This is a genomic window from Paenirhodobacter populi (genome assembly GCF_004022215.1).
GTDB classification, from domain to species: domain Bacteria; phylum Pseudomonadota; class Alphaproteobacteria; order Rhodobacterales; family Rhodobacteraceae; genus Rhodobacter; species Rhodobacter populi.
Window position 1 is genome coordinate 112,069 of the sequence record NZ_SAUZ01000003.1, and the last position, 209,948, is coordinate 322,016.

At 67.0% G+C, this 209,948-nt stretch carries 197 protein-coding genes, 1 pseudogene and 1 riboswitch (1 of these 199 running past the window's edge); of the genes and pseudogenes, 84 read left to right on the forward strand and 114 right to left on the reverse strand.

Annotated features, from left to right (window positions below; genetic code table 11):
* From D2T30_RS03665 to D2T30_RS03700, 8 genes are all read left to right on the forward strand, one after another.
* Positions 1–225, forward strand: the 3' end of a protein-coding gene (locus D2T30_RS03665; protein WP_164884192.1) for a PHA/PHB synthase family protein. It extends 1,587 nt beyond the left edge of the window; 225 of the gene's 1,812 nt are visible here — the last part of the coding sequence; its start codon lies off the left edge, out of view; it ends in the stop codon at positions 223–225.
* Positions 226–237: 12 nt separating this feature from the next.
* On the forward strand, positions 238–1,638 hold the full coding sequence (locus tag D2T30_RS03670; protein WP_128207687.1) for a bifunctional enoyl-CoA hydratase/phosphate acetyltransferase: 1,401 nt from the start codon (positions 238–240) through the stop codon (positions 1,636–1,638).
* Positions 1,635–2,801 (forward strand): acetate/propionate family kinase, encoded by a 1,167-nt coding sequence (locus D2T30_RS03675; protein ID WP_241651191.1) that lies wholly within the window; start codon positions 1,635–1,637, stop codon positions 2,799–2,801. The genes D2T30_RS03670 and D2T30_RS03675 overlap by 4 nt, the downstream gene beginning before the upstream one ends.
* A 378-nt stretch (positions 2,802–3,179) precedes the next feature.
* Positions 3,180–4,334, forward strand: coding sequence for a phosphoserine transaminase (locus D2T30_RS03680; RefSeq protein ID WP_164884193.1), 1,155 nt, complete (start codon positions 3,180–3,182; stop codon positions 4,332–4,334).
* Positions 4,335–4,408: 74 nt separating this feature from the next.
* The gene (gene serA / locus D2T30_RS03685) at positions 4,409–6,007 is read left to right on the forward strand and encodes a phosphoglycerate dehydrogenase (RefSeq protein WP_128207688.1); all 1,599 of its coding nucleotides are present in this window, start codon (positions 4,409–4,411) and stop codon (positions 6,005–6,007) included.
* Between the two features lie 66 nt (positions 6,008–6,073).
* Positions 6,074–6,805 carry a metallophosphoesterase gene (locus D2T30_RS03690; RefSeq protein WP_128207689.1) on the forward strand — a complete coding sequence of 244 codons (732 nt, stop codon included), beginning with the start codon at positions 6,074–6,076 and terminating at the stop codon, positions 6,803–6,805.
* 84 nt (positions 6,806–6,889) lie between these two features.
* The gene (gene bktB / locus D2T30_RS03695) at positions 6,890–8,065 is read left to right on the forward strand and encodes a beta-ketothiolase BktB (RefSeq protein ID WP_128207690.1); all 1,176 of its coding nucleotides are present in this window, start codon (positions 6,890–6,892) and stop codon (positions 8,063–8,065) included.
* Between the two features lie 104 nt (positions 8,066–8,169).
* The gene (locus tag D2T30_RS03700; RefSeq protein WP_128207691.1) at positions 8,170–9,165 is read left to right on the forward strand and encodes a bile acid:sodium symporter family protein; all 996 of its coding nucleotides are present in this window, start codon (positions 8,170–8,172) and stop codon (positions 9,163–9,165) included.
* Here D2T30_RS03700 and D2T30_RS03705 read toward each other — a convergent pair.
* The 3 genes from D2T30_RS03705 to D2T30_RS03715 form a co-directional block, all read right to left on the reverse strand.
* Entirely contained in the window at positions 9,162–10,325 is a 1,164-nt protein-coding gene (locus D2T30_RS03705; protein ID WP_128207692.1) for a PQQ-dependent sugar dehydrogenase, read from the reverse strand. The genes D2T30_RS03700 and D2T30_RS03705 overlap by 4 nt on opposite strands.
* An 88-nt stretch (positions 10,326–10,413) precedes the next feature.
* Positions 10,414–11,490: a phosphotransferase gene (locus D2T30_RS03710; protein WP_164884194.1), complete on the reverse strand. Its 1,077-nt coding sequence runs from the start codon at positions 11,488–11,490 to the stop codon at positions 10,414–10,416.
* Between the two features lie 72 nt (positions 11,491–11,562).
* Positions 11,563–12,039: a MarR family winged helix-turn-helix transcriptional regulator gene (locus D2T30_RS03715; RefSeq protein WP_164884195.1), complete on the reverse strand. Its 477-nt coding sequence runs from the start codon at positions 12,037–12,039 to the stop codon at positions 11,563–11,565.
* A gap of 101 nt (positions 12,040–12,140) precedes the next feature.
* On the opposite strand from D2T30_RS03715, the gene D2T30_RS03720 reads away from it, so the two are divergent.
* On the forward strand, positions 12,141–13,700 hold the full coding sequence (locus D2T30_RS03720; RefSeq protein ID WP_241651192.1) for an MDR family MFS transporter: 1,560 nt from the start codon (positions 12,141–12,143) through the stop codon (positions 13,698–13,700).
* Between the two features lie 147 nt (positions 13,701–13,847).
* On the opposite strand, the gene efeO (D2T30_RS03725) is transcribed toward D2T30_RS03720, so the two are convergent.
* The 11 genes from efeO (D2T30_RS03725) to D2T30_RS03775 all read right to left on the reverse strand — a co-directional run bounded on the left by efeO (D2T30_RS03725) (position 13,848) and on the right by D2T30_RS03775 (position 24,465).
* Positions 13,848–14,705 (reverse strand): iron uptake system protein EfeO, encoded by an 858-nt coding sequence (efeO, locus tag D2T30_RS03725; protein WP_338325430.1) that lies wholly within the window; start codon positions 14,703–14,705, stop codon positions 13,848–13,850.
* Positions 14,706–14,715: 10 nt separating this feature from the next.
* The gene (gene efeB / locus D2T30_RS03730; RefSeq protein ID WP_128207695.1) at positions 14,716–15,999 is read right to left on the reverse strand and encodes an iron uptake transporter deferrochelatase/peroxidase subunit; all 1,284 of its coding nucleotides are present in this window, start codon (positions 15,997–15,999) and stop codon (positions 14,716–14,718) included.
* Position 16,000: 1 nt separating this feature from the next.
* Positions 16,001–17,173, reverse strand: a complete 1,173-nt coding sequence (gene efeO / locus D2T30_RS03735; protein WP_128207696.1) for an iron uptake system protein EfeO — start codon at positions 17,171–17,173, stop codon at positions 16,001–16,003.
* The gene (gene efeU, locus D2T30_RS03740) at positions 17,166–17,999 is read right to left on the reverse strand and encodes an iron uptake transporter permease EfeU (RefSeq protein ID WP_128207697.1); all 834 of its coding nucleotides are present in this window, start codon (positions 17,997–17,999) and stop codon (positions 17,166–17,168) included. The genes efeO (D2T30_RS03735) and efeU overlap by 8 nt, the downstream gene beginning before the upstream one ends.
* Before the next feature lie 396 nt (positions 18,000–18,395).
* Complete coding sequence (locus D2T30_RS03745) at positions 18,396–19,316, reverse strand: energy transducer TonB family protein (protein WP_128207698.1); 921 nt, start codon at positions 19,314–19,316, stop codon at positions 18,396–18,398.
* On the reverse strand, positions 19,313–19,795 hold the full coding sequence (exbD, locus tag D2T30_RS03750; protein ID WP_128207699.1) for a TonB system transport protein ExbD: 483 nt from the start codon (positions 19,793–19,795) through the stop codon (positions 19,313–19,315). The genes D2T30_RS03745 and exbD overlap by 4 nt, the downstream gene beginning before the upstream one ends.
* 6 nt (positions 19,796–19,801) lie before the next feature.
* A complete protein-coding gene (gene exbB / locus D2T30_RS03755; protein ID WP_241651193.1) occupies positions 19,802–21,067 on the reverse strand; it encodes a tonB-system energizer ExbB in 1,266 nt (421 codons plus the stop codon).
* 291 nt (positions 21,068–21,358) lie between these two features.
* Positions 21,359–22,543 carry an AI-2E family transporter gene (locus D2T30_RS03760; RefSeq protein WP_128182646.1) on the reverse strand — a complete coding sequence of 395 codons (1,185 nt, stop codon included), beginning with the start codon at positions 22,541–22,543 and terminating at the stop codon, positions 21,359–21,361.
* A 135-nt stretch (positions 22,544–22,678) separates the two neighbouring features.
* Positions 22,679–22,924, reverse strand: a complete 246-nt coding sequence (locus D2T30_RS03765) for a twin-arginine translocase TatA/TatE family subunit (RefSeq protein ID WP_128207700.1) — start codon at positions 22,922–22,924, stop codon at positions 22,679–22,681.
* 47 nt (positions 22,925–22,971) lie between these two features.
* Complete coding sequence (locus tag D2T30_RS03770) at positions 22,972–23,301, reverse strand: hypothetical protein (protein WP_128207701.1); 330 nt, start codon at positions 23,299–23,301, stop codon at positions 22,972–22,974.
* 108 nt (positions 23,302–23,409) lie between these two features.
* The gene (locus tag D2T30_RS03775; protein ID WP_128207702.1) at positions 23,410–24,465 is read right to left on the reverse strand and encodes a 2,3-butanediol dehydrogenase; all 1,056 of its coding nucleotides are present in this window, start codon (positions 24,463–24,465) and stop codon (positions 23,410–23,412) included.
* Positions 24,466–24,766: 301 nt separating this feature from the next.
* Here D2T30_RS03775 and D2T30_RS03780 point away from each other — a divergent pair, with 301 nt between their 5' ends.
* Positions 24,767–26,005, forward strand: a complete 1,239-nt coding sequence (locus D2T30_RS03780; RefSeq protein WP_128207703.1) for a DUF2793 domain-containing protein — start codon at positions 24,767–24,769, stop codon at positions 26,003–26,005.
* Here the strand turns inward: D2T30_RS03780 and D2T30_RS03785 are convergent, their stop codons facing one another.
* From D2T30_RS03785 to D2T30_RS03800, 4 genes are all read right to left on the reverse strand, one after another.
* Positions 26,006–26,776, reverse strand: coding sequence for an iron ABC transporter ATP-binding protein (locus tag D2T30_RS03785; protein ID WP_128207704.1), 771 nt, complete (start codon positions 26,774–26,776; stop codon positions 26,006–26,008).
* The gene (locus D2T30_RS03790) at positions 26,773–27,669 is read right to left on the reverse strand and encodes an iron chelate uptake ABC transporter family permease subunit (protein WP_128207899.1); all 897 of its coding nucleotides are present in this window, start codon (positions 27,667–27,669) and stop codon (positions 26,773–26,775) included. The genes D2T30_RS03785 and D2T30_RS03790 overlap by 4 nt, the downstream gene beginning before the upstream one ends.
* Positions 27,670–27,730: 61 nt before the next feature.
* Positions 27,731–28,699, reverse strand: coding sequence for an ABC transporter permease (locus D2T30_RS03795; protein WP_128207705.1), 969 nt, complete (start codon positions 28,697–28,699; stop codon positions 27,731–27,733).
* A gap of 3 nt (positions 28,700–28,702) precedes the next feature.
* The gene (locus tag D2T30_RS03800) at positions 28,703–29,602 is read right to left on the reverse strand and encodes a siderophore ABC transporter substrate-binding protein (protein ID WP_128207706.1); all 900 of its coding nucleotides are present in this window, start codon (positions 29,600–29,602) and stop codon (positions 28,703–28,705) included.
* Positions 29,603–30,046: 444 nt separating this feature from the next.
* On the opposite strand from D2T30_RS03800, the gene D2T30_RS03805 reads away from it, so the two are divergent.
* The gene (locus D2T30_RS03805) at positions 30,047–30,703 is read left to right on the forward strand and encodes an HAD family hydrolase (protein WP_128207707.1); all 657 of its coding nucleotides are present in this window, start codon (positions 30,047–30,049) and stop codon (positions 30,701–30,703) included.
* On the opposite strand, the gene pbpC is transcribed toward D2T30_RS03805, so the two are convergent.
* Together pbpC and D2T30_RS03815 are read right to left on the reverse strand one after the other, a co-directional pair.
* Positions 30,704–32,737 carry a penicillin-binding protein 1C gene (gene pbpC / locus D2T30_RS03810; RefSeq protein WP_241651194.1) on the reverse strand — a complete coding sequence of 678 codons (2,034 nt, stop codon included), beginning with the start codon at positions 32,735–32,737 and terminating at the stop codon, positions 30,704–30,706.
* Complete coding sequence (locus D2T30_RS03815; RefSeq protein WP_128207708.1) at positions 32,734–38,184, reverse strand: alpha-2-macroglobulin family protein; 5,451 nt, start codon at positions 38,182–38,184, stop codon at positions 32,734–32,736. The genes pbpC and D2T30_RS03815 overlap by 4 nt, the downstream gene beginning before the upstream one ends.
* A gap of 163 nt (positions 38,185–38,347) precedes the next feature.
* Between D2T30_RS03815 and D2T30_RS03820 the strand changes: the two genes are divergently transcribed.
* Entirely contained in the window at positions 38,348–40,540 is a 2,193-nt protein-coding gene (locus D2T30_RS03820) for a response regulator (protein WP_128207709.1), read from the forward strand.
* Positions 40,541–40,733: 193 nt separating this feature from the next.
* On the opposite strand, the gene recQ is transcribed toward D2T30_RS03820, so the two are convergent.
* Together recQ and D2T30_RS03830 are read right to left on the reverse strand one after the other, a co-directional pair.
* A complete protein-coding gene (gene recQ, locus D2T30_RS03825) occupies positions 40,734–42,803 on the reverse strand; it encodes a DNA helicase RecQ (protein WP_128207710.1) in 2,070 nt (689 codons plus the stop codon).
* 11 nt (positions 42,804–42,814) lie between these two features.
* Entirely contained in the window at positions 42,815–43,108 is a 294-nt protein-coding gene (locus D2T30_RS03830) for a YggT family protein (RefSeq protein WP_128183984.1), read from the reverse strand.
* Positions 43,109–43,245: 137 nt separating this feature from the next.
* Here D2T30_RS03830 and D2T30_RS03835 point away from each other — a divergent pair, with 137 nt between their 5' ends.
* The 8 genes from D2T30_RS03835 (at position 43,246) to D2T30_RS03870 (ending at position 51,362) form a co-directional block, all read left to right on the forward strand.
* Positions 43,246–44,628, forward strand: coding sequence for an MFS transporter (locus D2T30_RS03835; protein ID WP_128207711.1), 1,383 nt, complete (start codon positions 43,246–43,248; stop codon positions 44,626–44,628).
* On the forward strand, positions 44,625–45,521 hold the full coding sequence (gene mepA / locus D2T30_RS03840; RefSeq protein ID WP_128183980.1) for a penicillin-insensitive murein endopeptidase: 897 nt from the start codon (positions 44,625–44,627) through the stop codon (positions 45,519–45,521). The genes D2T30_RS03835 and mepA overlap by 4 nt, the downstream gene beginning before the upstream one ends.
* Entirely contained in the window at positions 45,494–46,429 is a 936-nt protein-coding gene (locus D2T30_RS03845; RefSeq protein WP_128207712.1) for an esterase-like activity of phytase family protein, read from the forward strand. Before mepA ends, D2T30_RS03845 begins: the two co-directional genes overlap by 28 nt.
* A 217-nt stretch (positions 46,430–46,646) precedes the next feature.
* Complete coding sequence (locus tag D2T30_RS03850; RefSeq protein ID WP_128207713.1) at positions 46,647–47,267, forward strand: queuosine precursor transporter; 621 nt, start codon at positions 46,647–46,649, stop codon at positions 47,265–47,267.
* Between the two features lie 350 nt (positions 47,268–47,617).
* Entirely contained in the window at positions 47,618–47,866 is a 249-nt protein-coding gene (locus D2T30_RS03855) for an exodeoxyribonuclease VII small subunit (RefSeq protein ID WP_128183974.1), read from the forward strand.
* Positions 47,866–48,726, forward strand: coding sequence for a polyprenyl synthetase family protein (locus tag D2T30_RS03860; RefSeq protein WP_128207714.1), 861 nt, complete (start codon positions 47,866–47,868; stop codon positions 48,724–48,726). Before D2T30_RS03855 ends, D2T30_RS03860 begins: the two co-directional genes overlap by 1 nt.
* Positions 48,727–48,740: 14 nt before the next feature.
* Positions 48,741–50,663, forward strand: a complete 1,923-nt coding sequence (gene dxs / locus D2T30_RS03865) for a 1-deoxy-D-xylulose-5-phosphate synthase (protein WP_128207715.1) — start codon at positions 48,741–48,743, stop codon at positions 50,661–50,663.
* A 147-nt stretch (positions 50,664–50,810) separates the two neighbouring features.
* Entirely contained in the window at positions 50,811–51,362 is a 552-nt protein-coding gene (locus D2T30_RS03870; protein WP_128207716.1) for a YagU family protein, read from the forward strand.
* Positions 51,363–51,367: 5 nt separating this feature from the next.
* Here the strand turns inward: D2T30_RS03870 and D2T30_RS03875 are convergent, their stop codons facing one another.
* Genes D2T30_RS03875 through D2T30_RS03910 form a run of 8 tightly spaced genes read right to left on the reverse strand, consistent with a single transcriptional unit; the run spans position 51,368 to position 58,122 of the window.
* A complete protein-coding gene (locus D2T30_RS03875; protein WP_128207717.1) occupies positions 51,368–52,000 on the reverse strand; it encodes an HAD family hydrolase in 633 nt (210 codons plus the stop codon).
* Complete coding sequence (locus tag D2T30_RS03880) at positions 51,993–52,448, reverse strand: YaiI/YqxD family protein (RefSeq protein ID WP_128207718.1); 456 nt, start codon at positions 52,446–52,448, stop codon at positions 51,993–51,995. The genes D2T30_RS03875 and D2T30_RS03880 overlap by 8 nt, the downstream gene beginning before the upstream one ends.
* Complete coding sequence (gene fghA / locus D2T30_RS03885) at positions 52,445–53,275, reverse strand: S-formylglutathione hydrolase (protein ID WP_128207719.1); 831 nt, start codon at positions 53,273–53,275, stop codon at positions 52,445–52,447. The genes D2T30_RS03880 and fghA overlap by 4 nt, the downstream gene beginning before the upstream one ends.
* Positions 53,276–53,284: 9 nt before the next feature.
* Positions 53,285–54,202, reverse strand: coding sequence for an AEC family transporter (locus tag D2T30_RS03890; RefSeq protein WP_128207720.1), 918 nt, complete (start codon positions 54,200–54,202; stop codon positions 53,285–53,287).
* 55 nt (positions 54,203–54,257) lie between these two features.
* A complete protein-coding gene (locus D2T30_RS03895; protein ID WP_128183958.1) occupies positions 54,258–54,818 on the reverse strand; it encodes a PqiC family protein in 561 nt (186 codons plus the stop codon).
* Between the two features lie 12 nt (positions 54,819–54,830).
* Positions 54,831–56,852, reverse strand: a complete 2,022-nt coding sequence (locus D2T30_RS03900) for a PqiB family protein (protein ID WP_128207721.1) — start codon at positions 56,850–56,852, stop codon at positions 54,831–54,833.
* Positions 56,849–57,502 (reverse strand): paraquat-inducible protein A, encoded by a 654-nt coding sequence (locus D2T30_RS03905; RefSeq protein ID WP_128207722.1) that lies wholly within the window; start codon positions 57,500–57,502, stop codon positions 56,849–56,851. Before D2T30_RS03905 ends, D2T30_RS03900 begins: the two co-directional genes overlap by 4 nt.
* A complete protein-coding gene (locus D2T30_RS03910; RefSeq protein WP_128183954.1) occupies positions 57,499–58,122 on the reverse strand; it encodes a paraquat-inducible protein A in 624 nt (207 codons plus the stop codon). The genes D2T30_RS03905 and D2T30_RS03910 overlap by 4 nt, the downstream gene beginning before the upstream one ends.
* Positions 58,123–58,239: 117 nt before the next feature.
* Here D2T30_RS03910 and D2T30_RS03915 point away from each other — a divergent pair, with 117 nt between their 5' ends.
* From D2T30_RS03915 to D2T30_RS03935, 5 genes are all read left to right on the forward strand, one after another.
* Positions 58,240–59,085 carry a flagellar motor protein MotB gene (locus tag D2T30_RS03915; RefSeq protein WP_128207723.1) on the forward strand — a complete coding sequence of 282 codons (846 nt, stop codon included), beginning with the start codon at positions 58,240–58,242 and terminating at the stop codon, positions 59,083–59,085.
* A 100-nt stretch (positions 59,086–59,185) separates the two neighbouring features.
* The gene (locus tag D2T30_RS03920) at positions 59,186–60,517 is read left to right on the forward strand and encodes a flagellar hook protein FlgE (RefSeq protein WP_128207724.1); all 1,332 of its coding nucleotides are present in this window, start codon (positions 59,186–59,188) and stop codon (positions 60,515–60,517) included.
* Positions 60,518–60,551: 34 nt separating this feature from the next.
* Positions 60,552–61,985 (forward strand): flagellar hook-associated protein FlgK, encoded by a 1,434-nt coding sequence (gene flgK / locus D2T30_RS03925; RefSeq protein WP_128207725.1) that lies wholly within the window; start codon positions 60,552–60,554, stop codon positions 61,983–61,985.
* A 1-nt stretch (position 61,986) separates the two neighbouring features.
* Entirely contained in the window at positions 61,987–63,009 is a 1,023-nt protein-coding gene (locus tag D2T30_RS03930) for a flagellin (protein WP_128207726.1), read from the forward strand.
* Positions 63,009–64,106 carry a flagellar basal body P-ring protein FlgI gene (locus D2T30_RS03935; RefSeq protein ID WP_206612851.1) on the forward strand — a complete coding sequence of 366 codons (1,098 nt, stop codon included), beginning with the start codon at positions 63,009–63,011 and terminating at the stop codon, positions 64,104–64,106. The genes D2T30_RS03930 and D2T30_RS03935 overlap by 1 nt, the downstream gene beginning before the upstream one ends.
* Before the next feature lie 372 nt (positions 64,107–64,478).
* Here D2T30_RS03935 and D2T30_RS03940 read toward each other — a convergent pair whose 3' ends face one another.
* Positions 64,479–65,093, reverse strand: coding sequence for a 50S ribosomal protein L25/general stress protein Ctc (locus D2T30_RS03940; protein WP_128207727.1), 615 nt, complete (start codon positions 65,091–65,093; stop codon positions 64,479–64,481).
* A gap of 182 nt (positions 65,094–65,275) precedes the next feature.
* On the opposite strand from D2T30_RS03940, the gene ade reads away from it, so the two are divergent.
* Positions 65,276–66,970: an adenine deaminase gene (gene ade / locus D2T30_RS03945; RefSeq protein WP_128207728.1), complete on the forward strand. Its 1,695-nt coding sequence runs from the start codon at positions 65,276–65,278 to the stop codon at positions 66,968–66,970.
* Here the strand turns inward: ade and D2T30_RS03950 are convergent.
* The 3 genes from D2T30_RS03950 to D2T30_RS03960 form a co-directional block, all read right to left on the reverse strand.
* Positions 66,960–67,238 (reverse strand): DUF6455 family protein, encoded by a 279-nt coding sequence (locus tag D2T30_RS03950; RefSeq protein WP_128183940.1) that lies wholly within the window; start codon positions 67,236–67,238, stop codon positions 66,960–66,962. The genes ade and D2T30_RS03950 overlap by 11 nt on opposite strands.
* Positions 67,229–67,525, reverse strand: a complete 297-nt coding sequence (locus tag D2T30_RS03955; protein ID WP_128207729.1) for a DUF6455 family protein — start codon at positions 67,523–67,525, stop codon at positions 67,229–67,231. Before D2T30_RS03955 ends, D2T30_RS03950 begins: the two co-directional genes overlap by 10 nt.
* Positions 67,526–67,609: 84 nt before the next feature.
* Positions 67,610–68,368 carry a M48 family metallopeptidase gene (locus D2T30_RS03960; RefSeq protein ID WP_128183936.1) on the reverse strand — a complete coding sequence of 253 codons (759 nt, stop codon included), beginning with the start codon at positions 68,366–68,368 and terminating at the stop codon, positions 67,610–67,612.
* Positions 68,369–68,552: 184 nt separating this feature from the next.
* On the opposite strand from D2T30_RS03960, the gene D2T30_RS03965 reads away from it, so the two are divergent.
* A complete protein-coding gene (locus tag D2T30_RS03965; RefSeq protein WP_128207730.1) occupies positions 68,553–68,801 on the forward strand; it encodes a hypothetical protein in 249 nt (82 codons plus the stop codon).
* Here the strand turns inward: D2T30_RS03965 and D2T30_RS03970 are convergent.
* A complete protein-coding gene (locus D2T30_RS03970) occupies positions 68,798–69,046 on the reverse strand; it encodes a DUF167 domain-containing protein (protein WP_128183932.1) in 249 nt (82 codons plus the stop codon). The genes D2T30_RS03965 and D2T30_RS03970 overlap by 4 nt on opposite strands.
* 111 nt (positions 69,047–69,157) lie before the next feature.
* Between D2T30_RS03970 and D2T30_RS03975 the strand changes: the two genes are divergently transcribed.
* Both D2T30_RS03975 and D2T30_RS03980 read left to right on the forward strand, forming a co-directional pair.
* The gene (locus tag D2T30_RS03975) at positions 69,158–69,763 is read left to right on the forward strand and encodes a nitroreductase family protein (RefSeq protein WP_128207731.1); all 606 of its coding nucleotides are present in this window, start codon (positions 69,158–69,160) and stop codon (positions 69,761–69,763) included.
* Positions 69,763–70,461, forward strand: coding sequence for an EI24 domain-containing protein (locus D2T30_RS03980; protein ID WP_164884196.1), 699 nt, complete (start codon positions 69,763–69,765; stop codon positions 70,459–70,461). Before D2T30_RS03975 ends, D2T30_RS03980 begins: the two co-directional genes overlap by 1 nt.
* Here the strand turns inward: D2T30_RS03980 and trxC are convergent, their stop codons facing one another.
* From trxC to gltX, 5 genes are all read right to left on the reverse strand, one after another.
* Positions 70,462–70,905 carry a thioredoxin TrxC gene (gene trxC / locus D2T30_RS03985; protein WP_128207733.1) on the reverse strand — a complete coding sequence of 148 codons (444 nt, stop codon included), beginning with the start codon at positions 70,903–70,905 and terminating at the stop codon, positions 70,462–70,464.
* Positions 70,906–71,116: 211 nt separating this feature from the next.
* The gene (gcvP, locus tag D2T30_RS03990; RefSeq protein ID WP_128207734.1) at positions 71,117–73,945 is read right to left on the reverse strand and encodes an aminomethyl-transferring glycine dehydrogenase; all 2,829 of its coding nucleotides are present in this window, start codon (positions 73,943–73,945) and stop codon (positions 71,117–71,119) included.
* Positions 73,946–74,005: 60 nt separating this feature from the next.
* Positions 74,006–74,368, reverse strand: a complete 363-nt coding sequence (gene gcvH / locus D2T30_RS03995; protein ID WP_128183922.1) for a glycine cleavage system protein GcvH — start codon at positions 74,366–74,368, stop codon at positions 74,006–74,008.
* A gap of 11 nt (positions 74,369–74,379) precedes the next feature.
* Entirely contained in the window at positions 74,380–75,474 is a 1,095-nt protein-coding gene (gene gcvT, locus D2T30_RS04000) for a glycine cleavage system aminomethyltransferase GcvT (protein WP_128207735.1), read from the reverse strand.
* Positions 75,475–75,610: 136 nt separating this feature from the next.
* Positions 75,611–75,700: riboswitch (glycine riboswitch) on the reverse strand.
* 170 nt (positions 75,701–75,870) lie between these two features.
* Positions 75,871–77,199: a glutamate--tRNA ligase gene (gene gltX, locus D2T30_RS04005; RefSeq protein ID WP_128207736.1), complete on the reverse strand. Its 1,329-nt coding sequence runs from the start codon at positions 77,197–77,199 to the stop codon at positions 75,871–75,873.
* 129 nt (positions 77,200–77,328) lie between these two features.
* Here gltX and D2T30_RS04010 point away from each other — a divergent pair, with 129 nt between their 5' ends.
* Positions 77,329–77,691 carry a metallopeptidase family protein gene (locus D2T30_RS04010; protein WP_380728746.1) on the forward strand — a complete coding sequence of 121 codons (363 nt, stop codon included), beginning with the start codon at positions 77,329–77,331 and terminating at the stop codon, positions 77,689–77,691.
* Between the two features lie 74 nt (positions 77,692–77,765).
* Complete coding sequence (locus D2T30_RS04015; RefSeq protein WP_128207738.1) at positions 77,766–78,689, forward strand: MBL fold metallo-hydrolase; 924 nt, start codon at positions 77,766–77,768, stop codon at positions 78,687–78,689.
* A 382-nt stretch (positions 78,690–79,071) separates the two neighbouring features.
* On the opposite strand, the gene proB is transcribed toward D2T30_RS04015, so the two are convergent.
* The 6 genes from proB to parC form a co-directional block, all read right to left on the reverse strand.
* A complete protein-coding gene (proB, locus tag D2T30_RS04020) occupies positions 79,072–80,202 on the reverse strand; it encodes a glutamate 5-kinase (RefSeq protein ID WP_128207739.1) in 1,131 nt (376 codons plus the stop codon).
* Complete coding sequence (gene obgE, locus D2T30_RS04025; RefSeq protein ID WP_128183910.1) at positions 80,190–81,215, reverse strand: GTPase ObgE; 1,026 nt, start codon at positions 81,213–81,215, stop codon at positions 80,190–80,192. The genes proB and obgE overlap by 13 nt, the downstream gene beginning before the upstream one ends.
* A 168-nt stretch (positions 81,216–81,383) precedes the next feature.
* Complete coding sequence (locus tag D2T30_RS04030; protein ID WP_128183908.1) at positions 81,384–81,938, reverse strand: GNAT family N-acetyltransferase; 555 nt, start codon at positions 81,936–81,938, stop codon at positions 81,384–81,386.
* Between the two features lie 187 nt (positions 81,939–82,125).
* Positions 82,126–82,395: a 50S ribosomal protein L27 gene (rpmA, locus tag D2T30_RS04035; RefSeq protein ID WP_128207740.1), complete on the reverse strand. Its 270-nt coding sequence runs from the start codon at positions 82,393–82,395 to the stop codon at positions 82,126–82,128.
* 15 nt (positions 82,396–82,410) lie between these two features.
* Positions 82,411–82,797 (reverse strand): 50S ribosomal protein L21, encoded by a 387-nt coding sequence (gene rplU, locus D2T30_RS04040; protein ID WP_128183904.1) that lies wholly within the window; start codon positions 82,795–82,797, stop codon positions 82,411–82,413.
* Between the two features lie 605 nt (positions 82,798–83,402).
* Complete coding sequence (gene parC / locus D2T30_RS04045) at positions 83,403–85,658, reverse strand: DNA topoisomerase IV subunit A (protein ID WP_128207741.1); 2,256 nt, start codon at positions 85,656–85,658, stop codon at positions 83,403–83,405.
* 186 nt (positions 85,659–85,844) lie between these two features.
* Here parC and D2T30_RS04050 point away from each other — a divergent pair, with 186 nt between their 5' ends.
* The 4 genes from D2T30_RS04050 to D2T30_RS04065 all read left to right on the forward strand — a co-directional run bounded on the left by D2T30_RS04050 (position 85,845) and on the right by D2T30_RS04065 (position 90,145).
* Entirely contained in the window at positions 85,845–87,245 is a 1,401-nt protein-coding gene (locus D2T30_RS04050; RefSeq protein WP_128207742.1) for a YncE family protein, read from the forward strand.
* A gap of 132 nt (positions 87,246–87,377) precedes the next feature.
* On the forward strand, positions 87,378–87,917 hold the full coding sequence (locus D2T30_RS04055; protein WP_164884197.1) for a TRAP transporter small permease: 540 nt from the start codon (positions 87,378–87,380) through the stop codon (positions 87,915–87,917).
* Positions 87,914–89,161: a TRAP transporter large permease gene (locus D2T30_RS04060; protein ID WP_128207744.1), complete on the forward strand. Its 1,248-nt coding sequence runs from the start codon at positions 87,914–87,916 to the stop codon at positions 89,159–89,161. Before D2T30_RS04055 ends, D2T30_RS04060 begins: the two co-directional genes overlap by 4 nt.
* A gap of 9 nt (positions 89,162–89,170) precedes the next feature.
* Positions 89,171–90,145, forward strand: a complete 975-nt coding sequence (locus tag D2T30_RS04065) for a TRAP transporter substrate-binding protein (RefSeq protein WP_128183895.1) — start codon at positions 89,171–89,173, stop codon at positions 90,143–90,145.
* A gap of 155 nt (positions 90,146–90,300) precedes the next feature.
* Here D2T30_RS04065 and D2T30_RS04070 read toward each other — a convergent pair whose 3' ends face one another.
* Positions 90,301–90,849, reverse strand: a complete 549-nt coding sequence (locus D2T30_RS04070; protein ID WP_128207745.1) for a cytochrome b — start codon at positions 90,847–90,849, stop codon at positions 90,301–90,303.
* Between the two features lie 102 nt (positions 90,850–90,951).
* Between D2T30_RS04070 and D2T30_RS04075 the strand changes: the two genes are divergently transcribed.
* A complete protein-coding gene (locus D2T30_RS04075) occupies positions 90,952–91,824 on the forward strand; it encodes an alpha/beta hydrolase (RefSeq protein WP_164884198.1) in 873 nt (290 codons plus the stop codon).
* Here the strand turns inward: D2T30_RS04075 and D2T30_RS04080 are convergent, their stop codons facing one another.
* The 8 genes from D2T30_RS04080 to D2T30_RS04115 all read right to left on the reverse strand — a co-directional run bounded on the left by D2T30_RS04080 (position 91,825) and on the right by D2T30_RS04115 (position 103,054).
* Positions 91,825–95,670: a non-ribosomal peptide synthetase gene (locus D2T30_RS04080; protein WP_128207747.1), complete on the reverse strand. Its 3,846-nt coding sequence runs from the start codon at positions 95,668–95,670 to the stop codon at positions 91,825–91,827.
* A 13-nt stretch (positions 95,671–95,683) separates the two neighbouring features.
* Positions 95,684–95,920, reverse strand: coding sequence for a phosphopantetheine-binding protein (locus tag D2T30_RS04085; RefSeq protein WP_128183887.1), 237 nt, complete (start codon positions 95,918–95,920; stop codon positions 95,684–95,686).
* Positions 95,917–97,542 (reverse strand): (2,3-dihydroxybenzoyl)adenylate synthase, encoded by a 1,626-nt coding sequence (locus D2T30_RS04090; protein WP_128207748.1) that lies wholly within the window; start codon positions 97,540–97,542, stop codon positions 95,917–95,919. Before D2T30_RS04090 ends, D2T30_RS04085 begins: the two co-directional genes overlap by 4 nt.
* 187 nt (positions 97,543–97,729) lie before the next feature.
* The gene (cysW, locus tag D2T30_RS04095; protein WP_128207749.1) at positions 97,730–98,563 is read right to left on the reverse strand and encodes a sulfate ABC transporter permease subunit CysW; all 834 of its coding nucleotides are present in this window, start codon (positions 98,561–98,563) and stop codon (positions 97,730–97,732) included.
* Entirely contained in the window at positions 98,560–99,414 is an 855-nt protein-coding gene (cysT, locus tag D2T30_RS04100) for a sulfate ABC transporter permease subunit CysT (protein WP_128207750.1), read from the reverse strand. Before cysT ends, cysW begins: the two co-directional genes overlap by 4 nt.
* Entirely contained in the window at positions 99,411–100,403 is a 993-nt protein-coding gene (locus D2T30_RS04105; RefSeq protein WP_128207751.1) for a sulfate ABC transporter substrate-binding protein, read from the reverse strand. The genes cysT and D2T30_RS04105 overlap by 4 nt, the downstream gene beginning before the upstream one ends.
* The gene (locus tag D2T30_RS04110) at positions 100,400–101,500 is read right to left on the reverse strand and encodes a sulfate/molybdate ABC transporter ATP-binding protein (RefSeq protein WP_128207752.1); all 1,101 of its coding nucleotides are present in this window, start codon (positions 101,498–101,500) and stop codon (positions 100,400–100,402) included. The genes D2T30_RS04105 and D2T30_RS04110 overlap by 4 nt, the downstream gene beginning before the upstream one ends.
* A gap of 129 nt (positions 101,501–101,629) precedes the next feature.
* Entirely contained in the window at positions 101,630–103,054 is a 1,425-nt protein-coding gene (locus D2T30_RS04115) for an FAD/NAD(P)-binding protein (RefSeq protein WP_128207753.1), read from the reverse strand.
* Positions 103,055–103,328: 274 nt separating this feature from the next.
* On the opposite strand from D2T30_RS04115, the gene ahpC reads away from it, so the two are divergent.
* From ahpC to D2T30_RS04130, 3 genes are all read left to right on the forward strand, one after another.
* Positions 103,329–103,892, forward strand: coding sequence for an alkyl hydroperoxide reductase subunit C (ahpC, locus tag D2T30_RS04120; RefSeq protein WP_128207754.1), 564 nt, complete (start codon positions 103,329–103,331; stop codon positions 103,890–103,892).
* Positions 103,893–103,975: 83 nt separating this feature from the next.
* Positions 103,976–105,547: an alkyl hydroperoxide reductase subunit F gene (gene ahpF / locus D2T30_RS04125; protein ID WP_128207755.1), complete on the forward strand. Its 1,572-nt coding sequence runs from the start codon at positions 103,976–103,978 to the stop codon at positions 105,545–105,547.
* 68 nt (positions 105,548–105,615) lie between these two features.
* On the forward strand, positions 105,616–106,521 hold the full coding sequence (locus D2T30_RS04130; RefSeq protein ID WP_128207756.1) for a LysR substrate-binding domain-containing protein: 906 nt from the start codon (positions 105,616–105,618) through the stop codon (positions 106,519–106,521).
* A 45-nt stretch (positions 106,522–106,566) separates the two neighbouring features.
* Here the strand turns inward: D2T30_RS04130 and D2T30_RS04135 are convergent, their stop codons facing one another.
* On the reverse strand, positions 106,567–107,289 hold the full coding sequence (locus tag D2T30_RS04135; protein ID WP_241651195.1) for an outer membrane protein: 723 nt from the start codon (positions 107,287–107,289) through the stop codon (positions 106,567–106,569).
* Positions 107,290–107,664: 375 nt separating this feature from the next.
* Between D2T30_RS04135 and D2T30_RS04140 the strand changes: the two genes are divergently transcribed.
* On the forward strand, positions 107,665–111,450 hold the full coding sequence (locus D2T30_RS04140; RefSeq protein ID WP_164884199.1) for a response regulator: 3,786 nt from the start codon (positions 107,665–107,667) through the stop codon (positions 111,448–111,450).
* Positions 111,451–111,459: 9 nt separating this feature from the next.
* Here the strand turns inward: D2T30_RS04140 and D2T30_RS04145 are convergent, their stop codons facing one another.
* The 19 genes from D2T30_RS04145 to ileS all read right to left on the reverse strand — a co-directional run bounded on the left by D2T30_RS04145 (position 111,460) and on the right by ileS (position 131,898).
* Entirely contained in the window at positions 111,460–111,840 is a 381-nt protein-coding gene (locus tag D2T30_RS04145) for a YbaN family protein (RefSeq protein ID WP_128183865.1), read from the reverse strand.
* Complete coding sequence (locus D2T30_RS04150; protein WP_128207758.1) at positions 111,837–113,036, reverse strand: FAD-dependent oxidoreductase; 1,200 nt, start codon at positions 113,034–113,036, stop codon at positions 111,837–111,839. The genes D2T30_RS04145 and D2T30_RS04150 overlap by 4 nt, the downstream gene beginning before the upstream one ends.
* A 62-nt stretch (positions 113,037–113,098) precedes the next feature.
* Positions 113,099–114,073 (reverse strand): class 1b ribonucleoside-diphosphate reductase subunit beta, encoded by a 975-nt coding sequence (gene nrdF, locus D2T30_RS04155; protein ID WP_128207759.1) that lies wholly within the window; start codon positions 114,071–114,073, stop codon positions 113,099–113,101.
* Positions 114,074–114,299: 226 nt separating this feature from the next.
* Positions 114,300–116,426: a class 1b ribonucleoside-diphosphate reductase subunit alpha gene (gene nrdE / locus D2T30_RS04160; RefSeq protein WP_128207760.1), complete on the reverse strand. Its 2,127-nt coding sequence runs from the start codon at positions 116,424–116,426 to the stop codon at positions 114,300–114,302.
* Positions 116,408–116,824, reverse strand: a complete 417-nt coding sequence (gene nrdI, locus D2T30_RS04165; protein ID WP_128207762.1) for a class Ib ribonucleoside-diphosphate reductase assembly flavoprotein NrdI — start codon at positions 116,822–116,824, stop codon at positions 116,408–116,410. Before nrdI ends, nrdE begins: the two co-directional genes overlap by 19 nt.
* Positions 116,825–116,838: 14 nt before the next feature.
* Positions 116,839–117,063, reverse strand: coding sequence for a glutaredoxin-like protein NrdH (nrdH, locus tag D2T30_RS04170; protein ID WP_128207764.1), 225 nt, complete (start codon positions 117,061–117,063; stop codon positions 116,839–116,841).
* Between the two features lie 397 nt (positions 117,064–117,460).
* Positions 117,461–118,054: an MOSC domain-containing protein gene (locus tag D2T30_RS04175; RefSeq protein WP_128207766.1), complete on the reverse strand. Its 594-nt coding sequence runs from the start codon at positions 118,052–118,054 to the stop codon at positions 117,461–117,463.
* Positions 118,055–118,849 (reverse strand): methyltransferase domain-containing protein, encoded by a 795-nt coding sequence (locus D2T30_RS04180; RefSeq protein WP_128207768.1) that lies wholly within the window; start codon positions 118,847–118,849, stop codon positions 118,055–118,057.
* Between the two features lie 9 nt (positions 118,850–118,858).
* Positions 118,859–120,763 (reverse strand): ATP-dependent zinc metalloprotease FtsH, encoded by a 1,905-nt coding sequence (gene ftsH / locus D2T30_RS04185; RefSeq protein WP_128183849.1) that lies wholly within the window; start codon positions 120,761–120,763, stop codon positions 118,859–118,861.
* A 78-nt stretch (positions 120,764–120,841) separates the two neighbouring features.
* The gene (gene tilS, locus D2T30_RS04190; protein ID WP_241651196.1) at positions 120,842–122,068 is read right to left on the reverse strand and encodes a tRNA lysidine(34) synthetase TilS; all 1,227 of its coding nucleotides are present in this window, start codon (positions 122,066–122,068) and stop codon (positions 120,842–120,844) included.
* Positions 122,065–122,901 carry a tol-pal system protein YbgF gene (gene ybgF / locus D2T30_RS04195; RefSeq protein WP_380728522.1) on the reverse strand — a complete coding sequence of 279 codons (837 nt, stop codon included), beginning with the start codon at positions 122,899–122,901 and terminating at the stop codon, positions 122,065–122,067. Before ybgF ends, tilS begins: the two co-directional genes overlap by 4 nt.
* Positions 122,901–123,437, reverse strand: coding sequence for a peptidoglycan-associated lipoprotein Pal (gene pal / locus D2T30_RS04200; RefSeq protein WP_128207770.1), 537 nt, complete (start codon positions 123,435–123,437; stop codon positions 122,901–122,903). The genes ybgF and pal overlap by 1 nt, the downstream gene beginning before the upstream one ends.
* 68 nt (positions 123,438–123,505) lie before the next feature.
* Positions 123,506–124,822, reverse strand: a complete 1,317-nt coding sequence (gene tolB / locus D2T30_RS04205; RefSeq protein WP_128183845.1) for a Tol-Pal system beta propeller repeat protein TolB — start codon at positions 124,820–124,822, stop codon at positions 123,506–123,508.
* Positions 124,823–124,927: 105 nt separating this feature from the next.
* Positions 124,928–126,460 carry a cell envelope integrity protein TolA gene (gene tolA / locus D2T30_RS04210; RefSeq protein WP_164884200.1) on the reverse strand — a complete coding sequence of 511 codons (1,533 nt, stop codon included), beginning with the start codon at positions 126,458–126,460 and terminating at the stop codon, positions 124,928–124,930.
* Between the two features lie 6 nt (positions 126,461–126,466).
* Positions 126,467–126,949 (reverse strand): ExbD/TolR family protein, encoded by a 483-nt coding sequence (locus tag D2T30_RS04220; RefSeq protein ID WP_128183841.1) that lies wholly within the window; start codon positions 126,947–126,949, stop codon positions 126,467–126,469.
* A gap of 3 nt (positions 126,950–126,952) precedes the next feature.
* Positions 126,953–127,648, reverse strand: a complete 696-nt coding sequence (tolQ, locus tag D2T30_RS04225) for a protein TolQ (RefSeq protein WP_128183839.1) — start codon at positions 127,646–127,648, stop codon at positions 126,953–126,955.
* A gap of 122 nt (positions 127,649–127,770) precedes the next feature.
* Positions 127,771–128,172, reverse strand: a complete 402-nt coding sequence (gene ybgC, locus D2T30_RS04230) for a tol-pal system-associated acyl-CoA thioesterase (protein WP_128183837.1) — start codon at positions 128,170–128,172, stop codon at positions 127,771–127,773.
* Positions 128,169–128,825 (reverse strand): hypothetical protein, encoded by a 657-nt coding sequence (locus tag D2T30_RS04235; RefSeq protein ID WP_128207774.1) that lies wholly within the window; start codon positions 128,823–128,825, stop codon positions 128,169–128,171. The genes ybgC and D2T30_RS04235 overlap by 4 nt, the downstream gene beginning before the upstream one ends.
* A gap of 85 nt (positions 128,826–128,910) precedes the next feature.
* Positions 128,911–131,898 carry an isoleucine--tRNA ligase gene (gene ileS, locus D2T30_RS04240; RefSeq protein WP_128207776.1) on the reverse strand — a complete coding sequence of 996 codons (2,988 nt, stop codon included), beginning with the start codon at positions 131,896–131,898 and terminating at the stop codon, positions 128,911–128,913.
* A gap of 225 nt (positions 131,899–132,123) precedes the next feature.
* Between ileS and D2T30_RS04245 the strand changes: the two genes are divergently transcribed.
* Positions 132,124–132,963 carry a DMT family transporter gene (locus D2T30_RS04245; protein ID WP_128183831.1) on the forward strand — a complete coding sequence of 280 codons (840 nt, stop codon included), beginning with the start codon at positions 132,124–132,126 and terminating at the stop codon, positions 132,961–132,963.
* Here the strand turns inward: D2T30_RS04245 and D2T30_RS04250 are convergent.
* The 4 genes from D2T30_RS04250 to fsa all read right to left on the reverse strand — a co-directional run bounded on the left by D2T30_RS04250 (position 132,960) and on the right by fsa (position 136,155).
* Positions 132,960–133,652: a CDP-alcohol phosphatidyltransferase family protein gene (locus D2T30_RS04250; RefSeq protein WP_206612673.1), complete on the reverse strand. Its 693-nt coding sequence runs from the start codon at positions 133,650–133,652 to the stop codon at positions 132,960–132,962. The two genes, D2T30_RS04245 and D2T30_RS04250, sit on opposite strands and share 4 nt — an antisense overlap.
* Positions 133,653–133,711: 59 nt before the next feature.
* Positions 133,712–134,653 carry a tyrosine recombinase XerC gene (locus tag D2T30_RS04255; protein ID WP_128207780.1) on the reverse strand — a complete coding sequence of 314 codons (942 nt, stop codon included), beginning with the start codon at positions 134,651–134,653 and terminating at the stop codon, positions 133,712–133,714.
* Positions 134,654–134,655: 2 nt separating this feature from the next.
* Positions 134,656–135,363, reverse strand: coding sequence for a DUF484 family protein (locus tag D2T30_RS04260; protein ID WP_128207782.1), 708 nt, complete (start codon positions 135,361–135,363; stop codon positions 134,656–134,658).
* Between the two features lie 138 nt (positions 135,364–135,501).
* Positions 135,502–136,155 carry a fructose-6-phosphate aldolase gene (gene fsa, locus D2T30_RS04265; protein WP_128183823.1) on the reverse strand — a complete coding sequence of 218 codons (654 nt, stop codon included), beginning with the start codon at positions 136,153–136,155 and terminating at the stop codon, positions 135,502–135,504.
* Positions 136,156–136,367: 212 nt separating this feature from the next.
* On the opposite strand from fsa, the gene D2T30_RS04270 reads away from it, so the two are divergent.
* The 4 genes from D2T30_RS04270 (at position 136,368) to ettA (ending at position 142,569) form a co-directional block, all read left to right on the forward strand.
* Positions 136,368–138,557: a primosomal protein N' gene (locus tag D2T30_RS04270; RefSeq protein ID WP_128207784.1), complete on the forward strand. Its 2,190-nt coding sequence runs from the start codon at positions 136,368–136,370 to the stop codon at positions 138,555–138,557.
* Between the two features lie 156 nt (positions 138,558–138,713).
* Entirely contained in the window at positions 138,714–139,331 is a 618-nt protein-coding gene (locus tag D2T30_RS04275) for a GcrA family cell cycle regulator (protein ID WP_128207786.1), read from the forward strand.
* A gap of 114 nt (positions 139,332–139,445) precedes the next feature.
* The gene (gene rimO, locus D2T30_RS04280) at positions 139,446–140,840 is read left to right on the forward strand and encodes a 30S ribosomal protein S12 methylthiotransferase RimO (protein WP_128207788.1); all 1,395 of its coding nucleotides are present in this window, start codon (positions 139,446–139,448) and stop codon (positions 140,838–140,840) included.
* A gap of 73 nt (positions 140,841–140,913) precedes the next feature.
* On the forward strand, positions 140,914–142,569 hold the full coding sequence (ettA, locus tag D2T30_RS04285; protein ID WP_128207790.1) for an energy-dependent translational throttle protein EttA: 1,656 nt from the start codon (positions 140,914–140,916) through the stop codon (positions 142,567–142,569).
* A gap of 271 nt (positions 142,570–142,840) precedes the next feature.
* Here the strand turns inward: ettA and D2T30_RS04290 are convergent, their stop codons facing one another.
* The 5 genes from D2T30_RS04290 to D2T30_RS04310 form a co-directional block, all read right to left on the reverse strand.
* Positions 142,841–143,395 carry a F0F1 ATP synthase subunit B gene (locus tag D2T30_RS04290; RefSeq protein WP_128183813.1) on the reverse strand — a complete coding sequence of 185 codons (555 nt, stop codon included), beginning with the start codon at positions 143,393–143,395 and terminating at the stop codon, positions 142,841–142,843.
* Between the two features lie 4 nt (positions 143,396–143,399).
* Complete coding sequence (locus D2T30_RS04295) at positions 143,400–143,936, reverse strand: F0F1 ATP synthase subunit B' (RefSeq protein ID WP_128207792.1); 537 nt, start codon at positions 143,934–143,936, stop codon at positions 143,400–143,402.
* Between the two features lie 76 nt (positions 143,937–144,012).
* Positions 144,013–144,252 carry a F0F1 ATP synthase subunit C gene (locus tag D2T30_RS04300; protein ID WP_128183809.1) on the reverse strand — a complete coding sequence of 80 codons (240 nt, stop codon included), beginning with the start codon at positions 144,250–144,252 and terminating at the stop codon, positions 144,013–144,015.
* A gap of 57 nt (positions 144,253–144,309) precedes the next feature.
* Entirely contained in the window at positions 144,310–145,086 is a 777-nt protein-coding gene (locus D2T30_RS04305; protein ID WP_277749138.1) for a F0F1 ATP synthase subunit A, read from the reverse strand.
* Between the two features lie 2 nt (positions 145,087–145,088).
* The gene (locus tag D2T30_RS04310) at positions 145,089–145,430 is read right to left on the reverse strand and encodes an AtpZ/AtpI family protein (protein ID WP_128183807.1); all 342 of its coding nucleotides are present in this window, start codon (positions 145,428–145,430) and stop codon (positions 145,089–145,091) included.
* Positions 145,431–145,642: 212 nt separating this feature from the next.
* On the opposite strand from D2T30_RS04310, the gene D2T30_RS04315 reads away from it, so the two are divergent.
* Positions 145,643–146,035, forward strand: a complete 393-nt coding sequence (locus D2T30_RS04315; protein WP_128207794.1) for an ArsR/SmtB family transcription factor — start codon at positions 145,643–145,645, stop codon at positions 146,033–146,035.
* Here D2T30_RS04315 and D2T30_RS04320 read toward each other — a convergent pair.
* The 12 genes from D2T30_RS04320 to D2T30_RS04375 all read right to left on the reverse strand — a co-directional run bounded on the left by D2T30_RS04320 (position 146,007) and on the right by D2T30_RS04375 (position 155,084).
* Complete coding sequence (locus D2T30_RS04320) at positions 146,007–147,542, reverse strand: OpgD/OpgG family glucan biosynthesis protein (protein WP_206612852.1); 1,536 nt, start codon at positions 147,540–147,542, stop codon at positions 146,007–146,009. The genes D2T30_RS04315 and D2T30_RS04320 overlap by 29 nt on opposite strands.
* A gap of 182 nt (positions 147,543–147,724) precedes the next feature.
* Positions 147,725–148,588, reverse strand: a complete 864-nt coding sequence (locus D2T30_RS04325; RefSeq protein WP_128207798.1) for an urea carboxylase-associated family protein — start codon at positions 148,586–148,588, stop codon at positions 147,725–147,727.
* 114 nt (positions 148,589–148,702) lie between these two features.
* A complete protein-coding gene (locus D2T30_RS04330; RefSeq protein WP_128183799.1) occupies positions 148,703–148,882 on the reverse strand; it encodes a hypothetical protein in 180 nt (59 codons plus the stop codon).
* 180 nt (positions 148,883–149,062) lie between these two features.
* Positions 149,063–149,842, reverse strand: coding sequence for a succinate dehydrogenase iron-sulfur subunit (locus tag D2T30_RS04335; protein WP_128183797.1), 780 nt, complete (start codon positions 149,840–149,842; stop codon positions 149,063–149,065).
* A gap of 5 nt (positions 149,843–149,847) precedes the next feature.
* Positions 149,848–150,171 (reverse strand): hypothetical protein, encoded by a 324-nt coding sequence (locus D2T30_RS04340; protein ID WP_128207800.1) that lies wholly within the window; start codon positions 150,169–150,171, stop codon positions 149,848–149,850.
* 8 nt (positions 150,172–150,179) lie between these two features.
* Entirely contained in the window at positions 150,180–150,500 is a 321-nt protein-coding gene (locus D2T30_RS04345; protein ID WP_128207802.1) for a succinate dehydrogenase, read from the reverse strand.
* Positions 150,500–152,308 (reverse strand): succinate dehydrogenase flavoprotein subunit, encoded by a 1,809-nt coding sequence (gene sdhA, locus D2T30_RS04350; RefSeq protein ID WP_128207804.1) that lies wholly within the window; start codon positions 152,306–152,308, stop codon positions 150,500–150,502. Before sdhA ends, D2T30_RS04345 begins: the two co-directional genes overlap by 1 nt.
* 15 nt (positions 152,309–152,323) lie before the next feature.
* Positions 152,324–152,722, reverse strand: a complete 399-nt coding sequence (gene sdhD, locus D2T30_RS04355) for a succinate dehydrogenase, hydrophobic membrane anchor protein (RefSeq protein ID WP_128183789.1) — start codon at positions 152,720–152,722, stop codon at positions 152,324–152,326.
* Between the two features lie 12 nt (positions 152,723–152,734).
* A complete protein-coding gene (sdhC, locus tag D2T30_RS04360) occupies positions 152,735–153,133 on the reverse strand; it encodes a succinate dehydrogenase, cytochrome b556 subunit (RefSeq protein ID WP_128183787.1) in 399 nt (132 codons plus the stop codon).
* Between the two features lie 290 nt (positions 153,134–153,423).
* Positions 153,424–153,630, reverse strand: coding sequence for a DUF1737 domain-containing protein (locus D2T30_RS04365; protein WP_128183785.1), 207 nt, complete (start codon positions 153,628–153,630; stop codon positions 153,424–153,426).
* A 4-nt stretch (positions 153,631–153,634) separates the two neighbouring features.
* Positions 153,635–154,186, reverse strand: a complete 552-nt coding sequence (locus D2T30_RS04370) for an NnrU family protein (protein WP_128207806.1) — start codon at positions 154,184–154,186, stop codon at positions 153,635–153,637.
* 28 nt (positions 154,187–154,214) lie between these two features.
* On the reverse strand, positions 154,215–155,084 hold the full coding sequence (locus D2T30_RS04375; protein ID WP_128207808.1) for an HpcH/HpaI aldolase/citrate lyase family protein: 870 nt from the start codon (positions 155,082–155,084) through the stop codon (positions 154,215–154,217).
* 216 nt (positions 155,085–155,300) lie between these two features.
* Between D2T30_RS04375 and mdh the strand changes: the two genes are divergently transcribed.
* The 8 genes from mdh to lpdA all read left to right on the forward strand — a co-directional run bounded on the left by mdh (position 155,301) and on the right by lpdA (position 165,491).
* Positions 155,301–156,263, forward strand: a complete 963-nt coding sequence (mdh, locus tag D2T30_RS04380) for a malate dehydrogenase (RefSeq protein WP_128207809.1) — start codon at positions 155,301–155,303, stop codon at positions 156,261–156,263.
* A 266-nt stretch (positions 156,264–156,529) separates the two neighbouring features.
* On the forward strand, positions 156,530–157,723 hold the full coding sequence (gene sucC / locus D2T30_RS04385) for an ADP-forming succinate--CoA ligase subunit beta (RefSeq protein WP_128183777.1): 1,194 nt from the start codon (positions 156,530–156,532) through the stop codon (positions 157,721–157,723).
* Between the two features lie 4 nt (positions 157,724–157,727).
* Positions 157,728–158,615, forward strand: coding sequence for a succinate--CoA ligase subunit alpha (sucD, locus tag D2T30_RS04390; RefSeq protein WP_128207811.1), 888 nt, complete (start codon positions 157,728–157,730; stop codon positions 158,613–158,615).
* A 112-nt stretch (positions 158,616–158,727) separates the two neighbouring features.
* On the forward strand, positions 158,728–159,099 hold the full coding sequence (locus tag D2T30_RS04395) for a hypothetical protein (RefSeq protein ID WP_128183773.1): 372 nt from the start codon (positions 158,728–158,730) through the stop codon (positions 159,097–159,099).
* A 39-nt stretch (positions 159,100–159,138) separates the two neighbouring features.
* Positions 159,139–162,096: a 2-oxoglutarate dehydrogenase E1 component gene (locus D2T30_RS04400; RefSeq protein WP_128183771.1), complete on the forward strand. Its 2,958-nt coding sequence runs from the start codon at positions 159,139–159,141 to the stop codon at positions 162,094–162,096.
* 1 nt (position 162,097) lies between these two features.
* On the forward strand, positions 162,098–163,636 hold the full coding sequence (gene odhB / locus D2T30_RS04405; protein ID WP_128207813.1) for a 2-oxoglutarate dehydrogenase complex dihydrolipoyllysine-residue succinyltransferase: 1,539 nt from the start codon (positions 162,098–162,100) through the stop codon (positions 163,634–163,636).
* Between the two features lie 46 nt (positions 163,637–163,682).
* Positions 163,683–164,090: an MAPEG family protein gene (locus tag D2T30_RS04410; protein ID WP_128207815.1), complete on the forward strand. Its 408-nt coding sequence runs from the start codon at positions 163,683–163,685 to the stop codon at positions 164,088–164,090.
* A 12-nt stretch (positions 164,091–164,102) separates the two neighbouring features.
* On the forward strand, positions 164,103–165,491 hold the full coding sequence (lpdA, locus tag D2T30_RS04415; protein WP_128207817.1) for a dihydrolipoyl dehydrogenase: 1,389 nt from the start codon (positions 164,103–164,105) through the stop codon (positions 165,489–165,491).
* A gap of 154 nt (positions 165,492–165,645) precedes the next feature.
* Here lpdA and D2T30_RS04420 read toward each other — a convergent pair whose 3' ends face one another.
* The 3 genes from D2T30_RS04420 to D2T30_RS04430 form a co-directional block, all read right to left on the reverse strand.
* The gene (locus D2T30_RS04420) at positions 165,646–166,146 is read right to left on the reverse strand and encodes an acyl-CoA thioesterase (protein ID WP_128207819.1); all 501 of its coding nucleotides are present in this window, start codon (positions 166,144–166,146) and stop codon (positions 165,646–165,648) included.
* Between the two features lie 72 nt (positions 166,147–166,218).
* The gene (locus tag D2T30_RS04425) at positions 166,219–166,866 is read right to left on the reverse strand and encodes a GntR family transcriptional regulator (RefSeq protein WP_128183761.1); all 648 of its coding nucleotides are present in this window, start codon (positions 166,864–166,866) and stop codon (positions 166,219–166,221) included.
* Positions 166,867–166,896: 30 nt separating this feature from the next.
* Positions 166,897–167,595, reverse strand: a complete 699-nt coding sequence (locus D2T30_RS04430; RefSeq protein ID WP_128207821.1) for a M48 family metallopeptidase — start codon at positions 167,593–167,595, stop codon at positions 166,897–166,899.
* 129 nt (positions 167,596–167,724) lie between these two features.
* Here D2T30_RS04430 and D2T30_RS04435 point away from each other — a divergent pair, with 129 nt between their 5' ends.
* The 3 genes from D2T30_RS04435 (at position 167,725) to D2T30_RS04445 (ending at position 170,655) form a co-directional block, all read left to right on the forward strand.
* Complete coding sequence (locus tag D2T30_RS04435; protein WP_128183757.1) at positions 167,725–168,054, forward strand: TIGR02300 family protein; 330 nt, start codon at positions 167,725–167,727, stop codon at positions 168,052–168,054.
* 145 nt (positions 168,055–168,199) lie between these two features.
* The gene (locus tag D2T30_RS04440) at positions 168,200–170,158 is read left to right on the forward strand and encodes a heme lyase CcmF/NrfE family subunit (protein WP_128207823.1); all 1,959 of its coding nucleotides are present in this window, start codon (positions 168,200–168,202) and stop codon (positions 170,156–170,158) included.
* Between the two features lie 2 nt (positions 170,159–170,160).
* Entirely contained in the window at positions 170,161–170,655 is a 495-nt protein-coding gene (locus D2T30_RS04445; RefSeq protein ID WP_128207825.1) for a cytochrome c-type biogenesis protein, read from the forward strand.
* On the opposite strand, the gene D2T30_RS04450 is transcribed toward D2T30_RS04445, so the two are convergent.
* The 6 genes from D2T30_RS04450 to D2T30_RS04475 form a co-directional block, all read right to left on the reverse strand.
* Positions 170,621–171,553, reverse strand: a complete 933-nt coding sequence (locus D2T30_RS04450; RefSeq protein ID WP_164884201.1) for a DMT family transporter — start codon at positions 171,551–171,553, stop codon at positions 170,621–170,623. The genes D2T30_RS04445 and D2T30_RS04450 overlap by 35 nt on opposite strands.
* A gap of 237 nt (positions 171,554–171,790) precedes the next feature.
* Positions 171,791–172,441 (reverse strand): aspartate/glutamate racemase family protein, encoded by a 651-nt coding sequence (locus tag D2T30_RS04455; protein ID WP_128207829.1) that lies wholly within the window; start codon positions 172,439–172,441, stop codon positions 171,791–171,793.
* Positions 172,438–173,265 carry an ABC transporter permease gene (locus D2T30_RS04460; RefSeq protein ID WP_128183747.1) on the reverse strand — a complete coding sequence of 276 codons (828 nt, stop codon included), beginning with the start codon at positions 173,263–173,265 and terminating at the stop codon, positions 172,438–172,440. The genes D2T30_RS04455 and D2T30_RS04460 overlap by 4 nt, the downstream gene beginning before the upstream one ends.
* Before the next feature lie 12 nt (positions 173,266–173,277).
* Complete coding sequence (locus D2T30_RS04465; protein WP_128207831.1) at positions 173,278–174,132, reverse strand: ABC transporter permease; 855 nt, start codon at positions 174,130–174,132, stop codon at positions 173,278–173,280.
* A 185-nt stretch (positions 174,133–174,317) separates the two neighbouring features.
* Positions 174,318–175,583 carry an ABC transporter substrate-binding protein gene (locus D2T30_RS04470; RefSeq protein WP_128207833.1) on the reverse strand — a complete coding sequence of 422 codons (1,266 nt, stop codon included), beginning with the start codon at positions 175,581–175,583 and terminating at the stop codon, positions 174,318–174,320.
* A 26-nt stretch (positions 175,584–175,609) separates the two neighbouring features.
* Positions 175,610–176,590 carry an ABC transporter ATP-binding protein gene (locus D2T30_RS04475; RefSeq protein WP_128183741.1) on the reverse strand — a complete coding sequence of 327 codons (981 nt, stop codon included), beginning with the start codon at positions 176,588–176,590 and terminating at the stop codon, positions 175,610–175,612.
* Between the two features lie 241 nt (positions 176,591–176,831).
* Here D2T30_RS04475 and D2T30_RS04480 point away from each other — a divergent pair, with 241 nt between their 5' ends.
* The gene (locus D2T30_RS04480) at positions 176,832–177,515 is read left to right on the forward strand and encodes a GntR family transcriptional regulator (RefSeq protein WP_128183739.1); all 684 of its coding nucleotides are present in this window, start codon (positions 176,832–176,834) and stop codon (positions 177,513–177,515) included.
* A 36-nt stretch (positions 177,516–177,551) separates the two neighbouring features.
* Here D2T30_RS04480 and D2T30_RS04485 read toward each other — a convergent pair whose 3' ends face one another.
* Positions 177,552–177,866 carry an H-NS histone family protein gene (locus D2T30_RS04485; protein WP_128183737.1) on the reverse strand — a complete coding sequence of 105 codons (315 nt, stop codon included), beginning with the start codon at positions 177,864–177,866 and terminating at the stop codon, positions 177,552–177,554.
* 645 nt (positions 177,867–178,511) lie between these two features.
* Complete coding sequence (locus D2T30_RS04490; RefSeq protein WP_128207835.1) at positions 178,512–179,420, reverse strand: LysR family transcriptional regulator; 909 nt, start codon at positions 179,418–179,420, stop codon at positions 178,512–178,514.
* Between the two features lie 137 nt (positions 179,421–179,557).
* On the opposite strand from D2T30_RS04490, the gene D2T30_RS04495 reads away from it, so the two are divergent.
* From D2T30_RS04495 to yghX, 3 genes are all read left to right on the forward strand, one after another.
* Positions 179,558–180,382, forward strand: a complete 825-nt coding sequence (locus tag D2T30_RS04495; RefSeq protein ID WP_128207837.1) for an aldo/keto reductase — start codon at positions 179,558–179,560, stop codon at positions 180,380–180,382.
* Between the two features lie 10 nt (positions 180,383–180,392).
* Positions 180,393–181,571: an MFS transporter gene (locus D2T30_RS04500; RefSeq protein WP_128207839.1), complete on the forward strand. Its 1,179-nt coding sequence runs from the start codon at positions 180,393–180,395 to the stop codon at positions 181,569–181,571.
* A 116-nt stretch (positions 181,572–181,687) separates the two neighbouring features.
* Positions 181,688–182,575: a YghX family hydrolase gene (gene yghX / locus D2T30_RS04505; RefSeq protein WP_128207841.1), complete on the forward strand. Its 888-nt coding sequence runs from the start codon at positions 181,688–181,690 to the stop codon at positions 182,573–182,575.
* A gap of 296 nt (positions 182,576–182,871) precedes the next feature.
* Here yghX and D2T30_RS04510 read toward each other — a convergent pair whose 3' ends face one another.
* Together D2T30_RS04510 and D2T30_RS04515 are read right to left on the reverse strand one after the other, a co-directional pair.
* The gene (locus tag D2T30_RS04510; RefSeq protein WP_128207843.1) at positions 182,872–183,309 is read right to left on the reverse strand and encodes a hypothetical protein; all 438 of its coding nucleotides are present in this window, start codon (positions 183,307–183,309) and stop codon (positions 182,872–182,874) included.
* Positions 183,310–183,362: 53 nt separating this feature from the next.
* Positions 183,363–184,028 carry an O-methyltransferase gene (locus tag D2T30_RS04515; RefSeq protein ID WP_128207845.1) on the reverse strand — a complete coding sequence of 222 codons (666 nt, stop codon included), beginning with the start codon at positions 184,026–184,028 and terminating at the stop codon, positions 183,363–183,365.
* 141 nt (positions 184,029–184,169) lie between these two features.
* On the opposite strand from D2T30_RS04515, the gene D2T30_RS23000 reads away from it, so the two are divergent.
* From D2T30_RS23000 to D2T30_RS04540, 5 genes are all read left to right on the forward strand, one after another.
* Positions 184,170–184,853 (forward strand): hypothetical protein, encoded by a 684-nt coding sequence (locus D2T30_RS23000; RefSeq protein WP_164884202.1) that lies wholly within the window; start codon positions 184,170–184,172, stop codon positions 184,851–184,853.
* A 115-nt stretch (positions 184,854–184,968) separates the two neighbouring features.
* Entirely contained in the window at positions 184,969–186,240 is a 1,272-nt protein-coding gene (locus tag D2T30_RS04525) for a DUF3500 domain-containing protein (RefSeq protein WP_206612853.1), read from the forward strand.
* Positions 186,241–186,251: 11 nt separating this feature from the next.
* Positions 186,252–186,794, forward strand: a complete 543-nt coding sequence (locus D2T30_RS04530; protein ID WP_128207847.1) for a hypothetical protein — start codon at positions 186,252–186,254, stop codon at positions 186,792–186,794.
* 53 nt (positions 186,795–186,847) lie between these two features.
* On the forward strand, positions 186,848–188,221 hold the full coding sequence (locus tag D2T30_RS04535) for a peptidase (RefSeq protein WP_128207849.1): 1,374 nt from the start codon (positions 186,848–186,850) through the stop codon (positions 188,219–188,221).
* Between the two features lie 110 nt (positions 188,222–188,331).
* Complete coding sequence (locus D2T30_RS04540) at positions 188,332–189,291, forward strand: arsenic resistance protein (protein ID WP_128207851.1); 960 nt, start codon at positions 188,332–188,334, stop codon at positions 189,289–189,291.
* Here D2T30_RS04540 and D2T30_RS04545 read toward each other — a convergent pair.
* A complete protein-coding gene (locus D2T30_RS04545) occupies positions 189,277–189,813 on the reverse strand; it encodes a GNAT family N-acetyltransferase (RefSeq protein ID WP_128207853.1) in 537 nt (178 codons plus the stop codon). The genes D2T30_RS04540 and D2T30_RS04545 overlap by 15 nt on opposite strands.
* Positions 189,814–190,151: 338 nt before the next feature.
* Between D2T30_RS04545 and D2T30_RS04550 the strand changes: the two genes are divergently transcribed.
* The 8 genes from D2T30_RS04550 (at position 190,152) to D2T30_RS04585 (ending at position 197,874) form a co-directional block, all read left to right on the forward strand.
* A complete protein-coding gene (locus D2T30_RS04550) occupies positions 190,152–190,961 on the forward strand; it encodes a transglutaminase-like domain-containing protein (protein WP_128207855.1) in 810 nt (269 codons plus the stop codon).
* Positions 190,962–191,134: 173 nt separating this feature from the next.
* Complete coding sequence (gene ssuD, locus D2T30_RS04555) at positions 191,135–192,280, forward strand: FMNH2-dependent alkanesulfonate monooxygenase (RefSeq protein ID WP_206612854.1); 1,146 nt, start codon at positions 191,135–191,137, stop codon at positions 192,278–192,280.
* 31 nt (positions 192,281–192,311) lie between these two features.
* The gene (locus D2T30_RS04560; protein ID WP_128207857.1) at positions 192,312–192,872 is read left to right on the forward strand and encodes an NAD(P)H-dependent oxidoreductase; all 561 of its coding nucleotides are present in this window, start codon (positions 192,312–192,314) and stop codon (positions 192,870–192,872) included.
* Complete coding sequence (locus tag D2T30_RS04565) at positions 192,869–194,308, forward strand: FAD/NAD(P)-binding protein (RefSeq protein ID WP_128207859.1); 1,440 nt, start codon at positions 192,869–192,871, stop codon at positions 194,306–194,308. Before D2T30_RS04560 ends, D2T30_RS04565 begins: the two co-directional genes overlap by 4 nt.
* Before the next feature lie 225 nt (positions 194,309–194,533).
* On the forward strand, positions 194,534–195,331 hold the full coding sequence (locus D2T30_RS04570) for a MetQ/NlpA family ABC transporter substrate-binding protein (protein ID WP_128207861.1): 798 nt from the start codon (positions 194,534–194,536) through the stop codon (positions 195,329–195,331).
* An 11-nt stretch (positions 195,332–195,342) separates the two neighbouring features.
* On the forward strand, positions 195,343–196,146 hold the full coding sequence (locus D2T30_RS04575) for a MetQ/NlpA family ABC transporter substrate-binding protein (protein WP_128207863.1): 804 nt from the start codon (positions 195,343–195,345) through the stop codon (positions 196,144–196,146).
* Positions 196,143–197,240: a methionine ABC transporter ATP-binding protein gene (locus D2T30_RS04580; RefSeq protein WP_128207865.1), complete on the forward strand. Its 1,098-nt coding sequence runs from the start codon at positions 196,143–196,145 to the stop codon at positions 197,238–197,240. The genes D2T30_RS04575 and D2T30_RS04580 overlap by 4 nt, the downstream gene beginning before the upstream one ends.
* Entirely contained in the window at positions 197,221–197,874 is a 654-nt protein-coding gene (locus D2T30_RS04585) for a methionine ABC transporter permease (RefSeq protein ID WP_128183996.1), read from the forward strand. The genes D2T30_RS04580 and D2T30_RS04585 overlap by 20 nt, the downstream gene beginning before the upstream one ends.
* Before the next feature lie 137 nt (positions 197,875–198,011).
* On the opposite strand, the gene D2T30_RS04590 is transcribed toward D2T30_RS04585, so the two are convergent.
* From D2T30_RS04590 to D2T30_RS04600, 3 genes are read right to left on the reverse strand one after another with little or no spacing between them, the layout of a single operon-like run.
* Positions 198,012–199,388, reverse strand: coding sequence for an LLM class flavin-dependent oxidoreductase (locus D2T30_RS04590; protein WP_128207867.1), 1,377 nt, complete (start codon positions 199,386–199,388; stop codon positions 198,012–198,014).
* Positions 199,388–200,587 carry an SfnB family sulfur acquisition oxidoreductase gene (locus D2T30_RS04595; RefSeq protein ID WP_206612855.1) on the reverse strand — a complete coding sequence of 400 codons (1,200 nt, stop codon included), beginning with the start codon at positions 200,585–200,587 and terminating at the stop codon, positions 199,388–199,390. Before D2T30_RS04595 ends, D2T30_RS04590 begins: the two co-directional genes overlap by 1 nt.
* Before the next feature lie 4 nt (positions 200,588–200,591).
* A complete protein-coding gene (locus D2T30_RS04600) occupies positions 200,592–201,827 on the reverse strand; it encodes an SfnB family sulfur acquisition oxidoreductase (RefSeq protein ID WP_128207871.1) in 1,236 nt (411 codons plus the stop codon).
* A gap of 377 nt (positions 201,828–202,204) precedes the next feature.
* On the opposite strand from D2T30_RS04600, the gene D2T30_RS04605 reads away from it, so the two are divergent.
* The 4 genes from D2T30_RS04605 (at position 202,205) to D2T30_RS23005 (ending at position 203,232) form a co-directional block, all read left to right on the forward strand.
* Positions 202,205–202,411 (forward strand): cold-shock protein, encoded by a 207-nt coding sequence (locus D2T30_RS04605; protein WP_128183695.1) that lies wholly within the window; start codon positions 202,205–202,207, stop codon positions 202,409–202,411.
* A 55-nt stretch (positions 202,412–202,466) separates the two neighbouring features.
* Complete coding sequence (locus D2T30_RS04610; protein WP_128183693.1) at positions 202,467–202,682, forward strand: hypothetical protein; 216 nt, start codon at positions 202,467–202,469, stop codon at positions 202,680–202,682.
* Between the two features lie 46 nt (positions 202,683–202,728).
* Positions 202,729–202,935 (forward strand): hypothetical protein, encoded by a 207-nt coding sequence (locus D2T30_RS04615; protein ID WP_128207873.1) that lies wholly within the window; start codon positions 202,729–202,731, stop codon positions 202,933–202,935.
* A gap of 123 nt (positions 202,936–203,058) precedes the next feature.
* A complete protein-coding gene (locus D2T30_RS23005; protein WP_164881876.1) occupies positions 203,059–203,232 on the forward strand; it encodes a hypothetical protein in 174 nt (57 codons plus the stop codon).
* A 110-nt stretch (positions 203,233–203,342) separates the two neighbouring features.
* Here D2T30_RS23005 and D2T30_RS04620 read toward each other — a convergent pair whose 3' ends face one another.
* Positions 203,343–204,350: a LacI family DNA-binding transcriptional regulator gene (locus D2T30_RS04620; RefSeq protein WP_128207875.1), complete on the reverse strand. Its 1,008-nt coding sequence runs from the start codon at positions 204,348–204,350 to the stop codon at positions 203,343–203,345.
* Positions 204,351–204,562: 212 nt separating this feature from the next.
* On the opposite strand from D2T30_RS04620, the gene D2T30_RS04625 reads away from it, so the two are divergent.
* From D2T30_RS04625 to gloA2, 6 genes and pseudogenes are all read left to right on the forward strand, one after another.
* Positions 204,563–205,810, forward strand: coding sequence for an ABC transporter substrate-binding protein (locus D2T30_RS04625; RefSeq protein ID WP_128207877.1), 1,248 nt, complete (start codon positions 204,563–204,565; stop codon positions 205,808–205,810).
* Positions 205,811–205,899: 89 nt separating this feature from the next.
* Positions 205,900–206,799, forward strand: a complete 900-nt coding sequence (locus D2T30_RS04630; protein WP_128183685.1) for a carbohydrate ABC transporter permease — start codon at positions 205,900–205,902, stop codon at positions 206,797–206,799.
* On the forward strand, positions 206,796–207,683 hold the full coding sequence (locus D2T30_RS04635; RefSeq protein ID WP_128183683.1) for a carbohydrate ABC transporter permease: 888 nt from the start codon (positions 206,796–206,798) through the stop codon (positions 207,681–207,683). The genes D2T30_RS04630 and D2T30_RS04635 overlap by 4 nt, the downstream gene beginning before the upstream one ends.
* 94 nt (positions 207,684–207,777) lie before the next feature.
* A pseudogene (locus tag D2T30_RS24300) lies at positions 207,778–208,116 on the forward strand (ABC transporter ATP-binding protein); the annotation flags it as partial.
* 291 nt (positions 208,117–208,407) lie between these two features.
* Positions 208,408–208,797 (forward strand): P-loop NTPase family protein, encoded by a 390-nt coding sequence (locus D2T30_RS24305; RefSeq protein WP_455627421.1) that lies wholly within the window; start codon positions 208,408–208,410, stop codon positions 208,795–208,797.
* Positions 208,798–208,914: 117 nt separating this feature from the next.
* Positions 208,915–209,316, forward strand: coding sequence for an SMU1112c/YaeR family gloxylase I-like metalloprotein (gloA2, locus tag D2T30_RS04645; RefSeq protein ID WP_128207881.1), 402 nt, complete (start codon positions 208,915–208,917; stop codon positions 209,314–209,316).
* Positions 209,317–209,948: the final 632 nt, after the last annotated feature.

Below are 209,948 nucleotides of genomic sequence, written 5' to 3' on the forward strand. Positions count from 1 at the left end.
GGCCGCCGCTACCGGATCGGCAGCTACACGCATGGCGATCCGCTGCTGCCCGCCGCCGAATGGATGGCCGCGCATGAACCGCTGCCGGGATCGTGGTGGACGGCATGGGGCGAATGGCTGGCCGCGCGCTCCGGCCCGCCCGGTCCCCCGCCGCCGATGGGTGCGCCCGCGGCCGGCTATCCGCCGCTGTGCGATGCGCCGGGCAGCTATGTCTTTCAGAAATAGAAGGGGGATCCCATGCCCGCCGACATCCTGACCAACCACACGTTCGACGAACTCGCCGTCGGGGATCAGGCCTCTCTGGCCCGCACCGTCAGTCAGGATGACGTCGCGCTCTTCGCGGCGGTGTCGGGCGATGTGAACCCCGCGCATCTGGACGCGGGCTTCGCCGCCACCGGCCCCTTCGGGCATATCGTGGTGCATGGGATGTGGACGGCGGCGCTGGTCTCGGCGGTGCTGGGCACGCGGCTGCCCGGGCCGGGGACGATCTACCTCGGGCAGGAGGTGCGCTTCCTGCGGCCCGTTTCGCCGGGCGACACGATCACCGCCAGCGTCCGGGTGACGGAAAAGGCCGCGGCGCATCAGATCGTCCGGCTGGAAACCATCTGCACCAACCAGAAGGGCGAAAAGGTGCTGGAAGGTGTCGCCACGGTCAAGGCTCCGACGGCGAAGGTCCTCTGGCCGACCGGCCGCCTGCCCGAGGCCGTGGTCCGCCACCAAAGCCGCTACGACCGCTTCATCGCCGAGGCGCGCAGCCTGCCGCCCGTCCCCGCCGCGATCGTGCATCCCTGCTCGAAGGCCGCGATCCTCGGCGCGGCCGAGGTGCGCGACGAAGGGCTGCTCGCCCCCCTGCTGGTCGGCCCCGAGGCAAAGATCCGCGCCGCCGCCGAAGAGGCGGGCGTGTCCCTTGACGGGATGGAGATCGAGGATACCCCCCACAGCCACGCCGCCGCCGCCCGCGCGGTGGAGCTGGCCGTGGCGGGGCGGGTGTCGCTGCTGGTCAAGGGCAGCCTGCATACGGATGAGCTGCTGGGGGCGGTGATCTCGAAAACCGCCGGGCTGCGGACGGAACGCCGCATCAGCCATATCTATGCGATGGACGTGCCCGCCTATGGCAAGCCCGTGATCGTCACCGATGCGGCGATCAACATCCTGCCCACGCTGGAACACAAGCGCGACATCTGCCAGAACGCCGTCGATCTGTTGCGCCTTCTGGGGATGGAACAGCCGAAGGTCGCCATTCTGGCGGCGGTCGAGACGGTGAACCCCGCGATGCCCGCCACGCTCGATGCCGCCGCGCTGACGGTGATGGCAGCGCGTGGGCAGATCACCGGGGCGCTGGTCGATGGGCCTCTGGCTTTCGACAACGCCATCAGCCCCGAGGCGGCGCTGACCAAGGGTATCACCTCCCCCGTCGCCGGGCAGGCCGACATCCTGCTGGTGCCCGATCTCGAGGCCGGGAACATGCTGGCCAAGCAGCTGATCTATTTCGCCGGGGCGACGGCGGCGGGTCTTGTGCTGGGCGCGCGGGTGCCGATCGTGCTGACCAGCCGGTCGGATCCGCTGTCGGCGCGGATCGCCTCGGCCGCGCTGGCGAAACTTGCGGTCGTGCGCCGCGCCGCGAAGGGGCCGGTATGATGGAACGCGACCTGATCCTGACCTTCAACGCCGGCTCCTCGACCATCAAGATCGGCCTTTACGAGATCGCCTGCGATACGACGCATCCGATCGCACGCGGGGTGATCGACTTTCGCGACGCCCCGTTCGAGATACGTCTGACGAAGGATGATCGGCAGCTGTCCTGGCCGCTGGCCGAGGCCGATGACCTGACCGCCCTGCTGCATCAGGCGTTCAACTGGCTCGCCGGTCAGATCGATCTGGATCGTCTTGCGGTGGTGGGCCATCGGGTCGTGCATGGCGGCGCCGAGTTCACCGGCCCCGTCGTCGTGACCGACGAAACGCTGGCCCGGATCGAGGCGCTGGCGGTGCTGGCCCCGCTGCACCAGCCACACAGCATCCGGCTGATCCGGGCGATGCGCGCACTCTATCCCGATGTGCGGCAGACCGCCTCGTTCGACACCGCCTTTCACGCCACCAACGCGCCGGTCGTGCGCCGCTTCGCCATCCCCCGCGCGCTGCACGATCAGGGGATCCGGCGCTACGGCTTTCACGGACTGTCCTATCGCTTCATCGCCGGGGCGCTGCGCGATACCGGCCTGCCGCCGGGGGCAAGGATCGTGGCCGCGCATCTGGGCAGCGGCGCCAGCCTGTGCGGCATGCAAGACGGCATCAGCCGCGACAGCTCGATGGGCTTTTCCACCATCGAGGGCATTCCGATGGCCACCCGCTCGGGCGCGCTGGATCCCGGCGTGATCCTGCATCTGATGGGGCCGATGGGCTGGGATCTCGCCCGGGTCGAAACCATGCTTTACCGCGAAAGCGGGCTGCTGGGCGTTTCGGGGTTCGAGGCGGACACGCGCGAGCTGCTGGAAAGCGACCGCCCCGAGGCCGCCGAGGCGATCGAGCTGTTCTGTCACCGCATCGCCGGAGAGGTGGCGCGGCTCGCCGCGACTCTGGGCGGATTCGACGGGCTGGTCTTCACCGCCGGCATCGGCGAGCATCAGCCCCGCATCCGCGCCATGGTGGCCGAACGGCTGGGCTGGCTGGGACTGACGCTCGATCCCGCGGCCAACGAGGCGGGCGCCCTGCGCATCAGCCGGCAGGACAGCCGGGTGAAGGCTTTCGTCATTCCCACCGATGAGGAAAGCATCATCGCCGCCGAGGCCTTGAGCCTGATCTGACGGCCCGCGCCGTGTGTTTCACGCCGTGTGTGTCATGTTGAAGGCGCGCGGGCGGAGAGGGAGGCAGGGGGCCAGCCCCCTCTTTGCCTGACGGCAAATTCACCCCCGGGATATTTATGGAAACACGAAAGGCCACCGTTCCGCAAGGAAGCGCCCTGAATGCAGGACCGGGGCGATTCGCCGGGCGATGTCTCCGCGCCTTCTGAGCCATGCGTTTCCGGCCGGTGTGAGGCGCGCCTGACGGCGGGCTGCCGGGGCGCCTTCGCGTAATCCGGGCCGCAGGCATCTTTTTTCTTGATTGTCTTTCAGGAGAGGGGTATCCGCAGCGGCGGGACACCTCTTCCCAACGAGAGGCGTTTATCTGAAAGGATACCAGACATGGCGACCCCCGCTCCGGCCACGCGGCCGGCTAATCCGCGTTTTTCTTCGGGCCCCTGCGCGAAGATCCCCGGTTTCTCCCTCGAGCTGCTTGCCGACGCGCCCCTGGGCCGTTCGCACCGTGCCACCATCGGCAAGGCCAAGCTGAAAGAGGCGATCGACCTTACCCGTGACATTCTGGGCGTGCCCGCGGATTACCGCATCGGCATCGTTCCCGCCTCGGACACCGGCGCCGTCGAAATGGCGCTCTGGTCGCTTCTGGGCGCCCGCAAGACCACCATGCTCGCCTGGGAATCCTTTGGCGCCGGCTGGGTCACCGATGTGGTGAAGCAGCTCAAGCTGGATGCCGAGGTCAAGACCGCCGATTACGGCGACATCGTCGACTTCAAGACCGTCGATTTCGACACCGACGTCGTCTTCACCTGGAACGGCACCACCTCGGGCGTGCGCGTGGCGAATGGCGACGACATCCCGGCCGAGCGCGAAGGCCTGACCATCTGCGACGCCACCTCGGCGGCCTATGCGATGGACCTGCCGTGGGACAAGCTCGACGTCGTGACCTTCTCCTGGCAGAAGGTTCTGGGCGGCGAAGGCGGCCACGGCGTGCTGATCCTGTCGCCCCGCGCGGTCGAACGGCTGGAAAGCTACAAGCCCGCATGGCCGCTGCCGAAGATCTTCCGCATGACCAAGAACGGCAAGCTGAACGAAGGCATCTTCGTCGGCGAGACGATCAACACGCCGTCCATGCTCTGTGTCGAGGATTACCTCGTCGCGCTGAAATGGGCGCAGAAGATCGGCGGGCTGAAGGCGCTGATCGCGCGGGCCGAGGGCAATGCCAAGGTCGTCGCGGATTTCGTCGCGACGAAGCCGTGGATCGCCAATCTGGCGAACAATGCGGCCAATGCCTCGGTCACCTCGGTCTGCCTGAAGTTCACCGATGCGCGGATCAAGGATGGCGCCGCCTTCGCCAAGGCCGTTGCGAAACGGCTTGAGAAGGAAGGCGTGGCGCTGGATGCCGGTGCCTATCGCGACGCCCCTCCGGGCCTGCGGATCTGGTGCGGCTCGACCGTCGAAAAGGCGGACGTCGAGGCGCTGATGCCCTGGATCGAATATGCCTTCGAGGCCGAGATCGCGGCGCAGGCCGAACTCGCCTGATCCACCCCTATTCATGAAAGCGTGGTGGGCCACCTCCGGCCCGCCCTTTCATCCCCCTATTCAGGAGCCCCGTCATGGCCGCCCCCAAGGTTCTCATTTCCGACAAACTCTCCGACGCCGCCGTGCAGATCTTCAAGGATCGCGGCATCGAGGTCGATTTCCGCCCCGATCTGGGCAAGGACAAGGAAGCCCTCGCCGCCGTCATCGGCGACTACGACGGCCTTGCCATCCGCTCGGCCACCAAGGTCACCGAAAAGCTGCTCGAGAACGCCAAGAAGCTGAAGGTCATCGGCCGCGCCGGGATCGGCGTCGACAACGTCGACCGCGAAGCGGCGTCGAAACGCGGCGTGATCGTGATGAACACGCCCTTCGGCAACATGATCACCACCGCCGAACATGCGATCGCGATGATGTTCGCGGTCGCGCGGCAACTGCCCGAGGCTTCGGCCTCCACCCATGCCGGCAAATGGGAAAAGTCGAAATTCATGGGGGTCGAGCTGACCGGCAAGACCCTTGGCGTGATCGGCGCGGGCAACATCGGCGGCATCGTGTGCAACCGCGCGCTCGGACTCAAGATGAAGGTCATCGCCTATGACCCCTTCATGTCGCAGGAAAAGGCCGACAAGATGGGCGTCGAGAAGGTCGAACTCGACGACCTGCTGAAGCGCGCCGATTTCATCACGCTGCATGTGCCGCTGACCGAGCAGACCCGCAACATCCTGTCGCGCGAGGCGCTGGAAAAGACCAAGAAGGGCGTGCGGATCATCAACTGCGCCCGCGGCGGTCTGGTCGATGAACAGGCTTTGGCCGATCTGCTGAAATCGGGCCATGTGGCGGGTGCCGCGCTCGACGTCTTCGCGGTGGAACCGGCAACGGAAAACGTGCTCTTCGGCCTGCCGAACGTGGTCTGCACGCCGCACCTTGGCGCGTCGACGACCGAGGCGCAGGAAAACGTGGCGCTTCAGGTGGCCGAGCAGATGTCGAACTACCTGCTCGACGGCGCGGTGGAAAACGCGCTGAACCTGCCCTCGATGACCGCCGAGGAAGCCAAGGTCATGGGGCCGTGGGTGAAGCTCGCGGAATACCTCGGCTCCTTCGTCGGGCAGATGACGGACGAGCCGATCAAGGCGATCAACGTCACCTATGACGGCACCGTGTCGAAGATGAACCTCAAGGCGCTCGACTGCGCCGTGATCGCGGGCATCATGAAGCGCGCCAACCCGGACGTGAACATGGTTTCGGCCCCGGTCATCGCCAAGGAACGCGGGATCCAGATCTCGACCACCACGCAGGACAAGTCGGGCGTGTTCGACGGCTACATCAAGGTCACCGTCGTCACCGACATCCGCGAACGTGCCGTCGCGGGGACCTGCTTCTCGGATGGCAAGCCGCGCTTCATCCAGATCAAGGGGATCAACGTCGACGCCGAGGTGGGCCAGCACATGCTGTATACCACCAACAAGGACGTCCCCGGCATCATCGGCAAGCTGGGCACGCTGCTTGGCGACAACAAGGTCAACGTGGCGAACTTCACCCTTGGCCGCTCGGCCGAAGGCGGCGAGGCGATCGCCATCGCCTATCTCGATGCGCCGGCCGCGCCGGAAGTCGTGAAGGAACTTGAAGGCACGGGCCTGTTCCAGCAGGTGAAACCGCTGGAATTCAACGTCGCCTGAGGTACATAAACGGATGTTATCCGGGCCCTCCGCCACGGCGGGGGGCCTTTTGCTTTCGGAGTTCCCATGCGCGCCTATGCTATCGGCGACATTCACGGTCATCTCGACCTGCTGAAGGTCGCGCAGGATCTGGTCCGGCAGGACCGCGAACGAACGGGCGACACCGCCGCGCCGCTTGTCCATCTGGGCGATCTGGTCGACCGCGGGCGCGAGACGCGCGGCGTGATCGAACACCTCATGCAGGGTCAGGCGCGGGGCGAGCCCTGGGTCGTGCTGCGCGGCAATCACGACCGGCTGTTCACCGGCTGGCTGACCGATCCCCATGCCCATGACCCGAACCTTTCGCACGAGGTCGAATGGCTGCATCCCCGCGTCGGCGGGGCGGCGACGCTGACCTCCTACGGGATCGTCAACCCGGCGGAGCGCAATCTGAATCAGGTCCATGCCGAGGCGCTGCTGAAGGTTCCCCCCACCCATCGCCAGTGGCTGTCCCGCCTGCCGGTGCGGTTCCTGCACGATCAGGCGCTGTTCGTCCATGCCGGGATCCGGCCGGGCGTCGATCTGCGCAGCCAGACGGAGGATGACCTGCTCTGGATCCGGGCCGAGTTCCTGAACGACACGCGCGACCACGGCGTGCTGGTCGTCCACGGCCATACCGCGATCGAAAGCGCCACCCATTACGGCAACCGGCTGAACATGGATTCGAGCGCGGCCTACGGCGGCCCGGTTTCCGCCGCGGTGATCGAGGGGACGCATGCCTGGCTGCTGACCCCCGAAGGGCGCGTGCCGCTTGGCTGAGTGACGTTTCGTCACTTGCGCCCCGCCCCCTCGCCCCCGGGCGGGGGCGGGACTAATCTCCCCCCGAAACGAATGGGGGGAACCATGACCGGCATTGTCATCCTGTCCGGCGCGCGCAGCGCGATCGGCACTTTCGGCGGCAGTCTTGCGGGGATCGCGCCCGCCGATCTGGCCGCGACCATCGCCCGCGCGGTCATCGCCCGCGCCGGGCTGGCACCCGAACGGATCGGGCAGGTGGTCTTTGGCCATGTCATCAACACCGAACCGCGCGACATGTATGTCTCTCGTCTTGCCGCGGTGCAGGCGGGCGTGCCAGTCGAGGCGCCCGCGATGAACGTCAACCGGCTGTGCGGATCGGGGGCGCAGGCCATCGTCTCGGCCACGCAGGCGCTGCAACTGGGGGATGCCGACTTCGCCCTTGCCGGTGGGGTCGAGGTGATGAGCCGCGCCCCCCACATCCTGACGCAGGCCCGCTTCGGCCAGAAGATGGGCGATGTCACCGCGCTCGACATGATGACCGGGGCGCTGACCTGCCCGTTCGGCACCGGTCACATGGGCGTCACCGCCGAGAATGTCGCCCGCGAAAGCGGCATCTCCCGCGCCGATCAGGATGCGTTTGCGCTGGAAAGCCAGACCCGCGCGGCGGCGGCGATCGCATCCGGCGCCTTCGCCGAAGAGATCGCGCCCGTCGAGGTTCGCACCCGCAAGGGCCCCGTCGCCTTCGACACCGACGAACATCCCCGCCCCACCACGGCCGAGGCGCTGGCCGGCCTGCGCCCGGTGTTTCAACGGGACGGCACGGTGACGGCGGGCAATGCCTCGGGCATCAACGACGGGGCGGGGGCGCTGATCCTTGCGCGGGCCGAGGCGGCGGAGGCCGCGGGCCTCACCCCGCGCGCCCGGATCACCGGCTATGCCATCGCCGGCGTTCGCCCAGAGGTCATGGGCTACGGCCCGATCCCCGCGGTGCGGCGGCTGTGCGAAAAGACCGGCCTGAGCGTCGGCGATTTCGACGTGATCGAATCGAACGAGGCCTTCGCCGCGCAGGCCATCGCCGTCAGCCGGACGCTTGGCCTTGATCCGGCAAAGGTCAATCCGAACGGCGGGGCCATCGCGCTTGGCCATCCGATCGGCGCGACCGGGGCGATCCTGACGGTAAAGACGCTCTATCATCTGGAACGCACCGGCGGGCGGCGCGGCCTGATCACCATGTGCATCGGCGGCGGTCAGGGAATCGCGCTGGCCATCGAACGGATCTGACCTTCTTGAACCCCCACCGCAGCCCCGCTATCAGGGGTGCGGGGCTGCGGCATGTCGGCGCAGCCGGACGGGAGCCGGACCTCCGGCCTGTGGCGGAGACGGAGATGGGCTACCTCAGAAGGCTTGGCATCGATGGCTACATGATGCTGCTTGTGGCGATGGTGCTGCTCGGGGCGCTGCTGCCCGCGCGCGGCATGGCGGCGGAGGTGCTGCATTTCGCCACCTATTGGGCCGTCGCGCTGCTGTTCTTCGTCTACGGGGCCAAGCTCGACCCGGCCTCGGTGCGGGCGGGGCTGCTGAACTGGCGGTTGCAGGGGCTGACGCTGGGGGCGACCTTCGTGCTGTTTCCGGTGCTGGGGCTGGGGCTGGCGGCGGTCTTCGGCGGCGTGCTGGGGCCCGAGATGACCACGGGGCTTTTGTTCCTGTCGCTGCTGCCCTCGACCGTGCAAAGCTCGATCGCCTTCACCTCGATCGCCGGGGGCAACATCCCGGCGGCGATCTGCGCCGCTTCGCTGTCGAACATGGTGGGGGTGGTGCTGACGCCGGCGCTGGTCTCGCTGGTGCTGCACCGCGACGGCGGCGGGGTTTCCGCCGATGCGGTGATCAAGATCGGCGAACAGATCGTGCTGCCCTTTGTCGCCGGGCAACTGGTGCGGCCGTGGATCGGCGCCTTCATCCGCCGGCACAAGCTGCTGACGATGATCGTCGACCGTGGCTCGATCCTGCTGATCGTCTATTCGGCCTTCAGCGCGGGCACCGTGGCGGGGCTGTGGTCGCATGTGCCGGCGTCGCGGCTGCTGCTGCTTTTCGGGGTGATCGCGGTGTTTCTGGCGCTGGCCTTCGCGGCGATGGCCGCCGCGGGCCGCGGGCTGCGCCTGCCCGGCCCGGATCGCAGCGCGCTGTTCTTCTGCGGCTCGACCAAGAGCCTTGCAAGCGGCCTGCCCATCGCCAGCGCATTGTTCCCGGCGGCCAGCGTCGGCGCCATCATCCTGCCGACGATGATCTATCACATCTCGCAGCTGCTGTTGTGTTCGATCATCGCGCAAAGGATCGCGCGGCACGTCCAGATCTCGTCGCCGGGCGCGGCCGGGCGCGGCTAGGCGTCCTCGCCCGGCGTCAGCCGGATCAGCGCGCCGCCCGGCCCGTCGGTCAGCACCATCACCGCACCGTCGCGCGCAACGGTCACGTCGCGGATCCGCCCCTGCCCCTGAAGGTGGCGCGCCTCGCCGGTGACCTTGCCGTCCTCGATCTTCAGCCGCACCAGCGCCTGTCCGCGCAGCCCGCCGATCAGCGCGTCACCCTGCCACTCGGGGAACAGCGCGCCGTCGTAGAAGGCCATGCCGCTCGGCGCGATGACCGGATCCCAGTAATAGACCGGCTGCTCGGTCCCCTCGGCCTGCGTGGCGCCCTGCCCGATCGGCCCGCCGCTGTATTCCACCCCATAGCTCGCCACCGGCCAGCCGTAATTCTTGCCCTTCTCGATCAGGTTCAGCTCATCCCCGCCGCGCGCGCCATGTTCGACGACCCAAAGCCAGCCATCCGGCGCGATCGCCGCCGACTGGATGTTGCGATGGCCGATGGTCCAGACCTCGGCGCTGCCGCCGGCCAGATCGATCCGGATCACCTTGCCAAGCCCGCTCTGCGGATCCTGCGCCAGGGGCCGCGCCTGCGTGACGGACCGATCGCCCGTGGTGACAAACAGCCCGCCCTGCCCATCGAGCACCAATCGCGAGCCGAAATGCTTGTCCGAGTTCCATGCCGGGTTCTGCTGAAAGATCACCCGCACGTCGGACAGCGCCGTGCCGTCGGGCGACAGGATCCCCGTGGCGACGGCGGTGGCATTGCCACCCTCGCGCGGTTCCGAGAAGCTCCAGAACAGCTGGCGCGAGGTGGCGAAGTCGTCGGCCAGAACCACGTCCAGCAACCCGCCCTGCCCGCGCGCATCGACATCCGGCACACCGGCGACCGGGTCCGAGACCGCGCCCTCGGGCGACACGATCCGCAGCCGCCCGGCCTTTTCGGTGACGATCCAGCCGCCGTCGGGCAGCTCCGCCATGCCCCACGGGCTGTCGAGCCGCGCGATCACCTGCTGCGCAGGTTCGGCCGAGGATATCACCGGGGCGCGGGTCTGGCCGGGGAAGGCCGGGCTTTGCGACGGGGCGTTCGGGGGTGCGGCATTGAAATCCTGCGCGGGCGCGGCCAGCGGAAGCAGCGCCGCGGAAACGATCCACATCAGGCGGCGGGGGATCAGCGAGGTCATCGGTCCGGTCCTTCGTCGTTGGGTCGGGACCAGCTTTGGCCAGATCGCCGCGCGGGGGAAGCCCCGCCCCCATCACGATCGCGCCAGATCAGCGCAGGACATGCACGAAAGCCTCGGTCACCGCGCCGGGCGGCAGCGCGGCAAAGCGCGCCAGCCCGTCCAGCGCCGCATCGTGATTGCGCAGGATATAGGCGGCGTTCTGCGGGTAAAGCCGCGCCCGCGTCCGGCTGATGACGACCGATGTCATCAGCCGCGCGACGATCAGATCGCGCAGCAGCACCAGTTCCGAGCGGCGCAGCGGCACGACCCGGTGATAGGCCCCGACCATCCGCAGGATCGGCGCCACCGGATCCGGCGCACCGTGGATCAGATAGCTCGCCGCCACCGCCACATCGACGATCAGCGGCGTCTTCACCATGTCGCCGAAGTCGAGCACCCCCGTCACCCGTCCGGGATCGGCGGGATCGACCAGCAGGTTGTGGTGGTTCATGTCGTTGTGCACCACCTGCCAGCGCAGGCCCCGCAGACAGGGCAGGACGCGCGTTTCAAAGCGGTCGAGTTCGGCGTGCAGCCGCGCGCGCAAAGGGGTATCGGGCAGCGCCTCGACCAGCGGCAATAGCCGCGCGGCATGGCGGATGTCCCACAGGATTTCATGCGCGGCGGCCTCGTGGCGGAAATCGCGCAGCGCCAGCCCCAGCCGGGCGGCAAGATCGCCGATCTGCGCCGCCGTCTGCGGCCCCGCGCCGACATGCGCCAGAGGCGTGCCCTCGACCCAGCTCAGCAGCCGCGCGACCGTCGTGCGTCCGTCGGGCAGCGTCACCGGCACCTCGTGGCGCCCGTCGCGCGCCGCCACCACATGCGGCACCCGCAGGTCGGGCGCCTGCCGTTCCAGCCACAACAGCGCCTCGGTCTGAAGGTTCGTATCGGCGGCGGGTTCGGCCGGATTGGCGAATTTCAGCGTGTAGCCCGGGCCGTCCGTGCGGATGCGAAAGGTCGTGTCCCGTTCGCAGGGCAGGCTTTCCGCCGCGCCCTCCACCCCCCAGTGCAGGGCAAGCAGGGCCTGCGCCTCGTCGCCGGTCACGGCGGGCGGGGTGCTGTCGAGAAGGACCCGGAAGATCGGATCCGCATCCGGGCCGGATATCTCGGAGCCGGGGATATGGGACATGCAAGCCTCCGCAGCAGGGCGCATCGGTGACAAGATATCATCGCGGCCGGGGCGTCAACGCCCCGCTCCGGATCACGACGGCGGGGTGAGCCGTTCCTCCCACGACAGGATGAAGGTCTCGAAGGCGCGGGCGAAATCCGCAAGATCCGCCTCGGGCCAGTCGCCGACGATCTCGCCGATCACCTCGCGCTTCATCTGGCGGATCTCGGTGCAGATGCGGTTGCCGCTGTCGGATCGCAGCAACACCGCGCGGCGGGCGTCGCGCTGCGACACGGCGCGCAGCAGGAAGCCCTTCTCCACCAGTTCCGCCACCAGCCGGCTGGCGCGCGAGGGATGGATCCGCAGCACCCGCGCGATGTCGCCGACCGAGACCTCTTCCCCGCCGTCCTGCGCGGGCACCAGTCCCAGCACGTCCAGATCCGACAGATCAAGCATCGGCGCCACCCGGTCCAGCACCCGGCGCCCGATGACCCGCCGCCCGATCAGCACGCGCAACCGCCCCATCGCATCCGAGATGCGGGCGATCTCCTGTTCCCTGTCCGGCGGCATGGCCATATTCACCCAGATTGGTTGACATTGACATATATGTGCTAATATCACACTTTTAGACGCAAGCCGCAATCCGAAAGCCGCCCACCGAAAGTCGCTCCATGCCCACGACCGCCGCGCTGCCCGCCGATAGTCCCGCCGAACGCCCGGCGGTCACCCCCCGGCTGCGGCTGGTGATCTTCTGCTTCCTGATGCTGGGCATGTTCATGGCGACGCTGGACAACCAGATCGTGTCGACGGCGCTGCCGACGATCATCGGCGAATTCGGCGCGCTGGAACGGTTCGGCTGGATCAGTTCGTCCTACCTGCTGGCGCAAAGCGCGATCATGCCGGTCTATGGCAAGCTCGGCGATCTGTTCGGGCGGAAATACGTGATGATCACCGCGGTGGCGCTGTTCACCTTCGGCTCCCTCGCCTGCGGGATGGCCTGGTCGATGGACAGCCTGATCGCCGCGCGGGTGTTGCAGGGGCTGGGCGCCGGGGGGATCATGGTGTCGATCTTCGCCATCAACGCCGACCTGTTTCCGCCGCGCGAAAGAGCCAGATACCAGAGCTTTTCGAGCCTCGTGCTGATGGCGTCGGGCTCGATCGGGCCGGCGCTCGGCGGCGGGCTGAGCCAGACCTTCGGCTGGCGCTCGATCTTCCTCATCAACCTGCCGATCGGGGCGGTGGTGGTGACGGCGCTGCTGATCCTGCTGCCGCGCTGGCGCCCCGACCGGACGCCGAAGATCGACTATGCCGGGGCGCTGGCGCTGGCCGTCGCGGTTGCGGGCGTCGTGCTCTGGGCGGACAGCGAATCCATGTTCGGCTCCCTGCTCGCGCCCGCGGCGCTGGTGCTGCCGGTGATCTCCGTCCTCGCGGTGGCGCTGTGGATCAGGATCGAGCGGCGCGCCCCGGAACCGATCATCCCGCTCGCCCTGTTCCGCGACCGGAACTTCGGCCTCCTGCTGGTCGTCGCGGTGACAAGCGGCGCCATCGCCATCGGCATGGTGAACTACCACGCGCTGTTCCTGCAGATGACGACGGGGCTGTCGCCCGCCTCGGCGGGGCTGTTCTTCATCGCGGTGACGGGCGGGATCGCCATCGGCTCGCTCAGCGCCGGGCGGCTGATCGACCGCACCGGGGTCTACAAGCCATGGCTGGTGCTGGGCTTCGGCTTTTCGGTGCTGTGCCTCGGGGGGCTGGCCTTCGTGCCGCTCGGCACGCCGTTCTGGGCGCTGGCCGCGCTGCTTCTGGGTCAGGGCATCGCGATCGGGCTGGGCCAGCAGGGGCCGGTGATCGGGGCGCAGGTCTCGGCGCCCGCGCGCGATGTCGGCGCGGCGACGGGCGCGGTCACGCTGTCGCGGATGGCAGGGGCGTCGCTGGCGATTTCCATCTACGGCGCGATCCTGTCCGAAAGGCTCGCGCATCGCGTGATCCAGGGCGCGGGCGACGTGGCCAGCCTGACCCCCGCCAAGATCGCCGCCCTGCCCCCGGCGGTAGCGCAATCCGTGGCCGCCGCCTATCGCGCCGCCTTCCTCGATGTCTATCTGGTGGCGGCGGGCACCGCGGGGCTGGCGCTGATCGCCTCGCTGCTGCTGCGGCCGGTGGTGCTTGCTCCGGCGAAACAACCGGCGGTGAAGCCGCAAGCCGCCGCGCAGCCGCCCGTGACGGAACCCTGACCCGGTCCTCGCCACAGCCCGCGCCTCACCCCCCTTTTCCCATCATCTTTCCATAAATATCCCGGGGGTGAGCGCGAATGCGCGAGGGGGCTGGCCCCCTGCGACCCATCCGCTCGCACCCCCGGTTACAGACCCCGATTCCAGACCTCAGTTCAGCCCGAGCATCCCGCGCAGCGTCGACAGATCCTCGGCCAGCGTGTTCACCCGCGTCGACAGAACGGTGCGGTCGGCATCCGTCAGCTCGACATAGGACACATAGCCGCCGTCCTTGCGGTATTTCGCCAGCACGTCATCGACCGCCTTGAAATTCGCATCGGTCTTGGTGACGAAGGCCGGGTCCTTTTCCGCGATCAGCGGCTTCAGCAGGTCATAGATCTTTTCCGATCCGGCGAAATTCGCGTCGAAATCCCACAGGTCGGTGCGGGAATAGCGATCCTCCTCGCCCGAGATCTTGGTGGCGGCGACTTCTTCCATCAGCGCGGCGGCCCCGCCCACGACGACTTCGGGCGGGAAGGTCAGTTCGTTGATCCGCGCATCGAGCGCCTTCACATCCGTCAGCAACTGATCGGCATAGCCCTGCACCGGATCGGTCGAGCTTTCGACCCAGAGCGCATATTCGATCCGGTGGAAGCCGGTGAAGGCCTCGTCCGCCTCGGCCTTTTCGTAATCGTCGGCGCGCGCGTCGATCGCCCCGTCGAGGTCCGAGAACAGCTCGGCGATCGGCTCGATGCGTTCATAGCTCATCCGCGTGGGCGCAAAGAGCGACTTGGCCTTTTCCACGTCGCCCGCCTTGATCGCGGCGACGAAGGCCTCGGTGTCGGTGACAAGCTGGGCGGTGTTCTCGGCCACGTAGAGCTTGTATTCCGACAGCGGCCCGACCAGATCGAGCGTGGGCTCCGCGGCCATGCCCTGCGTCGCCATGCCGGCCGCGAAGGCCAGTGCGAGCGCCGTCGTCTTCAGATGAAATGCGACCATATCGGTCTCTCCTGTGTGATGAATCCGGATTGGCGTGAAGTCAGAGGCTTCTGGCTGCGGCGATCAGTCCGGAGCCGAGGTAATCCCCCGGCCCCGCGACCCCCGGCAGGGCAAAGAAATAGCCGCCGCCGAAGGGTTTGAGATATTCCTCCATCTTTTCGCCGTTCAGGCGGTTCTGCACGGCGATGAAGCCGGCATCCAGATCGGCCTGATAGCAGATGAACAGCAGGCCCTGATCGAGCTGGCCGTTCTTCGTCACGCCGTTCGAATAGTTGAAGGCGCGGCGCAGGATAAGGTTCTTTTCCGTCTCGGGCCGGCGCGGATTGGCCAGCCGGATATGGGCGTCGAGGGGCGTGATCTTCCCCTCGGGGTCCCGGGCGTAATCGGGCACGTCGCGTTCTGTCGCATGCGGGCCGCCGTCGAGCGGCGCCCCCGACATCTTGCGCCGGCCGAAATCGCGTTCCTGTTCGCCAAGCGGCGTGCGGTCCCAGCGTTCGACGAAATTGCGGATCAGCCGCACGGCCTGATAGCTGCCGCCCCGCGCCCATGCGGGTTCCTCCGCGCCCACCCAGACGATGCGGTCCATCAGCGCGGCATCGTTCGAGTCCGGATTGGCCGAACCGTCGCGGAAGCCAAAGAAATTCCGCGCCGAAGGGGTCGAGCCATCGGGCGCGGGCGGCACCGGCGGCACGTCGCCCTGCTGCATCCAGCGGATGACGAGGAATTCCGACAGGTTCTTCATGATGTCGCGGAGCGCGTGGATATTGGTGTCCTGCAGATTGGCGCAGAACTGGATGGTCATGTCGCCGTGGCACTGCCCCGCCACCAGCGCGTCGTTCGGAAACTGCACCATCCGCTGCAGATGCGCGGGCTTCAACGGGCGAAGCCAGTCGAACCGCTCGAACAGGGCATCGCCAAGCGCCACGGTGATCGTCTGGTTGTCGGGCGCGACCACGGGGCCGAGCAGGCCGGAATCGGCGGGCGGCAGGCGCGGATCGCGTTCCGGCACCGGGCCGCCCTGGGTCAGGAACTCGGCGCGTTCGGTCAGCAGGCGCAGCATCCGGTCCAGATCCTCAGGCCCGGTGATCGCCAGATCGAAGGCCACCATGATCCCCGCCGCCGGACGCGGGGTGGTGATGCCCGCCTGATGCGGCCCGTGGAACGGCACCGACTGCGCCGCGGTCTGCGCATCGCCATGCGGGGCGTCGTTGACCATCGGCGCATCGGCCGCGGCCTCCTGCGCGAAGGCCCCGGCCACACCGGCGCCCAGTCCGATCAGCACGCGGCGGCGGCTGGGTCCCGTATCCCTGTCCGATTGTCCCATCTCAGTTCATCCCGATCACGTCCTGCAACGCGCCAAGCGCGGCCCCGAGCCCGGTCATGTCCGTGGCCAGCGCCGCGCGCCGGTCGGCGGGGACCGTGGCATAGGGGGGAAATCCCCCGCCCTGCTTCAGCGCGTCGATATCCGCCTGAACCTGCGCCAGCCGGGCGCCGATCCGTTCGTCAAGCCGCGGATCGACCGGGGCGACGACGGCACGCAGCAATCCGACAAGTTTCGCCACCCCCTCGACGCTCGCCTGAAGATCGGCGAGGTCGTTGCCCGCATAGATGTTCTCGCCCTCGGTGATCTGCCCCTGCGCGATGCGGTCCACCGTATCGACGGGGAGCGAGATCAGCAGTTGCGGGTCCAGCGGCGCCTCGCGCAGGCGGGTCTTCAATATCTCCAGATCGGTGACAAGCTGATCGGCGACGGGCAGCAGGCCCTCGGTCGAATTGCGGGCGAACAGGCCGTATTCGAGGCGGTGATAGCCGGTGAAGGCCGGATCCTCCTCCCGCCCCGCAAGATAGGTCGCGCGCGCGTCGATGCGGCCTTCCAGATCGGAAAAGCGATAGGCGAGCGGCTGGATATGCCGCCACGGCAGCCGCGCCGCCGCCCATGCGGTTTGCGCCGCCGCCACGTCCCCCGAAGCGATCGCCGCGCGCAGATCCTGCGCCGATTTCAGCGCGGCATTGCCCTGCATCACCAGATAGACCCGGTATTCCGACAGGGGCCCGAGGAACTTGCGCAAGGTCACCTCGGAGGCCGCCTGCGCCGCCTCGTCCGAGGGGGTCACGATCAGCGTGCCGCGCGGGTTCGACAGCAGCCCGCAGGCCATCTGGTAGCTGCCCGGCTGCAACTGCACCGTCAGCCCGGCGCGGAAGCCGGGGGCGATGTTCTCGCGCTCCGCCAGCACCATCACCCCGTCGAGGATTTCCCATTCGATTGGCCGGTCCGAGGCGTTGATGATCTCGAAGCTGCGCCTGCCGCCGGGGACCGAAAGCTCCATCGGCTCGCAGGCGGTGGCGGTGATGGTGACGGTGCGGTCCGCCGTCTGGCCGCGCGCCGCCTCGGCGTTCTTCAGCGTGGCGTAGTAAAAGGCCGCGCCGCCCGCGACGGCAAGGCAGGCCGCCGCCGCGACGGCCCAATACAGATGCCGGTTCGAGGCGGGATCAGACATCGGACACCCTTCCAAGGCGTGCGGCCGGTTGCGGGCGCAGGAACAGCGGCACCGTCACGGCGAGGAAGACCAGATAGATGATCACCTCGCCCAGTGTCGGCGCCTCGCGGTAGCCCAGAAGGCCCGAGAGGACGGTGCCGAAGGGGCTGCTTTCGGGCAGCACCCGGCCGAGGTCGAAGACCACCTGTTGCATGGAATTCCACAGCCCGGCCTCGTGCAGCGCGCGGAGCGAGCCCGCCAGAAGCCCCGCCGCGACGAAGAGGATGAACACTCCCGTCCAGCGGAAGAAGCGCCGCAGGTCGAGCCGCAGCGCCCCCGCATAGATCGCCCAACCCGCCGCGACGGCGACCAGCAGGCCGAGCAGCGCCCCCACCGGAGCGGCGGCACTTGGGCTTTGCTGGAAAATGGCGAGCAGGAAGAAGACGGATTCCAGCCCCTCGCGCGCGGTGGCCAGAAACACCATGAAGATCAGCGCCCAGGCCCCGCCCTCGCGCGTGTTCAGTGCCGCGTCGACCGAGGCGTGCAGTTCCGTCCGGATCGAGCGCGCGACCCGCCGCATCCAGAACACCATGCCGACCAGCACGGCGACCGCCAAAAGGCCGATCAGCGCCTCGAACAGTTCCTGCGCCTTTTGCGGGAAGCCCGTCGAAAGAAGCTGGATCGCCGCCCCGGTGAACAGCGACAGTGCCACGGCAAGGAAGATCCCGATCCAGACCGCGGGCAGCCAGTGCCCCCGCCCCGTCTGGCGCAGATAGCCCGCGATGATGCCGACGATCAGGGCCGCTTCCAGCCCCTCGCGCAGCATGATGAGGAAAGGAGCCAGCATTCCTGCCTCCGTAGTGGTTCCGACCAGTGTCCGTGTCGGTCCGGCGCGGCACTCGGGATCAGGCGTCTGCCTGTCCGTGCCACACCATGATGCCGGAACAGAGGGAAGTCAATTCCGATAGAAAAGATCGGAAAAACCGGGTGGAAAGCGGTGCGGATTGGTCCGGGACCTTGGGCGCACCCAGCCGGAGGGATCCTGTCCGGCGGAGAAGAGGGGCGCTGCCCCGTCGGGGCAAAGCCCCGACTCCCCGGGATATTTATGGAAAAACGACGGCAGGGCGCGCGGGCGGGCCGGAGGAAGGATGCGGGAAGGATGGCGCGTGCCGGGTCCGAGGAGGGATGCGGGAATCTGGAAGCGAAAGGGGCCCGAAGGCCCCCGTTCTCAGCGAAGCCCGTCTCAGCGAAGATCGAAGCGCACGGGCGCGGTGATCGTCAGGTTGACGCCCGGCGGCGGCGCGGGCACCGGCGAGGCGCGCTGCACCATTTCCACCACGGCCCGGTCGAGCGCCGGATAGCCCGAGCTTTTCGCGAGCCGCGAGGACAGGACATTGCCCGCCGCGTCGATGACGAAGGTGACATGCGCCACGCCCTGTTCGCGCTTCGCCCGCGATTCCGCCGGATAGCGCTTGCGCCGTTCCAGATGCGCCATCAGCCGCGAACGCCATTTCGCCGGGGCGACCTTCGCCCCCGCGCCGGCGGCCGTCTGGGCGGCGGCGTTGCGGTTCGACTGCTGCACCTGCGCGGCGGCGGCGGTCGAGGCCTGCGACGGGGCCTCCTTGCGTTCCCGGCGATGTTCCCGTTCGCGGCGCGGCTTTTCGACGACACGCTTTTCGGGTTCGGGTTCGCGGATCTCGGGGCGCTGCATCGGGCGGCGGTGCGGGATCACCACGGCGGCCTCTTCGACCGGAGTCTCGATCTCGTCGGGGATTTCCTCGGCGATCTCGGGTTCCGGATCGGGCAATGGCGGGGGTTCGTCCTCGACCACCTCGGGTTCGGGCGGCGGGGGCGTATCCTCGACGACCTCGGGTTCCGGTTCCGGCGGTTCGGGCGGGACCTCGTCCGACAGGACCTCTTCGGAATTCTGCATCTGGTCGGTGATGTTCGAGCTGTCGGTGTTCACCGCCTCGGACATCGGGGCCAATTCCAGCATCAGCGCGGGCGCGGGGGAATCCGCGGCCGGCAGTTCCGGCGAATGGCGCAGCAGAAGCGCGACGCCCCCCGCATGGGCACCGACCACGAACATCGCCGCCGACGCCCAGAGAGCCGCGCCCCCAAGGCGCCGCCCCCGTCCGTGAAATTCGTTCGCCCAGCCCTTCATGGCGCGGTGACACCTCCTGCTGCCGGGGCGGCCTGCCCGTTCGCGGCCTGCGCCGCCTGCGGGGTCAGCTCAAGGCCGACCAGCGCGACCTTCAGATACCCGGCCGCGCGCAGCGCGTTCAGCGTGTCGGTCAGGCTGCCGTAATCCACCGTCTTGTCGGCGCGCAGGAAGACGCGGGTTTCCTTGTCGCCGTCCGTCGCCCGTTCCAGCGCCGTCGCCAGTTCCTCGCGCGGGATCTTTTCCTCGCCGACCGCGAGCGTGTGATCGGCCTGGATCGTGAGGTAGAGCGGCTTGTCCGGCCGGTCCGCCGGCTGCGCGGTCGAGGCCGGCAGATCGACGTTCATGTCCACCGTCGCCAGGGGCGCCGCCACCATGAAGATGATCAGCAGCACCAGCATCACGTCGATGAAGGGCGTGACGTTGATTTCATGGCTTTCGTCGAGGTCGAAGCCGCTGTCCTGTCTGATACCGCCTGCCATCTGCGTTTACTCCGCCGCCTGCCGCGGGTGGACGACCCCGGCCTGCGGCATCTTGCGGAAATCGAGATCGCGGCTGACGAGGATCTCCACCCCGACCCCGGCGTCCGACAGGATCTGGCGATAGCGGGCGATCGTGCGCGCGAAATGGTTGTAGATGATGACCGCCGGGATGGCCGCGACAAGGCCGAGGGCGGTGGCCAGAAGGGCCTCGGCGATGCCGGGGGCGACGACGGCGAGGTTGGTGGTCTGCGCCTTCGAGATGCCGATGAAGGCGTTCATGATCCCCCAGACGGTGCCGAACAGCCCGACGAAGGGCGCGGTGGAGCCGATCGTCGCAAGGAGGCCGGTGCCGACCGAGACCTTGCGGCCCGCCCCCGCCTCGATCCGGCGCAGAGAGGCTTCGACGCGTTCCTTGACGCCATCGCCGCCGGCGAAGTCCAGAACGGGTTCCGAGGTCGCGATCTCTTCGCGTGCGGCGCGCAGCATCAGCGCGGCCGGGCCACCGCGTTCGCCGATGCGGCGGGTCGCTTCGTCAAGGGTGCGGGCCTCGTGCACGGCCAGCAGCGCCGTCCGCGCCCGGCGCTTGGCGACCGACAGCTCGATCGTCTTGGCGATGAGCACGGTCCAGGTGACCAGCGAGGCGACGGCAAGGCCGATCATCACCAGCTTCACCACGATGTCGGCCTGACGGAACATGCCCCAGGGCGAGAGGTCGTGCGGCAGGTTCGGATCGGCCTCGACCCGGGTGAAGACATGGGTGATGGCGCCGGCCGGATCCTCGAAGACATTCGGCATCGGCGCGGGAGGTTCCACCACGGGCGCCTCGACAACGGGGGCTTCGGTGGCGGGGACGGCCTCGGCCGCCGGGGCATCGGTCGCGGGGGCGGTCGGCGCGTCGGCCGCCGGTGCGGTGTCGGTCTGATCGACAGGGGCTGCCGGGGTTTCCGCCGTTTCCGGAACCTGAGCCGGCGTGGTTTCCGCCGCGCCTTCCGGGGCGGCGGTCTCGGGCGCGGCCGGGGTGGCTTCCGGAGCCGGGGTCGCGGGGGTGGCTTCCGGAGCCGGGGTCGCGGCTTCGGGCGCGGGGGTGATTTCCGGGGCCGGGGTCGCGGCTTCGGGCGCGGGGGTGATTTCCGGGGCCGGGGTCACGGTATCCGGGCTCGGAACGTCCTGAGCCCAGAGAGGCGCTGCCGCCAGCATCTGCCCCGCCACGATCATCGCGGTGATCGAAACATAGCGTTGCAGCCGATGCGGTGTCTGGTCTGGGTGGGTCATTCTCGAGCGTCTTCCTGTCTCATCTGCGCCCGCGCCGGAATGCCCGGGCCGTTCGGCCGGAACCGATACCCCCGAAGAAGCGGACGCAATCTGCGAATTTGATCTGGCTACGCGCACCGGGCCGGAATGGGCCCGGAAACATGGCTCTTGCATCGCTTATTGCGAAGTGGAGGTGACGGCGCAAGTCCGCAAGCGTGGCTGCGGGCAATTTTCTGACAATATATGTCAGATTTTATCTCGCAGGCCCCGATCGGCGGCTTCCGCGGCGCGGCGCGAACCGGATGCGGGGGGTCAGCGATTGTCCTCGGGCGATGATTCGCTTGCGCCGGGGGTGGCGATCTCGCGTTGCCATTCGCGCCAGATGGTCACCAGAAGCGCCATCAGCACCGGGCCGACGAACAGCCCGACGATGCCCATGGTCTTCACCCCGCCGATCAGGCCGAACAGCGTCGGCAGGAAGGGCAGCTTGACCGGGCCGCCGACCAGAACCGGGCGGATCGTCTTGTCGACGATGAACAATTCGACCGAGCCCCAGACGAACAGCCCAAGCCCGGCGACCCCGTGGCCCGTCGCCGCGAGGTAGATGGAGACCAGCGTGAACGACAGCGGCGCGCCGCCCGGGATCAGCGCCATGAAGCCGGTGATGACGCCAAGCGTCACCGGCGACGGCGCCCCCGCGACCCAGTAGGCGACGCCCAGCACGACACCCTCGCCAATGGCGATCAGGGTCATGCCCGTCACCGTGGCCGAGATGGTCGCCGGCACGACGCGCGACAGCCGGTCCCAGCGGGTCGGCAGGATGCGCAGGCCAACGCGGTCGATCTGCGCCTCGATCCTCTCGCCGTCGCGGTAGAAGACGAAGAGCGTGACCAGCACGAACAGCAGCGTCAGCGCCAGATGGAAGGCCAGCGCCCCCGCCGTCAGCACGCCGCGATAGATCGCCCCGATGTTCGAGCCGGAAACCAGTTGCACCAGCTCGCCGACCGCGCCGGGGCGGCCGACGTGCTGGCTCCACATCTCGTCGAGCCAGGGGCCGATGCGCGGCAGGTCGACCATCCACGGCGGCGTCGGCGCGCCGGCCGAGTTCAGCTCGAACAGCCAGCCGATCCAGCTTTGCAATTCGCCGAAGGCATAAAGCAGCGCCATGGTGATCGGCACGACGAGGAAGCACACGATCAGCAGCACGAGGATGGCGGCGGCGGCGGTCCGGCCGAAGCGCGCCACCGCCCATTGCCGGATCGGCCAGCTTGCCAGCGCGATCACCCCCGCCGCCAGCACCGGCACGAGGAAGCCGTAGAAGAAATAGACCGAGGCCGCGATGATCCCCAAGAGCAGCCAGCGCGCCGCCGAGATGTCGGAAATCAGCGGGCGGCGAAAGACGTGTCGGGCCTGCGGATGGGGCGGTGTGTCGGATGGGGACCGGGGGGCCGCGCCGAAGATCTTGCTGTCCGCATCCGGGTGGGAATCCGTCGCCATATCCATCCTGTCATCGCCCGCGCCGGGGGCGCAATCGTCACGCCCCGTCGGGGCTTTGGCCAACCCTGTGGCAGCGGACCGGCGGTGTCAACCGCACCCGGCGCGCGGACCGCCCGAAGGCGGCCCGCAGTCCGGTCAGGTCAGCGTCTTGTCGGCGGCCTGCGGCTGCGGCACCGGCGCATCCTGCGCGGTGCGGTCTTCCACCGCCGGGGCCGGCTGCGCCGCCGCGGCGGCATTTTCATCCTCGACGCCGCGCTTGAAGGCGGTCACGCCGCGGCCCACCTCGCCCATCAGCGCGGAAACCTTGCCCTTGCCGAAAAGGACAAGGACGACGACGGCGATGAGCAGCAGGTGCGGCAGGGTCAAAGCATTGTTCAACATGGGGTATCTCCTGATTGAAAGCGGCCGGGTCAGGCCGGGACAGCGGATCAGGATCGTTCGGGAGAGGCGCGGCTTGCAGGCCGCAACCAGTCGGCCTGCTGCGGCAGGGGGCCGGTGGCCGTCCAGCCGGCGCGCGTGATTCGGTCACATGGCGCGGGCGGCACGGAGGCCGCCGGGGGGATCGTCGCAAGGCCATCCGGCGCATCGCCCATAGGCCCGGCGGGCAGGGCGGCACTTGCGATCCCGGCCGCGGGCGCGAGGGCAAAGGCGACCTTGGCCGCCACCGCCTCCCGCGGGAGCAGCATGGCGAGAAAGAGGGCCAGAACCCCCATGAGTCCCAAGGCGGACTGCAGGCTGCGAACCAATGCGTTCATCATGCGCAATGCTCGCATGATCCGTCCGGCGGGGGCAATGAACTTGCCGTGATCGGCGAACGGAACAGGCCCCGCGATCGCCCGCGGGGCCTGTGTCTTCCGGTCCGCCGATCAGGCGTCGGGCTGGACGAGAATCTTGATATGCGTCTTTTCCCGCACCAGCGCGTCGAAGCCTTCCTCCACGATGTCGTCGAGCTTGATGCGTTTCGTCACCAGCTTGTCGGCCGGGAAGAAGCCGCGCTGCATCAGCTCCATCACCGCCGGGAAGACGTCGCGATAGGCAATCGTGCCCTTCAGCGTGCGTTCCTTCAGCACCACGGTATTGGGCTGGAAGGGCGCCTCCTTTTCCCAGATCGAGACGATCATGGTTTCGCCCTCGAACTTCGTGGCGTCGATGCATTGTTGTAGGACCATCGGCACGCCGGTCACCTCGAAGGCCACGTCGACGCCGCCATCGGTCAGCTCGCGCAGGCGCGCGGCGGCATCCGTCTCCTTCGGGTTGATGACCACGTTGGCGCCCAGTTCCTTTGCCTTCACGCCGCGCTGTTCCGACAGCTCGACGACGAAGATCTGCGCCGCGCCCGCCGCCTTCAAAGCCTCGACCAGCAAAAGCCCGATGGGACCGGCGCCGAAGACCGCCGCCGTGCCGCCCGCGCGCAGCGAGCTGATCCGCACCGCATGCAGCGCCACCGCCGCCGGTTCGACCAGCGCGCCCTGTTCGAAGGACAGGCCCTCGGGCATCTTGTGGACCCAGCGTTCGCCGACCACCGTATAGGGGGCAAAGCCGCCGCCCTCGCCGGACAGGCCGTGGAAGCCCAGCTTTTCGCAGATGTTGTATTTGCCGTGGCGGCAGGCCTCGCATTCGCCGCAGGCGAGGATCGGTTCGACCACCACGTGATCGCCCACCTTGACCTTGGTGACGCCCTCGCCGACCTCGGCGACCTCGCCCGAGAATTCGTGCCCCATCACGATCGGCGCGACATCGCCGCTGACCGGATGCGGGGTCTTCACCGGGACGAAGATCGGCCCGGCCAGATATTCGTGCAGGTCCGACCCGCAGATGCCGGTCCATTTCACCCGCACTTTGACCTTGCCCGCCGTCACCTCCGGTTCGGGGATGTCATCGACGCGGATATCCTTGGCGTTATGCCAGCGTGCCGCTTTCATGGTGTCAACTCCTCTCTGCGCCGTCTGTTCGACTGTATGGTGCGAGATTAGCGGGAATGTGTCGAATCCACTTTGATCCGGATCAGACACCCATGGATTTTGACGCCAATCCCCCAAACAGCCTTCTGCTTTTCGTGTTTCCATAAATATCCCGGGGGTGAGGCGCATGGCGCCGAGGGGGCAGCGCCCCCTGCCGCCCCCTCCACCCGCGCGACGCCGGGCAGCAGCGCACGGCGCGGCCACAGCGGATTAACCCCGCTCCCCCTACCCTGCGCGCCACCTTCCGGCGAATGAGGTCCCCATGTCCGACAGTTCCACGCTTTTATCCCTGCCCTACATCATGCCGTCGCAGGCGCAGAAGCATGTCACGCATAACGAGGCGATCGAGATCCTCGATGTGCTGGTGCAGCTTGCGGTGCTGGATCAGGGGCTGACAACGCCGTCCGCGACCCTGAACACGGGGGATCGCTACATCGTCGGCACGGGGGCGGGCGGCGCCTGGGCCGGGCGGGACGATTGCGTGGCCGTTTACGACGGCGAATCGCAGGGCTGGCGGTTCTTCACCCCGCGCGCGGGCTGGCGCGCCCATGTCATCGCCAGCGGCACCGAGGTCGTCTGGACCGGCACCCTCTGGGCGGCCACCGGCGGCTCCGGCGCGGTGACGACGCTGCCGCTGCTGGGCATTTCGACCACCGCCGATGCGACGAACCGGCTTGCCGTCGCGGCCGAGGCGACGCTGCTGACCCATGCGGGCGGCGGGCACCGGCTGAAGGTCAACAAGGCCGCCGCCGCCGAAACCGCGAGCCTGCTGTTCCAGAGCGACTGGTCCGGCCGGGCCGAGATGGGGCTGACCGGCTCGGACGATTTCGCGATCAGGGTGAGCGACGACGGCACCACCTTCGTCACCGCGCTGAGCTTTGAAGCCGCGACGGGCCTTGCCTCCGGCGCGGCGGTGCAGGCGGCGGCGGGTGATGCGACGGCGGGGCGGCTGATGCGGGTGGGCGCCTTCGGCCTTGGTGGCACGGCCCCGGTCGCGGGCAACATCGCCTCCGACCTCGCCCCCGGGTTCCACGGCTACGACACGGCGAGCGGCAGCTCCGGCGGACCGGCGGGTATCACGGCGGGCATCCTGCTGCATCAGCGCCGCGCGGCGGGGGCCGAGGTGCAGATCCTGATCGACGCGGGCGGCATCGTCCACAGCCGCGCACGGGCGGGTACGGGCTGGAACGACTGGCGCGCAAGCGGCGCGACGGGCGGCACCACCGCGCAGGGCCGCTACCGGCGCGAGGCGGATGGCACGCTGACCTGCTGGCAATCGGTGACGACGGCCACCTCGGGCGATGTCGCGGCGACCTTTCCCGCGGTCTTCGCCTCGGACTCCGGGCTGGTGACGACGACGGGCGTGGTGGGCGGAAATGGCGCCATCTCGGTCCGCATCACCGCGCGCAGCGCCACGGGGCTGTCGGTCGCGGCTTTCGATGCCAGCGGCGCGCGAATCGCGGTGACGGTGGATCTGGTCACCACCGGACCGGCGGCCTGATCACAGGTGATGCAGGATCAGGGGCCGGCCCTGATAGCTGCCGACCGTGATCGGCGTATCATATAGCTCCGACAGCCGGGGTTCGGTCAGAACCTCGGCCGGGACACCCTCGGCGAGGATGCGGCCATCCTTCATCGCCACCACGTGATCGGCCCAGCCCGAGGCGAAGTTCAGATCGTGCAGCACGATCAGCACCGATCGCCCCTCGTCCCGCAGCCGGGCAAGGTGGGCCATCAGCGCCCGGGCATGGGCAAGGTCCAGATTGTTCAGCGGTTCGTCCAGCAGCAGCCAGGGCGTTTCCTGCACCACGGTCATCGCCAGATGCGCCCGCTGCGCCTGCCCCCCCGACAATTCATCCATGAAGCGGTCCGCCAGCGGCAGCAGGTCGAAATCGGCCAGCGCCTTTTCGACGGCGGCGCGGTCCTTTGGCCCCGGACGGCCATGGCAATGCGGCCAGCGGCCGAAGGCCACCAGTTCCCGCACCCTCAACCGCGACACCAGCCCGCTGTGCTGGCCCATGAACGCCATCTCCAGCGCCAGCCGCGCCGAGGGCGTCTGCCGCACGTCGAGCCCGTTCACCGTGACCTCGCCCGTCTGCAACGGGTCGATCCGCGCGATCAGCCGGATCAGCGTCGATTTCCCCGCCCCGTTCGGCCCGATCAGCGCCGTCACCTTGCCCGACGGCAGCGACAGGTCGATCGGTTGCAGGATCGTCGTGCCGTGGATGCGATGGGTCACGCCCCGGACATCAATGCCCCCGGTTCCGCTCATCGTATCCGTCCTTTCAGAAGCAGCGCGAGGAACAGGATCCCCCCCGCGAATTCGATCACCACGCTCAGCACCGCCTGCCGGCCAAGGAACCGCTCGAACAGCCATTGGCCAAGGACCAGCAGCAGGCAGGCGATCAGCGCCGCCGTGACCAGCCGCAGCCGGTGCCGCGCCGCCGGGAACAGGCCATGCGTCAGCCCGGCGACGATCAGGCCAAGGAAGGCCACCGGCCCGACCAGCGCGGTCGAGACCGCGACCAGCACCGCCGTCAGCGCCAGCGCCCCGGTCATCACCACGCGGTAGCGCAGCCCGAGCGACACCGCCCTTTCGCGCCCCAGCCCCAGCACGTCGAGCCGCGGCCCCATCCACAGCGCCAGCCCCATCGCCGGCAGCGCCAGCGCCGCGCCCCAGCCGACCAGCGCCGCATTCGGCCGGCCGAAATTGGCGAAACTGACCGCCTGCACCGTCGCATAGGCGTTCGGGTCCAGCAGCCGCCCGATCAGCGAGGCCCCGGCGCGGAACAATATCCCCAGCACCACCCCGGTCAGGATCGTGCGGGCGATATCCTCGGCCGAACCGGCGCCGCGGCCCAGAAGCGTCCCGAACAGCGCCAGTGCAAGGGCGGTCATCAGCGCCGTCTCGATCAGGAATTTAGGCCCTCCGGGCAGCATGGCGAAGCCCGTCACACCGAGCATCGCCACCGCCAGCGTCTGGATCAGCAGGTAAAGCGCATCGAACCCCATGATCGAGGGCGTCAGGATCCGGTTGCGCGACACCGTCTGGAACAGCACCGTCGCCACCGCGACCGAAGCGCCGATCAGCACCAGCGCGATCAGCTTTTCCCATCTGAGCGCCAGCACGAAATCGCGCCGCCCGGCGCCAAGCCCCTGAAACATCCACAGGGCCGCCGCCACGCCCACCGCAAGCACCAGCAGGCCAAGCCGGATCAGGGTCTTCCTATCGCGCACGGCGGGGCCTCCGCCACAGCAGGATCAGGAACAGCGCCGCACCGACGACGCCCAGAACGGTGCCCGCCGGGATCTCATAGGGATGGATGACCAGCCGCCCGACAAGGTCCGATCCCAGCACCAGCATCGCGCCCCCCATCGCCGTGGGCGCCAGCGTCCGGCGCAGGTTGTCGCCCATCATCCGCGACACGATATTCGGCACCACCAGCCCGACGAAGGGGATCATGCCGACCGAGGACACGACCATCGCCGTCACCACCGCCACGACGACAAGGCCAAGCCGCATCACCGCCTGCGGTCTGAGCCCAAGCGCCGTCGCCGATTCCACCCCCAGCCCGAGGATCGAGAAACGATCCGCCGCGAACCAGGCGATGACCGCCGCGATCCCGGCGATCCACAGCAATTCGTAGCGCCCCGCGATCACGCCGGAAAATTCCCCGGTCAGCAGCCAGATCGACAGATATTGCAGCAGGTCGGTCTCCCAGCCGATCCACGTCACCGCCGCGCCCAGAATCCCCGCAAGGATCAGCCCAGCAAGGGGCACCAGAAACACCTCTTTCGGGGGCAGTCGGCGGATCACCTGCAGAAACAGCGTCACCCCCATCAGCGCGGTGACCGAGGCCACCAGCATCTTGACCCAGATCGGCGCTTCGGGCGCGATCAGCGTCACGGCGATCAGGCCAAGCGCCGCCGATTCCGGCGCGCCGGTGGTCGAGGGCTCGACGAAACGGTTGCGTGCGATCTGCTGCATCACCACCCCCGCCACCGCCAGCGCCGCCCCCGCCAGCATTGCGGCCAGCGTGCGCGGAATCCGCGAGACGGTCAGGAACAGCCAGGCCTGCGGATCGCTGAGCGACACATTCGCCGCCCCCACCGCAAGACTTGCCAGCGCCAGCGCCGCAAGCCCGGCCAGCGCCAGGACCCTGATCCAGCGATCCCTGTTCTGGCGGTCGTGCATGCCCTACCCGTTCAGGCTGGCAAGGATCTGGTCGAGCGTCTGCATCAGCGCCGTATAGCCGCCGCCCGCCACATACATCCCCGCGCCGCTGAGATAGAGGATATGGCCGTTCTTCGCGGCATTGGTCGTCGCCACCAGCGGATTGTCCAGCGTGATGCGGGCGGATTGCCCCTCCTCGCCGATCGCGGCGCTGCGGTCGATGACAAAGATCCAGTCGGGATTGGCCTCCGCGATGAACTCAAGCGACACCGCATCGCCGTGGTTTTCCGCCGACAGGCCCGCCCGCGCCTCGGGCATGCCGGTCGCGGTATGCAGCCAGCCAAAGCGCGAGCTGGCCCCATAGGCCGCGACCTTCGGCCCGTTGGTCAGCAGGATCAGCGCGCTGCCCCGCCCCTCGGCCGCCGCGTGCAACTCATCAAGCTTCGCCTGAAGCGAGGCGATCAGTTCGTCCGCCTTGTCCTGCTTGCCGAACAGCGCGCCGTAATCCTTCAGCCGCCGTTCCGCATCGCCCAGCACATCCGGGGAAACCGACATGTCGATCACCGGCGCGATCCGCCCGAGCGAGTCATATTGCGCCGCCGAGCGCCCGCCGACGATGATGAGGTCCGGGCCAAGGCCCGCGACCGCCTCCAGATCCGGCTCGAACAGCGTGCCGACCTTCGCCGCATCCCTCGACACGTCATCGAGGTAATCGACATAAAGCTTTTGCGGCACCCCGGCCACGGGCACGCCAAGCGCATGCAGGGAATCGATCGCCGCGACATCGTAGACGACGGGCCTCTCCGGCGTCTCGTCGATGGTCACGGGGCCGCGCGCCGTGGTCACCGTCACCGGATCGGCAACAGCCATGACGGCGGGGAAAAGTGCCAGAAGGCTGATCGCGGCAAGGCGGGGAAATGTCATCCTGCTCTCCTGATACATGGTCGGGTCCCGGACCGGCTGACGCCGGGTCTCGCGCCCCTGACTAACGGCTTGTCCGCGCCGGGTCCAGCAGGTAGCCTAGTGAAAAACTCGGATATCCGCATCCTGATCGCCGCTGCCCGCGCATCGGGCGTTTCCCGACGGCCCGCACCACCTAAGCCCCCCCGAAATCCCGCACCCTTCTCCCTTTCGTGTTTCCATAAATATCCCGGGGGTGAATTTGCGCGCATGCGCAAAGAGGGGGCTGGCCCCCTGCCCCCCATCCACCCGCGGCCCGATCCCGGCTCCGACCCGACCTCCACACCACAAATCCGCGTCATCCGCGCAAAAGCCTCCCAATCGCGCCGCCTGCGGCACGGCGACGGGTTGCATCCCCGCGCCGGGCCGCTTTAATGCCATCCGACACCCGTTCAGACAGGAAAACCGATGACAAGCCAGACGCCCGACACTCAGCCCCTCCGGTTCAAGGGCATCGCCTGGGATGTCGACGGCACCCTTGTCGACAGCGAGCCTTTGCACCACGAAGTCCTGATCTCGGTCTGCCTCGATCTGGGCGTCGACCTGCGGAACGAGGCGGAGGACCGTTTCCTCGGCCTCTCGCAAGATGAGATCTGGGGCATGCTCGCCCCCGCCATGCCGCCGGGCCTGACCCGCGAGGCATGGAAGAACCGCCTGATCGACAGCTATATCGCCGGGTCCGGCACGCTGAAGCCCCTGCCCGGAGCGGTCGAGGTGATCCGCCGTTTCGCCGAAGCCGGGCTGCGGCAGGTGGCCGTGTCGAACGCCGGGCGGCGGGTGCTGAACGCGAATATCGCGGCGCTCGGCATCCGCGACCTGCTGGTGGGCACGATCTCCGTCGATGACGTGACCGAGGGCAAGCCCGCCCCCGAGCCCTACCGCAAGGGCGCGGCGCTGCTGGACCTGACGGTGCGCGACGTGCTGGCGGTCGAGGATTCGGGCACCGGCGCACGGGCGGCGAAGGCGGCGGGGATGCAGGTCGCCACGCTCGGAGTCGCGCAATCGGTGGGCGGCCTGCCGATCGCCAAGCTGGACGATCTGCCGGCGCTGGTGCTGGGCCGCTGATCAGCGCACCAACCCGACCCGGGACGAGGCCGACCGCCCCCGCGCATCCAGCACCGTCAGCGTGACGAAGCCCTGCGCCGGCAGGTCGATCCAGACCGCGCGGCCCCTTTCGCCCCTCGCCACCGGCATGCCGTTCGCCAGCCAGGTGAAGGGTGCCTGCCCGCCGCGCAGCTTGGCCATCACCCCGCCGCCCGAGGGCTGCAACAGCGCCCCGTCGGGCGGAAAGGTCAGCTCGGGCGCATCCGCATCGGCGACCAGCGCGCCGCGCGGACGGAACTGCCGCAGGGGCTGCGGCAGGCGGGCGTTCGGCAACAGCAACGTATCGGGCGGCGGCGGCGGCAAGGGCTCGCGCGCGGCCCCCAGACGGTCGAACAGCTCGAACAGCACCGGCGCCGCAACATCGCCGCCGAAGGCCCCCGGCACCGGCGTCCCATCGGCGCGGCCGAGCCAGACCCCGGCCACGAAGCGCCCGTCATAGCCCACCGCCAGCGCGTCGCGGTGCCCGTAGGAGGTGCCGGTCTTGTAGGCCACCCGCCCCGGCGCGGCGCCGGGCGGCGGCGTGATATGGGACAGGATATCCCCCACCTGCCACGCCGCGACGGGACCAAAGATCCGCCCCGGCAGCTCCCCGGCCCGACCCGGCTCCGCCGACAGCCGCAGGGGCCGCCCCTGCCGCGCCAGCGCCGCATAAGCCGTCACCAGATCCTGCAGGCTGATCCCCACCCCGCCAAGCGCGATCGCCAGCCCCGGCGCCGCCTGCCCCGGCAGCGCGACCTTCGCCCCCGTCCGTCGCAGCACCGCCAAGAGCCGCGCGGGGCCAAGGCTTTCGGTCAGGCTGACGACCGGCAGGTTCAGCGATTGCGCCAGCGCCTGCCGCAGGCTGACCGTGCCGTGGAACTGCCGGTCGAAATTCTGCGGCTGCCAGCGGCCGAAGGCGCGGGGGCGATCCTCGATCAACGTCTCGGGATGGGCGAGGCCGTCGTCGAACGCCAGCCCGTAGACGAAAGGCTTCAGCGTCGATCCGGGCGAACGCGCCGCCAGCGTCAGATCGACAAACCCCGCCCGCGCGGTATCCGTCCACTCGGCGCCGCCGACCTGCGCCAGAATCTCGCCGTTCCGGTGATCGGCCAGCACCATCGCCGCCGAGACCTGCCCGCCCTGCCCCGCCACCGCCCGAAGGGCGAGCCGTTCGGCCGCGCGTTGCAGCCCGGCGTCGATCGTCGTCGGAATGCGGCTGCCGGGCGGATGCGCCGCCGCCAGCCTTTGCGCCAGATGTGGGGCGAGCGCAGGAAAATCCCGCCGCGCCTGCGGCACGGCTTCGCGCATCGCGGCGGTAGCGGCCTCGCCGGTCAGCAGTCCTTCGCCGGCCAACCGCGACAGCACGCGGTCCCGCGCGGCGCGCGCGGCCTCGGGGTGGCGGTCGGGGCGGCGGGCCTCGGGCGATTGCGGCAGGGCGATCAGCAGCGCGGTTTCGGCGGGGGTCAGGCGGCGCGGCTCCTTGCCGAACCAGCTCAGCGAGGCGGCGCGCACCCCCTCGATATTCCCGCCGAACGGCGCGAGCCGCAGGTAAAGGCTCAGGATCTGCGCCTTCGTCAGCCGCCGTTCCAGCGCCAGCGCCACCCGCGCCTGCCGCAGCTTGCCGGAAATCCGCCCCGTCGTGCCCTGCTCCAGCAGCCGCGCCACCTGCATCGTCAGGGTCGAGGCGCCCGACACTACCCGCCCGGACACTGCCGCCTGCGCCGCCGCACGCAGCACCGCCAGCGGATCGACGCCGTGATGGCTGTAGAAACGGCGGTCCTCATAGGCGACCAGCCGGGCGGGATAGGCCGGATCGACCTCCCCCGGGTCCAGCCGCCAGCGCCCGTCCGCGACCGGGAAGGCGCGCAGGATCGTGCCGTCGCGGGCCAGCACCTCGCTCCCCACCGGCACGTCCAGCGGCGGCAGAGCGGTCCGCGCCACCCAGTCGTCCACGCCGTCCCGCGCGCCGGCCGCCAGCGCAAGGCCAAGCGCCAGCGCGGCGAGCCGCCCGCTCACTCGATCACCACCCCGGAGGCGTCGCCATGCGCCCGCATTTCCGGGCGATACATGTCTTCGACCGAGGCGGCGGGATGGCGGAAGGTTCCGGGGCTGACGGCGCGCACGATATAGGCCAGCCGGAAGGGCTGATCGCTCTGCCAGTCCACGGCGGCGAGGAAGCGGTCCTGCAGGAACTCCGTCATCCGGGTGTTCGTCAGCACGTCGAGCCAGTCGAGGCCGGCCAGATCGCCGCCGCGGATCAGGTTCGGGTTATCAATTTCAAACCCCGCGGGCAGCGGGTCCGAGATCATCAGCCGCGCGGCCTGCGGGCCAAGGGGCGTGACCTCGACCACCGTCACGAGCCGCGTCCCCTGCGCCACATGGGCGATGTCCACGGGCTCGCCCTCGGTCGTGTAGTAGCTGCGCGCGATCTGCCAGCCGTTGCCGCCAGCCGGTTCCGCCACCTCGGGCACGCCAAGCGTGGTCAGCGTCAGGGTCTGCGGCTGCGCCCCGCCATTGGCGATGGCGACGGAACGCCCGGCGGTCTCCGCGTCGATCATGCTGACCACCGGCCCGGCCGGGGTCTGGCCGTCGATCGTCAGCCCGCCCGCGCCGGGACGGTCGATCATCGCGCTAGCCGCCATCAGCACCCAGACGGATTCCTGCGTCGACAGCGGCACCTGACCCAGCCTTTGGGTGACCGAGGCGCCGATCGCCTCGCTGTCGATCGCATTTGATCCGGCCTCCTGCGCCAGCGCCAGCACCGCCGCGCGGTCGCGGAGCGCCGAGCCGTAATCGACCCGCCAGACCGCCCGCTCCGCGGCCTGCGCGGAAATCATCCGCCCCGCCCGCGCGAACATCGCATCCGCCCGCGCCGGATCGCCGTAGGAGGCCAGCGCCGCGCCCAGCTGCGCCGCCGCCATCGGCGTGGCGAAATCGTCGCCCTTCACATCGGCGTAATAGCGCAGATCGCCCACCGCCGCCGCGCCCTCGCGCGCCAGAACCATGAGTTGATAGGCCAGCAGCGCCCCGCCGCCGTTGGACTCGCGGTCGAAATCGGGGGCGTAGTTCACCTGATTGCGCAGGTTGTCGAGCGCGCTGCGGAACGCCTGATCCGGCACCGCATGCCCTGCCCGGCGCGCCCGGCTGAGGAAGTCGGTGACATAGGCATCCAGCCAGCCGTCCCCGGATTCCGGCCGCCACAGGCCAAAGGCGCCCGAGCCGTCCTGATTGGTCAGCACGCGCGCGATGGCGCCGTCGATCCGCGCGGGCAGGTCGGCGGGCGTCGCCAGCCCCATCGCCGTGGCGATCGAGGACAGATACAGCAGCGGCATCGCCTTCGACGTCACCTGTTCCGTGCAGCCATAGGGATAGCTGTCGAGCGCGGCCAGCACTGCAGGCGCGTCGAACCGCGCGATCGGCCCCGCCGCGAGGATCGACCGGGCGGAACCGGCCCGGAACCCGGCGAAGACATCGGCGTCAAAGGTGAAGGTCTGCCCCGGCGCAAGGTCGAACCGCGACTGCCGCGACAGGGTGGGATCGTTCGCCTCGACCGGGACGGTCAGGGTCTTGTCCAGCCGCTTTCCGTCGGGCGTGGTCAGGGCCACGCGGATTTCCAGCACGCCCTCGGCCGCCGGGGCGGTCAGCGGCACCTCGATCACCGCGCGTCCCTGATCCTCCAGCGTCACCTCGGCAGGCGCTTCGCCAAGGGTGAGGCCGGGCGAGGTGACCTCGATCCCCATCCGGCCCGCAGGCCCGCTGGTGTGATGCAGGTCCAAGAGCAGCCGCGAGCTGTCCCCCGGCGCAAGGAAGCGCGGAACCGAGGCGCTGACCACCACCGGATCGCGCACCAGCACGTCCTGCGCCGCCTGACCGATGCCGGTCTGCGACCAGACCACCGCCATCAGCCGCACCGTGCCGTTGAAGGAGGGCATGTCGAACTGCGTCGTCACCGTGCCATCCGCGCCGACCGTCAGCGGGCCGGAGAAATAGGCGACCAGTTCCTCGGTCGGCGGGGGGGCCTCGATGGTGCCCGCCGCCGCATCGCCGCCCGAGCGCAGGGTGCCCTCGGCCCCCGCCTGCCCGTCGATCAGCCGCCCGTAAAGATCACGCAGCCCGACGCCCAGACGCCGCTGGCCGAAGTAATGGGCGGCGGGATCGGGGGATTTGAAGGCCGTCAGGTTCAGGATGCCGACATCGACCGCCGCGATGGTCGCATAGGCGGTCTCGCCCGGCGCCACGCCCTCGACCTTCAGCGTCACGGGCAGGGGCGCGCGGGGATCGGATGCCTCGGGCGCCTGCAAGGTGGCCGTCAGCCGTCGTGCCCCCGAATCGACGGCGGCATAGCCGAGGCCAAGCGCCCGGTCCGGCGCGCGGTCCGGGGCCTGCGCCGCCAGAGGCCGGATGACCGAGGCGGTGACATAGGCGCCCGCCCCCCATTCCTCCGTCACCGGGAGATCGACGCCATTCTCCCCCGCCGTCACCGCCACCGATTGCAGCGAGATCACCCGGTTCGACAGGACGGACACCAGCGCCACCCCGTCCGCCGGCGCGACGATGCGCAGATGCGCCGTCTCCCCGGCCCGATAGGCGGGCTTGTCGAGCGACATCTGCAACCGGTCCGGGCTTGCCGCCACATCGGCGGGCGCGAACCAGCCCGCGTCGAAGCTGACAGAGCTTGCGGCATAGGCCTGCGGATCGTCCGCCTCGACCACCAGTTCGTATTCGCCCCAGCCGGTGGTGGCGGCGACCTCCTGCGGGGCGGTGCCGTCAAGGTCGAGCGCGCCCTCCGCCACGCGGGTGCGGCGGATCACGGGTTCCCAGTTCCAGCGGCCGTCGAGCGCATACCACTGATACTGCCGCTCGATCCGGTTCAGCCGCCAATGCGCCTTGAGCGCGACCGGCGTGACGTCCGGGCCAAGGGCCACGACCTGAAACCGCGCCTCCGCCCCCTGCGGCAGGATGTCGTCGAACATCGGGCGGATGCCGATCACCGGCTCGGCGGGCATCAGCGGCCGGGCCACGTCGCGTTCGACCGGGCGGCCCGAGGCCTCGCTCAGGCGCAGGATCACCCGCGCTGTCAGCGGGCGGTCCGCCATGCGGGCGGCCTCGGGCAGCGGAATGTCCAGCAACGCCTTGCCCTCCTCGTCCGTCGCGTCGGGCGGCAGGCTGTCGTAGACCGGGCTGAAGGGTTCGTCGTAGCGGCCGAAGCGGAAGCCCTCATACCCCGGCAGGGCCGAGGCCGCGGTCAGGCGCACATCGCCCTCGATCGTCAGATCCGCCCCCGGCGCGCCGAACAGGTAGCGCGCATCGACGGCCAGTTGCGGAATGTCCTCCGCCGTCAGGACGCCCTCGGGCAGGGTCAGGTCGAAGTCGATCTTCTCGGGCAGGAAATCCTCGACCAGCAGTTTCGACGAGGCGAGCGGGTAAGCCTTCGGATCCGCATAGACATCCAGCCGCCATGTGCCGCGCGGCGCGGAGCCGAGCAGCGGGAAGCTGACGACATGGCCGCCCGCCCCCGCCTCGGCCGCAAGCTGGCGGCGGTATTCGACGCCATCCGGGCGGACCAGAACGGCGGTCATCGGCACCTGCGGCAGGGCCTGCACCTCGGCGTCGCGGGCAAGGATCGTGGCGTTGACGGTTTCGCCCGCGCGATAGGCGCCGCGATCCGTGGTCAGGAAAACGTCGATCGGCGGCGCGGGCGGCAGCCCCGCCACGCCGCGGTCGGACAGGTCGAACTCGGCATCCGTGAGCGAGAGGAAGGACATGTCGTCGCCCCGCGTCACCGAAACCAGCGCGGGCGCCGCATTGCCGTTCCCCGCCGTCAGCGCCGCGTCGAAATGCGCGACGCCTTCGGGGTCGGTCACCGCCTCGGCGATCACCGCATTGGCGCGGGACACGAGCGTCACCTGCACCCCCGCGGCGGGGGCCGCGTCGGAAAGCTGGCGCACCGCGACCGTCAGCCCGTCGGTGCCGGAAAAGCTGGTCATCCCCAGATCCGAAACGACGAACCATTGCATCGCGGGGGGATTGTCGTAGCTGTCCTCACCGGGGATGCGGGCGATCAGCGCGTAGACCCCGGCGCCGAGCGGCCCCGTGACCTCCTGCACCGGCAGGCGGGTGGTGACCTCGCGGTTCATCTCCATCCCCACGTCGGCGGAGCCTTTCCAGACCTCCTCGGCCATGCGTTCGCTGAGGTCGTCCTGATCCCAGCGGTCGAGCGCGGTGGCGAAGTAATCCGCCCGCATCGCCGCGACGAGGTTCCGATCCGACACCCGCAAAAGCCGCAGTTCGACCGAGGTGGCATTGACCGTGTTCACCGGCACGCCCGCATCCGCGCCGCGCGGCAGGATATAGGCGCGGCCCGGGAAGGTGACCATCGGCGCGCGGTCGCGGATATAGCCGGTGATCGGGACATCCTTCGCCAGCGCATCCCCCGCCGCATCGGGCAGGCCCTTGCGGAAGGTCAGCGTATGGCGCTCGCCGCGGGAAAGCCCCTCGACGCAGATGCGGTTGGCCTCCGCCTCGACCGAAAGGCCGGTCGCCGGAAGTTGCACGAAGCTCGCGTAATCGGTGCCGGAACGGGCCAGATCCTCGGAAAATACCGCGCAGATGCGGGGGCTGGCACCGTCCGATTCGATCTGGTGTTCGGTGATGCGAAAGCCGTATTTGCCCTGCGCATCGGCCAAAGCCTCGGCCAGATCGGCGCGGGGCGACAGCGCCACGGCCTTTGTAAGCGCCGCGATCATCGCCCGCGTGTCGCCGCCGCGTTCCAGCGCCCGCGACAGGACGTTCAGCGCCTCGGCCTGCGCGGCGGGGCTGGCGGCGCGCAGATAGCCGTTGACCGCGGCGAGCCGCGCCCGCCAGCTATCGCCGTCGCGCGCAAGCTCCAGCGCCGCGAAATCCGTCCAGCGTTCCGAGGCATCGGTCAGCACGATCAGCGCGCCCTGCAATTCCTGCGCGCGGTCGAGGTCCTGACGGGCGCGGGCGTTGCGCAGCTCTGCCTCGATCTGCTCGGGCGTGGCGAAACCGGTCAGGTAGGTCAGCCCCATGTCGCGCGCCATGCCGTAGGCGTCTTGGGCATTTTCCCCCGGCAGGAAGTCCAGATCGCCAAGCCGCGCCCGCGCACGGTCCAGCACCCCCGCATCCGTCGTCAGCACCTGACCCGACACCGCGCCGGCATAGGGCGCGGTGCCCGTCACGTCCGCCTTGGGAAAGCAGGAATTGTTGCGCGCGTTGAAGGTCACCGCCTGGCATTGCGCATCCGCCAGACAGGCCGCCGCGCAGCCGCGCAGGCTGGTGTCGAAGATCTGCGACAGATCGCGCCCGACCAGATCCACCCCGTCGGCATAGGACAGCCGCCGCTCCGGCACGGGCGGGCGTTCCTGCGCCGAAACCGGCGGCGCCATCACGCCCGACAGCAGGATCAGTGAAAGGATGAACCGCATTCCCCCGAAGCCACGCATGAATCCCCCCAACGCGCCGGAAATTTGACCGGATGGTGTCATGCCGCGACCGTCAGATCAACCGGAACGCCCGGCCAGATGCCGGATTGCGGTTAAGCGTTAATTCATCCCCCGCATGCAAAGTCACCCTCGTCGGTGCAACGGGGGCAGAGATCAGGACGGCATGGCAAAATCCGGTTTTTCCCTGTCCGACAAGGTGTTGCAGGAACGCCGCGCGCGCCTTGCGGCGGAACGGCAATTGCTGGAAAAGCAGCGCGACCTTGCGGATCTGTCACACAGGCTGACACAATATCCGCCCGCGCCGGCGGAACGGGCGGCGCAGGGCGAACCGCCCCCGCCCGCCATCCCCGACGCGCAGGATGTGCGCCGCAAGCTGCTCGACGCGCTGGAGGCCATGCGCGACGGCTTTGCGCTCTACGATCCGCAACTGCGGCTGGTGGTGGCGAACCGCGCCTATCTGGCCCTGTTCGGCACGCCGGATGCGCCCCCCGGAACATCCTGGGCCGCGATGGCCGAACGCCTTGTCACCGGCGGGCGGATCGACACCGAAGGCCGCTCCGCGGCCGACTGGCAGGCGGCGCTGACGGGGGCCGAACCCGTGCTGCTGCGCACCGTTTCGGGGCGGCATCTGAAGCTGGTGCAGAGCCGGGGCCCGGATGGCGATCTGGTCTGCCAGATCCAGGACATCACCGAGATCGTCCTGCGCGAAGAGGAACTGCAACACGCCAGCCACCGCGCCGAGGAAGCCGCCCGCGCCAAGACGGCCTTCTTCGCCAACATGAGCCATGAGCTGCGCACCCCGATGAACGGCATCGTCGGCATGGCGGACCTCCTGGCCGAAACCGGACTGACCGAGGAACAGCGGCTTTACACCGACACGATCCGCACCTCGGGCGAGGCGCTGCTGACGATCATCAACGAGGTGCTGGACTATTCCAAGCTGGCGGCGGACCGCACCGTTCTTTATCCGGAACCCTTCGACATCGAACGCTGCCTGCATGAGGTGATGGCGCTGCTGCTGCCCGCCGCGCGGGAAAAGAACCTGCGGCTGATCGTCGATTACGACATGTTCCTGCCGACGCGGTTCATGGTGGATCCGGGGCGGCTCAGGCAGGTGATGACCAACCTGATCGGCAATGCGGTCAAGTTCACCCTGTCAGGCCATGTGCTGGCGCGCACCGTCGGCTTTCGCCGCGAAGAGGGCAAGTACGAGGTGCATTTTTCCGTCGAGGACAGCGGCATCGGCGTTTCGGTTGAGGAACAGGAACGGATCTTCGGCGAATTCGCCCAGGTCGAAAGCGCCGGCGACCGGCGGTTCGAGGGCACCGGGCTCGGCCTTGCGATCACCCACCGGCTGGTGGCGCTGATGGGCGGCGCGATCTGGATCAAGAGCGAGCTGGGCCGGGGGTCGTGCTTCGGTTTCACCCTGATGCTGCCGGTGGCCGAGGATGACAAACCGGCCGAGACGCCGGGCGTGCCGATGCGGCTGCGCGCGGCGCTGGTGATCGACGATGTGCTGATCAACCTGATGGTGCTGGAACGGCAGCTGGAAACCTTCGGCATGAAGGTGACGAGCTGCCGCACCGCCGCCGATGCCTACAAACTGATCGACGGCGGCGCGCGGTTCGACGTGGTGATCGCCGATCAGGCGGTGTCCGATGTCGACGGGCGCGCCATCGCCGCCCGGCTGCGCGCGGCGGCGGGGCCGGGCCGGCCGGATACGCGCGTGGTGATGATGACCGCCGACGCCCCCGGCTGCGCGCAGGCGCGCGCGCTGGACCCGTCGATCCACTGTCTGGCCAAGCCGGTGCTGCGCTCGGATCTGTTCCGCTGCCTGCAACGCATCTCGGCCGAGACGCATCCCGCCGCCGCGCCCACGGAACCGCCCGCCCTGCCCCCGCCGCCTGCCGCGGAGGACCCGCACAGCGCCCCGTCCGCGGATCTGCGCCGGATGCGGATCCTGACCGCAGACGACAACCGCACCAACCAGCTCGTCTTCGCCAAGATGGTCAAGAATCTGGACGCCGATTTCCGCTATGCCGCCAATGGCGAGGAGGCCGTGCGCCTGTGGCGCAGCTTCGAGCCGGACCTGATCTTCATGGATGTCTCGATGCCGAAGATGGACGGCCGCGACGCGACCCGCATGATCCGCGAGGCCGAGGCCGAAAGCGGCGCGCATGTCGCCATCTGCGCGCTGACGGCCCATGCGATGCCGGGGGACAACCTTCAGATCCTCGATTCGGGGATGGACCAGTATATGACCAAACCCTTCAAGCGCGCCAAGATCCTGCGCCAGATCGAGGCCTCGCGCCCCCCCGACTGCCGCCCCGTCAGCCCCGCCGATCCCCGGCAATGAGGAATGCCACGGCGAGCCGGCCCCCGCGCCATCAGCCCTGCCGGTCCCGGCACGAGGACAAGGAGGGTTGTGGCGAAAGGGCAAGAATGGCATCGCGCTGACCGCCGCCCGTCAGCCCTGCCGGTCCCCGGCACGAGGATAAAGAGAGCCGTAGCGAAAGGGGCAAGATTGGCATCGCGCCAACCGCCGCCGGTCAGCCTTGCCGATCTTCGGCGATGAGGGCGAGGAAGACGTCGGCGAAACGGTCGAGCTTGGCCTCGCCCATCCCCTGAATGCGGGCGAGGCCGTCGCGGTCGCGGGGCTTCGTCTCGGCGATGCGGGCGAGCGTGGTGGTGTTGCAGCTCAGGAACTTGTCGTGCCCGTCCTCGCCCCGCGCGAGATCGCGGCTCGCCTCCAGCAGCCGGTCGAACAGATCGCCCTCCTGCCGCCCGGCCAGCTTCATCCGCGCCGGATGCACCGCCGGGGCCGCCGCGCCGAGGATCACCTCAAGAAACGCCGTCCCGTAGCTTTCGAGCTTCTTCGCCCCCACCCCGTTCACCCGCGCCATCTGGTCGAGCGTCTCGGGCCGGGTCTCGGCCATCTCGATCAGGGTGCGGTCGGGGAAGATCATATAGGCCGGCAGGCCCGCCGCCTCGGACAGCGCGCGACGCTTGGCCTTGAGCGCGGAGAGGAGCGGCGCATCCTCGTCCGACACCAGCGCGCGGGCGACGGGCTTGGCCTTCGCGCGCTGGATCAGGTCGCGGCGCAGGGTGATCGCTTCTTCGCCGCGCAGGATCGGGCGGGCGCGTTCGGTCATCACCAGCGCGCCGTGGCGTTCGCCGTCGGGGCGGATCAGGTCGTGGCCCAGCATCTGCCGGAATACGGCCTGCCATTGCGGGCGGCTCAGTTCGCGCCCGACGCCGAAGGTGGGCAGCCTGTCGTGACCGCGCGCGCGGATGCGGTCGTTTTCATTGCCCAGAAGGATCTCGATCAGATGCCCGGCGCCGAAACTCTCGCCGGTGCGCAGCGCGGCGGAAAGCGCCTTGCGCACCGCCTCGGTCCCGTCGAACAGATCGGGCGGATGGTCGCACAGATCGCAGTTGCCGCAGGGATCCGAGCTTTCGCCGAAATAGGCGAGCAGGCGCTGGCGACGGCAGGAGGTCGCCTCGGCCAGACCCAGCAGCGCGTTCAGCCGGGCGTGATCGGCGGCCTTGCGGTCGGGCGGGGCCAGCCCCTCGTCGATCTGCTGGCGGCGAAAGCGGATGTCGTCGGGACCATAGAGCGTCAGCGTTTCCGCGGGCGCGCCGTCGCGTCCGGCGCGGCCGATTTCCTGATAATAGCCTTCGATCGACTTGGGCAGGTCGGCATGGGCGACCCAGCGGATGTCGGGCTTGTCGATCCCCATGCCAAAGGCCACCGTCGCCACGACGATCAGCCCGTCCTCGCGCTGAAAGCGGGCCTCGACCTCGCGGCGGTCGTCCGGATCCATGCCGCCGTGGTAGTGGCAGGCGGGATGGCCCGCCTCGCGCAGCGCGGCGGCCAGCGCTTCGGTCCGCGCGCGCGAGGCGCAGTAGACGATGCCCGACTGCCCCCGCCGCGCCGCCGCGAAATCGAGGATCTGCCGCCGCGGCTGATCCTTGGGCGCGAAGGCCAGATGGATGTTCGGCCGGTCGAAGCCGCGCAGGAAGGTCGCGGGCTGCGTGCCGCCGAACAGGCGGGTGACGATCTCGGCCCGGGTTTCCTCATCCGCCGTGGCGGTGAAGGCGGCGAGGGGCACGCCCAGCACCCGTTTCAACTCGCCGATGCGCAGGTAATCGGGGCGGAAGTCATGGCCCCACTGGCTGACGCAATGCGCCTCGTCCACCGCGATCAGACGGGTATGCGCGCGCTTCAGCAGAGATTGCGTCGCCGTCGAGGCCAGCCGCTCCGGCGCGATATACAGAAGCTTCAGCCGCCCGTCGTCGATCGCCTGAAAGACATCCTCGGTTTCCTCCTCGGTATTGCCCGAGGTCAGGGCACCGGCCTCCACCCCCGCCTCGCGCAGCGCCCGCACCTGATCGCGCATCAGCGCGATCAGCGGCGAGATGACCACCGTCATCCCGTCAAGACACAGCGCCGGCAGCTGAAAGCACAGCGACTTGCCGCCACCCGTCGGCATGATCGCCAGCGTGTCGCGCCCGGCGATGACCGCGCGGACGATTTCCTCCTGCCCCGGGCGGAAGGAATGGAATCCGAAGACCGAGGCCAGCAGATCCGCGGGATTTAAAGCCGTATCAGGCGCCATGTCAGGCAAGGTCAGAACCCGTAGAAGAAGCCCGCATTGTTGCGCAACGCCTGCTGCGCGATGATGATGATGATGAACACCACCAGGGGCGCAAGATCGATCCCCGACAGGTTCGGCAGGAACCGGCGCACCGGCCCGTAGACGGGTTCGAGCAGGTTGTTCAGCCCATACCAGACCTGCGCCACCAGCGGCTGGCGGAGGTTGAGAACCTGAAAGTTGATCAGCCAGCTCATGATGATATGGACGATCATGACGAACCAGACGACGTTCAGGATCAGCGTGAGCGCCTGATAGAGCGTGACCATCAATTAACCTCCGGCTGTTGTCCGCCCAGAGGTAAGCCGTCGCGTTCCGCTGCGCAACCATGCACGTGCGTTCGGGGGTTGCGCCCGGGTCCGGTTTCGGCGTTGATCCCCCCCGATCGCATCGGGCAGGAGAGATCATGATCACGCCTCGCAAACGGATTCTCGGCTGGTGGTTCTTCGACTGGGCGAGCCAGCCGTTCAACACCCTGCTGCTGACCTTCATCTTTGCGCCCTTCATGAAGGACCTGCTGGGGTCCGGCACGGCGGCGCAGACCGTCTGGGGCTATGGCGTCGGCGCCACGGGGATCCTGATCGCGCTGGCCTCGCCCTTCCTTGGCGCGATCGCCGACCGTTCGGGGCGGAGGATGCCGTTCATCTGGCTGTTCTCGCTGATGTATGTGCTGGGATCGTGGAGCCTGTGGCAGGCGCAGCCGGGCGACGTGAACCTGTTCCTCATCATGACGGGCTTCGCCATCGGCATGATCGGCATGGAATTCGCCACCACCTTCACCAATGCGATGCTGCCCGACGTGGCGCCCAAGGGGCAGATCGGGCGGGTTTCGGGCTCGGGCTGGGCCTTCGGCTATCTGGGCGGGATGGTGGCGCTGCTGATCATGCTGTGCCTGTTGCAGATCAACCCGGCGACGGGGCGGACGCTGATCGGGCTGCCGCCCATCTTCGGGCTCGACCCGGCGACGCGCGAGGATACGCGGATCGTCGGCCCCTTCACCGCCGTCTGGTATGCGGTGTTCATGGTGCCCTTCTTCCTGTGGCTGCGCGACCATCGCCGCCCCGATGCGCTGTCGGTCTGGCAGGCGACGCGCGGCGCCTGGCCCGACCTGCGCGAGCGGCTGAAACGCCTGCCGAAGCAGCGCGGCCTGTTCCTGTTCCTGATCGCCGCGATGTTCTACCGCGACGGGCTGAACGGGCTGTATACCTTTGGCGGCATCTACGCGATCGGCGTGCTGGGCTGGTCGATCACGCAGATCGGCCTGTTCGGTATCCTCACGACGCTGACCGGGGCGCTGTTCGCCTGGCTCGGCGGCAAGGCGGACGACCGCTTCGGCCCGAAGACGGTGATCGTGCCCGCGCTGCTGGTGCTGATCGCGACCGTCTGGGGGGTGATCTTCGTCTCGCGCGACAGCGTCTTCGGCCATGCCGTGGGGCCGGACAGCATCCTGCCCGACATCGCCTTTTATCTGCTCGGCGGGCTGATCGGCGCCGCGGGCGGAACCCTGCAATCGGCCAGCCGGACGCTGCTGGTCGCGCAGGCGGAGCCCGCCCGCATTACCGAGGCCTTCGGCCTTTACGCCCTGTCCGGCAAGGCCACCGCCTTCATCGCGCCGGTGACGATCGCGGTGATGACCCAGATCAGCGGCAGCCAGTCGGTCGGGATCACGCCGCTGATCGTGCTTTTCGTTCTGGGTCTGGTGCTGCTACTGTGGGTGCGACAGGACGGCGCCCGCCGCGGCGCGCCCTCCGGCGAAACCCCGCCCCACGAAGGAGCAGAACATCCATGATCCGCCTGACCACCGCACTGGTCCTTGGCCTGCTCGGCGCCGTGCCGGCGCAGGCCGATACGCTCGCCCGGCTGGCCTTCGGCGCGATTCCCGTGCCGTCGCAGCAGCAGCCCACGCCGATCGGCTCCTATTCCCGGGGCTGCGCGGCGGGGCTGGTCGCGCTGCCGGAAAGCGGGCCGACCTGGCAGGCGATGCGGCTGAACCGCAACCGCTATTACGGCCAGCCGGTGATGATCTCTTTCCTTGAGGACCTGTCGCGCTATGCCGCCACCCTGCCCGGCTGGCAGGGGCTTTACATCGGCGACATCAGCCAGCCGCGCGGCGGCCCGATGACCGGCGGCCACGCCAGCCACCAGATCGGGCTCGACGCCGACATCTGGATGCTGCCGCCGCAGCGGCTGAACCTGACGCGGGCGGAACGGGAAAAGATCAGCTCGATCTCCATCCGCACCGCCGACCAGACGCGGGTGACCCGCAACTGGACGCCTGCGCATATGGCGCTGATGAAGACGGCGGCCAGCGATCCGCGCGTCGACCGGATCTTCGTCGCCGCGGCGGCAAAGATCGCCATGTGCAACGCCGCCCCGCGCGGCGACCGCGCCTGGCTGCAGAAGATCCGCCCGATCTACGGCCATGACACGCATTTCCACGTCCGGCTGAAATGCCCGCCGGGCAGCACGATGTGCGAGGTGCAAAGACCCACCGTGGCCGATCTGTCCAAGGGCGGCGATGGCTGCGATGACACGCTGAACTGGTGGGTGACGACCTATCTGGACGAACTCCGCAACCCGCCGAAGAAACCCGCAAGCCCCGCTCCCGCGCCCAAAACCGCCAGAACCTACACGCTTTCCGATCTGCCCGCCGCATGCCGCAACGTTCTCGCCTCGCGCTGATCGGCGCCCTTGCGGGGCTGGCGCTCGGACTGGTCACGACCGGATGCGCCGCCACACAAAGCGATGCCGCACCCCCCGCCGAATTCCTGCAAAGCCTGGTCTGGAAGCTGCCCGACCCGGCCTTCGGCGGCTTTTCGGCGATCAAGTTCACCGACGAGGGGCGCGATTTCGTGACGGTTTCCGACCGCGGCACGATCTGGCGCGGGCATCTGGACCGGGATGCGACGGACCGCATGCTGGGCGTGGTGCTGAGCTCGGGGCCGGTGGTTTTGCGCGACAGCGCAGGCGTAGTGCTGGACCGCCGCCGCGGCGATTCCGAGGGGCTGGCGCTGGCTCCGGACGGATCGGCCTATATCTCCTTCGAGGGGAAGGAACTGGCCCGCGTCGCCTATTACCCGACGGATGACGGCAAGGCGATCCGCCTGCCCCGGCCGCTGGCCTTCAACACCTTCGCGCCGAATGAATCGCTCGAAACGCTGGCGCGGGATGCCGAAGGCACGCTCTACACCATGCCCGAAAGCCCGATCGGCCCGGTGCAGGCCTATCCGGTCTGGCGCTATCGCGGCGAAAGCTGGGACCAGCCCTTTTCGATCCGCCGCGACGGCACGTGGAAGGCGGTCGACGCCGATTTCGGCCCGGACGGGCGGTTCTACCTGCTGGAGCGCGATTTCTGGGGGCTGCTGGGCTTTCGCAGCCGGGTGCGGGTCTTCGACATCGCCGGCGACACGATCTCAAAAGGCGAGGTGCTGATCGAGACCTCGGCCGGCACGCATGACAACCTCGAGGGCATCGCGGTCTGGCGCGACCGCACCGGGGCGATCCGGCTGACGATGATCTCGGACGACAACCAGCGCTTCTTCCAGCGCACCGAATTCGTCGAATACCGGCTGCGCCCCGCCCCGAACTGACGCCATTCCTGCCTTCATTCTTCCATAAATATCCCGGGGGTGAATTGGCCGCAGGCCAAGAGGGGGCTGGCCCCCTCCCTTCCCCACCGCCCGCGCGAACCCAACCCGGTGCAGGCAACGGACGGACAAAATCCTTGACCGCAAGGGGCTGCGGGCGTAAGTCGCGCCCGTCCGGCAACGGACCATGTCCCCGCTACCATGTAAAAACGGTGAACCCATGCAACGCCTGATGCCCGGCATCATCGCCATGACCATTGTCGTCGTGGTTTCCAACATCCTCGTGCAGCACCTGCTGGGTCAGTGGCTGACCTGGGGGGCCTTCACCTATCCGCTGGCCTTTCTGGTCACCGACCTGACCAACCGGCTCGCCGGTGCCGTCGCGGCGCGCAAGGTCGTCGTCATCGGCTTCATCGTCGGCATCGCCTGCTCGGTCATCGGATCGCAGATCGAGGGCGAGTTCGGCGCGCTGGTCAGCTTCCGCGTCGCCGTGGCCTCGGGGCTCGCGTTCCTCTGCGCGCAGCTCACCGACGTGTCGGTGTTCAACCTGCTGCGCCGCTACAGCTGGTGGAAGGCGCCGCTCTTCGCCTCGTTCATCGGCTCCTGCCTCGACACGGCGATCTTCTTCACCATCGCCTTTTCCGCGGCGCTGAGCTTCATCGAACCGTCGAACGATGTCGCCTGGGCGAACGAGGTGCTGCCGCTTCTGGGCGTCGGGCCTGCGGTTCCGCTCTGGGTTTCGCTGGCGGTGGCCGATTGGTGTGTAAAAGTTGCTATAGCAGTAATCGCACTGACGCCTTATCGGGCAATCGTCTGGAGAAAAGCGCCAAGACTTGCGTAATTTAACTTGCGCGATACCAAATCTGTGCCAACCTCCCCTTATCGGCAACGCATGAAAGGAGGTGGTCCAGTGTCTAGAGTGATATTGGAGAGAAGTGTCGGGACAGCCAGGGGGGCCGAGGCCTGAGGGCAACCCCAAGGGTCGAGAACCCTGGCTGGGACGGTGGATCTGACCAAGACCCTAACCGGACCATCTCCGTAGATCTCGGGGGCCGCTGGCAAGAGCCGCGGCCCTTTCTATTTGCCCCGTTTGCCTTGGCCCCGCGCTGCCCTATTTCTGCTGCACGGGCTGGAAACAGGGCGCCATCCGTGGCATCCCGGAACCGCGAAACAAGGACGGGGAATCTGACGATGGCGGAATCCGACGCGGACGTTGCGGCGATGAGCTTCGAACAGGCGATGAAGGAACTGGAAGGCGTCGTCGGGCGTCTGGAACGCGGCGAGGTCCCGCTGGACGAATCGATCCGCCTTTACGAACGCGGCGCCGCGCTGAAGGACCGCTGCGCGAAGCTGCTCAAAGAGGCCGAGGAGCGTGTCGAAAAGATCACGCTCGGCGCCGATGGCGCGCCCGCCGGCACGGTCCCGGTCGAAGGTCTGTAATGTTCCCCATCCGACTGGAAGAGGTTCAGCGCGAGGTTTCCGCGGCCCTGGCCGAGGCGATCGCGGCCCAGCCCCCCGGTGCCCTGCGCGATGCGATGGGATATGCGGCGCAGGGCGGCAAACGCCTGCGGGCGTTCCTCGTGCTCGAATCGGCGGCGCTGTTCGGCATCCCTTCGGCGCAGGCGATGCCCGCCGCCGCCGGGGTCGAGGCGCTGCATGCCTATTCGCTGGTCCATGACGATCTGCCCTGCATGGATGACGACGATCTGCGCCGCGGTCAGCCCACGGTCCATGTGAAATGGGACGAGGCGACGGCGGTTCTGGCGGGCGACGCCTTGCAGACGCTGGCCTTTGAGCTGTGCGCCGATCCGGCGCTCGGAGAGCATCGCATCGATCTGGTGCTGGCGCTGGCACGGGCCTCGGGTGCGGCGGGGATGGTGCATGGGCAGATGCTGGACATCGCCGCGGAAACCGCCGCCGCGCCGCTGACGCTGGCGGAGATCACCCGGTTGCAGGACGGCAAGACCGGGGCGCTGATTTCCTTTGCCGCGCAGGCGGGGGCGATTCTGGCCGGGGCGGACCGGGCGCCGCTGGCCGCCTATGCGCAGGCGCTCGGCCTCGCCTTCCAGATCGCCGACGATATTCTGGATGTCGTGGGGTCCGAGGAAACGGCGGGCAAGCGGCTCCACAAGGATGCCGGGGCGGGCAAGGCCACCTTCGTTTCCCTGCTGGGGCTGGAAGGGGCGCGGCAACGCGCCGCCGATCTGGTGGCCGAGGCCGAGGCCGCCCTTGCCCCCTACGGCGAAAAGGCCGAAACCCTGCGCGCGGCGGCGCGTTACGTGATCGCGCGCGACAGATAGGCGGGAGAGAAGCCATGAGCCAGACCCCCAAGACCCCGGCCAAGACCTCGGTGCTGGACCGCGTCCATCTGCCTTCGGACATGAAGGCGCTGTCGGATGCGGAGCTGAAGAAGCTTGCCGCCGAATTGCGGGCCGAGACGATCTCGGCCGTGTCGGAAACCGGCGGGCATCTGGGCGCGGGTCTGGGCGTGGTGGAACTGACCGTGGCGCTGCATGCCGTCTTTGACGCGCCGCGCGACAAGATCGTCTGGGACGTGGGCCATCAATGCTATCCGCACAAGATCCTGACCGGGCGGCGCGACCGGATCCGCACCCTGCGGACCGAAGGCGGGCTCTCGGGCTTCACCAAGCGGTCCGAAAGCCCCTATGACCCGTTCGGGGCGGGGCACAGCTCCACCTCCATCTCCGCCGCGCTCGGCTTTTCGATGGGGCGGGAACTCGGCGCGGAAACCGGCGATGCGGTGGCTGTGATCGGCGATGGCGCGATGTCGGGCGGCATGGCGTTCGAGGCGATGAACCACGCCGGCCATCTGGGCAAGCGGCTCTTCGTCGTGCTGAACGACAACGAGATGTCCATCGCCCCGCCGGTGGGGGCGCTGTCGGCCTATCTGACCCGGCTTTATGCCGAAGGGCCGATGCAGGATCTGAAGGCCGTCGCCAAGGGGGCGGTGAAGCTCCTGCCCGAACCGTTTCAGGAAGGCGCGCGGCGGGCCAAGGACATGCTCAAGGGCATGGCGGTCGGCGGCACCTTGTTCGAGGCTCTGGGCTTCACCTATATCGGCCCGGTCGACGGGCATGACCTCGACACGCTGCTGCCGCTGCTGCGCACGCTGAAGGCGCGGGCGACGGGGCCGGTGCTGATCCACGCGCTGACGAAGAAGGGCAAGGGCTATGCCCCGGCCGAGGCCAGCCCCGACCGCGGCCACGCCACCGCACGGTTCGACGTGGCGACGGGGGCGCAGGTCAAGGCGCCCTCGAACGCGCCGAACTACACCAAGGTCTTTGCCGAAAGCCTGATCGCGCAGGCGAAACGCGACGAGCGCATCGTCGCCGTCACCGCCGCGATGCCGGACGGCACCGGGCTGAACCTGTTCGCCAAGCAATTCCCGCGCCGCTGTTTCGACGTGGGCATCGCCGAACAGCATGCCGTGACCTTTTCGGCGGGGCTCGCTGCCTCAGGCATGCGGCCCTTCTGCGCGATCTATTCGACCTTCCTGCAACGCGGCTACGACCAGATCGTGCATGACGTGGCGATCCAGCGGCTGCCGGTGCGCTTCGCCATCGACCGCGCCGGGCTGGTGGGGGCGGATGGCGCGACCCATGCGGGGGCGTTCGATGTGGGCTTCATGTCCTCGCTCCCCGGGATGGTGGTGATGGCCGCGGCGGATGAGGCGGAACTGGTCCACATGGTCGCCACCGCCGCCGCCCATGACGAAGGCCCTATCGCCCTGCGCTATCCGCGCGGCGAGGGAATGGGCGTCGACATGCCCGAGGCGGGCCAACCGCTGGAGATCGGCAAGGGCCGCGTGGTGGCCGAGGGGGCGCGCGTCGCGATCCTGTCCTTCGGCACCCGCCTCGCCGAGGTGCTGAAGGCGCGCGAGGCGCTGGCCGCCCGCGGCCTTGCGCCCACCGTGGCGGATGCGCGGTTCGCCAAGCCCCTCGACACCGACCTGATCCTGCGGCTGGTGCGCGACCACGAAGCGCTGATTACCATCGAGGAAGGCGCGATCGGCGGCTTCGGCAGCCATGTGCAGCAATTCCTGATGGAACAGGGCGTGTTCGACCGGGGCTACAAGTTCCGCGCGATGGTCCTGCCCGATACGTTCATCGACCACGCCTCCCCCGCCGCGATGTATCGCACCGCCGGGATGAACGCCGCCGACATCGAGGCGAAGGTGCTGGACCTGCTGAACGTCGCGGTCGCCCGCCGGGCGTGACCCCTGCCCGCGGAAAAACCGGCCGGGGCCGCTTTTCCGCCGTTTGACCAAAATCAAGGCCGGAACCCTTTGTTTGCGCTAACGCTGCGAATACCGCAGGTCGTTTGCCCGCATCACCGCGGGCGGTGAAGCAAAGGGAATCCGCACATGTTACAGAACAAGGTCAACGTTCAGGTCATTGTCTGGACCACGCTCATCGGCGGGTTCTTCAGCTCGTTGGTCAAATGGGGATCGGAGGTGAACATGCCGCCCCGTGTGCCGGGCGAAATCTCGCCTCCCGGTGCGCATATCGACGCCTGGCTCGGCTGGCTCGGGATCAATTCGCATTCGCTCGATTACGTCTATCAGGGCGTGACCGTTCCCGGCGCGGTGACGCTGTATCACTGGCTCTTCAGCTTCGCCTTCGCCTTCCTCTATGTGGTCGGGTCGATCTGGTGGCCCAGGATCCGGCTGTGGTTCGGCGCGCTTTACGGCATCATCATCACGATCGTCATGCATGGGTTCTTCATCCCGCTGCTCGGCTTTCGCAATCCGGTCTATGCGAACGGCGCGACGGGCTGGCTGTGGAATCTCAATCAGGCCGAATTGTGGAGCGAGATCCTCGGCCATATCTACTGGTCGGTGTCGATCGAGGTCTGCATGATCGCGGTTCTGGCCTATTTCGGCCGTCCGATCAAAGGCAACTGGGTCGCCGCCTGATCGGTTCAGCGCGCCTCATCCGCGTCCAGCAATCCTTCGGCCACGAGCCTCGCCGCCCATTCCTGCGCGCCTTTGGCGGGATCGAGGTCGAAGGTATGGACCTTCCAGCCCCGTGCGGCGGCGGCGGCGATGTTGTCGGCGCGGTCGTCGGCGAACAGGAGCCGGGCGCCTGTCAGGCCGCAATCTGCCTCGACCAGATCGTAGATGCGGGGATCGGGCTTGGTGACGCCCATATGGCCCGAGACATAGGCCCGGTCGAATTCGGTCAGGAACGGATAGGCCTCCTGCGCGAGACGGAACGTCTCGATCCCGAAATTCGTCAGGGCGAAGACCGGCACGCCCTTGGCCCGCAAGGCGCGCAGGAGCCGCACAGACTGCGGGATCTCGGGCGAGGCCATGTGGATCCAGTCGTCATGCCAGCGCAGGATCGGGTCGTGCCAGCGGGGATAGCGGTCGGCCCAGTCCTTCACCGTATCCAGAAACGGCCCGCCACGGTCGATCACCTCGTTCATGCCGTGGAGGTCGATTTCCGCGAACATCGCGGCACGCTCGGCGGGGGGCATCAGCCTGTCGTAATGCCGTTCGGGCCGCCATTCGATCAGCACGTTGCCGATGTCGAAGATCACCGCCTCAACCATTCTTCTCCCTTTCCGCCGCACGGGTGGTGCGGTCCAGCGCATCGAGGAAGCGCGACCTGTCGGCCTTGGAAAACGCCCGGCCGCCGCCCTGCCGGAACGGATCGGCGGAGCGCAGATCCGCCATCAGGTCGCGCGTCGCCAGCACGTTGCCGATGTTGGCGGGGGTCAGCGCCTCGCCGTCCGGGCGCAGGACGCGGGCGCCGGCCTCGACACATTTCGCGGCCAGGGGGATGTCGTTCGTCACCACGACATCCCCCCGCCCCGCGCGTTCGGCGATGTATTTGTCGGCGACATCCGGCCCCTCGGGCACATAGACCATCGTCACCAGCGGGTTGCGCGAGGGCCTGAGCCCGCCGTTCGACACGAAGGCCAGCGCGACGCCAAGCCGCGTCGCCACGCGCTCGGCCTCGTCCTTCACCGGGCAGGCATCGGCGTCGATCCAGATCACCGGTAGAGCGCCTCGGCATGGAAGGCGATGTGGTCGGGAATGAAGGTCGAGACGAAGTAATAGCTGTGATCGTAGCCCTGTTGCAGGCGGAACGCGCCGGGCTGGCGGCGGGCGGCCATGGCATGGGCCAGCGTCTCGGGCTTCAGCAGGTCGAGGAACTGGTCCGAGGCGCCCTGATCCACCAGCACCTCGCCGTCGAAGCCGCGCTCGGCCATCAGGATCGAGGCGTCATGCGCGCGCCAGAGCGTTTCATCCGGGCCGAGATAGGCCGCGAACTGCTTGCGGCCCCAGTCGCTCGCCACCGGATTGGCGATCGGCGCGAAGGCGGAGACCGAGCGGAACCGCCCCGGCAGGGACAGCGCCAGCGTCAGCGCCCCGTGCCCGCCCATCGAATGGCCGGTGATGGCCTGACGGTCCTCGTCGATCTCGAAGCTGGCCGTCAGGATGCGGGGCAGTTCCTCGGCCACATAATCCCACATGCGGAAATGCGGCGCCCAAGGGGCCTCGGTCGCGTTGAGGTAAAAGCCCGCGCCCTGCCCGAGGTCATAGGCCGCATCGTCGGCCACCCCCTCGCCGCGCGGCGAGGTATCGGGAAAGACCAGCGCGATACCGTGTTCGGCGGCATAGCGTTGCGCGCCGGCCTTGGTCATGGCGTTTTCATGGGTGCAGGTCAGGCCCGACAGATACCACAGCAGCGGGACGGGATGGTCCGCCGCCTCGGCCGGCAGGAACAGGCCGAAGGTCATGTCCGTGCCCGTCGCCTCGGAGGCATGGGTATAGACCCCCTGCACCCCGCCGAAACACCTGTTTTCCGAAACCGTGCGCATCGCGCCCCCCTATTGCAGAACCCAGGCGATGATGCCCGGAATGGTCACGATGCTGACCCCGGTCGAGATCAGGATCGCGGTTGAAACCCGGTGCGCGGCGACACCGAAATACGTGGCCAGAATGTAGACGTTTCCGGCGACGGGCAAGGCCGCGGCGGCGATCATCACCCCGGCGGCATGGCGTTCGACCGGAAACAGCCACAGCGCGGTGATGGCCACCGCCAGCGGATGCAGCACCAGCTTGGCGAAGGACAGCCAGAGCGCCGGGCCGAAATGGCTGCCTTCGAGATTGGCGAGCGAGGCGCCGATCGCGAACAGCGCCACCGGCGTCGCCGCGCCGCCCAGCAGGGACAGGAAATCCCGCGCGGGCTGCGGCACCGGCAGGCCAAGCTCGGACCACAAGAGCCCCAGCACCATCGCCATGATGAGCGGATTGCGCAGCACGCCCAGCACGAGCGGCCCGACCGCCACCCGGCCCGAGCGCAACGCCGTGATGATGACGGTGATCAGCACCGAGAACACCACCATATCCGTCGTCAGCACCATCAGCACCGGCCCCGCCGCCTGCGGGCCGAGCAGCGCGACCAGCATCGGCACCCCCAGAAAGCCGGTGTTGCCGGTCATCGCGGTATGGGCCTCCATCGCCGCCTCCGGCCCGGGCAGCGCGCGCAGCCGCGCGACGGCCAGCACCAGCCCCCAGACCGCCAGCGAGCCGAGGATATAGGCCGCAAGGAAGGCCGGATCGAAGAGATCCGCCACCGGCAGCGTCGCGGCAAAGCCGAACAGCATCGCCGGCAGCGGGAAATAGAAGACGAAGCGGGTCAGCGCCGCGGTTGCCTGCGCATCCATGAACCGTCGCCGCCCGGCGATCCAGCCAAGGCCGATCAGCGCGAAGAACGGTATGGTTTTCAGAAAGATCGCCAGCATGGGTCCGGGCTATCACGCTCCGCTTGGCGCGCCTAGCCTCAACCCGCGCCGCGCCCTACTGAAGCTGCGCGATACGGGCGGCAAGCTGCGTCACCGCCTGCCCCTGCGCGGCGGCGATCGCGCCCGGCCCCTCGCCCGCCACGGGCACGCGGATGTCGAAGCGGCGCGTCACGTCACCGCCCGAGGCCGCCAGCGGCGTGACGTAGTAGCTGCCGCTCAGGCGCACGGTATTCTGCGGCGTGGCGATGAACTGTTCCACCCGCACCTCGATCCGCCGCTGCGGCAGGTCGGTCAGCGGCCATGGCTCGGCGATCACCCGCGCCCCGGACAGGCCCGAGATCTGCTGCGCCAGAACCAGCGTCACCGCCCGTCGCGGATCGTCGGCCCAGATGTTGTCGGGGCTCGAACGCACCGCGCCGTCGGCGGTCTGATACGGCACCTCCTGATCCGAGGCATATTGCGGCAGCGACACCTCGCGCAGTTCGGCGGAGCCGAGCCGGTTCGGATATTGCTGCGCCACCGGCGCGGGATCCAGCGCGAACCGCGCCGTCTTCGTCGGATCGGAACAGGCCGCCAGCGCGGCCAGAAGGATCAGGGCTGAAATCCGAAGGGTCATCACTGTCTCCCGTCAGCGGCCAAGGATGAAGGCGCGTGGATTGCGTTCGATCATGCGGGCGACCGAACTGATGGATTGGGTGGCGCGCTGCAATTCGCGCATCGTGCCGACAAGCTGGGCGTTGAAATCGGACCGGGCGCCGTAGGCGTTCACCATGCCCCGCGCCTCGGCCAGAAGCAGGTCGAGCCGCTCGGTGATCTCGGGCAGCCGGTTCGAGGCGCTGGCGATGCCCTGCGCCGCGCCTTGCGCCGCGTCGAGCGTGTCGTTCAGCTTCTGCGCCGCGCCGCCGCGCTGCAATTCGCCAAGGATCACCGCCACCTGTTCGAGCGTCGCCGACAGCGCCGCGGGCAGCCGTTCCGCGCCCTGCGTGCCCAGCATGCCGCGGATATCGGTGATCGTCGCGTCGATGTTGCGGCCGATATCTTCCAAGGGCATCGCCGCCAGCGCATCCGCCGCCTTGCCCGCCGAACTCAGCGTCTGGTCCAGCCCCTGAATTTCCGAGATGAAATTCGTCGCCGCGGTGGACAGCCCGTCGATCGCCGTCATCGCCTTTTGCGCCGCATCCTCGCTGTTCAGCGAAGCGACAAGCGCCTGCACCTGTTCCAGAACGGCGGAGAGGTTGCGCGGCACCTCGCGGGTTTCCTGACTGTCGGCGATGGCCGAGATGCTGTCCATCGTGCGGATCGCCGCATGCATCAGATCCTCGATCGGCAGCGCGTTGATCCGCCCGAACACATCGCGGGCCGAGGCAGCGACGTCGTTCTGCGTCGCGGGCGCGGTCGGGATGCTGGGATAGGGCGTGTCCTGCAGGTTCATCCCCGTGTCCGAGGGGGCAGCAACATCGGTCAGCTCGACGATCAGCGTGGTGCCGAAAAGGCCCGTCCCCGCGATCCGCGCCCGCAGCCCCTGTTCGACCTGCGTTTCGAGGAAATCGGTGACCTCGGTCGCCTCGGCGTTGCGGTCGAGCCCGAGCCGTTCCGGCGACAGCGCGATGATGACCTGTTGCTGGGCGTGCTTTTCGCCGTTGCCGGTGTCGGTCACGCGGATCGACAGATCCGAGACCTCGCCCGCCTCGACCCCGCGGAACTGCACCTTGGCACCCTTTTCGAGACCGTTCACCGCCTCGTCGAACAGCAGCACGTAATGCGGCGGATTGACCAGATCCGAGCCGAAGATCGAGGCGCGGGCCGAGCCCTCGTCCGCGAACAGCCGGAAGACCTGACCGTTCTCGACCGCGCCGCCGCCGCTGGAGAAGGTGTCGAATTCCACCCCGCCCTGCACGATCGTGGCAAGCGAGCGCATCGACAGGTTCACCCCGTTCGGACCGACCGAGAAAGAGATCCCCGAGGTGTTCCAGAACCGCGTGACGCCGGACATCCGCGCGTCATAGGGCTTGTTGATGAAAGCGTCGATGACGACGCCGGTGCCGGTGCTGTTCAGCCGCAGGTTCTGCAACCGCCCGACCGTCAGCCCGCGATACAGGATCGGCGCCCCCTCGGCGAGGCCGCCGGCATCGTCGGCGGCAAGCTCGACCACCGTTCCGCGGCTGGGATCCGGGGCGACGGGCGGGCGTTCGAGCCCGGTGAACTCGGTTTGCCGTTCGCCGGGATCGGCGTCCCACCAGCCCTCGATGAAGGTCCCCGACAGCACCGTGTCCAGCCGCGAGATCCCCTGCGCCGAGACCTCGGGCCGCACCAGCCAGAAGCGCGCGTCCTTGTCGATATAGGGCACGACCTTCTTGTCCACCCGCACTTCGACGCGGACGGAATTGAGGTCGGGGGTGAAGCCCACGGTTTCCACCGTGCCGACCGTCACCTCGCGGAATTTCAGCACCGTCTCGCCGGGATTGATGCCGGTCGCGTCGGCGAAGTCGATCTGGATCAGCTCGCCCCGGCCGGAATAGGTCTTCCACGCGACGCCAAGCGTGATCGCCAGCGCGATCAGCGGCACGATCCAGATCACCGAGACCCGGGTCCAGATCGGATCGGGGGCGGGAGCCTTGCGCATCTCGGCGATGTCGGGGGAATCGTTCATGTCTCTCTCGTCACTTGGGGAGCGGGCTGTTCGGGATCGGGCGTCGGCGGAACACGCCAGATCAGCCGCGGGTCGAAACTCTGGGCGGACAGCATCGTGAAGGCGACCGACAGCGCAAAGGCCACCGCCGCCGGGCCGGGATGGATCGTGGCGACGAAGCCAAGCTGCACCAGCGACGACAGGATCGCCACGACGAAAACGTCGATCATCGACCAGCGGCCGATGAATTCCACGACATCGTAAAGCATCAGATGGCGTCCGCCGCGCTGCCCCGGCACGCGGACGGTGAAGGCCAGATAGGCGATGGCGATGAATTTGGCGATCGGAATCAGCACCGAGGCCATCAGGATGATCAGCGCAACCGCCCAGTCACCATGCTGCGCCAGCTCGACCGCGCCGCCCGCGATGGTGTTTTCCTGCGTGCCGAACATCGTCGAGGTCCGCAGCATCGGGAACAGGTTGGCGGGGATGTAGAAGATCAGCCCGGCCCACCACCAGGCCCAGACCCGTTGCAGCGACCGGATGTCGACCGGATGCAGGTGGCTGCCGCAGCGGCCGCAGCGGGCGGTCCCCGCGGGCCAGACCTTGCCGCATTGCGTGCATCCGGTCAGCCCGGCGTCGGTGGCGCTGATGATCTCCGGCCCGCTCATCCCTTTCCGATCGCCTCCCAGATTGCCGATTTGCTCATATAGGCGTTTTTCAGGACGTTGACGATGATAAGGCAGCAGAAAGCCCAGAAGGCCGGCCCGAAGGATATCGATGCGAGGCCGCCGATCTTGACCAGCGCGACGGCGGTGCCGATGACGAAGATCTCGGCCATCGACCAGGGCTGCGATTCCTCGACCATGCGGAAGACGAAAGCGGCATGCCGCCACGGCGGGCGGCCGTTCGCCAGCGGCCACAGGGTGTAGATCAGCCCGGCGAAGCGCAGCGCCGGCAGCGCGACGATCACCATCAGCACGGCCAGCGACAGCGGCGCATACCAGCTGTCGGAAAAGGCCATGGCCACCTCGAAAACGGAACTGGCATGGCCGAACCCGTGCGAGGAAATGCTGAGGAACGGAAAGAACACCGCCGCCGCCATCAGGATCATCGCCGAGAAGGCCAGCGACAGCACCTGAAGGAAGGAGCGCGCCCTTGGCGCCACCATCAGGCTGCCGCAGCGCGCGCAGAAGGCGCGCTCATTCTCGCCCAGTGACGGGAGATGGTGTAGCGCGTCGCAATGCGGACAGGCGACAAGGTCTTCGATCGGAGGAAGCGGCGCGTTCATGCGCCTAGGATAATCGCCTTGGCGGCCCCGGCAAGCCGCATCCGCAGCGCGGCGCTTAAACCGGCGTTAATGCCGCGCGCGTATAGCGGAGATCATCGTGACGGAATCGGGGACGGGATGGGCAAGGGCGACACCAACGCGCCGATCATCATCAGGCGCAAGACGGTCGTGCAGGGCGGCGGCCATCACGGCGGCGCCTGGAAGGTGGCCTATGCCGATTTCGTGACGGCGATGATGGCCTTCTTCCTGCTCATGTGGCTGCTGAACGCGACGACCGAGAAACAGCGCAAGGGCATCGCCGATTATTTCAGCCCGACGCTGCCGGTCAACCGGATCTCGGGCGGCGGCGACGGCGCCTTTGGCGGCGATTCGGTGCTGTCGCAGAATCAGGCGGCGGAATCGGGCACCGGGGCGATCTTTCCGATCCCGCTGAAGCAACCGGGCGACCATGCGATGGACAGCGATACCGCCCGCGAGGGGGAGGATGAGCTTCGACAGGTGGCGGAGGAAATCGAACGCACCCTTGCCGGGCGCAGCGGCGAGTTGATGGCAAGCGACCGGATCGCCCGCCGCGTCGTGACCCGCGTCACCGACGAGGGGCTGATCGTCGAATTCTTCGATCTGGAGGACGAGCCGCTGTTCGCCCCCGACACCGCCGAGCCGGAGCCGATCCTTGACGAGATCGCGGGGATGCTGACGCGGGTGTTTTCGCTGGTCGGCAATCAGGTGGCGGTAAACGGCTATGTCCGCGCCTACCCCGAGGTGTTGCGCGTCAATCCCACCTGGGATCTTTCGGCGGCGCGCGCACAGGTTCTGCGCGAAAGGCTGGAAGCCGCCGGGTTCGACCGCAAGCGGATCCAGCGGGTCACGGGCTATGCCGACCGCAAGCCCGCCGTCCCCGCCGTGCCGATGTCGGTGCGCAACAACCGGATCGAGGCGATCCTGCTCCGCAAGGGCCGCTGATCCGGTCCGGTTGCGGCAATTTCAGGTGTTAGGCCGATTTTAACGCCCCTCACGGCACAATTCCCGTGCCCCCGGGGCAACGCAGCAGAAAGGCGCAAACATGTCCATTTCCTCCTCGCTCAATTCCGGTGTCGCGGGCCTTTCGGCGAATGCGACGCGGCTGGCGGCGATCTCAGACAATATCGCGAATTCGGCGACCTATGGCTACAAACGGTCCGAGGCCGATTTCGAAAGCCTTGTTCTCAACGACAATCGCGCCGTGAACGGCAGCTATACGGCGGGCGGGGTACGGGCCTTCACCAACCGGCTGGTGTCGGAACAGGGAACGCTGGTCTCGACCTCGAACTCGATGGACATCGCGATCGCCGGGCGCGGCTTCCTGCCCGTGACGACAACCACCTCGCTCGATTCGCTGACCGATTCGAAGCTGCTCATGACCACGACGGGCTCGTTCTCGACGGATGCGAACGGCGTGCTGCGCACCGCGACCGGGCTGGTCCTGCTTGGCTGGGCGGCGAATGCCGACGGGTCGATCCCGGTGACCTCGCGCGATACGGTGTCCGGCCTGACCCCGGTGGTCATCAATGCGAACCAGACGGCGGGCGACCCGACGACCAAGATCACGCTGGGGGTCAACCTGCCCTCGACCCAGACCGAGGAAGGCGCGACCATCACCCCGCTGCCGATGTCGGTCGAATATTTCGACAATCTCGGCTCGTCCAAGACGCTGAACTTCACCTTCACCGCCGTCCCACCGGTGGCGCCGGCGACCTCCTCGAACGCTTGGGAAATGAGGATCACCGATTCCGCCAGGAATGACGAGGTCGTCGCCAGCTATACCCTGACCTTCTACGATACATTCGAGAACCGCGGAACGATCCAGTCGGTCACGCCCGCTGCCGACAATCCGGCCGAAACAGTCTGGGATCCGCAGACCGGCGGGCTGAAGCTGAAAGTCGGCTCCGTCGGCGACGACATGGTCATCTCGATCGGCAAACCGGGCGATACCAACGGGCTGACGCAATTCGCGGGGGATTTCTCGCCGACCTCCATTTCCAAGGACGGCTCGCCCGTCGGCAACCTCGCCGGCATCGAGATCGACGAGAACGGCTTCATCAAGGCGACCTACGATACCGGCTTCATCCGCACCCTGTATCAGATCCCGCTGGTCGACGTGCCGAATCCGAACGGGCTGACCGCGCTGGACAGTCAGGCTTACCGCATCTCCTCGAGCTCCGGGTCCTTCTATCTGTGGGATGCGGGCAGCGGGCCGACCGGCACCGTCGCGGGCTATGCGCGCGAGGGATCCGCCGTCGATGTGGCGCATGAACTGACCAGCCTGATCCAGACCCAGCGGGCCTATTCCTCGAACGCCAAGGTCATTCAGACGGTCGATGAGATGCTGCAGGAAACCACCAACATCAAGCGCTGACGCCTGACCGAAACCGCGGCACGGAGGCTGCCAAATGAGTATCACGAATGCACTGAACAACGCGGTCTCCGGCCTGTCGGCCATGTCGCGCATGACCGAGGTGATCGCCTCCAACACCGCCAATGCGCTGACCGAAGGCTATGCCCGCCGCGAGGTCCAGTTGTCGTCGGCCAATCTGACCGGCGGGGTCCGGATCGATGGCATCGCCCGCCAGATCAGCGAATCATTGTTGCAGGAAAAGCGTCAGGCAGATGCCGCGGCGTCCAATGCGACCACGCTCAGCACGGCGCTGTCCGCGATCGAGGGTATGCTCGGCACACCCGGCGATGGCGGGTCGCTGAGCGATGCGCTGTCGGCCTTCGACAGCGCCCTGATCTCGGCCGCAGCTACCCCGGAAAATGCGACGGCCCTGTCGGCCGCGGTCGATGCCGCCAAGGGAGTGACTGAAAAACTGAACGCGGTCTCGGAGGGCGTTCAGTCCCTGCGCCTGAACGCCGACACGTCGATCGGCCAGCAGGTCCAGAGCCTCAATGACACCCTCGCCCAGATCGCCGATCTGAACAAGGCGATCACCCGCGCCAGCGCCGTCGGCAATGACGCCTCCTCCCTGATGGATCAGCGTCAGGTGCTGGTCAATCAGATCGAGGAGATCGTGCCGATCCGCAGCATCGAGCGCGGCGGAAACCAGATCGCCCTTTATACCACCGGGGGGCTGGCGCTTCTGGATGGCACGGCGGCGACAATCGAATTCTCGCCGGCTCACGTGATGGGCGTGGATATATCGCTCGCCGGCGGGCAACTGTCCGGCCTGTCGGTGAATGGCCGCAGCGTGACCACGACGGCGGGGGGTCTCATGGCGGGCGGTTCCCTCGCCGCGGCCTTCGAGATCCGCGATGAACTCGCGCCGCAGATACAGACCGATCTCGACGCCTTCGCCCGCAATCTGATCGAGCGGTTTTCCGACAGTTCCCTGACCCCGACTGCTCCGGGCCTGTTCACCGATGCCGGAAACGCGCTGGATCTTACGAAAGAAGCCGGGCTTGCACAGCGTATCAGCATCAACGCCGCCGTCGATCCCGCCGCTTCCGGAGAAGTCTGGCGACTGCGCGACGGCCTTGCGGCAACCAGCGAGGGCGCGGCCAGCAATGCCACGCTTCTGGGCGCCCTGTCGGATGCCTTTTCGCGGGCGACGGTGCCTGCATCCGGTAGCTTCTCCCCGGCGGCGCGCAGCGTGACGGAACTCGCAGCCGATCTGCTCAGCAGGATTTCGACCTCCCGCCAATCGGCCGAAAGCCGGCAAAGCTACCTCACCGCCCGGCAGGAAACCGTCACACAACAGGTTCTGTCGCAGGGCGTCGACACCGACCGTGAACTGCAAACCCTTCTGCAGGTCGAGCAGGCCTATGCCGCCAATGCAAGGGTCATCCAGGCCGTCGACGAAATGATGCAAGCCATATTGGAGCTGTAATATGAACTACCTTTCCACCGGCGATATGGCACTCACCTATCAGCTGCGCACGCATAACACGCAGATCAAACAGACGCTGAGCCGGCTGTCCGACGAATTGACGACGGGCGTAAAATCCGACATCGGCAAAGCCGTGCAGGGCAATTTCACCACCCTTTCGGCGCTGGAGGCCTCGCGCGCCAGGCTGAGCAGCTACAAACTGGCAGCCGACCAGACCGAGATTTTCGTGACTTCGGCGCAATCGGCGCTTGAGAACATTCAAAATCAGGCCAGCCAGATCGGCAAAAGCCTGATTTCCGCCGCCAGCTCTCCCGCGGCAGCATCTGCGGATGTTGCCCTCTCGGCAGCGGCGGAGGCTTTCACCTCGGTCCTTTCGGCACTGAACACACGAACCAACGGGCGATATGTTTTCGCGGGAGAGGATTCACAGACCAAACCCTTCGCTTCATCGCAGGAAATCCTGACGGCACTGGCCGGGACAGTCGAAGGCATGACCGATCCCGATCAGATCATCGCGGCGATCGATGCCTGGTTCGACGTGCCGGCCTCAACCGGGGAAACTGATGAATTCGCCGCCACTGCCTACAAGGGCAGCAGCGTGCCCGCCGCCGGTATCCGCATTTCCGATACGGATACGCTGACCTTTCCGGTGACAGGCAATGACACCGCAATTCGCGATACGCTCAAAGGCCTCGCACTGGCGGCGCTGGTGTCAGCCGACGTGATCGGCGGGGACAATGACCTGCGCAGTTCCCTGACGCAGTCGGCAGGTCTTTATCTGACCGCGGCGGATACAGGGCTTGCAACCCTGCGCGGAAAGGTCGGCCTCATCGAAGAAAAGATCGCCGATGCACAGGCCGCTCAGACCGCGGAAATCAGCTCGATCGATCTGGCGAAGGCAAAACTGCTCGAGGCGGATCCCTACGAAACCGCCACCGCATTGGAGGCCGTCGAGACACAGTTGGAAACCCTCTACACCCTGACCGCACGCCTCTCGCAATTGTCCCTGACCAATTACCTGTGATGCGCCTCATCTTCCTTCTCCTGCTGGTGTTGATGCCCTCGCTCGCTTCGGCGGCCTCGGTCCGGATCAAGGATCTGGTCGATTTCGACGGTGTGCGCGGAAATGATCTCGTCGGATACGGCCTTGTCGTCGGGCTGAACGGCACGGGAGACGGTCTCCGAAACGCGCCCTTCACGGAAGAGATCATGCAGAATGTTCTGGAGCGGCTCGGCGTCAACGTCACCGGGGAGCAGTTGCGCCCCAAGAACGTCGCCGCCGTTCTGGTCACCGCGAGCCTCGCGCCCTTCGCCCGCGCCGGCAGCCAGATCGACGTAACCGTATCCGCCATCGGCGATGCCAAGAGCCTGCTTGGCGGCACGCTGATCATGACCCCGCTGAATGCGGCGGATGGTGAAATCTATGCGGTCGCGCAGGGCACGATCCTGTCCGGCGGCGTTTCCGTTCAGGGGCAGGCGGCATCTGTCGTTCAGGGCGTTCCGACTTCCGGCTCCATTCCCAACGGCGCGCGCGTGGAACGCGAAGTCGCCTTTGATCTGGGATCGCTGCGGACATTGCGTCTGGCGCTGAAAAGCCCCGATTTCACGACGGCGGGGCGGATCGAGCGGGTCATCAACCGGGAATTCGGCTCCCGCGTGGCGACGATGATGGATTCGGGCACGGTGACGCTGGATCTTGGCCGCGCCAACATGCAATCCGCCGCCCATGCCATCGGCCGGATCGAGGGACTGAACGTCGAGCCCGAACAGCGCGCCCGCGTGGTCGTGGACCAACGCTCCGGCACCATCGTCATGGGCGAGGATGTCCGCATTTCACGTGTCGCCGTCAGCCAAGGGAACCTGACCCTGCGTGTGCAGGAACAACCGATTGCCGTGCAGCCGGATCCGTTTTCCCGCGGCCAGACCGTGGTCGTGCCGCGAACGGGCGTTTCCCTTGAGGACGAGCCGGGCATTCAGATCGCGGAGATCCCGACAAGCAGTTCGCTGTCCGATGTGGTGGCGGGGCTGAATGCCCTTGGCGTCTCGCCCCGCGACATGATCGACATTCTCAGGAGCATCCATACCGCCGGAGCATTGCATGCGGAATTCATCGTGAACTAACGGGGTGGGTCGGCGTGATCTCGCTGGAGGCTCTTCTTGGCGTCCGACAAATCCACATTGCCCACTCCAGATCACATGTGTCGCCGGAAGTATCAAAAGGATGCCCCGCACAGCGGCGTTCCTGCCGCCTTATGACAGTCATCGCGTGACAATCCTCGCATATATTTCAAAGATCCCGATTATCTTCAGGCTCCGACGGAAGCACCCGCTCTTTCCCCCGGACCTCGTCTGGGCCCGCATTGCACCTAGCGGCGGCGGATTCCGACGGCGCCCCCGGACAGAAAAACAACAAAAGAAAGACCCGAAAGCTTCCGCTTCCGGGTCCGGCATTCATCAGACAGATGCGGCCTGAGCCGCCACTGCCATCGAGGATCAGGCTTCCTCGGTCGTTTCTTCCGGTTCGTCGCCCGCGACAAGACCGCTCGGCGCCGCGACGTTCGCGATGACGAAGTTGCGGTCGATGGTCGGCTTCGCGCCGGCCGGCAGCACCACGTCACCGATGTGGATGACATCGCCGATCTGCTTGCCGGTCAGGTCCACGGTGATGTGGTCCGGGATATCGGCCGCCAGAACTTCCAGTTCGACTTCCGGACGCACGATGGTCAGCGTGCCACCCTTCTTCAGACCGGGCGCGGCTTCGTGGTTCTCGAAGTTCACGTGGATGAACAGATTGATGCGCGACCCACGGTGCGTGCGCATGAAATCGACATGCGTCGGCAGATCCTTGACCACATCCTTCTGCACGCCGCGGCAGATCACCCGCACGTCTTCCTGACCTTCGACCTTCAGGTTGAACAGGGTCGACAGGAACCGGCCCTTACGCAGACGGGTCAGCAGCTTGTTGTAGTCCAGGTTCAGAGCCACCGGCTCCTTGCCGTCGCCATAGACGATGCCGGGCACGAGACCCTGACGACGTGCTGCGCGAGCGGCCCCCTTGCCCGTCCCCGTGCGCACGACGGCTTCGAGAGTTTCAATCTCTTTTGCCATTTGCGTATTCCTTAAATTGGCGTTTCGGGCCTCCTCCAAGGGTGCAGGCCCATGAAGGGGTGCCCTTAGTGGCAAAACACCCGTTTGACAAGGGCGAATCGCCCCTGCCCCGGGCGGAATCCTCTGGCAGCCCTGCCCGCTTTTCGACATGATCCGGGCAAGACCGGAAAGGAAGCAGGACCATGACCAAACTCGCCCAACGCATCGATCAGGGCCGCGGCCTCGAACCCGCCGATCTGGTGCTGAAGAACGCGCGGGTCTACGACCTGATCACCGGCGAACTGGTCGGGACAGACGTGGCGATCTGCGGCGATACGATCGTCGGCACCTTCGGCCGCTACGAGGGGCGGCGCGAGATCGACCTGACCGGCAGGATCCTCGTCCCGGGCTTCATCGACACCCATCTGCATATCGAAAGCTCGCTGGTCACGCCATTTGAATTCGACCGCTGCGTCACGCCGCACGGCGTCACCACGGCGATCTGCGACCCGCATGAGATCGCCAATGTCTGCGGCCTCACGGGCATCCGCTATTTCCTCGACGCCTCGGTGCGGACGCTGATGGACATCCGGGTGCAGCTCTCGTCCTGCGTGCCCTCGACCCATATGGAAACCACGGGTGCGGTGCTTGAGGCGGCGGACCTGATCCCGCTGATCGACCATCCGCGCAGCCTCGGGCTCGCCGAATTCATGAACTATCCCGGCGTGCTGATGAAGGATCCGGGCTGCATGGCCAAGCTCGACGCCTGGGCCGGGCGGCATATCGACGGCCACGCCCCCCTGCTCCGCGGCAAGGATCTGAACGGCTACATTTCCGCCGGGATCCGCACGGAACATGAGGCGACCTCGGCCGAAGAAGGGCTGGAAAAGCTGCGCAAGGGGATGCGCGTGCTGATCCGCGAGGGGTCGGTGTCCAAGGATCTGCACGCGCTGGCGCCCCTGCTGACGGAACGCCATTCGCCCTATCTGTGCTTCTGCACCGATGACCGGAACCCGCTCGACATCGCGGAACACGGCCATCTGGACTACATCATCCGCACCGCGATCGCGCTTGGCGCGCCGCCGCTAGCCGCCTACCGCGCCGCAAGCCTGTCGGCCGCCGAGGCCTTCGGGCTCAAGGACCGCGGCCTGATCGCGCCGGGCAAGCGCGCCGACATCGTGGCGATCGACGGGCTGGAAAGCTGCCGCGTCGCGCAGGTCTTCGCCGGCGGGGTCGAGGTGACGGATGCCGCCTTCGCCGCCCGCGAGACGATCCCCCCCGTCGCGCGCCACTCGGTCAAGGCGCCGAAGGTGACCGCCGAGAGCTTCCGCACCGGCGCGAACCGGCGCGAAACGCCGGTGATCGGCATCCTGCCCGGTAAGATCATCACCGAGCATCTGACCTTCGACATCGCGCCCGAGGGCGGCGACAAGAAGCCCGACCTGACCCGCGACCTGATCAAGATCGCCGTGGTCGAACGCCACGGCAAGAACGGCAATATCGCCACCGGCTTCGTCAAGGGCTTCGGGTTGCAGCGCGGAGCGATCGCCTCGACCGTCTGCCACGACCACCACAATATCGTCGTGGTGGGCGCGGATGCCGCCGACATGACGCTGGCCGCGAACCGGCTGACGGATCTGGAAGGCGGTTTCGTCGTGGCGGCAGGGGGCGAGATCCTCGCCGAGCTTGCCCTGCCCGTCGCCGGGCTGATGAGCCTCGATCCGTTCGAGACGGTGCGCGACCGGCTGGTCGACCTGCGCGCCGCGGCAAAGTCACTTGGCGTGACGTTGGAAGAGCCCTTCCTGCAACTCGCCTTCCTCGCGCTGCCGGTGATCCCGCATCTGAAGATCACCGATCACGGCATGGTCGATGTCGACCGGTTCGAGGTCATTCCGTGACCGCCGGGGCCAGCGCGCGCAATTCGGCCAGGATCAGTGCATTCTGGCAGGGCTTGCCCGCCCGCGACGGGTCCGCCCCGCGCGGATAGGCCAGATAGGTCAGGCAATCCTCGGCCCGCGGGCAGGCTTGGCACCGTTCGACCATCCGCAAAAAGGTCGCGCGCGGCAGGCGCCCGTCATGCATCGCGGCGTCGATGCTGACCCCGGCGCGGCGGGCGATGCCCCGCGTCACCCAGAAATACAGATCGCCGTGAACCGCTATGCCCATGCCCGTTCCTCCTGCCGCGCGGGCATCAGCGCCTCGATCAACGCACGGTTGGCGCAAAAGGCGGGCAGCTCCGCCAAGGCCGGGTCCGCCCCCGGCCGCAATGCCGCCGCAAGCCGGTGCCGGCATTTGTGCGGCGCGGGGCAGCGCAGGCAGGCCATCACCGCGTCGCGCCACGCGGCGCCGGACAGCCCGCCCGATCGCAGCGCCCCGGCCATATCGACCCCCTGCATCGCCGCCACGCGGTTCATCAGCGCCGCATGGGAATGAACTGTCCTGACCTCGAACATGGCTTCCCCCTTTGTGTGCATGGGAAAACCCTGCGCCGCCGGCGGCGCGCGCGCCATGACCCAGATCAATCCGGGGTGCGGAAATCAGATCTGGCCGGCCTGCAACTGCGCGATGGTGCGGCGCACGACCATCACCCGCTGCGCGTTCGGCGGGTGCGAGCCCAGGAACTGGTCCCCCGGATCGGACAGCCGGTTGAAGAACAGCACCCCCCGCGCCGGATCGAACCCCGCATCCCAGGAAATGATCGTGCCCAGCCGGTCGGCCTGCAATTCGTAGTCCTTGGAATAGGCCCGGCTGCCGACCGAGGCGCCGATATCCTGCGCCTGCGAAATCCCCGTCGCATCCGCCCCCGTCGCCGCCGCCAGCACGCCAAGGATCATCGCCCCCGCCGCCGCATCCTGCGATTTGGATTGCAGATGGCCAAGGATGTGATGCGCCGCCTCATGCCCCATGACAAAGGCCAGCTCGTCAGGATTGCGCGCCTCGGCGATCAGGGCAAGGTTGAAGGCGACGATCGGGTTGCCCTGCGAATCCACGGTCTGGAACGCATTGGGCGAGGCGCTCTGCCGTTCGTCCACCAGAATCCGGTAGTTGCAGTTCTGCCGCCCCTGCGTGCGTTCAAGGCATTCCTCGCGGATCTTCGGCTGCATGGTGCGGGCGACGGCGATGAAATTGTCGGCCGCCTGCTGCGTCGACAGCCGCGCGGGCACTGCCTCGGCGCTGACCTGCGGGGCCGCGGCGGGATGCGGAACCACGACCTGCTGGCGCGGCGCGACGGAGCACGCGCCAAGCATCGCCGCCAGAAGCAGCCCCAGACAGGCACGGATCACGGTTGCTTGCATCGTCAGGCCCTTTGGCAGGCAGGAGGGGGGAATCCCGGACCGAAATCTAGCGACCCGCGCGGCGAAGGCAAAGATCCCGGCGCATCACTTCACGCAAGTTTTCGCCGGGCCTGCGATTTCCGCCGCCCGCGCCCCACCGCAGATTACGCTTTCCCGCCGCCCGGGGGCAGGCTAGCATGGCATCATGTTTACCATCGAACACGAATTCGACGCCACCGTGATCACCCTCGTCGACGAGGGGGACGATCCGCGCGACTATCTGCAGGAAGACATAACGATCCAGTCCTTCGAGGATTGCGTCGTGCTCGAACAGATGGACGACCAGACCGAGGCCGTCAGCCGCATCGTCTTTTCCCACGCGCAATTGCGCGAGCTGGCAGCCGCGCTGAACCTGCCCGAGGGCGTCTACCGGCTGCGGCAGAACAACGGCTAATCGACGCGAAACACCTTGTCCCGCGCGGTCTGGCCCCGCACCAGAACCAGCCGCGATTTCGCGATGCCAAGCGCCTTTGCCAGCAGCTTCACCACCTCGGCATTGGCCTTGCCGTCCTCGGGCACCACGGTGACATAGGCGCGCAGCCCGTCCCCGGTCAGGACAAGCGCATTGCGCGAGGCCCGCGGCGTCACCCGCAGCGCGATTTCCGTGCCAGGCACGGCAAGATGGCTCAGATCGGTCATGCCGCCTTGTAGGCCGCAATGCGCCGCCCGGAAAGGCCCGCCCCGAACCCCGCCATTGCATTCGGACGCACGGAGGCCAATATCTGCACCGCAGCAGAGACGGAGAGCAGAATGAACATCCCCCCCGGCACCGTGAACCCGCCGATCCGCAACGAAGAGGCTCTGCGTTTCCTTCTGACCCGGCGCTCCCGTCCGCCCAAGACCCTGACGGCGCCCGCGCCCGACCGCGCCGCGCTGACCGAGCTCCTGACCGCCGCCGCCCGCGTGCCGGATCACGGCAAGCTGGAGCCTTGGCGTTTCGTCGTGCTGGAACGGCCGGCGCTGGAACGGCTGTCGCAGGCCGCGGGCGATTATGCCCGGGCGCAGGGCCTGCCCGAGACCGTCGCGGCCAAGGGCGTCTCGCAGCTTGGCGACAGCCCGCTCTGCGTGGTGGTGATCGCCGTGCCCCGCCCGACCGAGAAGGTGCCCCAGATCGAACAGACGCTGTCCGTTGGCGCCGCCTGCCTCAGCCTTCTGAATGCCGCGCTGGCGGCGGGCTGGGGCGCGGGCTGGCTGACCGGCTGGATCGCGCATGACGAAGGTTTCGCGAAAACGGCCTTCGGGCTGAACGACGGCGAATGGGTCGCCGGGCTCGTCCATATCGGCACCGAACGGATGCTGCCGCCCGAACGCCCGCGCCCGGACCTCGACCAGATCGTCACCTGGGTGGAGGCGTGATGTTCCCCGCCATCCTGCGCGGCTGGCAGGACCTGATCCGCCCCGAGGCGCTGAAGATCCTGCTGCTTGGCATCGCGCTGGCGCTTGGCCTGCTGATCGCGCTTGGCGTGGCGACGATCTGGCTGCTTGGCCTGCTTTTGCCGGATACGGTCAACCTGCCCTTCTGGGGCCCGGTGACATGGGTCGATGCGGCGGCGGGCTGGGTGGCGGTGGCGGTGTTCCTGTTCGCCTCGATCTTCCTGATGGCGCCGGTCGCCTCGATCTTCACCGGCTTCTTTCTCGATGACGTGGCCGGGATGGTCGAGCGTGAACACTACCCCGACCTGCCCCCGGTCAAGCCGCTCGGCCTGCTGGAAACGCTTGGCGATACGCTGAAATTCTTCGGCGTGGTGATCGCGGCCAATCTGGTGGCGCTGATGATCTATCCCTTCGTCATCCCCTTCGCGCCGTTCCTGTTCCTCGCGCTGAACGGCTACCTGCTGGGGCGGGAATATTTCCAGATGGCCGCCATCCGCCGGATGAGCCGGGCCGAGGCCCGCGCGCTCTACGAACGCAACAAGATGACGGTCTGGGCCACCGGGGCGATCATGGCGGTGCCGCTGTCGGTGCCGGTGCTCAACCTCGTGGTGCCGGTGGTGGGAGCCGCGGCCTTCACCCACCTGTTCCACGATCTCGCCCGGCGGCAACTGGCGGCGTGATCAGGCCGCCAGCCCCAGCTTGCCCTGCACGAAGGCCACCAGATCCCGCGCCGGCCGCGCCCCCGCGGCGCGCGCGACCTCCCGCCCGCGTCCGAACAGGATGAAGGCCGGAATGCCCTGAATCCCGTGGCGCTGCGAGACGGCCGGATCTTCCTCGGTATTCAGTTTCGCGAACCGCACCCGGGGCGTCAGCATCCCCGCCGCCGCCTCGAACTGCGGCGCCATCTGCCGGCACGGCCCGCACCACGGCGCCCAGAAATCGACCAGCAAAGGCAGGTCGTCCTTCGCCGCCTTCGCCAGCACCGCCCCGTCGATCGCCACCGGCTTCGCCGAAATCAGCGGCGCCCCGCAGACCCCGCATTTCGGCCCCGCCGCAAGTCGCTCCGCAGGAACCCGGTTCGCCTGCCCGCAGGACAGACACGTCACACGCATCGTTTCGGCCATCATAGCCTCCCGAAATATTCAATCCGTAGACAATATCGGCAGCCACTCCCGATGGAACAAGGATCACCCGTCAAACAATGCGCCGCAACCGGCAGGACAACCTTCTGCCTTCATTCTTCCATAGATATCCCGGGGGTGAATTGGCCGCAGGCCAAGAGGGGGCTGGCCCCCTCTCGCCCTGACCACTCGCACCCCCGGAATACGCTCCGCCTTATTCCGCCGCGTAGGCCTCGACCGGCGGGCAGGTGCAGATCAGGTTGCGGTCGCCATAGACGTTGTCCACGCGCCCGACCGGCGGCCAGTATTTGTCCACCCGGAACGAGCCCGGCGGGAAGCAGCCCTGCTCACGCGGATAGGCGCGGGTCCAGTCGGCGACCAGATCCTCGACGGTATGCGGCGCGAAATGCAGCGGGCTTTCCTCGGCGGCGATGCGCCCCTCGGCCACGTCGCGGATTTCTTGCCGGATCGAATGCAGCGCCGCGATGAAACGGTCGAGTTCCGCCTTCGTTTCCGATTCCGTCGGCTCGACCATCAGCGTGCCCGCGACCGGAAAGCTCATCGTCGGCGCGTGGAAGCCGCTGTCGACCAGCCGCTTGGCGATGTCGTCGACGGAAACCCCCACCTCGGCGAAGTCGCGGGTGTCGAGGATGCATTCATGCGCCACACGGCCCCGGTTGCCCATGAACAGGATCGGATACTCCGCCCGCAGCGACGAGGCAATATAGTTGGCGTTCAGGATCGCCACCCGCGTCGCCTGCGTCAGCCCCGCGCCACCCATCATCAGGCAATAGGCCCACGAAATCAGCAGGATCGAGGCCGAGCCGAACGGCGCCGCCGACACCGGCCCCTCGCCGGTTTCCGGATCGCCCGGCAGGAAGGGCGCCAGATGCGCCTTGACCCCGATCGGCCCCATGCCCGGACCACCGCCGCCATGCGGAATGGCAAAGGTCTTGTGCAGGTTCAGGTGGCTGACGTCGCCGCCCACCTCGCCCGGCCGCACAAGGCCGACCATCGCGTTCATGTTGGCGCCGTCGATATAGACCTGCCCGCCATATTGGTGGGTGATCTCGCAAACCGCCTTGACCGTTTCCTCGAACACGCCGTGGGTCGAGGGATAGGTGATCATGCAGGCGGCCAGCCGGTCGCCCGCGGCCTCGGCCTTCTCGGCGAAATCCTCAAGGTCGATGTCGCCGTTCGGCGCGGATTTCACCACGACGACCTGCATCCCCGCCATATGCGCCGAAGCCGGATTGGTGCCATGCGCCGAAATCGGGATCAGGCAGATGTTCCGCTCGCCCTCGCCCCGCGCGCGGTGCCAGGCGCGGATCGTCATCAGCCCGGCATATTCGCCCTGCGCACCGGAATTCGGCTGCATGGAAAAGGCGTCATAGCCGGTGATCTCGCACAGCTTGTCGGTCAGATCCTCGACCACCTCGGCATAGCCCTCGGCCTGATTGCGGGGCGCAAAGGGGTGCAGCGCGTTGAACGCGGGCCAGGTGATCGGCATCATCTCGGCCGCGGCGTTCAGCTTCATCGTGCACGATCCGAGCGGGATCATCGCCCGGTCGAGCGCAAGGTCCCGATCCGACAGCCGCCGCATGTAGCGCATCATCTCGGATTCCGCGCGGTTCATGTGAAACACCGGATGGGTCAGATAATCGCTGGTGCGCAGCATGGTTTCGGGGAAGCCAAGCTCGGTCGTCTCAGGCGCGGGCTCGGTGATGCCGAAGGCATCCAGAACGCGGGCGATCACATCGTCATTCGTCAGTTCGTCGACGGAAATGCCCACCCGGTCGCGCCCGACCTTGCGCAGGTTCAGGCCCCGGTGCCGCGCGGCGGCCATGATGCCCTGCTGCCCCACGCCGACCTTCACCGTGATCGTGTCGAAGAAGGCGGCGGGCGAGACATCGGCCCCCGCGTTCAGCAGCGCATCGCGCAGACGGACGGCGTTGAAATGCACCCGCTCGGCGATGGCGCGCAGCCCCACAGGCCCGTGGAACACCGCGTAGAACGAGGCCATGACCGCCAGCAAAGCCTGCGCCGTGCAGACGTTGGAGGTGGCCTTTTCGCGGCGGATATGCTGTTCGCGCGTCTGCAGCGACAGCCGGTAGGCCTTGTTGCCGCGCGCATCGACCGAAACACCGACGATCCGCCCGGGCATCGAACGTTTCAGTTCATCCCGCGTTGCCATGAAGGCCGCATGCGGGCCGCCATAGCCCATCGGCACGCCGAACCGCTGCGAGGAACCGACGGCGATATCCGCCCCCATCGCGCCCGGCTCTTTCAGCAGGCACAGCGCCAGCAGATCGGTGGCGACAACGGCGATGGCCTTGGCCGCGTGCAGCTTTTCGATCAGCGCGGTGAAGTCGCGCACATGGCCATAGGTGCCGGGATACTGGAAGATCGCGCCAAAGACCTGCTCGGGCACCAGCGTATCCGGCGCGCCGACGATCACCTCGATGCCCAGCGGCAACGCGCGGGTGCGGATCACCCCGATCGTCTGCGGATGCAGGTTTTCATCGACGAAGAAGGCCTTGGCCTTCGACTTCGCCGACCGTTCGGCCATCGTCATCGCCTCGGCCGCCGCCGTCGCCTCATCCAGCAGAGAGGCGTTGGCAACCGGCAGCCCCGTCAGATCCGCCACCATGGTCTGGAAGTTCAGCAAAGCCTCAAGCCGGCCCTGCGCGATTTCCGGCTGATAGGGCGTGTAGGCGGTATACCAGGCCGGGTTTTCCAGAATGTTGCGCTGGATCGCCGGCGGCGTGACGGTGCCGTAATAGCCCTGCCCGATCAGCGAGGTCATCACCCGGTTCTTCGCGGCCACCCCGCGCAGCTTCGCCAGCAGTTCGTGTTCCGCCAGCGGCGCCCAGCTCAGCGGGCCGCTCTGGCGGATGCTTTTCGGGACGGTTTCATCGATCAGCGCCTCAAGCGTCGGCGCACCGACGACCTTGAGCATCTCGGCCATTTCTGCGGGCGAAGGGCCGATGTGGCGGCGGTTGGCGAAATCATAGGGATCGTAAGTGGAAGGCGTATAAGCCATCAGAAAACCTCAGTAGGGTCGGTCCGGAAACGGCGACGGCGGGTTTCCCCGCCGTTCCGATCAGCCGATGAAGTCCTTGTATTCGTCCTCGGACATGTAGTCGTCGATCTGGCTCATCTCCGTCGGCCGGATCTTGAAGAACCACGCGCCCACCGCATCCTCGTTCACCAGCGCCGGGTTGTCGGCCAGCGATTCATTCACCTCGACGATTTCACCATCCAGCGGCGAAAGGATGTCGGACGCGGCCTTGACCGATTCGATCACGCAGATCTCGTCCCCCTTGGCCACCTGCGTCTCGATTTCCGGCAGTTCGACAAAGACCACATCGCCCAGCTGTTCCGAGGCATGTTCGGTGATGCCGACCACCACGAGGTCGCCCTCGACCCGCAGCCATTCGTGCTCTTCGGTGTATTTGACGGTCATGGGAAGGCTCCTCAGCGCTTGTAGGAATGGGGATGGAAAGGCATGGGCACGATCCGCGCGGGCAGACGCTTGCCGCGGACCTCGCCGTAGACGGTGGCGCCCTGCGGCAGGTCGGCGGGCAGATAGGCCATCGCCATCGGCGCCTCGATCGACGGGCCGAACCCGCCCGAGGTCACACGCCCGATCGGCGCGCCGCCTTCGGGCCCGGCAAAGATCTCAACGCCCTCGCGCATCGGCGCGCGGCCTTCGGGGCGCAGGCCCATGCGCTTGCGGTCGGCGCCGCGCTCGATCTGGCCGAGGATCACGTCGGCCCCGGCGAAACCGCCCTCGATCCGTCGCCGCTTCTGGATCGCCCAGAGCAGGTCGGCCTCGACCGGGGTGGTGGTGATGTCGATGTCATGGCCGTAAAGGCACAGCCCCGCCTCCAGCCGCAGGCTGTCGCGCGCGCCAAGGCCAATCGGCGCCACCTCGGGCTCCGCCAGCAGCGCGCGGGCGAAATCGGTGACGACCGTTTCGGGAACGGAAATCTCATAGCCGTCCTCGCCGGTATAACCGGACCGCGAGACCCAGAGCGTTGCCCCTTGCCAGCCGAATTCCGCCACGTCCATGAAGCGCATCGCCGCGACGCCGGGCAACAGCCGTTCCAGCACGGCGGCGGCCTGCGGCCCCTGCAAGGCCAGAAGCCCGCGATCGGTGACGACCTTCAGCCCCGGGATATGCGCGGACATATGGGCGATATCGGCCTCGGCGCAGGCGGCATTGACGACAAGGAACAGGTGGTCGCCCTTGTTGGCGATCATCAGGTCGTCCAGAATCCCGCCCGCCGCATTGGTGAACATGCCGTAGCGCTGCCGGTTCAGGCCCAGCCCCGCCACATCCACCGGCACCAGCGTTTCCAGCGCCGCGACGGCCTCCATCGGCAGGATCACCTGCCCCATGTGGCTGACGTCGAACAGCCCCGCCGCCGCGCGGGTGTGCAGATGCTCCTTCAGCACGCCCATGGGATATTGCACGGGCATGTCCCAGCCCGCAAAGGGCACCATCTTCGCGCCCAGCTCGATATGCAGATCGTAAAGCCCCGTCCGCTTCAGGCTTTCTCCGGCCATGCCGCCCTCATGTCTTGCCGGAATACCGGCACCGATATTCTGGGCCTTGCGACCCGCTCGATGCCCCCTCTGTCCCTGCCCTTGCGGGCGCCTGAGATCGTTATCCCTTCGGCGGGCAAATGCCCTCTCCAGAGTTCTGGCCGGAACGGTCCTTTTGCCTGAGAGTTTACCGGGGCGGTTGCTCCTTCGGCACTGGCGCGGGGCCAGCTTCTCCCGATTCCGTCGCGCATCGGATAGCCGAGCATCCCCCGCACTGGCAACAGGAAAAACCGAAAACGACGGTTTGATCCCGATAGGCGACCGAACGCACCGGAAACGCCCAAAAAACGGGCGATCCCCTTCATTCTTCCATAAATATCCTCGGGGGTGCGGGGGCAGACGGCCCCCGCCGCGACCTCAGCCGCGGGCGCGGACCTTGTGCAGAAGCGGCAGCAGATCGGCCATCTCCGGCCCGTGCGCCTGTCCGGTCAGCGCCTTGCGCAGCGGCATGAACAGCCCGCGGCCCTTGCGGCCCGTCGCCGCCTTCACCTTCGCTGTCCATTCGGGCCAGGTTTCCGCGGTGAACGGCGGCTCGGGCAGCAGCGCCAGCGCCTGCGCGACGAAGTCCGCATCCTCCGGATCGATCACCGGCTCGGCGCCATTCAGCACGAGGTCCGCCCAATGGTCCAGATCCGACAGCCTGTCGATGTTGTGCGAGGCGACCTTCCAGAAGGCCTCCGCCTGCGCATCGGGAATGCCCAGTTCCGCGATCCGGTCCTTCACCGCCGCAAAGGGCAGGTGCTGGTTGCGCGCGCGGGTCAGGGGCACCAGATCCTCGGCATCGAATTTCGTCGGCGCGGCGCCGAACTGGCTCAGATCGAACCCCTCGGCGATCTCGTCAAGGCTCATCTTCAGCTCGACCGGCTGGCTCGATCCCAGCCGCGCCATCATCGACAGCAGCGCCTCCGGCGCGATGCCCGAGGCCCGCAGATCGCGGATCGACAGCGCGCCGAGCCGCTTCGACAGTTCCTCGCCATGCGGGCCGGACAGCAGCGAATGGTGGGCGAAACGCGGCGGCGTGCCGCCGATCGCCCCGATGATCTGGATCTGCGTCGCGGTGTTCGTCACATGGTCGGCGCCGCGCACGATGTCGGTCACGCCCATGTCCACGTCATCGACCGAGGAGGCGAAGGTATACAGCACCTGCCCCGAGGCCTTGATCAGCACCGGATCGGAAACCGAAGCCGCGTCGATCGAGATCGGCCCGAGGATGCCATCCGTCCATTCGATCCGTTCGTGATCCAGCAGGAACCGCCAGTAGCCCTCGCGCCCCCCGGCCCGCAGCGCGGCCTTTTCGTCCTCCGTCAGGTGCAGGCTCGACCGGTCGTAGACCGGCGGCTTGCCCATGTTGAGCTGCTTCTTGCGCTTCAGGTCCAGCTCGGTCGGGCTTTCGAAACATTCATAAAGCCGCCCCGCATCGCGCAATTGCTGCGCGGCCTCCTCATACCGGCCAAGGCGCAGCGACTGCCGTTCCTCGCGGTCCCATGTCAGGCCCAGCCATTCCAGATCCGCCTTCAGCGCATCCACATATTCCTGTTTCGAGCGTTCCTGATCCGTATCGTCGATGCGCAGGATGAAGGTGCCGCCCGCCTTGCGCGCGATCAGATAGTTCATCAGCGCGGTGCGCAGGTTGCCGACATGGATATAGCCCGTGGGCGAAGGGGCGAAACGGGTAACGGTGGTCATCGAAGCTCTCCTGTTGGGTCCGCTCTTTCACAACGGGGTGGTTTTGTCCATATCGGGGACAGGCGCGACAGGCGACGGGAGGCAGGAATGGACGCATGGAAAGGCCGCGAGGCCCCCTCGATCGAGGATATGGAGGCGATGGCCGCGGCCGCGCGCGACACCCTGCCCGAGGCGTTCCGCGCCCCGGCGATGCAGGTCGTGCTGCGGATCGAGGATTTCGCCCCGGACAACCTGCTGGAAGAGATGGAGATCGACGATCCCTTTTCGCTGACCGGCCTCTATGACGGGGTGCCGCTGACGCAGAAATCGGTGATGGATCCGACCGGGCCGGACGTGATCTGGCTGTTCCGCCGCGCGATCCTCGATGAATGGGTGGCGCGCGGGGATGTGGCGCTGGACGCGCTGGTCGCGCATGTCTTCGTCCATGAACTCGCGCATCATTTCGGCTGGTCGGATGCGGATATCGCCGCCATCGACCGTTGGTGGGAATGATTTTCACGCTTGCGTGAATTGTCAGCGGGACGTGAGACTATACCATCGACGCATCGCTCAAAGGAGGCCCGACAATGAAAACCACATGGTGCAACCGCCGCACGGCGCTGATCACCGCTGCCGGCACCCTTGCCGCCCCCGCCCTGCTGCCGGTGCGCGCGGCGGCCAGCGAAACCGACGCCGAGATCCCCGCCTTTGCCCCCTACCGGCGGCTGAAGCTCGGCGCCTTCACCGTGACGCCGCTGCTTGCGGGCGCGCGGGCGCTTGACGATCCGCATGGCACCTTCGGCGTGAACGTCAGCGAAGAGGAATTCGCCGCCGTCTCCGCCGCGGCCTTTCTGCCGACCGAAAGGTCGATGAACTTCTTCACCCCGGTGCTGGTCGAGACCGGATCCGAGACGGTGCTGTTCGACACCGGCCTTGGCCCCGAGGGTATCCGCTCTGCGTTGAAGGCCGCCGGCAAGACGCCGGAGGATGTCACCCTCGTCATCATCACCCATATGCACGGCGACCATATCGGCGGGCTGATGGCGGGCGGCCAGCCGACCTTCCCGAATGCGCGCTATGTCACCGGCCAGGTCGAATACGACCACTGGGCCGCGGCCGGCAACGAGGGGTTCGACACCAAGGTCCGGCCACTGACCTTCGATTTCGTCGAGGATGGCGCCTCGCCCGTTCCCGGCATCACCGCGGTCTTCGCCCCCGGACATACGCCCGGCCACATGGCCTACCGCCTCGAAAGCGAGGGCAAGGCGCTGATGCTGACCGCCGATACCGCGAACCATTACGTCTGGTCGGTCGGCCAGCCGGATTGGGAAGTGCGCTTCGACATGGACAAGCCCACCGCTGCCGAGACGCGCAAGCGCATCCTCGGCCAGATCGCCGAAGAGAAGATTCCCTTCATCGGCTATCACATGCCCTTCCCGGCGGTCGGGTATCTTGTCGCCGAGGGGCCGGGGTTCCGCTTCGTCCCGGCGAGCTATCAGCTCGATCTTTGACCGGGCGCCGAAAAAGGATTTTGAGCATCGTCGCGGAAATCGTTCCGTATCTGGCGAAGATCGGCCTGAAATCGCAGCATTTCTGGCCGGTTCAAGACAGATTTCCCGGTTTTTGGCTAGACCTACCCTGTCATACGGACTTTTTCGGCAGCCTGTTAGACCTGATCGCGGGTGGAGAGGGGGAGAGGGGGCCAGCCCCCTCGCGCGTTCCGCGCTCACCCCCGGGATATTTATGGAAACACGAAAGGCAGAAGGCTTCGGGGGTCGAGGCGGGTGTCGGGTGTTCGGCGCCGGCGGCTTTCGCAGTAGGCGATGGCGCGGCGCACCACACCTTTTGCGGTTCCGAAATGTGCCTGTGTGGACGCACGAGGATGCGGGCGCCTCAGCCGATCACCATGTCGTCGCGGTGGATCAGCGCCGCGCGGCCCGGATAGCCCAGGATCTCCTCGATCTCGCGTGAGCGGTGGCCGCCGATCTTGCGGGCCTCCTCGGCGGTGTAGCGCATCAGCCCCTTGCCCAGCACCGCGCCGCCGGGGCCGAGGATGTTCACCGGCTCGCCCCGGCCGAAGCGGCCGGTGACGCGGGTGACGCCTGCGGGCAGCAGCGACTTGCCGTGGGCGAGCGCCTCGACCGCGCCCGCATCCACCGTCACCTCGCCGCGCGGCTTCATCGCCGCGATCCAGCGTTTGCGCGCGGCCTGCGGGTCGCCTTCCGGCAGGAACCAGGTGCAGTTCGCGCCATCCGCCAGCGCCGACAGCGGCCGGGGCACCAGCCCTTCGGTGATCGCCATGGCGCAGCCACCCGCGACCGCCGTTTTCGCCGCCATCAGCTTGGTCTTCATCCCGCCCTTCGACAGGCCCGAGATCGGATCGCCTGCCATCGCCTCGATCTCCGGCGTGATATGCGCCACGATGTCGAAGCGGCGCGCCTCGGGGTCTTCCTTCGGATTGGCGGAATAGAAGCCGTCCACATCCGACAGCAGGATCAGCTGATCCGCCCCCACCGTCACCGCGATCTGCGCGGCCAGCCGGTCATTGTCGCCAAAGCGGATTTCATCCGTCGCCACCGTATCGTTTTCATTGACGATCGGCACCACGCCCAGCCCGAGCAGCGTTTCCATCGTCGCGCGGGAATTGAGGTAGCGCCGCCGGTCGTCGGTATCCTCAAGCGTCACCAGAACCTGCGCCGTGGTCACGCCGAACGGGTCGAGCACCTCTTCGTATACGCGCGCGAGCCGGATCTGCCCGACCGCCGCCGCGGCCTGCGACTGTTCCAGCGGCAGCGCCCCCGCGGGCAGGTCCAGCACCCGCCGGCCAAGCGCGATCGAGCCCGAGGACACCAGCACCACATCGGTGCCGCGCGCCCGCAGCGCCGCCACATCCTCGGCCAGCGCGCGGACCCAGTCGACGCGCAGCCCCTCCGGCCCGACCAGCAGGGCCGAGCCGATCTTCACCACCACCCGCCGCGCCGCGCGCAGATCGGGCCTCACCGCATCAAGGCTCAGGGTTGCCACGGTTCTACGTCTTCCTCTTTGCGGCGATCGTCCGAGATCTGCGCCCAGAGCGCGCGCAGCACCTCGGGCACGCCCTGCCGCGACACGCCCGACATCAGGAAAACCGGCCCGCCCACCGCCTTTTCCAGCGAGCGTTTGCGGCTCGACAGGGTTTTCGGGTCCAGCGCGTCGATCTTGTTCAGTGCGGTGATGCGCGGTTTCGCGGCGAGCGCCTCGGAATAGGCCTCAAGCTCGCCGATGATGGTGCGGTAATCCTTGGTGATCGTGCTCGACGTGCCATCGACCAGATGCAGCAGCACCGAGCAGCGTTCCACGTGACCAAGGAACTGGTCGCCCAGCCCCCGCCCCTCGGACGCGCCCTCGATCAGGCCGGGAATGTCGGCCATGACGAATTCCTTGCCGTCGATACCGACGACGCCAAGGTTCGGCACCAGCGTGGTGAACGGGTAATCGGCGATCTTCGGCCGGGCGTTCGACACCGCCGACAGGAAGGTCGATTTCCCCGCGTTCGGCAGGCCCAGAAGCCCCGCATCCGCGATCAGCTTCAGCCGCAGCCAGATCGTGCGCTCGACCCCCTCCTGACCGGGATTGGCGCGTGAGGGCGCCCGGTTGGTCGAGGATTTGAACCGCAGGTTGCCCCAGCCGCCGTTGCCGCCCTTGGCCAGAAGGACGCGCTGCCCGGCCTCGGTCAGATCGGCGATGACGGTTTCCTCGTCCTCGTCGAGGATCTCGGTCCCCACCGGCACCTTCAGCACCACATCGTCGCCATCGGCGCCGGTCATCTGGCTGCCCATGCCGTGTTGGCCGTTCTTGGCGAAGAAATGCTGCTGATAGCGGAAATCGATGAGCGTGTTCAGCCCTTCGACCGCCTCGACCCAGACCGAGCCGCCCTTGCCGCCGTCGCCGCCATCCGGCCCGCCGAATTCGATGAATTTCTCGCGCCGGAACGACACGCAGCCGCCGCCTCCGGCACCGGAGCGGATGTAGACTTTGGCGAGGTCGAGGAATTTCATCGTCGGAGTCCCTATTGCAAGGCGCCGACATACGCCGCGCAGCGCCGCAGATCAAGCGCGGCATGCCGCCGGGTGGGGCGCGGGGTGGGATCCGGGAGGGCGCGCCCTCCCGGCGGGTGGGGTTCGGGGAGGGCTGGCCCTCCCCGATGCCCCCCTCTCCGATGCCCTTCAGCCCATCTTGCGCAGATAGGTCCAGGTCGGCACATGCGCGTTGCGCGCCAGCGACCAGCTTTCGGCATCGCCCAGATAGGCGAAGCCCGCATTGGTCAGGACACGGGCCGATCCCGGATTGTCCTGAAACACCTCGGCGAACAGGGTGCGCGAATGATGCGGATTGGCCGCGACCAGCGCCTGCACCGCTTCGGAGGCGAAGCCCGCATTCCAGAACCCCGGTCCGACCCAGAAGCCGACCTCGGACTGGTCCTCCTCGATCCGGGTCAGCGAAACGATCCCCAGCACCTCCGCCAGCCCCTGCGCCGATCCGTCCATCGCCCAGACATCCTCCGTCCGCTTCGGCGACATGGCGCGGGTGATGAAGCTTTCGGTCGCGCCGGGCGGCAGCGGATGCGGAATCGCCCGCGTCCCCTCGGCGACGCGGCGGTCGGCGGTATACATGGCGATCAGCCCGGCATCCGACTTGCGCAGCGGGCGCAGGATGAAACGTCCGGCCTCGATCACCGGCTGGTCGGCGCCTTGCGGCGGCGTGATGGTTTCCTGATACATGGGCGCTCCTCCTCGAAACGCTGGTCCGTCGATGGCCTATCCGGGAAATAGGTCAGGCGCGTGACATTACACCCCTGTCCCTTTGTTTTCGCTTAAATTTCATCTTCCCCGACGCCCACCGGACATGGAAAGGGGGACCGGCCTTCCAGCCGATCCCCCCAAATCTGTTTCCGGGTTCCGGGTCGGCTTACTCGGCCGCCTCCGCGACCGGGAGGACCGAAATGAAGGTGCGGCCTTTGAGGCCTTTGTGGAACTGCACCTTGCCTTCGGTCACGGCGAAAATCGTATGATCCTTGCCCATCATGACGCCTTGGCCCGGCCACCAGGTGGTGCCGCGCTGACGCACGATGATGTTGCCCGAGATCACGGATTCGCCACCGTAGAGCTTGACGCCAAGACGGCGGCCAGCGGAGTCGCGGCCGTTGCGGGACGAACCGCCTGCTTTCTTGTGAGCCATGGTATCGCTCTCCTCTTACTTCGCTTCGTGCGCGGCAACGCGCGCGGCAGCGGTTCCGACGGCTTCCTTCACGCCCGAGGCAGCGGCGCCCGAGGCCAGAACCTCGGTCACGCGCACCAGCGTCAGTTTCTGACGATGGCCACGGGTGCGCTGCGACGAATGTTTGCGGCGGCGCTTGTGATAGGTGATGACCTTGTCGGCCTTGATGTTGTCGATGACCTCGGCGACCACCGCGGCACCCTCGACCAGCGGGGCGCCGACGGTCAGGCTGTCGCCGCCGACCATCAGAATTTCGTTGAACTGGACTTTTTCACCAGCCACGGCAGCGATCAGTTCCACGCGGAGCACGTCGCCCGCCTGAACCTTGTATTGCTTGCCGCCCGTCTTGAGGACCGCGAACATGGGTCATTCCTTCGTATCAGCCGCGCCCTGTGGCCCTCGCGGTTTCCCGTCTGGTTCGTGGGTTTCCCCGCCTCGGACAGCGCGCCCCGTGCGGGGCGTTGTTAATGAGAATCCCCCCGCGAAAGGCAGTCCTCCGCCGGGTCTGCGGCTTATCCGGGATCGGGCGCGGCAAGTCAAGGCCTTTGTCCGGCCCTTCTGCCCCGTGCCCGCCCGTCCCGGCCCATCACTTGTGCGCGAGCCTGCGGCGGGGAAATGTCGGGGAAATGTCAGCGCCGCTCCGGACCGGAAACGGGGCACGGGCGGAGGGGGTGCAAGGGGGCCAGCCCCCTCGCCCGTTCCGGGCTCACCCCCGGGATATTTAGGGAAGAATGAAGGCCATCAAGATTTCGGTTACCACAGTAGGTCATGCTGGATACACGGAACAGGCAGGGACGCCGATGACCGTGAAGGATGAAGGTCCGGTTCGGCGTCGCCTAGCTTCCCGGGCCGGGCCTCTTTGTCTTCATTCTTCCCTAAATATCCCGGGGGTGAATTTGCCGTCAGGCAAAGAGGGGGCTGGCCCCCTTCTTTCCTGTCCACGCGCGATTCCGGCCCCGATCCGCGCCTCAGTTGAAGCGGTTGTCGCGCGGGAAACCGCGCGGGGCCATGCGGCCCGCCGTTCCGCGTTTGCCCAGCCATTCGGCCAGATCGGGCTCCGTCCGGGTGCGGCCCGCCGGATCCTTCCAGCTCAGCCCATCGGCCAGCGCGAAGGTCACCGCATCGGCCAGCCCACCGTCCTTGAACTTCTGCAGCCGCACGCCCTTGCCGCGCGCCATCTCCGGCAGTTCGTCCAGCGCGAAGACCAGCATCTTGCGATTCTCGCCGACGCAGGCGACGTGATCGCCGGCGACCGGGCGGCAGACCGCCGTGCGCGCGCCGTCGCGCAGGTTCAGCACCTGCTTGCCCGCCTTCGTCTGGGCGATCAGTTCCTCGCCCGGGACGACGAATCCGTCGCCATCGGACGAGACAACCAGATATTTCACCCCCGGCTTCGGCAGCAGGACATGCGTCACCTCGACCTCGTTCGGGATGTCGACCATCAGCCGCACAGGTTCCCCCATGCCGCGCCCGCCGGGCAGGTTCGCGCCCAGAAGCGTCCAAGCCCGCCCGTTCGAGCCCATCAGCACGATCCGGTCCGTCGTTTCGGCGTGGATCGCGAAGGCCGGGCCGTCGCCATCCTTGAACTTCACCTCGGCGTCGAGCGGCTGATGCCCCTTCATCGCCCGCGCCCAGCCCATCTTCGACAGGATCACAGTGATCGGCTCGCGGTCGATCATCGCCTCGATCGGCACTTCGACGACCTCGCCCGCCTCGGCGAAATCGGTGCGGCGGCGGCCAAGCGCCGTGCCCTTGCCAAAGCTCTTGCGCAGCGCCGTCAGTTCTGAGGAAATCTGCTTCCACTGCGCCTTGTCGGAGGCCAGCAGCGCCTCCAGCCCCTCGCGTTCCTTGATCAGCCCGTCGCGTTCGGCGCGGAGTTCCATTTCCTCCAGCCGGCGCAGGCTGCGCAGCCGCATGTTGAGGATCGCCTCGGCCTGCGCCTCGGTCAGGTGGGCGACACCTCCCTCGGCCCGCCACGGTTCGGCCATCAGCGCCTGTTTCGGCTCGTCCGCGAAGCGGATGATCTCGATCACCCGGTCGAGGTTGAGATAGGCGACGATATAGCCTTCGAGGATCTCCAGCCGGTTCGCGATCTTTTCCAGCCGGTGCCGCGAGCGGCGGCACAGTACGTCGCGCCGGTGGTCGAGGAAGGCCCGCAGCACCTCTTTCAGCGAGCAGACCTTCGGCACCTTGCCGTCGATCAGCACGTTCATGTTCAGGCTGAAGCGGACTTCCAGTTCCGAATTGCGATAAAGCATCCCCATGAGCTGCGCCGGGTCCACGGTCTTGGCCCGCGGTTCCAGCACGATCCGCACGTCATCGGCGCTTTCGTCCCGCACATCGGCAAGCGCGGGCACCTTCTTCGTCTCGATCAGTTCGGCGAGGCGCTCGATCAGCTTCGCCTTCTGCACCTGATAGGGGATCTCGGTCACGATGATCTGCCACTGGCCGCGGCCCAGATCCTCGGTCGACCAGCGCGCGCGCAGCCGGAAGGCGCCGCGCCCGGTGCGATAGGCCTCAAGGATCGACGCCTTCGGTTCCACCAGCACGCCGCCCGTCGGGAAATCCGGGCCGGGGATCAGATCGACAAGCGCATTCTCGGCAATGCCCGGATCGCGGATCATTGCCAGACATCCCTCGACCAGCTCATCGAGGTTGTGCGGCGGGATGTTCGTCGCCATCCCCACGGCGATACCGCTTGCGCCATTCGCCAGAAGATTCGGAAAGGCGGCGGGCAGGACGATCGGCTCTTCGAGCGTGCCGTCATAGTTCGGGCGGAAATCGACAGCGTTCTCGGCCAGACCTTCCAGCAGGACCTCGGCCGGGGGGGCCATGCGGGCCTCGGTGTATCGGCTTGCAGCCGGGTTGTCGCCGTCGATGTTGCCGAAGTTCCCCTGCCCGTCCACCAGCGGGTAGCGCATGGCGAAATCCTGCGCCAGACGCGCCATCGCGTCATAGATCGCCGCGTCGCCATGCGGGTGATAGTTTCCCATCACGTCGCCCGAGATCTTGGCAGATTTGCGGAACCCCCCGGTGGAGGACAGCTTCAGTTCCCGCATCGCGAAAAGGATGCGGCGATGCACCGGCTTCAGCCCGTCGCGCGCATCGGGCAAGGCCCGGTGCATGATCGTCGAGAGCGCATAGGTCAGATAGCGCTCACCGATCGCGCGGCTCAGCGGTTCGGTGTGGGTCGCGGGGTGCTTTTTGTCATCGGGTTCGCTCATGGACCGGGATGTAAAACGCCGCGCGGCTCCGGTCCAGCCGGAAACGGCATTGCGCGCGCCGGGCGGCGGGCCGCGCTTCAATGTTGACAAGAATACTCGTCAATAGGATACCCGTCACAGATCTGCCCGCGACGCGGCCCACCGGGCGGCGCAAGCCATACAACGAACAGTTCATAGGAAAATCCCATGGCATTCACCCTCACCACCCGCCTGCCCGTGCCCGTTGCGCTGTCTCTGGGCGTCCTGCTCGGCTCCACCTCGATCGTTCTGGCGCAATCCGCATTCGACACCCCGGCGCCGTTCACCGGCACGGTGCGCTTCTCGGGCGAACAGGGCGCGCCGATCTATGGCGGCGCCGAGGTTTCGGCCGCCGGTACGGGATTCGCCCCGAATCAGCCAGTCACCGTCCTGCGCGGCGACGAACGCCTGTCCCCCGAAGGGCTGAAGGCCGACGGCGAGGGCAAGTTCAGCTTCGACTTCCTGCTGCCGGCCGATGCGGTCGTCGGCATCCACCCGGTCGTCGTGCAGACCGATGCGCCCGACAGCGCCGATGTGGTCGACTTCAAGGTCTCGCTCGAAATCCCGGCTTCGGGGGCGGAGAAGTTCGACATCACCTCGAAAAAGGTCGGCCCCGGCCTTTATCAGGTAGCCTACAGCGAAAAGAACAAGGCGCTGTTCGTAGCCGCCGCCGTCGGCCGCCCACCGGTGAAGGAATCGGCGCTCTACAAGCTCGATCCGGAAACCCTCGACATCGTGGCGCAGGTCGCCCCCGAAGCCGCGCCGAAGACCGGCGACCGCGATCCGGGCGTCTTCGCCGTCTATGGCGTGGGGCTCGACGACGAAAAGGATACGGTCTGGGTGACCAACACCCGGCAGAACACCGTCGCGGTCTATGCGCAGGGCGACCTGTCGCTGATCAAGCAGTTCGACCTGAACACCGTGCCGCATCCGCGCGACGTGGTTGTCGATGCGGCGAACGACAAGGCCTATGTCAGTTCGGCGATGAACAACCTGATCGCGGTCTTCGACACCAACACGCTGGAACCGCTTGCGCCGATCGAGCTGACCTCGGCGCAGCGCGGCGGCCGGTTCTCGACCATGAGCCTGACGCTCGACCCCAAGGGCGGCAAGCTCTATACCGTGTCGATGACCTCGCCCGAAGCGGCGAAGATCGATCTGGCGACGGGCGAGGTGCAGATCCTGAAGGTGCCCGGCTCGGTCAGCGGGGCGGGCGTCGCGGTCGATCCGGCGACGGGGCGGCTGTTCGTCGCCTCGCAGGGCAGCGATGACCTGATCGCCATCGATACCGCGTCGGAAGAGGTGCTGTTCGACACCGCCGTGGGGGCCGGGGCGCTGAACGTCGCCTTCGACGCCAAGGACGGCACGGCCTATGTGGCGAACCGCGGCGCCGACACGATCACCGTGGTCGATGCCACCTCGGGCGAGATCATCGCCAACCTCGACGCCGGCTCCTATCCGAACCAGTTGATCGCCACGGAGGATGGCACGGTCTACGCCGTCAACAAGGCGCGCGGGCAGGACGATACCGAAGGCGACATGATCTGGCGGATCGTTCCGAAGAAGTGATCCCCGTCGGGATCCGTTGCGATGCCGCCCCCGGGCGGCATCTTCCTTTGCGCTCCCCGATGCAGAAACAGGCTTGCCCGGCCGCCGATCACCGCTAGAACGGCGGTCTGTTCCATGGGCCGGAGGACCCTGATGCCGACACTCCAAGCCCTCAGCACGCGGCTCGCGCGGGCCGAGGCCGCCCTTGCCGGCGCGATGATCGCCGCCGTTCTGGCCATCACCGGCATCGGCGCCATCACCCGCTATTTCGGCGCGCCGCTGCTGTGGGCGGACGAGGCGGCCATCGCCGCGATGATCTGGTCCGCCTTTCTGGGCGCATCGGCGCTGTTCGCCAGCCGCGGTCACATGGCGATCGAACTGCTGTCCGAAAGGCTCGGCCCGGGCGGATTGCGGGGGCTGTCGCTGGCCGCCGATCTGGTGGTGCTGGCGGCGGCGCTTGGTCTGTGCGCCTTGCTGTGGCGCTGGTTCGACCTGCCCGGCCTGATCCGCACCGGCTCGGCCGAGGCGCTGGCCGGGGAAAGCTTCAACTACATCTATCTGGAACCGACGCAGACGCTTGGCATCCGCAAGGTCTGGATCTGGCTGGTGCTGCCGGTCTTCGCGCTCGGCTCGGCCATTCACGCCGCCGCGCTGGTCGCGGGCGACCTGCGGGCGCTGCGGAGGCAGGCATGATCCCCAGCTTCTCCCTCGCCGGGCTGTTCCTGCTGGGCGTGCCGATCTCGGTCGCGCTGGCGCTGACGGCGGTGGCCTATATCGTCGCCTCGGGCGATGCGGTGCTGCTCGACAGTCTGCCGCAACAGCTTGTCTCGGCGCTCGACAGCTACGGGCTTCTGGCGCTGCCGCTGTTCATCCTGCTGGGCGAGGCGATGGCGGCGGGCGGGGCCGGGCGGCGGCTGGTGGCTCTGGCGTCGAGCATGGTCGGCCCGGTGCGCGGCGGCCTTGCCTATGTCAGCCTGATCGCCAATGTGATGCTGGCGGCGATCCTCGGCTCAACCGTCGCGCAGCTGACGGTGATGACCCGGATGGTCGTGCCCGAGATGGAAAAGGCGGGCTACCCCCGGCAGGATGCGGTGGCGATCACCGCGGCGGGCGCGATGCTGGCGCCGGTCTTTCCGCCCTCGATGATGTTCATCCTTTACGGCGTGATCGCGCAGGTGCCGATCGGCGATCTGTTCGTCGCCGGTCTGGTGCCCGGCGTGCTGATGGCGCTGAGCTTCTTTGCGGTGATCGCGCTCAAGGCCCGCCGCGTGCCCTACCCCCGGACGGCCCCGCTGGCGGCCGAGGCACGGCGGCAGGCGCTGATCGCGGCGCTGCCCTCGGCCGCGATCCCGGTCTTCATCGTGCTTGCCATCGCCACCGGCCTCGCCACCCCGACCGAGGCGGGGGGCCTTGCCGCGATCCTCGCGCTGGTGCTCGGTCTCTTCGTGCATCGGGAAATGCGCTGGCGCGACCTCGGGCCGATGTTCACCCGCGCCGCGATGAGTTCGGCCGTGGTGCTGTTCCTCGTCGCCGCGGCGCAGCTGGTGGGCTGGGTGCTGGCCTATGCCAACCTGCCCGCGCAGATCGGCGCGATGCTGGCGCAGGCGGCGGGATCGCCCGTCACGTTCATGTTGCTGCTCAACGTCATCCTGATCGTGATCGGCACCTTTCTGGAACCGATCCCGGCGCTCCTGCTGGTAGTGCCGGTCACCGCGCCGCTTGCCGCGCAATACGGGATCGACCCGGTGCATCTTGGCCTTGTCATCAGCATCAACCTGTCGCTCGGCCTGCTGACGCCGCCGGTGGGCGCCGCGCTGTTCGCCGCGGCGAGCCTGTCGGGCCTCAGCCCGGGGCGCGTGGCGCAGGGGCTGATGCCCTATCTGGCCGCCGCCTTCGCCGTGCTGATCTTCATTTCAATCTGGCCATTTCTCTTGTAGGAGACGAGCATGTTTCGCAGAACCTTCCTGACGACCGCCGCCGCCGGAGTTGGCCTCGGCTTCACCGCCCTGCGCGCGCAGACCGCCACGCTGCGGATCGGCCTGATCACGCCCCCCGCCCATCAGTGGTCCAAAAGCGCCGAGGCGCTGTCCGCCCGCCTTGCCGCGAAAAGCAACGGCGAGCTGACGCTGAACGTGCTGGCGGCCGGGCAGCTTGGCAGCGAGTCGCAGATGCTGCAGCAGTTGCAGACCGGCGCGCTGGATTTCGCCTTTCTGACCATCGGCGAATTCGCCAACCGCGACGCGGATTTCGGCGCGCTGCTGGCGCCCTATCTGGTGCGCGGTATCCCCGAGGCGCGCCGCCTGCTGGCCCAGCCCACGGCGACCGAGCTGCTGGGCAAGACCCGCCGCATGGGGATGGAGGGGCTGGGCTTCGGTCTGGCCGGGATGCGGCAGATCCTGCTGCGCCGTCCCGCGGTCACCGGCGCGGATCTGGCCGGGCGCAAGATCCGCTCGCTTCCGCTGCCGCAGGAGCTTGATTTCTGGACGAAATGCGGCGCGACGCCGACGCCCCTGCCGCTGCCCGCGCTGTATGACGCGATGTCGAACGGGCAGATCGACGGGATGCAGATCGACTATGAAGGCGCGTGGAACAGCCGGTATTTCGATCTGGGGCAGGAAATGCTTGCCTCCGACCACATGCTGTTCCCGATGGTCGCGGTCGCCTCGGCGCGGCGGTGGCAGTCCTTCGCGCCCGAGATGCGGATGCTGATCGCGGCCGAGATCACGGCGGAGATCGAGAATATCCTCGGCGCCTATGAAACGCTCGACCCCGCCTATCGCGGCCAGATCGAGGCGACGGGCTTTGCCGTCCATCCCGTCGGGCCGGAGTTCTTCGGCGATGCGGTCAATGCCTGGTATGACGAATGGCGGGTCAAGACGCCGCTGCTGACCAGCCTTGAGGCCGAGGCCGGTCGCCGCTGATACGGGGGCAAGGGGGGGCCAGCCCCCTCTTTGCCTGCGGCCCCGGCGCGGCCACGGGCCGCGCGTTCGCTAGGTCACGGCCTTCCACCGAAAGGCCGCTTTTTCCCGGCTCACCCCCCGGGATATTTGAGGAAGGATGATGGGAGAAAGGCGCGTTAACCGCGCCGTCCCGCCATGCGTGCGAAGGTGCCGTCGCGCCACAGCCCGGTATGCACCGCCACCATCACGATATGGCCGAGGATCAGCGCCCCCAGCACCCAGGCCAACTCGCCGTGGAACATGTGGCCCGCCTCAACCGCCCAGGAAACCGGGGTTTCGCGGGCCGGAAAGATCTCGATCCCGTAGGGGGCGAAGGCGCGCTCCTGCCCCCAGGCGCGCAGCAGCGCGAAGCCCGGCACCACCGCCATCAGCAGATAGAGTGCGAAATGCCCGGCCCAGGCCGCGAACCCCAGCAGGCCGGCGCCATGCGGCGGGCGGTTGCGCAGGTTCATCAGCGCCCAGATGCCCCGCAGCATGATCAGCACCGCCAGCGTGAAGCCGACCGTCGTGTGGCTGCCGACGAAGAAGCTGACCAGCGGTGTGCGCCCCAGCATCAGCCGCAGCCCCATGCCGACGAACTGCCACAGAAGCAGCGCCGCCATCCCCCAATGCAGGGCACGGCTGATCGCACCGTAACGCTGCGGCGTGTCGCGCCACTGGATCATTGTCACCTCCGAGATTGTTCTGCCGCTAGCGTGTCTTGCCTTCGATGTCCAGATCAGGGAATTTTAGTTGACGTCTTCTGTCAACCAACAATCCCGAGAGTCATGGCCTCCGACATATCCCCGAAACCGCTGCCCCCGTATCGCGGCCGGGCGGCGACGCTCGACATCCTGCGCCAGCCGGTGGCGACGCATGAGATTTCGGAAATCACCCTGCCGCATCCAGCGCGGCTGCCCACCGATCCGCAATCCCTGCCCTTTCGCGTTTTTCGCGCCATACCCCGCGCGAAACCGGAAAAACGCGGATTTCCTGTGCTTTACATGCTGGATGGAACGGCGGCCTTCGACTACCTTACCCCCGGTCTTCTGGAAGGCGTGCCGGGGCTGGCGGTGATCGGGATCGGCTATGCGGGCGATGCGCAATTCGCGCGCAACGACCGGGTGTTCGACTATACGCCGCCGAAGGTGCCGGGCGGCGCGCCTTTCGCCGATCCGCATCACGGCGGACGGATCGCGGGCGGGGCGGAGCGTTTCGCGGATGCGCTGACCGGCCCCTTGCGGCAGGCGGCGGAAAGCGGGCTGGCGGTCGATCCGGCGCGGCGCAGCCTCTGGGGCCATTCGCTTGGCGGGCTGTGCACGCTGTTCGTCGCGCTGACCCGGCCCGGCGCCTTTGCGCGTTACATGCCGGCCAGCCCCTCGATCTGGTGGAACGAGCCGCTGATGCAGGATCTGGTCGCGCAGGCGCGCTTTGACCCCGCGCAGCCGACGCCCATCCATCTGGTCGTTGGCGACCGGGAGCAGCGCACCGGCACCGCCACCCCGCCGCCGATCGGGCCGCCGCCGATCACCATGGCGCTGGCCGACAGGCTCGCGGCGAAACCGGGGGTGATCTTCAGCAGCGAGGTGCATGAAGGCGCGGTGCATATCGCCACGCTGCCATCCTCGCAGCCCGGCGCGCTGCGGCGCGCGGCGGAATAGTCAGGCCTCCGCCGCCGCCATCCATGCCGTGAATTGCGGCCCCAGCCGGTCGGCCGCGGGCTGCGAGACCATCTCGGCATGCAGAAGCGGCAGGTCCAGCGCCTGAATCCGCGCGGCATAAGGGGTCCAGAGGTCGGCGGTAAAGCCCCGCCCCGCATGGTCGCGCGCGGCGCGGATATGGGTCAGCGTGCCATCGTAGCGGCGCTCGTGATGCGCCCGGATCAGCCGGTTGGTGCCCGTCACCAGCCGCACCACGGCGTCCAGCACCGGCTCCGGCAGGCTGCCCAAGGGCGTGCCGCCCTGCCGCAGAAACCCGACCACCGCCGCCCGGCTGTCCAGCTCGGGATGTGCATCGGGATCGTGCCCGGCGATGGTCAGCAGGGCGCGCAGCGCGGCGACCGGATCGGGCTCCGGCTCCGCCCGCCAGCATTCCGCCGGATAGGCGTCCAGCAGCGCCACCAGCCCCACCCGGCGGCCCTGCGCGCGGGCCTGCACCGCGATCTCCTGCGCGAGGATGCCGCCCACCGACCAGCCCGCCAGATGGATCACGCCGTCGGCGGCGATACCCTCGATCCGGCGCAGGTAATCGGCGGCAAGGTCCGAAAGGCTCGCCGGGAAATCCCCGCCTTCGAGCAGCGGCGATTGCAACGCGTAGACCGGCCGCAGGGGCCGGATCGCCCGCGCGAGCCGCCGGTAGCACCAGCCAAGCCCCCCCGCCGGATGCAGGATGAAGAGCGGCGCCCCCTGCCCTTCGCGCCCCAGCGGCAGGACGGGGGCAAGGCCGGATCGCGCCTCGTCGATCAGGCTCATGGCGCGGGCGAGCCCGGCGATGGTCGGCGTCTCGAACAACTGGCCCAGCCCCGGATCGCGGCCGAACACCTCGTCGATGCGCAGGCACAGCGCCACGGCGGACAGGGAATCGCCACCGAGGGTGAAGAAATCCGCCTCGCGCCCCGGCAGGTCGGGCAGATGCAGGGTTTCGCGGAAGAGCGCGGCCAGACGCGCCTCGACCGGGCCTTCGGGCGGCGTGCCCTGCGCCAGCGCAAAGACCGGCGCGGGCAGCGCCTTGCGGTCGAGCTTGCCGCTGACCGTCATCGGCCATGCGTCCAGCGCGACGATCGCCGCGGGCACCATATGCGCGGGCAGCCGCCCGGCCAGCGCCGCGCTCAGCGTATCAGGGGTAAAGCCCGCATCGGCCAGCACATAGGCGACAAGGCGCGGATCCGCCCCGCGATCCGCCCGCGCCAGCACCACCGCATCGCGCACAAGGCCGGTTTCGCGGATAGCCACCTCGATCTCGCCGGGTTCGATGCGCATGCCGCGGATCTTCACCTGATGGTCGGAACGGCCCAGATAGACCACCGCCCCATCCGCGCGCAGCATCGCCACATCGCCCGTCGCATAAAGCCGCCCGGCCCCGAACGGGTTCGGCACGAACCGTTCCGCCGTCAGATCGGGCCTGCCAAGATAGCCGCGCGCAAGCTGCACCCCGCCCAGATACAGATCGCCCCGCACCCCGGGCGGCAGCCCCCGCATCCGGCCATCCAGCACATGGACCTGCGTGTTCCAGACCGGATGCCCGATCGGCATCGGGTTCGAGCTGTCGCCCGCCCCGGCATCCCAATAGGTGACATCCACCGCCGCCTCGGTCGGGCCATAAAGGTTGTGCAGCTCCGCCGTCAGCCGCGCGTGGAAGCGGGCGCGATGCTCCGCCGTCAGCGCCTCGCCCGAGCAGAAGACACGGGTGAGCAACAGCCCCTCGGACGCCGGGGAATCCAGAAAGGCCGACAGCATCGAGGGCACGAAATGCATCGTGGTGATGCCGTGACGGCGGATCAGGCGGGCGATCTCGGTCGGGTCGCGATGCGCGCCGGGGGGGGCGAAGACCAGCGAGGCCCCGGCGAGGAAGGGCAGGAACAGCTCCCACACCGAGACATCGAAGGTCGTCGGCGTCTTTTGCAGGATGCGGTCGGCGGCGCCGATGCCGTAATGGTCGCGCATCCACAGGAGCCGGTTCACGATGGCGCGGTGTTCGATCATCACGCCCTTCGGCTCGCCGGTCGAGCCCGAGGTGAAGAGGATATAGGCCAGATTTCCGGGTGCCGCGCCGCCCGCGGGGGCCGCGCCCTCGGCGGGCCAGTCGGCGGGCGCGAACGGCGCCATCCCACCCGCATCCAGATCGCCCTCGGCCAGCAGCGCGACGGCCCCGGTGCGCGCGATCAGGCCGGCCAGCCGCGCGGGCGGATTGTCGGGGTCTAGCGGCACATAGGCCGCTCCCGCGCGCAGCACGGCGACCAGCGCGACGGCCAGATGTTCGGAGCGCGGCAGCGCCACGGCCACGACCGCCTCCGCTCCCGCCCCGCGTGCGCGCAGCGCCGCCGCCAGCGCGGCGGAACGGCGGTCAAGCTCGGCATAGCTCAAAACCGTATCGCCAAAGACGACCGCCGGGGCATCGGGCGTCGCGCGCATCTGCCGCTCGATCAGTTCGGTCAGGGTCACATCGGGGACCGGGTGGTGGGTGGCGTTCAGCCCGGCCAGCCACGCGGCCTCCGGCCCGGTCACGGTCGGCACCTCGGCCAGCCGCTCCGCCGCCAGCGCCGCCCGCAGGAAGGCGGCAAGCCGCGCGGCATGCGCCTCGCCGCCCGCGCGGGTGTATAGGGCGGGGTTGGTGTCGATCTCCAGCGACAGGCCCGCCACGGCATCGCCGCGGAAGGTCGCGGTCAGATCGTCCACCGCCCCCGCGCCGAGGATATGCAGATCCGCCTGCAACCCGGCGAATTTCGGCGGCATGTCGAAGGGCTGCACGTTGATCAGCGGGCCGTAAAGCCGCGCCTCGATCGCCGTGCGGCGCAGGTCGCGGCGCAGTTGCTCGGACCGATAGCGGCCGTGGCGGCGCAGTTCGGCCAGATGCGCGGCGCCCTTTTGCAGAACCGCATCCAGCGGCGCATCCTGATCCGGGTCGCAGCGGAACGGCAGGACGTTCATCCACATGCAGGGCACCCGCGCCGCCTTGGTGCCAAGCCGCGCCATGAACGGCAGGCCAAAGACCCGCTCGCCCTCCCCCGACACACGCGCGAGACAGCCGGCGGTCAGGATGGTCAGCGCGTCGGGCCAGCCGACCCCCGCCCGTTTGGCGCGGGCGCGCAGCGCGGCGCACAGGCCGGCATCCAGATCCAGCCGCGCGCGGTTGAAGGCGCGGGCGGTGACGGCGCGCCCCTCGGCCGGGCCCGCGACGGCCTCAAGCCCGCGCATCTCGTCCAGCCAGAAGGCGCGATCCGCTCCGCGCCGGTCCGAGGCACGATAGGCCGCGTCTTCCTCCAGCGCCTGCGCCAGATCCGGGAAGGCGGCGGGGGCGGCCCGCCCCGCGACCCGCGCGGAATAGATCTCCCCCACCCGGTTGGTGAACAGCACGAAGGCGAAGCCGTCCGTCGCAAGGTGATGGATCCGTTCGTGCCAGAAATGCCGCTCCGCCCCGAGGGTATAGAGCGTGAATTCCGCCACCGGCCCCTGGGCCAGATCGGGGGCGCGGGTGTCATCCGCGGCCATGCGGGCGCGGGCCTCCCCCTCCGGATCGGCATAATCGCTCAGGTCCACAAGGCGCAGCGCGGGCGGCGCATCGGCCAGCCATTGCACCGGGCGGCCATCGCGCAGGGCGAAACGCAGCCGCAGCGCCGGGCTCTGCGCCACCGCCGCGTCGAAAGCCTGCCGGAACAGATCGCGGTCCAGCGGCCCGGTCAGCGCGATGAACTGCCCGGTCATATAGACCGGATTTCCCCGGTCAAGCGCCTGCGCATACCACAGGCCCTCCTGTGCCTCGGTCAGCGGCAGCTCCGAGACCGGGCGCATCTGGGCCGAATCCTCAGGCACTCTGGCGCTGCGCCTCAAGAGCCGCCCACCAGTCGGCCAGCGTCTGGCTTTCCAGCAGCAGGCCGAAATCCAGATCCGCGCCCTGTTCCTGCCATTCCATCGCCAGCGTCATCAGCCGCATGGAATCCAGCCCAAGGTCGTAAAGATTGTCCTCTACCCCAAGCTCGGCGGGCGTCAGGTCAAGCGCGCGCGCCACATCCGCGTGCATCTGGTCGAAAGTCAGGCTCATGATCCGTTCCCTTCGGAAAGGTATTTTTCCTTCAGCGCCGCGCGCAGGGCCTTGCGGCTGATCTTTCCAACGGCGGTGGTCTGGAATTCCGGCACGAAGACGATCTGGTCCGGCACCTTGAACTCGGCGATGCCGCGCCCGCGCACGAAGGATTTCAGCTCGCGCACGGTCAGGTCGGCGCCTTCGGTCCGGATGACGAAGGCGCAGCTTTTTTCTCCCAGAAACCTGTCCGGCACCGCGACCACCGCCGCGTCGAAGACGCCCGGGTGGGCCAGCAGGTGATCCTCGACCTCCTCGGCCGAGATCTTTTCGCCCGCGCGGTTGATATGGTCGGTGGCGCGGCCGCGCACCTCAAGATAGCCGCCGGGCAGGCGCCGCACCACATCGCCCGTCCGGTAGAACCCGTCCGGCGTGAAGGAGCGCGCATTGGCCGCCGGTTCCTCGTAATAGCCGCGGATCGTGTAGGGGCCGCGGGTGAAGAGGTTGCCCGGTTCACCCTCGGGCACCGGCTGGCCCGCGTCGTCGAGGATCAGCACCTCATCGTCCGGGCTGATCGGGCGACCCTGCGTCTGGGTGATGATATCCTCGGGATCGTCGAGCCGGGTGTAGTTCACCAGCCCCTCGGCCATGCCGAAGACCTGCTGCAGGGTGCAGCCCAGCACCGGGCGCACACGGGCGGCGGATTCGGGCATGAACTTCGCCCCGCCGACGTTCAGCACCTGAAGGCTGGAAATGTCATGCTTCGTGCGCGGCGCAGCCTGCATCCACAGCAGCGCCAGCGGCGGCACCAGCCCGACATGGGTGACCTTTTCCTGCGCGATCAGCGCGAAACAGGTCTCGGGCGCGGGGTTCGGCGCCATCACCACGCGCGCGCCCGCGATCAGCGCCCCCATGAACCCCGGCGAGGACATCGGGAAATTGTGCGCCGCCGGCAGCGCCACCAGATAGACGCTGTCCGCCGTCACGCCGCAGATATCGGCCGAAGCGCGGAAGCTGTAGATATAGTCGTCATGCGTGCGCGGGATCAGCTTCGGCAGCCCGGTCGAGCCGCCCGAGATCTGCAAAAAGGCGACCGAGCCCGGATCGCGCGGCACCGGCGCCGTCATCCGGCCGGTGAAGCCGTCGAAGGGGATAAACTCTTCCGCCTCGCCCACCACGACCACCGGGCCGATCGCCGGCACCGCGGCCTTGAGCGCACGGGCCAGCGGGCGATAGTCGAACCCGTCATGCCGGTCGGCGCAGACATAGGCGCGCGCGCCGGATTTCGCCGCCAGATGCAGGACCTCGGTTTCCCGATGCGCGGGCAGGACATAGACCGGCACCAGCCCGGCGTAGAACAGCCCGAAGACCACCGACAGGAACTCGGCCCGGTTCGGCATCTGCACCACGACCCGGTCGCCGGGGTTCAGTCCAAGCGCCGCGAACCCCGCCGCCGCGACGCGCGCCCGCTCGGCCAGTTCGGCATAGCTCCAGCGATGAGCGGCATCGACCACCGCGATCCGGCCGGCGAATTCCCCGGCCAGCCGGTCCAGCATCATGCCGAAGGTCTCGCCCCGCCAATAGCCCTCGGCGCGGTAGCGCGCCGCGAACTCTTCGGGCCAGATCTGCTGGGGATCGTTCATCGACATTCCGGGGCCTCTCATCCTTCCCCCTGCCGCTACCAATCCCCATCAAAACAGTCAACTTCCAATGCGCATGCCGCGCCGCACGCGCCTTCTCCCTTCATTCTTCCATAAATATCCCGGGGGTGAATTGGCCGCAGGCCAAGAGGGGGCTGGCCCCCTGCTTCCGTGCCGAAGCGCACCGCTCTCAGCGGCGCGCCTCCATCACCGTCTTCAGCACCAGCACGACCAGCGCCAGCAGCGTCAGCACCGAGGCCGCGGCAAAGGCGCCGACGGTGTTGAGATCGTTGAACAGCAGCTCGATCTGCAATGGCAGGGTCAGCGTCTGCCCGCGGATCGAGCCGGAGACGACCGACACCCCGCCGAATTCGCCCACCGCCCGCGCGCTGCACAGCACCGCGCCATACAACAGCGCCCAGCGGATGTTCGGCAGCGTCACCCGGCGGAAGATCTGCCAGCCCGAGGCCCCCAGCGTCACCGCCGCCTGTTCCTGTTCCGATCCCTGCGCCTGCATCAGCGGCAGCACCTCGCGCACCACGAAGGGCGAGGTGACGAACATCGTCACCAGCACGATCCCCGGCACGGCGAAGAGGATCTTGATATCCATCTCGTTCAGCCACGGCCCCAGCAGCCCGGTGCGCCCGTAGAGCAGCAGGTAGCAGATCCCCGCGATGATGGGGGAGATGGAAAACGGGATCTCGATCAGCGTCAGCAGCGTCTTGCGGCCGCGGAACTCGAACCGCGACAGCGCCCATGCGGCGGCGACACCAAAGCCGATGTTCAGCGGCACGGTGATCAGCGCCACCAGCGCCGTCAGCCAGATCGCGTGAAGCGTCCCGGGTTCGAGGATGTTTCGCACGAACACCCCCCACCCCGCCGCGAAGGCGCGGTGAAAGATGTAGACCAGCGGCACCACGACGAACAAGGCCGTCATCACCAGCGCCAGCCCGATCAGCAGGCGCGGCACGGTGCGGCTTTCGCGCGGCGCAAGCGCGCCCGGAGCGACGTCGAGGTGGCTCATGCCCCCCTCCCCTTGTAGCGCAGCGCCCGTGCCTGCAGCAGGTTCGATGCGACCAGCAGCACCAGCGCGATCATCAACAGCGTCAGTGCGATCGCCGCGGCGCCGTTGTAGTCATATTCCTCAAGCCGGATCACCGCGAGCAGCGAGGCGATTTCCGTCTTCATCGGCAGGTTGCCGGCGATGAAGACCACCGCCCCGAACTCCCCCAAAGACCGCGCGAAGGACAGGGTGACGCCGACCATGAACGCCGGCAGGATCGCCGGGAACACCACCCGGCGGAAGATCGTGAACGGATGCGCACCCAACGTGACCGCCGCATCCTCGTATTGCGGATCGAGATCCTCCAGCACCGGCTGCACCGTGCGCACGACGAAGGGGATCGAGGTGAAGGCCATGGCGAAGGCCACGCCCCAGATGGTGAAGATCACCTGAATGCCCATCGGTTCGAGCAGCGCGCCATACCAGCCATTGCCCGCGAACAGCGCCGACAGCGCCAGCCCCGCCACCGCCGTCGGCAGCGCGAAGGGAATGTCCATCAGCGCATCAAGGATCCGCTTCCCCGGAAAGTCATAGCGCACCAGCACCCAGGCCATCAGCAGCCCGTAGACCGCGTTGAAGGCCGTGGCCATCGCCGCCGCCGACAGGGTCAGCTTCAGCGCGGCCAGCGTGCGCGGCGCGGTCATGATCGCAAAGAACCGTTCGGGGCCGATCTCGGCCCCTTTCAGCACCAGCGCCGCCAGCGGCAGCAGCACGATGATCCCCACATAGGACAGCGTCACCCCCATGGTGAGGCCGAAGCCGGGCAAAACCCGCTTCGGCCGGATCCGCGCTGCCGCAGCCACCGTGGTCATTGGTTCACGAGCAGCTTGTCAAGGATGCCGCCCTCGGCGAAATGTTCCGCGCGGACCTTGGTCCAGCCGCCGAAGACATCCTCGACGGAGACCAGCTTCACCTCGGGAAAGTCCGCGGCGAATTCGGCCTTCACCGTTTCGTCGTTCACGCGGTAGAAGTTCTGCGCGAGGATCTTCTGCCCCTCGGGTGCGTAGAGGAAGTTCAGATAGGCCTTGGAAACCTCTTCGGTGCCCTTCTTCTTGGCATTCTCCTCGACCACCGCGACCGGGAATTCGGACAGCAGCGACAGCGAGGGGGCGACCCGCTCAAAGCCCAGATCCGGATATTGTTTCGCGATGCCGCCGGTTTCCGCCTCGAAGGTGATCAGCACGTCGCCGATGTTCTTTTCGGCAAAGGTCGTGGTCGCGCCGCGTCCGCCGGTGTCGAAGACCGGCACGTTGGCGAAAAGCTTCTTCACGAAATCCTGCGCCTGCGACTGATCGCCCGCGAACTTGTCCAGCGCATAGGCATAGGCCGCCAGATAGGTGTAGCGCGCATTGCCCGAGGTCTTGGGGTTCGGGAAGACCACTTTCACGTCGTCGCGCACGAGGTCATCCCAGTCCTTGATGCCCTTGGGATTGCCCTTGCGCACAAGGAAGGACGGCAGCGAATAATAGGGCGAGGCCTGATTGGGGAATTCCTCGCGCCAGTTTTCGTCGACAAGGCCGCCTTTCGCCAGCACGTCGATGTCGGTCACCTGATTGAAGGTCACCACATCTGCGGGCAGCCCTTCGAGGATCGCGCGCGCCTGCGCCGAGGAACCGGCATGCGACTGGTCGATCGTCACGTCGCGGCCGGTCTTTTCCTTCCACTCCTTGGCGAATTCCGGGTTGATCTGCTGGAACAGCTCGCGCGCCACGTCGTAGGAGACGTTGAGGATGCTGTCCTGCGCATAGGCGGGAACGGCAAAGCCGAGCGCCAGCGCAGCGGCGATGAGACGGGTTTTCATAGGGACGACTCCTTGAGGGCTTTGATTGCGGGGGCGACGGCGGGCGGGATGCCGGCCGTCGCGGGAAACAGGCGCCCGGCTTCGGGGCGCAGGTGGATGCGCGCGCCCGCCCGCAGCGGCGGCGCAAGGCGGCGGGCGATCTCGATCTCTGGTTCGGCGCTGGTCAGGTCATCCTTCAGCCGCAGGCGCAGGAGCGCCCCGGTCGAGGTGACATCGGCTACGGTGAACCGGCCCTGCGGGTCCGGCACCGGGGTGATGTCGGTCGGGCGCAGGAACAGCATCGCCGGGCCGTCGGCCATCGCCACCCGCGGCAGCGACGCGGTATCCAGCCCCGGCGCCCCGGCCCGCCCGGCATGCAGCGTCACCGGCAGTTCGACCGTCATGCCAAGGAAGCGCGCCACGAAGGGCGTGGCCGGATGGTCGTGGATTTCCTCGGGGCGGCCAACCTGCTCGATCCGGCCCGCACCCATGACGACGACGCGATCGGCCAGTTCGAAGGCCTCTTCCTGATCGTGGGTCACGAAGATCGTGGTCGAGCCCGCCTGTTGCAGCACCTCGCGCAGCCAGCGGCGCAGATCGCGGCGGACCTGCGCGTCGAGCGCCCCGAAGGGTTCATCGAGCAACAGCAGCTCCGGCGCGATCGCCATCGCCCGGCCAAGCGCCACCCGCTGCCGCTGTCCGCCCGACAGCTCCGCCGGGAAACGGTCGGCAAGCTGCGGGATCTGCAGGAATTGCAGCAGCTCGGTCACCTTTCCGGCGATGGCGGCGGGGGCGGGGCGGGTGTCGCGCGGCCGCACGGTCAGGCCAAAGGCGATATTATCGCGCACCGTCATATGCGGAAACAGCGCGTAGTTCTGAAAGACGAAACCGATGCGGCGATCCTGCGCCTTCTTCTGCAGCCAGTCCTCGCCGTTGACCTCAAGCACTCCGGCATCGGGCCAGTCGAGCCCGGCGATGATCTTCAGCAGCGTGGTCTTCCCCGATCCCGAAGGGCCGAGCAGCGCCACCAGTTCGCCCTTTTCCACGGACAGGTCGATGCCGCGCAGCACCTCGGTCTCGCCGAAGCGGCGGGTCAGATGGGCAATGGTGATGGTCATCGGGCGTCTCCTGCAGTCAGGGCGCGACCCTACGGGTGAAGCGATGCGGGGACAAGGAAAGGGAACGGGTCATTTCCGCCCGAGGAGAATAATATTTTTCTCGAAAACCGCCTGTGGCGGAATGATATGCTACCATCGCCTGTCGATGCCCATGGAGACAGAGGAATCGTTCCCCAAAGCCGCCGTTTGCAGGATCCCCGGCGCGATGGCGGCGACCTGTTCGCGGATGTCCGGCACGGCGGTGATTTCCCAGAACGCCGCGCGCGAGACCGGACCGATCGCCCGGATCCGCTGCGAGGGCACGCCGTCGCGGGCGATCAGGCGGCAGTCGTCATCGACATCGAGCCCGATCCGCAGCGGATCGACCCGCCCCTGCCCGCTCCGGATCAGGTCGCGGATCACCGGCGTGGCGTGGCGTTCGGGATCGTGGCGGATGCCGCGGCAGTCCAGAATGGCCTCGGCCGCCAGCGTGACCGGCGCGCCGACGCGGCGCAGGTGGATCAGGGCGCGGATCTCGCCGCGATTGCCGCGGGTCGCGCCGCGAAAGGTGCCGCGCTCGATCACCAGCCGCCCGGCGGCGATCGCCTCGTCGATCCGGTCGGCCGAGGCGGGCGGGATGCGGTGGCGATGCAGTTCCCACCACAGGACGGCGTGGCGCAGGAAGCGGGCGCGGGCGTCAGGCGGCAGATGTTTCCAGATCAGCGCGGCATGGACGCGGATGCCATCCACCGCATCGCGCCATGTGCCGCCCGCCGCCTCGGCCCGCGCGGCCAGCCGCCGCACCCACCGCCACAGCACCGACACCGGCGCGCCAAGCGGCACCTGTTCGGGCAGGATGTCCAGCGGCCGGGTCGGCGCATGGCGGCGCGGCAACTGCCCGCGTCGCGACACCGCAAGGATCGGCCCGGTATGGCCGGATTTCAGCAGGGACAGCACCTGATCGACCATCGACAGGCCCGATCCGACGATCACCACCCGGCCCTCCGGCGCGATGCCCCGCACCGGGGTCCAGGCGCCGGTGACCAGCCCCTCGGGATCCGGGCCGGGCAGGACATGGCCCGTCGCCAGAACCGCCTGCGCGCCGCCGATCCGGCCGCCGTCGTCCAGCGTGGCGACCACGCCGTCCGCCTGTTCCTCAAGCGCGAGGCAATCCCGGCTCAGCCATGTCAGCCGTTCCGAGGCCCGGTGCCACGGCGCAAGCAGATCGTTCAGATAGGCGCCATAGGTCGCGCGCCCGACGAAACTGTCCCCGTCGCGGTCGCGCGTCTCGGGCCGCGCCCGCAACCAGTCGAGGAAATGCTCCGGCGCCTCGGGAAAGGCGCTCATGTTGCGCACGCGGGTGTTCAGCAGATGGTCGGGATCCGTCGTGGAATAGGCGATACCGCAGCCGGGGGGATTGCGCCCCTCGATCAGGACGACCTGAGCCTGCGGATCGTCGCGCAGCAACCGGACGGCCATCAGCACGCCACTGGCGCCGCCGCCGATCACCAGAATGCGCCCCCCGGCGGCGGGGCGCCCGACGCGGGGCGTGGACAGATGGGAAAGGTCTTGCATCGCAGTCTCCTTCGCTCCGTGGCATCCGGTCCTGCAAGAATATCGACCTTTTCCATCGTCTTTAAACGCGAATTTCGGCCCCGCGATGGAAGGGATTTCTCTTTCGGGCCGGCGAAACAGCAGGAATGGCGCGCGGCGGCGAATCGATAGCTGTTGACTATCGAAACACACCGATCAATCAATTTCACAGATGCAGGTGCAGAAACTATGCTGCATTGCGGAAGCGGGGGCGAGTCGCCCCTGCCCGTCACAGAAACAGAGCGAGGATCCCCCCATGGCCCTGATCAACACCAAGATCAAACCCTTTGCCGCCAAGGCCTACAAGCAAGGCAAGTTCGTCGACGTCACCGATGCCGATGTCGCCGGCAAATGGGCTGTGTTCTTCTTCTATCCCGCCGACTTCACCTTCGTCTGCCCGACCGAGCTGGGCGATCTGGCCGACTACTACCCGGAACTGCAAAAGCTGGGCGTCGAAGTGTTCTCGGTCTCGACCGACACGCATTTCACCCACAAGGCGTGGCATGACAGCTCCGACACCATCGGCAAGATCGACTATGCGATGATCGGCGACCCGACGCAGGAAATCAGCCGCAACTTCGAGGTCCTGCGCGAAGGCGAAGGCCTTGCCGACCGCGGCACCTTCGTCGTCGATCCGGACGGCGTGATCCAGGCGATGGAAATCACCGCCGAGGGCATCGGCCGCGACGCCTCGGAGCTGGTGCGCAAGATCAAGGCGGCGATCTACATCCGCAACCATCCGGGCGAAGTCTGCCCGGCGAAGTGGAAGGAAGGCGAACAGACGCTCGCCCCGTCCTTCGATCTGGTCGGCAAGATCTGATCCGCTACTGGCAGGCACCGGTCCGGTGCCTGCGCCCCCTCCGCGGGCAATCCTCCCCTCCCCCCATCACCGGAGACCTCCCCATGCTCGACGCAAATATCAAGTCCCAGCTCAAGACCTATCTGGAGCGGCTGACGCGCCCTGTGGTGATCGTCGCCTCGCCCAACGACACCCCGAAATCCACCGAGATGATGGCGCTTCTGGACGATATCGCGGGGCTCTCCGACAAGGTTTCCGTCGAAACGACCGGCACCGCGGAACGCCGCCCGTCCTTCGCGCTGACCTCGCCCGGGCAGGACATCCACCTGACCTTCGCCGGGCTGCCGATGGGACATGAATTCACCTCGCTGGTGCTGGCGCTGCTGCAAACCGGCGGCTACCCGCCGAAGGTGGAACAGGAAATCGTCAACCAGATCCGCGATCTGCAGGGCGATTTCACCTTTGAAACCTATTTCTCGCAGTCCTGCCAGAACTGCCCCGACGTGGTGCAGGCACTGAACCTGATGGCGGTGCTGAACCCGGGCGTGCGCCATGTGGCCATCGACGGATCGGACTTCCAGTCCGAGGTCGAGGCGCGGCAGGTCATGTCCGTTCCCACCATCTACCTGAACGGCAAGGTCTTCGGTCAGGGCCGGATGGGGCTGGAAGAGATCCTGTCGAAGATCGACACCTCGGCCGGCGAAAAAGAGGCCGCGAAGCTCGCCGCCAAGGAGGCGTTCGAGGTTCTGGTCATCGGCGGCGGCCCGGCCGGTGCTGCGGCGGCCGTCTATGCGGCGCGCAAGGGCATCCGCACCGGCGTCGCGGCGGAACGCTTCGGCGGGCAGGTGCTGGACACGATGTCGATCGAGAACCTGATCTCCGTCCCCCATACCGAAGGGCCGAAGCTGGCGCAGGCGCTGGAAACCCATGTCAGGGAATATGACGTGGACATCATGAACCTGCAAAAGGCCAAGGGGATCGCCCGCAACGGCGATCTGCTGGAAGTCGCGCTGGAAAGCGGCGCCACGCTGAAGGCGCGGACGGTGATCCTGTCCACCGGCGCGCGCTGGCGCCAGACCGGCGTTCCCGGTGAGGATCAGTATCGCAACAAGGGCGTGACCTACTGCCCCCACTGCGACGGCCCGCTGTTCAAGGGCAAGCGCGTCGCGGTGATCGGCGGCGGCAATTCGGGCGTCGAGGCGGCGATCGACCTTGCGGGCATCGTCTCCCACGTCACGCTGATCGAATTCGACGGCAAGCTGCGCGCCGACGAGGTGCTGCAACGCAAGCTGCGCTCGCTGCCGAACGTCGAGATCATCACCTCGGCCCAGACGACCGAGGTGAAGGGCGACGGATCGAAGGTCACCGGCCTCGTCTACAAGGACCGCATCAGCGGCGACATCCGCGAGGTTCCGCTGGAAGGCATCTTCGTGCAGATCGGCCTGCTGCCCAACACCGACTGGCTCAAGGGCCTCGTCGACCTGACCCCGCGCGGCGAGATCGTCATCGATGCGCATGGCGCCACCTCGATGGAGGGTGTCTTTGCCGCGGGCGACTGCACGACCGCGCCCTACAAGCAGATCGTGGTGGCGATGGGCGCGGGGGCAACCTCGGCGCTTGCGGCCTTCGACTATCTGATCCGCGCCACGGCCCCGGCCGCGGAAAAAGCCGCCTGACCCCTTTGCCCCGCCTGACATCGGGCGGGGCATTCGCCTATATTGGCCTCATCCAGATGAGGCCCGGCATGACCCTGCGTGAACTGCAATATCTCGTCGCCCTTGCGCGACAGAAGAATTTTCGCCGCGCCGCGGAAATCTGCAACGTCAGCCAGCCCACCCTGTCCACCCAGATCCGCAAGCTGGAAGAGGAACTCGGTCTCGTTCTGGTCGAACGCGGCACGCGCGAGGCGCTGCTGACCGCCGCCGGGGAGGAAATCGTCGCCCGCGCCCAATGCATCCTGAACGAGGCGCAGGACATCCACGCCATCGCCGAACGCCACCGCTCGCCCGAGGCGGGTCGGCTGCGGCTTGGCGTGTTCCCGACGCTCGGCCCCTATCTGCTGCCCTCGCTGGTGCCCAAGATCGCCGCGCGCTTCCCCAAGCTGGAATTACAGTTGATCGAGGAAAAGAGCGACCAGCTTCTGCAAAAGCTGGCGGTGGGGCAGCTTGACGCCGCGCTGCTGGCGCTGCCGGTGGGCGATGACACGCTGGAGGTCACGCCGCTGTTCGACGAACCCTTCCTGCTGGCGGTGCCGCCGGGTCATCCCTTCACCCTGCGCCCGAATGTCTGTCTGGAGGATATGAACGGGCAGAAGCTGATGTTGTTGGAAGACGGGCATTGCCTGCGCGATCAGGCGATCAGCCTGTGCCGCCGCTGGGGCGCGGGGGAGACCTCGGGCTTTCGCGCGACGAGCCTCGAGACCCTGCGGCAGATGGTGGCGGCGGGCATGGGCATCACCCTGATGCCGATGCTGGCGGCGCGCGGGCCGCTGGCGACGAACGGCAACCTGCGGTTCTTGCCGTTCCGCGAGGATCCGCCGCCCTCGCGGTCGGTCGGCATGGTCTGGCGGCGCAGTTCCGCCCTGCTGCCGGTGCTGCGCCAGATCGCCCGCATGGCGCGCGATACCGAGCGCGACCTGATCGCCGCATGACAACGGGGCCGCGGCGCGGCCCCGTTGCGAAAATGTCCCGAAGGATCAGAAGCGGTAGTTCAGACCGATCTTGATATTGCTGAACTTCGGCGTGGCCGGGGTGGAAACGCCCGCGCCGTCGTTCAGATGGTCCTTGCCATAATTGGCATATTCGTATTCGCCGGTCAGCGACAGGCTGTCGGTCAGCTTGCGTTCGACGCCCAGACCGACGATGTAGCCCGTGCGGGAAAAGCTGTCGTCGATATTGGCGGGGCCGAAGAAGCCATCGCCGGTCACCGAATAGTCGAACTTCGCGCGCGAGGCGCCGACGATGCCGTAGACCAGCGTCAGGTCATTGACCAGATAGCCGGTCTTGAACCGCAGCGCGAAGGCGTTCTTCAGCTTGGTGCTGCCCTCGTATTCGTCGCTGAAGTCGTCCTTCACATTGCCGCCCTCGACCGCCAGTTCCGGCCCGAAGACCCAGCTCTGCCGCTGCCAGGTATAGCCCGCGCGCAGCCCCGCATTCGGGCCCGAAAGCTCGAACTTGCCGATCCGGCCCGAGGCAACGCCATCGCGGTGCAGCGCGACCGTGTCATCACCACCGAACGCATAGCCGATCATCGCACCGACATAGGCGCCCTGCCAGTCGCCGACCGGCGCCGGAACGGGCGCGATGACCGGGCTTTCCACGACCGGAATGGAATATCCGGCCGCCTGCGCGGAAAGCGTCAGCGCCGCGGTCATCGGAACGGTCAGAAGAACGGCATGGGCTTTCTTCCAATAGGTCATGATCCACCTCATTCAATTGTTCCCCGCAGCGAAACATCCGCTCGCCGCACTGCGAAACAGGTCAATAACAAATGCGTTCATTAACGCATTTTTCGGCCCACGGACGAAGCCAAACCGGACGCGGCAGGAAATTGGTGCTGCAAGGTGGTCTGAAAGCAACGCTTTCGGCGCCGCGGTGCGGCATGAGGCCGTGAAATGCGCACCGCTGGCGCGTTACGAAAGGAACGCCCCGGTATCTTTGCGCGTTGGCGTCGCGGGCCATTTCCTTTTCCGATGATCTCATTTCTTATGTTTCACATGCTGGGACAAGGTCGTCATACCATGCGCATATCAGTGCCGGAACGTTTTCGCCGGCTTTCCCTCAGGACCACCCTGATGGCGATCATCCTGCTGGCGATCCTGCCGACGCTCGGCGTGGCCGCCGTGACCCTGATCAACGCCGCGCAGTCGCTGCGGAACATGTCGACGCAGAAGCTGATGGAAAGCGCCCATGCCGTCGCCCACGCAACGTCGAGCGAGCTTGGCGCGACGAGACGACTGCTGGCGAGCCTCGCGCGCTTCCCGACAGACACCGATCCGGACCGGGACGGACCGCCCCTTTTCGCCGAGGCGGTCGATGGCGGGCATGACACCTATATCGTGCAGGGCGGGCAGCGGATCCTTGGCGAACAGCCCGGGCCAGAGCTTTCGCAACTGATTCTCTCCGCCGCGACGATCGGCAAGGTCCAGACCTCGAACATCCTGCCGCAGACCGACGGGGCGGCGGCGCCCCGCATCGCGCTTGCCGTTCCGACCCCGCTTTCCCCCGCAGAGGCGGCCGCAGCCGGGGAGCCGGACCTGCAGGAGGTCGTGGTCGTCACCACGGCGCCGGACCAGTTGGTGCGATCGCTCGCGCGGGCGACCACGCAGGACAGCCCGACAATTCTGGCCATCACCGACGGCAACGGCAGGATCATCGGCCGCAGCGTCGACAGCGACAAGTTCATCGGCAGACAGGTGCCGGACTGGCAGACGCTGAAAGACCTCGGCACCCGGATGGGCACCTTTGAGGCGCAGACGCTGGAAGGGGCGCAGATCATCTTCGCCTTTCGGGAAATCGAGGGGACGCCGGGCTGGGTCGCGGTTTCGGGCGAAGCCGTGCGGACCTTCGACTGGCGCTGGCAAGGCCCGGTGCTGGCGATGATCGGCGGCTCGCTGCTGACCGTATCGGTCGCGGTCGCGGTGGCGCTGCTGATCGCGCATCTGGCGCTGCGGCCGATCCACAGTCTGGTGCGGCGCGCGCAGATCATCGGCACCGGTATGCAGGACAGGAGCGTGCCGCCCTCGCCCGTGCCGCCGAGCTTCATCCGCGAATTCGAGACGCTGCGGCGCAGCCTCGAAGCCGCGGACGAGGCGCAGCGCAACTTCCTCAACGAGCTGTGCGCCCAGGGCCGCGCCCTGCGCAGCAGCTACGCCGCCCAGCAGGAGGCGGAACGCATCGCGCGGATCGGCAGCTGGTCGCTCGATCCCGTGTCGGGCGTCTTCACCTGTTCCGACCTGTATTACGAAATGCTGCGGCTCGACCGCAACGGCCCGCCGATCACCATGAACACCCTGCGGCTTCTGACCGACGAGGAAAGCTACAGACGGCTGTGCAACGCGGTGGAGCTGTGCCGCGAAAAGGGCACGCCCTATGAGTTCGAGATGACGCACCGGCGCACCAACGGCAGCACCTTCACCGCATGGGCACAGGGCCGCGCCGAGGTCGATGCGCAGGGCCGGGTCATACGGCTGGCCGGCACCATACAGGACATCAGCGAACGCAAGGAACAGAACGAACGGCTGGCCGTCCTTGCCGACAACATCCCGGGCGGGCTGATCTTCCGCGCCACGCATTATCCGCATCAAGGGCTGCGGTTCGCCTATATCAGCGCCGGAACGGAACGGCTGATCGACGTTTCGCCCTCCGAAATCACGCAGTCTCCGGAGCGGCTGTTCGCGCTCATCCTGCCGGCGGACCGGATGAAGCTCGCCCGCGACTTCATCGCCTCGCGCAGGAGCGGGCAGCCGATGGACAACAAGTTCCGCATCCGCACGCAGACCGGCGCCCTGCTCTGGCTGCGGCTGCGGGCGGCGCGGCGGATCCAGCGGACGGACCACGACATCTGGGATGGCGTCGCGGTCGACATCACCGCCTCGCAGACCGCCGAGGCGGTGCTGGAACGCGCCAAGGAGACGGCGGAAAAGGCAGAACGCGCGAAAAGCGATTTCCTTGCCACCATGAGCCATGAACTGCGCACGCCGATGAACACGCTGATCGGCATGTCGCGGCTGGCGCTGCAGACCGAACTGGACCCGAAGCAGCGCAACTATCTGGAAAAGATCAACGCTTCGGCGAATGTCCTCTTGGGGCTGATCAACGACATTCTGGACCTGTCGCGGATCGAGGCGGGCGGGATCGAACTGGAAAACACGGTGTTCCGTCTGGATACGGTGCTTGAGACGGTGGCCTCGGTCACCTCGCTCCGGGCGGAGGAAAAGGGGCTGGAGCTGACCTTCTCGGTCGCGCCGGACATGCCGGAATTCCTGCGCGGCGATCCGCTGCGGCTGGGACAGGTGCTGACCAATCTGGTGGGCAATGCGGTGAAATTCACCGAACGGGGCGATATCGTGGTGTCCGTCAGCCCGGTGCGCGATGCCGCGGGCCGGATCGTCAAGACCCGGTTCACCGTGCGCGACACCGGCATCGGCATGACCCGGGAGCAGATCGAGGGCCTGTTCCAGCCGTTCTATCAGGCAACGCCCGACATTTCGCGCCGCTATGGCGGCACCGGCCTTGGCCTTGCGATCAGCCGCCGTCTGGTGGGCATGATGAAGGGCAAGATCCAGGTCCAGAGCACACCGGGAGAGGGCAGCACCTTTTCCTTCACCGCCGCGCTGGAGCCGGTCGAGAACGCGGCCGAGGCGGAACAGGCCTGCGCCCGCCGGATCGAGACGCTGCGCGATCGCCGGGTGCTGATCGTCGACGACAACGAAAGCGCGCGCATCGCCCTGTGCGACATGGTCGCCGGCTTCGGCATGCACCCCGAGGCCGCCGAAAACGGGGCCGAGGCGCTGCGGATCCTGCGCGAAAACGCCGCGACGGGCCGCCGGTTCGACCTCGTTCTGGCCGACTGGCAGATGCCGGTGATGAACGGCATCGACCTCGCCCGCCATATCCGGCAGGACGCGGGCCTCCTGGGTCCGCCCGCCGTGCTGATGGTGACGGCCTATCGCCAGCTCGAGGTCCTGCCGCAGGTTCAGGACCTTGGCCTGCCGCCGGTCCTGCTGAAACCCGTCACGCAGTCGATGATGTTCGACACGCTGCTGGACATCCTGTCCGGGACCGGGGCAGCGCCCGCCGCCACGCGCGAGGACACGCTGGCGCCCTTCGCCGCGCTCGCCGGCAGGCGCGTTCTGGTGGTGGACGACAACGCCCTGAATCAGGAGGTGGCGCGCGACTTCCTGCAACTGGTCCATGTCGAGGTCGAAACCGCGACGAACGGCCGGGAGGCGCTGGAAAAGCTGCGCGAAAGCCGCTTCGACGCCGTTCTGATGGATCTGCACATGCCGGTGATGGGCGGTCTCGATGCGGTGCGCGAAATCCGCCGCAATCCCGACTGGGCGGACCTGCCGGTCATCGCGCTGACCGCGCAGGCGGGAACCGAGGCGGAGCTGTCCGGCCTCGGCGCCGGCATGACCGGGCATCTGACCAAGCCGATCGAGGATATCGCGCTCTATCGCATTCTGCTGGAACAGCTTGGCCGCGAGGTGACCCACGCGCCCCGGTCCACGCAATACGTGCTCGACCTGCCGGGGCTGCAACGGCGTCTCGGCGGCGATGCCGATCGGCTGAGGCATCTGGCGGGCAGTTTCCTCATGGATCTGGAACCCGTCCCGGCCGATTTCCGCGCCCATCTGGAGGCCGGCGACACCGATGCCATCGCCGGGCTTGCGCATCAGGTCAAGGGTACGGTCGGCTATTTCGGCGCCGATGCGCTGGAACGGCAGGCCGAGATCATCGAGACCGCCGCCCGGAACCACGACCTCGCCGCCCTGCGGCAGGAGGCCGACGCCTTCCTGGCGATGACCGAAAGCTGCATCTCGGTCATCCGCGCATGGCTGAACTCCGATGCGGCCTGACAGGCGGCGTTATCGATCCGGACGGGAAAACACATACAGCATCGAGGCGGCGATCACGCCCCCCGTCATCACCGCAAGCCACAGCCCCGGCTGCGCGGTCAGCATGAACAGCCCGAACCCCATCGAGCTGCCGCCAAGCGCCATCCATTTGGCATAGCGCGGAATGGCGCCCCGTTCGCGCCAGTTGACCAGCAGCGGCCCGAAATAGGGCCGCGCCAGCAGCCATGCCTCAAGCCGCGTCGAGGACCGCGCGAAACAGGCCGCCGCCACGATCAGAAACGGCGTCGTCGGCATCACCGGCAGGAACAGCCCGATGAAGCCGAGCGCCACCGCGATCAACCCGAGCGCCGCGAACAGCGCCTTGACGAGGGGAGCGGACAGACGCCTCATCCGCGCCCCGTGACCCGTTCCGGGCGAAAGCCGATGCCGATGATCCGCCCCATCACATGTGCAAGCCACGGCATCCGCACGATCGCGCGCACAAAGCCGGGTGGGCGCGGCGCGGCCTCGCCCTGCGCGTTGCGCTTGCGCCGCATCATCCGTTGCAGGCCCTGCGTCATCCGGGTGGGAAACATCCGCCGCGCCTGCACGGCGGCCAGATCGCGGTCGCTCAGCCGTCCTTCGCGCAGCGGCGCGGCAAGGATGCGCGCCGCCGCCACCGCATCCTGCACCGCCAGATTGACGCCGAAGCCGCCCACCGGCGACATTGCATGCGCCGCATCGCCGATGCACAGCACGCCGGGGCGCCACCATGTGTCCAGCCGGTCCATCCGGATCGACAGCAGATGCACCTGATCCCATCCGGCGATCTCCTCGAACCGCTCCACCGGCAAGGGCGCCAAGGCTGCCAGAGCCGCGCGGAAGGCCGGAAGCCCCCTGCCCTTCAGATCCTCATAGGATCCCTTGCGGATCACATAGCCGCACTGCCAGTAATCGCCCCGGTCGATCAGCACCAGCCCCTGCTGCGGCCCGGCATGGCTCATCGCGGGGGAGGCATCATCCGGCTGGCGCGACAGCTTCAGCCACAGCACATCGACGGCCGAGCCGAAGTCCCGCACGGTCAGCCCCGCCTCGCGCCGCACAACGGATTGCCGCCCATCGGCCCCGATGACCAGATCGGCGCGGATCTCTCCGGTTGCATCCCCGTCCCGATAGGTCAGCCCGACAACCCGCCCACCCTCGCGGATCAGGCCGGTCGTCTCGCAGCCCATGCGCAGGGTGAACCCCGCATAGGCCGCCGCCTTGCGCGCCAGAAAATCAAGGAAATCCCATTGCGGCATGAAGGCGATATAGCGGCATTGCAAAGGCAGGCGGCGGAAATCGGCGATCGTCACCTGCCGCCCGGCCATTTCCGCATGCAAGGTCGGCGCCTTCTGATGCGGCAGCGCCAGAAATTCATCGAGCCAGCCCAGATCTGCCATCAGTTGCAGGGTCGACGGATGGATCGTGTCGCCACGGAAATCGTGATGGAAATCCGGATGCCGTTCCAGCACCGTCACCCGCAGCCCGGCCCGCGCCAGAAGCAGCCCGGCCATCATTCCCGCCGGCCCGCCGCCCGCGATCACACAATGCTGATGCATATCCATTCCCGCCCCCGGCAAAGACGGGGGCGGGCTTGCGCCCCCGATCCATAGGTAAGGACGCGGGATCAAAAATCCCAGTCTTCGTCCTCGGTCGCGACGGCCTTGCCGATCACATAGGACGACCCCGAACCCGAGAAGAAGTCGTGGTTCTCGCTGTCGGGCGACAGCGCGGCGAGGATCGCGGGATTGACCTCGCAGGCCTGCGGCGGGAACAGCGCCTCATAGCCCAGATTCTGCAACGCCTTGTTGGCGTTGTAATGCAGGAAGGCCTTCACGTCCTCGGTCAGGCCGATGCCGTCATACAGCTCTTCGGTGTATTTCGTCTCGATCTCATACAGGTCGAAGATCAGCGAGAAGGCGAAATCCTTCATCTCCTGCCGCTGCGCCTCGGACAGGGTTTCCAGCCCGCGCTGATATTTGTAGCCGATGTAATAGCCATGCACCGCCTCATCGCGGATGATCAGGCGGATCAGGTCGGCGGTATTGGTCAGCTTCGCCCGGCTCGACCAGTACATCGGCAGATAGAAGCCCGAATAGAACAGGAAGGATTCGAGGAAGACCGAGGCGACCTTCTTCTTCAGCGGGTGCTCGGTCGCGCGGTATTTGTCCAGCACGATCTGCGCCTTGGCCTGCAGATGCGGGTTTTCCTCGGACCAGCGGAAGGCCTCGTCGACCTCCTTCATCCCGCACAGGGTCGAGAAGATCGAGGAATAGCTCCGCGCGTGCACCGCCTCCATGAAGGCGATGTTGGACAGCACCGCCTCCTCGTGGGGCGTGATCGAATCGGGCATCAGCGACGGGGCGCCGACATTGTTCTGCACCGTGTCGAGCAGCGTCAGCCCGGTGAACACCCGGATCGTCAGCGTCTGCTCTTCGGGCCGCAGGGTGGCCCAGGAGGGCACGTCATTCGACAGCGGCACCTTTTCCGGCAGCCAGAAATTCGCCGTCAGACGGTTCCAGACCTCAAGATCCTTGTCGTCCTGCAGCCGGTTCCAGTTGATCGCTTTCAGTACGGTCTTCGACACAGCGTGATCTTTCATGGCCAGCCCCAAGCGCAGATTTCAAGTCCCGCGCGGGGTATTCGGCATTCCCCGCGAACGCAAGGGACACTATGCCCAACCGGGTTGAAATTGCAACGCGCAGATCGCCACGCCTCGCAATATAAAGCGGGCAATAGGGGACTGGGCACAAAATGTGGACATGCCGTTCTAAAATACAAAGCCGCCGCGCCCGAACAGGGCGCGGCGGTGAATGATGGTCAGCCGGTCAGAGCGTGCAGGAAACGCAGCCCTGAACCTCGGTCCCTTCCAGCGCGGTCTGACGCAGGCGGATGTAGTAGATCGTCTTGATCCCCTTCTTCCATGCGTAGATCTGCGCCCGGTTGATGTCGCGCGTCGTCGCCTCGGCCGGGAAGAACAGCGTCAGCGACAGCCCCTGATCGACGTGCTCGGTCGCCGCCGCATAGGTGTCGATGATCTTGTCCGGCCCGATTTCATAGGCGTCCTGATAATATTGCAGATTGTCGTTGGTCATGAAGGCGGCCGGGTAATAGACGCGGCCGATCTTGCCTTCCTTGCGGATCTCGATCTTCGCCACGATCGGATGGATCGAGGAGGTCGAGTTGTTGATGTAGCTGATCGAGCCGGTCGGCGGGACCGCCTGAAGGTTGCGGTTATACAGCCCGTGTTTCATCACGTCGTCGCGCAGCGCGGCCCAGTCCTCGCGGGTGGGTAGCTCCTTGCCCTCGAAAACGCGCGCCACGTCGGGCAGCGTCGGCAGCCAGTCGCGGTTGAGGTATTTCTCAAAGAACGACCCATCGGCATATTTCGACTTGTCGAAATCGACGAAGGTCTGCCCCTTTTCCTGCGCCAGCAGGCAGGAGGTGCGGATCGCGTGATAGGCGACGGCGGCGAAGTAGACAGAGGTGAACTCCACCCCCTCGGGCGAGCCGTAATAGATCCGTTCCCGCGCAAGGAAGCCGTGCAGGTTCATCTGCCCGAGGCCGATGGCATGCGCCTCATCGTTGCCGCGCCGGATCGAGGGCACGGAATCGATCGAGGACATCTCGGAAACGGCGGTCAGCGCGCGCACGGCGGCCTCGATCGTCGTGCCGAAATCCGGACCGTCCATCGTCGCCGCGATGTTCAGCGAGCCGAGGTTGCACGAAATATCGGTGCCCAGATGCCTGTAGCTCAGATCCTCGTTGTATTCCGAGGCCTCGTTGACCTGCAGGATTTCCGAGCACAGGTTCGACATGGTGATGCGCCCGTGGATCGGGTTCGCCTTGTTCACCGTGTCCTCGAACATGATGTAGGGATAACCCGATTCGAACTGGATCTCGGCCAGCGTCTGGAAGAATTCGCGGGCGTTGATCTTCTTTTTCTTGATGCGCTTGTCGTCGACCATCTCGGCATATTTCTCGCTTACCGAGATTTCCGAGAACGGCTTGCCGTAGACCTTCTGCACGTCGTGCGGCGAGAACAGATACATATCCTCGTTCTTCTTCGCCAGTTCAAAGGTCACGTCCGGGATCACAACGCCAAGCGACAGCGTCTTGATCCGGATCTTTTCATCCGCATTCTCGCGCTTGGTGTCGAGGAAGCGCAGGATATCCGGGTGGTGCGCGTTCAGATAGACCGCCCCGGCGCCCTGACGCGCGCCAAGCTGATTGGCATAGCTGAAGCTGTCTTCCAGAAGTTTCATCACCGGGATCACGCCCGAGGACTGATTTTCGATGCCCTTGATCGGCGCGCCCATTTCGCGCAGGTTTGTCAGCATCAAAGCGACGCCGCCCCCGCGTTTCGAAAGTTGCAGAGCCGAATTGATCGACCGCCCGATCGATTCCATGTTGTCTTCGATCCTGAGCAGGAAGCACGAAATCAGCTCCCCGCGGGACTTCTTGCCTGCATTGAGAAAGGTCGGCGTCGCGGGCTGGAACCGCCCGGACAGGATTTCATCCATGAAGCGCATGGCCAGCGCCTCGTCGCCCCGCGCCAGCGCCAGCGCCACCATCACCACCCGGTCCTCGTAGCGTTCCAGATAGCGTTGCCCGTCGCGCGTCTTCAGCGTGTAGGAGGTGTAATATTTGAACGCGCCAAGGAAGGTCGGAAAGCGGAACTTCTTCTTGTAGGCCGCATCCCAGATCTGGCGCTGGAAGTTCTTGGAATACTGGTCCAGAACCTCGGCCTCGTAATAGCCCTCGTCGATCAGGTAATCGAGCTTCTCGTCCAGCGAATGGAAGAAGACGGTGTTCTGGTTCACATGCTGTAGGAAATACTGCCGCGCGGCCATGCGATCCGCATCGAAGCGGATCTTCCCCTCGCCATCGTAGAGGTTCAGCATCGCATTGAGCGCGTGATAGTCGAGCGTGCCTTTCACGCCATCGTCGAGCATGTCATCCCCCAGAATGTCTCAAGCCCCGCACGCACGCGGGAAATGTCGGTTTCGGTTCCGGCCAGTTCGAACCGATACAGGACCGGAACATGGCATTTCGCGGAAATCACATCCCCGGCCCGACCATAGGTCTTGCCGAAGTTGCGGTTCCCGCCGGCGATGACGCCGCGCAACAGGGCGCGGCGGTCGGGGTCGTTCAGAAAGCGGATCACCTGTCTGGCGACCGCGCCCCGCCCTTCGCCATCGGCATAGGTCGGGGAAATCAGCACATAGGGCCCGGACGGCTCCGGCATCGGCGCATCCTCGGCGATCGGGATCCGCAGGGCTGGCAGGCCCAGCTTCTCCACGAACCGGGCCGTATTGCCCGAAGCCGAGGAATAGTAGACGAGCCCGCCCATCCGGTCAGCCTCCGTCAGCTTGCCAGACGGCCGATCATGTCGGGACGGAACCCGGCCCAGTGGTCTTCACCGGCGACGACGACGGGCGCCTGCCGGTAGCCCAACGACACGACCATCTCCATCGCCGCGGCGTCCTCGGTCAGGTCCACGATCTCGAACGCGAGGCCGCGGGCCTCAAGCGCCCGGGTGGTCGCGGTGCATTGCACGCAGGCGGGCTTGGAATAGACGGTGATGGTCATTTGGCTCTGTCCCTTTGTCTTGGCCTTTTGGTCCGACGGACCCGGAAATCAACCGTGACACCCATGATATGCGCCCCCGGTCCTTCCCGTGTCTGCCGCACGGTTTTTCGTCTTCGTCCACGGGACCTGAGCCGCGCAAGAAACACGGCACCGCCGACCGGAAACCCGGAAACGGAACCGAATATCAAACCGCTACAAGTGCAAAGGCTGCGCCGGAGTTTCACCAGGCCCCCAACGACCCGATGCAGTCCCGGACCGTTTCAACCCCACCATTAGGCACCTTGGAAGGGCTTGTGTCAACATGTAGTCGGCCCTCTCGGCCAGAGGTCGCCGAAATTTATTCTACCCCCGGCTGCCCATCGGGTCTTGAACCCGCCGCCGCGCCGTGCCAGCCGGATCAGCGCAGGGCGTCGTTCAGATGCGCCCAGACGCGCTGACCGGGAATATGCAGCCGCAGCGCCTGCCCCGGCTCCAGCATGCCCGGCCGTTCCACCCAGGCGGTCACGCCGCGCCGCCCCTGCGCCGCAAGTTTGTAGCGCGCCCCCGCACCCGGCTGAACCCCATCGATGAACCGCCCCGGCAGCACGCAGGCCTGGTTTTCCATATCGATCACCAGCGTCGCCCCGTCCGGCCCCTGCAACCGCGACGAAGGCGGCAGATGCGTCAGGTCCGGGATCCCGCGCAGGACGATCGAGGCCCCCACCCATTCCGGCCGCAACTGCGGGATTCGCATGGCAAAGGCGGTCTCGGCCAGTTCCTCCTCGGACAGGATCGTCAGTTGGCGGACATTGGCGATCTCGGTCCCTTTCGGATGCTGGGCGGTGACGCGCGAACAGGCGGGGCGGGTCAGGCCGGAATGCAGTTCTCCCTCCGCGCCGGCGAATCCCAGTTCCAGCCGATCGACGGGATGGGATGCAAGCTCCCCCTCCTCCGACACGCGGCCCAGATAGACGATCTCCCCCTGATAGCCTGTGGGAATCAGGGCGGGCATTCAGGCAACCTTCAGCGTGAAGAACAGCCTTCGGAACGGGAACAGGACGGAGCCGTCCGCCTCGTAGGGATAGGCGATGGCCAAGGCCGCCTCATAGCGCGCGCCAAGGGCCGCAAGCTCGTCGGGCGTCAGCTTTTCGGCGAAGGGGCGCAGCGTCGTCGATTCGGTGAACCGGCGCACCGGATGGACGCCCTCGGTCGCCGCCAGCCGCTGCACATAATCCGTTACCCAGATGTCGGTCTGGCCAAGCGGCGCCAGCAGCCGCGCATATTCCAGCGGCGTCGCCACCGGCGGCGTCCAGTCGGTGAAATCGAAGCGGTCGGGGAACATCTCACCCGCGAAATCGCGCAGGAACCGATGCGAGGGCGCGGCATATTGCGTGGGCATCTGCACCGCCAGCACCCCGCCCGGCGGCAGGAACCCCGCCAGCCGCGGCAGCAGCACCGCGTGGTCATCGAGCCATTGCAGCGCCGCGTTGGAAAAGATCAGCGCGGGGGGCTTGTTCGGCGCCCACCCGCGGATGTCGGCCAGATCGCAGCGCCGGTAGGCACCCGTCGCCGCGGCGCGGGAAATCATCGCGGGCGAGGAATCGACACCCACGATCTTGCGGTTCGGCCAGCGGTCGGCCAGCACATCCGCCGCCGCCCCTGCCCCGCAGCCAAGGTCGATCACCTTGCCATGCGGCAGATCGCCGACCCTCGCGACCAGATCATGGACTGGCCGCAGCCGCAGATCCGCGAAGCGCGCATAGGCTTCGGGGTTCCAGTCCTTCGACGCTGTCTCCCCGGCCGTCATCGCCTCACCTCAGACCGATGGTTCCGGGGAGACATCGCCCCCCTTCGGCGCGGGCTTCGTCTTCGGCACCGAAGTGACCGAGGGCATGCTGCCCGAAGGCGAATCGCCATCGCTGTCGCTCTGGATCGGCTCGCCCGCCATGACCTTGCGGATCTCGTCCCCCGTCAGGGTTTCGTATTCCAGCAGGCCCTGCGCCAGACGTTCCCATTCCTGCTGATTCTCCAGCAGGATGCGGCGGGCGTCCTGATAGCCGGCCTCGATCAGCTCGCGCACCTCTTCCTCGATCAGTTCCTTGGTCTTGGTCGAGACCGAGAAGCCGCCCGTATTGCCCGAATATCCTTCATGCGCCTCGGCGTAGTCGATGTTGCCGACCTTGTCGGACATGCCCCACCGCATCACCATCGCGCGGGCGATGGCCGAAGCCTGCTGGATATCGCCCGCCGGGCCGTTGGAAACATGCTCCTCGCCCCATTTCAGGATCTCGGCCGCCTTGCCCGCCATGGTCATGGCGATCTTCTGCTTGGCCTCGTCCTTGTGGTAGTTCAGCCGGTCCATCTCGGGCAGCGAAACCACCATGCCAAGCGCCTGACCGCGCGGGATGATCGTCGCCTTGTAGACCGGATCGCATTTCGGCAGCTTCAGGCCCACGACGGCGTGACCGGCCTCATGATAGGCGGTCATTTCCTTCTGCTCGGGCGTCAGCACCATGGACCGGCGCTCCACCCCCATCATCACCTTGTCCTTGGCGTTCTCGAAATCTTCCATCGTGACGAACCGCCGGCCGACGCGCGCCGCCATCAGCGCCGCCTCGTTGCACAGGTTCGCCAGATCGGCGCCCGAGAAGCCCGGCGTGCCGCGCGCGATCAGCCGCAGGTCCACATCCGGCCCCACCGGCACCTTGCGCGCATGGACGTTGAGGATCTTTTCCCGGCCCTTGATGTCCGGATTCGGCACATGGATCTGCCGGTCGAAGCGGCCGGGGCGCAAGAGCGCCGGGTCCAGCACGTCGCGCCGGTTGGTGGCGGCGATGATGATGATGCCCTCGTTCGCCTCGAACCCGTCCATCTCGACCAGAAGCTGGTTCAGCGTCTGTTCGCGTTCGTCATTGCCGCCGCCGATGCCGACGCCGCGGGCCCGGCCCACCGCGTCGATTTCGTCGATGAAGACGATGCAGGGCGCGTTCTTCTTGGCCTGCTCGAACATGTCGCGCACGCGGGACGCGCCGACGCCGACGAACATTTCCACGAAGTCGGAGCCCGAGATGGTGAAGAACGGCACGCCCGCCTCGCCGGCGATGGCGCGTGCGAGCAGCGTCTTACCCGTGCCGGGCGGGCCGACGAGCAGCGCGCCCTTGGGGATCTTGCCGCCCAGACGGCTGAACTTCTGCGGGTTGCGCAGGAATTCGACGATCTCTTCCAGCTCTTCCTTGGCCTCGTCGATACCGGCCACGTCGTCAAAGGTCACCCGCCCCTGCTTTTCGGTCAGAAGCTTCGCCTTCGACTTGCCGAAGCCCATGGCCCCGCCTTTGCCGCCGCCCTGCATCCGGTTCATGAAGAAGATCCAGATCCCGATCATCACGATGAACGGCAGCCACACGCCCAGCAGCGACATGAAGCCCGACTGCTGCTGCTTGACCACATTCACCGTCACGCCCTTGGAAATCAGGGTTTCCGCGATCGGATCGGAGACCGGCTTCACCGTCGAATAGGTGGTGCCGTCGGTGGACTGGTAACGCACGTCCTCGCCGTCGATCTGGGCCGAGCGCACTTCCCCACGGTCAACCGCGGAAATGAAATCCGAATAGGCAACCTGACGCGATCCGGTCGAGGATTGTCCGTCCCCGAAAAGGTTGAACAGCGCAAGTATCAGCAGGAACAGCACAGCCCAGAAGGCCAGATTGCGTGCGTTGCCCAAGGGGAACCTCCAAATCAGACGGGGACGGAGCGAAACTCCGGAACCTTTGGAGTGAAAATAGGCATTACGGGGCGAGGTTCAACGGCTGAATCCCCGATCGGCGAAACTGCCGCGCAAGTTCCTGGCCGCAAAGCCCGTTCCGACCCCCGCCAAAGGCGCCGCAAGCAGGGTTTCGCCCATCCACACGGCCGGCGAGGCCAGAAGCCCCGCCCGGCTGATCCCGGTTGCGCGCCAGTCCGGGCATTGCGCCAGCCCCCCTGCCCCAAGGGCGGCGATCCGCGCGCCCTCCGGCACGGGGCCGATGATCCGCCAGCCGTCCCAGACCGCATCGCGCGCGGCGACAAGGCCCGCCACCGCCCGCGCCTCGCGCGACAGCACCATCCGACCGCGCGCGAACCGGATCCGGCAGCCGTGAAGCGTGGCGTCACGCGGCGCGGCCAGAAAGGCCGCAAGCTTCGCCCCGCGCGGGCCGTAATCCGTCCCGGCGATCCAGATCAGCGCATCCAGCACGAAGCGGCGCCGCAATTCCGGGTCGAGCGCCGCGAAATCCCCTTCCGGCACCTGCAATTCCCCGCCGGTTTCCGTCACATGCGCCGCCACCCACTGCCCCAGCAGCCGGTCGAGCGCCGCATTCGCCGCCGCCAGATGCCCGACCACGGCGCCGATCCGCTCCGCCGTCACCCCGGCCGGGCGCAGGGCACGCAGCGCCTTGCGCGCCCGGACGCGGGCGAAACGGTCGTTTTCATTGCTCGGATCATCGACCCAGCCGATGTCCCGCGCCCGCAGCCAGTCGCGCAGCGCCGCGCGCGGCACCGTCAGCAGCGGCCGGACCCACAGGACCCCCTCGGCCCGGAACCGGGCGCGGATGCCCGACAGTCCTTCAAGCCCCGCTTCCCGCGACAGCCGCATCAGAAAGGTCTCGGCCTGATCGTCGGCGGTATGGCCAAGCGCCACGGTGTCGATCCCCTGCCCGCGCGCCCATGCGCCGATCAGCCGCAGCCGCGCGCGCCGCGCCGCATCCATCAGATTGCCCGCCGCCTCCGTTCCCGGCCAGCACAGGATCGTATGCGGCACCGACAGCGTGGCGCAGGCACGGCCCACATCCTCGGCCTCGGTCAGGGATTCGGGGCGCAGGCCGTGATCCACCGTCACCGCCTCGACCGCAAAGCCCGCGCCGATCAGCGCATGCAGCAGCGCCGTCGAATCGCCGCCGCCCGAAACGGCAACCCCGATACGGCGGGGCGTATCGGGGCCAAGGGCATCCGCCACAATCGTCGTCAGTTCGGCCGTCGTCAGCTCGGTCACATGCAACCCAGCGAAGCCTTGGCCGCCGGCACCTTGCCCGCCGCTTCCGATCCCGGAAAGCGGGCCTGCACCTCACCCAGCGACGTGCAGGCTTCGTTGTGCTGGCCAAGCGCGCCAAGCGCCTTGCCCAGTTCCAGCAGGTTGTCCGCCGCCCGCCGCCCCTCGGGATCGGCGGAAAAGGCGTCGAGCCAGGCCCGCGCCGCGCCGGGCACATCGCCCGCCCGGTTCAGCGCATCGCCCCGCAGATAGCCCGCGTCGGGCGTCAGGGGCCCACCCGGGTAGGTTTGGGTAAAGGTCGCAAAGAGGTCAGCGGCGCCGCGAAAGTCACCTTGACCGAGCACCCCCTTGGCCCGGTCGAAATCGCTTTGCTCGTTGACGGTCAGATCGCCTTTCGGCGCGGCGGAATTGGGCGCGGGCGCGGTCAGCGATGCCGAATCCGCCGCCGGGGCCGCGCCGCCAAGCGGCGCATTCCCGATCGAGCCCGGATCGCAGCCGTCCTCAAGCTCGCACAGGCGGAACTCCAGATCGCCGATCCGGTTGGTGCCGTCCGCCACGACCCGGTTCACCCGGTTCTGCAACGCCTCGGTCTGCGAGGTCAGCCGCGAGATCGAGGCCTCCATCGTATCCATCCGCTGCAGCGCGCTGGCGCCGCCCGCCGCCTGCATCCCCTGCGATCCCGAAGCCACAAGCTCGGACCGCAGGCTTTGAAGTTGTGCGGAAAGCTGCGCCAGTTCCTTGCGGACATCGGCCAGCGTTTCCTTCCTGTCCTGGGCGAAGGCGGGCGCCGCCAGCGCCAGCACCATCGCCGCCCCCAGCAGAACCCGCTTCATCATCAGCTCCCCGCGCCGAGAGAGATCACCGTCACCGCGCGCCGGTTCTGCGCAAAGCACGATTCCGCCGCACAGGTGGCGAGCGGCCGTTCCTTGCCGTAGGACACCGTGCGCAGACGCGCCGACGACACGCCCTGCGAGATCAGATATTCCTGCACCGCCGAGGCGCGCCGCGCGCCAAGCGCGAGGTTGTATTCCCGCGTGCCCTGTTCGTCGGCGTGGCCTTCGATGATGGCGGAATATTGCGGATGGCTGTTCAGCCATTGCGCCTGACCCGACAGGATCTGGATCGCCTCGCCCGACAGCGTCGACTGGTCGACGAGGAAATGCACCATGTCGCCGACCCTGCCGTTGAAATAGGCGGGCGAGTTCGGGTCGTTGATATTGCCCTGCGAGACACCACCCGCGCCCGCGCCATAGGCGCCGCTGCCGTAGGCACCGCCCGGATCGACGACGCCGTCGCCGTATTTGTCGGGGTTGTTACAGGCCGCAAGCCCCAGCACCGCCAGACCGATTGCCGCCTTCATTGCAAAATTCATTTCATTCCGCCTTGTGCTTTGCCCTTTCGGGCGACGTTAACAGATGCCGTTTGGCTTGGGAATCCGGCTCAGGGGCGCAGCGGCCCCCAGGACGGGTCCGAGGCCCCGCCCGGATTGCCGACCTTGCGCAGGTTGCGCCCGGTGATGTCGACCGAGAAAAGCTGCGCGCCGCCGCCCGCGCCCGGCGCCTCGCGGGTGAACATGATCACCCGGCCGTTCGGCGCCCAGGTCGGGCCTTCGTCGAGGTAGGAGGCCGTCAGCAGCCGTTCCTCGGACCCGTCGGTGCGCATCACGCCGATGAAGAACCGCCCGCCCGATTGCTTGGTGAAGGCGATCAGGTCCCCGCGCGGAGACCACACGGGCGTGCCATAACGCCCGTCGCCAAAGGAAATCCGCGTCGGCTCGCCGCCGCTCGCCGACATGATGTAGATCTGCTGGCCGCCCGAACGGTCGCTTTCGAACACGATGCGCGAGCCGTCGGGGCTGAAGGACGGGGCCGTCTCGATCGCCGGGCTGTTGGTCAGCCGCACCGGCGACCCGCCCGTGGCCGAGCTTTTGTAAAGGTCGGTATTGCCGTTCTGTTCCAGCGAATAGACGATCGAATTGCCGTCCGGCGAGAAGCGCGGCGAAAAGGCCATCGTCCCCGGCACGTCGGGCAAGAGCTGCCCCGCGGCATTGGACACATTGATGACCTTGATCCGCGGGAAGCCGGTCTCGAAAGTCGTATACAGCACCCGGTCGCCCTTGGGCGAAAAGCGCGGCGCCAGCACGATGGTCGAGCTGTCGGTCAGATAATTCACGTTCGCGCCGTCGTAATCCATCACGGCGAGCCGCTTCTGCCGGGCATTCTTCGGCCCGGTTTCCGACACGAAGACCACGCGGCTGTCGAAATAGCCGCTTTCGCCGGTGATCCGGCTGTAGATCACGTCGGCCACCTTGTGCGCCAGCCGCCGCCAGCTTTCGGGCGAGGCCGCAAGCTGCTGCCCCGCGCCCAGTTCCTGACCGGAATAGACGTCATAGAGGCGGAATTTCACCACCACCTTGCCGCCCTGCTGCGACACGCCGCCCACGATCAGCGCCTGCGCGTTGATCGCCTGCCAGTCGGCATAGCTGACCGGCGTGTTGAAGGCGGAGAACTTCTGGATATAGGCGTTGTCGCCGATCCGCCGGAACAGCCCCGTGCCTTCCAGATCGGCATTCACCACGCCGGCGATGTCCGAGGCGAACTTGCCCGCGCCGCCTTCGTCCAGAAAGACCGGCATCGCATAGGGCAGCGGCTCGATCACGCCTTCGTCGATCTCGATATGCAGCGGGCCATCCTGCGCCAGCGCCACGGCAGGCCCGATCATCAGCGCCGCCACCGCGGCCATTGCGAAACGGAACATCTTGTTTCCCTCGTTGGGCATCGGCCCGTTGTAGCCTCATCGCGCCTCACGCTGAATCACAACCGGATGAACCGGGGCGATTTCGGCGGGGCTGAGTCCTTTCTGTCACTTCATCCGCATCTTGCTCGGGTCGAAGACGATCTCGATCTGCTGCCACCAGCCGTATTTCTCCGCCGGAAGCGGAAAGCCGTCCGAGCCGCAGCGGATGATCGCGCGCCGCGCCGCCTCGAACGCCTGCTTCGCCGCCGCGTCCGAGCCGCCGGAATGCGCCGTCATCTTGATCGACGACGTGACCGGCTTGCCGTTCGCCTGCATGTCGACCAGCACGGTGACCGAGGTCTTCATCGCCTCGGTGCTGAGCGAGCCGACATTCCAGCATTGCTTCACATCGACGATCAGCGCCTCTTTCTCGCCCGCCGTCACCGGAGGCCCGTTCTTGGCGATGCCCATCCCGCCAGAGCCGCCGCCCGGTTTCTTCGCGGCGTCACTGGCGACGGCATCGGCCACGGCAGCATCGGCCGCAGCCTTCTTGGCCGCCGCGGCGGCTTTTTCCTTCGCGGCCTTGTCGGCAGCCGCCTTGGCATCCGCCGCGGCCTTTTCCTTCGCCGCCTTGTCGGCCGCAGCCTTGGCATCCGCGGCAGCCTTCTCCTTAGCCGCCTTGTCTGCGGCAGCCTTGGCGTCCGCCGCAGCCTTATCCTTCGCCGCCTTGTCGGCAGCCGCCTTGGCGTCCGCCGCGGCCTTATCCTTCGCCGCTTTGTCCGCCGCAGCTTTGGCATCCGCCGCAGCCTTATCCTTGGCAGCCTTGTCGGCAGCGGCCTTTTCCTTCGCCGCCTTGTCGGCAGCGGCCTTGGCATCCGCGGCCTGCTGCGCGGAGGCGATCTTTTCCTCATCCACATCCGCCGTCGGCGCGGCCGTGGGCGGCACCGGGCGGCCCTTCGGACGCGGCGTATTCTCGGGGGCCGAGGTCGCCTCCTGCGGTGCGGGCGGTTCCTCGGGCGGCACGGTCCTGGTCGTGGCCTCGGGCGGCGCCGCTTCGGGTTCCGGCTTTTCGGGCTCGGGCTTCGGCGTTTCGGCCGGGCGGGTCGCGGGGGCGACGGCCTCGGCCACTTTCGCCTCCGGCTCGGGCGCGGGGGCCGGCGCCGGCGCGATGCGCTGCACCGGGCGCGCCATCGGACGCGGCGAGAATTCCGGCGTGCGCGTTTCCTCGGGCTGTTCGACCGGCGGCATCATCGAGGGCGGGATCTGCGTCACTTCGGCCGGAGCCGAGGGGCGGCTTGCCACCTCGGAGGTATCCGGCGCGGCCTCGGCCGCCGAAGCGGCGGGCGGCGGCGGCGGCGCGGATGCGGGTGCTGCCGCCTCGGCGCTCGCCGCGGGGGCGGCGTCATCGGCGCTGTCCTCACCGCCCGCAAGCGCGGCGGGCGCCTCGGCCGATGCCGCGGGCTCCGCCTCGCCCTGCGCGGCGGCGGCCTGAAGTGCCGCGAAATCCGCCTCGGACATCACCGAGACCTCGGTCATCTTCACCGGCTCCTGCGGCTTCGTCCGGAACCAGTCCGTGCCCACGACCGCCCAGAGGATCACCACCGCATGGAGAACCCCTGAAACGATATTGCCGGTCTTTTCTGCCCTGTCCATGCTCATGGCGGATCAGTTCCCCCCGGGAGCCTTCCCCGTCAGCTGCGGTCCACCCGTGTCGGTCACCAGAACGATGTTGTTGAACCCGCCCGAGTTGAGCGCGCCCATCACCTGCACCACATGCGCATATTCGATGCCGCCATCGGCGCGCAGGTAGACCTTGTCGCTCGCCCGTTCGGCCGAAATCGCGCGAAGCTGCCCGACCAGATCGGTTTCCTCGACGGGGCTGTTCATCAGCGACACCGTTCCGTCCTTCTGGAGCGAGATCGTCAGCGGCTCTTCCTGCTCGGTCGGAACGGCGCGCGCGGCGGTTTTCGGCAGCTCCAGCGGAACCCCCACCGTCATCATCGGCGCCGCGACCATGAAGATGATCAGCAGCACCAGCATCACGTCGACCATCGGCGTGACGTTGATTTCCGCCATGACGCCGTGACGCTTGCCCCCGCGACGGCGGCGCGCCCCCGAATCGGCCTTTTTCATCACCCCCGCGCCCATGGCCTAAGCGTCCAGCTGGCGCGAAAGGATGGTCGAGAATTCGTCGGCGAAGGCCTCGTAGCCCGAGGTGATCTTGTCGGCGTCCCCCGACAGCTTGTTGTAGAAGATCACCGCCGGGATGGCCGCGACCAGACCGATCGCCGTGGCGACCAGCGCCTCGGAAATCCCCGGCGCGACGACGGCGAGCGAGGTGTTCTGCGAAATCGCGATTTCCTCGAAGGCGACCTTGATGCCCCAGACCGTCCCGAACAGCCCGACAAAGGGCGAGATCGAGCCGACGGTGGCAAGGAAGCTCAGCCCCGAATTCAACCGCTCCGATTCCTTGGCGATGGCGACATCCATGGACCTGTCGATCCGCGCCTGCGCCCCGGCGATCAGCTCGCCGTCCTGACGGTGGCTGCGTCGCCATTCCAGCATGCCCGCGGCAAAGATGCGCTGGCTCGCCCCCTCGGGATTCGGTCCGATCTGGTCGAACAGTTCATCCAGCGGCTCGCCCGACCAGAAGGCCTGATCGAAAGCCGCCGCCTCGGAGCGGGCGGCGCGGAAGGTGATGTATTTGCGGATGATGACCGACCATGACCAGAAACTGGCCAATGTCAGGACGATCATCACGAATTTGACGGTAAGGGATGCGCGAATGAAAAGCGCGAGCAAAGAGAAATCCATCTCCTGCGCGGTGGCGAGAGTCTGCTGGTCCATATGGTGCCTTCGGGCGTTACTGCTCTTACAAGCCGTCTGTGCGGCCTCTTTACGACGATTCTATCCCAGGTTCAGGGGGGACGCCATAACAACTGCGTCATCACGCGGATTTGCCCGCGCGATTATTGCACCGGCGGGGCCAGACGCAGCCGCACCTCGGCCGGCAGCCGCGCGGGGGCGCCCGCCTCGTTCAGGCAGACCAGCGTCACCGTGGCGGTGAACAGCGTCTCGCCGGTGCGGGTGACGGTCTGTTCCAGCACGATCCGCGCGCCGCCCTGCGTGACGGGCCGGGTGGTGACGGTCAGTTCGTCGTCGAATTTCGCCGGGCGCAGGTAATCCGCCTCGACCCGGCGGACGGCGAAGACGATGCCGTGGTCGCGCTTCAGCGCCACCTGATCGACGCCAAGCGCCCGCACCCATTCGGACCGCGCGCGTTCGATGAATTTCAGGTAATTGGCGTAATAGACGATCCCGGCGAGATCGGTGTCTTCGTAATAGACCCTGAGGGTGAATGTGTGGCTCATTTCCCGGCCTCCGCTGACAACAGCCCGACCCGCGCGGCCAGCCGCAGGGCATGGCCCGGATCGCGGGCGGAATGGGGCATGGACGGATCATAGGCCGCCCGGATCACCAGCGCCATGGCCGGATGGATCACCGCCGCGCCGTCCAGCTCCGCCAGCGCCGGATAGCGTTCAAAGGCCTGATCGCCCCAGAACAGGATCGACCGCGCGGCCAGCGACAGCGCCACCGTTTCCGCCGGGGTATCGTCCAGCGCCGCATCGACGCGGATGAAGACGAAACAGGCCCGGATCGCGCCGTCCTTTTCAAACCGGAAGGCGCGATACTGGTTCGCCCCCGCCGCATCGAGCCGCGCGACCGTCCCGGCCAGCCCCTCGACCAGATGATCGAGGCCGGGCACATCCAGCAGTTCTTTCCAGTCCCGAAAGAAGAAGATCATCAGGTTGGCGCCCAGTTCGGGATCGGTTTCCGCCATCCGGTGACCGGCCAGCGCCACCACCGCCTCGATCGCCGCCTTCACCGTGGCCAGCGTGGCATCATCGACGCCGAAGACAACGGGCACGATCGGCCTCGCCCACCGGGCGAACAGGTATTCGCCGCCCGCGCGGGTGAACATGCGGGTGATTTCCTCGGGCTGCGGCGCTGCGGGCTGGGTCATGCGGTTTCCTGAGTATCATTTATGCGACATTGGCGCAGCGGAAAGGGCGCCTTCCGGCGCCCCTTCCTGTCATTTTCCAACAATCCTAACCCAAGGCCGCGTCGCAGCGGGCGCAGGTATGGGCGTGGCTGTGGGTCCCGACATCCGGCAGGATCTTCCAGCAGCGTTCGCATTTCTCGCCCTCCGCCTCATGGAAGACGACGGCGATGCCCGGCACGTCGGACAGGCGGAACGCCCCTTCCGGCGCCGGATCGCGCGTCAGCGCCAGATCCGAGGTGATGCACAGATCCGCAAAATCGACCGAGGCCAGCGCCGCCGCCAGATCGTCGCTCTCGACATAGACCGTGGGCGCCGCCTCCAGCGACGAGCCGATCACCTTGGCCGTCCGCTGCACCTCAAGCGCCGCCGTCACCACACGCCGCGCGCGGCGCAGACCGGCCCATTTCTCCGCCAGACCCGCATCCAGCCAATCGGCGGGCGTTTCGGTGAAATCGTGCAGGTGGACGGAATCGTCCTCGGACGGGAAGCGGCTGAGCCAGACATCCTCCATCGTGAAGGGCAGGATCGGCGCCAGCCACGTCGTCAGCCGGTGGAACAGCAGGTCCATCACCGTGCGCACCGCGCGGCGGCGCAGGCTGTCCGGCGCGTCGCAATACAGCGCGTCCTTGCGGATGTCGAACCAGAAGGCCGACAGATCCACGGTGCAGAAGTTGAACAGCACCTGGAACACGCCCGAGAAATCGAAGGCCCGGTAATCCGTCCGCACCTGCGCATCCAGTTCCGCCAGACGATGCAGCACCCAGCGTTCCAGCTCCGGCATCTCGGCCGGGTCGAGCCGTTCGGATTCGTCGAAATCCTTCAGCGCGCCCAGCATGAAGCGCAGGGTGTTGCGCAGGCGGCGATAGCTGTCGGCGGTGCCTTTCAGGATCTCCGGCCCGATCCGCTGGTCGGCGGTGTAATCTGTCTGCGCCACCCACAGACGCAGGATATCGGCGCCGTATTGCTCGATCACCTTGGCGGGCACGATGGTATTGCCGAGCGACTTGGACATCTTCATGCCCTTCTCGTCCAGCGTGAAGCCATGCGTCACCACGTTGCGATAGGGCGCCCGGCCGATGGTGCCGCAGGCTTCCAGCATCGAGGAATGGAACCACCCCCGGTGCTGATCGGTGCCTTCCATATAGACGTCGGCGATGCCGTCGGGCGTGCCGTCCGGCCGGTCGCGCAGCACGAAGGCATGGGTCGATCCAGAGTCGAACCAGACGTCGAGCACATCGAACACCTGTTCATAATCCAACGGATTCACGATGCCATCGAGCACCTTTTCCTTGAATCCTTGCACATACCATACATCGGCGCCGTCCTTTTCAAACGCGGCGACGATCCGGGCGTTGACCTCGGCGTTGCGCAGCAGGAAGTCCGGATCGGTCGGCCGCGCGCCCTTTTTGGTAAAGCAGGTCAGCGGCACACCCCAGGCGCGCTGGCGCGACAGAACCCAGTCGGGCCGTGTCTCCATCATCGAATGCAGCCGGTTCCGGCCCGAGACGGGGGTGAACTTCACCAGCTCCTCGATCGAGCGCAGCGCGCGCTTGCGGATCGTGTCGCCGTATTCGCCCTTGCCGTCATGCAGGCTGAAATCGATCGCGGCGAACCACTGCGGCGTGTTGCGGAAGATCACCGGCGCCTTCGAGCGCCACGAATGCGGATAGCTGTGCTTGATCTTGCCCTTGGCCAGCAGCGCGCCCGCATAGGCCAGCTGCTTGATGTTGGAGACGTTCGCCGGTCCCTCCTTGCCGTTCTGGTCAAGGATCGCCTCGCCGCCGAAGATCGGCAGATCGGCGCGGTAGGTGCCGTCCGCCTCGACGTTGTAGGTCATCGGCAGCTTGAACTTCAGGCCAAGCTGATAGTCGTCGTCACCGTGGCTCGGCGCGGTGTGGACAAAGCCCGTCCCGGCATCGTCGGTGACGTGATCGCCGGGCAGCAGCGGCACGTCGAAGTTCCAGTTGTTACCGTCATCGTCCTTCTCTTCGACGAGCCCGTTATAGGGGTGCTTGAGGATGACGCCCTCGAACTCCGCCACCGGCACGTCGCGCAGGCGGGTCCAACCTTCGATCTTCGCGGCGGTCTTCACGCTATCGGCCAGCGCATCGGCAAGGATCAGCACCTCGCCCGGCACGGCGGTCGATTTCTCGTCCACCGTATCGACGCGATACGCCCCATAGGCGATGCCCGGCCCGTAGGCGACGGCGCGGTTTTGCGGGATGGTCCACGGAGTGGTGGTCCAGATAACGATGGATGCACGTTTGAGAATATTATTCGCTTCCATCTGTTCTGAAAGCGAGGTCGCAGCGTGAGGCCCAGAAAAGATCAAACTGGACGCCTTATCCACCTTAAACCTCACCCAGATCGTGTGGCTGGTATGGTCGTGATATTCGACCTCGGCCTCGGCCAGCGCGGTCTTTTCGACCGGCGACCACATCACCGGCTTCGAGCCCTGATACAGCGTGCCGTTCATCAGGAATTTCATGAATTCGTCGGCGATCACCGCCTCGGCGTGGTAGTCCATCGTCAGATAGGGATGGTCCCAGTTGCCGGTGATGCCGAGGCGCTTGAATTCCTCGCGCTGGATGTTCACCCAGCCTTCGGCGAAGCGGCGGCATTCCTGACGGAAATCCACCACGTCCACGTCGTCCTTGTTCAGGCCCTTGGCGCGATACTGTTCCTCGATCTTCCATTCGATCGGCAGGCCGTGGCAGTCCCAGCCCGGCACATAGCGCGCGTCATGCCCCATCATCTGGTGCGAGCGCACGATGATGTCCTTGATCGTCTTGTTCAGCGCGTGGCCGATGTGCAGATGGCCGTTGGCATAGGGCGGGCCGTCATGCAGCACGAAGGGGGAGCGCACCTCGGTCTTCGCCCGTTCGCGGAGCTGGTCGTAGACGCCAAGCCGCGCCCAACGGGCCAGCCATTGGGGTTCACGGGCGGGCAGGCCCGCGCGCATCTGGAAATCGGTTTCGGGCAGAAAGACGGTATCTCGGTAATCGACGGTGGTATCGGGCGTATCAGCGCACATCGTGGAATCCCTGGCTGAGGAAGGGCGCGCATGCCCGCGCCCGAGGCCTTTGCATAATCCCGGCTACCCTGACGCTTCAGAGCGCCGGGCCGGTAATTCGACGAATGAGCAAAAGCCGGGTCATGCGCGCCTTATAGGCAAGGCGTTCGCGCCCGGCAAGCGGCTCTTGCCGCGGCGCGGCCAAGGGGATAGCGCTGTGAGGTCGAAACCCCCGAGATCCCGAAAATGTCCCTGACCGTCTTTCTTGCAGTGCTCGCCGCGGCCTTCCTGCATGCGTCGTGGAATGCGCTGCTGCGGCTTGGCGGATCGAAGATACAGGCGATGACGATGCTGTCCTGCACCGAGATCGTCATCGGCCTTGCCATCGTGGCGAGCCGCCCCCTGCCCGCGCCCGGGGCGTGGAAATGGCTTGCCGCCACCACCGTCGCGCAGGTGGCCTACAAGTTCTTCCTCGCCCGCGCCTATGAGGAGGGCGATCTGAGCCGGGTCTACCCGCTGGCGCGGGGCACGGCGCCGATGCTGGTGGCGCTGGTGACGGCGGTCTTTGCGCTCGATCACATCGCGGCGACGGGTTATCTGGGCATCGCGGTGCTGGGCTGCGGCATCCTGTTCATGGCGCGGGGGGTTTTCACCGACGGGGAAAGCCGCAAGATGCTGCCCTTCGCCGCCGGATCGGCCATCGCGACGGCCAGTTATACGCTGATCGACGGAATCGGCGGGCGGGTGTCGGGCGATGTGGTGGCCTATGTCGGCTGGCTGCTGCTGTTCAGCGGCGCGGGCTTTGCCGGTGGGATGGTGGCTTTGCGCGGCCCCGGCTTGATCCGCGGGCAAAGCGCGCGGGCGTGGCTGACCGCGGGGCTGGCGGCGACGATCTCCTACATCGCCTATGCGGTGTCGATCTGGGCAATGACGCGGGCGCCGATCGCGCTTGTCGCGGTGCTGCGCGAAACCTCGATCCTGTTCGCGGTACTGATCGGCTGGCTCGCCTTTGGCGAACGGATGACGCGGGCCAAGGCGCTGGCGGCGGGGCTGATCGTGGCGGGCGTGGTGATGACGCGGATCTAGCCGCGTTCGGGCACGATCTGCTGCACGATCCCCACCAGCATCAGATAGATCGAGGTGACCACCAGCCCCCAATGGGCGATGGTGCCTTCCTGAAAGTTCAGCCAGGCGGCCAGTGCGGCAAAGACCGTCCAGGCGGCGGCCACCGGCAACGACAGCCAGCGCCAGCGGATCGTGCGCGTGGGGTGGATGAATTTCAGCGGGAAGAACATCGCCACCGCCAGCGCCAGCACAACGCCAAGGATGATCCAGTAGCCCGGTTGCAGCGCGAACATCACCAGCACGACCATGTTCCAGCAGGCCGGAAAGCCGGAAAAGGAATTGTCCTTGGTCTTCATCCTCGTGTCGGCGAAATAGATGACGCTGGCATAGGTGATGGCGATGATCGCCAGCCATCCAGTCCAGCCCGGCAGCAGGCCCGACTTGAACAGCGCATAGGCCGGGATGAACACATAGGTCAGGTAATCGACGATCAGGTCCATCAGCACGCCGTCATAGGTCGGCCAGTTGTGCTTGGTGTCGAATTTCCGCGCCAGCGGCCCGTCGACCCCGTCGACGACCAGCGCCACGACCAGCCACAGAAACATCAGCGACCATTTCTGTTCCACCGCCGCCAGCAACGCGAGCATCGACAAAACAGCACCGGTTGCGGTCAACAGATGAACGGAAAGCGCTTTGTAACGTGTGTCCATCTGCCCTTCCTGCCCCAAAGCCCCAGCGGGCGCAAGGCGCGGCGCGCGCCTTGCGGCATTCAGGCGCGCGGATGCGCCGACCGGTAGACCTGCATCAGCCGCGCGGAATCGACGGCGGTATAGATCTGCGTCGTCGCAAGGCTCGCATGGCCCAGCAGTTCCTGTATCGCGCGCAGATCGCCCCCCGCCGCCAGAAGGTGAGTCGCAAAGCTGTGGCGCAGCGCATGGGGCGTTGCCGTCGCCGGCAGGCCAAGCGCGCTGCGCGCCCGCTGCATCGCGCGTTCCACCATGCCGGGGTTCAGCGCGCCGCCCCGCACGCCGCGAAACAGCGGCCCCTCGGCCGTCAGGGCCAGAGGGCAGAGCCGCACATATTCCGCCACCGCCGCGCGGGCGGCGGGCAGGACCGGCACGATCCGTTCCTTGTCGCCCTTGCCGCGGATCCGCAGCACCTCGGGCAGCGGATGATCGGCACCGCGGAGCGCCAGCGCCTCGGAAATCCGCAGCCCGCAGCCATAGAGCAGCGTCACCACCGCCTGATCGCGGGCGGCAACCCAGGGCTCGGCCTGCTGAAGATCCACCTGATCGATGACGGCGCGGGCGGCCTCTTCGCTCAGCGGGCGAGGGAGGCGGCGCTGGAACCGGGGCGCGCGGGCGGAAAAGACATGGGTGGGGTCGAAGCCCTCGCGCTCGGCCAGCCAGCCGATGAAGTTCTTGACCGAGGACAGGGCCCGTGCCAGCGACCGCGCCGACAGCCCCCGCCCCCGTTCATGCGCCATCCATGCCCGCATGTCGGCCTGCGTGATCTGCGCCAGCCGGGCGAGGCCAAGGCTTTCGCCGTGATATTGGTGCAGGAAGCCAAGGAACCCCGCCACATCCGCCCGATAGGCGGTCAGCGTGTGATCCGCCGCGCCGTCGAGCCCGCGCAGATGCGCGAGCCAGCCGGCCAGCGCCTCCGCCGCCGCGGGGGAAAAGCCGATGGTGCCGCCCGCGTCCTGTGTCATGGTCAGGCCTGCACCAGCCAGCGGCGCATCGCGCGCTCGAACACATCGGCGAAGAAGGTCAGCAGGTCGGTCCCCTGCGAGGGCTTGAACAGGCCCGGATCCTCGGCCCCCATCGCCAGCATGCCGGGCAGGCGCCCCTCGCCGAGGTCGAGGCGCATCAGCGCCTCGGACCCCACCGGGACGGCCTCGCCATAGACCGAGGGCGCCTGATCCCCGGCGCGGCGCAGCACCACCTGCCGCGACGGGCGCCCCTGCCCGCCGTGCATGTAGTCCTGCACGAAGCCGGGCGCGGCAAGGCACAAGGCATCGCCCAGCCCCGTCAGCGCCGCCTCATCGCCGGGCCGCGTGGTTTCCAGCACCAGCCGCACCTTATCCACCCGCAGGATATCGGCGACATCGCCCGAGACGATGGCCATGAAGCCGTGGAAATCCAGCGGTTCGAGCAGCTTCAGCACGGCGCGGTGGATCTGGTTGGTGCCGGAGAGGTTTTCATAGGCCGCGGCGATCACCGTGCGGTGGGTATCTTCCAGCCGGTCGAGCCGCCGTTCCAGCCGCTCCATCGCCACGCCGCGCAGGTCGATGACATTCGCTCCCATCGCCTGCTGGTTCGCCGCGATCAGCGCCCGCATCAGGTCGTGATCGCCCAGAATGACTTCCGGATCGGCGATGATCTTTTCGCGCAGCGTCTGCGCCAGTGCCAGGTCGTTCATGCTCTGCCCCATATTCGCCCTTTGCGGGATTTTCGGCAGGTTGGCACAGATCGTCGCGGTTTTGCAGGGGTATTTCAAATGCGCGATAAAATCGGGGCCGGTCCGCCGCGGCGGGCCGGCATGTCGTGCAGGATGGGCTCAGAGGATCTTCTGCCCGGTCTTCGCCCAGTCCTTGAGAAACTGGTCGAGCCCCTTGTCCGTCAGAACGTGGCTCGCCATCGACTTGATGACCGCGGGCGGCGCGGTGATCACGTCGGCGCCGATCTTGGCGCATTCGGTGATGTGGTTGACGTTGCGGATCGAGGCGGCGAGGATTTCCGTCTTGTAGTCGTAATTGTCGTAGATCGTGCGGATGTCGTCGATCAGCTCCAGCCCGTCGGCGTTGATGTCGTCAAGACGCCCGACGAAGGGGGAAATGAAGCTCGCCCCCGCCTTGGCGGCAAGGATCGCCTGCGCGGCGCTGAAGCACAGCGTGACATTGACCATATGGCCTTCGGATGCGAAAGCCTTGCAGGCGGTCAGCCCGGCCCAGGTCAGCGGCACCTTGATCGCGATATTGGGGGCGATCTTGGCGAGCTTCAGACCTTCTGCGATCATGTCCTTGGCCTCGGTCGCGACGACCTCGGCCGAGACGGGGCCGGAAACGACCTCGCAGATTTCCTTGGTCACTTCGAGAATGTCGCGTCCCGATTTGAGGATCAGCGAGGGGTTGGTGGTCACGCCATCGACCATGCCGAGATCGTTCAGTTCCCGGATCGCGGCGATATCGGCGGTATCGACGAAGAATTTCATGTCTGTCCTCCTGCAAGGCTGCTGTGCGGGTGATAGCGCAAACCGCGGGGCATTCCTAGGGACGAATGGGGTTTCCCGGCGGCAGCGGGCGCAGGGGGCGCTGCCCCCGCCCGTTCCGCATTCGGCGGGGCATCCTTCCACTGGAAGGCTGCCTGATCCGCCTCATGCCGGGATATTCATGGAAAAACGACGGCAGGACGCGGGGCGCGCGGATGGCTGAGCCCGGTTTCTTTCCCGAAGGGGCGCGGCTGGCCGTGCTGACGGCCGAGCCGATCGGGCGGCCGCTGGATTATCTGGCGCCCGAGGGCGGCTGTTTCCCGGGCGCCTTTGTCGAGGTGCCTTTGGGGCCGCGGCGGGTGCCGGGCGTGGTCTGGGGCGCGGGCGACGGGCGGTTCGACGCGGCGAAGCTGCGCCGGGTGGCGCGGGTGCTGGACGTGCCGCCGATGCGGCAGGAGTTGCAGCAGTTCCTGATCCGGATGGGCAACTACACGATGACGCCGATGTCCGCGATGCTGCGGCTGGCCACCCGCACGCCGGGGCTGTTCGAGGCACCGGGCGCGCGCAAGGTCTATCGCGCCGGCACCGGCACGCCCGACCGGATGACCGAGGCGCGGCAGAAGGTTCTGGCGGTTCTGGCCGATCATCCGGGCGGCGGCTTCTATCTGGGGGAGCTCGCGCAACTGGCCGAGGTCACGCCGAATGTGGTCAAGGGGCTGGTGGCGCAGGGCGCGGTGAGCGAGATCGAGGAACCGCGCGACCTGCCCTATCCGACGCTCGACCCGACCCTGCCGGGCAAGGTGCTGTCGGGCGATCAGGCGGCGGCGGCGGCGGCGCTGCGCGGCGCGGCCGGGCGGTTCGGGGTGACGCTGCTGAAGGGCGTGACGGGATCCGGCAAGACCGAGGTTTACCTTGAGGCCGTGGCGGAATGTCTGCGCCAGGGGCGGCAGGCTTTGGTCCTGCTGCCGGAAATCGCGCTGACGACCGAATTTCTGGCGCGGGTCGAGGCGCGCTTCGGCGCGCGGCCCGGCGAATGGCATTCCGGCGTGACGCAGGGCGAGCGGCGGCGGCTGTGGAAGATGGTGGCGGAGAACGGTGCGCAGATGGTCGTCGGCGCGCGCTCGGCCCTGTTCCTGCCGTTCCGCGATCTGGGGCTGGTCATCGTGGACGAGGAACACGACGGTTCCTACAAGCAGGAAGAGGGCGTGCTGTACAACGCGCGGGACATGGCGGTGCTGCGCGCCTCGATCTGCGGGGCGCAGGTGGTGCTGGCCTCGGCGACGCCAAGCCTTGAGACATGGGTGAATGCGGAAAGCGGCAAATATGCGCGGCTCGACCTGCATTCCCGGTTCGGCGTCGCGGAACTGCCCGAGATGCGCGCGATCGACATGCGCGAGGAACATATCGAATCCGCGCACTGGATTTCGCCCACGCTGGTGCGCGAGGTGGTCGGGCGGCTGAACGCCGGGGAACAGGCGATGCTGTTCCTCAACCGCCGCGGCTATGCGCCGGTGACGGTGTGCCGCGCCTGCGGCCATCAGATCGGCTGCGACCATTGCGATGCGCGGATGGTGGAGCATCGGTTCCTCAAGCGCCTTGTGTGCCACCAATGCGGCGAGACGAAGCCCATTCCGACCATCTGCCCCGCCTGCGGGGTGGAGGGCAAGCTCGCCCCCGTCGGCCCCGGTGTCGAGCGGCTGGCGGAGGAGGTGGCGGAACGCTTCCCCACCGCGCGGGTGGCGGTGCTGTCGTCGGACCTGTTCGGCTCGGCCCGCGCGCTGAAGGAGGCGATCGCCGGGATCGCGAATGGCGGGGCCGACATCATCATCGGCACGCAGATCGTGGCGAAGGGGCACAATTTCCCGCGCCTGACGCTGGTCGGCGTGATCGACGCCGATCTGGGATTGCAGGGATCGGATCTGCGCGCGGCGGAAAAGACATTCCAGCTGATGCGGCAGGTCGCCGGGCGCGCGGGCCGGGCCGAACGGCCGGGGCTGGCGCTGTTGCAGACCTTCCAGCCCGAGCATCCGGTGATCCGCGCGATCCTCGGCGGCGACGAGGAAGCCTTCTGGCGCGCCGAGGCCGCCGCCCGGCAGGCGCAGGGCATGCCGCCCTATGGCCGGATGGCGGGGATCATCCTGTCCGGCCCCGAGGTGCAGCCGCTGTTCGAGCTGGGCAACGAACTCGCCCGCCGCGACGCGCCCCTGCGGCGGGTCGGCGCGCAGCTTTTCGGCCCGGCGCCGGCGCCGATCGCGCGGGTGCGCGGGCGCCACCGGGTCAGGATGCTGATCCGCGCCGACCGGACGGCCCCGCTGCAACCGGCGATCCGCGACTGGCTGCACGGGGTCAGATTGCCGAACGCGGTGCGGCTGGCGATCGACATCGATCCGCAAAGTTTCCTGTGATGCCGGGCCGCGCCCGCCGAAAGGTCCCTTGAAATCCGGGGGCGGTGCTTGTATCTCGGCATGTCCCCATTAAAATGGGAAAGAACCCCACGGAGCCGCGCGCCCCACCCGCGCGACGATGATGATGCTCCGGATCCCTATGACGAAAGGCTGCCGATGTCCTGGACCGATGAACGCGTCGAGCTTCTGAAGAAGATGTGGCAGGAGGGCCAATCCGCAAGCCAGATCGCCAAGGAACTGGGCGGAGTGACCCGCAACGCGGTGATCGGCAAGGTGCATCGCCTTGGCCTGTCGAACCGTGTCGAAGGCGCGCCCGTGACCGCCGCGGAGCCCGCGCCGAAGCCCGAACCCGTGGCCGAGGCGCCCCGCGCGCCCGAGCCCGCCCCGGCGCCGCGCCCGGAACCCGTGGCCGCGGCGCGCCCGGCGCCGCAACCGGCCGCCCCCGCGCCCGAGCCGCGCGTCGAGCCCACGCCCGCCGTCGTGCCGTCGATGCGCAAGCAGATCGTGCCCGCCGGCCAGCCGCTGCCGCCGCAACCCTCGCTGAACGAGATCAGCCCGGAGACGCTTGCCTCGGTGCGCGAGGTGGAAAAGCGGTCGCGCAAGATTTCGCTGATGGAACTGACCGAACGGACCTGCAAATGGCCGATCGGCGATCCGGCGACGGAGAATTTCTACTTCTGCGGTCTGCCGAGCCAGCCCGGCAAACCCTATTGCGAGGCGCATGTCTCGGTCGCGTTCCAGCCGATGAGCGCGCGCCGCGACCGGCGTCGCTGAGGCGGGCGCTGCCCCCCGCCCGTTCCGGGCTCCCCCGGGATATTTATGGAAAAACGAAGGCGGGTCGCAGGATCCGCCTTCGTGTATCGAGAGCCAGCCCCGGAAGCCCGCCCGATGAGCCAGAACCCGCCCAACCTGCGGCCCGATCTCGCGCCGTTCCCGCGTTTCGATGCGGCGCCCCGCCCCGGCCAGCCGACCATCGGGATGGTCAGCCTTGGCTGTCCCAAGGCGCTGGTCGACAGCGAACGCATCCTGACCCGGCTGCGGGCCGAGGGCTACGCGATCTCGCCCGATTACAAGGGCGCGGAGGCGGTGATCGTCAACACCTGCGGTTTCCTTGATTCCGCCAAGGCCGAGAGCCTCGAGGCGATCGGCGAGGCTTTGCGCGAAAACGGCAAGGTGATCGTCACCGGCTGTCTGGGGGCGGAGCCCGATTTCATCACCGGCGCCCATCCGAAGGTGCTGGCCGTCACCGGGCCGCAGCAATACGAACAGGTGCTGGACGCCGTCCACGGCACCGTGCCGCCGGCGCCGGATCCGTTCATCGACCTGCTGCCCGCGACGGGGGTGCGGCTGACGCCGCGCCATTTCAGCTATCTGAAGATCTCGGAAGGCTGCAACCACCACTGCAAGTTCTGCATCATCCCCGACATGCGCGGCCGTCTGGCCAGCCGGCCCGCCCATGCGGTGCTGCGCGAGGCGGAAAAGCTGCTCGACGCCGGGGTGCGGGAACTGTTGGTCATCTCGCAGGATACCTCGGCCTATGGGGTGGACCGCAAGCATGACCTGAGCCCGTGGAAAGGTGGCGAGGTTCGCGCCCATATCACCGATCTCGCGCGCGAGATGGGGCGGCTGGCGCAGGGGACCGGCGCCTGGGTGCGGCTGCATTACGTCTATCCCTATCCGCATGTGCGCGACCTCGTGCCGCTGATGGCGGAGGGGCTGGTGCTGCCCTACCTCGACATCCCGTTCCAGCACGCCCACCCGGACACGCTGAAACGGATGGCGCGGCCCGCCGCCTCGGCCCGGACGCTGGACGAGATCGCCGCATGGCGCGCCACCTGCCCCGATATCGTGCTGCGCTCCACCTTCATCGTCGGCTACCCCGGCGAGACGGAGGCCGAGTTCCAGTATCTGCTCGACTGGATGGACGAGGCGCAGCTCGACCGCGTCGGCTGCTTCCAGTATGAAAACGTCGCGGGCGCGCGCTCGAACGACCTGCCCGACCATCTGCCCGACGAGGTGAAGCAGGACCGCTGGGACCGCTTCATGGCCAAGGCGCAGGAGATTTCGGCCGCGAAACTGGCGGCCAAGGTCGGCACCCTGCAACAGGTGATCGTCGACGAAGTGGACGATGAGGGCGCCACCTGCCGCACCCGCGCCGATGCGCCGGAAATCGACGGCAACCTGTTCATCGACGCGGATTTCGACACACTCGCCCCCGGCGACATGGTGACCGTCGAGGTCGAGGAAGCGTCGGAATACGATCTCTGGGGCCGGATCGTCTGATCGCGCCCCTTCCCTCGCGCCCGGGTTTCCCCTATCTAGCGGGAAACCCGGAAATTCCGAGAAAGGTGCCCGAATGGCCTCGTATCAGTATGTCTATCACATGGATGGGGTGTCGAAGACCTATCCCGGCGGCAAGAAATGCTTTGAAAACATCCGCCTGAACTTCCTGCCCGGCGTGAAGATCGGTGTGGTGGGGGTCAACGGCGCGGGTAAATCGACGCTGCTGCGCATCATGGCGGGGATCGACAAGGACTTCCAGGGCGAGGCATGGGCCGCGAAGGATGCCAAGGTCGGCTATCTTTCGCAGGAACCCGAACTGGATCCGCAACTGAACGTGCGCGGCAATGTCATGTGCGGCGTCGCGGAGAAACAGGCCAAGCTCGACCGCTACAACGAGCTGGCGATGAACTACTCGGACGAGACCGCCGACGAAATGGCGCGCCTCCAGGACGAGATCGATTCGGAAAACCTGTGGGATCTGGACAATCAGGTCGACATCGCCATGGAGGCGCTGCGCTGCCCGCCCGACGAGGCCGACGTGACCACGCTTTCGGGCGGTGAACGCCGCCGGGTCGCGCTGTGCAAGCTGCTGCTCGAAGCGCCGGACATGCTGCTTCTGGACGAACCGACCAACCACCTCGATGCCGAAACGATCGCCTGGCTGCAAAAGCACCTGATCGACTACAAGGGCACCATCCTGATCGTCACGCACGACCGCTATTTCCTCGACGACATCACCAGCTGGATCCTCGAACTGGAACGCGGCCGCGGCATTCCCTACGAAGGCAACTATTCCGCTTGGCTCGAACAGAAGGCCAAGCGGCTGGAACAGGAAGCCCGCGAGGACAAGGCCAAACAGAAGGTGCTGGCCAAGGAACTCGACTGGATCCGCGCCGGTGCCAAGGCCCGTCAGGCGAAGTCCAAGGCCCGTATCGCGGCCTATGAAAAGATGGCGGACCAGTCCGAAAAGGAACGGGTCGGCACCGCGCAGATCATCATCCCGAACGGGCCGCGCCTTGGCGGCAAGGTGATCGAGGTCGAGGGTCTGTCGAAGCATTTCGGCGACCGCACGCTGATCGAAAACCTGTCCTTCTCGATCCCGCCGGGGGCCATCGTCGGTGTCATCGGCCCGAACGGCGCCGGCAAATCGACGCTGTTCCGGATGATCACCGGGCAGGAAGAGCCCGATACCGGATCGGTCACCTTGGGCGATACGGTGAAGCTGTCCTATGTCGACCAGTCGCGCGACGCGCTGGCCGACGGCAAGACGGTGTGGGAGGAAATCTCCGGCGGCGCCGAACTCATCGAGCTTGGTGACGCGCAGGTGAACTCGCGCGCCTATTGCGGGGCGTTCAACTTCAAGGGCTCCGACCAGCAGAAGAAGGTCGGCCTGCTTTCGGGCGGTGAACGCAACCGCGTGCATATGGCGAAACTCCTGAAATCCGGCGGCAACGTGCTGCTGCTCGACGAACCGACGAACGACCTCGACGTGGAAACGCTGCAGGCGCTGGAAGCGGCGATCGAGGATTTCGCCGGCTGCGCGGTCATCATCTCGCACGACCGCTTCTTCCTCGACCGCCTCTGCACGCATATCCTCGCCTTCGAGGGCGATGCCCATGTCGAATATTTCGAGGGCAACTTCGAGGATTATGAGGCCGACAAGCTCCGCCGCCTCGGCCCTGACGCGCTGGAACCGAAGCGGGTCAAATACAAGAAGTTCTCCCGCTGATCACGGCGGCCCGGCACAAGCCGGGCCTTCCGCTCAGGGGCAGATCCACCGGCCCGGCTATCTGCCTTTCATCTTTCCAAAAATATCCCGGGGGTGAATTTGCCGTAAGGCAAAGAGGGGGCTGGCCCCCCTGCCCCCCTATCCACCCGGGACCACAGTTCCGGTCATGCCCCATCGCATCCCCGCGACATGACATCGGGGATATTGACCTCAAACATGAAAAACCCGGCCTCGCGGCCGGGTTTTTTCGTTCACTGTCCATGAACTTAGCTTAGTGCAGCCGGGTCTTGACCTCGGCGATGGCCGCGTCGATTGCACTCGACTTGTCGGCCGCACTCATCTGTTTCGCCAGGATTTCGCCCGCGGCGGCCACAGCCACCGAAACGGCCTGATCCTTGACCTCGCGGATCGCGCTCGCCTCGGCGGAGGCGATCTGATCCTCGGCCGCTTTCAGGCGGCGGGTGATCGAAACTTCCAGATCGGCCTTGGCCTGATCCGCGACCATCTGCGCATCCCGCTTGGCCGCCGCGACGATGGCGTCGGCCTGAGCCTGCACTTCGCGCGCCTTGCGTTCATAGCTGGCAAGGATCGACTGCGCCTCTTCGCGCAGCGCCCGCGCCTCTTCGAGGTCGGACTTGATCCCGGCCGCGCGCTTGTCCAGAAGCCCCATGATCCGCGAAGGCGCCTTCACCTTCAGGATCAGCGCCACGAACAGGATGAACGCGATCAGCACCACGAAATCGGTGTTGCGCAGCGACAGGAACGGACCATCCGCCGCGAAAGCCGGCCCGGCGACCGGAATGAGCAGAAGAGAAAGCCTTTTCATCATCTCACCCCTTTACCCGTGCAGCGACAGCAGCGGCGACCGTATCGGCATCCGCCTTGCCGCCAAGCGCGGCGACGATTTCCGCGGCCGCATCCTGCGCGACGCTCCGCACCGAGGCAAGCGCCCCCGCACGGATCTCGCCGATCCGGGCCTCGGATTCCGCGGCACGCGCGGCGATCTTTTCGTCGGCGGTGGCGATGGCGGCGTCCAGATCCTTCTTGATCTCGGCCCGGGCCTCGCCCACGATCTTCTGCGCCTGATTGCGTGCCTCGGCCAGCGCCTTTTCATAGGCGGCCTCGGCTTCCTTCGCCTTCAGCTTGTATTCTTCCGCGGCCGCGATGTCGCCCGCGATGGAGCCCTGACGTTCGGCAAGGATCGCGGAGATGCGCGGCAGAGCGAGGCGCGACAGCACCAGATAGGTCACGACCAGCGCGACCACAAGCCAGAAGATCTGGTTCGGGAAGCTAGAAAAGTCGAGCTGCGGCATACCCGCCGGAACCGATTCCTTGGCGACTTCCGCGGCGAGTTCTTCGTTATCCATGTTATCCCCCAGAGCCCTCAGTAAACCGGGTGGGTCCGCAAAGGGCCCACCCGACCGCAAGGATATGTGTCAGGGATCAGACCGCGAACATCAGCAGCAGCGCGACCAGGAACGAGAAGATCCCGAGCGCTTCGGCGAAGGCGATGCCGATGAACAGCGTCGCGGTCTGGCCGGCAGCCGCCGAGGGGTTGCGCAGCGCGCCGGCGAGGAAGTTGCCCGCAACGTTGCCCACGCCGATAGCCGCACCGGCCATGCCGATACAAGCCAGACCGGCACCGATGTATTTGCCCAGAACGGCGGCAGCGACGATTTCCATAGTGATCTCCTTACGGTTGGAAGATAGGTGTGTTGTTTTTCTGGCCTTGCGTCCGGATCAGTGCGCCGGATGCAGCGCGTCCTTCAGATAGACGCAGGTCAGGATGGTAAAGACATAGGCCTGGATGAAGGCGACGAGGACTTCGAGCCCGTACATCGCGACGATCGCGACGATCGACAGCGGCGTGACCAGAACCCCGATCCCCGACATCAGGATCAGCGGCGCGAAGGCGGCGAAGACCTTGATCACCGCGTGACCGGCCATCATGTTGCCGGCAAGACGGATGGAATGGCTGACCGGGCGGACGAAGTAGGAAATCACCTCGATCACCGCAAGGATCGGCCGCAGCGCCAGCGGCGCCGACTTGACCCAGAACAGTTCGAGGAAATGCGTCCCGTTCTTGACGAAACCGATCACCGTCACGGAGACGAAGACGACCAGCGCCAGCAACCCGGTCACCGCGATATGCGAGGTGGGCGTGAAGGCCATCGGCAGCAGGCCGAGGAAGTTCGCGAAGAGGATGAACAGGAAGACGGTCAGGATGTAGGGGAAATATTTCAGCCCCTCCTTGCCGCAGATATCCTCGACCATCTTGTGGATGAAGCCGTAGGTCAGCTCGGCGATGGACTGGGCGCGGCCCGGCACGATCGAGCGGCGCGCCGCCCCCGTGACCATCAGCAGGATGACCGCGACCACGCCGAGCGCCATCCACAGCGTCACGTTGGTGATCGTGTACCAGTGGACGGGGCCATCGCCGAACAGCGGCTTGACGATGAACTGATCCATCGGGTGGAAGGAGAGACCTTCGCCATGTTCTGCGCCAGTTTCTGCCACGTCTATTTTCCCTCTTTGCCGGCCGCTTCCGCAGCCGCTCGCGCCCTGTTCATCTCGGCGGCGGTCCGCATCATCACGCGGATCCCCGCCACGAGCCCAAGGAGCGTGAACACCAGCATCAGCCAGGGCAGCGTGCCGAAAAGCGCGTCGAGCCCGTATCCGATGCCGAAGCCGATCCCCAGCCCCGCAACCATCTCGATGACCATCCGCCAGGCCATATCGGCCTGCCGGAACCTGTCGTCCGCCGCGGGGGCGGTTCCTGCTGCGCCTTTCGTCCGGGCAAGCCGTTCCTCAAGCGCCTTGAGACGCTCCGGATCGGGCCTTTCCGTGGGACGTTCGGGCATGAGGTCACCCCGCGACAGTTCTGCACCCTGATAGTCGTCACACCGCCGTGAGTCAATTCCGTTAGCGGTGCAAATCACACCGGCAACCCTTTGAAATCACGATATTTCCGAAATCATTCCCGCGACGGGACGCCGCAGCGCCGCGATTTGGGCGAAATCGCATATTCAACCGCAAGGTTGACGTTTCCGCCGGGTGCGGGCAACACTCGCGCATGACCACGGCCGCGCCCTCCGCCCTCGATGCGATCTTTTCCGCCCTTTCGGACCCGACGCGGCGGGCGATCCTGACCATGCTGCTGGAAGACGACATGGCCGTGACCGACGTGGCCGAACCGTTCCAGATGTCGCTCGCCGCCATTTCCAAACACCTCGGCGTGCTGGCCGATGCGGGGCTGATCACGCAGGAAAAGCGCGGCCGGGTGAAATGGTGCAAGCTCGACCCCTATGCGATGGGCGCGGCGGTGACGTGGATCCAGAGCTTCGGGCAGCTCGATCCGCTCGACCTCGATGCGTTCGAGCGGTTTCTCGAAGCGGAGCTGCGGGAAACGGAAGGCCCCGCCGAAGCGGGGCCCGAGGTCACAGATCCATCGCCAGACGCGGCGTGAACTGATAGATCCAGGTTTCCGTCAGCGGCACCCCGTCGAGCGCCATATACATACGCAGATCGGCGCTTTCGTCGGGCTGCATCTCGATGTCGAAATTCGCCCGCCAGACATTGCCGTTCGGCACCGGCTCGGAGAAGACCCGGCTGATCGTGCCTGTGGTCGTGGTCACCACCACCTCGGGAAAGACGCCGTAGGGGATCCGCTGCATCACCGCCGGGCGGTCGAACTCGACGCCGAAGTGATAGACGTTCTCCGGACGCTGCAACCCCGGCGTGCCGCCCCGCCCGATGCGCGAGGCCACCGTCTGCGCGATGTTCTCGGCCACGAAGGGCTCGGTGTTCTGCCAGTAGAGCCGGTAGTTCAGCGTGTAGCTGCTGCCGGCGCGGGCCGGTTCCTCGGGCACCCAGAAGGCGCCGATATTGTCGTGGATCTCGTCGTCCGTCGGGATTTCGAGCAACTGCACCGTGCCGCGGCCGAAGGGCACGATCGGCTCGACCCACAGGCACGGGCGGCGGTCGTACATCACCCCGTCGAGGAAATGGTCGAAGTTCCGGTCGCGCTGCAACAGCCCGAAGCCGCGCGGGTTTTCATCGACGAAGGCCGAGATCTGCGTCGAGACCGGATTGTTCAGCGGCCGCCAGATCCGCTCGCCCGCGCCGGTCCACATCGCCAGACCGTCGGAATCATGCACCTCGGGGCGCCAGTCGGTCAGCCGCTGCCGGCCGTATTCGCCGAACCAGAACATCGAGGTCAGCGGCGTCAGCCCCAGCCGTTCCACATCCTTGCGCAGCCAGAGCTTCGCCTCGATCTCCATCTGCACGCCGCGCGAACGATCAAGCCCGCGGGTCATGCGGAAACGGTAGGCGCCCGAAACGCTCGGCCCGTCCAGCAGCGCGCAGACGGTGACGGGGGCGTTCGGATCGGACATTTCCTCGATGTAGAATTCGGTGAAATCGGGGAATTCCTCGGTCCGGTCCGGCACTGCGGCATCCAGCACGATCCCCCGCGCCGAGAGGCCATATTGCCCCGCCGCGCCGATCGCGCGGAAATAGGAGGCGCCAAGGAACGCCACCCAGTCCTGCCGCGGCCAGTCCGCCTCGGTGTTCCATTCCTGCAGGCGGAAGCCCGCGAATCCCGCGTCGGGCGGCAATTGCCGGGCCGGGCTGTCCTCGGGCATTTCAAAGAAATCGGTGCTGTAGGGCACCTCGGTCGCCTGCCCGTCCACCACCGTGTACATCTGCACGCGCTTGGTGAAATACTGCCCCAGATGGAAGAATTCGAGCGGATAGCCCGCCGGCAGGCCCGCCCCCGGCTGACCGGCGAACAGCGCCTTTTCGGGGCGGAATTTCAGCTTGCCGTGCTGGGCATAGTCGATCTGCTGCACGACATCGGGCATCGGCTGATAGGGCGGCACATAGGCCTGACCGGCCAGCGCCTCCGCCCGCGCCGTCAGCGCCTCGAAACTGAAGGGGACGGGTTCGGCCTGCACTCGACGGGGAAGGAACATCGACGTCCCGGCCAGGGCGGTTGCGCCCTGCAGAAGGGCTCTTCTGCTCAACATGCGGATCTCTCCATTGCCGGGACCGCCCCGGCTGCGATTCTCATTATGCGTGATTTCGGCGGTTTGGAACGGGCTTGCCGCGGTGCGATGACGGGATTGTCAGAATCCCGCCGCCGATGGCAATCCGGTCACAGGCCGTGGCTGCGGTCATAGCCGTTCACGCGGGCGGGCTGCCATCCCGCGGGCAAAGCCACGGGGCGGAAAATCTCGACCAGAAGCGGATGGCAGGACACCTCGGGCGAGGTCATCTCGACCGAGCAATCCCCCCAGGGGCAGGCGGACAGCGCGCCGAACAGGTCGATCTCGGCGAAGAACTCCAGATAGTCGCCCGGCCGGACCGGGGTGGGCTTGGTGATATATTGCCCGGTATCGCGGCTGAAGCCGGTGCACATGAAGACGTTCAGCACGTCATGCACATGGCGTTCCGCCTCATCCGCGCCGATCCCTTTCGCCAGCGCGAGCGCGCGGGTCAGGTTGGAATGGCAGCAGTGATGATACTGGCCGCCGTGGCTGAGCAGGTGATGCGTATAGGGATCGCAGCGCGTGCCGATCACGTCATGGACCGAACAGCCGAAGGCGTCGAACCCATACCAGTCGAGCGTGTCTTCGGTGATCGTCGCCATCGGCCGCAGGGCCGGGAAGGTCGACCACATCCGGTCCCCCGTCGAGAGGTGCGTGCCATGCAGCGCGCGGGTCTTGCCGGAATAGAACCGCTCCTTCAGATCGGCGGCGTTCCACAGGTTCAGATCGCCGACCTGCGCCCCCTCGACCGAGGTGATGCGGAAGAAATGGCCCGCGGGCACCTCAAAACAGCGCGCGTCGCGGGGCGGCACCATCACCTCGCCGATCCGGTCCCAGCCTTCGCGCGCGGCGCGCAGGGCGGGCAGATCGACGGAAGGCAACGTTTCGGGGGGATAACAGATGACGGGGGGAATGGCCCGGCGCGTCCGCGCATCCGGAGGCGCGGCATGTTCGGGAACGGCAGGTTTCATCGGGTCTTCTCCTTCGGCGACATATGATGTTACGTCGCCAAAAAAGACAAAGCAAAAGCCCCGCGACGGTTCCGTCCGGGGCCATGCTTCAGGTGCCGAAAGGCGGTGGGCCGCTTACGCAGCCGGGTAGTAGGCATACATCTGCTCGATCGGGGCCTCGACGGCCTCGATGGCGGCGGATGCGGAAACCTCTTCTTCGGCTCCGTAATAGGCATAGGCCTGTTCCAGAACCTTCCGCGCTTCGACAGCCTTCAGGCGATCGTCGCTCTGGGTGAAATTGACAACCTTGGACATGGGACACTCCTTCCCGGGCTATCGGCCCCTTCCGGTGGTCAGTCCGCAAGGGCCTGACGTAAGGATAGCATCCATGCCGCAGGTGCGACACCGTCTTTCTGCGATGCAGCGAAAATGTCGCACCCCCCCCCATGCAAAAGGCCCCGGCGTGCCGGGGCCCTGATCGCGGTGCGGAGGGCGTCAGACCTGCCGTTCGACCATCATCTTCTTGATCGAGGCGATCGCCTTCGCCGGGTTCAGCCCCTTGGGGCAGGTCCGGGTGCAGTTCATGATCGTATGGCAGCGATACAGCTTGAACGGATCTTCCAGCCCGTCCAGACGCTCGGCCGTCGCCTCGTCGCGGCTGTCGATGATCCAGCGATAGGCATGCAGCAGCGCCGCCGGCCCGAGGTATTTGTCCGAGTTCCACCAGTAGCTCGGGCAGGAGGTCGAGCAGGACGCGCACATGACGCATTCATACAGCCCGTCGAGCTTCTTGCGGTCCTCGATCGACTGGCGCCATTCCTTTTCGGGCCGGTTCGTCTTGGTTTCCAGCCACGGCATGATCGAGGCATGCTGCGCATAGAACAGCGTCAGGTCGGGGATCAGGTCCTTGACCACCGGCATGTGCGGCAGCGGGTTGATCTTGACGACCGGGCCCTTGATCTCATCGAGGCCGTAGATGCAGGCCAGCGTGTTGATCCCGTCGATGTTCATCGCGCAGGAGCCGCAGATCCCCTCGCGGCAGGACCGGCGGAAGGTCAGCGTCGGGTCGATCTCGTTCTTGATCTTGATCAGCGCGTCAAGAACCATCGGCCCGCATTTGTCGAGGTCGAGGAAATAGGTATCCACGCGCGGGTTTTCGCCGTCATCCGGGCTCCAGCGGTAGATCTGGAACTTGCGGATATTCTTGCCTTCCGGCTTCGGCCAGGTCTTGCCGACGCGGATCTGCGAATTCTTGGGAAGCTTGAACTGAACCATGGTTTTCACCCTCTCCAGTCGGTTCTGGCGTAAAGCGGCCGCGTCGGCATGCGGCCGGATCTGTCGTATACGCAGCGATCGAAGGCCGCGGACGGATCGCCGCCCGTGCCGGCCTTCAGGTCGATCGTCATCTTCGTCACGGAGCGGAGGCCCCGGTCGGACACGCCCATCCCCGCCTCGCCCGAGATCGGGCGGTCGGAGTGCAGGCGCGCCAGGCATTGCGCCTCGGCCTGTTCGACGGGCACGGGACCGCAGGCCGACAGCGCCGTCAGCGCGAGCCACGGCCAGAGCCGCGTCCCCCCTGCGTCCTGCCTAAGCCCCTGTCCCATTCCCGCCCTCACAGCAGCGAAAGCCCGTTGCGGGTGATGCAGCTCAGCGTGTCGGGACGCTTCGCGATGGTCATCACCGTGTTCACGGTATCCGCATCCACCCCGACGACCGCCCCGCGCGAGATCGAGTAGATCTCGGACATCGAGGCGTTGTCGATGATGCAATCGGTGACGGGGGCGGCATTCACCCCCGGCATCTTCTGCGCGACGACGGAATTGACCACGGATTTCGCCTGACCGCGGGCGATGGCCTCGGGGCTGAGCCCGGTGCCGCCCATGGTGCAGGCCGAAAGCGCGGCCGCCGCCGTCAGGATTCCAAAGGCGCGCATCAGTAGACGCGGGCCTTCGGCGCGATCTTCTTCAGGTCGATGCCGCCTTCGTCGAAAGGCGTCAGCGGGTCGATATGCACCGGCCGGTAGCTGAGCTCGACCGTCGTGTCCTGCACCCGCATGATCGAATGCTTGCGCCAGTTCACGTCGTCGCGGTTCGGATAATCCTCATGCGCATGGGCGCCGCGGGATTCCTTGCGCGCCTCGGCGCCGACGATGGTGGCCAGCGCGCTCGGCATCAGGTTGGTCAGCTCGAGCGTCTCCATCAGGTCGGAGTTCCAGACGAGCGAGCGGTCCGTGACCTTGATGTCGTTCATCTTGGCCGCCACGGCGGTCATCTTCTCCACGCCCTCGGCCAGCGTCTTGTCGGTGCGGAAGACGGCGGCGTCGGACTGCATGGTCTTCTGCATTTCCAGCCGCAGTTCCGCCGTCGGCGTGCCGCCACCGGCATAGCGCAGCCTGTCGAACCGCTCGAACACCTTGTCGATCGCGGCCTTGTTCGGGGTCGGGATCGCCTTTGCCCGGTCGATCACCTCGCCCGCGCGGATCGCCGCTGCACGGCCGAACACCACGAGGTCGATCAGCGAGTTCGATCCCAGACGGTTCGCCCCGTGGACCGAGGCGCAGCCCGCCTCCCCCACCGCCATCAGGCCGGGAACGATGTTGTCCGGGTTGTCGGAGGTCGGGTCGACCACCTCGCCCCAGTAGTTCGTCGGGATGCCGCCCATGTTGTAGTGGACGGTCGGCAGCACCGGGATCGGTTCCTTGGTCACGTCGACACCGGCAAAGATCCGCGCCGATTCCGAAATGCCCGGCAGGCGTTCATGCAAAGCCTCGGGCGGCAGGTGGCTGAGGTTCAGGAAGATGTGGTCCTTGTGCTCGCCCACGCCGCGGCCTTCGCGGATCTCGATGGTCATGCAGCGCGACACCACGTCGCGCGAGGCCAGATCCTTGTAGTGCGGCGCGTAGCGTTCCATGAACCGCTCGCCTTCCGAGTTGGTCAGATAGCCGCCCTCGCCGCGCGCGCCCTCGGTGATCAGGCAGCCCGAGCCGTAGATGCCGGTCGGGTGGAACTGCACGAATTCCATGTCCTGCAGCGCAAGGCCCGCCCGCGCCACCATCCCGCCGCCGTCGCCGGTGCAGGTATGCGCCGAGGTGGCCGAGAAATAGGCGCGGCCATAGCCGCCCGTCGCCAGCACGACCATCTTGGCCGCGAAGACGTGGAAGGTGCCGTCGTCGAGCTTCCAGCACAGCACGCCTTCGCAGGTCTTGCCGTCCTCGCTCATCAGCAGGTCGATGGCGAAATATTCGATGTAGAATTCCGCGTTGTTCTTCAGCGACTGGCCATAGAGCGTGTGCAGGATGGCGTGGCCGGTGCGGTCGGCCGCGGCGCAGGTGCGCTGCACGGGCGGGCCTTCGCCGAATTCGGTGGTGTGGCCGCCGAAGGGACGCTGGTAGATCTTGCCTTCCTCGGTGCGCGAAAACGGCACGCCGTAATGTTCCAGCTCATAGACCGCGGCCGGGGCGTGACGGACCAGATATTCCATCGCATCGGTATCGCCGAGCCAGTCGGACCCCTTCACGGTGTCGTAAAGGTGCCATTGCCAGTTGTCCGGCCCCATGTTCGACAGCGAGGCGGCGATGCCGCCCTGCGCCGCCACGGTATGCGAGCGCGTCGGGAAGACCTTGGTCACGCAGGCCGTGCGCAGCCCCTGTTCCGCCATCCCCAGCGTCGCGCGCAGCCCGGCGCCACCCGCGCCGACCACCACCACGTCGTAATGATGGGTTTCATAAGTATAAGATGCCATTTGTTCTGTCCCGTATCAGCCCATCGCGCCGAGAATGAGGTCGAGGAAGGCGAATTTCGCCAGCGCGTAGAGCACGCTTGCCATCACCAGATAGGAGATCGCCGTGCCGATGAACACGAGCACCCCCCGGGCGGTGCCGTGGGCGTAGTCCTCGATGCACATCTGCCAGCCCTTGGCGAAATGGCGCATGCCGACGATGATCGTCAGCGCGGTGACGATCGCCACGAAGGGATTGCCGAAGACCGCGATCACCACCTCCTGCGGCGCGCCGAGGGTGCGGCCGAAGATGATGACGAAGACCGGCACCAGAAACGCCAGCGCCACCGCCGTGACCGACATGAAGATGTGGTGCCCGGTGCCGCTGTGCGCGGCGCCCTTGCCCACGGCGCGTTGACGGTCGGTTTGGAAATGCATGGATCAGGCTCCTCAGATCACGGCGACGATGATGATCGTCAGGACCGTCAGCACGGTGGCGCCGATGAAGCAGGCCCAGCCCAGCTTCTCGGCCGTCTCGATTTCAAGGCCGTGGCCGGCGTCGAAGTAGAGGTGACGCAGACCGGCCAGGAAGTGATACCAGACGGCCCAGGCCGAAAGCGTGTAGAGCAGGTCGCCGAACCACGAGGTCGCGATCGCGTTGACGAAGTCGAAGTAGCCGGGGCTCGTCGCGGCGGCCAACAGCCACCACGCGGTCAGCAATACCGTGACGATCAGTGCATTCCCCGTGATCCGCGTCGTGATCGACGAGATCGAGGTCATCTGCGGACGGTAATACGGGCCGATCATGAAGGGGGAAAGGGGCCGTTCAACCCGTTTCGTTTCAGCCATTTTGGGTCCCTCTGTCGCTAAGCCCAAGCACGCGCCTGTCAGGGCGCGGCGCGGTCTGGGCTGGCCGGAATATCTGTCCCTCAATAGCGCATATTTCCGGCAAGTCACGACCACAGTTTGGCGAAACTGACCTTTGCGCGGGCGGAAAAGGCAAAAAACATCATTCGTGATCACAAAAAATCTGCCAGTGATCACATGTTGGCGCTCACACGAATCACCAAGATTTTTTGTCGGATTTGCGCAGGCAACGCGACCGATCGTCACGAGGGGAATCGCCTTCCGCGCCCGCCCTACTGTTCGCCGAGCTTCATGTCCGGGCTGTATTCCTTGCCCGGAACCTCCTTGGTCACCGCCTGCGCGCAGCGCATCACGCCGCGCGCGCCATCGAAGGCATAGGACGGCGATCCGTAGAGATCCCAGCCCTTGGCGATGGCCAGCGAAACCTTGTGGCAGAAGGCCGAGGTGTCATCCTCGGTCAGCAGACGATAGATCTTCATCTTGTCACCCGAATACCGGATAGCCGAGCAGCCCATGCACCCCGGCGATCGCTCCATATACGACGACGGTGCCCAGCACCGCCATCCCTTCCATCTTCGGCCCGGACTTGCGCGGGACGGGCGGCGTCCAGCGCGGTTCGGCCCGGTTGATCAGCACCATTTCCAGAACCGCCCAGAGGCCCAGCCCGCCGAACAGCACGAAGCTGGGCGTGTCGCCGTTCACCAGCAGATGCGCCACCGCCCAGATCACCACCCCGGTCAGCATCGGATGGCGATACCGCCGCGCGAAGGCGGTTTTCATCCCCGAGGCGGCAAAGCAATAGACCGCCGCCAGCATCAGCAGGTTGTTGATCCCCGCCAGCGCCGGCGTCCGGCCCCAGTAGAATTCGCCGAACCAGCCGCGATAGCCGATCACCATCAGCACCACGCCGAGCGTCACGATCACCGCCGTCACCGGCCGCTCGGCGCCCTTCAGCGTTTCGCTGAAGCCGGGGATCAGCCGGCGCGCCAGATGCCCGAAGGCCCAGAGCAAAAGACCGAGGATCAGAAGTGCCATGAGGTTGCCTTTCAGCTGCCGGCCCGGTTCAGGTCATTTCGGCAATCGCCTTCGCCTTGGCGATCAGTTGCCGTGCCGTGACGATATGCAGGTTTTCGACGATTTTACCATCCACCACGGCGACGCCCTGCCCGCGCGCCTTCACCGCCTCGAAGGCGGCGATCTGGCGTTCGGCCAATTCCAGCTCGGCCGGGGTGGGCGCAAAGGCCGCATTCGCCGCGGCCAGCTGGGCGGGATGGATCAGCGTCTTGCCGTCAAATCCCATGTCGCGCCCCTGCTCGCATTCGGCGCGCAGCCCCTCTTCATCCGTGAAGGCAGTGTAGACACCATCGAGGATCACCTTGCCATAGGCCTTCGCCGCCAGCAGGCACAGCCCCATCCCCGTCAGCAGCGGCAGCCGGTCGGGGCGATGGCGCCCCTGCAACTCCATCGACAGGTCGTTGGTGCCCATCACCATCCCCTCGAGCCGCGGGTGCGAGGCGATATCCGCCGCGTTCAGCACCCCGATCGCGGTTTCCACCATCGCCCACAGCGGCAGCGCCGAGGTCAGGTCCACCACCGCGTCCAGATCCTTCTTGAAGGATACCTTCGGCATCAGCAGCGCGTCGATGCGCACGCCGGCATGGACCGCATCCGCAAGCGCCAGCACATCCTCACGCCCCCACGGCGTGTCTAGCCCGTTGGCCCGCACGATCCGCAGCCGCGCTCCGTAATCGTATTGCGCCAGCGCCGACAGAACGCCCGCCCGCGCGGAGGCCTTTTCCTCCACCGTCACCGCATCCTCGAGATCGAAGATGATCGCGTCGCAGGGAAGTCCGGCCGCCTTTTCCAGCGCCCGCGGCTTCGACCCGGGGATATAGAGCGCCGAACGGCAGGGGCGATCCGCTCCGTGAGCCATGATTCTCTCCTTGCGACAAAGGTCCCCCTCTAGGTTCCCCAAATCGCCCCGGGCGACAAGACTTGCTTTCCCCGGCGGCACGAGGGCGGTTTCGTCCCGTTCCCGGCACGCAGGCCCCGCCGGATCGGCCCGCCAGCCTTGCCAGACCGGCAATGTGCCGCTACCCATTTCATGTCAGTTCACAAAGCCATCCTGACGTTCGGAGGAGAACACCACATGGCCCGACCCAAGATCGCGCTGATCGGCGCAGGTCAGATCGGCGGCACGCTCGCCCATCTCGTTGCACTCAAGGAACTTGGCGATGTCGTCCTGTTCGACATCGCGGAAGGCACGCCGCAGGGCAAGGCGCTCGACATTGCCGAGTCCGGCCCCTCGGAAGGCTTCGACGCCACCCTCAAGGGCACCAACTCCTACGCCGACATCGCCGGCGCGGATGTCTGCATCGTCACCGCCGGCGTGCCGCGCAAGCCGGGCATGTCGCGCGACGACCTGCTGGGCATCAACCTCAAGGTGATGAGATCGGTGGGCGAGGGCATCGCCGAATACGCCCCCGACGCCTTCGTCATCTGCATCACCAACCCGCTCGACGCGATGGTCTGGGCGCTGCGGGAATTCTCCGGCCTGCCGGTGGAAAAGGTCGTCGGCATGGCGGGGGTGCTCGACTCGGCGCGGTTCCGGCATTTCCTCGCGGTGGAATTCGACGTCTCGATGAAGGATGTCACGGCCTTCGTGCTGGGCGGCCATGGCGACACGATGGTGCCGCTGGCGCGCTATTCGACGGTCGCGGGCATCCCGCTGCCGGATCTGGTCAAGATGGGCTGGACGACGCAGGAAAAGCTCGACCAGATCGTGCAGCGCACTCGCGACGGCGGGGCCGAGATCGTCGGCCTGCTGAAGACGGGTTCCGCCTTCTACGCCCCGGCCACGGCGGCGATCGAGATGGCGGAATCCTATCTGAAGGACCAGAAGCGCGTCCTGCCCTGCGCGGCCTACGTCAAGGGGGCCTTCGGCCTCGACGGTCTTTACGTCGGCGTGCCGACGGTGATCGGCGCCGGCGGGATTGAGCGGATCGTGAACATCGCCCTCGCACCCGAGGAACAGGCGATGTTCGACAGCTCGGTCGAGGCGGTCAGGGGCCTTGTTGCCGCCTGCAAAGGGATCGATTCCTCCCTCGCCTGACCCTTGGGGCGCGCCACGGCGCGCCCTTTTCCATGCGCGTGCCCGCCGCCGCGGACCGCCGCGACGCTTCCCCTGCGTCAACAGACTCGGCGTGAGAGGCCCCGAATCCTCCATTGCTCCGCGTTTGTGATCACGGCTGCGAAGGGTGTGATCACAAATGTCGGTTTTCCGCCGATCCTGCGGCATTACACACAATATTCGTTTTATCGTCCGGTCAGACTGTGCCAAACCAGTCGCCGAAATCGTACCAGGAAGGGAAGTCTGGCATGAACATTCATGAATATCAGGCAAAACAGCTTCTGAAGAGCTACGGCTGCCCGGTGTCGAACGGCCGCGTCGTTCTGAAGGCAGAGGAGGCCAAGACCGCCGCGGGCGAGCTTGACGGACCGCTGTGGGTGGTGAAGGCACAGATCCACGCCGGCGGCCGCGGCAAAGGCCATTTCAAGGAACCGGAAGCGGGCCCGAAGGGCGGCGTCCGTCTGGCAAAGTCGGTGGAGGAGGCCGCCGAACTCGCCCGGCAGATGCTTGGACGCACCCTGATCACCCATCAGACCGGACCGGCCGGCAAGCAGGTCAACCGCGTCTATATCGAGGAAGGCTCGGACATCGCGCGCGAACTCTATCTCGCGCTGCTGATCGACCGCAAAACCTCGCGCGTGAGCTTTGTCGTCTCGACCGAAGGCGGCATGGACATCGAGGAAGTCGCCGCCCATACCCCGGAAAAGATCCTGTCCTTCTCGGTCGATCCGGCGACGGGGCTGTCGGATTTCCACGGCCGCCGGGTCGCCTTCGCGCTCGGCCTGCAGGGCGGGCAGGTGAAGCAATGCGTGGCGCTGATCCGCAATCTCTACAAGGCCTTCATCGAGAAGGACATGGAGATGCTGGAGATCAACCCGCTGATCGTCACCCCGGAAGGCAATATCAAGGTGCTCGACGCCAAGCTGGGCTTCGACAACAACGCGCTCTATCGCCATCCCGACATTCAGGACCTGCGCGACACCACCGAGGAAGACCCGAAAGAGCTTGAAGCCTCGCGGTTCGACCTGAACTACATCGCCCTCGACGGCGAGATCGGCTGCATGGTGAACGGCGCCGGGCTGGCCATGGCGACGATGGACATCATCAAGCTCTACGGCTCGAACCCGGCGAACTTCCTTGATGTCGGCGGCGGCGCCACCCGCGAAAAGGTCACCGAGGCGTTCAAGATCATCACCTCGGACCCGAACGTGAAGGGCATCCTCGTCAACATCTTCGGCGGCATCATGCGCTGCGACATCATCGCCGAGGGCATCATCGCCGCGGTGAAGGAAGTCGGGCTGAAGGTCCCGCTGGTCGTGCGTCTCGAAGGCACGAACGTCGCGCTTGGCAAGGAGATCATCGCGAATTCCGGGCTGAACGTGATCGCGGCGGACGATCTGGGCGATGCTGCGCAGAAGATCGTCAAGGCAGTGAAAGGCTGAGACCATGGCTATCCTGATCAACGAAAACACCAAAGTCATCTGCCAGGGCCTGACCGGCTCGCAGGGCACCTTCCACACCGAACAGGCGATCGCCTACGGCACCAAGATGGTCGGCGGCGTGACCCCCGGCAAAGGCGGGACCGAGCATCTGGGCCTGCCGGTGTTCAACTCGGTCCACGAGGCCGTGGCCAAGACCGGCGCCGATGCGACGGTGATCTACGTGCCGCCGCCCTTCGCGGCCGACTCGATCCTCGAGGCGATCGACGCGGAGATCCCGCTGATCGTCGCCATCACCGAGGGCATCCCGGTGCTCGACATGATGAAGGTGAAGCGCGCGCTGATGGACAGCAAGTCCCGCCTGATCGGGCCGAACTGCCCCGGCGTGATGACCCCCGACGCCTGCAAGATCGGCATCATGCCCGGCTCGATCTTCAAGCGCGGTTCGGTCGGCGTCGTGTCGCGTTCGGGCACGCTGACCTATGAGGCGGTGAAGCAGACGACGGACATCGGCCTTGGCCAGTCCTCGGCCGTGGGTATCGGCGGCGACCCGATCAAGGGCACCGAGCATATCGACGTGCTGGACATGTTCCTTGACGATCCGGAAACGGAATCGATCATCATGATCGGCGAGATCGGCGGCTCGGCCGAGGAAGACGCGGCCGAATTCCTGATCGAACAGAAGAAGAAGGGCCGCTGGAAGCCGGTCGCGGGCTTCATCGCGGGCCGCACGGCGCCTCCGGGCCGCCGCATGGGCCATGCGGGCGCCATCGTCTCGGGCGGCAAGGGCGACGCCGGGTCGAAGATCGAGGCCATGCAGCGCGCCGGGATCGTCGTCGCGGAAAGCCCCGCCTCGCTCGGCGAAGCCGTGCTGAAGGCGATCAAGGGCGAATGAGAAACAGGGGCCGCGGGCATGACCCGCGGCCTCGCGAAAGCGCCGGGCAGGTTTGCGAACCCGTCCTGCCCTTTCAGGGAAGTCCGGCCATACCGGCCGCGGAGGTTAGGCAATGAAACGTGTTATCCCGGTTCTCGCGGTATCCGCCCTGATGCTTGGCGGCTGCGCGATGGAAATGCCGGGCGTCACGGCGGGCGAGGCCGGGGCCCAGCACCCGCTTGCGCCTCCGGTTCCGCAGAACGTGCGGGCCCATGCGCTGTGGCAGAAGCAGACCGGCATCAACGGCGATTCCATCGCCGCGATCGGCGGAGACACCAGCCAGGCCTATATCTATTACGACCCGATCGTCGCGAACCAGGCCGCGCTTGCCGCCGCGCCGGCGAAGCTCTGCGCCAGTTACGGCAAGCAGCTGGCCTCTTCCTACACGACCCTGCCGCAGGATGGCGAACCCGGCGTCAAGGTCATCGCAGTGACCTGTCACTGAACTCTTTCCCGGCCCCAGCCACTTTCAAGGACGAACTCCATGAATGACCAATCCCCAAACGAACAGTTCGAAGCGTCCAGCTTCCTGCAGGGCGCGAATGCGGATTACGTCGAGCAGCTTTACGCGAATTACGCCCGGGACCCGGCCTCGGTCGATGCGAGCTGGCAGGCGTTCTTCGCCTCGCTCGGTGACAGCGGGGCGGATGCAGAACATGCCGCCGAGGGCGCGTCCTGGGCGCGCAGCGACTGGCCCCCGGTTCCGGGCGGCGAGATCATGGGCGCGCTGACCGGCGAATGGCCCGTCGTTCCCGCCAAGGAAACCAAGGCCGCCGGCGACAAGATCAAGGCGAAGGCCGCTGAAGCCGGCGTGCAGGTGTCCGAGGAACAGGTGAAACGCGCCGTCCTCGATTCCGTGCGCGCGATCATGATCATCCGCGCCTACCGGATCCGCGGCCACCTGATCGCCAACCTCGACCCGCTGCGGATGCGCGACGAACGCAACCACCCGGAACTCGACCCGCACAGCTACGGCTTCACCGAGGCCGACATGGACCGGCCGATCTTCATCGACAACGTGCTGGGCATGACCCACGCCTCGATGCGGCAGATCGTCGACGTGCTGAAGCGCACCTATTGCGGCACCTTCGCGCTGCAATACATGCACATCTCGGACCCGGAACAATCCGCCTGGCTGAAGGAACGGATCGAGGGCTACGGCAACGAGATCGCCTTCACCCGCGAAGGCCGCCGCGCCATCCTCGACAAGCTGGTCGAGGCGGAAGGGTTCGAGAAATTCCTGCACGTCAAATACATGGGGACGAAGCGTTTCGGCCTTGATGGCGGGGAATCGCTGATCCCGGCGATGGAACAGATCATCAAGCGCGGCGGTGCGCTTGGCGTGAAGGAAATCGTCATGGGCATGCCGCACCGCGGCCGCCTGTCGGTGCTGACCAACGTTCTGGGCAAGCCCTACCGCGCGATCTTCAACGAATTCCAGGGCGGTTCCTACAAGCCGGACGAAGTCGAAGGCTCGGGCGATGTGAAATACCACCTCGGCACCTCTTCGGACCGGACCTTCGACGGCAACACCGTCCACCTGTCGCTGGTGGCGAACCCCTCGCACCTCGAAGCGGTGGATCCGGTCGTCCTCGGCAAGGCCCGCGCCAAGCAGGACCAGCTCAACGATACCGACCGCACCATGGTCCTGCCGATCCTGATGCACGGCGACGCGGCCTTTGCGGGTCAGGGGATCGTGGCGGAATGCTTCCAGCTTTCGGGGATCCGCGGCCACCGCACCGGCGGTACGATGCATATCATCGTGAACAACCAGATCGGCTTCACCACGGCGCCGCACTTCTCGCGCTCCTCGCCCTATCCGACGGATATCGCCCTGATGGTCGAGGCGCCGATCTTCCACGTCAACGGCGATGACCCGGAAGCCGTGGTCCATGCCGCGCGCGTCGCGGTGGAATTCCGCCAGAAGTTCCACAAGGACGTGGTCATCGACATCTTCTGCTATCGCCGCTTCGGTCACAACGAAGGCGACGAGCCGATGTTCACCAACCCGATCATGTACAAGCAGATCAAGGGCCACAAGACGACCCTTCAGCTCTACACCGACCGGCTGGTGAAGGATGGCCTGATCCCGGAAGGCGAGATCGAGGACATGAAGGCCGCCTTCCAGGCGAAGCTGAACGAGGAATTCGAGGCCGGCAAGACCTATCGCCCGAACAAGGCCGACTGGCTCGACGGCAAATGGACCGGCCTGACGCCCGAAGGCGCCGATTACACCGCCGGCGATACCTCGATCAGCCCGGAAACCTTCGCCGAGGTCGGCCATGCGCTGGTCACCGCGCCGAAGGATTTCGACCTGCACAAGACGGTCGCGCGCAACCTCGAGAACAAGAAGAAGATGTTCGAGAGCGGCAAGGGCTTCGACTGGGCGACCGGCGAGGCGCTGGCCTTCGGCAGCCTTCTGGCCGAGGGCTTCCCGGTGCGCCTGTCGGGCGAGGATTCGGCGCGCGGCACCTTCTCCCAACGCCATTCGGCGCTGGTCGACCAGACGACCGAGGATCGCTACTACCCGCTGAACCACATCAAGCCGGGTCAGGCGCGCTATGAGGTCATCGACTCGGCCCTGTCGGAATATGCGGTCTGCGGGTTCGAATACGGCTATTCGCTGGCCGAACCCAATGCGCTGACCCTGTGGGAAGGCCAGTTCGGCGACTTCGCCAACGGCGCGCAGATCATCTTCGACCAGTTCGTGTCCTCGGGTGAATCGAAATGGCTGCGGATGTCGGGGCTCGTGCTGCTGCTGCCGCATGGCTACGAAGGTCAGGGGCCGGAACATTCCTCGGCGCGGCTGGAACGCTATCTGCAGATGTCCGCGCAGGAAAACTGGATCGTCGCCAACTGCTCGACCCCGGCGAACTACTTCCACATCCTGCGCCGGCAGCTCAAGCGGACCTTCCGCAAGCCGCTGGTGCTGATGACGCCGAAATCGCTGCTGCGCCATCCGATGTGCGTGTCCTCGGCCGAGGAATTCACCACCGGCTCGATCTTCCATCGGGTGATGTGGGACGACGCGCAGCGCGGCACGTCGGAACTGGAGTTGAAGCCGGATGCGGACATCAAGCGCGTCGTGATCTGCTCGGGCAAGGTCTACTACGATCTGCTGGCCGAACGCGACAAGCGCGGGCTGACCGATGTCTACCTGCTGCGGCTGGAACAGTTCTACCCGTTCCCGGCGCAGTCGATGACGCAGGAACTGGCGCGCTTCAAGGATGCCGAGATCATCTGGTGTCAGGAAGAGCCCAAGAACATGGGCGCCTGGACCTTTGTCGAGCCGAACATCGAATGGGTTCTGGCCCGGATCGAGGCGAAGCATCCCCGCGCCCGCTATGCCGGTCGCTCGGCCTCCGCCTCGCCGGCGACGGGTCTGGGCAAGACCCACAAGATGGAACAGGACGCGCTCGTCAACGACGCGCTGGAGGGCTGAGATGACCGACGTTCGTGTGCCCACGCTTGGCGAAAGCGTGTCCGAAGCCACCGTCGCCACCTGGTTCAAGAAGCCGGGTGACGCGGTCGCGCAGGACGAAATGCTGTGCGAGCTGGAAACCGACAAGGTGACGGTCGAAGTCCCGGCCCCTGCCGCCGGGACCCTGGCCGAGATCGTCGCGCCCGAAGGCGAGACGGTCGGCGTCAACGCGCTCCTTGCCACGATCACCGAAGCGGGCGCCGCGGCGCCCGCCCCGCAACCGAAGAAAACCGAAGCCGCGGCCGCGCCCCAGCCGGCCGCGCAAGAGTCCAAAGAGGTCAAGATGACGGACGTGATGGTGCCCGCACTGGGCGAAAGCGTGTCGGAAGCCACGGTTTCCACCTGGTTCAAGAAAGTGGGCGACACGGTCGCGCAGGACGAGATGCTGTGCGAACTGGAAACCGACAAGGTCTCGGTCGAGGTTCCCTCGCCGGTGGCCGGCGTCCTGACCGAAATCGTGGCGCCCGAAGGCGCGACCGTCATGGCCTCGGCGAAGCTTGCCGTGGTGGCCGAAGGCGCCGCCGGCACCGTCGCGCCGCCCGCGCAGGCACCCGCCGTTTCGCCGGCGGCCGATGTTCCGCCGGTCACCGGCAAGGATGTGGAAGACGCCCCCTCGGCGAAGAAGGCGATGGCCGAGGCCGGCCTGTCCGCCGATCAGGTCACCGGCACCGGCCGCGACGGTCGCATCATGAAGGAAGACGTGGCCGCCGCCGTCGCGAAACCGGCCGCCGCGCCCGTCGCCGCGGCCCCTGCCCCGGCACCCGCCGCCGTGCCGCGCGCCGCAGTCTCCGCCGATGATGCCTCGCGCGAGGAACGGGTGAAGATGACCCGCCTGCGCGCCACCATCGCGCGCCGCCTGAAGGATGCTCAGAACACCGCCGCCATGCTGACGACCTACAACGAGGTCGACATGTCCGGCATCATGGAGCTGCGCAACACCTACAAGGAGCAGTTCGAGAAGAAGCACGGCGTGAAGCTCGGCTTCATGTCCTTCTTCGTGAAGGCCTGCTGCCACGCGCTGGTCGAGGTGCCCGAAGTCAACGCCGAGATCGACGGCGGCGACGTCATCTACAAGCATTACGTCCACATGGGCGTCGCGGTCGGCACGCCGAACGGTCTTGTCGTGCCGGTCGTCCGTGACGCCGACCAGAAGGGCTTCGCCGAGATCGAGAAGGAGATCGCCGCCTACGGCAAGCGTGCCCGCGACGGCAAGCTGACCATGGCGGACATGCAGGGCGGCTCGTTCACCATCTCGAACGGCGGCGTCTACGGCTCGCTGATGTCCTCGCCGATCCTGAACCCGCCGCAGTCGGGCATCCTCGGCATGCACAAGATCCAGGAACGTCCGGTCGTCGTGAACGGTCAGATCGTGATCCGCCCGATGATGTATCTGGCGCTGAGCTACGACCACCGGATCGTCGACGGCAAGGGCGCGGTGACCTTCCTCGTCCGCGTGAAAGAGGCGCTCGAAGATCCGCGCCGCCTGCTGATGGATCTCTGATCCCCGACCCCCGGCGCAAGCCGGGGGCCTTTCTCTGGAGGACGCCATGACCCCCGAACTGACGGCCCTCGCGATTGCGGCGCTCTGGCAGGTGGTGATGGTCGGCGCCGCCGGGGCGGTGATGAACCGCGAACTTGGCCCGGCCTTCAACGCCGGCCCGCGCGACCGGATGCCCGAGCCCTCCCCCCTGCTCGGGCGGTTGCGCCGCGCGGTGAACAACCATGTCGAGAACCTCGGGCTGTTCACCATCGCCGTCGTGGTCGTCACGCTTTCGGGCAAGGCGGGCGGATTCACCGCCGCCAGTGCCTGGGTGTTCGTCGCGGCACGCGTCCTCTATCTGCCCGCCTATGCCTTCGGCTGGTCGCCCTGGCGTTCGGTGATCTGGATGGTCGGGCTTCTGGCAACCCTGGCGATGATCTTCGCCGCACTATTCGGGTCCGCAGCGGCGGCCTGACAGGAGAATGAAATGGCTGAATTTGATGTGATCGTGATCGGCGGCGGCCCGGGCGGCTATGTCTGTGCGATCCACTGCGCCCAGCTGGGCCTGAAGACCGCCTGCGTCGAGGGGCGCGAGGCGCTTGGCGGCACCTGCCTCAACGTCGGCTGCATCCCGTCGAAGGCTTTGCTGCACGCGACGCACGAACTGCATGAACTGCATGAGAATTTCGACAAGATGGGGCTGACGCAGGCCTCGGTGAAGGTCGACTGGAAGAAGATGCAGGCCTACAAGCAGGACGTCATCGGCCAGAACACCAAGGGCATCGAATTCCTGTTCAAGAAGAACAAGATCACCTGGCTGAAGGGCTGGGGCTCGATCCCCGCGGCGGGTCAGGTCAAGGTCGGCGACGAGGTGCATACCGCGAAGAACATCGTCATCGCCTCGGGCTCCGAACCGTCGAGCCTGCCGGGGATCGAGATCGACGAGGAAACCGTCGTCACCTCGACCGGCGCGCTGGCGCTGCCGAAGATCCCGAAGTCGATGGTCGTCATCGGCGCGGGGGTGATCGGGCTGGAAATGGGGTCGGTCTATGCGCGGCTCGGCACGGATGTGACGGTGGTCGAATATCTCGACGCGATCACCCCCGGCATGGACGGCGAGGTCGCCAAGGCCTTCCAGAAGATCCTGACGAAGCAGGGGCTGAAATTCGTTCTCGGCGCCGCCGTGCAGGGGGTCGAGAAGGGCAAGGGCAAGAACACCGTCAAATACAAGCTGCGCAAGGATGAGTCCGAAAACGCGGTCGAGGCGGAAGTCGTGCTCGTCGCCACCGGGCGCAAGCCCTATACGGACGGCCTTGGGCTTCAGGCGCTTGGGGTCGAGATCCTGCCGCGCGGCCAGATCAAGACCGACGCGCATTGGCAGACCACCGTTCCCGGCATCTATGCGATCGGCGACGCGATCGTCGGCCCGATGCTCGCCCACAAGGCCGAGGATGAAGGCATGGCGGTGGCCGAGGTTCTGGCCGGGAAATACGGCCATGTGAACTACGACGTGATCCCCGGCGTGATCTACACCACGCCCGAAGTGTCCTCGGTCGGCAAGACCGAAGAGGCGCTGAAGCAGGAAGGCCGCGCCTACAAGGTGGGCAAGTTCTCCTTCATGGGCAACGGCCGCGCCAAGGCCGTGTTCCAGGCCGAGGGCTTCGTCAAGCTGATCGTCGATGCGAACACCGACCGCATTCTTGGCTGCCATATCATCGGGCCGTCGGCGGGCGAGCTGATCCACGAGATCTGCGTTGGCATGGAATTCGGCGCCTCGGCGCAGGACATCGCGCTGACCTGCCACGCCCATCCGACCTTCTCGGAAGCGGTGCGGGAGGCGGCGCTGGCCTGCGGGCTGGGCGCGATCCACGCTTGAGGGATCGGTCAGGGTTTTTGGGAGGGGCGGCTTTCGGGCCGCCCTTTCGTTTTCGGTGCACCCGCGTCCCGGGCGCGGGGGGCTGTCTGCCCCCCGTCGTGGCAAGCCAAGACTCCCCCCGAGGATATTTATGGAAGAATGAAGGAGGCGGGGATCACTTGCCCTCGGCCGCGGCCTTTTCCAACCGCTCGGCGAATTCGCGGCGCAGGCTGCGGCGCACCTCGGCCGCTTTCCAGCGATGTTTCTGCAATTCGGTCACCGGATCGAGCGGCGGCACCGTCACCGGGCGGCCTTCGTCATCCACCGCGACCATGGTGAAATAGCAGCTGTTGGTATGGCGCCGGGTGCCGGTGGTGATGTTTTCGGCGTCGACCCGGATGCCGATTTCCATCGAGCTGTGGCCGGTATAGTTGACGGAGGCCGAGAATTTCACCAGCTCGCCCACATGGATCGGCTGCTTGAACATCACCTGATCGACGCTCAGCGTGACAGCGTAGCAGCGCGAATAGCGCGAGGCGAGCGAGAAGGCCACGCGGTCGAGCCAGCTCAGCAGCGCGCCCCCATGCACCTTGCCCGAGAAATTCGCCATGTCGGGGGTCATCAGCACCGTCATTTCAAGCTGGCGGCGTTCGTCATCGGTCAACTGGCTGGTCATGGGGTCCTTCGGGCCTGTCCCTTGCTTATGGACGCAGATTGCGCACGGGGCGGGGCAGGTCAAGAAGGATGTCTATTGGGCGAGATGTCGCAGCCCCTGTGTCACATCTATGCGCACGGCGAGGCGCAATCCGGGTTCATCGCCCGCGCGGAGGGCAGCGAGGATAAGCCGGTGATGGCGCGGCGGTTCGTTGCGGCGCAGCTTGCCATAGAGCGCGCGCATCGTCGGGCCGAGTTGCAGCCACACCGTTTCGGTCACCGCCAGCATCGCCGGGGCCTGCGCCCGCAGGTAGAGCGTGCGGTGGAATTCCAGATTGGTGCGGATATAGGCGACGGCATCCTGTTTCGCCACCGCCTCGGCATTGGCGGTGTTGATGGCGCTCAGCCGGTCGATCAGCGCCAGATGCGCCCGCGGCAGCGCGCGGGAGGCGAGTTCGGGCTCGATCAGCGCGCGGAGCGCCGCCAGTTCCTCGATCCGTTCGTTGGTCAGCTCGGGCGTCGTCACCCGGCCGGAGGAGGAGAGCATCAGCGCCCCCTCGGCGATCAGGCGGCGAAGCGCCTCGCGCACCGGGGTCATGGACAGGTCGTATTGCCTGGCGAGCGCGCGCAGCGTCAGCGCCTGACCGGGGGGAATCTCTCCGTGCATGATCTGCAGGCGCAGGCTGCGGTAGAGCCGGTCATGGGCGGCGGTCTCGATCGGGCGGGCGGTGATGGTGGTCATGCACCTATGTGATCACAACCGCCGGGCGCGTCAATCGTCGAAGCGGATCGCCTGCAACCCGGCCCCTTCGGTTTTCAGCCAGGCGCGGTCGGCGGCGTAATCGGGGCGCAGCCGCGCCACCACCGCCCAGAAAGCCGGCGAATGGTTCATCTGCGCCAGATGCGCCACCTCATGCGCGGCGACATAATCCAGCACCGAAGGCGGCGCCATGATCAGCCGCCATGAATAGCTCAGCGATCCGTCCTGCGCGCAGGACCCCCAGCGGGAGCGGGTATCGCGCAGGGTGATCTTGCGGAACCCGCGGCCAAGCGTGGCCGCATGCCGTTCCGTCGCCGCCTGCAGCCGCACCCGCGCGCAATGTTTCAGGAAGGCGCGCAAAAGCGGACGCAGGCGCGCCTCGTCCCCCGGCAGGATCAGCCGGTCATCCTGCACCTTTGGCGCGCGCACCGCGCCGGGGGTCAGGGTCAGGGCCTGCCCCTCGAACGGGATCGCCGCGCCGAAGCCGAGCGGCGCCACCTGCGGCACCCGGTCGAGCGCGCGTCTCAGCCAGTCGCTCTGGCTGCGGGCGAAGGCCAGCGCCTCGTCCAGCGGCGCGCGCAGCGGCAGGGTCAGGATCACCGCCCCGTCGTGACGCGACACCCGCAGGCTGAACCGCCGCGCCCGGGCGGAGCGGCGCAGCGTCAGCGCCACCTCGGGCAGGTCGGGCAGGATATGGGGGCTGGCGGGCATCGGGGTTCCGGACTTGTGAAAGGGGCCGGCGCCTTTCCCCGGGAAATTTTCGGAAAAGGCTTTGACACCCTGCGGGCATTGTGGCAGTTGGCTGCGACTCTGTGCGATAGAGCTTGCCAGGAGAATTCCATGCCGAAAGAGGAATGGGGCGTCAAGCGCCTCTGCCCGCATTGCGCGAGCCGCTTTTACGATCTGATGAACGACCCGATGACCTGCCCGGTCTGCGGCAACAGCTTCACGCTGGAAAGCCTGACGGCGGCCGGTCGCGGCCGCGTTCTGGTGGCGGACAAGGTGGCCCCGCGCGAACGGGATCTCAGCGTCGATGATCTGCCGGATGACGATCTGGACGAAGATGCGGCCGATGCCGATCTGGATGATGATCTGCTTGAGGATGACGACGACGACAACGTCTCGCTCGACGACATCGCCGATGTCGGCGGCGGCGAGGACGAACACTGATTCGTCCCCGCTGACGGATCGCCAAGGCGCGGGTCCCGGCCCGCGCCTTTTGCGTTGTGCGCGGCGGTCACAGTTGCGTGGCCGTGCCAAGGCGCCTTTTCCGCGCGGCCTCACGCCCCTATGATCCCCGCGACAGGAGGCCCCGATGTTTGCAGAGCTTGGTCATTTCGCGCTGATCCTGGCCTTTTGCGTGGCCCTGATCCAGATGGTGATCCCGCTGATCGGCGCGCAGAAGGGCTGGGCCGGATGGATGGCGGTGGCCGAGCCCGCGGCAACGGCGCAGTTCGCGCTGATCGCGGTGGCGTTCGCGGCGCTGGTCCATGCCTTCGTGACCTCGGATTTCTCGCTGCTGCTGGTCTATGAGAATTCCCATACCGCGAAGCCGATGCTTTACAAGGTCACCGGCGTCTGGGGGAACCACGAAGGCTCGATGCTGCTGTGGGTGCTGATCCTGTCGCTGTTCGGGGCGCTGGCGGCATGGTTCGGCGGCGCGCTGCCCGCCGGGCTGCGGGCGCGGGTGCTGGCGGTTCAGGCCTCGATCGGGCTGGCCTTTCTGGGCTTCATCCTGCTGACCTCGAACCCGTTCACGCGGCTCGCCGATCCGCCGTTCAACGGGCGCGACATGAACCCGCTGTTGCAGGACCCGGGGCTGGCCTTCCATCCGCCGTTCCTCTACCTCGGCTATGTCGGGCTGAGCATGGCCTTTTCCTTCGCCGTCGCCGCGCTGATCGAGGGGCGGGTGGACGCCGCATGGGCGCGGTGGGTGCGGCCCTGGACGCTGGCCTCGTGGATCCTGCTGACCATCGGCATCGCGATGGGATCGTGGTGGGCCTATTACGAGCTTGGCTGGGGCGGGTTCTGGTTCTGGGATCCGGTCGAGAATGCCTCTTTCATGCCGTGGCTGCTGGCGGCGGCGCTGCTGCATTCCGCGATCGTCGTGGAAAAGCGCGAGGCGCTGAAAAGCTGGACGATCCTGCTCGCGATCCTCGCCTTCGGCTTTTCGCTGATCGGCACCTTCATCGTGCGGTCGGGGGTGATCACCTCGGTCCATTCCTTCGCCTCGGACCCCGGTCGCGGCGTGTTCATTCTGGCGATCCTCGCGGTTTTCCTCGGCGGGGCGCTGACATTGTTCGCGGCGCGGGCCGGGGCGATGCAGGCGCGCGGGGTGTTTTCGCTGGTCTCGCGCGAAGGCGCGCTGGTGCTGAACAACATCCTGCTGGCGGTGGCGGCACTGGTGGTCTTCGTCGGAACGCTCTGGCCGCTGGTGGCCGAGATGCTCTGGGGGCGTAAGCTGTCGGTCGGGGCGCCGTTCTTCGACACCGCCTTCACGCCCTTCATGGTGATCCTTGCGCTGGTGCTGCCGGCGGGGGCGATGATGCCGTGGAAGCGCGCGGTGCCGGCACGGGTGGTGCGCCCGCTCTGGCCCGCCGCGGTGCTGGCGCTGGCGGTGGCAGGCTGCGCGTGGAGCGTGACCAGCGGGCGGCCGATGCTGGCGCTGGCCTCGGCAGGGCTGGGGTCGTGGCTGGTCTTCGGCGCGGCGACCGATCTGTGGCAGCGGGCGGGGCGCACGCCCGCGCGGCTGACCCGCCTGCCCCGCGCCGACTGGGGCAAGGCCATCGCCCATGCGGGCCTTGGCGTGGTCTTCGCGGCGGTGGGCCTGCTGACCGCTTGGCAGCGGGAGGACATCCGCATCCTCCACACGGGCGAAGGGTTCGACATGGCGGGCTATCACATCAGCCTCGACGCGGTGCAGGAACGCCCCGGCCCGAACTACACCGCCACAACGGCAACGATGACCGTCCGCCGCGGCGACCGGCTGGTGGCCGTGATGCACCCGGAAAAGCGCTTCTACCCCGTGCAGGGCACGCCGACGACCGAGGCCGCGATCCGCAACGGCCTGCGCGAGGACATCTACCTCGTCCTCGGCGATCCGCAGGCCAATGGCGGATGGGCGGTGCGCAGCTATATCAAGCCTTTCGCAAGCTGGCTCTGGGCCGGGGCGGGGCTGATGGCCCTTGGCGGGGCGCTGAGCCTGTCCGACCGGCGCTACCGCGTCGCGGCGGGCGCACGGCGGCCCCGCGCCGCGCCGCAACCGGCGGAATGACCATGCTGCGCCGCCTCGCCCCCCTGTTGCTTTTGCTGGCGACCGCCCTGCCCCTGCCCGCCGTGCAGCCGGATGAGGTTCTGGCCGATCCCGCGCTGGAATCCCGTGCCCGCGACCTGAGCCGGGAGCTGCGCTGCCCCGTCTGTCAGGGCGAGAATATCGACGATTCCGGTGCCGCCGTCGCGCGCGACCTGCGGCTTCTGGTGCGCGAAAGGCTGATGGCCGGGGATACGGACAGTCAGGTGCTGGACTATATCGCCGCCCGTTACGGGGAATATGTGCTGTTCTCGCCGCGCGGGCGCGGGGCCAACCTGATCCTTTACGCGACGGGGCCGGTGGTCCTGCTGATCGCGCTTGGCGGGGTGCTGATCTGGTTCCGGCGGCGGACCGCGGCGCAGCCCACCCCCCTGAGCGCCGAAGAGGAAGCCCGCCTGCGCCGGATCATGGCCGAACCGGACCCGATCACCCCGTCCGGCGCCCCCCGATCGCCCCGGTGACCAGCCCCACCCCCAGCACAATCCCCAGACAGGCGACCAACTGCACCGGCGTCGGAATCTCCCCCATGACCGGGATACCGGCCAGCGTCGCCGTAACCGGCGTCAGCCCGGTAATTGCCGCCGTCTTCGATGGCCCGAGCCAGCGCACCGCCGTCGCGAAGGTCAGCAGCGCCACGAAGCCCGCCAGCGCCCCCTGAATCAGGATCTGCACCAGCCACAAAGACAAGGGCGCCTGCGCCGCCCGGGCCAGATCCTCGCGCAGTCCCGGCGCCATCACCGGCAGCGCCAGCACCAGCGACCAGAAGGCGACATAGGCCGTCGCCTCGAACCCGTTCAGCCCGCTCGCCCGCAGGCTGATCGTGTAGATCGCCCAGGACAAAGCGCCGCCCAGGATCAGCAGGTGGCCCAGCAGCAGCTTGTCCTCCATCCCCGGCAGGGGCGCGGGGCCGATTGCCACGATCGCCACCACCCCCGCCGCGATCAGCCCAAGCCCGAACCGCCGCGCCAACGTGAACCTTTCGCCAAAAATCAGCGCCGAAAGCCCCGCCACCATCAGCGGCACCGTGCCCGGCAGCAGCGGCCCGACATCGGCGATCGGCGCGTATTTCAGCCCCGCCCCCACCAGAAAGATGTAGGGAGAGCCCGAAAACAGCAGCCCCACCAGCGCCGGCCACTTCACCCCCTTCGGGATCAGCCCCATCCGCCACAGCACCGGCGTCAGCAACACCGCCGTGAAGCCAAAGCGGATCAGCACCAGCACCGAGGGCGAGAAATATCCCTCGCCGCTGACGGCGGCGCGGGTGCCGACGATCCAACTCGTCCAGATCGCCAGCGTCACCAATGCGGCGGCCACGCCAAAGAGTGTCCGCCCCTCGGGGGCGGGGATGCCTTGCGCCATCGGTGTCTGTCCTTGTGCCACGCGGTCACCCGCTTCTAGCGCCGCGCGGGCCGCCTGCACAGAGGGCATGAACAGCGGCTCCAGTCACTCGTCAGAATCACCGATGGGAATGTCTGCCTTTCGTGTTTCCATAAATATCCCGGGGGTGAGCGCGGCACGCGCGAGGGGGCTGGCCCCCTCTCAACGCATCCGCTCGCGTCCCGATTCCGGTGTTTCATGACATTCCTGAACCGGAACTCAAACCATCCCCGAAACCGCCCGTGCCAGCCGGGCCGAAGCCGCCACACCATCCACCAGCACCATCCCGGTGCGCAGGGCCAGATCCGACCGCAGCATCGCCATACCCGCACAGCCCAGAACGGCGATCCCGACGCCATCTTCCTCCCGCGCGCGAAGGATTTCCTCGGCAAGACGGGCGCGGGCGGGCTCTCCCCCTTCCTCGACGGTCAGGACCGGAAGACCGCTTGCGCGCACCGCGGCGCAGGCATGGGCATAGCCGAGCCGGGCGATATTCCCCTCGATCACCGGGACGGAAACGGCCAGCGTCGTGACGACAGAAAACCTCTCCCCCAGCAGCCCCGCCATCACATAGGCCGACTGGCCGATGCCCAGCACCGGGCAATGGGCGGCGTCGCGCATCCGGGCAAGGCCGGTATCGTCGAAACAGGCGATGACGATCGCATCGGCACGGGTCTCGCGCGCGCCGGGCAGCATCGCCATCAGGCCGGGCACGGCGGCGGCGCCGTCTTCGGGCCCCTGGATCGCGGGCGGGCCTTCGTGATTGGTCCAGCCGATCACCTCGGCCTCGGGCACGGCCGCCTGCGCGACCGCGACGACCGAGCGCGTCATCGCCTCGGTCGAGTTCGGATTCAGATACAGAAGCCTCATCCCTTGCGCGCCGCCCTGCCCTTGCGATGCCGCTCCAGCAGCCAGACCCCGGCCAGAAACAGCCCGATCATGGCGAAGGAGAACACCGTCGTCAGCGTGCCGAGCGCGTAGATCACCGGCTTCGTCACATTCGTCGTCATGCCGAAGATTTCCAGCGGCAGGGTGTTGTAGCTGCCCGCCGTCAGGAGCGTCCGGGCGAATTCGTCGTAGCTGAGCGAAAAGCCGAACAGCGCCACCCCGATGACCGAAGGCAGGATGATCGGCAGAACGACATGGGCGAAGGTCTGCCACGGCGTCGCGCCCTGATCGCGGGCGGCTTCCTCATAGCTCGCGTCGAAGCGGTTGAAGACGGCGAACATCACCAGAAGGCCGAAGGGCAGCGTCCATGTCAGCTGCGCGCCGAAGCCCGAGGTCATCCAGTGGATCTTCAGCCCGAAGCGGTCGAACACCAGCCCCACGCCGAGCGAGACGAGGATCGACGGAATCACCAGCGAGGCGATGGCAAGGTAGAACACCGCCCCCGAGCCGAGGAACCTCTTGCGGAACGCAAGCCCGCCCATCACCGCGATCACCACCGTCGCCGCCATCACCATCAGGCCAAGCACGAAGGAGCGCCGGAAAGATCCCCAGATGTCGCCCACGGCCTGCTGCTCGAACAGGTTGTGGAACCAGTGGGTGGACACGCCCCGCATCGGGAAGGTCAGACCGCCCTCCGGTCCCTGAAAGCTGAGGATGCCGATGGTCAGCGTCGGTCCGTAAAGAAAGATCAGGAACACCACGAAGAAGGCGGTGAGCCACCAGAAGCTGCGCGGACGCGGTTCCATATCAAAGCTCTCCTAAAGTTCTTTGCGGATGTTCACGAAGCGCATCAGCGCCCCGATGATCATGAGAACGGTGACCAGCAGCACCATCGAGGTCGCCGAGGCCGAGGGATATTGCAACAGCGCGATATCGTTCGAGATCAGCCGCCCGACGTTGGCCGATTGCGACCCGGACATGAACCGGACGGTGATGAAATCGCCCATCACCAGCGTCAGCACGAAGATCGTGCCGATCATGATCCCGGGTTTCGTCAGCGGAATGATGACGTTCCACAGGATCTGCCAGTCGGAGGCGCCATTGTCGCGCGCCGCCTCGATCAGCGAGCGATCGATGCGCATCATCGAATTGAAGATCGGCGTGATCATGAACAGCGTGTTCAGATGCACGAAGGCGAGGATGACGGCGAAATCGGAATAGAGCAGCCATTCCAGCGGCTGGTCGATCAGGCCGAGTTCCATCAGCGTCTGGTTGGCGATGCCGTTGCGGCCAAGGAACGGAATCCAGGAAATCATCCGGATGATGTTCGAGGTCAGGAACGGAATGGTGCACAGCAGGAACAGCACCATCCGCGTGTTGTTCGACCGGATATGGAAGGCGAGGTAATAGGCGACGATGAAGCCGATCAGCAGCGTCGCCGCCCAGCAGATCGCCGCATATTGGAACGTCGCCCAGAACACCTTGTAGGTGACGGGCGAGGTCAGCAGGAATTCGTAATTCTCCAGCGTGAAGGCCGGAATGATCGAGAATTCCGTGGCCTGCCAAAAGCTGACCACGAAGATCGTGCCGATCGGCACGACGAGGAATGCCAGAAGCACCAGCACAAGGGGCGAGGCCAGAAGCCAGCCGATCACGTCACTGCGCCTGAGCATGGCGCCTCCTTCCTGTCGTCAGGACCATCCGAAGTCTGCCCCGGCGCATATGCCTGCGCCGGAGGCCCATTCATGGCCGGGGCAAGGGGGCCAGCCCCCTCTTTGCGCATACGCGCAAATTCACCCCCGGGATATTTATGGAAGAATGATGGGAAAGGCGGCGGGCCGCCTTTGCCCCGGGACCATCAGGCCGCGATGAATTCATTCCATTTGCGGACCATATACTGGTTCTCGTCCATGACCGAGTTCCAGCAGGCAACATGGCCCATGCGTTCGTAGAAGGAACCACCGTCGCGGGTTTCGCCGGCCTTGGCCATGACCTGACCGAAGGGATTGGCGATGTCTTCTTCGGCGGGTTTGCCCTCGAACCAGTAGCCCCATTCGTTGGGCGTCATGAATTCCTTCGAGGTTTCCGGCACCGCCGAATAATAGCCCTGACGCATCAGGAAGGCGCCGACCCAGCCCGAGAGATACCAGTTGATATACTCGTAGGCGGCGTCGAGTTTCGCCCCCGTCAGCGATTTCGACAGGCCGAGACCGCCGCCCCAGGCGCGGTAGCCTTCCTTCAGCGGCTGGAACACGCAGGGGATGCCGCGGGTCTTCACCGCCGTGACGGCGGGCGACCACATCGACTGGATCACCACCTCGCCCGAGGCCATCAGGTTCACCGATTCATCGAAGCTCTTCCAGAAGGCGCGGAACTGGCCGGCGCGCTTCGCCTCGGTGAAGATGGCGATGGTCTGGTCGATCTCGTCGCGGGTCATGTTGCCCTTGTCGCCGTATTTGATCTTGCCCGTCGCCTCGCAGACCATGGCCATGTCCATGATCCCGATCGAGGAAATGTCGAGGATCGAGGCCTTGCCCTTGAATTCCGGGTTCAAGAGTTCCGCCCAGCTTTCGATCGGACGGCCGATCAGGTCGGGCCGGATGCCGAGCGTGTCGGCGTTGTAGATCGTCGGCACCAGCGTCATCCACTGGGTCTGTTCCTTGGCGAAGGAGGTGGAACCCGGCCCCTCGACAAAGCCGACGGTATGCGGCGCGGTGCCCTGCGCGATCACGCTTTCGGGCGTCAGCTTGCCGTCGCGGAAGATGCCGACGATCTTGTCGTAATTGGTGAGCTTCGTCGTATCCATCGCCTGCAGGTTGCCGGTCGGCCAGACCTTCTTGCAGATCCAGTATTCGATGTCGGCGATGTCGAAGCTGTCGGGCTGGGTCGCGGCGCGCTGCGTCACGCTGTCGGAATCGAGCGCGGTCATTTCCAGCGTGAAGCCCAGGTCTTCCTTCACCTTCTGCGCGACCTCGTTGAGGTTCGACACGCCGGTGCCGAACTGGCGCAGGGTGATGTTCTTGATCTCCTGCGCCCAGATCATCGGCGCGGGCAGCGCCGAGGCGGCGGCCGCGGCCGCGCCGGTCTTCAGCAGCGAACGCCGCGAGTAACGCATCTTCGACATTTCAGTCCCCTCTCTGTCGGTTGTTGTCAGGCTTCGAGGCGGTGCATCCGCCCCTGATCCCATCCCAGATGGACGGTTTCGCCGGGATTGATCGGTGCGGCGAAGAAACGGTCCTCGGGCACCAGCGAAACGATTTCCTCGCCCGCTTCGGTCTTGGTGGTCACGGCGACGCGGTCGCCCTGATATTCGACGCCGGTGACGGCGGCGGGCAGGCCGATGGCGGCGATCGCCACCTCGTCGGCGCGGATGGCGTAGCGCGCGCCGTCCCAGCCGATGACATTGTGCCCGCCCATGAACCGCGCGACGAATTCGGTGCGCGGCTTCGACCAGACGTCGCGCGGCGGCCCCGCCTGCTCGATCACCGCGTTGTTCATCACCACGCATTCATCGGCGAGCGCCAGCGCCTCGTCCTGCCCATGCGTGACGTGGACGAAGGTGATGCCCAGCTCGCGTTGCAGGCGCTTCAGTTCCGCCCGCATGCGGATGCGCAGGAACGGGTCGAGCGCCGAAAGCGGTTCGTCCAGCAGCAGCACCCGCGGTTCCGTCACCAGCGCGCGGGCCAGCGCGACGCGCTGTTGCTGTCCACCCGAAAGCTGCGCCGGAAGCCGGTCGGCCAGATGGTCCATCGCCACCAGATCCAGCAGCTTCATCGCCCGGGCGTGCCGCGTTTCCTTGTCCACGCCCTTCATCTTCAGCGAAAAGGCCACGTTGTCCTTGACCGACAGATGCGGGAAGAGCGCGTAGCTTTGGAACATCATCGCGGTGCCGCGTCTGGCCGGCGGCAGATGCGAGATATCGGCCCCGTCCAGCAGGATCGCCCCGTCGCTGACCGTTTCATGCCCGGCGATCATCCGCAGGGTCGAGGATTTTCCGCAGCCCGAGGGCCCGAGCAGACAGATATAGCTGGCCGGCGGAAAGATGTGACTGACGTCATTCACCGCCACGGTCTGGCCGTAACGCTTGGTCAGATGGACAAGCTCAAGATCGTTGCTGGTGCGCGTCGCCATTCCGTCCCTGTTCCCCACATTGCTTCCGGCGGTGCCTTTGGGTCACCGTGGGGCAGGCTCCGGCGATTCCCGAGGATTTTATCGCGTCACCGGGGGTCGAGACATGGTCTGCCTGAATTTTGACCGAAAGCGCCGTGGCCGAGCACAATATTGCGGACAAAATCGTATACAATAATGGCGACACGCTCGGCCGCTTGCCTTCCCCCGGTCCGGCGCGCCAGAATCAAGGTACGGAGGTCGCATGGACGCAATCGCACAGGAAAAGACGGCAGAAAGCATCGCAACGGATCTGGCGCTGGCGATCCATGAACATCGCCTGTCGCCCGGGGCGAAGCTGTCGGAAGATGAGGTGGGGGAGATTTTCGGCGTGTCCCGCACGGTGGTGCGGGCGGCGCTCCAGCGTCTGGCGCATGACCGGCTGGTGGAGCTGAAGCGCAATCGCGGGGCCTTCGTCGCCAAGCCGACGGTGAAGGAGGCGCGCGAGGTGTTCGAGGCGCGTGCCCTGCTGGAACCGCGCACCGCGCGTTCCGCCGCCGAACGGACGACCGAGGCGGACATGATCCGCCTGCGCAGCCATATCGCCGAAGAGCACGCGGCCCTGCATGCCGGAAATCCCGGTCGGGCACTGTTCCTGTCAGGCCTGTTCCATACGGAAATCGCCCGCATCGCCAATCAGGCGACGGTCGAGGCATTCATCGTGCAGCTTGTCGCGCGATCATCGCTGATCATCGCGTTGTATTGGCAGCGGCGGAATGCCCTGTGCGAAAGTCATGCGCATCACGCATTGCTCGATGCGCTGAAACATCACGATGGCGATCGGGCGGAGGAGCTGATGAAGCATCATCTGCTGGACCTGCTGTCCTCGCTCGACCTGCGCAATTCGGAATCCGCCCCCCGCTCGCTGCGCGAGGCGTTGCGGCATTGACGTTCCGGGCCGCGACAGGCGCGGCCCGGAAACGGATCAGATCTCGAAATCTTCGATGGGTTTTCCCTGCGCCAGAGCCTCGGCGATCCAGCCGGGCTTGCGGCCGCGGCCGGTCCAGGTCTGTTCCGGATCGGCGGGATTGCGGTATTTCGGCACGGACACACGCTTGCGCGCGGCCGGCCCTTCCAGCAGATCCGAAAGCGAAAAGCCAAGCTCTTTCGCCCGCGATTCCAGTTCCGCCTTGGCCTCGGCCCGACGTCTGGTTTCATAGGTGCCAATGGCTTTGTCGACATCTTTCTGCAACTGCTTCAACTCGGAAAAGGACAGGGCATTCAGGTCAAGGTCGGGCATCATTTCACTCCGGGTCAAACTGTTTGCGGTATGGGTTGCGAAATACGCCCCGACTGTTCAATTTTGGAAACATTTCAGCACGATATTGGCTGAGAGTTTCGGGTGATGAACCAATCTGGACGTCTAACTCGAAACGGGGATCTATCTTCGATTTCCGGGAATGGAAACCGCTTTCAGGTGGACATGCGCAACATTCCGCCATCATGCTGGAATGGTATTCGGCTCAGAGTTTATCGCAGTGGTCGGAATGGGTGAGTGTTGCGAATATAACTTCTCCGGCCCTGAATTCAAGAACCCCGGAACCGGACGGGCTTTTAGACAGGGGTCGTCTTTTCTGGCAGAGTTCCTGACCCAAATAAATGCGTTTTCCCGAAAACCGCCAATCCATGGCCCTGTCGCGCACGATCGTCCGAAATTCAATTCCGCCCACGGGTATTGCGCGCTTTATCCGGTCAGAATCGCATCGGCCGGAGCTGTGTCAAAACCCGGTTCCGGCAAGGCACCAAAGAAGGCTGTTCTCCACAATGGCCCCCATGTCCACATCGGCGCGTGCCGATAGCCCCATGAGGGAATTTCTTTCTGCGCCGCTGCCATAAAGGCGTATTTTGACACAGTCTCGGCCCCCGACAATAGCCGGCGATTTCTTCAGTCGACCGGCGCCAGAAAATCCCGCAGGCGGGGCGTCATGAAATCCAGAAAGGCGCGGACGCGATGGGGAATGTTCTCGCCCCCCAGAAACAGGGCGTGGATATCCTCGGTATCGCCCGCGACGGCATCGGCCAGCACCTCGACCAGCCGCCCGGCGCGCAGATCCTCGCGCACATGGAATTCGCCGATCCTTGCAAGGCCGACCCCGGCCAGGGCCATGCGCCGCACCGTCTCGCCGTTGTTGGCGATCATCGGTCCGGTCACGCTGCGGTCGACGATCCGCCCGCTGTCCCGCAGGGGCCAGACCGGGGCGACGCGGCGGAAGTTGAAGCCGAGGCAGCTGTGATCCGCCAGATCGGCGATTTCGGCCGGGGCGCCGCGACGGGCAAGATAGCCGGGTGCCGCCACGATCTTGCGCTGCGCCACGCCCAGCTTGCGCGCCGTCATGCCGGAATCGGACAAAGGCCCCACCCGGAACGCCACATCCGTCCGGTCGAGATACAGGTCCACGATCTCGTCCGACAGCGACAGATCCACGGTGATGTTCGGATAGGCATGCCAGAAGGCAGGCAGCAGCGGCTCCACCCCAAAGATCCCGAACCCCACCGAGGCACTGACCCGCACCGTGCCGCCGGTGCTGGCCGCGCCATGCGACAGCTCGCGTTCGATATCCTCAAGCCCGGCCAGCAGCACCCGGCTGCGTTCGTAATAGACCTGCCCCTCGGCGGTGAGCGACAGATGCCGGGTCGAGCGTTCCAGAAGCCGCACCCCCAGCCGCGCCTCGATCCGCGAGATCAGCTTGCTGACGGTCGAGGGCGTCATCCGCAACAGCCGCGCCGCTTCGGAAAAGCTGCCGGTTTCCACTACCCGCTGGAAGACCTGCATCTCTCCCGCTCTGTTGTCCATGCGCACCGCCTGTGAAATCCTTTCACAGATAATGTGGAGATCCGGGCGGTTATCAAGCCCGATCCCGCGCCGTATCTGTGAACGACAGGCGCGGGCACCGCGTCCCTCCTCCCACCCGCATCCCCAAGGATTGTTTCATGGACTATGTCATCGCGCATGGCGCGAAAATCCCCGCCCTCGGCTTCGGCGTCTTCCGCATGTCGGAGGCGGAGGTCGAGACCATCATCCCCGCCGCGCTGGAAACCGGCTTTCGCCATTTCGACACGGCGCAGATCTACGGCAACGAGGCGGCGCTCGGCCGCGCGCTTCAGGCGTCCGGCGCGGCGCGCGAGGATCTGTTCCTGACCACCAAGGTCTGGGTCGACAAATACGAACCGGCGCGCTTTGCCGCCTCGGTCGACGAAAGCCTTGAAAAGCTGCGCGTCGATCAGGTCGATCTGCTGCTCCTGCACTGGCCGGGGCATGAGGTGCCGGTGGCCGACCAGATCGCCATGCTCGACGCCGCGCAGGCGGCGGGCAAGACCCGCTTTGTCGGCGTCAGCAACCAGAACGTCCCGCAGCTGCGCGAATCGGTGGCGACCAGTACCGCCCCGATCGTCACCAACCAGATCGAGATGCACCCCTATCTGGACCAGAGCGCGATGGTCGCCGCAGCCAAGGCCACCGGCACCGCGCTGACCGCTTATTACGGCATGGCCGATGGCGCCGTGCCGCGCGATCCGCTGTTGCAGAAGATCGGCGCGCAATATGGCAAGACGGCGGCGCAGGTCGGCCTGCGCTGGCTGCTGCAACAGGGCCATATCGCGCTGTCGAAAACCGCGCATGCCGGGCGTCTGGCCGAAAACTTCGCCGTCTTCGACTTCACCCTGAGCGATCAGGACATGGCTCAGATCGCGACGCTCGCCCGTCCGGACGGCCGCATCGTCGATCCCGAGGGCCTCGCCCCCGACTGGACCGCATAAGGAAGACGGCATGAAAACCGCAGATACCGCCGCCGGCGCCGAGGTGCGCGGCGGCCCGAACTGGCCGCTGCTGGCGCTGGCCATGGGGGCCTTCGGCATCGGCACGACCGAGTTTTCGCCCATGGGCCTTCTGCCGGTGATCGCCGAGGGGGTGAACGTCTCGATCCCCTCGGCCGGGCTGCTGGTCAGCGCCTATGCCGCGGGGGTGATGCTCGGCGCCCCGGTGATGACGCTGCTGTTCAGCCGCTTCGGCAAGCGGACGGCGCTGATGACGCTGATGGGGATCTTCACCATCGGCAACATCATGTCGGCACTGGCGCCCGACTACTGGACGCTGCTGATCGCGCGGCTGGTCACCAGCCTGAACCATGGCGCGTTCTTCGGCCTCGGCGCGGTGGTCGCGGCGAGCGTGGTGCCCAGGGACCGGCGGGCCAGCGCCGTCGCCACCATGTTCATGGGCCTGACGATTGCCAATATCGGCGGCGTTCCGGCGGCGACATGGCTGGGCCAGCAGATCGGCTGGCGCGCGGCCTTTGCCGGCACGGCGGTGCTTGGGCTGGTGGCCATCGCCGCGCTGTGGTTCGCGCTGCCGCAGGGCGAACCCGGCCGCCGCCCCGAGGTGCGGCGCGAGCTGCGCGTCCTCATCCGGCCGCAGGTGCTGATCGCGCTGCTGACGACCGTGATGGGGTCGGCGGCGATGTTCACGCTCTACACCTATATCGCACCGACGCTGGAAACCCTGACCGGCGCGTCTCAGGGGTTCGTGACGCTGGTGCTGGTGCTGACCGGGATCGGCTTCACCATCGGCAACGGGCTCGGCGGGCGTCTGGCGGACTGGTCGCTGAACGGGGCGACGGCGATCTTCATGGGGGCGCTGGCGGTCACCATGCTGGCGATCCCCTTCCTGATCGGCAGCCAGACCGGCGCGGCCATCACCCTGACGATCTGGGGCGCGGCGGCCTTTGCCCTTGTCCCGCCGGTGCAGATGCGCGTCATGCAGGCCGCGCATGAGGCACCGGGGCTGGCCTCCTCGATCAACATCGGGGCGTTCAACTTTGGCAATGCGATCGGCGCGGCGGTGGGCGGCGCGGTCATCGGACTGAACCTCGGCTATGCGGCGGTGCCGGTGGCGGGCGGCGTGCTGGCGCTGGCGGGGCTGGGGCTCGTCTGGCTCGGTCGGCGCGGCTGAAGCGGGCGGGCTCCAGCCCGCCCCTTTCCCTTCCCGCACACGGAAGTTTCACTGGCCCGATCCTCCCGCCTGCGGGACAGTAAATTACCGAGGACATCACAAATGGGAGAGACAGGATGACCAGACTGACCGCAAAGGACTTCCCCCAGGAACTGCTGGAGCTTTACGACTTCTACGCCCACGGCCGGATCACCAAGCGCGAGTTCCTCGACAAGGCGGGCAAGTTCGCCGTGGGGGGCATGACGGCGGCGGCGATCCTTGCGTCGATGAGCCCGGATTACGCGCTGGCGCAGCAGGTCTCCTTCACCGATCCGGACATCGAGGCGGAATACATCACCTATCCCTCGCCCAACGGCCACGGCGAGGTGCGCGGCTATCTGGTGCGCCCGGCCGGGGCCACCGGCCCGCTGCCGGGCGTGGTGGTGGTCCACGAAAACCGTGGCCTCAACCCCTATATCGAGGATGTGGCCCGCCGTCTTGGCAAGGCCGGATATGTGGCACTGGCGCCCGACGGGCTGACCTCGGTCGGCGGCTATCCCGGCAATGACGAAAAGGGGCGCGAGTTGCAGCGGCAGGTCGATCCGACGAAGCTGATGAACGATTTCTTCGCCGCGATCGAATATCTGATGGCCAGCGACCAGACCACCGACAAGGTCGGCATCACCGGCTTTTGCTACGGCGGCGGGGTGTCGAACGCGGCCGCCGTCGCCTACCCGGAACTTGCGGCAGCGGTGCCCTTTTACGGAAGGCAGGCCCCGGTCGCGGATGTGCCCCAGCTCAACGCGCCCCTCCTGCTGCAATTCGCCGAGCATGACGACAACGTCAACGCCGGCTGGCCCGCCTATGAGGCGGCGCTCAAGGAAAACGGCAAGGTCTACGAGGCCCACATCTATCCGGGCACCAACCACGGCTTCCACAACGATTCGACCCCGCGCTATGACGAGGCGGCGGCGAAGCTCGCATGGGATCGCACGCTCGAATGGTTCGGACGCTATCTGTCCTGACCGGCGCGCGCGCCGAAGGGAGAAGACCGTTTCGGAACCACCCGAAGCGGTCTGCTGCTTTCGTGTTTCCATAAATATCCCGGGGGTGAGGCCGAAGGCCGAGGGGGCTGGCCCCCTTGCCGCCCCATCAACCTGCAATCGGGATTGCGGTTCTAGCGCACATTCCAAAACGGGAGCCGGAGCACATTTTGGTGAAGTCGCAGGGGGCCAGCCCCCTCGCGCGTGCCGCGCTCACCCCCGGGATATTTATGGAAACACGAAAGGCAGACGGGGCGTTCCGGATGTTTGAAGGGGGCTCAGTCGTCGGTATCGAAGTCGATCAGCCGCCCGTCCCGGGCGAATTCCGCATCGAACTCGCGGCCATCGGCAAGGCGGCCCTCGATCTCGATCCGGTCGTGATGGTCGAAGTCGAGCTTTTCCAGCACCGCATCGGCGGGCCAGGAGGGGTTGGCGCGCACCGCCTCGGGGATCAGGGGCGCAACGGCGGAGACGGGGAAGCGGTCGCCACGACGGCCCTCGATTTCCTCGACGCGACCCTCGCGGTCCAACTCGACCGCGATCCGTGCCCCGCCCGGCAGGGTGCCGAGGATGACGCGGCCATAGTCAGAATGCTTCTTGTCCCGCACCTGCACGTCGCTCAGCCCGAGCGGGTCGAGCACGGCGGGCACCTGTTGCGCCGCGACCGGCAGGGCCAGCGCGATCAGAAGGGCCGCCGTCAGGATTGCCTGTTTCATGGTCTTCATTCTCCTCATGCGAAACCTTCTTTCAATCGAACGGCGGGGCGGGGTCATTCCGTCGGCAGGCGGCTGATCTCCAGCCCCGTCCCGACCGGCAAGAGCACGCTGCCGATCCCCGGCACCGCCCGCACCGCGCGGGCGTATTCCGCTATCCCGGGCTCGACCGGGCGCATCATGTTGTCCGCGACGATCACCGCCCCGGGCGCGAGCTTCGGCAGGAAGGCCGCAAGGCAGGGCGCGTAAAGATCCTTCCAGCAGTCCAGAAAGACGAGGCCCGGCCGGTCCTCCATCGCGCCGATCAGGTCGATCGCATCGCCCACGCGGAAATCGACGTGATCCGCAAGCCCGGCGCGTTCCGACATCTCCCTTGCATAAGCGGATTTGTAGCCATGCAGTTCCATCGTCACCAGCCGGCCGCCGGTGGCGCGCGCCGCCTCGGCCAGCCAGATGCCGGAATAGCCGAAAGACGTGCCGATCTCGAGGATCACAGGCGCCCCGATCCCCCGCGCCAGCGTGTTGAGAAACCGCCCCGTATCCGGCCCGATGGCCCGCATCCGCTGATCTTGCCCGCCGTCGCGGCCGCCCGGCGCCTCGCGCGGCTGGCCGCGTTCGGCGATCATCCGCGCGTGATAGAGGTCGAGCACCGCCAGCACCCTGTCGTCGAGCGGATGTTCCCCCGTCGCGGCCCCGGCACGTTCGGCGATCTGATCGGACATTTCCTGCTCCCCATGTTCCGGACCAAAGGTAAGTGCCGCCACCCTGCCGTCAAGCGCCGCACGGACCGGATGCCCCCCACGCCGGATCGTGCTAACAGGGGGCGCAGGCCGCCGGGATGGGCGGCGGGAAATGGGGGTCCGATGCGCTCTTTCGATTTCAGTTCGTGGCAGGGGGTCCTGACCACCCTTCTGGGGCTGGCGGTCTTCACCCTGATCGGTGTCGGCATCCGGGTGCTGATGATGCTGACCATCCAGCAGCGCCAGCAGCGGATGAACCGGCAGATCAACGAACGGGTCCGCACGCTGATCGCGGCCTACAAGACGCTTGGCGGGTCGTTCACCGGCGAGCTGGTGGTGGATCCCTCGCATCTGCGGGATCTGAAACTGCGCGCGCAGGAAGAGGGCGCCGAGGCCGGGACGAGCGGATCGGACCGCGCGCGCCGCATCCGCGATGCGGTCGAGGCGGCGCTGTCCGACATCATCCTTCTGGGGACCGAGGAACAGGTGCGCCTTGCCGGTCAGGCGGCGCATGACATGGCGACGGGACAGCCTATCCGCACCGCGGAACTGGTCGTCTCGCTGCGCGACTACATCCGCAAGGCGCTGGATCTGGGGCCGATCCCGGCGGATGTGGTCATCCCGGTGCAAGGCCCCGCGCGCCAGCAGGCGGGTTCCGGCCGGGGCGGCAACAAGGGCGAGGGCGGCGGTTCCGGCGGCGGCGGCGGAGGTGGCGGCGGTGGCGGCGGCGGCATGGGCGGAGGCGGCGGCATGGGCATGGGGATGGGGATGGGCCTCGGCATGGGGCGCCGGTCCGAGGAAGGCTGAACCGGGCGGCGGATTCCAGCCGCAGCACACCATCACCCGGCCCGCGCCCGCGACGGGATGGGCCGCCTCGTCCGTTCAGGGATCATGCAAACCGCGACTGCGGAAGGAATGGATCATGGGACATGGACAATCTGGCACGCGGCGCCGCGCGCTTTTCGCCTCGGCGCTGTCGCTGACGCTGGCGGGGGTGCTGCCCGGAGTAGCGGCGGCACAGCAGACCACGGAGGTGGCGGAGCAGACGATGCCGGAAACCAGAACGCAGGCGATCGTCGCGGCGGCGAATGCCTTCCTTGACACGCTGGACGCGGCGCAGCGGGAAAAGGTCTCCTTCCCCTTCGATCCGGCGGACAGGCCCGTCGCCGCGCAATTCGCGCAGCAGGGCGGCCCGGGTGGTCCCGGCGCATCGGGCAACCGACCGCCGCGCGGCGAACGCCCCGCGGGGGCCGAAGGCGGCCGCAGGGGCGGCGGCCCGGCCGGAGGACCGCCGGAGGGCCGTCCGAACGGCGGCGCCCTGCCCGGCTTCGTCGGCGAACAATACGGCGCGGCGGTCTGGTCGAACTACCCGGCCAGCGACGTGCCCCGGCCCGGCCTGCCTCTGGGCGAGATGACCGAGGATCAGCGCGCCGCCGCGCTGCATCTGCTGGAAACCGTGCTCAGCCCCGAGGGCCTCGCCAAGGTGCAGCAGATCATGGGCTCGGATCAGGTGCTGCATGAGGGCGGCACCAATTACGCCTCGGGGACGGATCACTATACGCTCGGCCTGTTCGGCACGCCGGGCACGGAGGATCCGTGGATGCTGCAGTTCGGCGCGCATCACCTTGGGCTGAACGTGGTCATCAAGGGCGCGCAGGGCGTGGCGACGCCGACGCTGACCGGCGCGCAGCCCGCCGTCTACACCGCCCCCTCGGGCGAGGAGGTGCGGGTTCTGGCGGGCGAGAACGACAAGGCCTTCGCGCTGCTCGACGCGCTTGATGATACGCAGCGCGGCAAGGCGATCCTTGACTATACCGTGGGCGATCTGGTCTTCGGCCCCGGCCACAGCGGTGAAACCATCGTGCCCGAGGGCCTGCCCGCGTCGGAGATGACAGCGGAACAGCGGGCGCTGCTGCTTGACGTGATCCGCGAATGGGCGGGGATCCTCAACGCCGATTACGCCGCCCCGCGGATGGCCGAGATCGAGGCGGGTCTTGACGACACATGGTTCGCCTGGAGCGGGCCGGTCACGCATGAGCCCGGTCGGAACGGGTCCTCCTACTACCGCATTCAAGGGCCACGGCTCATCATCGAATTCTCGCCGCAGGGCGTGGGGGGAGATCCGACGATGCATGTGCATACCGTCTACCGCGACCCGACGAACGATTACGGTCAGGGGTTCACCGCGCCATGATGGGACGGGCGATGACGGGGCGGGGATTCCTGCTGGCGGCGCTGCTTCTGGCCGCCCCGGCTCAGGCGCACCGGCTGGACGAATATCTTCAGGCCGCGACCATCGCCGTGGCGCCGGGCGGGGTGGAGTTGCACCTGCGCCTGACGCCCGGGGCCGAGGTCGCCGATACGGTCATCGCCGGGATCGACCGCGACGGCGACGGGGCCTTGTCGCGGGCGGAATGGGCGGAGTATGCGACGCAGGTGCAGCGCGACCTGTCGCTGGCGGCCGACGGCCAGCCCCTGCCGCTGCGCCTGACCGCCGCGCGGTTCGCCGAGGTCGGTGCGGTGAAGGCAGGCGAAGCGGTGATCGAACTCGATTTCACCACCGACCTGCCGCCCGCGAATGGCCCCCGCATCCTGACCTTCGAGAACCGGCACCGCGACGGCATCGCCGTCTACATGGTCAATGCGCTGATACCGCGCGATCCCTCGGTGCACATCCTCGGCCAGCATCGCAGCCCGGATCAATCCTCGTGGCGGCTCGATTTCACCACCGAAGCGCCCGGAAACTGAACAGACGCGCGGCGGGCGTGGCCTGCCGGCGCAAGACCACCAAGGAGGCTCACATGCCCACACGTCGCGATTTCCTGATCCTCAGCGCCGGGGCCGGCGCGGTCCTGACCGTCGCCGCCCCCGCCTTCGCCCATGACGCGCACGGCCATGCGAAATCCGTCACCGCCATCACCGAGGTCTTCGGCGACGGCGTGCGGCTGACCGCCGTGGCGATCGAATACAACGGCACCGTGAAGGGCGAGGCCCTGACCGCGGGCAGCTTTGCCGTCGAAAGCCGCACCGTCACCGGGGCCTTCACCAGCACCTCGGCCGATCCGGCGGACCGCGCGGCGGAAGGCCCCTTCGTCATCGTCACCCTGTCGCCGGAGGATGTGAACGCACCGCTGGCGGTGAAGACCGGCGGGCCGCAGGGTAATGGCGGTCCGGGCAACGGCGGGAATGGTGGCCCCGGCGGTCCGGGCGGCAAGGGCGGCCCCGGTCAGGCGGGCGACATCCCCACCTATGACACGACCTACCCGCCCGCCAGCGCGACCGTGCTGCAATCCGGCCCCGTCGCGCTGGTCAGCGGTCATGTGATGGAGGGCAGCACCACCCCCTTCGAGACGACGAAGGTGGAAAACCTGATCGTCGACGATTTCCGCCAGCTCGAATTCAACGACCCGGAGACGGGCAAGTTGCTGCGCTACAACCTCTTCGTGCCAAAGGATTACGACCCGGCGCGGCGCTATCCGCTGGTGCTGTTCATGCACGACGCGGGCGCAACCAGCGACGTGACCCGCACCACGCTGTTTCAGGGCCTCGGCGCGATCTGCTGGGCGAGCCCGGCGGATCAGGCGGCGCGGCCGGCCTTCGTCCTCGCCCCGCAATTCGCCGAGATCATCGCCGACGACGATTCCCATACCTCGGACGCGCTCGACGCAACGATCAACCTGATCAGGGCGCTGGCGGGCGAATACAGCATCGACACCGACCGGCTTTATACCACAGGCCAGTCGGGCGGCTGCATGATGTCCATCGCGATGAACATCAAATACCCGGAGTTCTTCGCGGCCTCCTTCCTCGTCGCCGGGCAATGGGACCCGGAACTGGTGCGGCCGATGGCGAAGGCGAAGCTGTGGATCCTCGTCTCGCAGGACGACAGCAAGGCCTTCCCCGGTCAGAACGCCATCACCGAAGTGCTGGAGGCGGAAGGCGCCCAGATCAGCCGCGCCACATGGGACGCGCGCTGGACGGCCGGGGAATTCCGCACCGCCTTCGATGCGATCGACGCCGAGGCGAGCCCGATCAACTACGTGACCTTCGCCCCCGGCACCGTCATCCCCGAAGGCGAGACCGGCGCGGGCGCCAGCGGCCACCGCAACACCTGGCGCGTCGCCTATACGATCGAGCCGATCCGCGAATGGATCTTCCGCCAGTCGAAGGCCTGATGCGCGCCCGGGCGGGCCATCCGCCCGGGACTTGAATCCCTGCCGCCATCCTGCCAGAACCCGGACAGGGGCTGAAATTCCGCCCCTTCCCTGACCAACCGGCGGAGCCGATGACGCGCGAGTTTCTGGAACGCAATCAGGTCTGGGTCTATCTGGCGGCGATCCTTGCCGGGCTGGGGATCGGCAGTATCGCCCCCGGTCTTGCCCCTGTCTTCGAATGGCTGCTCTGGCCGGGGCTGGCGCTGCTCATGTATGCGACCTTCACGCAGGTCCGGCTGAGCCAGCTACCGGCCGCGTTCCGGGACCGGGCCTTCATGTCGGCGGCGCTGAGCGGCAATTTCATCGTGGTGCCGGTTCTGGTCTGGGGCGTGCTGCATCTGGTGCCCGACGATCCGGCGGTCCGGCTTGGCCTGCTGCTGGTGCTGCTGGTGCCCTGCACGGACTGGTTCATCACCTTCGCGCATCAGGCGGGGGGCGATCTGCGCCGGGCCATCGCCATCACGCCGGTGCAGCTCATTGCGCAGATGATCCTGCTGCCGGTCTATCTGCGGCTGTTCATGGGGGCGGATTTCATCCAGATCGTCTCGGCCGGGCGAATGGTCACGGTTTTCGCGGTGATCATCGCGCTGCCGCTGCTGCTGGCCGCGCTGACCGAAAGATGGGCGGGCGAAAGCCCCCGGCGCGGCGCGGTGGTCGACCGACTCGGCTGGTTCCCGGTGCCGCTGCTGGCGGTGGTGCTGATGTTCGTCGCCGCCTCGCAGGTCGAGACGGTGCGTAGCTCCCTGCCTGTTCTGGGCGAGATCTTCACCGCCTGCCTCGCCTTCCTGATCGGCGGAGTGGTTTGCGGGCTGGCGCTGGCGCGGGTGTTCCGCCTGCCCGTCCCGCAGGCGCGGACGCTGCTGTTCACGCTGACCACGCGCAATTCCTTTGTCGTTCTGCCCTTCGCGCTGGCGCTGCCGGGCGGCTGGAACATCGCGGCGATCGTCATCGTGTTCCAGTCGATGATCGAGCTGTTCGGAATGCTTGCGCTGTTGTGGCTGGTGCCGCGCAAGCTGCTAGTCGCGCGGTAGGGTGCCGTCACCCGCGCCAAGCGGGCGCTGCATCAGCACCGAATCCACCCACCGGCCGTGTTTGAAGCCCACCGAGCGCAGCGTGCCCACCGGCTGGAACCCCAGCCGGGAATGCAGCGCGATCGAGCCGCGGTTGCCGCTGTCGCCGATCACGGCGATCATCTGCCGCCACGGCCCCGCCTCGCACCGCGCGATCAGCGCCCCGAGCAGCGCCGAGCCGATCCCCCGCCCCGCCAGTCCATCCGCGACATAGACCGAATCCTCGACCGTATGCCGATAGGCCGCCCGTGGCCGGTAGGCCGAGGCGTAGCAATAGCCAACCACGCGGCCATCCGCCTGCGCCACCAGATAGGGCAGGCCCGCGGCGACGACATGCGCCCGCCGCGCGTCGAGTTCGCGCGCATCGGGGGGCGTTTCCTCGAACGAGGCGCACCCGCCCAGCACGTGATGCGCGTAGATCGCCTGCACCGCCTCCATATCGCCGGCCTCGGCGTCGCGGATGCGTATCTCTGCGGAATTCATGTTGCCCCCGTTCACAGCCCGATCCGGGTATAGGGGATGCCGTTCCCGTGCAGAAGATCCGTCGCGCCCCGGAGCCCCCGCTGCGCGGCACGCCGCCCCAAAACGTCGCGCAATTCGGCAGTTCGATACCGAATCCCGCAATGCGGCCCGAATAACGCCCGCCAGCGCCGTTTTTTTCAGCTTTCCTTTGGGCCTGCCCGAAAAGGCGCTATGCTGGAAACGGGAACGCCGCAACAGGATCGCCCGCCGATCCGAAAACAGCAGTCCATGAACCGCGCCGGCGTTCCGATCCGGATTTTCGCCCGCGCGCCCCCGCGACCCGACAGCATCGAGGCCCCATGCTCATCCGTTACGGCTACCAGATCGACATTACCTGCCCGCAGCCCACCCCGCTGGTCTGCATGCTGCTTGCCGAAACCGCGCGCCTGCCCGACCTTGTCGGCCCCGAGGATTTCAGCACCAATCCGCCCGGCGTGCCCGTGTCCACCTATACCGACATCTACGGCAACCGCTGCATGCGGATGACCGCGCCCTACGGCGATTTCTCGATCCGGGGCGATGCGACCATCACCGACAGCGGCCTGACCGATCCCGTATACCCCTATGCACGCGAGGTGCCCGTCGCCGATCTGCCCGATGAATGCCTGCTCTACCTGATGGGCAGCCGCTATTGCGAAACCGACCGGCTGAGCCAGATCGCATGGGACCTGTTCGGCAATCTGGCGCCGGGATGGGGCCGCGTGCAGGCGATCTCGGATTACGTCAACGGGCATATCCGCTTCGACTATCAGCAGGCCAGCGCCACCCGCACCGCCTATGAGGTCTGGCAGGGCCGCGTCGGCGTGTGCCGCGACTTCGCGCATCTGTTCGTCGCCTTCTGCCGCTGCCTCAACATCCCCACCCGCTACGTCAACGGCCATCTGGGCGACATCGGCGTGCCGGTGGCCGGACCGATGGATTTCAGCGCCTGGACCGAGGTCTGGCTCGAGGGCGGATGGCACACCTTCGATCCGCGCAACAACGCCCGGCGCATCGGCCGGATCGTGATCGCGCGCGGACGCGACGCCGCCGATGTTCCGATGATCAACTCCTTCGGCCCGCATATGCTGAAATCCTTCGAGGTCTGGACCTATCCGGTCGACGCCTGACCCGGCAGGGCCGGGGGGAGAAATTCTCTGCCGTGCCGGCCCCGGCGGTGGGTTCCTTCTCTTTGACCGGAAACCTTTGGAATGGCCCCGGGCGGAAGCGCGGGGCTATCAAGGGGCAGGATCCGCGCCGGCCGCCTTCGCGGCGGCGCTTTCGATCATGACGGAGCATCGCGATGACGCGCACCCTGACGCCGGACATCTTCTGGTTCCTGCCCACCTCGGGCGATACGCGCTATCTGGGCAAATCCGATTTCGGGCGCGAACCGACGAACGCCTATATGCGCGACATCGCGGTCACGGCCGAACGGCTTGGCTATGACGGGCTGCTGATCCCCACGGGCGCAAGCTGTCAGGACCCCTGGGTCACGGCGGCGAGCCTGATTTCCCAGACCAGCCGGATCAAGCTGCTGGTCGCGTTGCGCACCTCGATCATGGGGCCGACGGCTTCGGCGCGGCAGGCGGCGACGCTGGATCAGGCGCTCGGCGGGCGGCTGTTGCTGAATGTCGTGCCGGGGGGCGATGCGACGGAACTGGCGGCGGACGGGGTATTCCTGAGCCATGACGAACGCTATGAGGCCGCGGATGAATTCCTGACCGTCTGGCGCGCCATCCTGTCTTCGGACCAGCCCTACAGCTTCGCCGGCAAGCATCTGAAGGTGGAAAACGCGCGCAACTTCTTCCCCCCGGTGCAGCGGCCCTATCCGCCGCTGTATTTCGGCGGATCGTCCCCCGCGGCCCATGCGCTGGCGGCGAAACATGTGGACGCCTATCTGACATGGGGCGAACCGCCCGAGGCGGTGGCCGAAAAGATCGCCGATGTCCGTGCCCGTGCGGCGGAACAGGGCCGCACCGTGCGCTTCGGCGTGCGCCTGCACGTCATCGCGCGCGAGACCGAGGCTGAGGCATGGGCAGAGGCCGACCGGCTGATTTCCCACCTGACGGACGCGGATATCGCCGCGGCGCAGGCGAACTACGCGCGCATGGATTCCGTTGGTCAGGCGCGGATGGCCGCGCTGCACGGCGGGCAACGCGATAAACTGGTCGTCGGGCCGAACCTCTGGGCGGGGGTCGGGCTGGTGCGCGGCGGCGCAGGAACGGCGCTGGTGGGCAACCCCGAGCAGATCGCCGAACGGCTGCGCGAATATCAGGCGCTTGGCGTCGATACCTTCGTGCTGTCGGGCTATCCGCATCTGGAGGAATCGATCCGCTTCGCCGAACTCGTCTTTCCGCTCTTGGGCAAGCGGCCGGTCACGCAGACCTCGGCCCAGACCGGCGGCGCCTTTGACATCCGCGTCACCCGGCAGGCCGCCGCGAGCTGACCGAACCGGAACACGACCCAGGGACATCATCATGACACAGCTTTCCATCGTCGGCCTGTCCGGCAACATCACCGGCCCGTCGAAGACCCGCGCGCTGGTCGAAACCACGCTCGGGCTTGTCGCCGAACGGCTCGACGCCCGGACCGACCTGTTCGAGATCGCCGATTTCGGCGCGGATCTGGGGCGGGCGCGGCGGTTCGACGATCTGTCCGAGGATGCCCGCGCGAAGGTCGAGGCGCTGGTCAACGCGGATGCGCTGGTCGTCGCGACGCCGATCTACAAGGGCTCCTACCCCGGCCTCTTCAAGCATCTGATCGACCTGATCGACCCCTTCGCCTTCGTCCACAAGCCGGTGCTGATCGCGGCGACGGGCGGCGGCGACCGGCACGCGCTGGCGGTCGAGCATCAACTGCGCCCCCTCTTCGCGTTTTTCGAGGCGCGCGTTCTGGCGACGGCGGTGCATCTGTCGGACCGCGATTTCCTTGACGGCAAGCCCGCGGCGCCGGCGGCCCTTGCCCGCCTGTCGCGCGCGGTGGAGGAATTCGAGCTGCTCTTCCCCGCCGCGCACCGCCGGAGCGTCGCGGCCGAATGACCGGGACCAAGGCGCAGATCGGGGATCGTCCCACCGTCGCCATCATCGGCGGCGGCCTGTCGGGCGCGGCGGTCGCATGGCATCTGGCGCGGCTCACCCCGGCCCCGCGGATCGTGGTGATCGAGCCGCGCGCCGAGCTTGGGCAGGGGCTGGCCTACGGCACCCCGGATCCGGCCCACAAGCTGAACGTCCCGGCGCAGAGGATGACGCTCGACACCTCGGACCCGCTGCATTTCCAACGCTGGCTGTCCTCGTCCGATGGGCCGTTCCTGCCCGCCGGATCGGCGACGCTGGCGGGTGACATCTTCGCCCCCCGGCAGGTCTTTGGCCGCTATGTCGCGCATCACCTGCGCCCGTTCCTCGATGCCGGGCGGATCGAGCATCTGCGCACCCATGCGCAGGCCGCCCACCGCGACGGGGAACAGTATCGCATCACGCTGGCAACGGGCGAGGAGCTGCGCGCCGACCGGCTGGTGCTGGCCGTCTCGCACCCCGAGCCATCGGTGCCCAGTGGCCTGCGCACCCTGACGGCGGAAACCGGCCTGATCCGCGATCCCTATGCGCCCGATGCGCTGGCCGGGATCGCGCCGGACGAGAATGTGCTGATCGTCGGCACCGGGCTGACCGGGGCGGATATCGTCGCCTCGCTGCAAGAGCGGGGGCACAGGGGCAGGATCCACCTGCTGTCGCGCCACGGCCGGTTTTCCCAGCCGCACGGCCCGGCGCAGGACGAAACAGGCGCGGATTTCACCGTGGCGCCGGAACGCACCGCGCTTGGCCTTTTGCGCCGGGTGCGGCGGGCGCTGGCCACGGATGCCGAAGGCGGGCTGACATGGCACGCGGTCTTCGACCGACTGCGGACGCAGGCCCCCACGATCTGGGCCGCGCTGCCGCAGGGCGAACGCCGCCGCCTGCTGCGCCATCTGCGCGGCCTGTGGGACATTCACCGCTTTCGCATCGCGCCGCAGACGCATGACACGCTGCTGCGCGCCATCGCGGCCCGGCGGGTCGAGCCCATCGCCGGCGCGATCACCGATGCAACCGTCGCACCCGAGGGCATCGCGCTCGACCTCCACCTGCGCGGCGGGGGCGAGCGTCGGCTGACCGTCGATCGGGTGGTGCTGGCGACCGGCCCGGCGCATGCCGCGGCCTTCGAGGTGACGCCGGTTCTGGCATCGCTGGAGGCAGGGGGAACGATCCGCCGCGATCCGCTGGGGCTCGGCATCCTCACAACGACCGAGGGCAACGCGATCGACGCCACCGGCGCGGCGCAGGAAACCCTGCTGATCGCTGGCCCGCTGGCCCGCGGCGCGGTGGGGGAACTGATGGGCGTGCCCGAGATCACCGCCCGGGCCGAGGGAATCGCCCGCAAGCTCGCCCGATCCCTGCCCGATGCCGAGGCCCCCCTTGTCGCGCCGGACCGCGCAACGGCCTGATTGCGGGCGCGGGAGAAATTCCTTCCCGCCCCGCCTGCCCGGCGAGAATATTCCTAACGCCCCGCCCCCCGAAAACGGAGTGGCTCCGTTCTCCGTTCCGGCCTAGATTAAACACGACGATTACGGTCGTTTTTAATTCCGCCGAATGGCCACCCAAAAGACAGAAAACGGGCAAGCGCCCGGCAGCCTGACGCCGCCCGCGTCAGGCGACGCAGGAGATTTGGAATGAGACTGCCCCTTTTGACCGGACTCGGCCTTGCGATCCTGACCGCGTTTCCGGCGACCGCCCTGACCATCGGCGTCACCCCCGGCGTGCTGGCGGATTCCGTTGAGACCGCCGCGACCGAGGCCCGTGCGCAGGGGCTCGATGTCAAGGTCGTGGAGTTCAGCGACTGGACGACGCCCAATCTGGCGCTGGACAATGGCGACCTCGATGCGAACTATTTCCAGCATCAGGCCTTCCTCGACAATGCGGTCAAGGAAACCGGCTACAAACTGGTGCCGGTGGGGCTGGGTGTGCTGCCCAACATCGGGCTCTATTCCGAGAAATATGCCGCGCTCGACCAGCTTCCCGAAGGCGCGCGCATCGCCGTGGCCAGCGATCCGGTCAACGGCGGGCGCGGGCTGGCGCTGTTGCAGACCGCCGGGCTCATCACCCTGCGCGAGGGCGTCGGCGTGAAGGGCACCCCCGACGACATAATCGCCAATCCGAAGAACTTCCAGATCATCGAGATCGAAGGCCCGCAGCTTGTCCGCGCCCTGTCGGATGTCGATCTGGCGCAGGGCTATCCGGCGCATTTCGTCAATGCCGGGCGGGCCGATATCGCCGGGAAGGCGCTGCTCTATTCCGGCGTCGACGATACCTATTTCGCGATCCGGTTCGTCGCGCGCGAAGACAACAAGGACGACCCCGACCTCGCCCGCTTCATCCGGATCTACCAGACCTCCCCCGCCGTGCGGGAACAGATCCATACCTCCTATGCCAATGACCCGGCGCTTTACACGCTGCCGTGGATCGAATGATCGAGGACATCATGAAACTGAAATCCCTTGCCCTTGCCGCGCTTCTGTCCATCGGCGCCGTCGCCGCGCAGGCCGCGCCGCTGAAAGTCGGCGTGGTGCCCGGCGCCTATGGCGATGCCGCGAATGTCGCCGCCGAGGAGGCGAAGACGCAGGGCCTCGACGTCGAGGTGATCGAGTTTTCCGACTGGACGACGCCCAATGTGGCGCTGGCCTCGGGCGATATCGACCTGAACTTCTTCCAGCACGTTCCGTTCATGGAAAATGCCGAAAAGCAGACCGGCTACAAATTCGCCGCCGTTTCGCCGGGGATCCTTGCCAATCTTGGGCTCTATTCGCTGAAGCACAAGAGCTTCGACGAAATCCCCGATGGCGGATCGGTGGCCATCGCCAACGACCCGGTGAACCAGGGCCGCGGGCTCTTGCTGCTGCAAAAGGCCGGGCTGATCAAGCTGAAGGATGACGTGGGCTTTCTCGGTTCCGTCGATGACATCACCGAAAACCCGAAGCACCTGAAATTCACCGAGGTCGAAGGCCCGCAGCTGGTCCGCATCACCGGGGACGTGGACCTCGCACAGGGCTATCCGCATTTCATCGTCGCGGCCGGGACCTTCGATCCGACCAGCGGGCTGCTCTATTCCGGCATCGAGGACAAGCAGTTCGCCGTCAACTTCGTCTCGCGCGATGACAACAAGGACGATCCGCGCATCGCGCAGTTCATCCAGATCTTCCAGAATTCGCAGGCGGTGAAGGACCAGATCGACTCCTCCTTCGCGCATAGCGACAAGCTCTACATCCTCGCGTGGGAGGCGAAATGACCGGCGCCCCCGCAATCGCCGGCAGCCCCGCGCGCGCCGCCGCGACCAGCGAGGCGCGCCGCAAGGGGGGCACGGTTTCCTTCGAGGGGCTGGGCAAGGTCTACCGCTCCTCGGCGGGCGAGGTGACGGCGCTCAGCGACATCAGCCTCGACATCCGGGCGGGCGAGATCTTCGGGATCATCGGCCGTTCGGGCGCGGGGAAATCGAGCCTGCTGCGCACGATCAACCGGCTGGAACAGCCCACCTCGGGCCGGGTGCGCATCGACGGCGAGGATATCGCCGGGCTCGACGAATCCGGCCTTGTCGGGCTGCGCCGCCGGATCGGCATGATCTTCCAGCATTTCAACCTGCTGTCCGCCAAGACGGTGCGGGAAAACGTCGCCCTGCCGCTGCGCGTGGCCGGCGTCGCGCGCGACGAAATCGCGCAGCGGGTCGATCAGACGCTGGCGCTTGTCGGGCTGGAGGGCAAGGGCGACACCTATCCCTCGCGGCTGTCGGGCGGGCAGAAGCAGCGGGTGGGCATCGCCCGGGCGCTGGTCAGCCGCCCGGAAATCCTGCTCTGCGACGAGGCGACCTCGGCGCTCGACCCGGAAACCACCGTCTCGATCCTGACGCTGCTGAAGGACATCAACCGCCGCCTCGGCCTGACGATCGTGCTGATCACCCACGAGATGAGCGTGATCCGCGAGATCTGCGACCGCGTGGTGGTGATCGAGAAGGGCGAGATCGTCGAGGAAGGCCCCGTCTGGCAGGTTTTCGGCACGCCGTGCCATGCGGCGACGCAGGCGCTGCTGCAACCGCTGGAAAACGGCCTGCCCGAGGATCTGGCGCACAGGTTGCGCGACACGGCGCGGCCGGGCGACGAAACGGTGGTCGAACTGCGCTTCGCCGGGCATCGCACGCCGGACCTGACGGGGCTTGCCGCCGCTGCGGGCGGGACGGTGCGGCTCCTGTCTTCGCAGGTGGAACGGATTCAGGGACATGCGATCGGCCAGATTCTGGTCGGGCTCGGCGCGGGCGCACGGCCCGAGGCGCTCGGGCAGATCGCGGATAGCGCAAGGGTGATCGGATATGTTGACGCCACAGATGATTGACCGCCTCTGGCAGGCACTTCAGGACACGCTGCTGATGGTCGGCGTCTCGGCCGGGATCGCGGTTCTGGCGGGGATTCCGCTGGCGGTGTTCCTGGTGACCTCGGACCGCAACGGGATCTTCCCGGCGCCGCGGCTGAACCGGATCGCGGGGGCGCTGGTCAACGGCTTCCGCGCGGTGCCGTTCATCGTGCTCCTCGTGGCGCTGATCCCGTTCACCCGGCTCGTCGCCGGCACGACGATCGGGGTCTGGGCGGCGATCGTGCCGCTCGCCGTCTCCGCCACGCCCTTCTTCGCCCGCATCGCCGAGGTCAGCCTGCGCGAGGTCGACCCCGGCCTGATCGAGGCGGCGCAATCCATCGGCTGCCGCCGCTGGCACATCGTGCGCCATGTCCTGCTGCCCGAGGCACTGCCCGGCATCATCGGCGGCTTCACCATCACCGTCGTGACGATGATCGGCGCCTCGGCGATGGCGGGGGCGGTGGGCGCGGGCGGCCTTGGCGACGTGGCGATCCGCTATGGCTACCAGCGCTTCGACACCACGGTGATGATGGCCGTCATCGCGATCCTGATCGTGCTGGTCTGCGCGGTGCAATTCGCCGGCGACACGGCGGTCCGCCGCCTCCGCGCCCGCTGAGCAAAAGAGGCGCGCCCCGCAAGGCGCGCCTCTTTTGCTGCAACCGGGTTCCGGTTCTCCGAAGAACCCGCTTCAGCCTTTCGTGTTTCCATAAATATCCCGGGGGTGAGCCCGGAACGGGCGAGGGGGCTGGCCCCCTATTCGGCGGCCAGCCGGTTCGGACGGAAGGCCTCCGCCGCATGGCGTGCGGGCAGCCGGTCCCCCGCCCCGAAGACCTTGTGACGCAAGGTCCCCGCCGCATATTCCGTCTTGTAGACGCCGCGGTCCTGCAGTTCCGGCACCACCAGATCGGCGAAATCCTCATAGCTTTCCGGGGTGACGATGCGGGTCAGGTTGAAGCCGTCGATCTCGCCCACGCGCACCCAGCGTTCCAGTTCGTCCGCCACCTCGGCCGGCGTGCCGACGAGCGCCGGATAGCGCCCGCCAAGCGCGTGCTTCGCCAGCAGGTCGCGCTTCGTCCATTTCTGCGTCTGCGCAAGCTTCGTCGCCGACTGGATCGAGTTCGTCTCGCCGTAGGGGATCGGATCATCGAGCCCGTAGCGCGCGAAGTCGATGCCGGTGGAGGCGGCGAAATGCGCCAGCCCCGCCTCGGGGCTGGTATAGGCCAGATAGTCTTGCAGCTTCTCCCGCGCGGCGGCGGAGCTGCGGTCGGTGACGACATTGATGCCGACGAAGATCTTCACATCCTCCGGCTGCCGTCCCGCCGCGACGACCGCGGCGCGGATATCGCGCGAGGTCTTTTGCGCGGCTTCGGGCGTCAGCGCACCGATGAAGACGCATTCGGCATGGCGCGCGGCGAACCTCTGCCCCCGCCCCGACGCGCCCGCCTGATACAGAAGCGGCGTCCGCTGCGGCGAGGGTTCGGAGAGGTGATACCCCTCTACATCATAAAAACGCCCGTGGTGGATGACCTTGCGCACCTTGGCCGGGTCGGCGAAGACCCGCGCCGCCTTGTCGCGGCGCACGGCATCCTCGTCCCACGACCCTTCCCAGAGCTTGTAGAGCACGTCCAGATATTCGTCCGCCTGATCGTAGCGCAGGTCATGCCCGGTCTGCGCATCGCGCCCGACGGCGCGGGCGGCGCTGTCCAGATAGCCCGTGACGATGTTCCAGCCGATCCGCCCCCCGGTCAGATGGTCGAGCGTCGACATGCGGCGCGCGAATGTATAGGGCGGCTCCTGATTGACGTTGACCGTGACGCCGAAGCCCAGATGCTCCGTCACCGCCGCCATCGCGGACACCAGCAGGATCGGATCGTTGACCGGCAACTGGATCGATTCGCGCAGCGTCAGATCGACATTGCCGCCATAGATGTCATAGGTACCAAGGATGTCGGCCAGAAACAGCCCGTCGAACAGCCCACGTTCCAGCGTTTTCGCCAGCGAGGTCCAGTAGTCGAGCTTGCGATAATCCGTCGAGGTATCGCGCGGATGGGTCCATGTGCCGTGATTGATATGGCCGACGCTGTTCATGTTGAACGCATTGACCAGAATCTGCTTGCCGGGGAGTGCCATCAGATCGCTCCGTGCCGCGGGGGGTTGACCCCGTTCAGGGTATGATTGCCGACCGCATGGTATTTCCAGCGCACCGGATCGTGCAACGTATGGGTGCGGACATTGCGCCAGTAGCGGTCGCGGCCCTCGTCGCCCAGGGTGGCCGAGGTGCCGGTCAGCTCGAACAGCTTGCTGGCGGCCAGAAGCCCTGCCTCGGTGGTCAGCGCGCGGGCCGCCGCGACGGCGATCGAGGCATCGGCCACGGTCTCCTCCGTCGCCTCGCGGATCGCGGCGTCGAGCACGCGGCCCGAACGGTGCAAGAGCGCCTCGGCCGCGCGCAGGCGCACCGCGACCTCCCCCACGCCCTGAAGGGTCAGCGGATCGTCCTGCGCCCGCTCCACCCCGGCATCGAGCCACGGTCGCGCCCGGTCGCGGATGAAGGACAGCATTTCCGCGAATGCGCCCTGCCCGATGCCAAGGTCGATCGCCGCATGCATGATCTGAGCATGCGGGCCGATGGGCGTCGGGCGCTCGAAGCTTGCCTGAAACGGCACGATCCAGTCCGGCTCCACCGCGACGCGGTCGAAGGCGACCGAGCCGGAGCCCGTCACCCGCTGGCCGAAGCCGTCCCAGTCGTCGGTGATGGTGATGCCTTCGCTGTCGCGCGGGAGGAAGACCATGACCTGCTTGCCGTCCTCATCCGCCGCGAGGGTCGGGATCACATGCGCATAGATCGCGCCGGTGCAGTAGAATTTCCGCCCCTGCACGACCAGCCCGCCCTCCTCGCGGATCAGGCGGGTGGCGCGGGTGAAATCGCGCCTGCCGATTTCCGCCACCGCATTGCCGAAGCGCCGCCCCTGAAGTGCGAGCCGGTTGAAATGCGCCTGCTGCGCCGGTGTGCCGCCGGACCGCAGGATCTCCAGCGCATAGAAATGGTTCTGCGGGATCTGCGCCAGCGAGCTGTCCGCCGCCGCAAGAATGGCGATCACCCGCGCCAGCGTGACGGTGGACACCCCTGCCCCGCCGAATTCCGCGGGCACGGTGATCCCCCACAGGCCCGAGGCGGAAAACCTGTCCAGCTCCTCCCACGGCAGGAGGCGGTCGCGGTCGCGCGCGGCGGCGGTCGTGGCGAAATCCCGGGCCAGATCGGTGGCGATGGCGATGGCTTCTTCGTCCGAGCGGATGAGATGGACGGGCGACACGGTGCGGGGTGCGTTCATCGGTTCAGTTCCATTGATGGCGCGCGGGCAGCGCATCGTTCAGGTGCCAGTTGCCCAGCAGGTGGAATTTCCACCGCACCGGGTCATGCAGCGTATGGACGCGGGCATTGCGCCAGATCCGGCCAAGGTTCAGGCTGCTGCGGGTCGCGGCGGTGCCGGCCAGCTCGAACAGCTTCTCGGACGCCTTGAGCGCGATTTCCGTGGTCAGGATCTTGGCCTCGGCGATGGCGACCGAGGCGCGGGCACTGCTTTCCGCGGTGACCGGCTCCGCCGCGATGGCGTCGAGCGTCGCCGCCGTGTCGCGCAGGACCTGCTGCGCGGCCCAAAGCTCGATCTGCAGCCGCCCGACATCGGCGATGATATAGGGATCGTCCTGCGCCCGCGCGACGCCGGAATCGACCCAGGGCCGCGACTTGTCCCGCACGAAGGCGATGGCCTGATCCAGCGCGCCGACGGCGATGCCGCTGTCGATCGCCGCCTGAATGAGCTGCGAGATCGGCCCCGCCAGCCCCGGCACCGCCGCGCGCTGCCAGACGGGCAGGATCTGTTCCTCGCTCTCGATCAGCACGTCGTTGAAGATCACACTGCCCGAGGCGGTGGTGCGCTGCCCGAAAGAGGACCAGTCGTCCACCACCTCCACCCCCGGCGCGTTGCGGGGCACCCAGACCTGCACGGGGCGGCCCTCGGTATCGTTGGCGCGGGTCGGGATCCAGTGGGCGAAGATCGCGCCGGTGGAATAGAAACGCTGGCCGGTCAGGCGCAACCCCTCGGGGCTGTCGCGGAGCGCGGTGGTGTTGTGGGTGACGATCTTGCGGCCCTTTTCGGGGCCTGCGTTGCCGATGCGGTGGCCGCGCAGCACGTCGCCGAAGAAGCGCGCCTTCTGCGCGGGGGAGCCTGCCTCTTCCAGCAGGCGCAGCACACCGAAATGGTTTTGCGGGATCTGTCCGGCCGAACTGTCCGCCGCGCAGAGGATCTCGAACACCTCGGCCAGCGTGACCAGCGACAACCCCGGCCCGCCATGTTCGCGGGGGATGGTGATCGAGCCAAGGCCGGATCGGGTGAATGCCTCGATCTCGTCCCAGGGCAGGAGGCGTTCGGCATCGCGCCGCGCCGCCGTCTGCGCCCAGTCCGCTGCCAGCGCCCGGGCGGCGGCGATCGCGGCCTCATGCGTTTCGATCCGCGCGGGCGGCGCCGGCGGCAGCGGGCGACGTTCCGGGTCTGGCAAAGTCTCGATGGTCATCCGGCACCTTTCCTTATATGACACGATACCGGCCCGCGGCATCCGGGCCGATTAAGATCTACTGATCGTGTCGTGATTAATGGATACGCCCGCATCCGCCGCCGGGCCATTCCAAAGCCGGCACCCCGGACGAACGGGATGATCTCCGGACACGGGGCGGGACGGGCAAAATATTCTCCGCCCGCTTTCGGGCCACGGGTCCCACGCGTTTCTTTCACATCATGGCTTGTTTTTTCACCGGGAGCGACTATGTCAAGAACAGCTAAGTTGTTTCCTACCGCATCCTGTCTCCTTTACCGGCTTCAGTCTGCCTCTTCGAACTGACCGAGCCGGGCTGCCGCATTCCGTGGGCAGCATTTGTTACAGGAGAAATCACGATGGCCAATGGCACCGTGAAGTGGTTCAACCAAACCAAGGGTTTCGGGTTCATTCAGCCGGAATCGGGCGACAAGGATATCTTCGTTCATATCTCTGCCGTTGAACGTGCGGGTCTCTCGCAGCTCAACGACGGCCAGAAGGTGACCTTCGAAGTCGAAAACGGCCGTGACGGCCGCCAGTCCGCACGCGATCTGGCTCTGGCATAAGCGTCACTCTCTGCGCAGGCCCGGGGTTCCGGGCCGCGCCTTTTCCGGAGTGACCATGACCAGCAAGAAACCATCTCTCGGCCTGTTCCGGGAGATACCCGCGCCGCTGACGCCGTTCGAAAAGACCGCCGCAGCCGCGAAAACGATCATCGAAACCGAAGCCTCGAAGCGTGCGGATCTGACCGCATCGCTGCGTGCGGCACGGCTGGCAAGAGATGTCGGCCCCGCGCATGGTTCGGACAAGGGCGCGCCGTCAAAGCCGTCCCGATGACGAACATGCCATCGTACCGGGGTTCCGGGATGGCAGAAAGGCCGACATGACCACCAATTCCAACCGCGCGGGCGCCCCGTCCGCCGCGGCTCCGTCCCGCAATCCGACCTCCCGCACACAGCCCGATCCGGGCTGGAGGGAGTTCTTCGAGCGCCTCGGCAACGGCACCCTGCCCGCCGCCGCGGGCGACCGCAAGGCCCGCGAACCGATCCGCTCGTTCTCGGGGTACATGACGGGTTCAGATTCTCGGTGAATGCGTCGATGCGATCAGGTCCTCACGGATCGATCCGCGTCCGCGAAATTGTTCACCGGGAGACGAAGCGGCGGGGTCAGCCCCGCCGCTTCTTCCTTTCCATTTCAACCGGGAGCCATTTTCATGGGCTATTCGACACCAAAGAAACCATTCGATCTGAAAGAATTCCTCAGCCAGAAGGCGACACGGGAACAGATGCGCAACAAGAGCCGCTTCCGTTTTTCCCGCCGCATGCCCGCGACCGAGACCACGGCCCAGCCCGTGCCCGACGCGCAAGCGGAACCTTCGGCCAGCTGACCGGGGCGATCCGGATCTCGATGCGGTTTCCGCGTCGGGAAGCGGGACTTTGCGGCGCTTTGCGCCCCCGCATGAGATGACGGCAGCAAGCCCTGCGCGGGTGGCGGAGGTCAGCGCCCGTCGTCCGGGAATGTCATCGGCGGCGGTGCCAGCAGATGGTGCAGGTCCTCCGCCGGCTCGCCCGCGATATAGCGCAGCAACAGCGTCGTCATCCTCTCCCCCGTCTCGGTAAGATCCTCGAAGATGCTGTCGAACCGGGGACGGATGAAATTCGCGATGTCGGAGGTGGATTTCATCACCAGATGGCGCGTGCTCACCCCGGCATCGACCCATGCGGCATTGACGGCCAGCGCACTGACCTCGCCCGGGCAGACGAAGCCGTCGGGCATTCCCGCATGGTCGAGCCGCGCGCGGATATGGCGATAGATCGCCTCGGGCGGATCGTCGGTGTCGATGCCATCCATCACCTCCCCCGCGACGCCCGCCTCGCCGCAGGCGCGAAAGAATCCCGCCCGCAGATGCTGGCTGAAGGTCTGCGCCGGCGGCGCGGACACCAGCGCCGGCCGCCGCACGCCCAGCGCGACAAGACGCTCCACCGCCCGATAGGCAAAGGCGAAATTGTCGTAATCCACCCAGGGATGCGGGGTCGCCAGCTCGGTCCGGCCGTGGGTGACGAAGGGCAGCTTGTCCTCCAGCAGGATCTTGACCCGCCGGTCGTCGGGGCGGATGCAGGAAAACAGGATCCCGTCCGCCAGCCGGTTGCGGATGATCTTGTCGAGCGTCTGCTCCTCGGGGATATCCTCGAAATGCGGCATGACGACGACGTGATAGGGCGTGCCGCGCAAGGCCCGCGTGATGCCCCGGATCATCGAGGCGCCATAGCCCAGAATCTCTTCATGCGGCGGCAGAATCAGCGCGATGACATTGCTGCGCCCGGTCCGCAGGCGCTGCGCCGCGCGATCCGGCGAATAGCCGATCTCGTCCGCGATGCGCTGCACCCGCGCCCGCGTTTCGGGCGCGATCTGCGGCGCCCCGGCCAGCGCGCGCGACACGGTGGTCACCGCCAACCCGGCAATGGTGGCGATGGTTTTCAGGGTTGGCCTGTCTTGCTGGGCCATCCGGATTTTCCTCCACTGCGGAACGCGAACTGCTGGAATTGCAACGTTTTAGATGCTGCCCACATTCCCCCTCCGCTTTCCGATTAACACCAACGCCCCGATATACCAAAAGTTTTTTCACGCCCCCACGCATCAAATGGATTGACGGACCGCGGATTGAAAACGTTATAAATGGATTGCCGGCTGAGGAGACCGGCTGAGGAGGACAAGATATGCGACACTTCCTGCTGGCCGGCACGGCCTGTCTTGCGATCTCGGCAAGCATGGCGCGTGCCGATGAAAGCGTTGAAGTTCTACATTGGTGGACCGCCGGCGGCGAGGCTGCGGCGCTCAACATCCTGAAAGACGATCTGGCGGAGCAAGGCGTCTCGTGGCGCGACATGCCGGTGGCCGGCGGTTCGGGCGTGCAGGCGATGACGGCGCTGCGCGCGCGCGTGACATCGGGCGATGCGCCGACCGCGGTGCAGATGCTCGGCTACGACATCCGCGACTGGGCCGAGATGGGAATCCTGTCCAATCTCGACGATCTCGCCACATCGCAGGGCTGGGCGGATGTGGTCCCGGCGGCGCTTCAGGATTTCGCGAAATACGACGGGCACTGGATCGCCGCGCCGGTCAACATCCATTCGACCAACTGGCTCTGGATCAACAAGCCCGCGCTCGACAAGGCGGGCGGCAAGCTGCCCGAGAACATGGACGAGCTGTTCGCCCTGCTCGACAATTTCAAGGAACAGGGGATCACGCCGCTCGCCCATGGCGGGCAGCCCTGGCAGGACGGCACCCTTTGGGAAGCGGTCGTGCTGTCCGTGGGCGGGGCCGATTTCTACAAGAAAGCCGTTCTGGAAAACGATCCCGAGGCGCTGAGTTCCGACACGATGCGCGAGGTCTTCGACAACATGTCGAAGCTGCGCGGCTACTTCGACGACAGCTTTTCCGGCCGGGACTGGAACCTCGCCTCGGCGATGGTGATCGAGGGCACGGCCGGTGCGCAGGAAATGGGGGACTGGGCCAAGGGCGAGTTCCTCCGCGCCGGTCAGGTGCCGGGGCAGGATTTCGTCTGCATCCGCTTCCCGGGCACGCAGGGCGACGTTCTGTTCAACTCCGACCAGTTCGTGATGTTCGAGCAAAGGGACCCGGCCGCCAAGGACGCGCAGGAAAAGCTCGCCTCGGCGGTGATGAGCCCGGAATTCCAGATCGCCTTCAACAAGGTGAAAGGCTCGGTCCCCGCGCGCACCGACGTGTCGGATGCGGAATTCGACGATTGCGCCAAGAAGGGCATGAAGGACGTGGTCGAGGCCGCGGCCAACAACACCTTCATGGGCTCGCTCGCGCATGGCTATGGCCAGCCGGGCGCCGTCAAGGAAGCGATCTTCGACGTGGTGACGCAGCATCTGAACGGTCAGATCACCACCGATCAGGCGCTTACCCGCCTGCCCGAGGCGATCGCGGCCGCGAAGTAACGCCCCCCCCTGCGGAACGCCGGGCTGCCCCGGCGTTCCATCCCCGCCCCGCCGGGGCGCGCAATCCCGATTCATCCGGAGCTGGCCCCATGTCCGTCTCACCCGCGCCTTCACTGGGCAAACGTCTGCAGGACTGGCTGCCGCGGATCGTTCTGGCGCCGTCGCTCGCGCTCGTGCTGGTCTTCGTCTACGGCTTCATCGTCTGGACGGCGGTGCTGTCGATGTCCACCTCGCGGCTGCTGCCGGTCTACAGATGGGCCGGCTTCGACGCCTACGAACGGCTGTTCAACCAGCCCAACTGGTATGTGGCGCTGAAGAACCTTGCGATCTTCGGGTCGATCTACATCGTCGTGTGCATCGCGATCGGGCTGTTCCTTGCGATCCTGCTGGACCAGAAGATCCGGATCGAGGGGGTGCTGCGGCCGATCTACCTCTATCCCATGGCGCTGTCCTTCGTGGTGACCGGCACCGCGTGGAAATGGTTCCTGAACCCCGGCATGGGGTTCGAACATGCGGTGCGCGTCATCACCGGCTGGGACACGTTCCGCTTCGACTGGATCACCCGTCCCGACATGGCGATCTACACCGTGGCCATCGCCGGGATCTGGCAGGCCTCGGGCTTCGTCATGGCGATGTTCCTTGCGGGTCTGCGCGGCATCGACAGCGAAATGCTGAAGGCCGCCACCGTCGATGGCGCCTCGACCTTCACCATCTATCGCCGCATCGTCATCCCGCTGCTGCGCCCGGCCTTCCTGTCGGCGGTGATCGTGCTCGCCCATATGGCGATCAAGAGCTACGACCTCGTCATCGCCTTGACCGGCGGCGGACCGGGCAACGCGACCGAGCTCCCCTCGACCTTCATGTATTCCTACACCTTCACCCGCAGCCAGATGGCCGTGGGCTCGGCCTCGGCGATGGTGATGCTGATGGGGATCGCGGCGATCATGGTGCCCTACCTCTATTCCGAGCTGAAGGAGAAGAACCGATGAGCGCGCGGGAAATGGCGATTTCCACCGCCGCCGGGCCGGCACGCTGGAGCCGCGTGGTGATCTACGGGCTGCTGATCGTCTTCGCCCTGTTCTATCTGACGCCGCTGTTCGTGATGCTGTCGACCTCGTTCAAGACGCTGGACGAAATCCGGTCCGGCAACATCCTCGCGCTGCCCGCGCATCCCACCGCGGATGCCTGGGGCAAGGCCTGGGGTTCGGCCTGCATCGGCGTCACCTGCGAGGGCATCAAGGGCTACTTCTGGAACTCGATCAAGATGGTCGTGCCGGCGGTGCTGATCTCGACGGTGCTGGGCGCGCTGAATGGCTATGTGCTGACGAAATGGCGCTTTCCGGGGCATCGGATCGTCTTCGGCATGATGCTGTTCGCCTGCTTCATCCCGTTCCAGTCGGTGCTGATCCCGATGGCGCGGGTGCTGGGCATCCTCGGGCTGTCGAACACCACGGCGGGGCTGGTGATGGTGCATGTGGTCTACGGGCTCGGCTTCACCACGCTGTTCTTCCGCAACTACTACGACACCTTCCCGACAGAGCTGATCCAGTCCGCGCAGATGGACGGGGCCGGGTTCTTCACCATCTTCCGGCGCATCCTGCTGCCGTCTTCGGCGCCGATCATCGTGGTGACGGTGATCTATCAGTTCACCAACATCTGGAACGACTTCCTGTTCGGCGTCTCCTTCGCTTCGGGCGGCAGCTCGCCGATGACGGTGGCGCTGAACAACCTCGTCTCCTCCTCGACGGGGGTCAAGGAATACAACGTGGACATGGCGGCCGCGGTGATCGCGGCCCTGCCGACGCTGATCGTCTACATCGTCGCCGGGCGCTACTTCATGCGCGGGCTGATGGCCGGTGCGATCAAGGGCTAAGGACAGCAAAATGGCTTTCATCGAAATCGACAGTCTGGAACGCACCATCGGGGGGAACAAGATCCTCAAGGGGATCGACATCGAACTGGAAAAGGGCGGGTTCCTCGTCCTCGTCGGCCCGTCCGGCTGCGGAAAGTCGACGCTGCTGAACGCGATCGCCGGGCTGCAACAGCCGACCGCCGGCGATATCCGCATCGACGGAACCAGCGTGGTCAACCTGCATCCGTCCAAGCGCGACATCGCCATGGTGTTTCAAAGCTACGCGCTCTACCCCAACATGACGGTGGGGGAGAATATCGCCTTTCCGCTGGAAATGGCGGGCACGCCGAAGGAGAACCGCACGAAAGAGGTGGGCGCGGTGGCCAAGACCCTGCAGATCGAACATCTGCTGGACCGCAAGCCCGCGCAGCTTTCCGGCGGGCAACGCCAGCGGGTGGCGATGGCCCGCGCGCTGGTGCGCAAGCCGCGCCTGTTCCTGTTCGATGAACCGCTGTCGAACCTTGACGCCAAGCTGCGGGTCGAGGTGCGGGCGGAAATCAAGCGCCTGCACCAGAACACCCATGCGACGATCATCTACGTCACCCATGACCAGATCGAGGCGATGACGCTGGCCACCAAGATCGTGGTGATGAAGGACGGGATCATCCAGCAGGCCGGCACTCCGTCCGAGATCTACAACACCCCCGCGAACATGTTCGTGGCGGATTTCATGGGCTCGCCCGCCATGAACATGCTGCCCGGCACGGTTACGGCGGATGGCCGGGGCGTGGCGCTTGACGCCGGGGCGTTCACCCTGCCGCTCGCCACGCCGCTCACCCCCGGCCGCAAGGTCACGCTGGGTCTGCGGGCCGAGGCGATCGGCGCCGGGCAATCGGGCTTCGGCGTCACGCTGGACCTGCCGGTCGAGATCGTCGAGCCGACCGGATCGGACCTCTATCTGTGGCTGCGGCTTGGCAAGGCGCTGGTCTCCGCCCGCTTCCCCGCGACGGTCGAACAACGCCCCGGCGCGATCCAGCCGGTCTGGCTCGACCTGAACCGCGCGGTGATCTTCGACACCGAAAGCCGGGAACGGATCGTCGGCGCGGCGCAGGAACCGGCGCTGGCCGCCACCTGACCGGGACCAGCGGCAGATCCGGCCTTCTGCCCCGGCGGAAAACCTGCAAGACAATGATGGCGCGGAAGGCACTCCCTTCCGCGCCGCTGTCCCAACCACGCCCCGAGGAAAATGCCCATGCCCGATCCCGCCCTGAACGGTTTCCACCACGTCGCCATCATCTGCGGCGACTATGCGGTCTCGAAGGCCTTCTATACCGAAATCCTCGGCATGCGGATCATCGCGGAAACATGGCGGGAAGAGCGGCGGTCGTGGAAGCTCGACCTCGCCCTGCCGGACGGCAGCCAGATCGAGCTGTTCTCCTTCCCCGACGCGCCCCCCCGCCCCACGCGGCCCGAGGCGCGCGGCCTGCGCCACCTCGCCTTCCGCGTGCGGGATATCAAGGACACGATCGCCGCCCTCACAGCCCACGGCGTCCCCTGCGAGCCGGTCCGCACGGACGAGATCACCGGCCAGCGCTTCACCTTCTTCGCCGATCCGGACGGCCTGCCGCTCGAACTCTACGAAGACGCCGGCTGACCGGCCGGGGGTGTGTCAAAACCCGTCTTCATGACCATGCCTTGGCAGAAAACGCTCCGGAAGTGCCGGAGCGAGGCAGATAGCGCGCACCTGCGTGGACTTATAGGCTGCCAAAGGGAACAACGCTCTCCTCCGCATCGCCGGAGCCGCGTTTTCACACTGGCTCGGCCGAGGCTGCATGAAAACGAGGTTCTCGCGACACACCAGAGAATGCGGTTCCCCACAGCGGTCCCATGCGCCACATCGGCCCGCATCTATGGCCTGCAGCTGGCCTTGCGAGGGAATTTTGTTCTGCATCACCGTCATAAAGGCGAGTTGTCACACAGGCCCGGCCCTTTGCGAACGCCGTTCCGCCACCCAAGGCACCTTCCTCCTATCATTCTTCCATAAATATCCCGGGGGTGAATTTGCGCGCATGCGCAAAGAGGGGGCTGGCCCCCTGACGGCCTCTCCACCCGCGCTCCGGAACGGGCTTCGAACCGGAAAGCGCGGCCCATGACCGGAGGGGAAGGGGGGGGGGGGGGGGGGGGGGGGGGGGGGGGGGGGGGGGGGGGGGGGGGGGGGGGGGGGGGGGGGGGGGGGGGGGGGGGGGGGGGGGGGGGGGGGGGGGGGGGGGGGGGGGGGAGGGGGGG

What these genes read in the sequence shown, in the direction of transcription:
- D2T30_RS03670 (WP_128207687.1), top strand. Translation starts at nt 238, where the DNA reads ATGCCCGCCGACATCCTGACCAACCACACGTTCGACGAACTCGCCGTC.
- D2T30_RS03675 (WP_241651191.1), top strand. Translation starts at nt 1,635, where the DNA reads ATGATGGAACGCGACCTGATCCTGACCTTCAACGCCGGCTCCTCGACC.
- D2T30_RS03680 (WP_164884193.1), top strand. Translation starts at nt 3,180, where the DNA reads ATGGCGACCCCCGCTCCGGCCACGCGGCCGGCTAATCCGCGTTTTTCT.
- serA (WP_128207688.1), top strand. Translation starts at nt 4,409, where the DNA reads ATGGCCGCCCCCAAGGTTCTCATTTCCGACAAACTCTCCGACGCCGCC.
- D2T30_RS03690 (WP_128207689.1), top strand. Translation starts at nt 6,074, where the DNA reads ATGCGCGCCTATGCTATCGGCGACATTCACGGTCATCTCGACCTGCTG.
- bktB (WP_128207690.1), top strand. Translation starts at nt 6,890, where the DNA reads ATGACCGGCATTGTCATCCTGTCCGGCGCGCGCAGCGCGATCGGCACT.
- D2T30_RS03700 (WP_128207691.1), top strand. Translation starts at nt 8,170, where the DNA reads ATGGGCTACCTCAGAAGGCTTGGCATCGATGGCTACATGATGCTGCTT.
- D2T30_RS03705 (WP_128207692.1), bottom strand. Translation starts at nt 10,325, where the DNA reads ATGACCTCGCTGATCCCCCGCCGCCTGATGTGGATCGTTTCCGCGGCG.
- D2T30_RS03710 (WP_164884194.1), bottom strand. Translation starts at nt 11,490, where the DNA reads ATGTCCCATATCCCCGGCTCCGAGATATCCGGCCCGGATGCGGATCCG.
- D2T30_RS03715 (WP_164884195.1), bottom strand. Translation starts at nt 12,039, where the DNA reads ATGCCGCCGGACAGGGAACAGGAGATCGCCCGCATCTCGGATGCGATG.
- D2T30_RS03720 (WP_241651192.1), top strand. Translation starts at nt 12,141, where the DNA reads ATGCCCACGACCGCCGCGCTGCCCGCCGATAGTCCCGCCGAACGCCCG.
- efeB (WP_128207695.1), bottom strand. Translation starts at nt 15,999, where the DNA reads ATGGGACAATCGGACAGGGATACGGGACCCAGCCGCCGCCGCGTGCTG.
- efeO (WP_128207696.1), bottom strand. Translation starts at nt 17,173, where the DNA reads ATGTCTGATCCCGCCTCGAACCGGCATCTGTATTGGGCCGTCGCGGCG.
- efeU (WP_128207697.1), bottom strand. Translation starts at nt 17,999, where the DNA reads ATGCTGGCTCCTTTCCTCATCATGCTGCGCGAGGGGCTGGAAGCGGCC.
- D2T30_RS03745 (WP_128207698.1), bottom strand. Translation starts at nt 19,316, where the DNA reads ATGAAGGGCTGGGCGAACGAATTTCACGGACGGGGGCGGCGCCTTGGG.
- exbD (WP_128207699.1), bottom strand. Translation starts at nt 19,795, where the DNA reads ATGGCAGGCGGTATCAGACAGGACAGCGGCTTCGACCTCGACGAAAGC.
- exbB (WP_241651193.1), bottom strand. Translation starts at nt 21,067, where the DNA reads ATGACCCACCCAGACCAGACACCGCATCGGCTGCAACGCTATGTTTCG.
- D2T30_RS03760 (WP_128182646.1), bottom strand. Translation starts at nt 22,543, where the DNA reads ATGGCGACGGATTCCCACCCGGATGCGGACAGCAAGATCTTCGGCGCG.
- D2T30_RS03765 (WP_128207700.1), bottom strand. Translation starts at nt 22,924, where the DNA reads ATGTTGAACAATGCTTTGACCCTGCCGCACCTGCTGCTCATCGCCGTC.
- D2T30_RS03770 (WP_128207701.1), bottom strand. Translation starts at nt 23,301, where the DNA reads ATGATGAACGCATTGGTTCGCAGCCTGCAGTCCGCCTTGGGACTCATG.
- D2T30_RS03775 (WP_128207702.1), bottom strand. Translation starts at nt 24,465, where the DNA reads ATGAAAGCGGCACGCTGGCATAACGCCAAGGATATCCGCGTCGATGAC.
- D2T30_RS03780 (WP_128207703.1), top strand. Translation starts at nt 24,767, where the DNA reads ATGTCCGACAGTTCCACGCTTTTATCCCTGCCCTACATCATGCCGTCG.
- D2T30_RS03785 (WP_128207704.1), bottom strand. Translation starts at nt 26,776, where the DNA reads ATGAGCGGAACCGGGGGCATTGATGTCCGGGGCGTGACCCATCGCATC.
- D2T30_RS03790 (WP_128207899.1), bottom strand. Translation starts at nt 27,669, where the DNA reads ATGTTTCAGGGGCTTGGCGCCGGGCGGCGCGATTTCGTGCTGGCGCTC.
- D2T30_RS03795 (WP_128207705.1), bottom strand. Translation starts at nt 28,699, where the DNA reads ATGCACGACCGCCAGAACAGGGATCGCTGGATCAGGGTCCTGGCGCTG.
- D2T30_RS03800 (WP_128207706.1), bottom strand. Translation starts at nt 29,602, where the DNA reads ATGACATTTCCCCGCCTTGCCGCGATCAGCCTTCTGGCACTTTTCCCC.
- D2T30_RS03805 (WP_128207707.1), top strand. Translation starts at nt 30,047, where the DNA reads ATGACAAGCCAGACGCCCGACACTCAGCCCCTCCGGTTCAAGGGCATC.
- D2T30_RS03815 (WP_128207708.1), bottom strand. Translation starts at nt 38,184, where the DNA reads ATGCGTGGCTTCGGGGGAATGCGGTTCATCCTTTCACTGATCCTGCTG.
- D2T30_RS03820 (WP_128207709.1), top strand. Translation starts at nt 38,348, where the DNA reads ATGGCAAAATCCGGTTTTTCCCTGTCCGACAAGGTGTTGCAGGAACGC.
- recQ (WP_128207710.1), bottom strand. Translation starts at nt 42,803, where the DNA reads ATGGCGCCTGATACGGCTTTAAATCCCGCGGATCTGCTGGCCTCGGTC.
- D2T30_RS03830 (WP_128183984.1), bottom strand. Translation starts at nt 43,108, where the DNA reads ATGGTCACGCTCTATCAGGCGCTCACGCTGATCCTGAACGTCGTCTGG.
- D2T30_RS03835 (WP_128207711.1), top strand. Translation starts at nt 43,246, where the DNA reads ATGATCACGCCTCGCAAACGGATTCTCGGCTGGTGGTTCTTCGACTGG.
- mepA (WP_128183980.1), top strand. Translation starts at nt 44,625, where the DNA reads ATGATCCGCCTGACCACCGCACTGGTCCTTGGCCTGCTCGGCGCCGTG.
- D2T30_RS03845 (WP_128207712.1), top strand. Translation starts at nt 45,494, where the DNA reads ATGCCGCAACGTTCTCGCCTCGCGCTGATCGGCGCCCTTGCGGGGCTG.
- D2T30_RS03850 (WP_128207713.1), top strand. Translation starts at nt 46,647, where the DNA reads ATGCAACGCCTGATGCCCGGCATCATCGCCATGACCATTGTCGTCGTG.
- D2T30_RS03855 (WP_128183974.1), top strand. Translation starts at nt 47,618, where the DNA reads ATGGCGGAATCCGACGCGGACGTTGCGGCGATGAGCTTCGAACAGGCG.
- D2T30_RS03860 (WP_128207714.1), top strand. Translation starts at nt 47,866, where the DNA reads ATGTTCCCCATCCGACTGGAAGAGGTTCAGCGCGAGGTTTCCGCGGCC.
- dxs (WP_128207715.1), top strand. Translation starts at nt 48,741, where the DNA reads ATGAGCCAGACCCCCAAGACCCCGGCCAAGACCTCGGTGCTGGACCGC.
- D2T30_RS03870 (WP_128207716.1), top strand. Translation starts at nt 50,811, where the DNA reads ATGTTACAGAACAAGGTCAACGTTCAGGTCATTGTCTGGACCACGCTC.
- D2T30_RS03875 (WP_128207717.1), bottom strand. Translation starts at nt 52,000, where the DNA reads ATGGTTGAGGCGGTGATCTTCGACATCGGCAACGTGCTGATCGAATGG.
- fghA (WP_128207719.1), bottom strand. Translation starts at nt 53,275, where the DNA reads ATGCGCACGGTTTCGGAAAACAGGTGTTTCGGCGGGGTGCAGGGGGTC.
- D2T30_RS03890 (WP_128207720.1), bottom strand. Translation starts at nt 54,202, where the DNA reads ATGCTGGCGATCTTTCTGAAAACCATACCGTTCTTCGCGCTGATCGGC.
- D2T30_RS03895 (WP_128183958.1), bottom strand. Translation starts at nt 54,818, where the DNA reads ATGACCCTTCGGATTTCAGCCCTGATCCTTCTGGCCGCGCTGGCGGCC.
- D2T30_RS03900 (WP_128207721.1), bottom strand. Translation starts at nt 56,852, where the DNA reads ATGAACGATTCCCCCGACATCGCCGAGATGCGCAAGGCTCCCGCCCCC.
- D2T30_RS03905 (WP_128207722.1), bottom strand. Translation starts at nt 57,502, where the DNA reads ATGAGCGGGCCGGAGATCATCAGCGCCACCGACGCCGGGCTGACCGGA.
- D2T30_RS03910 (WP_128183954.1), bottom strand. Translation starts at nt 58,122, where the DNA reads ATGAACGCGCCGCTTCCTCCGATCGAAGACCTTGTCGCCTGTCCGCAT.
- D2T30_RS03915 (WP_128207723.1), top strand. Translation starts at nt 58,240, where the DNA reads ATGGGCAAGGGCGACACCAACGCGCCGATCATCATCAGGCGCAAGACG.
- D2T30_RS03920 (WP_128207724.1), top strand. Translation starts at nt 59,186, where the DNA reads ATGTCCATTTCCTCCTCGCTCAATTCCGGTGTCGCGGGCCTTTCGGCG.
- flgK (WP_128207725.1), top strand. Translation starts at nt 60,552, where the DNA reads ATGAGTATCACGAATGCACTGAACAACGCGGTCTCCGGCCTGTCGGCC.
- D2T30_RS03930 (WP_128207726.1), top strand. Translation starts at nt 61,987, where the DNA reads ATGAACTACCTTTCCACCGGCGATATGGCACTCACCTATCAGCTGCGC.
- D2T30_RS03935 (WP_206612851.1), top strand. Translation starts at nt 63,009, where the DNA reads ATGCGCCTCATCTTCCTTCTCCTGCTGGTGTTGATGCCCTCGCTCGCT.
- D2T30_RS03940 (WP_128207727.1), bottom strand. Translation starts at nt 65,093, where the DNA reads ATGGCAAAAGAGATTGAAACTCTCGAAGCCGTCGTGCGCACGGGGACG.
- ade (WP_128207728.1), top strand. Translation starts at nt 65,276, where the DNA reads ATGACCAAACTCGCCCAACGCATCGATCAGGGCCGCGGCCTCGAACCC.
- D2T30_RS03950 (WP_128183940.1), bottom strand. Translation starts at nt 67,238, where the DNA reads ATGGGCATAGCGGTTCACGGCGATCTGTATTTCTGGGTGACGCGGGGC.
- D2T30_RS03955 (WP_128207729.1), bottom strand. Translation starts at nt 67,525, where the DNA reads ATGTTCGAGGTCAGGACAGTTCATTCCCATGCGGCGCTGATGAACCGC.
- D2T30_RS03960 (WP_128183936.1), bottom strand. Translation starts at nt 68,368, where the DNA reads ATGCAAGCAACCGTGATCCGTGCCTGTCTGGGGCTGCTTCTGGCGGCG.
- D2T30_RS03965 (WP_128207730.1), top strand. Translation starts at nt 68,553, where the DNA reads ATGTTTACCATCGAACACGAATTCGACGCCACCGTGATCACCCTCGTC.
- D2T30_RS03970 (WP_128183932.1), bottom strand. Translation starts at nt 69,046, where the DNA reads ATGACCGATCTGAGCCATCTTGCCGTGCCTGGCACGGAAATCGCGCTG.
- D2T30_RS03975 (WP_128207731.1), top strand. Translation starts at nt 69,158, where the DNA reads ATGAACATCCCCCCCGGCACCGTGAACCCGCCGATCCGCAACGAAGAG.
- D2T30_RS03980 (WP_164884196.1), top strand. Translation starts at nt 69,763, where the DNA reads ATGTTCCCCGCCATCCTGCGCGGCTGGCAGGACCTGATCCGCCCCGAG.
- trxC (WP_128207733.1), bottom strand. Translation starts at nt 70,905, where the DNA reads ATGGCCGAAACGATGCGTGTGACGTGTCTGTCCTGCGGGCAGGCGAAC.
- gcvP (WP_128207734.1), bottom strand. Translation starts at nt 73,945, where the DNA reads ATGGCTTATACGCCTTCCACTTACGATCCCTATGATTTCGCCAACCGC.
- gcvH (WP_128183922.1), bottom strand. Translation starts at nt 74,368, where the DNA reads ATGACCGTCAAATACACCGAAGAGCACGAATGGCTGCGGGTCGAGGGC.
- gcvT (WP_128207735.1), bottom strand. Translation starts at nt 75,474, where the DNA reads ATGGCCGGAGAAAGCCTGAAGCGGACGGGGCTTTACGATCTGCATATC.
- gltX (WP_128207736.1), bottom strand. Translation starts at nt 77,199, where the DNA reads ATGACCACCGTTACCCGTTTCGCCCCTTCGCCCACGGGCTATATCCAT.
- D2T30_RS04010 (WP_380728746.1), top strand. Translation starts at nt 77,329, where the DNA reads ATGGAGGCGATGGCCGCGGCCGCGCGCGACACCCTGCCCGAGGCGTTC.
- D2T30_RS04015 (WP_128207738.1), top strand. Translation starts at nt 77,766, where the DNA reads ATGAAAACCACATGGTGCAACCGCCGCACGGCGCTGATCACCGCTGCC.
- obgE (WP_128183910.1), bottom strand. Translation starts at nt 81,215, where the DNA reads ATGAAATTCCTCGACCTCGCCAAAGTCTACATCCGCTCCGGTGCCGGA.
- D2T30_RS04030 (WP_128183908.1), bottom strand. Translation starts at nt 81,938, where the DNA reads ATGTATCAGGAAACCATCACGCCGCCGCAAGGCGCCGACCAGCCGGTG.
- rpmA (WP_128207740.1), bottom strand. Translation starts at nt 82,395, where the DNA reads ATGGCTCACAAGAAAGCAGGCGGTTCGTCCCGCAACGGCCGCGACTCC.
- rplU (WP_128183904.1), bottom strand. Translation starts at nt 82,797, where the DNA reads ATGTTCGCGGTCCTCAAGACGGGCGGCAAGCAATACAAGGTTCAGGCG.
- parC (WP_128207741.1), bottom strand. Translation starts at nt 85,658, where the DNA reads ATGAGCGAACCCGATGACAAAAAGCACCCCGCGACCCACACCGAACCG.
- D2T30_RS04050 (WP_128207742.1), top strand. Translation starts at nt 85,845, where the DNA reads ATGGCATTCACCCTCACCACCCGCCTGCCCGTGCCCGTTGCGCTGTCT.
- D2T30_RS04055 (WP_164884197.1), top strand. Translation starts at nt 87,378, where the DNA reads ATGCCGACACTCCAAGCCCTCAGCACGCGGCTCGCGCGGGCCGAGGCC.
- D2T30_RS04060 (WP_128207744.1), top strand. Translation starts at nt 87,914, where the DNA reads ATGATCCCCAGCTTCTCCCTCGCCGGGCTGTTCCTGCTGGGCGTGCCG.
- D2T30_RS04065 (WP_128183895.1), top strand. Translation starts at nt 89,171, where the DNA reads ATGTTTCGCAGAACCTTCCTGACGACCGCCGCCGCCGGAGTTGGCCTC.
- D2T30_RS04070 (WP_128207745.1), bottom strand. Translation starts at nt 90,849, where the DNA reads ATGATCCAGTGGCGCGACACGCCGCAGCGTTACGGTGCGATCAGCCGT.
- D2T30_RS04075 (WP_164884198.1), top strand. Translation starts at nt 90,952, where the DNA reads ATGGCCTCCGACATATCCCCGAAACCGCTGCCCCCGTATCGCGGCCGG.
- D2T30_RS04080 (WP_128207747.1), bottom strand. Translation starts at nt 95,670, where the DNA reads ATGCGCCCGGTCTCGGAGCTGCCGCTGACCGAGGCACAGGAGGGCCTG.
- D2T30_RS04085 (WP_128183887.1), bottom strand. Translation starts at nt 95,920, where the DNA reads ATGAGCCTGACTTTCGACCAGATGCACGCGGATGTGGCGCGCGCGCTT.
- D2T30_RS04090 (WP_128207748.1), bottom strand. Translation starts at nt 97,542, where the DNA reads ATGAACGATCCCCAGCAGATCTGGCCCGAAGAGTTCGCGGCGCGCTAC.
- cysW (WP_128207749.1), bottom strand. Translation starts at nt 98,563, where the DNA reads ATGAGCCACCTCGACGTCGCTCCGGGCGCGCTTGCGCCGCGCGAAAGC.
- cysT (WP_128207750.1), bottom strand. Translation starts at nt 99,414, where the DNA reads ATGACCACGGTGGCTGCGGCAGCGCGGATCCGGCCGAAGCGGGTTTTG.
- D2T30_RS04105 (WP_128207751.1), bottom strand. Translation starts at nt 100,403, where the DNA reads ATGAAAACCCGTCTCATCGCCGCTGCGCTGGCGCTCGGCTTTGCCGTT.
- D2T30_RS04110 (WP_128207752.1), bottom strand. Translation starts at nt 101,500, where the DNA reads ATGACCATCACCATTGCCCATCTGACCCGCCGCTTCGGCGAGACCGAG.
- D2T30_RS04115 (WP_128207753.1), bottom strand. Translation starts at nt 103,054, where the DNA reads ATGCAAGACCTTTCCCATCTGTCCACGCCCCGCGTCGGGCGCCCCGCC.
- ahpC (WP_128207754.1), top strand. Translation starts at nt 103,329, where the DNA reads ATGGCCCTGATCAACACCAAGATCAAACCCTTTGCCGCCAAGGCCTAC.
- ahpF (WP_128207755.1), top strand. Translation starts at nt 103,976, where the DNA reads ATGCTCGACGCAAATATCAAGTCCCAGCTCAAGACCTATCTGGAGCGG.
- D2T30_RS04130 (WP_128207756.1), top strand. Translation starts at nt 105,616, where the DNA reads ATGACCCTGCGTGAACTGCAATATCTCGTCGCCCTTGCGCGACAGAAG.
- D2T30_RS04135 (WP_241651195.1), bottom strand. Translation starts at nt 107,289, where the DNA reads ATGACCTATTGGAAGAAAGCCCATGCCGTTCTTCTGACCGTTCCGATG.
- D2T30_RS04140 (WP_164884199.1), top strand. Translation starts at nt 107,665, where the DNA reads ATGGCGATCATCCTGCTGGCGATCCTGCCGACGCTCGGCGTGGCCGCC.
- D2T30_RS04145 (WP_128183865.1), bottom strand. Translation starts at nt 111,840, where the DNA reads ATGAGGCGTCTGTCCGCTCCCCTCGTCAAGGCGCTGTTCGCGGCGCTC.
- D2T30_RS04150 (WP_128207758.1), bottom strand. Translation starts at nt 113,036, where the DNA reads ATGGATATGCATCAGCATTGTGTGATCGCGGGCGGCGGGCCGGCGGGA.
- nrdF (WP_128207759.1), bottom strand. Translation starts at nt 114,073, where the DNA reads ATGAAAGATCACGCTGTGTCGAAGACCGTACTGAAAGCGATCAACTGG.
- nrdE (WP_128207760.1), bottom strand. Translation starts at nt 116,426, where the DNA reads ATGCTCGACGATGGCGTGAAAGGCACGCTCGACTATCACGCGCTCAAT.
- nrdI (WP_128207762.1), bottom strand. Translation starts at nt 116,824, where the DNA reads ATGGGCGGGCTCGTCTACTATTCCTCGGCTTCGGGCAATACGGCCCGG.
- nrdH (WP_128207764.1), bottom strand. Translation starts at nt 117,063, where the DNA reads ATGACCATCACCGTCTATTCCAAGCCCGCCTGCGTGCAATGCACCGCG.
- D2T30_RS04175 (WP_128207766.1), bottom strand. Translation starts at nt 118,054, where the DNA reads ATGCCCGCCCTGATTCCCACAGGCTATCAGGGGGAGATCGTCTATCTG.
- D2T30_RS04180 (WP_128207768.1), bottom strand. Translation starts at nt 118,849, where the DNA reads ATGACGGCCGGGGAGACAGCGTCGAAGGACTGGAACCCCGAAGCCTAT.
- ybgF (WP_380728522.1), bottom strand. Translation starts at nt 122,901, where the DNA reads ATGATGAAGCGGGTTCTGCTGGGGGCGGCGATGGTGCTGGCGCTGGCG.
- pal (WP_128207770.1), bottom strand. Translation starts at nt 123,437, where the DNA reads ATGAATTTTGCAATGAAGGCGGCAATCGGTCTGGCGGTGCTGGGGCTT.
- tolB (WP_128183845.1), bottom strand. Translation starts at nt 124,822, where the DNA reads ATGTTCCGTTTCGCAATGGCCGCGGTGGCGGCGCTGATGATCGGGCCT.
- tolA (WP_164884200.1), bottom strand. Translation starts at nt 126,460, where the DNA reads ATGAGCATGGACAGGGCAGAAAAGACCGGCAATATCGTTTCAGGGGTT.
- D2T30_RS04220 (WP_128183841.1), bottom strand. Translation starts at nt 126,949, where the DNA reads ATGGGCGCGGGGGTGATGAAAAAGGCCGATTCGGGGGCGCGCCGCCGT.
- tolQ (WP_128183839.1), bottom strand. Translation starts at nt 127,648, where the DNA reads ATGGACCAGCAGACTCTCGCCACCGCGCAGGAGATGGATTTCTCTTTG.
- ybgC (WP_128183837.1), bottom strand. Translation starts at nt 128,172, where the DNA reads ATGAGCCACACATTCACCCTCAGGGTCTATTACGAAGACACCGATCTC.
- D2T30_RS04235 (WP_128207774.1), bottom strand. Translation starts at nt 128,825, where the DNA reads ATGACCCAGCCCGCAGCGCCGCAGCCCGAGGAAATCACCCGCATGTTC.
- ileS (WP_128207776.1), bottom strand. Translation starts at nt 131,898, where the DNA reads ATGTGCGCTGATACGCCCGATACCACCGTCGATTACCGAGATACCGTC.
- D2T30_RS04245 (WP_128183831.1), top strand. Translation starts at nt 132,124, where the DNA reads ATGTCCCTGACCGTCTTTCTTGCAGTGCTCGCCGCGGCCTTCCTGCAT.
- D2T30_RS04250 (WP_206612673.1), bottom strand. Translation starts at nt 133,652, where the DNA reads ATGGACACACGTTACAAAGCGCTTTCCGTTCATCTGTTGACCGCAACC.
- D2T30_RS04255 (WP_128207780.1), bottom strand. Translation starts at nt 134,653, where the DNA reads ATGACACAGGACGCGGGCGGCACCATCGGCTTTTCCCCCGCGGCGGCG.
- D2T30_RS04260 (WP_128207782.1), bottom strand. Translation starts at nt 135,363, where the DNA reads ATGAACGACCTGGCACTGGCGCAGACGCTGCGCGAAAAGATCATCGCC.
- fsa (WP_128183823.1), bottom strand. Translation starts at nt 136,155, where the DNA reads ATGAAATTCTTCGTCGATACCGCCGATATCGCCGCGATCCGGGAACTG.
- D2T30_RS04270 (WP_128207784.1), top strand. Translation starts at nt 136,368, where the DNA reads ATGGCTGAGCCCGGTTTCTTTCCCGAAGGGGCGCGGCTGGCCGTGCTG.
- D2T30_RS04275 (WP_128207786.1), top strand. Translation starts at nt 138,714, where the DNA reads ATGTCCTGGACCGATGAACGCGTCGAGCTTCTGAAGAAGATGTGGCAG.
- rimO (WP_128207788.1), top strand. Translation starts at nt 139,446, where the DNA reads ATGAGCCAGAACCCGCCCAACCTGCGGCCCGATCTCGCGCCGTTCCCG.
- ettA (WP_128207790.1), top strand. Translation starts at nt 140,914, where the DNA reads ATGGCCTCGTATCAGTATGTCTATCACATGGATGGGGTGTCGAAGACC.
- D2T30_RS04290 (WP_128183813.1), bottom strand. Translation starts at nt 143,395, where the DNA reads ATGAAAAGGCTTTCTCTTCTGCTCATTCCGGTCGCCGGGCCGGCTTTC.
- D2T30_RS04295 (WP_128207792.1), bottom strand. Translation starts at nt 143,936, where the DNA reads ATGGATAACGAAGAACTCGCCGCGGAAGTCGCCAAGGAATCGGTTCCG.
- D2T30_RS04300 (WP_128183809.1), bottom strand. Translation starts at nt 144,252, where the DNA reads ATGGAAATCGTCGCTGCCGCCGTTCTGGGCAAATACATCGGTGCCGGT.
- D2T30_RS04310 (WP_128183807.1), bottom strand. Translation starts at nt 145,430, where the DNA reads ATGCCCGAACGTCCCACGGAAAGGCCCGATCCGGAGCGTCTCAAGGCG.
- D2T30_RS04315 (WP_128207794.1), top strand. Translation starts at nt 145,643, where the DNA reads ATGACCACGGCCGCGCCCTCCGCCCTCGATGCGATCTTTTCCGCCCTT.
- D2T30_RS04320 (WP_206612852.1), bottom strand. Translation starts at nt 147,542, where the DNA reads ATGTTCCTTCCCCGTCGAGTGCAGGCCGAACCCGTCCCCTTCAGTTTC.
- D2T30_RS04325 (WP_128207798.1), bottom strand. Translation starts at nt 148,588, where the DNA reads ATGAAACCTGCCGTTCCCGAACATGCCGCGCCTCCGGATGCGCGGACG.
- D2T30_RS04330 (WP_128183799.1), bottom strand. Translation starts at nt 148,882, where the DNA reads ATGTCCAAGGTTGTCAATTTCACCCAGAGCGACGATCGCCTGAAGGCT.
- D2T30_RS04335 (WP_128183797.1), bottom strand. Translation starts at nt 149,842, where the DNA reads ATGGTTCAGTTCAAGCTTCCCAAGAATTCGCAGATCCGCGTCGGCAAG.
- D2T30_RS04340 (WP_128207800.1), bottom strand. Translation starts at nt 150,171, where the DNA reads ATGGGACAGGGGCTTAGGCAGGACGCAGGGGGGACGCGGCTCTGGCCG.
- D2T30_RS04345 (WP_128207802.1), bottom strand. Translation starts at nt 150,500, where the DNA reads ATGCGCGCCTTTGGAATCCTGACGGCGGCGGCCGCGCTTTCGGCCTGC.
- sdhA (WP_128207804.1), bottom strand. Translation starts at nt 152,308, where the DNA reads ATGGCATCTTATACTTATGAAACCCATCATTACGACGTGGTGGTGGTC.
- sdhD (WP_128183789.1), bottom strand. Translation starts at nt 152,722, where the DNA reads ATGCATTTCCAAACCGACCGTCAACGCGCCGTGGGCAAGGGCGCCGCG.
- sdhC (WP_128183787.1), bottom strand. Translation starts at nt 153,133, where the DNA reads ATGGCTGAAACGAAACGGGTTGAACGGCCCCTTTCCCCCTTCATGATC.
- D2T30_RS04365 (WP_128183785.1), bottom strand. Translation starts at nt 153,630, where the DNA reads ATGAAGATCTATCGTCTGCTGACCGAGGATGACACCTCGGCCTTCTGC.
- D2T30_RS04370 (WP_128207806.1), bottom strand. Translation starts at nt 154,186, where the DNA reads ATGGCACTTCTGATCCTCGGTCTTTTGCTCTGGGCCTTCGGGCATCTG.
- D2T30_RS04375 (WP_128207808.1), bottom strand. Translation starts at nt 155,084, where the DNA reads ATGGCTCACGGAGCGGATCGCCCCTGCCGTTCGGCGCTCTATATCCCC.
- mdh (WP_128207809.1), top strand. Translation starts at nt 155,301, where the DNA reads ATGGCCCGACCCAAGATCGCGCTGATCGGCGCAGGTCAGATCGGCGGC.
- sucC (WP_128183777.1), top strand. Translation starts at nt 156,530, where the DNA reads ATGAACATTCATGAATATCAGGCAAAACAGCTTCTGAAGAGCTACGGC.
- sucD (WP_128207811.1), top strand. Translation starts at nt 157,728, where the DNA reads ATGGCTATCCTGATCAACGAAAACACCAAAGTCATCTGCCAGGGCCTG.
- D2T30_RS04395 (WP_128183773.1), top strand. Translation starts at nt 158,728, where the DNA reads ATGAAACGTGTTATCCCGGTTCTCGCGGTATCCGCCCTGATGCTTGGC.
- D2T30_RS04400 (WP_128183771.1), top strand. Translation starts at nt 159,139, where the DNA reads ATGAATGACCAATCCCCAAACGAACAGTTCGAAGCGTCCAGCTTCCTG.
- odhB (WP_128207813.1), top strand. Translation starts at nt 162,098, where the DNA reads ATGACCGACGTTCGTGTGCCCACGCTTGGCGAAAGCGTGTCCGAAGCC.
- D2T30_RS04410 (WP_128207815.1), top strand. Translation starts at nt 163,683, where the DNA reads ATGACCCCCGAACTGACGGCCCTCGCGATTGCGGCGCTCTGGCAGGTG.
- lpdA (WP_128207817.1), top strand. Translation starts at nt 164,103, where the DNA reads ATGGCTGAATTTGATGTGATCGTGATCGGCGGCGGCCCGGGCGGCTAT.
- D2T30_RS04420 (WP_128207819.1), bottom strand. Translation starts at nt 166,146, where the DNA reads ATGACCAGCCAGTTGACCGATGACGAACGCCGCCAGCTTGAAATGACG.
- D2T30_RS04425 (WP_128183761.1), bottom strand. Translation starts at nt 166,866, where the DNA reads ATGACCACCATCACCGCCCGCCCGATCGAGACCGCCGCCCATGACCGG.
- D2T30_RS04430 (WP_128207821.1), bottom strand. Translation starts at nt 167,595, where the DNA reads ATGCCCGCCAGCCCCCATATCCTGCCCGACCTGCCCGAGGTGGCGCTG.
- D2T30_RS04435 (WP_128183757.1), top strand. Translation starts at nt 167,725, where the DNA reads ATGCCGAAAGAGGAATGGGGCGTCAAGCGCCTCTGCCCGCATTGCGCG.
- D2T30_RS04440 (WP_128207823.1), top strand. Translation starts at nt 168,200, where the DNA reads ATGTTTGCAGAGCTTGGTCATTTCGCGCTGATCCTGGCCTTTTGCGTG.
- D2T30_RS04445 (WP_128207825.1), top strand. Translation starts at nt 170,161, where the DNA reads ATGCTGCGCCGCCTCGCCCCCCTGTTGCTTTTGCTGGCGACCGCCCTG.
- D2T30_RS04450 (WP_164884201.1), bottom strand. Translation starts at nt 171,553, where the DNA reads ATGGCGCAAGGCATCCCCGCCCCCGAGGGGCGGACACTCTTTGGCGTG.
- D2T30_RS04455 (WP_128207829.1), bottom strand. Translation starts at nt 172,441, where the DNA reads ATGAGGCTTCTGTATCTGAATCCGAACTCGACCGAGGCGATGACGCGC.
- D2T30_RS04460 (WP_128183747.1), bottom strand. Translation starts at nt 173,265, where the DNA reads ATGGAACCGCGTCCGCGCAGCTTCTGGTGGCTCACCGCCTTCTTCGTG.
- D2T30_RS04465 (WP_128207831.1), bottom strand. Translation starts at nt 174,132, where the DNA reads ATGCTCAGGCGCAGTGACGTGATCGGCTGGCTTCTGGCCTCGCCCCTT.
- D2T30_RS04470 (WP_128207833.1), bottom strand. Translation starts at nt 175,583, where the DNA reads ATGTCGAAGATGCGTTACTCGCGGCGTTCGCTGCTGAAGACCGGCGCG.
- D2T30_RS04475 (WP_128183741.1), bottom strand. Translation starts at nt 176,590, where the DNA reads ATGGCGACGCGCACCAGCAACGATCTTGAGCTTGTCCATCTGACCAAG.
- D2T30_RS04480 (WP_128183739.1), top strand. Translation starts at nt 176,832, where the DNA reads ATGGACGCAATCGCACAGGAAAAGACGGCAGAAAGCATCGCAACGGAT.
- D2T30_RS04485 (WP_128183737.1), bottom strand. Translation starts at nt 177,866, where the DNA reads ATGCCCGACCTTGACCTGAATGCCCTGTCCTTTTCCGAGTTGAAGCAG.
- D2T30_RS04490 (WP_128207835.1), bottom strand. Translation starts at nt 179,420, where the DNA reads ATGGACAACAGAGCGGGAGAGATGCAGGTCTTCCAGCGGGTAGTGGAA.
- D2T30_RS04495 (WP_128207837.1), top strand. Translation starts at nt 179,558, where the DNA reads ATGGACTATGTCATCGCGCATGGCGCGAAAATCCCCGCCCTCGGCTTC.
- D2T30_RS04500 (WP_128207839.1), top strand. Translation starts at nt 180,393, where the DNA reads ATGAAAACCGCAGATACCGCCGCCGGCGCCGAGGTGCGCGGCGGCCCG.
- yghX (WP_128207841.1), top strand. Translation starts at nt 181,688, where the DNA reads ATGACCAGACTGACCGCAAAGGACTTCCCCCAGGAACTGCTGGAGCTT.
- D2T30_RS04510 (WP_128207843.1), bottom strand. Translation starts at nt 183,309, where the DNA reads ATGAAACAGGCAATCCTGACGGCGGCCCTTCTGATCGCGCTGGCCCTG.
- D2T30_RS04515 (WP_128207845.1), bottom strand. Translation starts at nt 184,028, where the DNA reads ATGTCCGATCAGATCGCCGAACGTGCCGGGGCCGCGACGGGGGAACAT.
- D2T30_RS23000 (WP_164884202.1), top strand. Translation starts at nt 184,170, where the DNA reads ATGCGCTCTTTCGATTTCAGTTCGTGGCAGGGGGTCCTGACCACCCTT.
- D2T30_RS04525 (WP_206612853.1), top strand. Translation starts at nt 184,969, where the DNA reads ATGGGACATGGACAATCTGGCACGCGGCGCCGCGCGCTTTTCGCCTCG.
- D2T30_RS04530 (WP_128207847.1), top strand. Translation starts at nt 186,252, where the DNA reads ATGACGGGGCGGGGATTCCTGCTGGCGGCGCTGCTTCTGGCCGCCCCG.
- D2T30_RS04535 (WP_128207849.1), top strand. Translation starts at nt 186,848, where the DNA reads ATGCCCACACGTCGCGATTTCCTGATCCTCAGCGCCGGGGCCGGCGCG.
- D2T30_RS04540 (WP_128207851.1), top strand. Translation starts at nt 188,332, where the DNA reads ATGACGCGCGAGTTTCTGGAACGCAATCAGGTCTGGGTCTATCTGGCG.
- D2T30_RS04545 (WP_128207853.1), bottom strand. Translation starts at nt 189,813, where the DNA reads ATGAATTCCGCAGAGATACGCATCCGCGACGCCGAGGCCGGCGATATG.
- D2T30_RS04550 (WP_128207855.1), top strand. Translation starts at nt 190,152, where the DNA reads ATGCTCATCCGTTACGGCTACCAGATCGACATTACCTGCCCGCAGCCC.
- ssuD (WP_206612854.1), top strand. Translation starts at nt 191,135, where the DNA reads ATGACGCGCACCCTGACGCCGGACATCTTCTGGTTCCTGCCCACCTCG.
- D2T30_RS04560 (WP_128207857.1), top strand. Translation starts at nt 192,312, where the DNA reads ATGACACAGCTTTCCATCGTCGGCCTGTCCGGCAACATCACCGGCCCG.
- D2T30_RS04565 (WP_128207859.1), top strand. Translation starts at nt 192,869, where the DNA reads ATGACCGGGACCAAGGCGCAGATCGGGGATCGTCCCACCGTCGCCATC.
- D2T30_RS04570 (WP_128207861.1), top strand. Translation starts at nt 194,534, where the DNA reads ATGAGACTGCCCCTTTTGACCGGACTCGGCCTTGCGATCCTGACCGCG.
- D2T30_RS04575 (WP_128207863.1), top strand. Translation starts at nt 195,343, where the DNA reads ATGAAACTGAAATCCCTTGCCCTTGCCGCGCTTCTGTCCATCGGCGCC.
- D2T30_RS04580 (WP_128207865.1), top strand. Translation starts at nt 196,143, where the DNA reads ATGACCGGCGCCCCCGCAATCGCCGGCAGCCCCGCGCGCGCCGCCGCG.
- D2T30_RS04590 (WP_128207867.1), bottom strand. Translation starts at nt 199,388, where the DNA reads ATGGCACTCCCCGGCAAGCAGATTCTGGTCAATGCGTTCAACATGAAC.
- D2T30_RS04595 (WP_206612855.1), bottom strand. Translation starts at nt 200,587, where the DNA reads ATGAACGCACCCCGCACCGTGTCGCCCGTCCATCTCATCCGCTCGGAC.
- D2T30_RS04600 (WP_128207871.1), bottom strand. Translation starts at nt 201,827, where the DNA reads ATGACCATCGAGACTTTGCCAGACCCGGAACGTCGCCCGCTGCCGCCG.
- D2T30_RS04605 (WP_128183695.1), top strand. Translation starts at nt 202,205, where the DNA reads ATGGCCAATGGCACCGTGAAGTGGTTCAACCAAACCAAGGGTTTCGGG.
- D2T30_RS04610 (WP_128183693.1), top strand. Translation starts at nt 202,467, where the DNA reads ATGACCAGCAAGAAACCATCTCTCGGCCTGTTCCGGGAGATACCCGCG.
- D2T30_RS04615 (WP_128207873.1), top strand. Translation starts at nt 202,729, where the DNA reads ATGACCACCAATTCCAACCGCGCGGGCGCCCCGTCCGCCGCGGCTCCG.
- D2T30_RS23005 (WP_164881876.1), top strand. Translation starts at nt 203,059, where the DNA reads ATGGGCTATTCGACACCAAAGAAACCATTCGATCTGAAAGAATTCCTC.
- D2T30_RS04620 (WP_128207875.1), bottom strand. Translation starts at nt 204,350, where the DNA reads ATGGCCCAGCAAGACAGGCCAACCCTGAAAACCATCGCCACCATTGCC.
- D2T30_RS04625 (WP_128207877.1), top strand. Translation starts at nt 204,563, where the DNA reads ATGCGACACTTCCTGCTGGCCGGCACGGCCTGTCTTGCGATCTCGGCA.
- D2T30_RS04630 (WP_128183685.1), top strand. Translation starts at nt 205,900, where the DNA reads ATGTCCGTCTCACCCGCGCCTTCACTGGGCAAACGTCTGCAGGACTGG.
- D2T30_RS04635 (WP_128183683.1), top strand. Translation starts at nt 206,796, where the DNA reads ATGAGCGCGCGGGAAATGGCGATTTCCACCGCCGCCGGGCCGGCACGC.
- D2T30_RS24305 (WP_455627421.1), top strand. Translation starts at nt 208,408, where the DNA reads ATGAACATGCTGCCCGGCACGGTTACGGCGGATGGCCGGGGCGTGGCG.
- gloA2 (WP_128207881.1), top strand. Translation starts at nt 208,915, where the DNA reads ATGCCCGATCCCGCCCTGAACGGTTTCCACCACGTCGCCATCATCTGC.